Here is a 227,888-nt window from a genome sequence, read left to right on the forward strand (position 1 = left end):
GGAAGAATCCGGTGACCGGCAGTATCACCCAGCACAGCGCGCCGAGTGTCCCCAATGTCCAGCGGGCCACTCGGTCGGACATCGTGTTGCGCAGGTTGATGGCGGCGATGGCTGTGGCGAGGTTGGAGGCAGCATCAGCGAGGTTCTGCTTCTGCTTCTTCAAGGAGGTGACGGAGCGGGTGGCGATGTGTGATGCGAAGAACAGCACGACACTCGCGCTACCGGCGATCTGTATTGCCGCTCCGGCATCCATGCCGATGCTCACTCCGGCGATGGCGATACCTGCGATCACGACGGTGGCGATGCCGCCGATGAACGCGAAGGTCGCAATGTTTCGCCTGGTGCCCACGGCGACTTTGTCGGAGGCCTTGAGGCTTTCCTCGATGAAGAGCGCGAGCATCAGTACGGCGAAGGCAGAGATCACGCTCGCCAGCGCTCCCGGTGAGGCGTAGAGCGTCGTCAGCCAATCGAGCACGGAGGTTCCGAGATCATCGCCACTTCCGAAAGCACGGGCTCGTAAAGACGGCGGGACGAAGAGCAGCACCAGGACGAGGATCGTCCCGATGGTCAGCATTCCCAGCGCGGAATCGCCAGCCGAGTTCGGTCGACCGGGCTGCTCGTCGTCAAGCATGGGCGGCGCGCATAGAGACGTTATGGATTCGAGTAAGCACCCGCCACAGCGTAAGTCACGTCGCGCGCGAAACGCCGCCATTGGGGCGGCCTTAGCCGCGATTCTGTGCCTTCTCTTCGGACTGATTCGAGCCGGCATCGTTGATTCGGGGGCCGGCCAGAACGACGTCTTGGCGCTGATTGGGCTTCCGATCTGTGGCGTGCTCGCGCTGGGATTGATTGTCGTAGCGTGCTTGGGAGACGAATAACACTCGTGGTCTCCCAAGTCAGTTCTGTCCGAAAATCTGTGGTCTGAGGAGATTCCGCGCGGACACTACAGTCTCGGTCCCTGAGGGATCGATGTGCCCAGCGCTGGCAGGGTTGCTGTATCGGTTTTGAATCTGCGCACGAGCTCGGGCACGATGAACGCGTGAAGGCCACCGAGGACGAAATGATGCTGATGGGTGTGCTTGGCGTCTGGGATCTGCGTCCCGATGATTGGCAAGACCCGTACCGCACCGAGCGGAAAACGCCGTGGAAGTCCCCAGCCGACCTCACGGATGATGATCTGAATGTGCTGCGCGGTATCGATCCCAATCTTGTAGATCGGCAACAACGCATCCGGCTGCTGGACGTTCTCGCGATCCGTTCCACAGGACGAGAGAAAGCTGACGCGTTCCGAGCGATGGTCGCTGCGGTTGCGGACGGTATCGACACCATCGGACTCGAGCGCTACGACATCGACCAATGCGACAGAGCAATCGAGGTGGCCAGACGGTTCAAGGGTGAGGTGGGCGAACAAGGTAAACGCATCGAGGCACAACTGCACGCCCGTCTCCTCGCCACGACCGATACGTCGGAGTCCATTCTGATCTCCGACCTGTTTCTCAGACACGACCGCGCACGCGCCAGCGCGTCCGACGTCGCCTCGCATCTACGGCAGCTCGCGCACGCGGAGGACGCTGGCGCCGCGCGCACACTGCGCGAAGCCGCAGCGAACTGGGGTTACGTCGCGCAGGACAGAGCCGCGGCTTTCGATGACGTCGCCTGGATCGTCGAAAGCTACATCGCAGAAGCGGAGGTCGTACGCGAATCACGGCCCATGCTCGCGGCGGACGCGCTCGAAACGGCGTTGAAGGTCCTACGAACCATCCCGCAGACGGAACGTGCCTCTCGGGGGCTGTCGGATGCCGCCGAGCGGGTGAAGGCGGGGATTGACGCCGCCAACGCCCAAAGACATCGATTGCTGACGACGGTAAGCGAGGAGGAAGTCGACCTTTCGTCCCCGGCGAAGCGTCGTTGGAGCGCGATACGTGGACGCTCTATCGGTGAGGCAATCGATTTCCTGCTGCGACCGGGTTTTGCCGATTACAAGCAGATCCAGGCGGCGAGCTCGGAAGCCAGCCGCCGCAGGTGGTTTTCCACTGTCTACATTGCGTCAGACGCGCGCACCACGGGCCGTAGTGGGAGCAGGGACATCTACGAGGTGCCCGACGACATCTGGGCCGAGATGATGGACGTGTACGACCGGCGGATCGGCCTACTCGTCGCAGGGCATATCGTCCCAACATGGCAGGCGACGAGGGCCGACCATGCGCTCCAGGTCGATGATTTCCATGCGCTGACGAGGGTCAGTTCCATCGTTCCAGCGGGGCGGGAGTACTCCATCGCCCGAGCCCTCGCGTACGGGTACAGCGGTGACTTCTTCACGGCGGCGCAACTGCTTGCCCCGCAGGTGGAGAACCTCGTTCGCGTTCACCTCGCCAATTCCGGTGCGAGCACCCGCTCGTACGAGGACGGCATTCAGCACGAGGTCGCGCTGTCATCGCTGATGGAACGAAAGGAGATCGTTTCTCTGTTCGGAGAAGACCTTGCCTTCGAGATTCGGGCCCTGTTCTGCGGTCCGCTCGGACCGAATCTTCGCAACGAATACGCACACGGTCTTGTCAGCGATGCGGGACGTGCCTCCCACACGAGCGTGTACGCATGGTGGCTGGTCTGGAAACTCGTCGACATGTACTTCGCCAACGCGCACCATGACCTCGAGGCGGCCGATGCACGGCAGCCCGCGGGCTCGTAGGCGGCGAAAGACCTGTCGGGAAAATTCGTGTCGCGCAATATATGGACGCTGGGCAGAACCGTTGGCGCTGGGCGGTCCGCCACCCTGAGAGCCGATAGCGTCATAGCCGCCTCCGTTGGCTCCCCAACGAATCAGTATCGCGACGGGGCGGCTGCGTCTCGCTTGCCCCCCAAGGTGATGGCTCGCGCATCGTCGGGGCGGGGCCGCGTCCGCGCGATGTCTGGATCCGCTCATAGGATCGCAGAAGAGGCATAGCAGCCTTGGTCTCGGGCAGCCCTACGAGCTGTCCGCGTGGAACGGGGAGTCATGAGGTCACGACAGACGGAGCCGATGCGCTTGGACGAAAACGCACCGGAGCTCAAGACTCTGGCGCCGGAGTACTCTTTCGCCGCTCACGGGACGTACTTCACTATCCTGAAATCCACCATCGACGACCAACCCTGGGTCCATAACATCGCTCTCGCCGGTACCTATGGCGCGGGCAAGAGCAGCGTCCTGAGCGAAGTGGCGACGCGATTTCCGAAGCGTGTCGTCGAAGTGTCGCTCCTGACGCTCGGGGCCAAAGATGAGGCTCCTCGGGGCCTGTCACCGGAGACGAATCCCGCGGCGTCCTCCACGACCAATCGGATTCAGAAAGAGATCGTCAAGCAGCTTCTATACACCCAGAAACCAACGAAGGCGCCAGGGTCGCGGTTCCGCCGGATCGTCGGCCACAACCGCTGGGTCGAGGCCGGCTTCGCTGCAGCCGCCGGAGTTCTCGTCATCCTCCTCGGGCTCCTCGTCGGCCTGGATGTCGTTGCGGCACCTGCATTCGGCATCGCCTTCGCGGACCGGCCGCACTACTTCGGTGTTGTCGCTCTGTTCATCGCCATCGCCGCGCTTGCGGCGGCGCTGATGCTCCTAGTGAGGGCGCTTCTGCGAGGTCGAGTCTCCATCGACAAGGTGACCGCCGGTCCAGCCACCATCACGTTGCCCACGCGGTCAGCGAGCTACTTCGACGAGTATCTCGACGAGATCATCTACTTCTTCGAGACGAACAGAAATCTCGACATCGTCATCATCGAAGACCTCGACCGGTTCAACGACCCGAACATCTTCGAGTCCCTGCACTCGCTGAACGGGATACTCAACGCCGCCAAGCAGCTCGGCGGTCGGGACATCCGATTCATCTACGCGGTCCGGGACAGCGTGTTCGAGAAGCTCGGCAGAGAAGAAAACGACGATGTAACCGATGAGGCGCGCGCAGAACTGGTCCGAGCGAACCGCACCAAATTCTTCGAGCTGGTGGTCCCCGTCGTGCCGTTCATCACGCACCGCAACGCTCGGGACCTCATGTCCCGCGAGCTGGAGGACCGAGGGCACCAGGTGTCGAAGGATCTCATCGACCTCGCGGCCCGTGACCTTGCCGACATGCGCCTCATACACAACATCATCAACGAGTACGAAGTCTTCAAGCACCGGTTGCTCGACGTGCCTACCCCGATGCCAGAGCTGGATCCGGACAGGCTGTTCGCGATTGTCCTGTACAAGAACGCTCACATGTCCGACTTCGAGAAGATCCGCCGCGGCTCTAGCTCCCTTGACGCGCTGTGGGACATCTCCCGGGATCTGATACGCGCGAACGCGGACAAGCTGCGCGGCGAGGCTCGCGTATTGCGAGCACGGGTGCAGCGCCACGCGGACATGCAGGAGTACGCGGCCGTTCTCGGCACTGAACTGGTGACTCGTATCGATGCGCTCGCAAACGCGCCGGAGACCGGTTTCGCTTCGGCGACGTTGTCCTACCAAGGCACGGTCGTTGGGGAAGAGGAACTGAAGACACCGGACTTCTGGAGGAAGTTCTTCTCGGAGGGCGCGCCGCTGACCGTCGATGTGTACCGGACCGGAAACGTCTACGGTCCCGCCACGCGAGCAATGCAGCTGTCTGCAACGACAATTGAGACGCTGACCGGAAGGTCCGTCGATGTGGAGTCGTATGCGGGGGTGGTGGAACCAGGTATCGAGAGCGCGATTCGGGCCAAGGAGGAGGAACTGGCCGGGATCGCTCGTATGACTTGGGCGGACCTCACCGGTTCCGGATACGTCTTGCGGGACGAGCGGGCCCCAGATGGTTGGAGCTTCGGTGAATGGGCGACGGCGCTGCTCCCCTCGCGACTTGCCGCCGATCTCGTCGTCCACGGCTACATCACCTCCTACTTCCCGCTGCACGTGTCGTCGTTCTACGGAACGGTGGTCCGGCCGCGGGCGATGACATATGTAATGCGCTTCGTCGACCAACGTAAAGCGGACCCCGATTTCGAGCTCGACGCGCTTGATGTCGAGGCCGTCATCTGGAGCGAAGGCGCGTCGGTGCTCACTGAGAAGAGCATGCTCAATGTCAGCATTCTTGATCATCTGCTGGAGTCGAGGGCCGACGATGCGAAGACGGTCATCTCCACTCTCGTCTCCGAACCGGCAGTCGAGGAGTTCGTCGACCGATATCTCGAATCGGGTGCGTCCACCGCGGAGTTCGTCGCGATGCTGACACCGCAATGGAGTGAGGTGTTCGTGCACCTCATGGCGTCGACGGCAGTGGAGGGCGCTGACCTGATCGAGTTGCTCGACGTTGCCATTGCGCACCGCGATGCAGACCGAGTCTACGTGTATCCCTTGGCGTTGCGTCACCGTGTCGAAGCCGGCTATCGAGACTTTCCGTCACTCGCCGCAGATGCTCCCGCGGACGCTGCGAGGACGACGGTCAGATTCGTTCGTGCGGTCGGAGCCGTGCTGGCGTCGTTGGAGGGGCTCCCGAATGCTGCAATCGAGGAACTCCGGACGACGGGTTCGTATGCGGTCACGCAGGCCAACCTCGAGGAACTCACCGGTGGCTCCGATCTGTCCCTCGACGCTCTGGCGAAGGTCCACCCGTACATCGTGCAAGTCGTCGCCGCGAGTCCTCGTGCCTATCTCGACGCATGCCAGCAGTCGGACGCGACATCGCATTCGGTGACGTCGCCCGCAATGTTGGAGAAGTTCCTGACTGCCGCTGGTTCCACCGACGACGCCGCGTGCGCCGGGATCATTGAACTGGCGCACCCTCAGTGCAAGATCGACCAGATTGAAAACGTCCCGTCAGTGACGTGGGACGCGCTCTTCCGACACGGACATGCCGAAATGTCGTTCGAGAACGTCTACGCCTACTTTGAAGACCGGGACGAGATCGACGATGACATCGCGGTGGCTCTCGCATCTGCGGACAGCCTCGCGGGCTCGGCAGGCGCCGATGCCGATGTCCGCGCGGAACTCGCCCTCGCCATCGTCAATTCCCCCTCCGACGAACTCACTGCAGGACGGCGGGTGACCCTCGCTACCTCGCTCGACCCGGGTGTTTTCTCGACGTCGGAGGTGCAGCCCCGCTCCGGCAAGCTCATCGGGAAGCTGATCGAGTCCGGGCTGATTGCCGATGATGAGGAAGCCTTCGCCTCGCGGCTGATGGTCGATTGGGACACTCAGGCGTACGCGATCTCCCGTTCCACACACTTCTCTGACTTCGTTTCCCCGTCCACCCTTGACGCGAAGTACATATCGACGCTGCTCGCCGACGATGCAATGAAGTCTGTTCATCTGCCGGCGGCCAAGGCGCTCAACGCATACTCGAACCTTCCGCTCGCCGCGCACCAGGCATATGCCGAGCGGGCGCTGAAAGGCGGCTACATCCCGAGTATCGCCAGCATCCGGCGCTCGCGAAATGGTGGCATCAGTGTTGACCTCACACTGCGCCTCCTTGCTCGGTTCCGTGACGGTGTTTCCGGTGAAGATCTTCGCGACGTTGTTCGCTCCCTGGGATTGCCGTGGTCGAAGCTCGCGGACCCCGGCTTTGGGAAGAGCACACCGATTCCGTATTCTGAGCATGCTCAGACCGTTCTCCAAGACCTGCGGCCGGCCGGAGTCGTCAACAACATCACCCGCGACGGGAACGTGCTCCACGTCACACGGAGGACGAAGTAGCCGGTGTCAGGAGCTCCACGCCCACGCGTCATGACGCGCTTCGAGTAGCACTCCACCCAGGTCACCCATGCGGAGCCGCTCGATGTGAGCCGTGCCGTCGTCGGCGAGCGCGGTATTCAGCCACTGCACCCAGGTCCAACGGCTCTCGGTCCCAGTGCGCAGGACTTCCAGCACTTCACGTAGTCCAGGAACCGGTCCGCCGTTCCACAGTTGGAAGGCCGGGAACAGCCGTGTCCCTTCGGCGGTGTCGAGCCCGAGCAGCGTCAGCGATGTGTCCGCTGCGGTCACCTTCTCGTCCGTCCAGCCGAGTTCACGAGCGATGCTCGCCGCCGTGAAGCAGGGTCCGACAGCCTTCGCCCACGGGCTGTGCGGCTCGGTCATCGCTCCGCCGCCTCGCGGATCTGGCGGAGGCTAGGTGTTTCCATCGTCAGCGTGGCCATGTCTAGGACCCCCAGACTGCCCTGCTGAGTGTCTTGGCCAAGGCTCGCTACCCGTCGCCCGTCAGGTAGCTGTCCGCCTCCCGGAATATGCATGTGACCGTGGACGAGAAGCTCGGGCCTGGTCGAATTCCATACCTTGGCGACGCGCTTGCGGGATGTCGCTGAGTCTCGGAGCGCGTCATCGGGAAAACCCATCGGGTTCGTGCGGAGCACTGCCCGAACGGCGCTGACGGGTGTGCCTGCCGGCGACTCGTGGGTGAGCATCAGATCCGCTGGCCCGCCTGAGATCGCAGCGGCCACATGCTCATCGGTGATTTCTTCATCTGCCCACCAACTGACGCCATCCCGGCGCCACGCCTTGTCGACAGATGTGGCGCCGCCCAGGGACAACACGGTGCGGCCGCCGATAGTCAAGCGGGCGGGCCGGGGGAGACGCCAGGTGATGTCCGAGATGCGGACGGCGGCCCCTGGGCGGGTGTCGAGCAGCGGTGAGATCTCGCCCCACGGCTCGTGGTTGCCGAGCGTCACGTAGATGCGTTGTACGGCAGTGCTGGCGAACGCGTCATCGGTAGCGGCTGGGTCCATCCACCAGTCGCCGAGTTGGAGCACGGTAGTCACGTCGGGAGCGAGAACAGGGAGGGCCTTCGCCAGCGTTCTCACCCACCCCTGGTTTCCGTGCCAGTCGCCGCAGACAGCGGCGCGACGGTCGGGGAGGGTGAGGTTATCGGCGTACTCGCGGGCTGTGAGGACCGGTGTCTGTGGCGTCAGATGGCCCTGTATACCGGGATGATCGTTGAAAAGCGAGCGGCGGAGCGAATTGAATGTGCCCTGCTGCGCGCCCCGGCGCTGGTTTGGGATTGCTCGCTACGCTCAGTCTTGTGACCTCCCCGGATGACTACCTGGTCGATGAGGAGCCGAGTCTCGCGGAGCAGTTCGAGTTCGTTCTGCGCCGACAGGCGGAGCTCAACGGTCTCTTTGACCGCGCGCAGAAACCGCGTGCGCTGGCGAGGTCGAGGATCGCCGCGGACAACCAGGCGACGTCGCCGGTACAGCTCGAGCATCTCGTCAGCTACTGCCTGCTTCAGGCCATCGATTGCGGGCGTGCGATGACCCGCGCTGTCCGAGCACCGGATGGCTCATTGGAGCTCCCCATCATGGCGCTGTACCCACTTGCGCGAGGCCAGATCGAGTGCGCAGCCATGGCCGCGTGGGTGATGGCGCCGAAGCTGCGACGCGACAGGGTCCTCCGCCGCCTGCAGGTCGGCCACGACGAAATATCGAAAGAGAAAGCGCTCGTGGTCAGCGCCATCGGCGGCCGGGGGGACTCGGAGGCGAACAAGGCGCGGCGTGCAGAGGCCGTCCGGGAGCGGCGTCGGAAGTCTCACCTGCGTGCTGTCGCGAAGGCCAATGGCATTGACCCCGGCGAGTACGAGAACACAGTGCCTGCCTGGGAGGCCCGCATTTCCGAGGCGGGGCGGGCGCTCGGTATCCCGAACGACGGCCTGGCAGTCGTGTGGCGGTTGGCGAGCGGGCTATCGCACCCATCGCTGACCCGCGGCACCTCGGTGCTGGATTTCACGACCGTGAGCGAGGAGGGCAACGTTCTCAGCGGCGTGATGTCTACGAAGACCGAGTCTCTCACCGCGGTGATATCCCTGGGGGAGAGGGCGGCACGAGGCGCGCTCCAGCAGTGGCGCGTCGCGAAGATCCAGCCGAACGACGAGCAACCCGTCCCCGTCGTCAGCTTCTGACCGCAGGTGGACTGGACCAACGCAACCGCGGGAACCTCTTCTTGGGCGGCACGCGAGACTCAAGTTCGAGTCGGTGCTCCACCTTCGCCAGAAGCCTCGTCGAGCGGGCGGAATGAACCGTGTGTATGAGCATGAAAATGAGGCACCACAGCACTCCGACGCCGGATGAGACCAGCACCACAATCGTGTAGGGGAGCAGTTGCGCGACAACTTTTTCTGGCGCGAAGCCGGTGAATATCGTGACAGCGAGAGTGGGCATCGCAACGAACAGGGCTGCCATGCTGGCTCTCCAGTCGTTGGAGATGGCATCTCGATCTCGGGTGCGCAGGTACCCAGCCACATACCTGAGATCCTCGACGGTGACTTCGTCGCTACCGACCCACTCCTCGATGTTGGTGTCCGCGTCGCGGCGACCCTGGTAGAGCAGGTTCGCTATGTCCGGGTGGAGTGGTTGACCTTCGCCACGTCCCTTTCGGCTTCGGGATGCAGAGGCGGTGCCGCACGCGCCCTCTGCGATGTCTGTGTGAGCACTCGTCGGCGCCATCAGGCGTGTGTCCTTTCGCCGCCACTAGGGCTACGCGATGTAGCGCCCTTGGCGATGATTCTGAGCGACAATCAGGTTGAGCAGGAGCGCCCCGCCTGCTGAGACAATCGCTAGTTCAATCGACACTGTAGCGATTGAGGCGCAGACGACGAGCAGGTCGGTGACCATGAGCACGTACCCAGCGCGCCACCCCCACTTCTCTTGCAGGAGGAGCGCGACGACGTTGAACCCACCGAGGCTGCCGCCGTGCCGGAACAGGATGAGCACTCCGATCCCGCAGAGCATGTTGCCCAGAACGGCTGCGTAGATCGGGTCGAAGTCTGTCAGCGGCAGGAAGTGGGAGTGAACCGGTGCCAGGTCGCTCACGGCGCCGATGGCGACGACGCTGCGGACAATGAAGCTCCACCTTTACCTCTGGCCGCAAGAGCAAAGAACGGGATGTTGACGACGGTGAACAGCAGGCCGAAGGGGATGGGGAGGAGGTAGCTGAACAGGATGGAGAGTCCCGCGGTCCCGCCGGTTACGAGGCCGGCACTTCGAAGGATGTGCAAACCGAACGAAGTCACCACGACGCCGATGATCATGCTGAGCACGTCTTCGGGGGGCGGCGCTGTCCAGCGCCGCCTCTCATCTGTCGTCGGACGCGTCTGGGCAAGAAGGTTCAAGATGCCGGCGGCCTCGCCTGGCCAGCGAGCATGCAGCATGTCGTCGGTCTGCTCGCGAGTGAACCGCCAGAATCTTGCGCCGTTGACGTAGCGGAAGTCTGCAGTCGTGATCATGAACTGTTGCACTCCGCCGAGCGAACGATGTGGGTGACGTCCGCATGCGTACCAGAAGCTCAGCGCATTCTGGATGTCGTAAAGGAGATCGTCGGAGGCGCTGAGCGTAAGCTCGCCGTCCATAGTTCCGAGTGAGTGCACTGTGTCTTGCTCGGGGCGGTCCTCCGGGCGGTCGCCTCACTCCTGCCGCATGGCGGAAGCAGATGCGTTCGCCAGCATCCGCGGCAACAACCCGGGGAACCTGTTCTGGATCGGGATGGGGAAGTCAGAAGAGCGACAGAACGCGTGCGCCGCCTGGAGGGAGGATACGTGGGCCTCTCCCTACATCCGCGGTGGACGCTCGACGACGCGCTTTCCCACTTTTCCGCATCGGCAGTGTCCGCGGACGACTGGGTGGCTTTCGGAGAGCTGTTCCTTGCGCGCTTCCGCGAACGCGAAATACGTCGAGGGTGACCGTCCGGAAAAGACCGGGCCCGGCTGTCCTCGCACCTGAACGGCACTCGTGCGTCGCACGTGGGGTGAACTGCCTGCCCGGCCTTCCGGCGGACACTCTAGCGAAAGTCAGTGACTCAGATCCGACTGCAACTCCGCCAGCAACTCAAGGATCGGACCCCGGATTGCACTGTTGCCGGCCTGGTGGCCCATGCTCGTGTAGACAACGGGGGCATCGAGACCGACATACTCCGCGATGATCTCCACCAGTCCCGGCCACCCGTAGGACGCGGCCCCGTCCTGATCAATCGGCATGGACGCGCCAACCGCGAGGGACGTGAGGGCTCCGCGGCCAATGACGCGAGTCGTTGTCTTGGGCTGGTCTCCCGTGAGGTTTTCGACGTCAACAACCACCACGACTTTCTCGGTGACCAGAAGGAACCGCACGGTCTCGTCGCCCAGTCGATGATCCGTTTGTGCGTACACGATCTTCTGGCCCTCGGTGGTGAGCGACAACGTCGTGAGAAGTCGCGCGTACCACCTCTGGTACCTCGTGCCCTGGCTGGTATCGAGCAACGGCACCGACTGGAAATCGCCGTGCCTCAACTGGTAGTCAATTTCGGCTGAGAACTCCTCGTCCTCTTTCGTGCGCTTCATCGCACCCCTTTCTTGTTCATGACGAACGTAGTGGCGAGCTCCGACACCGCCGTGCAGTCGAACGGAGGCTCACAGCCTCATCTCCGCGGCAATCTCAAGTCAACGACTGCACGGAGCATTGTGGCTGTCTATCTGATCTCGTACGACGTCGTGGGACCGAATCGTGATTACGAGGCGGTGAAAGACCACATCATCAGGACCCATGGGACGCGCGCGAAGCCGTTGGAAAGCGTCTGGGTCGTGAAGACCACGAAGTCGGCTGCAGAAGTTCGAAATGCTCTTGCTGCGCACGTGGACAGCAACGACAAGCTGCTCATCGTCACACCCAGGAAGGGATGGGCAACGCGGAAGATCAGCAAAGTCGCCACGGACTGGATGCACCAGCACGTCTGAGCAGCGCTCCGAGAGCATAGTCGGCTGGGCCGCCGCGGGACGCATGGCGAGCGTCGCTGCCGGGCCGAATGATGTTGCAGCGCGGCACGCCCTCACTCGCGTCGGTCCGGGCGTGGTCGCCCGGGGTGTCAATCGCCGGCGAGTCGATGGCTCGGCTCGGCGATGCGCACCAGAAGGCGCCACGAACGACCCACCGTCGACGAGAGTCGGCAGCAGCTGGACGCGCGCCGACTATTGGCGATCCTCGGACTCCGAGCTGGCGATTCAGCGGCTCGGCAATGGCCGATTCCCAGGCGCAACGGGCAGGTTGGGGGAAGCGGAATTCGGGGGTGCCAGTTCTCAAGCGAGAGTAGGGCGGTCGGGGGCGTGCGTGGGAATAGCGAAAGGAGGGCGTGGGAAACGCATAGGAATAGCGGCGTGCGATCCCTGTAGAGAGTAGGGATCGGGGAGATACGCGAATTCCCCACCAGAAGAAGGCCCCGCGATCGCGGGGCCTTCTGGGTTCTCGGCGTGTTTCGCGGAACGCTCAGCGCAGGTACGACGCCCCGTTGAGATCCAACACCGACCCCGATGCCCACTGCGCCTCGGGCGACGTGAGATACACGATCGCCGCAGCGACCTCCTCCGGCGTGCCGACGCGCCCGAACGGGCTCTGCGCGCGCACGGAGTCACCCTCGGCCCCATCGAGCTTCGACTGTTGCCGTTCGGTTCCGACGAAGCCGGGGGAGACCGTCGCGACCGCGATGCCGTGCGGAGCCAGCGCGACGGCCAGCGATTGTCCGAGCGCGTGCAGCCCCGCCTTCGCGGCGCCGTAGGCGGGGAAGTCCGGTTCGCCGCGCACGGCGCCCCGCGATCCGACGTTCACGATCGACCCCGAAGCGTCGGCGCGGATGAGCGCGTTCGCGACGAGATACGAGACGTTGGCGGCCGCGAGCAGATCGACGTCGAGCATCCGCGTCCAGACCTGCTGCCACGTCGCGTAGTCCACGGCATCCACCCGATGGAGGGTGGCAGGGCTCGGCGCGATGGCTGCGTTGTTCACGAGCACGTCGATGACCCCGAGTGCGGCTGTCGCCTCGTCGACGATGGTCGCCGCATCCGCCGGGGTCGAGAGATCACCACCCACCAGCACATGGCCGTCTCCGTGCAACAGGGAGAGCGTCTCGCCCGCTGCGTCACGATCGCTGCCATAGTGCACGGCGACGCGATCGCCCCGCGCGCTCAGCGCGATCGCGGTGGCCCGGCCGATGCCGCGGGATGCTCCGGTGACGAGTGCATGTGCCATCCCGCCACTCTACGAGCCGCCCCGGTCCGCGACTTCCTAGACTGGGACGATGCGAGCGCTCACCGAAGCAGACGTCCGGGCATCGTTCGTCAATGCGGATGCCGACGAACTCCGGGTCATGGAGATGCCGCACGACTTCGTGCTGGTCGACTGGGACTACCTCGACTTCTTCGCCTGGCGCGACCCGGGCGCCGGCCGTCGCGGATACGTGCTGATCCCGCAGGGCGACGAGATCGTCGGGATCGTGCTGCGCGCCTCCGACCCGGGGCGCGGCCGCTCCGGGATCTGCAACATCTGCCGCACCATGCAGCCGGGCAACCAGGTGACGCTGTTCTCGGCGCGGCGGGCGGGCGAGGCGGGGCAGCGCGGCGATTCGTTCGGCACGTACATCTGCGCCGATCTCTCGTGCCATGAGAACGTGCGTCTCGCGCATCCGCTCGCGCCGAACGAGGTGCTCGCCGACGGGCAGGTCGACTTCCGGATCGACGGCACGCGTCGCCGCATGGAGGCCTTCGTATCGCGGGTGTGGCAGTACGCCTGACCGCGATTACGCTGGAGGCAACGTCCTGTGCTCGAAGGAGAAGCCATGAGCGATGCCATCCTGTTCTCGGTCGATGAGGGGATGGCTCGGCTCACGCTGAACCGCCCGGCACGACTCAACGCGTTCAACGCCGATCTGGCCCACGCGTGGCGCGACGCCACGGGGGAAGCGACGTCGCGTTCCGATGTGAAGGCGATCCTGATCGATGCGGCGGGCCCCGCGTTCTGCGCCGGTGGCGACGTGATCGACATGGCGACGACCATGGGCTCGGGCGACGAGATCACGGCCCTGGCGGAAGTGATCAACACCGGCATCCGTTCGTTGACTGAATCGTCGGTGCCGGTCGTCGCGGCCGCGCACGGCACGACCGCGGGTGGCGGGCTCGGTATCCTGCTCAGCAGCGACTACGCCGTGGTCGGGTCGCGTTCGCGACTCGGCAGTCTCTACGCGAACATCGGCCTGACGCCCGATCTCTCGGTCTCGGCGCAGCTCGCCCGAGCGGTCGGCCAGCGACGGGCTCTGCAGCTCGTGCTGCAAGATCGCCTGCTCACGGCCGAGGAGGCGGTGGAATGGGGGCTCGCGGCCGAAACGGTGACGGGCGAGGATTCGGCGGCCGAAGCCGCGCTCGTACGGGCTCGCGGCGAGGAGATCGCTCGCTTCTGGCTCGCAGGAGCAGCGGATGCTTACGGGCAGGCGAAGCACCTGGTGCGCGCGCAGCCAGAGCGCAGTTTCGCCGAGCAGCTGTCGGAGGAAGCGCGGTCCATCGGAGCTGCGATGCAGACGCCCGACGCGCAGGCGCGAATCGCCGCGTTCGCCGCGGCTTCCGCGAAGAAGGCCGGCTGAGTCCGACTGCACTGGCGGCGGCTTTCGGATGCTTGTGCACAACTAGGGCGTCGGGGCGGTGCTCGGCCCGGGTCACATGGCAGGATGAGGGGCAACGCCGCTAGAGGGAGGGTCGTCATGTCCCAGCCGGAGACCGTGACCGAAGAGAAGAAGAACATGTCGCTCCTGATCAGGGGAGCCATCTGGATCGCCATCGGGGCTCTGATCGCCGCAGCGCTCGTCTGCGTCGTCTGGGTGCTGATCGGAGATCAGGACGGTCTGATCGGGCGGGCATTCCTCACGATCCTCCTGTTCGCCGGGTTCGCGGGCATCGCGATCGCCGAGGCGGGGCTCGCTCCCAAGCGCCCTGACTGGCTGGCGCTCGCGAGCATGGTGACCTGGATCATCGCGCTCATCGTCGGCGCCTTCAAGATCTGGCTGCCCGAGGACGAGTACTACTTCAACGGGGCCGCACGGTTCTTCCAGCTGCTCCTCGTCGTCGGAATCCTGCAGCTCGCGCTCCTGCACGTGCGCCTGTTCACGCCGGCCGCTCACCGCCATCCGACCACGTTCAACCGGGTGATCTACATCGTCACGGTCGTGCTTCTCGGCGGACTCGTCGCGATGCTCGTCTTCTACCTGACGTTCCCCGACTCCTTCGACTACGTCGAGCTGTACTGGCGCATTGTCGTCGCACTCACGATCCTCGCCGCCGTCGGTACGACGCTGGTTCCTCTGCTCAACGCTCTCTTCGCGCCGAAGAAGCCGGCGCAGCAGGCGCCGGCACCGAGCGCGTTCCTCTCGTGGCCGACCTTCGCCGACGGCGTGACCCCGCTTCCGGCGCTGGCCGACGGCAGCCCCGACTGGAACGCCTACTACACAGGCCAGCCCACGCCGTACGTCCCGCAGGCGGCACTCCCGGCCACGTCGTTCCCCGTCGCTCCCGAACCGCAGGGCGCGCCGACCGCGCCTCCCGTTCCCGGCGTGCCACCCGTGCCGACCGCTGCCGCAGATCCCGGATTCGCGTACCCGAGTGCCCCGCCGCAGCCCGCGCCGCCACAGTCTGCGCCGCCGCAGCCGGCTCCTCCGCAGCCCGCGCCGCCTCAGCCGGTGCCGCCGGCTCCCCAGACGCACGATGCCTTCCCGCCGCCTCCTCCCGCCCCGCGTCCTCCGCAGTGAGCGGCGAGATCGAGGTCGAGCTCTCGGAGCTCGCACGGGAGATCGCGCGCGAAGCCGGCGAACTCGCACAGCGCCGACGGCGTGAGGGCGTCACGCTCGCGGCCACCAAGACCACCCTGGCCGACATCGTCACCGAGGCAGACCGTGAGGTCGAGGCGTTGATCCGCACCCGGCTCGACGCGGCGCGGCCGGGTGACGGGTTCCTCGGCGAAGAGTCCGAGGCGGCGCAGGGCGAAAGCGGCATCACGTGGGTCGTCGACCCCATCGACGGCACCGTGAACTACGCCACGGGCATCCCCGCCTATAACGTCAGCATCGCCGCCGTGCGTGGAACGGCCGACCCCGCGAGCTGGGAGCACCTCGCCGGAGTCGTGTACGCGCCGGCGCTGGGCGAGCTGTTCTCCGCGGCACGCGGTCACGGCGCCTGGCTCGGCGAGGAGCGCCTCGCGGTCACCGACGAGACGCCCGCAGGTGCTCTGCTGGCGACGGGCTTCGGGTACGACCCCGCCACACACGATGGCGACATCGAGACCGTCCGGCGCGTCATGCCGATCGCCCGTGACCTGCGGCGGATGGGCGCCGCGGCGCTCGACCTCGCGTACGTCGCCGCCGGTCGCCTCGACGGTTACTTCGAGCGCGGTCTGAAGCCTTGGGATTTCGCGGCCGGAGCACTCCTCGTCCGCGAGGCCGGAGGTGAGGTGTCGCGGTTCGACGTCGACACCCCGCGCCCCCTGATCGTCGCCGGCGGCAGCGCCGTGCACGCGCGTCTGATCGAGCGGATCGGCGCGAAAGATGAATGACTCATGGCTTTCCCAGCCGAGGCGGGGTAGTGTTTATCCGATCGTTACTTCCGTCGCCCGAAGGCGGAAGATGAGTAAGCGCCCCCGAGCTTGACGCACGACCCCGAGAGAATCGTTTTGCCCTTCGAGAATCCCCAGGCTGAATCTGCGCCCACGCACCGTTCCAGCAGACCCCGCATCCAGGCTCACGAGGCCTCCGCGGTGGGAGAGACGGCGACAGCCTCTGCATCCCCCTCGGCCCCCGAGACCTCCGCACCCGTCTCCTCCGCGCCGCTGTCCCGACGTGCCGCCCGCATGCTGGCGGCCGAGGCCATCGCCGCCGACGATGCCGTCGAGAAGATCGCCGCGCCCGAAGAGGTCGTCGCCGAACTCGGCGAATCGACGCCGAAGCCGGCCAAGGTCCCGACCGTCGTGATCGATGACACCGTCCTCGACGGCCCCGCCATCCCCGCACCCACCGAGAGCCTCGTAGACGCGTTCGAACAGGCCTCGCAGGCGTTCAAGGGATCGTCGTTCCACCGTGCGACCGCCGCGGTCCCCGTTGAGAAGTCCTCGATCGAAGAGATCGTGCATCTCGCTCCGCGTCGTTCCGGTCGCATCCGCAAGGTCGTCGCCGTCGGCGCATCCCTCGGTGTCATGAGCCTCGCCGGTCTCCTCGCGGTCTCCATGACTCTCCCCGCCGAAGCCCTCGCCGCCGTGCAGGGCACCTCGGTTGCGTCCACCTCACTCATCGCTCCCGCGGAGGCGGATGAGAAGGCCGCGGCAGACGATGAGATCCAGGCCTTCGTCACGTCGTCCGACGTGCAGAACGAAGCACTCGACCGGGGTGACGACTTCAGCACGGTCTCCCTCGTCGAGGTCGCCGCCGAGCAGGGCATCAACTACTCCAACGAGGTCTTCACCAACGACCCCGACGCGGCCATCCAGTGGCCGTTCCTCGTGGGCGTCGGCATGAGCTACGGCTACGGCATGCGCAGCGGCCGCCTGCACGAGGGCATCGACTTCGTGCCCGGCAACGGTGCCCCTGTCCAGGCCATCGCCGACGGCACGGTGCGCATCGCCACCGAGCAGGGCGGCGCCTACGGCGTCACCGTGTACATCGACCACGTCATCGACGGCGAGGTCATCACGAGCCACTACGCGCACATGCAGTACGGCTCGCTGCAGGTGAAGGCGGGCGACAAGGTCACCGTCGGAACCGTCGTCGGCAAGACCGGGAACACCGGTCGCTCGTACGGCGCGCACATGCACTTCGAGCTCATCGTCAACGGATCGACCATCGATCCGCTGCCGTGGCTCAAGGCGAACGCCGGTCGTTACGAGTACTGACCGGCTCGATTTCATGAGGACGCCACCTTGATGGTATTCTCGTGTGGTTGCCCCGCGAGGGGCAGCACGCCCCGATAGCTCAGTGGCAGAGCACTTCCATGGTAAGGAAGGGGTCGTCAGTTCAATCCTGACTCGGGGCTCGCAGCATTCGTCTCTGCAGAACGCGGATGCGTCGCGGCAGGGTAGCTCAGCTGGTCAGAGCGCACGACTCATAATCGTGAGGTCGCGGGTTCAAGCCCCGCTCCTGCTACAGGAATTCACCCCGGTCCTCGGACCGGGGTTTTCTGTTCCTACCGCACCTCGGCCGACGGCGAATCGGCGGGTGGGCGGCTCAGGATCAGGATCCGCCGCAGGTGCATCGCTGCGAGCACACCGGGGCCGATCGATCGACGCAACTCGATCGTGCGGTCGTCGACCGTCTCGAGGAGAAGACGCACGGCACGGGTCGCCTCTCCCCGGACGCGATGAGCGTCGGGCGAATCGGCATCCTGTAGAGAGATCACCTCGGCGACCGCATGGCAGGCGTCGGTCAACGGAGCGGGAAGCGCGGGATCGAGGTCGATCGCTCCCGGTCGACCCCAGATCGTGTCGGCGACCGTGTCGGAGACATCGCGGATGTGTTGCGCGATCCTCTCCAACGCCTCCAACTGCGCGTGCGCGTCGTCCGTCGCGGCGCGCCGGCCCCAGGCGCGCGGATTGCCCCGGCGGCTCTCATCGGCCTCGACGAGCGCGAGGCGTAGGGCTCCCGCCGTCTCCGACAGCGAGGCGGCATCGCTCGCCCAGTTCTCCTTCTCGGGCGGCCAGGAATCCGAGACGGCATCTCCGATGTCGTGCAGGTGGGCTGCCAGCTTCTTCCGGAACACCTCGAGATTCGCCGTCGCTTCGGCGGTGAGCGGCGCGGGAGCGATCGCCAGATTCACGACGAGGCCGACCACGACCCCGACCGTCATCTGCGTCAGATACCCCAGCGAGTAGTCATCGGCGTTCTGCCCGCCGACGATCAGCACGAACAGCGCGGCCATCGGTACGTACTCGCGACCGACACCGAACCAGCCGGTACCGGAGAGAAGCACCCCGAGCCCGACGATGATCGGAATCGACCACCAGGTCGGCCCCACCGTCAGGACGATGATCGAGGCCAACCCGATACCGGCGGCGAGCCCCAGGATCGTCTGCAGCCCGGACTTCACCGAGCCCATCAACGTCGGGTACATGCTCACGAGCGCGCCGAGCGGGGCGTAGTAGGGGTATTCCTGGGTAACGCCCGGCATGTACCGAGCGATGAACCAGGCGATCCCCACGGCCAGCGCTGTCTTCGCGACGAGCAGCAGCCGCGCGGGCCGTGTCGCCTCCCGCAGGGCAGAGCGGATGGCGGGTCGGCGCATCACTCCTCCGTGCGGAATCCGGCCGGCTTGTGGGTCCCATCGCAGAACGGCTTGATCGCAGAGAGGCCGCACCGGCAGAGCGCGACAGTACGGCGGTGCCGTTCGACAGGTTTGCCGTCGGCATCGACGAGATCGATGTCGCCGCGCACGAGTAGAGGGCCGTCGGGATAGGCCGTGATGGTCGCAGGCTCGTGTCGACGGGTCATGGCGTCGCCCCCTGTCGCAGAGACGTCTCGTCGCGGGACCAGGCCTCGAGCATGTGCGCACCGACCCACCCGTCGACGGTGAGGCAGGCTGCGGCGCCGAACATGATGTCCGGCAGGAGGTCCGGTCGATCCTCGGCGAGTCCGCCGGCGAGATCTCGTGCCGCGATCTGCTCGTGCACGGCATCCGCTTCGACGTGCTCGTCGAAGTAGTCCGTGACATCCTCGCCGAAGCCCAGGCGGCGCAGTCCGTCTCCGTAGAACTTGTTCGGGATCGACGACGTCATCTCGAACGCGGCGAGGTGCCCGACGATCGCGCCCACCAGGCGACGGTTGAGCCCGAACATCGACATCATGTTGTGCGACGCGAAGGTGATGGCGGGCACGGCGTCGAAATATGCGCCGTAGGCGTCATCGAGGCCTGCGCCGCGCATGGCGGCCGCGAAGATCTCGGCGTGCACCCGGTCGGGCCTGCCGCCGCCGTACTCGTCGGACTGGATCTCGACCAATGCGGCCTTCGCCCGACCGTGCAGACGGGGGATGGCCCACGAATGCGGATCGGCTTCCCGGAGCGTATAGACCGACCGCTGCCGGAAGAACTCGAGCGCCTGATCGCGCGTCGCCTTGCGGGCCATGTACCGGGAGAGGCTGGGTCCGTCGTCCGCCTCTGCAAGAGCGAAGAGCGATCGACCGACCGCGTCGACGGTGGGCTCGGGAAGGTCGGGAGCCGGCACCGCCGCGCGCAACCGGGTCTCGAATGCCGCCTCGAGAGTCGTGCGGATGGCGATGAGCTCGGGGTCCCACTCCAGCTCGGCGTCGAGCGCGGGCATCGAGCCGTAGGCCGAAGCGTAGAGAAGGAACAGCGAGATCTGCACATCGTCGTCGGTCGCGATGTCGGTGGCCGCGTCGAGCGAAGCGCTGACCAGCGTCGAATCGACGGCATCCGCGTCGCCGGTCAAGCGCGCGCTGATCGTGCGGCTGAGAGGGCCGCGCGGTCGGGGGAGGACGGCTGCGGGGGACAGGACGGGGGAGGTCATCGGTGGGCTCCGTTCATGGATGAAAGCAGTCTGCGGGCCATGCGTGCGGCGTCCCAGGGACTTGACGACGCGCTCGCTCGGGCGCTAGTCGCTCAGCGCGCGCGTCCCTCGGCGAGGTGCCCCAACCGGTGCAGGGTCTCCGCGTTGCGGAATCGCAGGAGCGGCGTCGTGATCAAGCTCGGCAACAACGTCGCCGGCCCCTTCACCGGCTCCTCGTCGATGCGCACCATGGAGCCCCCGTCCCACGCGCGTACGCGAAGCGTCACTCGCGCCTCGCCGATCGGCCAGCCCTTCGCACGGATCACCATGCGGTTCGGGGGCGACCATTCCTCGACCACGGTCGTATCGTCGAGGAGCGCGGGCCACACGCCTACCGAGTGATGAAGCCGAGAGCCCTCGGCCGGCCACGTGTCATCGACCTCGCGCATGCGCGAGGCGCCGACGACCCAGGCGGGGTAGAGCCAGCCGTTCTCGAGAACCTCGAACACATCCGCCGGGGTGCAGCGCAGGGTGCGCACGTTCTTCACCATGCGCCCACGATCGCCGCTCGCGCGCCGTGGGCACAGGGGGTTGACGGGCGGGCTGATCCCTCAGCGCGCGCGGTGGGCGCGCAGCGCCTCCACGACCAATGCGTGGTCGGCATGCATCTCGAGACCGCTCACGCCGATCGCGCCGGCGAGCGTACCGCCGATCCGGATCGGGAACCCGCCGCCCGCCGCCGCATACAGCGCAGGGTCCAGGCGCGACGACCGATCGAACTCCTCCCCGCGGGCGAGGAAGTCGTAGTGCACGCCCAGCGACGCCTGGCCGAAGTGCTCGACGACGCGGAACTTCCGATCCAGCCACGCGTCGTTCAGCGCGCTCGTGCCCGCCGCCGCCATATGGAAGGCGCGCTGGCCGCCGAGCGAGACCGACACGACGACCGGGAGCGCATCGGCGGTGGCTCGCGCACGCAGCCACGAGCCCACCTCCCAGGCATCCGTCACGGTGAAGCGGTCGAAGTCCAGCTCCCGCTCCTCGGCGGTGATCGCGGCGAGGGCGGCGTGTGCGTCGGTGCTCATACTCGCGAGACTAGCGGGCGGTCTGCGTCCGGGTGCAGAAGAGCCCGGCGTCCGCGAGGGACACCGGGCTCTCTGCGGCGCGAGCGCCGTCGAAGTCACGCCAGCGGGCGAAGGCCCTCCACCAGGGGAGTGGTCGGGCGACCGATCAGGCGGGCGAGCGTGCCGTCGGTGTCGGCCAGAGCGCCCCCACGGATGCCGGCATCGAGAGCGGTCACGAAGCCGATGGTTCCCTCATCGAGTCCGGCCGACGCCAGAGCCGCGGCGTGCTCCTCGGTCGTCAGCGAGCGGTACTCGACGGGGCTTCCGATGACCTCGGCGATCGCGGCGGCGAGGTCGTCGTAGTTCCAGGCGACGTCTCCGCCGAGCTCGTAGGCCTGGCCCAGGTGGCCGTCCTCGAGGAGCACGACGGCTGCGGCATCCGCGAAGTCCTTCCGGCTCGCCGAGGCCACGCGGCCTTCGCCGACACTCGCTGCCACAACGCCCGTCTCGCGGGCCTGAGCGATGTTGCCGGCGTAGTTCTCGGTGTACCAGTTGTTCCGCAGGATCACGGCGGGGACGCCCGACGCGGCGATGAGATCTTCGGTCGCCTTGTGCTCGGGAGCGAGCACGAGGTCGCTCGTCGGAGCCTTCGGCGCGCTCGTGTACACGAGCTTCGTGACACCGGCGGCCTTCGCCGCATCGATGACGGTCTGGTGCTGCGCAGTGCGGCGACCGACCTCGGAACCCGAGATGAGGAGCACGGAGTCGACGCCCTCGAGAGCGGCGGCGATCGTGTCGGGGCGGTCGTAGTCGACGACCGCGGTGCGCACGCCGCGGGCGGCGATGTCGGATGCCTTCGCGACGTCGCGCACGCCCGCGATGATCGACGACGGCTCTGCGTCGCGCTCGAGGAGGCTGTCGATGACGAGGCGGCCGAGCTGTCCGGTGGCGCCGGTGACGAGAATGGTCATGAGGGTCCTTTCGTGGGAATGACACCCTCGACAACCCGCCGCCCATTCAAAACCTTCCGATCTTCGGGTACCCACTTTGAAGTAAGGTACCTACATGTCGGTGAGTTATGCGCAGATCCGGGAGAGCACGCCGCTCGTCTTCGAGCAGGGGTGCAGCACCCGCGTGATCCTCGACCATGTGATGAGCAAGTGGGGAGTCCTCGTGCTCTCGTCGCTGTCCGACGGCACGCTCCGCTGGGGCGAGTTGCGTCGCGAGGTCGACGGCATCAGCGAGAAGATGCTCGCCTCGACGCTGCGCACCCTCGCCGACGACGGCCTCGTGCATCGAGAGTCGTTCCCGTCGGTGCCGCCGCACGTCGAATACAGTCTGACCCCGCTCGGTCGCGACCTCATGGAGCGGATGCTGCCGCTGATGGCCTGGATCGCCGACCACGCCGACAGGATGCTGGGGCGAAACTGAACTGCGGATTTCGTCGCCTTGCTACCCATTCGCAGATGGAATCAGTCGTTCAGAGAAAGCCATTGACTCGATAACCGCAATGGCCCTACTGTCTGACCATGGCAGCAACGACGCCCATCCACCTTGAACGGCCCGACGGCAAGGGGTTGGCGGCAGGCACACTCGGGCTCTGGGGATCGACGGTCATCGGTCTCGCCTCCACGGCGCCCGTGTACTCGCTCGTCGCGACTCTCGGTTTCGTGGTCCTCGCGGTCGGCGCGCAGGCGCCCATCGCCTTCATCATCGCGTTCGTGCCGATGCTCCTCATCGCGTTCGCGTATCGAGAGCTCAACAACGCCGTCCCCGACTGCGGCACGACGTTCACGTGGGGCACGAAGGCGTTCGGTCCGTGGGTGGGCTGGATGGGTGGCTGGGGAGTCGCGGTCGCGGGCATGGTCGTGCTCGCGAACCTCGCGCAGATCGCCTCGGTCTACTTCTGGTCGCTGATCGGGCAAGACCTCGAGAACAACGACTGGCGCGTGGTCGTCGTGGCGGTCGCTTTCATCGCCGCGATGACCTGGGTGAGTTGGCGCGGGGTCGAGATCGGTGAGCGCATCCAGAACATCCTGCTCGGCATCCAGTACCTGGCGCTCGGCATCTTCGTCGTGACCGCGCTCTGGCAGTTCTTCGCCGGGTCGGCGCCGAACCCGACGCCGTTCGACCTCGAGTGGCTCAACCCGTTCGCTTTCACCGACTGGTCGGGCTTCACGGAGGCGATCCTGCTCGCTCTCTTCATCTACTGGGGATGGGACACCTGCCTCGCCCTGAACGAAGAGACGAAGGATCCGAAGCGCATTCCTGGTCGAGCGGCGCTGCTGACGACGGTCATCCTGCTCTTCACCTACGTCGCCGTCACGATCGCGGCGATGATGTACGCAGGGCTGGGCGAGACCGGCACGGGACTCGGCAACGAGGCGAACGCCGACGACTTCTTCCTCGCGATCAAGGACGGACTTCTCGGGCCGTTCGGCTGGGTCCTCGTCGTCTCGGTCATCATCTCGGCGATCTCCTCGACGCAGACCACGATCCTCCCGACCGCGCGCGGCACCCTCGCGATGGGCGTGTACCGGGCGCTTCCCGCGAAGTTCAAGGACGTGCACCCCAAGTACAAGACGCCGTCGTTCTCGACGATCGTCATGGGCGTGGTCGCCTCGGTCTACTACATCGGAATGACGCTGATCAGCGACAACATCCTGCAGGACTCGATCCTCTCGCTCGGTCTCGCGATCGCGTTCTACTACGCGATCACCGGCTTCGCCTGCGTCTGGTACTTCCGCCGCGACATCTTCCGCTCACCGCGCGAATTCTTCTTCAAGGGGCTGTTCCCGCTGCTCGGCGGGCTGATGCTCACCGGGGCGTTCGTCCAGTCGGCGATCGACATGTGGGACGTCGACTACGGCTACACCGTGCTGTTCGGCATCGGCGGCACGTTCGTGATCGGCATCGGCTCGCTCGCCTTCGGACTCGTGCTGATGTTCCTCTGGTACCTGTTCCCGCGCTCGAAGCGGTTCTTCCGCGGCGAGAGCCTGAACCGCGACACCCAGGTGATGGTGCCCGACGAGCCGGCGACGACCATCCGCTCGATCGACGGCGGCATCTGACCTTTCCCGGATCGCAGCGACGGCCCGGCAGCATCCTCGGATGCTTCCCGGGGCCGTCGCCGTCGGTGTCCTAGGCTTGTCGACGTGCGCATCCGGCTCGACATCGCCTATGACGGAACCCACTTCCGCGGGTGGGCCCGGCAGCCGACGCTTCGCACCGTGCAGGGAACGCTCGAGGACGCGTTGGCGCGCATCGTCGGGTCCGACGTGCGGTTGGTCGTCGCCGGACGAACGGATGCCGGGGTGCACGCTTCCGGTCAGGTCGCGCACGTCGATCTCGACGACGAGCAATGGGCGCGCATCGAGCAACGACACGGGCGTGCGGCAGTGGATCCGGCGGCGTCGATCGCCGGACGGATGCGCGGAGTCCTCGGCGCCTATTCCGACGTCGCCGTGCACCGCACCTCGATCGCCCCCGAGGGTTTCGATGCGAGATTCTCCGCGGTGTGGCGCCGCTACCGTTACCGCCTCGCGGACGAGGTGGCGGGGTTCGACCCGCTGCGGCGACTCGACACGACGAGCGTGCGGGGGCGTCTCAATGCCGAGGCGATGGATGCCGCGGCGCAGACGCTCATCGGCCTGCACGACTTCGCCGCCTACTGCAAGCCGCGCGACGAGGCCACGACCATCCGAACGCTACTCGACTACCGGTGGGCCCGCGACGATGACGGAGTTCTGGTCGCCGAGGTCAAGGCCGACGCCTTCTGCCACAGCATGGTGCGCGCGCTCGTCGGCGGGTGCGTCGCCGTGGGGGAGGGGCGCCTCGACGTCGGCGACCTCGTCGTGCTGCGCGATGCCCTCACCCGCACGAGCGAGTTCAAGGTGCTCGCCGCCCGCGGGCTGATCCTCACCGAGGTCGGGTATCCGGCCGACGACTTACTTGCCGCGCGAGCCGAGCAGACCCGGGCTCGGCGCGACAGCGAGTGATCCAATAACAGACCGGTGCGGCACAGACAACCCGGAGCCGACCCATAGCGGGCGCGAGTAGCGTGGCAACGATCATGAAGGTCATCTCGTACAACCTCCGCAAGCACCGGGCCGCCACCGAGCTCGTGGCGCTCGTCGGTGAGCACGACCCCGACATCCTGTGCCTGCAGGAGTGCGACGTGCAGCATCTGCCCGAGAGCATCGGCGGCCTCGTGCTCGCCGACGCGACGCAGGGAAATCGGCTGGGCCTGGCGCTCTACTACCGCGCGAGCACCTTCCGTCTGCGGGAGATCCGCGCGATCGGGCTCAAGAAGTCGTTGCACGACCGCATGCTCAAACCGGCCCACGAGCGCATCCTCGCCGCGCGACTGTTCGACATCGACGAGGGGCGCGAGATCATCGTCGGGTCGTTCCACGCCGCTCCGCTCACCGCGCTCAACTCCCTGCGCCGCCATCAGATCCGTGCAGCACTGTCGTCGCTGGCCGCGCTCGGCGAGGGGCTCCCGCAGCTCATGGTCGGCGACTACAACTACCCGGTTTTCAAAGAGAACCTGGGCCAGGCCGTGCGAGACCACGGCTACGCGCTCAGTCTCAGCGACGACCACACCTACACGCGCTATCGCGTTTTCCGTGGCCACTACGACTTCGCCACCTCGACGGGTTTCGAGATCGAGCGGATCACCACCCTGCCGCAGGGGACGAGCGACCACCGGCCGATCCTCGTGTCGGTGCATCCGGACTGACATCCGGCGCACCGATGCCGCAGACTCGAAGCATGACGACGATTCCCGCAGTCCTGGTCGGCGGGCCGACGCTGTACTTCACCTACGGCGGTTACGGCTTCCTGACCGATCCGACGTTCGACGAGCCCGGCGTGTACGAGGGAGGCTCCCGGTTGCGCAAACTGACCGGTCCGGCCGTGCGCCCCTCGGCACTCGGCCCGATCGATGTCGTGCTTCTCTCGCACGACGAGCACGCCGACAACCTCGACAACGCGGGTCGCGCGCTCCTGCCCGAGGTGCCGCTGGTGCTGGGCACGGCGGAGTCGGCGACGCGCATCCCGCAGGTCACGGGGCTGGTGCCGTGGCAGGAGCATCGGATCGGCGAGGTGACCGTGACGGCGGTGCCCGCGCTGCACGGCCCCGAGGGCGCGGAAGGCGTGGTCGGATTCGTCACGGGATTCGTGCTCGAGGCGCCCGGCGAGCCCACCGTCTACGTCTCGGGCGACAATGCCTCCGTCGATCTGGTGCGCCGCATCGGCGAGCGATTCCCCGCGATCGACATCGCCGTGCTTTTCACCGGTGCCGCGAACGTCGGCGCCTTCGGCGACACCGACCTCACCCTCAACGCGCGGACGGCGCTCGAGGCGGCGGGTGTGCTGACGGATGCCGTCATCGTGCCGGTGCACGCGGAGGGGTGGTTCCATTTCTCGGAGACGCTCGAGCGGCTGGTCGGGATGTTCGAGTACGCGGAGCAGGGGCACCGGCTGCGGGTGCTGACCCCGGGGGAGCGGTCCGATCTCGCGTGAGGCCGGTTTGAGGGACGGCGCTCGGTAGCGTATGCTGTCTCTTTGGTGCCCGTGCCGTTCATCGGCGGGGTGCATCATCCGAACGTGAGCCCTCCACTGGCGTGTTCCTCCCTGTCGGGAAGAACCACCCCGGAGTGGGATTCACGAACTTCTCCGTTCGACACAAGAAAGCAGCACTATCGTGACGCGCACTTACACCCCGAAGGCCGGCGAGGTCCAGCGTGACTGGGTCGTCATCGACGCCACCGACGTCGTTCTCGGCCGTCTCGCCTCGCACGCGGCAACGCTCCTGCGTGGCAAGCACAAGCCCACCTTCGCCAACCACATCGACTCCGGTGACTTCGTCATCATCGTGAACGCCGACAAGGTCGCGCTCACGGGTCAGAAGCTCCAGAAAAAGCTGGCCTACCGTCACTCGGGTTACCCGGGCGGCCTCAAGTCGGTCACCTACTCCGAGCTCCTCGAGAAGAACCCGGTCCGCGCCGTGGAGAAGGCCATCCGTGGCATGCTCCCGAAGAACAGCCTCGGCCGCCAGCAGCTGTCCAAGCTCAAGGTGTACGTCGGTGCAGAGCACCCGCACGCCGCGCAGCAGCCCCAGCCGTACACCCTCGACCAGGTCGCCCAGTAAGCGCCGTACAGACTTAAGGACATACTCGTGGCTGACATCCAGGACACCACCGAAACCCCCCAGAGCTTCTCGACCTCGACCCCCGAGACCGACGCAGTCGAGGCGGCTCCCCGCCCCGTGCTCAGCGTCCCGGGCGCCGCTGTCGGTCGTCGCAAGCAGGCCATCGCCCGCGTGCGTCTGATCCCCGGCTCGGGCACGATCACGGTCAACGGCCGTTCGATCGAGGACTACTTCCCGAACAAGCTGCACCAGCAGCTCATCAACGACCCGTTCACGGTTCTCAACCTCGCCGGCGGCTACGACGTCATCGCGCGCATCTCCGGTGGTGGCCCCTCGGGCCAGGCCGGTGCGCTGCGTCTCGGCATCGCCCGTGCCCTCAACGGCATCGACGAGGAGAACAACCGCCCGACCCTGAAGAAGGCCGGCTTCCTCTCGCGCGACGCTCGCGTCAAGGAGCGCAAGAAGGCTGGACTCAAGAAGGCCCGCAAGGCGCCTCAGTACTCGAAGCGTTAAGGTCCACTGCTTCCGATGCCGATCTTTGGCACGGACGGTGTGCGGGGGCTTGCCAACGGCATCCTCACCGCCGACCTCGCGCTCACCCTGGCCCAGGCGACTGCTGTCGTCCTGGGCCAGGGCCGTACTGCGGAGGCACGCAAAGCCGAAGGCAAGCGTCTGACCGCAGTCGTGGCTCGCGACCCCCGGGTCTCGGGACACTTCCTGACCGCTGCGGTCGCCGCCGGTCTCGCCTCCTCGGGCGTCGACGTGCTCGAGGCCGGGGTCATCCCGACCCCCGCGCTCGCGTTCCTCGTCGCCGACCGTGACGCCGACTTCGGCGTCATGATCTCGGCCTCGCACAACGCGGCGCCCGACAACGGCATCAAGATCTTCGCCCGTGGTGGCGTCAAGCTGCCTGACATCGTCGAGCAGCGCATCGAGGCCGCCATGTCCGGCGAGATGCTGCGCCCGACCGGTGAGGGTGTCGGACGGATCGACCGGTTCTCGGATGCCGAGGACCGCTACGTCGTGCACCTGCTCGGCTCGCTGCCGAACCGCCTCGAGGGCATCAAGGTCGTGCTCGACTGCGCCCACGGCGCCGCGTCCGGTGTCTCGCCCGAGACCTTCCGCGATGCGGGCGCCGACGTCACGGTGATCGGTGCCGACCCCGATGGGCTCAACATCAACGACGGCGTCGGATCGACGCACCTCGACAACCTCGCGGAGGCGGTCGTGCGTCTCGGCGCCGACATCGGCATCGCGCACGACGGCGACGCCGACCGCTGCCTCGCGGTGGATGCCGAAGGCAACGTCATCGACGGTGACCAGATCATGGCGATCCTCGCCGTCTCGATGAAGGAGCGCGGTCATCTCACCGACGACACGCTCGTCGCGACGGTGATGAGCAACCTCGGTCTGCACGTGGCCATGCGCGAGCACGGCATCACGGTGCGGCAGACCGCGGTGGGCGACCGTTACGTGCTCGAGGACATGAACGCAGGCGGCTTCGCCCTGGGCGGCGAGCAGTCCGGCCACGTGATCATGAGCGAGTTCGCGACCACGGGTGACGGCCTCCTCACCGGTCTGCACCTCGTCGCCGAGATGGCGCGCCAGGGCAAGACGATCGCCGAGCTCGCCGCTGTGATGACCGTCTACCCGCAGGTCCTCATCAACGTCCGCGGTGTCGACAAGGACCGTGTCGACGACGACGAGGTCGTTCAGGCCGCCGTGCGCGAAGTCTCGACCGAACTGGGCGACACCGGGCGCGTGCTGCTGCGAAAGTCCGGAACCGAGCCCCTCGTGCGTGTCATGGTCGAAGCTGCCGACGCCGAGTCGGCGCAGTCCTACGCCGAGCGGCTCGAAGGCATCGTCCGCGAGCGCCTGGCACTCTGAACACCACGACCGACCACGTCGGTCCACGTCCTGAGCATCCGCCCGCTTTCCCGCGGTCGACGGATGCTCAGGACTGCGGCTGACCCAGCTGCTCGATGTAGCGCAGGAGCACGCCCTCGCGGAGCGCCCACGGCGAGACCTCGAGCTCGTCGACCTTCAGCGCGGTCATCGCGGTGTGCAGCGAGACCGCCGCGGCGACGATCTGGAACGTGCGGTCCGGCGTGATCCCCGGCAACTCCTGGCGGGCCGAGGCGGGCAAGCGCGCGAGCCGAGGAATCCAGGAACCGAGTGCTGCGCGGGGGAGCAGCATCCGCTCCGATCCCGACCAGCCGGGCACCGGGTATCCGACGAGCCGCGCCAGCGAGCGGATGGCCTTCGACGAACCCACCACGTGGTCGGGCCGGGGGAGGGCCGCGAAGCGCGGGAGCACCTCATCGAGGGTGTCGCGGGCGTGCACACGCAACCGTTCGACGTCGTCCTCGCCGGGCGGATCGTTCGGCAGGAACTGTACGGTCATGCGCCCGGCGCCCAGAGGAACGGATGCCGCGGCATCCGGCAGTTCCTCGCCGCCCGCGGCGATCTCGAGCGAGCCGCCGCCGATGTCGAGGAGCAGGATCTGCCCCGCCGACCATCCGAACCACCGCCGGACCGCGAGGAACGTGAGCTCGGCCTCGGTCTCGCCATCGAGCACCTGGAGCGGCTGTCCGAGCGCCGCCTCGATCCGCGCGATCACCTCCGCGCCGTTCGCGGCGTCGCGCACCGCGCTCGTCGCCGTCGCGAGCAGGGCATCGACGCGCTGCTCCTCGGCGACCCGACGAGCCTGCGTGACCGCCTGCTCCAGTGCCTGCACCCCTTCCTCGGAGATCGCGCCGTCGGGTAGCAGATATCTCATGAGGCGGAGCACCGAGCGATCGCTCGTCGTCGCGAGCGGACGCCCACCGGGCCGCACGTCGGCGGCGAGCATGTGGACGGTGTTGGAACCGATGTCGAGGACTCCGAGGCGCACGGGTAGAGACTACCGCCGCCCCGATACGATGATCGGGTGACCACTGTCGACCCCACGCAGCCCCTCTCGCCGTACCGTGAGATCGGGCGGGCGGAATGGGCGCGCCTGGCGGCCGACCTCGACCAGCCGCTGAGCGAGACCGAGGTCGTCGAGATCCGCGGCATCGGCGACCGGCTGAGCCTCGACGAGGTGCGCGAGGTCTACCTGCCCCTCAGCCGCCTACTGAGCCTGTACGCGACCTCGACCAAACGGCTGGGGGCCGCGACGAGTTCCTTCCTCCAGGAGGAGGACACCACGACGCCGTTCGTGGTGGGAGTGGCCGGTTCGGTCGCGGTCGGCAAGTCCACGATCGCCCGTCTGCTGCGTGAGCTGATGAGCCGCTGGCCCGGCACCCCGCGCGTCGAGCTCGTGACCACCGACGGCTTCCTCTACCCGAACGCCGAACTCGAACGGCGCGGGCTCATGGAGCGCAAGGGCTTTCCCGAGTCGTACGACCGCCGGGCTCTGATCGAGTTCCTCACCGAGGTCAAGAGCGGGGCGGCAGAGGTGCGTGCGCCCTTCTACTCGCACATGCGCTACGACATCGTTCCGGATGCGCACGTCGTGGTGCGGCGTCCGGACGTCGTGATCGTCGAGGGCCTGAACGTGCTCCAGCCGCCGGCGGCACCGAACGACGTCGCGGTGAGCGATCTGTTCGACTTCTCGATCTTCGTCGACGCCGACACCGACCACATCGCCAACTGGTACGTCGAGCGCTTCCTCGCCCTGCGCGAGGGCGCATTCAGCAACCCCTCGTCGTACTTCAACGTCTTCGCCCACCTCACCGATCAGGAGGCGATCACGACGGCGCTCGGGTACTGGAACGAGATCAACATGCCGAACCTCGTCGAGAACGTGATGCCGACCAAGCACCGCGCCCGCCTGGTGCTGAACAAGGGCGCGGATCACTCGGTCGAGAGCGTGCTGCTGCGCAAGCTCTGAGCCTCGCGGGCGGGTTCGATTGTTCGGACGGCTCGCAAAAAAACGCGCCTATTCTTGACGGCATGTGTGGAATCGTCGGATACGTGGGCCCGCGCCCCAGCCAGGACATCCTTCTCGCCGGTCTCGCCCGCCTCGAGTACCGCGGATACGACTCCGCGGGCGTCGCGGTCATCGACGGCGACGGTGCGCTCGGCATGCGCAAGAAGGCGGGCAAGCTCAGCGCTCTGCGCGACTCGCTCTCCGACGCCCCGCTGCCCGACGGCACGACCGGCATCGGGCACACCCGCTGGGCCACGCACGGCGGCCCGACCGACGTCAACGCGCACCCGCACCTCGCCGACGGCGACAAGCTCGCGCTGATCCACAACGGCATCATCGAGAACTTCGCGTCGCTGCGTGACGAGCTGGTGGCCGCCGGGGTCGCGTTCCGCAGCGAGACCGACACCGAGGTCGCGGCGGCGCTGCTCGGCCGTGAGTACGCGCAGAACGGAGGCGACCTGCAGCTCGCGTTCCGCACCGTCGTCAACCGCCTCGAGGGCGCGTTCACCCTGCTGGCCGTGCACCAGGACCACCCGGGCCTCGTCGTCGGCGCTCGCCGCAACTCCCCGCTCGTGATCGGCCTCGGCGAGGGCGAGAACTTCCTCGGCTCCGATGTGGCCGCCTTCGTCGAGCACACCCGTCAGGCGCTCGCGATCGGTCAGGACCAGATCGTCTCGATCACTCCGGATGCCGTGACGGTCGTCGACTTCGCCGGCACCCCGGTCGAGCCCGAGCCCTTCGAGGTCTCGTGGGATGCCGCAGCCGCCGAGAAGGGCGGGTGGGCGAGCTTCATGGCCAAGGAGGTCTCCGAGCAGCCCGAGGCGGTCGCCAACACGATCCGTGGACGCATCCACGACGGTCAGGTCGTGATCCCCGAGCTCGACGGTCTCGATGAGCTGTTCACCGGCATCAACCGCGTCATCATCACCGCCTGCGGCACCGCGTCGTACGCCGCGCTCGTCGGCAAGTACGCGATCGAGCAGTGGGCGCGCGTGGCCGTCGACGTCGAGCTCGCGCACGAGTTCCGCTACCGCGACCCGGTCATCGGCGCCGACACACTCGTCGTCTCGATCAGCCAGTCGGGCGAGACGATGGATACGCTGATGGCGGTCAAGTACGCCCGCGAGCGCGGAGCGCGCACGCTGTCGATCTGCAACACGCAGGGCGCGACGATCCCGCGCGAGTCGGATGCCGTCGTCTACACGCACGCCGGACCCGAGGTCGCGGTCGCCTCGACCAAGGCGTTCTCGGCGCAGATCACCGCTCTGCTCCTGCTCGGGCTGCACATGGGCCGCGTGCGCGGAGCGGTCGCGGATGCCTCGACCGATGTCGACGAGCTGAGCTCGCTCCCCGAGAAGATCGCCCGCGTGCTCGCCGATGAGAACGAGCACGTCTCCCAGCTCGCTGGCTGGATGGCCGACACCCGTTCGGTTCTCTTCCTCGGTCGCCACGTCGGCTACCCGATCGCGCTCGAGGGCGCGCTCAAGCTCAAGGAGATCTCGTACATCCACGCCGAGGGCTTCGCCGCCGGTGAGCTCAAGCACGGTCCGATCGCCCTGATCGAGCCCGGGCAGCCCGTGTTCGTCCTCGTGCCGTCGCCTCGCCACTCGGCGCTCGTGCACTCGAAGGTCGTCTCGAACATCCAGGAGATCCGCGCCCGCGGAGCCCGGGTCATCGTGATCGCCGAAGAGGGCGATGCCGCCGTGCTGCCTTTCGCCGACGAGGTCATCCGCATCCCGCTCGCCGGCGCGATGTTCGAGCCGCTCCTCGCCGTCGTCCCGCTGCAGATCTTCGCCATGGCGCTCGCCACCGCGAAGGGCCTCGACGTCGACCAGCCGCGCAACCTCGCGAAGTCCGTCACCGTCGAGTGAGCCGCGTTCGCGGTGCACGGGTCGCACCGTGCGCCGCGAGTAGGCTGGAACGGTGATCATCGGGACCGGCATCGACCTCGTCGACATCCCGCGTTTCGAGCGGACCCTCGAGCGCACCCCTCGTCTCCTGGAGCGTCTCTTCGCGCCCGCAGAGCGCGCCCTGCGACTTCCGTCGCTCGCCGCCCGCTACGCGGCGAAGGAGGCGCTGATCAAGGCGCTCGGCGGCTCGGACGGGGTGCACTGGATCGAGATCGAGATCGCCTCGGAGGAATCGGGTCGACCGTACTTCGTGCTGTCAGGGTCGACGGCCGACGTGATCGTCGAGCGCGGGATCGCGACCCTGCACCTCACCATGAGTCATGACGCGGGTCTCGCGACCGCGTTCGTCGTCGCCGAGGGAGGCCCGCAGTGACCGTTCCGTTCCGCGAAGCATCCGTCGACATCGACGCCATCGCCGATAACGTCCGCCACTTCCGCCGCTTGACCGGCGTCGAGGTCATCGCCGTCGTGAAGGCCAATGCCTACGGTCACGGTGCGGCAGCGGCGGCCGTGGCCGCACTGGCGGGTGGCGCGACGCGTCTCGGCGTCGCGGAGATCCCCGAGGCGCTCGAGCTGCGCCGGCAGGGGATCACCGCTCCGATTCTCGCGTGGCTCCACGCGCCGGGCGAGCGCTTCGATCGCGCCGCGGCCGAGAACATCGAGCTCGGTATCTCCTCGTTCGACCAGCTCGAGGCGGCGGCCGCCGTCGCGAGCGTCGACCGGCCCGTGAGTGTGCATCTCAAGCTCGAGACGGGGCTGTCGCGCAACGGCATCGCCCCCGCCGATTGGGCGCGGGTGCTCGCGGAAGCCGCCCGGCACGAGCGCATCGGGCGTCTGCGCGTGGTGGGACTCTTCAGCCACCTCTCCAACACCTCCGTCGACGACGATCGCGCCGCCCTCGCGAAGTTCGAGGAGGGGGTCGAGGCAGCGGCTGCCTTCGGCATCCGTCCGGAGATCCGCCACATCGCGGCGACAGCCGCCGCGATCGACCTGCCCGAGATGCGTCTCGACGCGGTGCGCATCGGCGTCGGGATCTACGGACTCTCCCCGTTCGACGACCGCACCTCGGCCGAGCTGGGGCTGCGCCCCGCGATGACGTTGCGCGGAGCCGTCGCCGCTGTGCGCCGGGTGCCCGCCGGCACGGGGGTCTCGTACGGGTACGACCACCGCACCGATCGCGACACGACTCTCGCGCTGGTGCCCCTTGGATACGCCGACGGGGTTCCGCGCCACGCCTCCGGCCGCCTGCCCGTCTCGATCGGCGGGCGCCGGTTCACGAACGTCGGCCGTATCGCCATGGACCAGTTCGTCGTCGACGTCGGCGACACCCCGGTCTCGATCGGCGACGAGGTCGTGCTCTTCGGCGATCCCACGCTGGGAGTGCCGTCGGCCGCCGATTGGGCGGATGCCGCCGACACCATCAACTACGAGATCGTTACGCGCATCGGCGCCCGGGTTCCGCGGAGGACCACGTGAGCGTCGATCCCGCGTTCCTCGGACGCCGCGAAGTCGACTCATCCGACGACATGGAGCGCCTCGGCTTCCTCATCGGTGAGCAGCTCGAGGCCGGTGACCTGCTGATCCTCACCGGTCCCCTCGGCGCCGGGAAGACGACGTTCACGCGGGGGCTGGCCGAGGGTCTCGGTGTGCGCGGGCCGGTGCAGAGCCCGACGTTCGTGATCGCGCGCACGCATCCGTCGCTGGTCGGCCGGGCTCCGCTGGTGCACGTCGACGCCTACCGGCTCGGGTCCGGCGCGGAGCTCGACGATCTCGACCTCGATCTCGCGCGCTCGGTGGTCGTGGTCGAGTGGGGGCGCGGGATGGCGGAAGACCTCGCGGACGCCTGGTGGGACATCGAGCTCGAGCGTCCCGTCGGCGACGACGGCGGTGGCGACATCGATCCGGCGGAGCTCGACGCCGATGCCCCGCGATTCTTCACGATGACGCGCGTCGAGCGCTGAGCCCCCTCACTCCGGGCGGGCCAGGCCCATTCCGTCGAGAGAGCCGTCGACGTCGAAACCGAGCTCGTCGGCCAGCTCGAACAATTCGACCGCTGAAGCGGGATCGGGGTCGAGCCCCTCGTCGCCGGTGAGGAGCATGACGCCCGCGATGAACGCGGCGCGCGCGTTCCCCGCCTCGCCCGCGCGGGCGTACCACTGCACTGCCTGCACGGTGTCCTTCGGCACTCCTCGGCCCGTGGCGTACATCCCGCCGAGGTTCGACTGCGCGCGGTCGCTGCCGAGCTCGGCGGCCCGCTGCGTCCAGGCGACCGAGGCGTCGGTGACCCCGCCGTCCGCCGTGAGGATGCTGAGCTCGAATGCGGCGGCGGCATCGCCGCGTGCGGCCGCCGCCTCGAAGAACCGCGCTCCGGCCGCGGCGTCCTCGGCGTAGCCGTACCCCTGCTGCAGGAAGTAGCCGAGGAACAGCAACAGCTCGGCGTTCTCCGGGTCGTCCGTATGCAGGGCGCCGAGACGGGCGGCGGCGGCGGATGCTTCGCTCTCGTCGCGGGCGAAGTAGGCCGTGCGCACCCAGCCGAGCGCACCATCTCGGTCGCCGAGGTCGTCGGCGGCGCGGTAGAGCGAGATCGCCGCGCTGGCGTCGTGTGCGGGGAAGGGCGCCCACGGCGCGATGCCGCCGCGCTCGTAGAGGAGCGCGAGGTCGAGCAGCGCCGGCACATGCCCGCGGTCGCCGGCGGCCTGGAGCGTCTGCACGAGGAGGTCCGGCGCGTCACCCGGGAGGAGACCGATGGAGTGCTCGTTGCGCAGGAACGCCTGGCAGAGCTCGACCGCCGCGGCGTGGAGCTCTGCGGGATCGGCATCGGGTGTGCGCAGCAGACGGGCGGCGTTCTCGTAGTGGGGGGACGTCATGCCCCCACCCTAGGAGCTGGCGGCCGAGCGGGAGGAGGGCACAGCCGGGTACCGGCGATCGGCGACTACCCTGGAGAGGTGATTCTCGCCGTCGACACCTCCCTGGGCAGCGCCGTGGCGCTGATCGACCCCAACGGCACGCGCCGCGCCGAGACCGGGACGGGCGACCCGCTCGGGCACGCCGAGGTGATCGGTGACCTGCTCGTCGAGGCACTGGCCGCATCGGGCGGCGGCGACGTCTCCCAGGTCGTCGCCGGCATGGGCCCCGGACCCTTCACCGGACTCCGCATCGGGATCGCCGCCGCGCGGACATTCGCGCTCGGTCGCGGCGTGCCGGTGATCCCCGTGCCCAGCCACCATGCGGCAGCACTGACGGCGATCGAGACGGATGCCGTCGCCGAGCCGTTCGCGATCGTCACCGATGCACGCCGACGCGAGGTGGCGGTCACGGTCTTCGACGGTCTCGACGCCGATCGGCTCCCGCGCGTGATCGCCGACACCGTGCTCGTACCGGCCATCGAGGCGGATGCGCATCTCGACGGCATCCGTCGTGTCGACGTCGTCGCTTTGTCGGCCGCGGACCTCGCGCGCGTCGGCGCCCGTGCTCTCGCCGCCGGGCGTCAGCTCGCTGATTCCGAGCCCCTCTACCTCCGTCAGCCCGATGTGAAGCGGCCGGCCGCGCCGAAGCGGGTGCGACTGTGACTCTGCGCGACGCGACCGCCGCGGACCTCGACGCGATCATGGCGATCGAGCGGCGATCGTTCCCGACCGATGCGTGGAGCGCCGAGGCGATGGCCGCCGAACTCGTAAGCGAGCACGGGCGGTATCTCGTCGATGACGAGGACGGAACGATCATCGGCTACGGCGGTGTGCGCGCGCTGCGCGGCAGTGCGGATGCCGACATCCAGACCATCGCGTTCGACGCCGAGCGCCGCGGGGCCGGGCGCGGGCGGGCACTGTTGCGCGCGCTGCTCGACACGGCACGCGACCGCGGGGCGCGCGAAGTGTTCCTCGAGGTGCGCGCCGACAACCCCTCCGCCGAGGGCCTGTACCTCTCAGAGGGTTTCGAGGAGATCGGCCGCCGCCCCCGCTACTATCAGCCGGATGATGTGGATGCGATCGTGATGCGGCTCGTGCTGCGCCGGTCGTCCGGGAACGATGCCGACACGGCGAGCGAGGTGAGCGCATGAGCGAGCCGCTGGTGCTGGGGATCGAGACGAGCTGCGACGAGACGGGCATCGGTGTCGTGCGCGGACGCACCCTGCTGGCGAACACGATCGCCTCGAGCATGGACGAGCACGCCCGCTACGGCGGCGTCGTGCCGGAGGTCGCCGCCCGTGCGCACCTCGAGGCGCTGCAGCCCTCGATCGACGCGGCTCTGGCCGAGGCGGGCGTGGGCCTCGCCGATCTCGACGCCGTCGCCGTGACGAGCGGTCCGGGTCTCGCCGGCGCGCTCATGGTCGGTGTCGGAGCGGCCAAGGGGCTCGCGGTCTCGCTCGACAAGCCGCTCTACGCCGTGAACCATCTCGTCGGACACATCGCCGCCGACATCCTCACGGCCGACTCCGAACCGCTCGAGTATCCGACGATCGCTCTGCTCGTGTCGGGCGGGCACACCTCGCTCCTGCACGTCCGTGATCTCACGACCGATGTCGAGCTCCTCGGCGAGACGATGGACGATGCGGCGGGCGAGGCGTTCGACAAGGTCGCCCGCCTGCTCTCGCTGCCGTACCCCGGCGGCCCCGAGATCGATCGGGCGGCTGTGAACGGAGACCCGAACGCCATCCGCTTCCCCCGGGGGCTGTCCCGTGCCTCCGATCTGGCGAAGCACCGGTACGACTTTTCGTTCTCGGGGTTGAAGACGGCGGTCGCCCGCTGGGTCGAGAAGTGCGAGGCCGATGGCGTCGAGGTACCGGTGGCCGATGTCGCGGCGAGCTTCCGCGAGGCGGTCGTCGATGTGCTCGTCACGAAAGCGCTCGCCGCGTGCGCGGATCTCGGTGTTCCTCGGCTGCTGCTGGGCGGGGGAGTGATCGCCAACCGCCGCCTGCGCGACGTCGCCCTCGAGCGCGCGGCCGCGGCCGGGGTGACCGTGCGCATTCCGCCGCTCTCGTTGTGCACCGACAACGGCGCCATGATCGCGGCGCTCGCCGCCGAGCTGATCGCCTCGGGCAAGCGGCCCTCCACACTCGCCTTCGGCGCCGATTCGACGCTTCCGGTGACGGAGATCCAGGTCGCGGAGGCGGTCACGATATGACCGATCCCATGGAGCCGGTATCACCCGCGGGCACGCCTCCCACGCCTCCGCCGTCTCCGCGCATCGAGCGGCCGAGCGGTGAGGTCGAGAGCCCGGCGGGCACGGCGCGATTGCCCGGGGCTCGTCGTGACGGATACACGCGGCTGCCTACGGGTCCTGTGGGCATCGAGCCGGTGGTCGCGAGCGGCCCGGATGCCGATGATCCCACCGGTCGCACCGCGTGGGCGCCGGCCGAGACGGAGATGGTCGTCGATGATGCGCGGCTCGCGCCGTGGGCGCTGCTCGCGTCGATCGTCGCCCTCGGTGCCTCGTTCTTCGTCGGCTGGGGTCTGCCGGTCGCGGTGGTCGCGGTGATCGCATCGATCATGTCGTTGCGCCGCCCCGTCGAGAGCCGCCGGATGGGACGCTGGGCGCTCGTGCTCGGGCTGACCGCGACGGTCTACAGCCTGGGGTGGCTCGTCTGGGCCGGCATGCAGTTCGAGAGACTGGGCTGACGCCGGATGCTCGACGCCGAGGAAGCCGTCGAACTGCGCGCCCTGCAGGCGCGCGCATACGGGCGCGGGGGAGCTCTGACCGCCGACGAGAGCCGACGGCTCTCGGAGCTGGACGCGAAGCGCGCAGCGAGGTCGGATGAAGACGTTCCGACCGGTGGCGTGGCCGCGCCGCGCGAGGACGCAGTCGTTGCGCGGGACGACCGGATGCGGAACGAGCCGTCGCCGACCGTGGAATCGGCATCGACGCCCGCATCGGCGCCCGCATCGTCCCCGGCATCCGCTCGTCGGCTGCGCTGGCCGTGGATCGCGGCTGCTCTCCTCGTCGTCTTCGCACTCGGCGCGACCGCCGGGTGGCTGCTGTCGCGCCCGTCGGAGCACGAGGTGGAGCTCTCCCCGGTGCAGGCGGCCTGGCAACAGGAACTCATCGACGGTGGCGAGTTCGACGACGGCTCGATCCGGGCGATGACGGTCGAGGACGGGATGGTGATCTGGGCGGCGACACAGCATCGCGGGCTGACCACGTGCCTCGTGCTGGGTGACGCCGAGGAGCGCGTACCCTCATGCATCCCGACGGAGATCGTGCGTTCCTCGGGCTTCGACACCGTGCGCACGGTCGATGCGGACGGTGAGCTGAAGCGGCAGGTGTCCGCACGCCTGTTCCTCACCCCGGAAGACGAGCCCGCCGTCATCGCGGGGAGCTTCCTCATGGCTCCCCCGGATGAGCTCGGCATGTCGTACCGCGATGCGAGCGAGGCGGCCACGGCGGAGGAACTCGTCGAGCGCGGTCTGGAGCGCAGCAGCGTCTGGGTCGTCGGCTACGACGGGGAGAAGCCGGTCTGGACCGGCATCAAGGAATCGACCGGCCAGACCTGCCTCGTCTACGACACGTCCCACTCCGAGTCCGAGCCGATGCTGTTCTGCGAGGAACTCACGGCGATCGGAACAGGTCAGCGGGGGATCGGATACGAAAGCGTCGATGAGAACACGGGCGAGACGACCTCGCTCATGTTCACCTACGGGGAAGGCCCGTCCTACCTGCAGATCACGCGCGCCCCCGCACCGGGAGGCGCGGAGTGAGCGCCGAAGACGAACTCCGTGCCCTGCAGCGCAAGGCTTACGGCCGCACGGGCGACGTGACGCGAGCCGAGGCCGACCGCCTGCGCGAACTGCAACAGGCCCGTCCCGGTGTCAGCGCGGAGCCCGCGGCGCCCGCAGACGCGATCGCAGATCCCCACGCGGACTCCGTCGAGGTCGAACCGGCAGAAGAGTCGGATGCCCCGGAGGAGGGTCCCGCCGAGGAGCGGGAACCGGTGGCGGTCCCGGGGGTGCGCGCCGTCTTGCGCCGACACTGGCGGTTCATCGCCGTCTGCTCTGTGCTGCTGCTCGCGCTGGGCATCGGCGTGGGGTGGGTCGTGTTCGCGCCGCCGTCGGATGCGATCGCACTCACCGCGGAGCAGCAGGAGCGGCGCGCACTCCTCGAAGTCGAGTCGGACTTCGACCCCGGCACATTGCGCGCGGTGGGGAAGGACGATGATTCGGGTGCCATCGCCTGGCTCGGCACCAAGGGTGAGGGCGATCTGACCTGTGCCGTGATCGATGTCGACGAGGCGACCCAGTCGCAGTGCCAGCGCTCGTCGGACTTCGAGGACTTCGGCATCAACGTCTCGGTGATGCTCGCCGGGGAGGTCGTCGACGACGTGACCGCGACGTTCTCGACGATCAACGCCTACATCGTGCGCGCCACCGACGGGCGCCCGATCGCGTCGATGCAGCAGTGGGACTCGTCGTCGTCGATCCTCGCGCAGTTCGTGGGCGACGAGCGCGCGCGAGCCGAGGACCTGGTCGCGCAGGGCTTCGAGATGAATCTGAGCGTCGTCGGCTACTTCCAGGAGAAGCCGGTCTGGATGGCGAATCGATACGGAGAGACGGTCGAGCCCGAGACGTGCCTGATCGTCGACGCCGGTCAGAGCGACCCCGTGTGCCTCCCGTCGACGGCGGCGATCGAGGACGGGGTGTCGGTGTTCGTGTCGGACGACGGATCGGGCTCCGGGCCCGGTGCGGCACTCACTCTCGCGTTCACGGCGAGTCAGATGCCGTTCCTGACGATCACCGCCTCGGGGACCGGCTGACCTACTCCGCGGCGGGAACGCGATCGGCGAGGATCGCGCGGCGCTGATCTGCCATCCGCACCAGGATCAGCGTGGCCGCACTGCTGCCCCGCAGCGTGAGCTTCTTGCGGAACTGCGCCGGGTCGATGTCGACCCCGCGCTTCTTGATCTCCAGGGTTCCGATGTCGTGCGCTTTCAGCACGGCGTTGATCGCCTTCGGGTTCGCCGGCATCGTCTCCCGTACCCGGAACGACTGCACGAACGGGCTGGTGAGCGCGGCATCCGAGGTCAGGTACGCGATCTTCGCGTCGAGCATGCCGGCGTCGAGGCTGCGGGCGACGTCACCGATCAGGCGGGCGCGGATGACCGCTCCGTCGGGCTCGTGCAGGAAGGCGCCGAGCGGGCGCACGTCGGCGTCGACGGCATCGGCGCCGGCGGTGAGCTCGTGCGAGCGCTCGCCGCGGATCACGAGCGCGGCGCGGCGGACGCCCTCGCGGGCCAGCGCGCGGGTCCACAGCACGAGCTCGACGACGCTGCCGTCGGCGCTGACCCACTGGGCTTCGGCATCCGCCGGCAGTGCATCGCGATCGTGCGCGGGGCCGAGCTTGATCCCGGTCGGCACGCGGGAGGCGAGGTCGAACGCCCAGTCCAGGGAGGGAGAATAGTCGTCGGGTGACACGCGGCGGGTCTCGCTGTGCCCGGCCGTGCGGCGGGCGGGGTCCATCCACACCGCATGGCGGCCGTCGAGATCGGCGCTCTCGGCTGTTCCGTGCTGCACGGTCGCGCTCGCGCCGAAGGGGGCGAGGTTGTACGCGGCGATCGCCGCAGTGACCGGATCGGCGTCGACCGCGAGCACATCGAGACCGGCACCCGCGAATGCGAGGGCATCGCCGCCGATCCCGGAGCCGAGGTCGGCGACACGCGTCAGCCCGGCGCTGCGCATGCGCTGGGCGTGGCGAGCGGCGACCCCGAGGCGCGTGGCCTGCTCGAGACCCGCGCGGGTGAACAGCATCCGCTCGGCGAACGGTCCGAACTTGGCTCCCGCCTTCGCGCGCAGGTGCGCTTGACCGACCACGGCCGATACGAGCTCGGGCGAGTGGCCGTCGGCCCGCAACCGCGACACCGCACGTGTGACCTCGTCCGTCGAATCGATGCGGCCGAGCGCATCCAGCAGCTCCAGACCGACCGGGGTCAGCAGCGCTTGCAGCTCAGACATCTCCACCCGCACAGCCTACGCGGGCGGCGGGCGCTGGCACTCGCGTTGCATGAGTGCCAGCGGAGCGCCTACACTGGCGTTAGCACTCTCGGGTTGAGAGTGCGAACAAGTCTTTCGTGTCAGCGTCAAGAAAGAAGAGGTAGACCGTGTCGGTTTCCATCAAGCCGCTCGAGGACCGCATCGTCATCAAGCAGGTCGAGGCCGAGCAGACCACCGCGAGTGGCCTGGTCATCCCCGACACCGCCAAGGAGAAGCCCCAGGAGGGCGAGGTCGTGGCGGTCGGCCCCGGTCGCATCGACGACAACGGCAACCGCGTTCCGCTCGACGTCGCCGTCGGCGACCGCGTGCTCTACAGCAAGTACGGCGGCACCGAGGTCAAGTTCGGTGCGGACGAGTTCCTCGTCCTGTCGGCTCGCGACGTCCTGGCGGTCGTCGTCCGCTGATCCAGCGTTCCTGAAAGGGGGCCCGGATGCTTCGGCATCCGGGCCCCCTTTTCGACGTCAGCGCGTCGTGGTGTCGTCACCACGCCCGCGACGGAGCAGCCACGACGGACGAGGAAGTCGAAGGGCTCGCGCCACGGAGGTCACACGGGATCCGATCCTCCATGACGTGCTCGTTTCGATCTCGTGCAGTCGGGAGCGGAGACTCTCGAGCTCGGTGTGTTCGGCTTCCGCCTTCTTCAGCCGGGTGCGCGCATCGGCGAGTTCGGTCTGGGCGGCCTCTCGGGCCCGACGTTGCTCATCGCGGTCGCCGGCGAGTCGGGCCGCCTCCGCGGATCGTTCCTTCGCGACCGCCGCCGCTCTGGCGTGCTCGCTTTCGAGGCGCATCGCGGCCACCTGGAGTCGTGAGACCTCGTCGAGGCGGACGGAGAGCGGGTCGATTGCGGGGGCGCTGTCGGACTCCGTGAACACGGACAACGCGTCGACCACACTCGCTCGCGCGTCCTCCGCCAGTGCGGCAGCATGTGCGGGATCCGGCTCGTGTGCGAGCGCGGCCGACACCGCCGTCGGCAGGGTCGCGGGCTCGACTCCGAACGGGAAGTCCACGTCCCAGGTCTCTGCGTAGACGTCGACTTTCGGCTTCGCGATGCTGAGGCGCTTCGTGCCGTAGGCGCACGCGAGGATGCGGCCGTGAAGCGAACTGCCGATCCAGAGCGCAGCCGTGGCGATCTCGCGCACACGGTCCTCGATCGAGCGCGCGCCGCTGAGGGCGACGTCCCAGTCCGGTCGCTCGGCCGTGATCCGGCCGATGAGCTGGGTGTACAGCTCGATCGAATCGTGTGCGGGGGCGGAGCCGGCGATGAAGAATCGGAGGGGACGGTCCCCGAGTTCCGCGCAGGCCACGATGGCGGATGTCCAGGCGTCGATGCCGTACGTGCGCACATGCCCCTCCGAGAGCTGGAGCAGCACCGTGTCGTTGCGTGACGCATCGATCGGGAGAACCGACGCGATCGTGTGCACGAGGTCGGGGGCGAGACGATGGGGGATGCCGAGGCGTTCGAGAAGCTCGGCGGACTTCGGGTCCCGGACCGAGATGTAGTCCGCTTCGCGCAGGGCGCTCGTCGCCACGGTCGCACGCCAGGGATTCAGGCCCGCGATTCCGGAGACGCCCACGGAGTTGAGCACCAGACGTGCGCCACGATTGCGGGGGAAAGCGCTCGGGCGCGGCACATACGGCGATTCCATGCGCGCGTTCATGGCCTCGTCGAGGAGTGCGTCCTGTTCGGCGGCGTCGAGCGAGGAAAACCGCTGCCATTCGTCGTCGTCGACGGCCGTCCGGTAGACGTACTCGCGCTGTGTGGCTCCGACCTCGCCGCCGACGGTCCAGATGCCCGCGGCGGGCTTCTCTGCGAGGACGGTGCCGGTCGAGGTGATCCGGCGCCCGAGAAGTGCGGTCATATCGACGGCGATCGGTGCGGTGTACTCGACATCGACGACTTCGCGCGCGAAATGGTCTGCGACGACGAGGAAGAGCAGATCGCCGAGGTTGTCGCGTTCGTAGGCGCCGCACGCGACGACCAGGGGGAGCGGGTGCGGGGGCACGGCACGTCCTTCGGGAGACCGCCGCCGTCGGGTGCGGAGGCGGGGTTGTCCACGAGGAACTCGCGGAATCGCGAGGGATCAGGCGATGACGATCAGTATACCGATCGATACTTTCCGACTGTCGGAGAAATGGTGACATCGGACACGCGGCATCCGATTCCTGCCGAATTCGTCCCGCAGGCCGCGGAACCGCTGGCACGGGCGCGAGGCGGGCATAGGGTTGTGCGGTGAGTTCCGTCCCCCGCGCTTCGTCGAGCCAGACCTCCGGAGTCGCCTACGCGGGCGGCGCCTACCTCCTCTGGGGCGTGCTGCCGCTCTACTTCCTGCTCCTGGTGCCGACGGGGCCCTGGGAGGTGGTCGCCTGGCGGGTGCTGCTGTCGTTCGTCTTCTGCCTCGTACTCCTCACCGTGATGCGCGGCTGGACGGCGTTCCTCGCCATCATCCGGCGGCCGAAGCTCCTCGGGTGGACCGCGCTCGCGGGCCTCCTGATCTACGTCAACTGGCAGGTGTTCCTGATCGGCACTCTGACCGGCAATGTCGTCGAGACGAGCCTCGGATACTTCATCAATCCGATCACCACGGTTCTCCTGGGTGTCTTCGTGTTGCGCGAGCGCATCCGCCGGCTCCAGTGGGCCGCGATCGCCATCGCCTCCGTGGCCGTCATCGTGATCATCGTCGCCCACGGCGAGTCCCCGTGGATCGCGCTCTCCCTCACGGCTTCGTTCGGCCTCTACGGCCTCATCAAGAAGCAGATCGGCCCGGCGGTCGATGCCGTCAGCGGCCTCACCCTCGAATCCTTCTGGTTGATCCCGATCGCCGTCGTGCAGCTCGTCCTGGTCGCGCAGACCCCGGACGGCCTGACGATGGGGGCGAACGGCGCGTGGCACGCGGTGCTGCTGGCGTGTGCCGGGATCGCGACCGCCGTGCCGCTGCTGCTGTTCGCCGCCGGTGCCCGCCGGATCGATCTGACCGTCATCGGGATGATCCAGTTCATCACCCCGATCATGCAGTTCGTCATCGGTGTCGTGTTCCTCCACGAGCCCATGCCTGCCGAGCGCTGGGCCGGTTTCGTGATCGTCTGGATCGCGATCGTCGTGTTCGTGATCGACCTGCTGCTCGCCGCGCGGCGCGGGCGAAGGACCGCTCCCACGCCCCTCGCCTGAATGCGGTATTCCATCGCGTAGCGGATCGTTAACGCACCGAAACACTTGCGACCCCTACGGAGCGATTTCGCGCCCTAGTGTTAGAGCACTCGACTGTGGTCACGTCCACTCTCAGTTACGCAAGGGAGCATTATGAAGGCACTGAAGGGTTCGCGCACCGCGAAGATCTTCGCAGGCATTGCGCTTGTCAGCGCGTCTGCCCTCGTCATCGCGGGTTGCAGCAGCACTCCGTCCGATGACTCGTCCGACGGCGGCGCCCCCGCCACCGATCTCACCCTGAAGCTCGGCTCGCTACTGCCGAAGACGGGTTCGCTGGCGTTCCTCGGACCGCCCATGGAGTCCGGCGTCGGACTCGCGGTCGAAGAGGTCAACGCGGCCGAGGCCGGCATCACCATCGACCTCACCGCCGAGGACGAGGGCGACACCGACACCAAGGCGTACGAGACGTCGATCGAGAAGCTCCGCAACGCGGACGTCAGCGCGATCGTCGGCGCTGCCGCCTCCGGCGTCTCGAAGCTCGTGCTCGACGGCAACGTGAGCGCAGGCATCCTGCAGATCTCGGCCTCGAACACGTCGCCCGACTTCACCGCGTGGGAGGACGACGGACTCTACTTCCGCACCGCCCCCAGCGACCTGCTGCAGGGCGAGGTGCTCGGCAACCTGATCGCCGAGGACGGCGCGAAGACGCTCGGCATCATCTACCAGAACGACGCCTACGGCACCGGCCTGAACGACGCGCTCACCACGACGTTCGAGGGCACCGGCGGCGAGGTCGTCGAGTCGGTCTCGTACAACGTCGGCGACTCGTCGTTCGACGCGCAGGTCGAGTCGATCAAGGCGCAGAACCCCGACGCGGTCGCGATCGTGTCGTTCGAGCAGTTCAAGACGATCGCCCCGCTGCTGGTCAACGCCGGCATCACGGCCGACAAGTTCTACATGGTCGACGGCAACCTGTCGGACTACGGTGACGAGATCCCGGTCTCGCTCGAGGGTGCGCAGGGCACGAAGGCGGGCCCCGCGCTCGAGGACGACTTCACGGATCGTCTGCAGGAGTCGTGGACGGCTGCCGGCAACCCCGAGGTCAAGGACTTCACCTACGCGGCCGAGGCCTACGACGCCGTGATCCTGGTGGCGCTCGCGTCGCTGGCGGCGGGGTCGACCGAGGGCGCCGACATCGCCGCCAAGATGCAGGAGGTCTCGGGCGGTTCGGGCGACGGTGAGAAGTGCACCAGCTTCGCCGACTGCGCCGAGATCATCAACAACGGCGGCACGGCCGACTACGACGGCTACTCCGGCGACGTGACGTTCGACGAGAACGGCGACCCGCAGGGCGCCACGATCGGCATCTACAAGTACGTCGCGGGTAACACCATCGAGCGCACCAACTGATCCGACGGATGAGTTGATCGCCTGATCACAGGAAGGCCCCGGATCCTCGGATCCGGGGCCTTCTTCGTGCGTACAGGGCCGGAATGCGGGAGCGCACAGAGAAGGGGGCGGGATGCCGAAGCGTCCCGCCCCCTTCTCTGTTCGCTGTTAGGCGACGTCGTCGGCGAGCGTTCCGAGGTACAGTCCGATGACCTTCGGATCGTTCAGCAGCTCGCGTCCGGTGCCCTCATACGCGTCCTTGCCCTGATCGAGCACGTAGCCGCGGTCGCAGATCTGCAGGCAGCGGCGTGCGTTCTGCTCGACCATGATCGTCGTGACGCCCGCCTTGTTGATGTCGGAGACGCGGATGAACGCGTCGTCCTGACGAACGGGGGAGAGGCCGGCCGACGGCTCGTCGAGCAGGAGAACCGACGGGTCCATCATCAGCGCGCGTGACATCGCGACCATCTGTCGCTCACCGCCCGAGAGCGAGCCGGCGCGCTGCTTCAACCGCTTGCCCAGCTCCGCGAAGATGCTGGTGACGAACTCGAGGCGCTCCGCGTAGATCTTGGGGTTCTGGTAGAGCCCCATCTGCAGGTTCTCCTCGATCGACAGCGAGGGGAAGACGTTGTTCGTCTGCGGCACGAACGCCACTCCGCGCTTCACGAGCTTGTCGGCCTTGAGGCCCACGATGCTCTCGCCGTTCAGGGTGATCTCGCCGCCTCGCACGTTGACGAGACCGAACATCGCCTTCAGCAGCGTCGACTTGCCCGCCCCGTTCGGTCCGATGATGCCGATCAGCTCTCCCTGACGTGCCACGAGATTGGCCCCGTTGAGGATGTTCACGCCGGGGAGGTAGCCCGCGTGGACGTCGGTCAGTTCGACGACCACCTTGTCTTCGCTCATGCGTTGTCCTTCGTGTCGGAGTCCACGGGATCCGTCGACTCGAGCTCTGCTTCGGCCTCGGCCTCGATCTGCTCGCGGAGGCGCGCGGCCTCGGCGTCGGCCACGACCGGGATACGACCCGTCACGGCTCCGAGGTCGACGTCCTGGTGGGCGCCGAGGTAGGCGTCGACGACCGCGGGGTCGTTCATCACCTCGTCGGGCGGGCCCTCGGCGACGACGCGGCCCTCGGCCATGACGACGACCCAGTCGGCGATGTGCCGGACCATGTGCATGTCGTGCTCGACGAAGAGCACGGTCATGCCCTCTTCCTTGAGGTCGAGGATGTGGTCGAGCAGCGACTGCGTGAGCGCCGGGTTCACGCCGGCCATCGGCTCGTCGAGCATGACCAGCGTCGGGTCGCTCATCAGCGCGCGCGCCATCTCGAGAAGCTTGCGCTGACCGCCCGAGAGCGCGGCGGCGAAGTCCTTCTCCTTGGCATCGAGCTTGAACCGGGCGAGCAGCTCACGGGCTTTGCTCTCGATCTCGGCGTCCTGCGAACGCCAGAGGAAGGGGAACAGGCTCGACCAGAAGCCCTCGCCGCGCTGGCCGGTGGCTCCGAGCTTCATGTTCTCGAGAACGGTGAGCAGCGACAGCGACTTGGTCAGCTGGAACGTGCGCACCTGGCCCATGCGGGCGACCTTGAAAGAGGGGATGCCCGACAGGTTCTTGCCGTCGAACGACCACGTGCCGCTGTTCGGCTTGTCGAACCCGCAGAGCAGGTTGAACAGCGTGGTCTTGCCGGCGCCGTTCGGGCCGATCAGGGCCGTGATGGCCCCGCGGGGGATCTCGAGGTGCTCGACGTCGACGGCGGTCATGCCGCCGAAGCGTCGCTGCACCGCATCGACGACGAGGATCGGGTCGACTTTGGTGACACCGGGCTTCACGTCGCCCTTCGTCAGTCCGGTGGTCTTCGGGCGACGGATGCTTCCCGTCGGCGTGGCCCCTTCGGCGGGCGCGGGGGTGTTTTCACTTGACAAAGGTCATCTCCCTCTTGTCTCCGAGGATGCCCTGTGGGCGGAAGATCACGAGCAGCATGAGCGCGACACCGACGACGATGAACACGACGGTCGCCGCCTGCTTGTCGGTCATCGGCAGCAGACCGGCGTTCGCCATCTGCGGCAGCAGGCTCGCGAGGAACGCGTTGACCACCCAGAACAGCACCGCTCCGAGCGTCGGCCCGAACACCGTGGCCGCGCCGCCGAGCAGGAGGATCGTCCACAGGAAGAACGTCAACGACGTCGAGTAGCTGCCGGGGACGACCGCCGACGGGAGGACGAAGACGATTCCGCCGGCCGCGCCGAGGACACCGCCCACCACGAGCGCCTGCATCTTGTACGCGAAGACGTTCTTGCCGAGCGAGCGCACGGCATCCTCGTCTTCGCGGATGCCCTTGAGCACGCGTCCCCAGGGGCTGCGCATGAGCGACCAGACGAGGAGGATCGCGACGGCGAGGACGATGAGTCCGAACACGCGGTTCCACAGGTCGTTGGCCGTGTACGTCCACGGGCCGAAGCCGTAGGTCCCCGGGGGGAACGGGTTCGCGTCGCGGAAGCCGCCGTTGTACTGCGCGAGGCCGTCAGCCGAGTTCGTGAACTCGTCGAAGACCTGCGTGGTGAACAGCAGGCGCACGATCTCGCCGGCCGCGATGGTGGCGATGGCGAGGTAGTCCGCGCGCAGACGCAGCGTCGGAATGCCGAGCAGTACCGCGAAGAGCGCGCCGCCGAGCAGACCGATGAGCATGCCCACGAACCACGGCAGGCCGAAGCTCAGCACGGAGATGGCGTAGCCGTAGCCGCCGATCGCCATGAACGCGGCCATGCCGAAGTTGAGCAGACCGGCGTAGCCGAAGTGCACGGCGAGACCCGTGGCGGCCAGCGCGTACGCCAGCGTGATCGGGCTGAACAGGTACGCAGCCGTGTTGGTGAAGATGGAATCGAAGTTCATGAGGATCAGCCCAACCTTTCCTTGCGGCCGAGCAGGCCCTGCGGTCTGACGAGAAGGATCACGATCAGGATGACGAGAGCGCTCGCGTACTTGAGGTCGGAGGGGATCCAGAGGGTGGACACCTCGACGGCCATGCCCACGATGAGCGAGCCGAGGAGGGCGCCGAAGGCGGTGCCGAGACCTCCGAGCGTGATGGCGGCGAAGATGAGCAGCAGCATCTGCATGCCCATGTTCCACGTCACTCCGGGGCGGAAGTAGCCCCACAGCACACCCGAGATCGCGGCGAGCGTTCCCGCGAGGATCCAGACATAGCGGATGACCCGGTCGACGTCGATGCCGGATGCCGCGGCGAGCTGCGGGTTGTCGGAGATCGCGCGCGTCGCCTTGCCGATGCGGGTGCGGGTGAGGAAGAACGCCACACCGATGATGACGACGATGCTCACGCCCATCGCGATCATGTCGATGTACGACAGGGAGATCGGTCCGAGCCGGATGGGCTCCGGGCTCGCCCCGGGGAGCTGGTACGTGCCGCCGCCGATCATGTACTGGAAGAGGTAGCGAAGGGCGAGCGAGAGCCCGATGCTGACGATCATCAGCTGCACGACGCCCAGTCCGCGGCGCCGCAGCGGACGCCAGAGACCGGCATCCATCGCCCATCCCAGCAGCGCGCCGCCGATCACGGCCGCGGCGATGCCGACCCACGGCGGGAGCATCCACATCGATGTCGTGACGACGGCGACGAGACCGCCCCAGGTCACCATCTCGGCGTGCGCGAAGTTCGACAGACGCGTCGTGCCGTAGATGAGCGCGGCGCCCATGGAGGCGAGAGCGAGCAGCAGACCGAAGTTCAGGCCGCCGACCAGACGCGATGCCAGCTGATCGATGAAGCTGACGGTGATGCGTTCGCCCTCGCCGAGGAAGAGGTTGAGGATCTTGGTTCCGGTCAGGCCGAACTCGACCTCGAACGACGCCGTGGTGCCAGAGATGGGCTGCGTGCCCTCCGGGAGGAGCGACGCATCGACGATCACGCCGTCGGGAAGCGTGTCCTCGTTCACCGTGATCGTGTACGTGTCCTTCTCGGGAACGTACAGGCGCCACTTGCCCTCGGCATCCGTCTCGGTCTCACCCTCGAAGCCGTTTCCGGAGATCGAGAGCTCGACGCCGTCGACCGGTTGGTCATCGTTGGTGATGACCCCGCCGAAGTAGAAGTCGGTGACCTCCTGGCCGTCGTCTGTCGTCTCTGCCGAGGCGGCGAGCGGCGGCTGCATGAGGATCGCGCCGAGTGCGAGAAGCACTCCAATGAACGCGACCAGCCACGGCTTCCGGTGGACGGCGATTGTTGTGGATCCCACGCAACCTCCAGTGTGAGTGCGCCTTCGCACAGACTTCGACCGTCTCGGGTTGGACGACGCACTTGACTGTAGTGTGCGATCGGCGTTTCGCCTACACCTTTAATCTGATCGAAATGAGAGCGGTACCAATACTCCGGTGGACCGCGGGAGCCGGTCGCCCCGCCCGCTCCGGGAATGTTCTCGGGCGCTCTCCGCTTAGAATCTTCATACGGTTTCCCGGCCCGATCCGGCCGGCCCCACGAACTCGGCGTCGCGCGACACGCGCAGGAGGAGCATCCATGGAACAGCACGATCCCTTCGGTTTCGTCGGACTGACGTACGACGACGTTCTCCTCCTTCCCGGGCACACGGATGTCATCCCCAGCGAGGCCGACACCTCCTCGCGGGTGACTCGCCGCATCTCGGTCGCCACTCCGCTTCTCTCCAGCGCGATGGACACCGTCACCGAGGCGCGAATGGCGATCGCGATGGCCCGCGAGGGCGGCATCGGCATCCTGCATCGCAACCTCTCGATCGCCGACCAGGCCTCGCAGGTCGACCGCGTGAAGCGCAGCGAGTCGGGCATGATCACGGACCCGATCACCACGACCCCCGACGCGACCGTCGAAGAGGTCGACGCGCTGTGCGCCCAGTACCGCATCTCGGGCCTTCCCGTCGTCGACGGCGATGGCCGTCTCGTCGGCATCATCACCAACCGCGACATGCGCTTCGTGTCGGGCTTCGAGCGCCAGTCGACGCTGGTGAAGGACGTCATGACCTCGGAGGGGCTCGTCACTGCTCCGGTCGGCGTCGCCGCGGGCGAGGTCATCGCCCTCTTCGCGAAGCACCGCGTCGAGAAGCTGCCGCTGATCGACGCCGACGGCAAGCTCGCCGGACTCATCACCATCAAGGACTTCGACAAGAGCGAGAAGTACCCCCTTGCCACCAAGGACGACCAGGGGCGTCTGCGCGTCGGTGCGGCCATCGGCTTCTTCGGCGACGCGTGGGAGCGGGCCGAGGCGCTCCGCGACGCCGGTGTCGACGTGCTCGTGGTCGACACGGCCAACGGCCAGTCGCAGGGAGTCATCGACCTCGTCAAGCGGCTCAAGGCCGACGAGTCCTTCGCGCACATCGACATCATCGGCGGCAACGTCGCGACCCGCGAGGGTGCGCAGGCGCTCGTCGACGCCGGTGTCGACGCGGTCAAGGTCGGTGTCGGCCCCGGATCGATCTGCACCACCCGTGTCGTGGCCGGTGTCGGCGTACCCCAGGTCACCGCGGTCTACGAGGCATCCCTCGCCGCCCGCCCCGCGGGCGTGCCGGTGATCGCCGACGGCGGTCTGCAGTACTCGGGCGACATCGCCAAGGCCCTCGTCGCCGGTGCGGATGCCGTCATGCTCGGCTCGCTGCTCGCCGGCACCGACGAGTCGCCGGGTGAGATCGTCTTCCAGTCCGGGAAGCAGTTCAAGCAGTACCGCGGCATGGGCTCGCTCGGCGCGATGCAGACCCGCGGCAAGCAGACCTCGTACTCCAAGGACCGCTACTTCCAGGCCGACGTCCCCAGCGACGACAAGCTGATCCCCGAGGGCATCGAAGGGCAGGTGCCGTACCGCGGACCGCTCGCCGCTGTCGCGTACCAGCTCGTCGGAGGACTCCGCCAGTCGATGTTCTACGTGGGCGCCCGCACGATCGAGGAGCTCAAGTCGCGCGGCAACTTCGTGCGCATCACCTCGGCGGGTCTCAAGGAGTCGCACCCCCACGACGTGCAGATCGTCGTCGAGGCGCCCAACTACAAGAAGTGATCCGCTCGCGCGGATGAAGAGGGCGGATGCCGCGGCATCCGCCCCTCTTTCTCTGCGTGGTGTCGCGCGCTGCCGGGCGAGGGGCGTGTGTCACAATCATGAGTAACCTGCTCGCCCTTTCCCGCGTGCTCCCGGTGGCGAACGCACCGGACGCATACCGCTCCGCAACGGATGGGAACCTCCCCAAGGAGAGCCGCATTGTCCGGAGATGCCATCCGCGTCCTCGTCGTCGATGACGACCCCGACGTATCCCTGCTCGTGAAGACGGTGCTCGAACGTCGAGCCGGCTGCATCGTCGACCTCGCGCCCGACGGCCTCACGGCTGTCGAAAGGGTCGCCGAGGTTCGTCCCGACGTCGTCGTCACCGATATCGAGATGCCCGGTCTGAACGGCCTCGAACTTCTCGCCGAGCTGCGCCGCAAGGTGCCGGCGGTGCCCGTCGTCGTCATGACCGCCCACGTCTCCGTGGAGTACGCGGTGTCGGCCCTCCGGGCCCAGGCCGACGAGTTCCTCACCAAGCCGCTGGACAATGCGCGGCTCGTCGAGGTCGTCCGCACCCTCGCCGAAGAGGGGCGCCGTCGTCGCGACGAAGGGCGCCGAAAGGAGGTCGTGCTCGCGGTCGGAGCCCACCCCGACGACGTCGAGATCGGCGTCGGGGGCGTGCTCGCCGCGCACGCCGCAGCGGGTGACGAGATCACCATCCTCACGCTCTCGCGCGGCGCACGCGGTGGCGATGCCGACAGTCGTCAGCACGAGTCGCTCGCCGCGGCCGAGCTGCTCGGCGCACGTCTGTTCCTCAAGGATCTCGTCGACACCGAGATCTCCGGCGGCGGGTCGACCGTGCGTCTGATCGAAGAGGTCGTCGAGCAGATCCAGCCGACGATCGTCTACACGCACTCCACTCACGATCGCCACCAGGACCACCGGGCCGTGAACGAGGCGACCACCGTCGCGACCCGCCGGGTCGGCACGGTCGCCTGCTACCAGAGCCCCTCGGCGACGATCGACTTCCGCCCGACCCGCTTCGTGCGCATCGACGGCTACATCGATCAGAAGCTCCGGCTGCTCGACTGCTTCGCGTCGCAGACGGCGAACCGCACCTATCTCGACCCGGAGTTCGTCCGGGCGACCGCGCGCTACTGGTCGCGTTTCGGAGACGGGCTCGCGGTCGAACCGCTCGAGATCGTCCGCGAGACGGCGGCCTTCGTCGGCGCCCATGAACTCACCCGACAGGAGGGCTGACATGGCCCGCGTCCTCGTGACCGGAGCCGGCGGTCCCGCCGGCGTCGCCGTCATCCGCTCCCTTCTGCGCCGCCCCGAACTCACGGTCCTCGCGGCCGACATGGACGGCTGGGCGGCGGGCCTGTACCTCGTGCCCGCCGAGCAGCGGCGCCTCGTGCCGCCGGGCAAGGCCGATGACTTCGTGCCCGCGCTCGCCCGGATGGTCGTCGACGACCGTCTCGATCTCGTGATCTCGACCGTCGACGTCGAACTCGTCACGCTCGCCCGACGGCGTGAGGAACTCGCTCCCGCCGTGCTCGCCGCGCCGTCCGCGGACACCCTCGACACCGCACTCGACAAGCTTCTCCTCGCCGAGCGGTGCGCGCCCACCGGACGCGCACCCCGCACCGTGCTGGCCGGAGCCGACGCGCTCGCGATCGACTGGGAGTTCCCGGTCTTCGCCAAGCCCCGCCAGGGTGCGGGGAGCCGGGGCATCCGCCTGGTTCCCGATCGCGCAGCGCTCGAAGCCCTTCCGACCGACGAAGGACTGATCGTGCAGGACTACCTGCCCGGTGAGGAGTACTCGGTCGACGTCATCGCCGATGCCACCGGGAGGGTCGTCGCCGCCGTGCCACGCACCCGTGCCCGTGTCGATTCCGGTGTCGCGATCGCCGGTCGCACGGTCCACGACCCCGACCTCGAGGAGACCGCCGCCGAGATCGCCCGGGCCATCGGGCTCGTGGGCGTCGCGAACGTGCAACTCCGGCGCGACCGCACCGGCGCCGCCGCGCTCCTCGAGGTGAACCCGCGGTTCCCGGGAGCGCTGCCGCTCACGATCGCCGCCGGCGTCGACATCCCCTCGCTCGTCGTCGACCTCTTCCTCGGTGCCGAACTGCCCGAGCGACTGCCGTTCCGCGAACTTGCCTCGGTGCGCTTCCTCGAGGACATCGTCGTCGAGATCGACGACGTGCTCGTCTCGGCGCACGCCGGTCACCAGGAGGGCGAATGAGCGTCGACATCCTCCGCGGAGATCACCATGTCCACTCCACGTTCTCGGACGACGCCGTCTCGACGCCCGAGCAGAACGTCGAAGCCGCCGTCGTCGCGGGCCTCGAGACCCTCCGCATCGTCGATCACGTGCGCCGGGACACCACGTGGGTGCCCGAATACGTCTCCGCGATCGCGGGCCTCCGCGTGCCCGACGGACTGACCGTGCTCACGGGTGTCGAGGCCAAGATCCTCGACACCGCGGGAACTCTCGACATCCCCGAGCTGCCGTTGGGGATCGATCGCATCCTCATCGCCGACCACCAGTTCCCCGGCGCCCGGGGCCCGCTCAGCCCGACCGCCGTGCGCGAGCGCATCGCCCACGGCTGGGCGGCGTCCGACGTTCTCGACGACTTCATCACGGGCGTCATCGCCGCGATGGAGCGCCACCCGGGCAACCAGCTCGCCCACTGCTTCTCGCTGCTGCCGAAGATCGGTCTCGCCGAGAGCGATCTGGGCGAGGAAAGACTCACGTCGTGGGCGCAGGCCGCGGCGCTCACGGGCACGCTCGTCGAGGTCAATGAGAAATGGGGGTGCCCGGAACCCGCATCGCTGGCCGCACTCCGTGCTGCGGGTGCCGAGCTGGTGGCATCGACCGACAGTCATGATGCTCGCGACGTGGGTCGGTACGCGCGCGTGCGCGACCTGCTCGGAACGGAGGCGCCCGCATGATCGATCAACTGGAATGGTGGCAGACGACGATCGTCATCGTCCTCATCCTCTGCATCCTCGTCGGCACGCTGCCCGTGATCAACACCGGGCTGCAGTTCCTGTCGCTGCCGATGCATGCGTTCCGCAACCACTACGGCAAGGCGGCCCCGTACCATCCCCACGTGGCGGTGATCATCCCCGCCTGGAACGAGGGGCTCGTGATCGGGCCGGCGATCGAACGACTGCTGCAGCTGCAGTATCCCGAGGATCGGCTGCGGATCTTCGTGGTGGACGATGCGTCCACCGACGACACCCCCGACATCGTGCGCGCGAAGGCTGAACAGTATCCGGGACGCGTGGAGCACCTGCGGCGCGAGGTCGGCGGACAGGGCAAGGCGCACACGCTGAACCACGGACTCGACATCGCTCTCGCCGACCCGTGGACCGAGGCGGTGCTGATCATGGACGCCGACGTCATCTTCGCCCGCGATGCCCTGCGCAAGCTCACCCGGCACCTCGCCGACGAGAAGGTCGGCGCCGTGACCGCGTACATCGCCGAGGGAAGCCGCGACCGCAACTACCTCACCCGATTCATCGGGGTCGAGTACATCATCGGTCAGCTCTCCGCACGACGCACGCAGAACGTGCTCGGGGCGATCGCCTGCCTCGCCGGCGGGGCGCAGTTGCACTCGCGGGCGAACCTCGAAGCCATCGGGGGACGGATCCCCACCGGGACGCTCGCCGAAGACACCATGACGACCTTCGAGGGGCAGCTGAAGGGGAGACGGGCGGTCTTCGAGCCGTACGCGGTCGTGCTGGCCGAAGAGCCGCGTACGATCGATGCGCTCTGGAAGCAGCGCCTGCGGTGGGCGCGCGGCAACGTGCAGCTGACGTCCATCTACAAGCACCTCTGGTTCCGGCCGAGCCCCGACCACCAGCTGGGCAGCTTCTCGTTCGGGCTCGCGTGGTTCACGATCCTGCTGCTGCCGGCCTTCATGCTGGTCGCGGCGACGGCACTCGTGATCCTCCTGATCTTCCACAGCGACATCGCGGAGTTCGTCTTCCGGTTCATGTGGATCGCCGCAGCGTGCATCTATCTGTTCTCGATGCTCTACTCCGTGCAGCTCGACGGGCGGATCGGTCGGCACTCGTGGCGCGAGGCCATCATGTTCCCCGGTCTCGGCGCGCTCATCCTCATGGCGATCGCCTTGTTCCCGTGGGCGTTCGAAGATGCAGTGCTCGCCCTGGGCGGGTCGTTGAACGACGACACGCTCTTCGTCTGGGCGCTCATCTTCTACCTCTGGGGTCCGATCTCGATGCTGGGCGTCTGGCTCGCCCGGACCGTCGAGAAGCTCCCCGGCGGGCGATTCTTCGCCGGCCTCCTGCTCTACATCTGCGGATACGGCTCGCTGCTGTGCGCCATCACCGTGGATTCGTACATCAAGGAGTGGCGTCGCGCCGACGCCTCCTGGATCAAGACCGAGAAGGTCGGACGGGTCGACTCATGACCGAGATGCCCACCCCCCAGGCCGAGGCCGAGGAGATCGAGAAGGACGCGCGCTCTGAGAAGCGGCTCGTCTGGCAGGCCGCCGCAGCCATCGCCGTCGTCGTGGTCATGGTGGTCGTCCGCGAGATGTTCCTCCGATGAGCGCACGCCCGCTGGCGCTCGTGGTCGAGGACGACCTCGACCAGATGTCGCTGATGCGTCGTCACCTCGACCGGGAAGGCTTCGACGTGTTCTCGGCGGGCGACGCCGAGTCGGCGATCTCCGCCTTCCCGCACATCGATCCGTCTCTCGCGGTGCTCGATCTCATGCTTCCCGGCATCTCCGGAACCGAGTGCGCGCGTCTGGTCCGAGAGACGTTCCCGCGGTGCTTCCTCGTGATCAGTTCCGTGCTCGATGCGGCCTCGTATCCGACGGCGGATGCCGCACTCCCGAAACCCGTGCGCGGAGCAGCCCTGCGCAGCGCCGTCGCCGGGGTCAGCCGGTGAACCGCCACGCCTCGCTCGGCACGGCTGCCGCACCGGCGCCCGTCCAGCGCGGCTGGCAGCGGTACTTCGATGATCCGACGCCGCTGATGAAGCAGGGACCCACGGCGATCGCCGTCGGTCTCGCCGGTCTGCTCGTGGTATTCGTCCCCGGGATCCAGGCCATCAATCCTCCCGCGACGATCGTCGGAGTCGTCCTGGTCGGGCTGGTGACCGTTCTCGCGGCTCTTCTCGCGGCGAGGGGGATTCACGACGGCTGGGTGGTATTGATCATCCCCGCCGTGGACATCGTGGCCATCGGCGCCCTGCGAGTAGGCACCGGGGGCACAGCATCCCTCTTCTCATCGTTCGTGCTGCTACCGGTCATCTGGCTCGCCGCGTCACCGGGGCTGCGACCCGTCTTCGCGATCGGCGCGCTCACGTCGATCGCGTTCCTGATGCCGATCGCGCTCGACCCGCAAGCGGGGGAACTGGCCTGGCTCCGAGGAGTCATCAGCCCTCTCGTCTTCGCCGTCGTGGGCGCGATCGTGAACGAACTCTCGCGACTTCAGCGCCTGCGCACCGCGCAGGCCGAGGCTCTCGTCGACGAGCGGACGGAGGCGCTCTCCGCGAACCTCTCGATGGTGCAGCAGCTCCAGGCGAGCGAGAAGCAGTACCGCTTCCTCCTGGATTCGTTCAGCAGCCTGTGGAACTCGATCACCGCTCAGGCCGTGATCGCCACCGACCCCCGCGGCATGGTGATCGCCTGGAATCCGGGTGCGGAGCGACTCATCGGGCTCTCGGTCGACGAGGCGCTCGACGATGTGCGGGTCAATCGCTTCTTCGATCCGGCGGCACTCGGCCAGTTCGCCGATCCGTCCACACCTCGATCGCCCGAGGACCCGACGGGGATGCGCGCCCTTCTCGACGAGGTCGATGCCGGGCGGACCGTCGAGGCCGATGTCGACATGACCACGGCCGGGGGATCGGTCGTGCCGGTGCGCCTCACACTGTCGCTGTATCAGGGCGCCGCCGGCGAGCAGCGCGGGTACCTGCTCGTCATCACGGACGAGACGAAGGCCGTCGAGGTCGCGCGTCTCAAGGACGAGTTCGTCGGCATGATCTCGCACGAGCTGCGCACACCGCTGAGTGCGATCATCGGCTTCCTCGACCTGCTCCAGAACGATCCGGAGAACCCGTTGACCGACGAGCAGCAGGATTTCGTCGCGGTGATCGAACGCAACGCGAAACGTCTCCTGAATCTCGTGGGCGACCTGCTCTTCACCGCGCAGGCGGAGTCGGGCAGATTTCCCCTCGAGAAGGAGGACGCCGATCTCGGCGCACTCGTGCGCGCGGCCGTGGAATCCTCCGGGCCGAACGCGCAGAAGAACGGCGTCGAGCTCATCATGGACGTCCCCTCGGATCCGATCCATCTGATCGTCGACGCCGGACGCATCGGTCAAGCCGTCGACAATCTCCTGTCGAACGCGATCAAGTTCACCCCGAGCGGTGGACGCGTCACGACGCGGCTCGAGAAGCTCGACGGCGAAGTGCGCATCTGCATCGAGGACACGGGACTCGGAATCCCCGAGGAGGAGCAGGGGATGCTGTTCACCCGGTTCTTCCGCGCCTCGACGGCGACCCGCAACGCCGTGCCGGGGGTGGGACTCGGCCTGACCATCACACGAGCGATCGTTCTCGCCCACGGCGGGACCATGAGCATGCACAGCGAGGTCGGAAAGGGCACCGAGTTCTGGTTCACCCTCCCGATGGCGCCGCGCACGGAGGTGCTCCGGCTTTCGGGCCTCTCGCAGGGGTGATCCTCACACCGGCGGCAGCCGGAACGGTGCGGCGGCCCGCGAGGAGTCGTCGAGCGCGAGGTCCGCGAGCGTCGCCCCGATGCCGGTCGCGAACTTGAAGCCGTGGCCGGAGAATCCCGCGCCCACGACGATCCGCCCGCGTCGATCGAGCACGAACGCGCCGTCGTCGGTCGACGTGTAGGTGCAGCTGATCGGCACGGCGCTCGCCGCGTCGAGTCCCGGCATCCACTCGCGCACGTAGGTCGCGAGCGCGTCGAGATGCGTCGGGCGGTGCGGGCGGGCGTCGGGGTCGACCTCGTCGCCCACGCGGTGGAAGCCGACCTTCACGCCCTCGCCGGGGGTGGGCATGCCGTACACGGTCGCGGGATACTCCGCCGGATCGACGTAGTGGTTGAACGAGGGCCAGACGGCGTCGTCGACCGGCGCGAAATGCGCGGGGGTCTCCTCCGTGACCGTGAGGCGGGGGAGTGCGAGTCCTCCCAGGAGGCTCCGGCTCCAGGCGCCTACGGTGACGACGACCGTTCCGGCATGCACGTGCGATCCGTCGCCCAGGGTGAGGTCGACGCCGTCGCCCCGGTCGTCGATCGCCGCGACCGGTGTGCTCCAGCGCACCTCGCCACCTGCGGCGAGGATGCGACGCTCGAACTCGATCAGCGCATCGGATGCCCGGACGACGCCGGCGTCGGACGACCACAGCGCATCGCCGTCGAATCGCATGCCGGACCAGCGCCGACGCGACTCGTCGGGGGAGAGGACTTCGGACGGGATGCCGCGCGCGCTCAGACGCTCGTGGATTCGCCGGATGTCGACATCGCCGTGCGTGACGAGGCCGTGCAGCCGCAGCAGCGGCGCACCCCCGACGTCGCCGAGCGCAACCCAGCCCTCCCGCGCGCGTACGAGCAGATCGAGGTAGTGCTCCTCGTCGTAGGCGTTGTTGAAGTTGCGCGTGGCTCCGTGCGACGCGCCCTCGTGGTGGCCGCGGGCGAACCGCTCCAGCACGACGGGGCGCTTCCCGCGCCGTGCGAGCTCCCACGCGGTGGCGAGTCCCATGACCCCACCGCCCACGACGACGACCGCTGCGGCATCCGTTCCCATGCATCCTCCCGTTCTCGCTCTCAGTCTCCCAGCCATCGACCGGGTCCGCGCCCAGGTAGTCTGGAGTGGTGACCATGGAGATCGAGCTCGGCCGAGGAAAGCGCGCGCGTCGCGCGTACACGTTCGATGACATCGCGGTGGTGCCCTCGCGGCGCACGCGGAACCCGGAGGACGTGTCGACCGCATGGACGATCGACGCCTTCGGCTTCGGCATCCCCGTGCTGGGGGCGCCGATGGATTCGGTCGTCAGCCCGCAGACGGCGATCATGCTCGGGCAGCTCGGCGGCCTCGGTGTGCTCGACCTGGAGGGCCTGTGGACCCGGTACGAGAACCCGGAACCGCTGCTCGCGGAGATCGCCGGCCTCAGCGACTCCCAGGCCACTGTGCGCATGCAGCAGCTGTACTCCGAGCCGATCAAGCCCGCGCTCATCACGCAGCGCCTCGCCGAGATCCGTGAAGCAGGCGTGACCGTCGCCGGCTCGCTCACTCCGCAGCGCACGCAGGAGTTCTACGACACCGTCGCCGCGGCCGGGGTCGACCTCTTCGTGATCCGCGGCACCACGGTGTCGGCCGAGCACGTGTCGAGCGACGTCGAGCCCCTCAACCTCAAGAAGTTCATCTACGACCTCGACGTGCCCGTGATCGTGGGCGGCGCGGCCACCTACACGGCCGCGCTGCACCTCATGCGCACGGGCGCGGCCGGTGTGCTCGTCGGCTTCGGCGGGGGAGCGGCGTCGACAACGCGCGCGACCCTCGGCATCCACGCGCCGATGGCGACCGCCGTCTCCGACGTCGCCGCCGCGCGTCGCGACTACCTCGACGAGTCCGGCGGACGCTACGTGCACGTCATCGCCGATGGCGGCGTGGGCACGTCGGGCGACATCGTGAAGGCGCTGGCGATGGGAGCGGATGCCGTCATGCTCGGCGTCGCGCTGGCCCGCGCGACCGACGCGCCCGGCCAGGGATACCACTGGGGCCCCGAGGCCCACCACCCGAAGCTGCCGCGCGGGCGTCGCGTGCAGGTCGGCGGCATCGGCACGCTCGAGGAGATCCTCTACGGCCCCGCTCCGGTGGCCGACGGAACCGCGAACCTCATCGGCGCACTGCGCAAGTCCATGGCGACCACCGGGTACTCCGATCTCAAGGAATTCCAGCGGGTCGAGGTCGTCCTCGCTCCGTACGAAGCCTGATCCACCGCTGCGCCACCGTGTCATCCGCTCCGCTGTTCCCGCCGACCCTCCGTGAGGTGATGCTGCGCGGACGCTGGATCGGCATGCTGCTGTTCTGCCTGCTGGTGGCCGGCGTGTTCGCGTGGCTCGGCCAGTGGCAGCTCGAACGGGCGATCGAGACCGACCCGCCCGAGCCCGGCGCGACCGAGCAGGTGCAGCAGCTCGACGACGTCCTCTCCCCGGGGGAGTATCTGCCGGAGCCGCTCGTCGGTCAGCGGGTCGAGACATCGGGAACCTGGGTGCCCGGCGACTTCCTCGTGGTCTCGCAGCGGTTCAACGACGGCGTCGAGGGCTACTGGGTGACCGGTCAGCTGCGCGTCGCCGAGCGCACGTCGATCGCGGTCGCGATCGGCTGGGCACCCGACCGGGAGAGCGCGGACGCGGCGATCGACGAACTGAACGCCGATGACGACGGCGCCGTCGAGATCGCCGGTCGCATCATCTCCGACGAGGGACCGGTTCCGCCGCCGCACGACCAGCCGGACCGCATGAGCCGGATGTCACCCGCCGCGCTGCTCAGCTTCTGGCACGACACCGACCAGCTCGACGTGTATCGGCCGTATCTCGCCGCGATCGAGGCATCCGCTGGCCTCGTCGACATCGATTCCCCCGCCCCGAACGAGATGTCGCCGGTCAACTGGCTGAACGTCTTCTACGCCGTCGAGTGGGCGATCTTCGCGGGCTTCGCCTTCTACCTCTGGTACCGCCTGGCGAAGGATGCCTGGGAGCGCGAGGTCGAGGAGTTCGAGGACGCCGCAGCGGCATCCGCCTGACCGAGGCGCCCCGCGGACGAGGTCTCACTCTGTCGGTGAGCACTCGGTGACCAAACGGCGAACACCATTGAGGATGTCGGACCCTCTCCGTATGGTCGAAGACATGCGCGCGTCCGGACACACGCTTCGGGCGCCGCACGACAGGCCCCACAAGGGCCCGACGTCACCGAAATCCACAATGTCGAGGAGACCGTTCGCATGTCAGCCCCCCACGACGACGCCCGCTCGGGAGTCGATTCGTCAGAATTCCGGAAGCGGGGGCGCACCGGCGCTCTCGCTCTGACCACCGCCGTCGCGTTGACCTTAGGGTCGCTCGCCGCGGCCCCCGCCTTCGCCGAGGAACCGGTCGATGCCCCCGCATCGTCGAGCATCGAGACCGAGGCCCCGGCGACCCCCGCGCCGGACGACACCGAGGCCCCGGTGCCCGAGACCCCGGCCACCGAGGTTCCGGCCACCGAGGCGCCGGCCGATGAGTCCGATGCCGCTCCCTCCGAGGAGCCCGCGCCGGACGACGCTCCGGCGGCTCCCGTGGAGGATGCCGCGGCCGCGAGCGCTCCGGCCACCCACACGATCGCCGAGGTGCAGGGCACCGGCGACGTCTCTCCTGTGAACGGTCAGACGGTCACGGTCGAGGGCGTCGTCACCGCCGATTACCGCACCGGCGGCTACAAGGGAATCGTGATCCAGACGCAGGGCTCCGGCGGCGCCGAGGACGCGACGCCCGGTGCCTCCGATGGGGTGTTCGTCTATCTGAACAACCTCGCTCCCACGCTCGAGATCGGCGACCTCGTCTCGGTCACCGGCCGGGTGAGCGAGTACTTCGGTCAGACCCAGGTCTCGCCCACGGCGCTCGCGGGCGTCGAGGTCGTCACGGCCGACGCCGGGCTGCCCGAAGTCACCCCCCTGCCCGACACCGTCGTGGGCGCCGACCGCGAGCAGTACGAGAACATGCTCGTGGCTCCGACCGGCACCTACCGTCTCGCGTCGAGTCACCAGCTCTACAACTTCGGCACGCTGTGGCTGAACGCCGGCGAGGACCTCAACGTCAAGAGCACCGAGACGACGCGTCCCGGTGACGATGCAGCGGCGATCGCTGCCGCCAACCGTGCGAACCGCCTCCTGCTCGACGATGCCTGGTCGCTGCAGGTGAACAACAACAACCATCCGGGGCAGCAGCCTTACTTCACGACCGACCAGGTCGTGCGCACCGGCGACGTCGTCGACTTCAGCGACGCCGGCTACATCCTGCAGTGGGGCTTCGACGACTGGCGGCTCCAGCCGACGGTGCCGATCGACGACTCCTCGCCCGCCGAGCTCAAGGTCGGGTTCGAGCAGACGAACCCGCGCACCGAGACCGCTCCGGACGTCGGCGGCGACGTGCAGGTCGCGTCGTTCAACGTCTTCAACTACTTCACGACGCTGAAGAGCGAGAACCTCGACGCCCGCGGTGCGGCCGATGCGGCTCAGTTCGCGATCCAGAAGTCCAAGATCGTCGCGGCGATCAACGGGCTCGACGCCGACATCGTCTCGCTCATGGAGATCGAGAACTCGGTGAAGCTCGGCAAGCCGATCGACACCGCGCTCGCCGATCTGGTCGACGGGCTCAACGAGGCGGCGGGCAGCGAGGTGTGGGCGTTCGTGCCGACGCCCGACGCGCTGAACGACGCCGAGACGACCGACTACATCACCAACGCGATCATCTACAAGAAGGATGCCGTATCGCCGGTCGGTGACAGTGCGACCGTGACCGACGAGTCGGTGTGGGGCAACGCCCGTGAGCCGATCGCGCAGGCGTTCGACATCGATGGGCGCGTCGTGACGGTCGTCGCGAACCACCTCAAGTCGAAGTCGCCGCCCACCGGCGCGGGCGCCGAGCCCGCCGACGGCCAGGGATTCTTCAACGCCGACCGCGTGGCGCAGGCCGAGGCCATCCTCGACTTCGCCGGTGACCTCGAGGAATCGACCGGGAGCAGCGACCTGCTGCTGATCGGCGACTTCAACGCCTACGGCAAGGAAGACCCGATCGACGTGTTCACGTCGGCGGGCTGGAGCGATCTCGTCGCCGACAAGACCGACGGGCAGTACACCTACACGTTCGACGGCGAGCTCGGCTCGCTCGACCACGTGATCGCGTCGCCGTCGCTGACCTCGTCGATCACCGGAGCGGGCGTCTGGGGCATCAACTCCCCCGAGTGGAGCGACCGCGGCTACGCGTTCGGCGCCACCGAGGCGGGCACGCCCTACCGCTCGAGCGACCACGACCCGATCATCGTCGGCGTCTCCTCGGAGATCCCGCCGGTGAGCATCGATGTCGTCACGGTCAACGACTTCCACGGACGCATCGAGGCCGACGGTGCCGCCGCCGGTGCTGCGGTGCTCGCGGGAGCCGTGCAGCAGTTCCGCTCCGAGAATCCGAACACGATCTTCGCGGGAGCGGGAGACCTGATCGGCGCCTCGACCTTCACCTCGTTCATCAACGACGACAACCCCACGATCGACGCGCTCAATGCCGCCGGTCTCGACGTGAGCTCGGCGGGGAACCACGAGTTCGATCAGGGCTGGGAGGATCTGCGCGATCGCGTGCAGGAGCGCGCGGATTGGGAGTACATCGCGTCGAACGTGTTCGTGACCGAGACCGGTGAGCCCGCGCTGGCGCCCGCCTGGGTCAAGGAACTCGACGGGGTCAAGGTCGGCTTCATCGGAGCCGTCACAGAGGATCTCGATTCGCTGGTGTCCCCGGAGGGGATCGCCGACCTCGAGGTGCGCAGCATCGCCGACTCCGTGAACGCGGTGGCCGACGACCTGCGCGACGGCGACGCGTCCAACGGCGAGGCCGACGTCATCATCCTGCTCGTGCACGAGGGCGCCGAGAGCACGGACATCGCGGCGGTCACGCCCGACTCCCCGCTCGGCGAGATCGTGTACGGCGTGGACGACGACGTCGATGCGATCGTCTCGGCCCACACTCACCTCGCGTACAACCACGTCATCGACGGCCGACCGGTCGTCTCGGCGGGGCAGTACGGCGAGAACCTGGGGCTGATGAACATCCAGGTCGACCCGACCACCAAGGAGCTGCTCTCGATCACCAACGAGATCAAGCCCCTCACCGCCAACGGGCAGCCGCTCTACCCGGCCGTTCCCGAGGTCGCCGAGATCGTCGCGAAGGCGAAGGCCGAGGCCGACGTGCTCGGCGCGGTCGAGGTCGGACAGATCACGGCGGACTTCAACCGGGCGCGTCAGGCGAACGGTTCGGAGAACCGCGGTGGCGAGTCGACGATCGGCAACTTCGTCGCCGACGTGCAGAAGTGGTCGACGGATGCCGATATCGCCCTGATGAACCCCGGCGGACTGCGCGCGAACCTCGCATACGCGTCGAGCGGGGCATCCGATCCCGACGGCAACGTCACCTACCGGGAGGCGGCGAACGTGCAACCGTTCGCCAACACGCTCGTGACGCTCACCCTGACGGGGGAGCAGCTCAAGGGTGTGCTCGAGGAGCAGTGGCAGCCCGCGGGAGCGGCGCGTCCGTTCCTGAAGCTCGGTGTGTCGGAGGGGCTCGTCTACACGCACGACCCCACGGCGGCGCAGGGTGCGCGGATCACGTCGATCACGCTCGACGGAGTCCCGATCGACCCGACGGCCGAGTACACGGTCGCGGCGAACTCGTTCCTCGCGGCGGGCGGCGACAACTTCGTCACCTTCCGGGAGGGTACGGGCAAGCGCGACACCGGCAAGATCGACCTGCAGTCGATGGTCGACTGGTTCGACGCGAACGGTACGGCGACGCCCGATCAGGCTCAGCGTGCCGTGGGTGTGACGGTGAGTCCGGCGGACGCCGACGGCTACAGCGCCGGCGACCAGGTGACCGTCGCGCTGTCGTCGCTCGCGTTCAGCGCGGGCGAGCCGGCCCCGGGCGAGGTGACGCTCTCTCTGGGTGACACCCAGCTCGCATCGGGCGCGGTCGACCCGGCGATCGTCGACACGACCGATGAGGCGGGGCGCGCGACGCTCACCTTCACGGTTCCCGAAGGAGTCACGGGTGAGCAGGAGCTCACCGTGTCGGTCCCGTCGACGGGCACGACGGTGCAGGTGCCGTTCACGATCACCGGTGAGGCCGAGTTCGCGGGCACCATCGACCTCGGCTCCTCGAAGGTGACAGCAGGCAAGAAGCTGCAGATCACCGGTGAGGGATACGAGCCGGGCGAGACCGTGATCGTGCAGCTGCGATCGAAGAAGGGCGCGCCGATCGAAGTCGGCACGATCCAGGTCTCCGGCGACGGCTCCTTCGACACGGCCGTGACCGTTCCGAAGAACACCAAGGCCGGCGATTACACCGTCGCCGTCTCGCAGGCGGACGGAGACGAAGCCACGGCATCCGTCACCGTCAAGAAGGCGAGCACGATCGGGGGGATCATCGGCGGCATCATCGACTGGATCCTCGATCTGATCGGTGGATGGTGGTGACCCCACCTCGCTGAACGTGCGGAGGCCGCCGGGAGTGATCCCGGCGGCCTCCGTCGTCGTTCGGGAGAGGTCTCAGGGCACCAGTACCTGCACATCGGCCTGCGCGAGTGCGGCGGCGACGTGCGGGGGTGGCGGGGCATCCGTGATCAGATAGTCGGCGCGCTCGAGCTGGGCGATCTGCGCGAAGAACCGGCGCCCGAGCTTCGAGGAGTCCGCCAGGATCGCGGTGCGCTCGGCGCGCTGCATCATCTCGGACATCATCGCGGCATCACCGAGGTTCGACGCGGAATATCCACCCTCGTCGACGGCTCCGACACCGATGAGAGCGAGGTCGCAGCGGATGTCGACCTCCGGACCGCCGGGGGTCATGGTGAATGTCACCGGACCGGTCGTCGCCTGCGTGATCGAGCGCACCGCGCCACCGAACACGTACAGGTCGCGGAACGCGGTGGGGGCGATCTCGGCCGGGATCCGCAGGTTGTTGGTCGCGATCGTCAGATCCTGATGGTTGCGGAGAGCGCGGGCGACCGCCAACGTCGTCGTTCCGGCGTTCAGCATCACCACCGACCCGTCTTCGATCAGGCCGGCGGCGATACGGGCGATGCGCTCCTTCTCCTCGGTCTGCACGCGCATGCGCACGTCGAGCGCACGGTCCTTGAGGGGACCGGTCGCGGCGCTCACGGCGCCACCGTGGGTGCGGACGAGCACGCCCTCGCGGTCGAGTTGATCGAGATCGCGGCGGATCGTGTCGATCGAGACGCCGAAGTGCTCGGCGAGGTCGCCGACCGTGACCTGCCCCGTCTGCTCGACGTAGCTGGCGAGATCGGCCTTCCTGCCCGCGGGGAGGCGACGACGATGTGCCGGTGCGGTTGATTCCATGCAGACATCTCTAGCACACGAAAGCGTCGAACATTGCAGATCGATGCAGAAAACGGCACATCGAGTGAGCGTCGATTTTCCGGGGGAGTTGCGTGGCCAACCGCGGAAATCTGTAACGACATGCCTGAATTACCCCTTGACGTGCCCGCAAATGCGGGCATAACATGGCTCAAAACCGCATGAACAAGCATTGAAGCGCGTGATGCGGCACGATCTCGAAGAGGAGAAGTGATGAGCACAGTGCGACTGGGGCAGCGACGCACCCGGAACATCGTCGGAGCCGCCGCAACGGCCGTGACCCTTCTGGCGGTGTCGGGCTGTGCGCCCAGCACCGGCGGCGACAGCGGTGGCGACGGCGGCGACGTGACGATCGAATTCGCCCAGTGGTGGGAACCGGAACTGCCCGATGGCGAGTTCCGCGCTCTCATCGATGAGTTCGAGGCGGCGAACCCCGGGATCACGGTCGATCTCGTGAGCGGTCCGTACGCCTCCACCAAGGAGCAGTTGTTCGCGGGTGCGGCATCCGGAACCATGCCCGATGTCGTCGGTCTCGACGGCGCGTGGGTCAACGACTTCGCCTCGCAGGGAGTCATCGCCGACCTCAGCGCCCTGATGGAGGAGTACGACTACGACGACAGCGAGCTCGCCAGCCAGATCCAGGTCGACGGCAGTACCTACATGATCCCGGTCGTCAACTTCGTGTACCCGATGTTCACGAACGATGCGCTCCTCGCCGAGGCCGGCGTCGACGCTCCGCCCGCCACCCGGAGCGAGTTCGCGGATGCCGCGGAGAAGGTGTCCGCCCTCGGTGGCGACGTCTCCGGATGGGTCCTCCCGCTCTCGCTCGAGGCGCCGAACGGCGTGCAGAACGACGTCATGTCGTGGGTCTGGGCATCCGGCGGCTCCATGCTGAAGGACGGCCAGCCCGATCTCACCAACGACGACGTGACCTCGGCGGTCGAGTACATCGGCGAGCTGTGGGACGCGGGCGTGATCGCCTCCGGCTCGTTCACGATGAAGGAGCAGGACAAGGTCGAGGAGTTCACCAACGGCCGTGCCGGGATGATGATCGACTCGCTCGCGCACATCAACCTCATCCGCGAGACGAACCCCGATCTCGAGTTCTCGATCTCGGCGATCCCCGCCGAGGACGGATACGAGGGCGAGCGCGGCATCCCCTATGCCTCCTGGGGCATCGGCGTCGCCGAGAACTCCGAGCACAAGGAAGCGGCGTTCAAGCTCGTCGAGTTCCTGATGAGCCAGGAGACCAACTCGACGCTCTCGACGATGGCGAAGGCCTTCCCCGGCAACTCGACCTCGGTTCCCGATTTCGTGAACGACGACGAGCTGTTTAAGACCGCGTTCGACATCTACCAGGCCGGCTACCCCGCCAACGAGTTCACCGGTCTCCCGGTGGCGGAGGAGCTGATGCGCCAGTTCGGCGAGCAGCTGCAGTCCGCGCTCGACGGGCAGCAGTCGATCCCCGACGCGCTCAAGGCGGCGCAGACGTCCTGGGAAGCGGAGTTCTGAGCTCCTCGCCTCCCGCCTGAACGGGGTGCCGCATCGCCGATGATGCGGTGCGGCACCCGACCAACCTAGGAGCCTGCACCTCATGAGCCTGAGAACGACCGACGACACCGAGGTGATCGTCACCGGCGTGCCGCACTCGCGGCGCCGACGGCAACTGCGCAAGACGACCGAGTCGTACGCTTTCCTCTCGCCGACGATCATCCTGCTGTTCGTCCTGATGATCGTGCCAATCGTCATGGTGATCGGATACTCATTCCAGGACAACGTGATCCTGAACAAGTCGCCGGAGTTCGTCGGCATCGGCAACTACGTCGAGATCCTCTCGGACCCGCGGTTCTGGAAAGCCACCGGCAACACGATCCTGTTCACGGTGACGAGCGTGCTGGCCCACCTGGTGCTCGGCCTCGCGTTCGCGATGATGCTGAACAGTCCTCTTCTCGGCCGGGTCTCCCGCTCGCTGTTCCGGGCTCTCTACGTTCTGCCGTGGCTGTTCACGGTCGCCGTGATCGCGGTGCTGTGGCGCATGCTCCTCGCCCCGAACGGCGTGATCAACTTCCTGCTCAACACCGACATCGAATGGCTCGCCTCCCCGCAGCTGGCATTGGGCACCATCATCTTCATCAACATCTGGGCCGGCTATCCGTTCTTCATGGTGAGCCTGCTCGCCGGGCTCCAGGGCGTTCCCGCCGAACTCCACGAGGCGGCCACCGTCGACGGCGCGAACAACGTGCAACGCTTCTGGAACGTGACGATCCCGCAGCTGCGGCCGATCATCGTGAGCCTCGTGCTCCTCGACCTGATCTGGACGTCGCAGCAGTTCGCCCTCATCTGGATGACCACCGGCGGCGGTCCGATCGACGTCACCGAGGTGCTGAGCACCTTCACCTACAAGCTCGCGTTCGCCAAGTACGACTTCTCGCTCGCCGCGACCTCCGCCGTGCTCGTGCTGCTGATGTCGATGGTGCTCGCCGTGTTCTACGTCCGTCACCAGAAAGCGAGGGACTGATCATGGCGCTCACCGTCAAGAACCGCCGCGTGGTCGCGAAGGGCTCGCTGCTGATCGGCCTGGTCATCGGAGCAGTCTTCGCCGCCGGGCCCGTGCTGTGGATGCTCTCGAGCTCGTTCAAGTCCAACACCCAGATCTTCGAACTGCCGCCGCGCCTCGTGACCGACACCTTCTCGTTCGACGCGTACATCGCGATCTTCACGAACGCCGAGACGGTGCGGTTCTTCCTCAACAGCTACATCGTCGCGGGGTCGGTCACGATCCTCACCCTCATCGTCGCGATCCAGGCCGCCTACGCCTTCAGCCGCTTCGACTTCCGGGGCAAGCGCATCCTCAACGTGGTGATCGTGAGCGTGCAGGCCGTGCCGCCGATCACGTTGCTGATCCCGTACTTCGGGCTCATGGTCGCCCTCGGCCTGTACAACTCCTATGCCGGCCTGATCCTCACGTACATGGTGTTCACCCTGCCCTACGCGATCATCATGATGACCGGGTACTTCAACACCCTGCCGCGCGAGCTCGACGAGGCCGTCCGCGTCGACGGCGCGGGGTCGTTCACCGCACTGTGGCGCATCCTCGTGCCGATCTCGGTGCCGGGCATCGTCTCGGTGGGCATCTACACGTTCATGATCGCGTGGAACGAGTACCTCTTCGCACTCACGCTCACCCGCACGATCGACATGCGCACGGTGCCCATCGGCATCCAACTCCTCATGGGTCAGCACTCCTACGAGTGGAACCAGATCATGGCCATGAGCGTGCTCGGGTCGATCCCCGTGCTCATCCTCTTCCTCTTCTTCCAGCGCTACTTCATCAGCGGCCTCACGGCCGGGTCGGTGAAGAGCTGACAGCCACCCCGTCCGGGGCCTTCGACCATCACGAAAACAGGAGAAACACGTGCTCTACACCGGAAAATCCATCCTCGACGTCGCCAACGCGCACAACTTCGCGATCCCGGCGTTCAACATCAGCGACTGGGCGATGTTCAACGGAGTCATGGACATCAGCGAGGAGAAGAACGCCCCGGTGATCATCGCGATCCACCCGGACGAGGTCTCGCACATCACCACCGACCTGATCGCCGCGATGCACTCCCGCGCGCACCGCTCGAGCGTCCCCGTGGCGATCCACTGGGACCACGGCGGCAGCTACGAGCAGATGATCACCGCGATCCAGTCCGGGTTCACCTCGGTCATGATCGACGCGTCGCTGCTGCCGTTCGACGAGAACGTCGCCCTCACCCGCAAGGTCGTCGAGGCCGCCCACGCCGTCGGCGTCCAGGTCGAGGGCGAACTCGGCACGATCGGCGCGAACGACAGCTACGGCGAGTCCGGTGCCGCGGAGATCATCTACACCAACGTCGACGACGCGGTGCGCTTCGTCGAGGAGACGGGCGTCGACAGCCTGGCCATCGCGATCGGCACCTCGCACGGTCTGTACCCCGCCGAGAAGAACCCGGAGCTGCGTCACGACCTGCTCCAGGAGATCAAGGCCGCGGTCGGCATCCCGCTCGTGCTGCACGGCGGATCGGCGAACCCCGACTCCGAGCTGCGTCGGGCCGTCGAGCTGGGTATCAACAAGATCAACATCTCCAGCGATATCAAGGTCTCTTACCACAACCGCATGCGCGAGATCCTCGGCACCGACGAGCGTCTGCGCGAGCCGAACGCGATCCAGCCCGAGCCGATCGCCGCCCTCAAGGCGACCGCGGCTGAGAAGATCGAACTGTTCGGCGCGGACGGTAAGGCCGACCTGTACTGACCGGCACGGATCTCGATGGGGAGGGCGATCGACGCATGATCGGCGACGTGGGCGAGCGACTCGTGCTCGGGCTCGGGGGAACGGTCGACTTCGAACTGCGATGGGACTCCGTCGTGGTCGGTCGGCTGGCCCGGGAACATCGCATCCGGAGGAACGAGCTGATCGCCACGGCGCCGATCGTCGACGAACGCTCGCTCCTGGTGGCCGTGCTCGCATTCGTCGCGGCCGGCACCGGGGCCGAGCGCTTCGTCGAGTCGTCCGCGGTGATCGAGAGTTTCGCCGCGCACTTCGACGTGGCGGTGACCCTGGGCGGCACGGGCGTGCGGGCGGGGCTCGTGCTCGACAGCCTCGGCATCCCGAGCGTCCAGCACCTGGTGAGCGTCGACGACAACGTCCGTCGCCTGCTCCCGGAGCGCGTCACCTACGTGTCATCGGCCGAGCGGGACACCCTCGATCCCCACCTGATTGTGCAGTACCCGGTCGGGGCCCACGTGCAGCTGGCCGACGGCGACATCGTCTCCCCGAGCGCGAACCGACTGATCTTCGCGAACGACCCGCCGAATCGTGAGATGCGTCTCGCCGACGATCTGCCGGAGGCGCTGGCCGGAGCATCCGTCTTCCTGGTGTCGGGATTCAACACGATGCAGGACCACAGCCTGCTCGAGCGCCGGCTCGACGAGCTGCTCGGGGCGCTCGCGTCGCTGCCCGACGACGCGCTGGTGTACTACGAGGACGCGGGCTTCTACACGCGCGCCTTCTCGCACACGGTCCGGGAGCGGCTGCTCCCGCGCATCGACGTCTACGGCATGAACGAGGACGAGCTGCAGGAGTACCTCGGCCGGTCCATCGATCTCCTCGATCCGACCGGGGTGATCGATGCTCTCGCCGTGATCGCCCGGCTGATTCCCGCCCCCGCGTTGGTCGTGCACACCCGGCACTGGGCGATCGCCGTCGGAGCGGATGCCGTGCGTCACCGTGCAGCGCTGGAGAGCGCCGTGCGGGTCGCCGCGACGCGCTACCGTCTCGGCGACGGATTCTCGGAGGCGGATGCCGAGGAGACGGCAACCATGGCCCGGAGTCGGCGCGGCACCGAGCTGGTCGCCGCGGTCGAGCGCGGACTCCCCGGGACGGTCGGGGTCGCTGCCTTCGCCCTCGACATCGCCGAGCCGACCACGATCGGGCTCGGTGACACCTTCGTGGGCGGATTCCTCGCCGCGCATGCCGATGTGGATGGAGAAACCCGATGAACCCGATGAACCCGATCGCCCTCGCTGCGAACCGTCCGGCCGAGCGTTTCTATCGCGGCGGGGAGCGCCTCCGCGCATTCCGCGGCGACCAGGGGGTCGCGCCTCGCGAGCCAGAGGACTGGGTCGGGTCCGTGACGACCGTGCGCGGCGAGGAGGCGCTCGGCCTCACCACGCTGCCAGACGGGCGTCTTCTGCGCGACGCGATCGCCGAGGACCCGGTCGCCTGGCTGGGGGAGGAGCATGTCGACCGATGGAGTGACGATGCTCAGCTCCTGGTCAAGCTGCTCGACGCGGGAGAGCGGCTGCCGGTGCACGCGCATCCGCATGACGACTTCGCGGCCGGACACCTGGGCCGAGCGCACGGCAAGGCGGAGGCCTGGTACATCCTCGAGGGCGGGACGGTGCACGTGGCTCTGCGCGAGGACGTGACGGCGGAGGCGCTCGCCGACCTGGTCGCGCGGCAGGACGTCGCGGCTCTCCTCGGCCTGCTGCACGCGATCGAGGTCGGACCGGGCGACGTCGTCTGGGTGCCGCCGGGAGAGCTGCACGCGATCGGCGCGGGGGTGCTGCTGCTCGAGCTGCAGCAGCCAGAGGACCTCTCGATCCTGCTCGAGTGGGACGGGTTCGCGATCGACGGTCCCGGCGAGGGGCACCTGGGTCTCGGGTTCGATCTCGCCCTGACGGCGGTGAACCGCGCCGGACGCGATCGGGCGGACCTCGATGCGCTCGTGCGACGGGCGCCGCGATCGGGGTCGGTGCTCCCGGCGGCGGCCGACGAGTACTTCCGTCTCGACCGGATTCCGGTCGATGGCGAGACCCTGGCGCTCGATCCCGGATTCGCGATCGTCGTCGTGGTCGACGGCGAGATCGCACTGGGCGCCCAGAGGTTCCCGGTGGGGTCGACGGTGCTCGTTCCCGCCGCGGCGTCGGTGCGCGTGCTGACGGGCCGCGGCGAAGCGCTGATCGCCCGGCCACCGGCGCCGTGAGCACGCGATGAGCCGGGGATCCGCGCCGGATCGAGCCGCTCGGCGCGCCGACTAGACTGGACGCATGCCCGAACCGAAAGTCGCCAGTTTTCCGGCGATCCGCGGTGCGCTGAAGTTCTACCAGATCGCGTCGATCATCACCGGAGTCATGCTGCTCCTGCTGCTGGCCGAGATGGTGCTGAAGTACACGCCGATCCACCTCGAACTGTTCCTCGGAGGATCGGGCGGACCGCTCTGGTTCGCCGGCGTCCTCGCCGGGCCCGACTGCCAGTGGTGGTCGCTGTTCGCACCGATGACGAACTCCTGCGAGATGACCTCGCTGGGCGACGGTTTCAACCTGTCGCTGTTCATCCTGGTCGCGCACGGTTGGTTCTACGTGGTGTACCTGTTCGCGTGCTTCCGCATGTGGAGCCTGATGCGCTGGCCGTTCCCGCGCTTCATCCTGCTCGCGCTCGGCGGTGTCATCCCGCTGCTGTCGTTCTTCATGGAGGCCATCGTGGCCCGTGAAGTCAAGACCTACCTCGCCACCCGTGAGGCCGCCGAGGCCTCCGCTCCCGCCCCGGAAGGTGCCCGTTGACCGAACAGTCCGAGACCCAGCAGCGCCCCGCGCTCGTCGTCGACTTCGGCGCGCAATACGCGCAGCTGATCGCCCGTCGCGTGCGTGAGGCCGGCGTCTACAGCGAGATCGTGCCGCACACCGCGACCGCTGCCGAGATCGCCGCCAAGAACCCGGTCGCGATCATCCTCTCCGGTGGGCCCTCGTCGGTATACGAAGAGGGCGCACCGCGCCTCGACCCCGCGGTGTTCGACCTCGGTGTTCCGACGCTCGGCATCTGCTACGGCTTCCAGTACATGGCCCAGACCCTGGGCGGCGAGGTCGCGAACACCGGCCTGCGCGAGTACGGGGCGACGGATGCCGTCATCACAGGTGACGGCGGCACGCTCCTCGGCGGTCAGCCGCTCGAGCAGAACGTGTGGATGAGCCACGGCGACCAGGTCGCCCGCGCTCCCGAGGGCTTCGACGTGCTGGCGACGACGGATGCGACCAAGGTCGCGGCGTTCGCGAACGAGGACCGCGGCTTCTACGGCGTGCAGTGGCACCCGGAGGTCAAGCACTCCGACCACGGCCAGCGCGTGCTCGAGAACTTCCTGCACAAGGGCGCCGGTCTCGCGTCCGATTGGAACAGCGACAACGTGATCGCCGAGCAGATCGAGCGCATCCGCGAGCAGGTGGGCGACGCCCGGGTCATCTCGGCGCTCTCCGGCGGCGTCGACTCCGCGGTCTCCACCGCCCTCGTGCACAAGGCCATCGGCGACCAGCTCACCGCCGTGTTCGTCGACCATGGCCTGCTCCGCAAGGGCGAGCGCGAGCAGGTCGAGAAGGACTACGTCGAGTCGACCGGTGTGCGGCTCATCACGGTCGATGCCGCCGACACGTTCCTCGGACACCTGAAGGGTGTGACCGATCCCGAGGAGAAGCGCAAGATCATCGGGCGCGAGTTCATCCGTGCCTTCGAGAAGGTGCAGCTCGACCTCGTCGCCGAGGCGAAGGCCTCGGGCGGTGCGCCGGTCAAGTTCCTCGTGCAGGGGACCCTCTACCCCGACGTCGTCGAGTCCGGCGGCGGTGCGGGCACCGCGAACATCAAGTCGCACCACAACGTGGGCGGCCTGCCCGACGACCTCGACTTCGAGCTGATCGAGCCGCTGCGCGCGCTGTTCAAGGACGAGGTTCGGGCGATCGGGCGCGAGCTCGGCATCCCCGAGGCGATCGTCGGTCGTCAGCCCTTCCCGGGCCCCGGCCTCGGCATCCGCATCATCGGCGAGGTCACGGCCGACCGCCTGGAGATCCTCCGCGAGGCCGATGCCATCGCCCGTGAGGAGCTCACGAAGGCGGGCCTCGACCAGGAGATCTGGCAGTGCCCCGTCGTGCTTCTCGCCGACGTGCGCTCGGTGGGCGTGCAGGGCGACGGCCGCACCTACGGGCATCCGATCGTGCTGCGTCCCGTGTCGAGTGAAGACGCGATGACGGCCGATTGGACGCGTCTGCCGTACGACGTGCTCTCCAAGATCTCGAACCGCATCACCAACGGCGTTCGCGACGTCAACCGCGTCGTGCTCGACGTCACGTCGAAGCCGCCGGGGACGATCGAGTGGGAGTGACGGACACGAAGCGTGTCGCTTCCGTCTGACGGTGTGCCGGCCCTGCCGGACGCCGAGTACCTGGTGCTGTCGAGCCGGCTCATCCCCGACCTCGACGGCGGCTACACGATCGCGACGCTGTCGCGCGCCCGGCAGTTGGCCGGTGCAGGTGTGGCCGACGGGCGCGGACCGCAGTTGCTCACCTTCGACCCGGGCACTGCGGCGGACCACGCGCAGCATCGTGAGACCTTCGTCTCGCGCGGTGCGCTGGTCGACGCTTCGCGCCTGCGCAACCTCTTCGACGAGGCGGTCGATGCCGAGGGTGGAGCAGCCGCCTGGTTGCGTGCGGTCGCGGATCCGGCCTTGGTCGCGAACGCGGATGTCGAGTACCGCACGATCGCGGATGCCGAGGGGCGGCCGTTCGTCGCACTCCCGGTGATCCCGGGGAACCCCGATTGGCACCTGAGCGTCGAACCCGTGCAGATCTTCGACGCGGCGGGCGCGGTCGTCGGCGGAGTCGCCGGCTTCGGCGGACTGTACCGCGCGTGGCTGTCGCACCTGACCGCAGGCCTCGGTGATCGCCCGATCGTCATCATCTGCGAGGCCCGGCAGCTCGGCGAGCTCATCGCGGGATGGCAGGACCCGCGCGTACGCATCCTCCACACGATCCATACGATCCACCTCGAGGCTCCGTACACCGCGGACGCCCCGACCAACGCGCTGTGGACGCGCTGGTTCGCCCTCTCCGATCGTTTCGACGCCGTGATCTGGCCGACGGCGACCCAGCGCGACGACGTCGTGGCGCGCTTCGGCACCGCGGCCCGGAACGAGACGGTGCCGAACCCGATCTCTCCGGTCGCGTGCCGTGACGATCTGCGGGAGCCGGGTCTGGTCGTCGTGCTCGGGCGCCTGGCGCCGGGTAAGCGAGTCGATCAGGCCATCCGCGCGTTCCTGACGGCCGACGTGCCCGGGACCCGCCTCGAGATCTGGGGCGGGGGACCCGAGCAGGAGCGCCTTGCCGCCCTCATCACCGAGCTGGGCGCCGACGATCGCATCGTGCTCGCCGGGTACACAGATGACCCGGGGCGCGTGCTCGACCGGGCTTCGGTCGTGCTCACCGCCACAGCCTTCGAGGGGCAGCCGCTGTCGATCGTCGAAGCGCTGCTGCACGGAGCGCCGGTCGTGTCGTACGACGTGCGGTACGGCATCCGCGATGTCCTGGGAACGGGCGGGGGAGTGCTCGCCCCGAGCGGCGACGTCGATGCGTTGGCCGCCGCCCTGCGCGGCGTGCTGGCCGACCCCGCGCTGCTCGCGCGGCTGAGCGCCGAGGCCCCCGAGGTGGCTGCCGCGTGGAGCCCGGAGAAATCGCTGAGCGCGCTCACCGCCGTGATCGCTGACGCCGTCGCCCGCCCGCCGCGCCGCTGACGAAAAGAAATCTCGGAGAATTTCGGATCGACTGTCGATCCGGTGCATTCGCGTTCGACGTCTTTGATGAGAGGGTCGAGAAACGACCCCATCCATCAAGGAGGACATCATGAAGTACATGCTCATCATGCGCGCGACCGACGAGGCCGTCGAGGCGTACAAGGAGATCCCCTTCGAGCAGGTCATCGAGGCGATGGGGAAGTACAACGAGTCGATGATCAAGGCGGGCGTGCTGGCCGCGGGCGAGGGGCTGACCGATGCGTCGGAGGGCTTCGTCGTCGACTTCAGCGCCGAGACCCCGCTCATCACCGACGGCCCCTATGGCGAGACCAAGGAGCTGTTCAACGGCTTCTGGATCCTCGAGGTGTCGAGCCGCGAGGAGGCCGCTGAGTGGGCGAGCCGTGCGCCGCTCGGGCCGGGATCGTTCCTCGAGGTGCGCCGGGTGACCGACATGTCGGACTTCCCGGCCGACAACGAGTGGATCGAGAAGGAAGCCGGCTGGCGCGAGGAGCAGGCGCAGCGCGCCCAGCAGTGAGATGACGTCCCCCTCCGACGACGCGACGGTGCGCCCCTCTCCCTCTCCGGAGGGGGTGGAGCGCACCATCGCCGCGGTGTGGCGGATCGAGTCGGCGAAGATCGTCGGTACGCTCGCCCGCATGGTGGGCGACTTCGGTTGGGCGGAGGACCTCGCGCAGGAGGCGCTCCTCGATGCGCTGCGGCAGTGGCCGATCGAGGGTGTACCGCGCAACGGTGCCGCCTGGTTGACGGCCGTCGCGAAGCGCAAGGCGATCGACGGCTGGCGACGGCAGGAGCGTCTCGACGAACGTATCGAGGTGCTCGCCCACGACCTCGAGCGCGAGCAGAGCGAAGGGATGGACGCCGCGCCCTGGGACCCGGATGCCGTCGACGACGACGTGCTCCGGCTGATGTTCATCGCCTGCCACCCGGTGCTGTCGCGGGAGGCCCAGGTCGCCCTCACCCTCCGCGTGGTCGCGGGGCTGTCGAGCGAGGAGATCGCCCGCGCGTTCCTGGTTCCCACGGCCACCGTGCAGCAGCGCATCGTGCGCGCGAAGAAGACACTGGCCGCCGCCGCGGTGCCCTTCGAGACGCCCCCGCGCGAGGAGCACGCCGCCCGGCTCGGGGCTCTCCTCGGAGTCGTGTACTTGATCTTCAACGAAGCGCACGCGGCGAGCAGCGGACCGGACTGGATGCGCCCCGATCTCGCCGACGAGGCGATCAGACTGGGCCGTGTGCTCGTCGGACTGATGCCCCGCGAACCGGACGCCCTCGGGTTGCTCGCGCTGATGGAGCTCACCGCGGCGCGATTCCCGGCGCGCATCGATGCGCAGGGCGCCCCTGTACTCCTGGGCGATCAGGACCGACGGCTCTGGGATCGCAGCAGGATCACGCGAGGACGCGACGCCCTGGCGCGAGCGGATGCCGTCGGCCGAGGTCGCGGCGCCTACGGGCTGCAGGCGGCGATCGCCGAGTGCCATGCCGTCGCTCCGTCGATCGAGGAGACCGGCTGGGATCGGATCGTCGTGCTCTACGAGGCGCTCGGGCGTCTCGCGCCGTCGCCCGTCGTCGAGCTCAATCGGGCGGCCGCCGTCGCGATGGCCACCGGACCCGCTTCGGCGCTGAAGGTCCTGAATCAGCTGGAGGCGTCCGGAGCGCTGCGCGGGTATCACTTGCTGCCGGCGACCCGGGCCGAGGTGCTGCGTCGCCTCGGACGCGAGGAGGAGGCGCGCAGTGAGTTCGCGACGGCCGCAGGCCTCGCGGGCAACGATCGCGAACGCGCTCTGCTCGAGGCGAAGGCGCGCGGCGGCCGGACATGACGGAAGGCCCGTCTCCGAGGAGACGGGCCTTCCGTGACGTGCCGGGGGATCGTCAGTTGTTGCCGCGGACGATCGCGATGATGCGCAGGATCTCGACGTACAGCCAGACGACCGTGACCATGATGCCGAAGGCACCCATCCAGCCGAACTGACGCGGAGCGCCGTTACGCACGCCCTGCTGGATCTGGTCGAAGTCGAGCACGAGCGAGTACGCGGCCATGATGACCACCAGCACACCGATGATGAGGCCGAGCGGGATCCCGGCGATCGTCGCGCTGTAGAGGCCGAACGTCTGGCTCGCGGGCAGGACACCGGTCCACATGAGCACGAGGTTCAGGAGCGAGAAGACCAGGTAGCCGACCATCGCGATCATGAAGATCTTGGTGGCCTTCTTCGACGCGCGGATCTTGCCGCTGGCGAAGAGGGCGAGGGTCACGCCGACGACCGAGACCGTGGCGAGCGTCGCCTGCAGCACGATGCCCGGGTAGATCACCTCGAAGAAGGCCGAGATGCCACCGATGAAGAGGCCCTCAAGGGCGGCGTAGGCGAAGATCAGCGCCGGACGCACCTTCTTGCGCGAGGTGAAGGTGATGACCATCGCGAGCACGAAGCCGCCGAGCGCGCCGATCATCCACGGCACGAGCGAGACGTTGGAGAACGAGTTGATGTCGGTGCCGCCGAGCGTCCACACCCAGCCGATCGCCGCGGTGACGAGCAGGATGCCGAAGAGGCCGGCGGTCTTCCAGACGGTGTCCTCGACGGACATGCGGTCGGTCTCGATCGAGCCGGCCGGGGGAGCCGCGTACATGCCCTCGAGCTGCGCGTTGGCGGCGGCGTCGACGGTGGCGTGCTGGAACGATGCGGCCTGGGCCCCCTGAGCACCCTGCGGTGCGCCGGGATAGGTCGCGACGTTGCGCGGATCCTGCTGCTTGAAAGCAGGGTTGTTGAATGCGAAATTGCTCATGGTGGGCCTCACTCCAGAAGGGTGTCGTAGGTCGCTTTCCTCCACGATACCGGCGTGGCGCGCCCGGTGGGGTGTTCTACGCTGAGAGCGTGCCCAGGAAATCACCCCTCGTCATCGGACACCGGGGTGCGCCCGGCTATCGCCCCGAGCACAGCCGCTCGTCGTACGAGCTCGCGCTCGCGATGGGGGTGGATGCCGTCGAGCCCGACGTCGTCGCGACGAAGGACGGTGTGCTGGTCGTGCGCCACGAGAACGAGATCTCGGGCACGACCGACGTGGCCGAGCATCCGGAGTTCGCCGATCGCCGCACCACCAAGCGGGTCGACGGGCAGGCGCTGACCGGCTGGTTCACCGAGGACTTCACATGGGACGAACTGTCGACACTCCGCGGGCGCGAGCGCCTGCCGGAGGTGCGCGCCACCAGCGCGAGCTTCGACGGCGGACAGCCCATCCTCCGCCTCGTGGACCTGCTCGACCTCGTGCGGCACGGATCGGTCGAGCACGGGCGGGAGATCGGCGTGGTCCTCGAGGTCAAGCACGCCACGTACTTCGCGAGCATCGGCCTCGACCTCGTACCCCTGATCGAGCGCGATCTGCGCGCGGCCGGATGGGCCGACGGGGAACTGCCGCTGATCATCGAGTGCTTCGAGCAGACCGTGCTGGGTCAGCTGCGTGCCCGCGGCATCCCGGCGTCGTACATCTACCTGATCGAGTCGTCCGGTCGCCCCTACGACCAGCTCGTCGCCCACGGCAAGAAGGCGCTCACCTACAAGGCGACGGTCGCCCCGCGAGGCCTCAACGGTCTGATCGGCGCGGTCGACGGCATCAGCGTGAGCAAGAAGATGCTGCTCGCGCACGGCAACACGATCGTCGCGGATGCGCACGCGCGCGGCCTGAAGGTCTTCACCTGGACGTGCCGCCCCGAGAACGCCTTCCTCTCTCCCGAGTTCCGGGGCGACGGAGGAAAGGGCGCATTCGGCGACTACGAGGCGGAGTGGGGCGTGATCGCGCGGCAGGGTGTCGACGGGGTCTTCGTCGATCATCCCGACCTCGGCGTGGGGTTCTTCCGCGGCTGAGCGGAAGCGGCACTGAGAGGCCGGCGTCAGAGCGGCCCGAGAACCTCGGTGACGTCGCGGTCGAGGACCAGCGCGCGCAGCGGGGCCAGGATCTCGCGCTCCTCGAAGCGGAAGTGCGACTCCATGATCGCGCCGATCCCGTCGAGGTGCCGCGCGATCGTCGCGGCGTCCTCCTCGCGCTCGGCGGCGCTGCGCAAAGCGCCGAGCAGGTGCGACAGCATCGAATGGTCCTGCATGAGCTTGTCGATCGTGTCCCCGAGCTCGGGATGCTCGCGCCGGAGCTCCGGAAGGAGCGCGCGGTCCTCGCCGCGGTGGTGCCCGTCGAGGGCCGAGCAGAATCCGATGCAGAAGAGCAGCAGGTCGGACGCGGCATCTGCCGGGCCGTCACCGTCCTGGAGCGCCTGTCGCGTCGCGGCCAACGCCGCCCGGAGGCGGGTGTGCGCCGCGCGGAGCTCGGCGTCCCAGGCGATCAGGCGGGCGGCATCCATCGGCTCAGTGTAGGTCGGCGGTGCGCGACGCGCGCGTCGGATGCGGATGCCAGACTGGCCCGCATGAGTGGAATCGTCGTGGAAGACGTCAGCCGGGCCTTCGGGGCGGTGCAGGCCGTCAGGTCGGCCACACTGCGAGCCGAGCCGGGCCGGGTGACCGGACTCGTCGGGCCGAACGGCGCGGGCAAGACGACCCTGCTCCTGATGCTGGCCTCCCTGCTCGCGCCGGACACCGGCACGATCCGGATCGGCGGGGTCGACCCGATGGTCGATCCGTTGGCCGCCCGTCGGTTGCTGGGGTGGATGCCGGACGCTCTCGGCGCCTGGCCGTCGCTGACCGCCCGCGAGACGCTCGTGACGACGGGGCGACTGTACGGCATCGCCCCGACGGATGCCGCGCATCGGGCGGCGGCGCTACTCGATCTCGTCGGACTCGCTCCGCTCGCCGATTCGCCCGCGAAGGTGCTCTCGCGCGGGCAGAAGCAGAAGCTCGGCCTCGCCCGAGCGCTCGTGCACGACCCGCAGGTGCTGCTCCTCGACGAGCCCGCCTCGGGGCTCGATCCCGAGGCGCGCGTGCACCTGCGCGTGCTGCTGCGCCGCCTCGCCGCCGAGGGGCGCACGGTCCTCATCTCGAGCCACATCCTCTCCGAACTCGAGGAGGTCGTCGACGATGCCGTCTTCCTGGTCGCGGGCGCTGTGGTCGACGCGGCACCGGCCCAGGCATCCGTCCGCGCCTGGCGGATCCGGCTGGTGGACGCGTCGCCAGATCGATTGCCCGCCGACGCCTGGCAGGTCGCGTCGACACTGGGGGTGGCTCCGGAGTCGCTCGGCGCAGACCGCGGTGCGGTGCTGATCGGCTTCGAGACCGAGGAATCCGCCGCGCACGCACTGCAGCGACTCGTCACCGCGCAGATCCCGATCTCGGAGTTCGCCCCGGCGCAGAGCGCACTCGAGCACACCTTCCTGCACCTGAACCCGGCGGTCGCCCCGCCGCCCGCGGCCCACCCCGGAACGGAGGCCGGAGCATGAGCATCGCCCACATCGGCACCATCGCCCGCCTCGAGCTGACCCAGCGCCTGCGGAGTGTCGGCTGGTACGTGCTGCTCGGCGTCTTCGCCGCCGTGCTCCTCGGCGTCACCGCGCTGTCGTTCGCCGTCTACTCCTACGGAGACGCCCCGGGCGCGGGCGTGTTCTCGATCGTCGTCAACATGGTGCTGCTGCTCGTCGTCCTGGTGTCGCCGACGTTGAGCGGCAACGCCATCAACGGCGACCGTGAGTCCGCGACCCTCGCCGCGATCCAGGTGACCGCCGTCTCGACGGGCGACATCATGCTCGGCAAACTCGTCGCCGCCGTCGCGACCGGCGGGGCATTCCTGCTCGTGGCGCTGCCGTTCCTCGCGTTCTCCCTGCTCGGCGGGGGAGCCGACCCGCTGGTGCTGCTCGTGTCGATCCTCGTTCTGGCCGCCGAGATCGTCATCGTGGCGGCCATCGGTGTGGGACTGAGCGGGTTGATCGCGCGCCCGCTGTTCTCGGTCGCCACGACATACCTCGTGGTCGCGGGACTCGTGATCGGCACGCTCATCGTCTTCGCGCTGGGTGGCCTCGCCGTGCGCGGCGAGGCGACGAGCTACTCCCGTCCCTACGACGACAACGGTCCGGTCTGCGACGAGTGGGACGAATACACCCACGAGGTGCCCCGCTTCGATCTCGTGTGGTGGGCGCTCGCCGCGAACCCCTTCGTCGTGCTGGCCGATGCCACGCCCACCGAGTACGGCTCCGGCGGCTATCCGGTCGACCTGTTCGGGCAGATCAAGTACGGCGTGAGAAGTGCGCAGCTCTCGCCGCTCGAGCAGCGCTGGGACGACTGCGCGGTGAGTGCTCCCGGTCCGACCCCGCGCGAGGTGATCGACTCCACGGTGCCGAGCTGGTTCGTCGGACTCGGGGTACAGGTCGTGATCGCGGGTGCGCTGTTCGCCGGAGCGTGGTCGCGCACGCGCACACCCGCGCGGATGCTGCCACCGGGGACGCGCATCGCCTGAGGAGCAGGTGCCCGTGCGTGCGGTCCCGGCGAAGGCGGTGTCGGTGGTGCGGCCTAGACTCGTAGAGCCATGACCGAAGCTCCTCTCATCGTTCCCGGAACCGCCGGCCCGCAGGGCCAGGACGACCTCCTCGCCGGCCTCAACCCGCAGCAGCTCGAAGCCGTCACCTACCGCGGCCCCGCGCTGCTCATCGTGGCGGGCGCCGGATCGGGAAAGACGAGTGTGCTCACGCGTCGGATCGCCTCGTTGCTGCGCAGTCGTGAGGCCTGGCCGAGCCAGATCCTCGCGATCACCTTCACGAACAAGGCGGCGGGCGAGATGCGCGAGCGCGTCGAGGGCCTGATCGGCGATGCCGCGCGCGGCATGTGGATCTCGACGTTCCACTCGGCGTGCGTGCGCATCCTGCGGCGCGAGGCGCAGCAGTTCGGGTTCACGAAGTCGTTCACGATCTACGACTCGGGCGATTCCCGTGCACTCATCAAGCGCCTCGTGAAGGAGCACGAGGCCGACGCGTTCGGACTGACCCCGGCATCCGTCCAGTCGCGCATCTCGAAGCTCAAGAACGAGCTGTCGGATGCCGAGTCCTACGCGCGCCAGGCGAACATGTCGGACCCGGCCGAGCGGATCTTCGTCGAGGTCTTCGCCGACTACCAGCGCCAGCTGCAGAAGGCGAACGCCTTCGACTTCGACGACCTGATCGGGCAGACGGTCTACCTCTTCCGCGCGTTCCCCGAGGTGGCCGACACGTATCGCCGCCGGTTCCGGCACATCCTCGTCGACGAGTACCAGGACACGAATCACGCGCAGTACGCGCTCATCCACGAGCTCACACGGCCGCTCGCCTCGTCGTCGGCACCCGACCCGTATGCCTCGAACGGCATGATGATCTTCGAACCCGAGCCGGAGCCGAAGAACGCCGACACCGCGGGCGCATCGCTCACCGTCGTCGGCGACTCCGACCAGTCGATCTACGCCTTCCGAGGCGCCGACATCCGCAACATCAGCGAGTTCGAACGCGATTTCCCCGGTGCGCGCGTGGTGCTGCTCGAGCAGAACTACCGCTCGACGCAGAACATCCTCTCGGCCGCCAACGCGGTGATCGGCAACAACTTCGATCGTAAAGAGAAGAAGCTCTGGAGCGACCGGGGCGAGGGTGACAAGATCATCGGCTTCACCGGCTATTCGCAGCACGACGAGGCCCAGTTCGTCGCCGATGAGATCGAGGCTCTGCACCGCGCCGGCATGCCCTACTCCGAGATGGCCGTCTTCTACCGCACGAACTCGCAATCGCGTGCGCTCGAGGAGATCTTCATCCGTTCGGCGCTGCCCTACAAGATCATGGGCGGCACCAAGTTCTACGAGCGCGCCGAGATCAAGGACGCCCTGGCCTACCTCGTCGCGGTGGCGAACCCCGCTGACGAGATGGCGGTGCGCCGCATCCTCAACAAGCCTCGTCGCGGTATCGGCGACGTGACCGAGACGGCCATCGCCCGCTTCGCCGAGGAGCACGGGATCACCTTCCGCGACGCCCTCTCGATGCCGGCGCAGCTCGGCTTCGGGCCGAAGATCCAAGCGGCGATCGCGCAGCTCGATGCCGTGCTCACCGAGGCGACGGCGATCATGCTCCCGCCGACGGGCGAGGTACCCGCACCGACGACCGTGGCCGACGGCCTCAGCCTGCTGCTCGCGAAGAGCGGCTACCTCGACGCGCTCCGCGCCAGCCGCGACCCGCAAGACGAAGCACGCGTCGAGAACCTCGATGAGTTCGTCGCGGTCGCCCGCGACTTCGCACGCAACAACCCCGAGGGCACGATCGTCGATTTCCTCACCGACGTCGCGCTCGTCGCGGATGCCGACGACCTCGACGACGAGTCGGGCACCGTGTCGCTCATGACGATGCACACCGCCAAGGGGCTCGAGTACGACGCGGTGTTCGTCACCGGCGTCGAGGAAGACCTCATCCCGCACCGCATCTCGGCCGGCGAGCCCGGTGGCCCGCAGGAGGAGCGTCGGCTCTTCTACGTCGGGATCACCCGCGCCCGCAAGCGGCTGCACCTGTCGCTCGCGATGACGCGGGCGCAGTTCGGCGAGGTGACGGTCGCGATGCCGAGCCGCTTCCTGCAGGAGATCCCGGTCGCGCTGATCGATTGGCGCCAGTCGCCCGGAGACGTCAACTCCCGCGGCGGCATGCAGTCGCGCGCGCTCAACGCGCGTCGTGCGGGCGGATTCGGCGGATCCGGGTCGGGCTCCAGCGACCGCTTCGGCGTCAAGCCGCTGCCCGGGCGAGAATCGCTCAAGCCGCTGTCGACCGCCATGGACCGCTTCCCGAACCGGGTCACGGCCAAGGTCCGCGACAACGGCGACCTCGAACTCACGGCAGGTGATCGCATCCGCCACGTCGACTTCGGCGAGGGGCGCGTCGACGCCGTGACCGGTGAAGGGGCCAAGCGCATCGCGCACGTGCGTTTCGACACCGCGGGACAGAAGAAGCTCCTCATCAAGGTCGCGCCGATCGAGAAGATCTGACGGCACGTCGCCCGCGACGCCGGAGGGTGCTGCCGCCGAGGGCGACAGTGCAGAGGGGCGGGGTCGCAGAGGGTTAGGCTGGCTCATATGGCCCTCTTCTCCCGCCGCAAGAAGTCCGCTGACGACGCCGTCACGCCCGCATCTGATTCCGCCGAGGCGGTCGAGGCGCCGACGGACGAGACTCCGGCGGACGGAGGTCCGACGGACGGGACGGGAGCCGCGAACGCGGACTCGACCGCTGCCTCGGAGGATGCTCCCGCTCCGTCGATCGGCATCTCCGTGCAGGCCTTCCGCGGCGTCGGCGCCGCGGCCGGCCCCGAGGTCTCGCTGCCCGACCCCGATGCGAAGCCGGAGAAGGCCGCACCCGCCGCGCCCGTCGCGGCAGCATCCGCTCCTCCCGCGGCCGAACCGCGTCTCCCGCTGGCCCCGGCATCGCCGCCCGAGCAGACCGAGTCCGTTCCCGGCATGAAGGACAACGTCCTGTTGCGCGAAGCGCTGAAGCAGGTCGAGAAGGGCGCCACCAACGAGCAGCTCCTCGGCGTCATGCGCCAGGCGCTCCAGGGACACCTCTTCATCCGGGTCAACGGCGACGCCCGGGCGCAGATCGCCGAGGGCAAGCCCCTCGCCGTCGCTGTCGTGCGCGACGAGGAACGTCAGTTCATGCTCGCCTTCAGCTCGGCTGCCGCGGTGCGCGACTCCGTGAGGCTCGAAGCCGACCCCTCCGCCACCTCGGCCGTGGCGCAGCCCTCGACCTCGGTCATGCAGCAGGTCGTCGCCGGCGACTTCGCGGGGCTCATCATCGACAACGCCTCGGCGCCGCACCGCGTCGTCTTCCCCACCGAGCTCCTCCAGAAGACGCTCGAGCAGGCGGATGCCGAGATGAGGGTCAAGGCCATCGTCGCGGCGCCGCGCGAACAGGACTCCGCAACCCGTGCCGGCGAGGCTCTGGCCGAGACGCGCATGTGGGTGGCCGTGAACGAGGGGGCCGCCGACGGCCAGGTCGGCATCGCCGAGGCGCAGACGACCGACGGCAAGCGGTTCCTGCAGCTGTTCTCGCACCCGCTCGAGGTCATCGCCCTCGGTCGCGGCGACCGCCCGCTGCCCTTCGAGCCCACGCAGCTCGCGAAGGTGCTCGCGGGCCACGACGAGATGGCGGGCGTGGTGATCGATCCGGCCGGCCCGTCGCTCATCGTCGAACGCGACGCCCTCGCTCGCGTGCTCGAACTCGCCCCCGCGACCGAGGACTGACGGCTCCGAGCGCGGCACGGCGCCGGGTCGCGGTTGCGCTCTTCCGCGGGCGACGGCCGCGCTCTAGGGTCGTTGCATGGCCTCCGAACGTGTGCCCGTGACCGTGTCCGACCCCGAGGGGGAGCGCGAGGTCGTTCTCTCCAGCCCGAACCGCGTCGTCTGGCCCGAGGTCGGCATCACGAAGGCCGAGCTGGTCGACTACGTGCAGCGCGTGTCGGAGCCCTTCCTCGCGTCGAACGGCGACCGCCCGGTCTCGCTCGAGCGGTTCCGCGACGGCGTGGGCAGCGAGGGCTTCTTCTCGAAGAACCCGCCGAAGGGCACTCCCGACTACGTCGACGCCGTGACCGTGACGTACAACAGCGGGCGCCGGCATCCGCAGATCGTCCTGAACCGGCCGTCGGCGATCGTCTGGGCCGTGCAGATGAACACGATCGTCTTCCACCCGTGGGCGTCGCTCGCGACCGATCCCGACAACCCCGTCGAGTTGCGTATCGACCTCGATCCGCAACCGGGCACGGATTTCGCGGATGCCGTGACCGCCGCGCACGGTCTGCGCGAGGTACTGAGCGAAGCGGGCCTCGATGCGTTCGCGAAGACGAGCGGCAACCGTGGTCTGCACGTGTTCGCGCCGATCGAGCCCACCCATGAGTTCCTCGACGTGCGGCACGCGGTGATCGCCGCGGGGCGCGAGCTCGAACGCCGCATGCCCGATCGGGTCACGATGAGCTGGTGGAAGGAGGAGCGCGGGGAGCGCATCTTCATCGACTTCAACCAGGCCAATCGCGATCGCACGATGGCGGGTGCGTACAGCCCGCGCGCCCTGCCGGGAGCGACCGTGTCGACCCCGGTCCACTGGGACGAGCTCGACGGCCTCGACCCGACGCGGTTCACGGTGCGCACCGTTCCGCAGCGCCTCGACGAGATCGGCGACCCGTGGGCCGACAAACAGCAGACCCCCGGTCGCATCGACACGCTGCTCGCCTGGTGGGAGCGCGATGTCGCCGACGGCCTGGGCGAGTTGTCGTTCCCGCCCGAGTTCCCCAAGATGCCCGGCGAGCCGCCGCGGGTGCAACCCAGCAAGAAGGTTGCCGCGCACTGGGACGCCGACGGAGAGCCCGCGGCGAAGTACTGACTCAGCCGATCACGTCGGCGAGATCGTAACCGGCCACGCTGTCGAGCTGCGCGTACGTGCACGAGCGGGCCTCGCGGTCGGGCCGCCAGCGCGCGAACTGCACCGTGTGGCGGAAGCGGGAGCCCTCGAGCTGGTCGTAGCGGACCTCGAGCACGCGTTCGGGGCGCAGTCGCACGAACGAGACGTCCTTCGATCCGGTGAAGCGCGATCGCTCGCCCTCGCCGGTGACGGCGTCTCCGGATTCGTCGCGCTCGACCAGGGGTGCGAGCTCGTCGACGAGTTCGCGGCGGCGCGCGTCGCTCCACGCGGCGACGCCGCCCACCTGGTGGAGCATGCCCTCCTGGTCGTAGAGGCCGACGAGGAGCGAACCCACCCCCGAGCCGGACTTGTGGATGCGGTATCCGAGCGCCACGACATCGGCGGTGCGCGCGTGCTTGATCTTGATAAGCGTGCGCTTACCGGGGGCGTAGGGCTGGTCGAGTGGTTTGGCGACGACGCCGTCGAGGCCGGCGCCCTCGAATTCCGCGAGCCACCGCACGGCGGCATCGTGATCGCGCGTCGTGCGGGTGATGTGCAGCGGGTGGGGCGCTCCTTCGAGGAGTGACTCGAGGCGGGTCCGCCGCTCGGAGAACGGCCGCGCGAGCAGGTCGTCGTCGCCGTCGGCGAGCAGGTCGAACGCGATGAACATCGCCGGCGTCTCCGCGGCGAGGCGGGTCACGCGGGAGGCCGCCGGGTGGATGCGCTGGCTGAGCGCCTCCCAGTCGAGGCGCTGCGCACCCTCGGCACCCGTCGCGACGACGATCTCGCCGTCGAGGAGAGCGGGGCGGGGGAGGATCTTCGGGATCGCGTCCACGAGTTCCGGGAAGTACCGGGTGAGGGGCTTCGCCCCGCGCGATCCGATCTCGACGGTCTCGCCGTCCCACGCGATGAGTCCGCGGAACCCGTCCCACTTGGGTTCGAAGAGCAGGCCGCCCGGCGTCTTTGCCGGATCGGGCACGGATGCCGCGGCCTTCGCGAGCATCGGGGCGGGGATGTCGTAGCGCATGCCTCCATCCTGGCGAGCGCGTGCGTTCTGCGGAAGACCGTGCGGGTCAGGGGAAGAGGTCGCCCAGCTCGTGCGGCTCGCCCGCGTCGGAGAGGGCGGTGCGGGCGGCGAGCCATCCCGCCATACCGTTCACGCCCGGGCCCGGAGGGGTCGCGGCGGAGGCGAGGTAGACGCCGCGCATCGGCGTGCGCCACGGGGCCGCCGACAGGGTCGGCCGCTGCAGTGCCTGGCGCATCGTGAACGCCCCACCGAGAACATCGCCCTGGATCTCGGCCGGATTGACGGCCTCTCGGGCGGATGCCGGTACCGCGCGGTGCGCGAGGATGCGGTCGCGGAACCCCGGGGCGAAGCGCTCGACCTGCCGGGTGATGAGTTCGGTCGCGTCGAGGTCGGAGTCGAGGGGCACGTGGATGTATGTCCACAGCACGGCCTTGCCCACGGGGGCGCGGGTCGGGTCGAAGATCGACGGCTGCACCGCCAGGACGTAGGGGCGTTCGCTCACGCGGCCGCGCGCGACGGCGTTCTCGCTCGCTCGTACTTCGCTGCGGGTGCCGCCGAGGTGCACGGTGGGCGACTGCGCCACGTCGGCGTTCGTCCAGGGCACCGGACCGTCGAGCTCGAAGTCGACCTTCGCCGCGGCCGGTCCGTAGCGATAGCGGGAGACGGCGCGCGCGTACCGCGCGGGGATGCCGGGGTGGGTCAGCGCGAGACGCGGCGAGGTGTTCAGCACGAGCAGGTCGCCGCGCGCCGCGTCGCCCCAGTCGAGGATGCCGAGGTCGCGCACGTGCACGCCCGTCTCGATGCGACCGCCGTGGGCTTCGAGATCGACGACGAGGGCATCGGCTATCCGCTGGGCACCGCCGCGCGGGTACATCCACCCCTGCGCGTGACCGAGCGCGGCGAGCAGCAGTCCGGCCGCTGCTCCCGGAAGCGAGGGCACGGGGGCGTTGGCGTGCGCGAGCACTCCCGTCAGCAGCGCCGCCGCCTCCTCGGTGCGGAAGGCGCGCGAGGCGAGCGGCGTGCCCTGGTCGAGCATGCGCAGCGCGTAGCGCGCGGCCGTGAGCGGTTCGTGCGGCCAGCGGGGGATCTGGTGGCCGGTGAAGTCGACGACTCCGTCGGCGTGCAGGCTGAGGGGCCGCAGGCGGGAGAGCCAGGCCTCGCGGTCGGGTCCGAGGGCTGTGGCCGTCCTCTCGATGTCGCGCCAGGCGATCGCCGCGCGCCCGTCATCGAGCGGGTGGGCGTACGAGATCTCGGGGCGGATCCATTCCACCCGGTCGGCGAGGCCGAAGGCCCGGAAGAACGGTGATGCGAGGGCCGCAGGATGCACCGCCGAGCAGACGTCGTGACGGAAGCCGGGGAGGATGCCGTCGGTCGTGCGCACACCGCCGCCGATCGTGTCGGATGCCTCGAGCACCCGTACCTCGTACCCCGCTCGCGCCAGTGACACGGCGCTCGCCAGGCCGTTGGGCCCGCTGCCGATGATCGTCGCCCGCACCATGCCGCCAGTCTTGCACGCGCACGCTCTCCGGGTGCGGATCGGAAGCGGTCGAGACGGCTCCGCGATCGTGCGATCCTGGAAGGGATGAACGAAGTACAGGGCCCCACCCCGACCGGCACCTCCCGTCCCTACCGCTCCCTCGCGGAGGCGCTTCGCGCGCACCGCATCGACCCGGTGAACCACGAGTTCATCGGTGCGATCGTCGACGCCGTGGGGGTGACCTCGTTCATCGATCGCGGTCGCTACATCGAGGCCCTGCGTCGCGGCGACCACGCCTCGCTGCACATCGGCCGCACCTACACGAACGGTTTCACCGAGGACGAGACGATCGTCGTCGGCTCCACCCCGATGCGCCTGCAGCCGAGTGAGGGTCGGGCGCCGTACTTCTACGTCACCCACCCGAGCGAGTACGCGCCCGCGGTCCCGGCCCGGGCGGCGAAGCGCTCGTCGACCCCGCGCACGCCGTCGGTACCGCGTGAGAAGGCACCGAAGCCCGTGACCGAGCGGGACTACGGCGTGTGCGACGTGTGCTTCATGGTCAAGACGCCCTCGGGCGGGTGCGGCTGCGACTGATCGCCCCCGACCGGCATCCGCTCCTCGCCGTCAGGCGAACGCGCTCATCCCGGTGATGTCGCGTCCGAGCAGGAGCGCCTGCACGCTCTCGGTGCCCTCGTAGGTGTGGATCGCCTCGATGTCGGCGAGGTGCTGCATCACACCGTTCTCGAGCAGGATGCCGTTGCCGCCCAGCAGGTCGCGGGCGGTCGAGGCGATGCGGCGCGCGGCGCGCGTGTTGTGGAACTTCGCGAGCGATGCCTGGGTCGGGCGGAGCGCCCCGGCCGTCTCGAGATCGGCCATCCGACGGCAGTAGAGCTGCATCGCGGTGAGGTCCTCGAGCATGTGGGTGAGGCGCTCCTGCACCATCTGGAACTTCGCGAGCGGCTTGCCGAACTGCACGCGCTGGGTCGCGTAGGCCAGGGCGGCCTCGTAGCAGGCGGTCGCGTGGCCGAGTGCCGACCAGGCGACGCCCGAGCGGGTGGCGTAGAGCACGACGGAGGCATCCTTGAAGCTGTGGGTGCCGGGGAGCACGGCGTCGAGCGGCACGCGCACGTCGTCGAGGCGGATGTGCGCCTGGTGGATCGCACGCAGCGACGCCTTTCCGCGGATGACCGTGCCCGTATACCCCGGGGTGTCCTGTTCGACGAGGAAGCAGCGCACGGCGCCGTGATCGGCGTCGGATTCATCCTCGACGCGCGCCCAGACGAAGGTGATCCCGCCGGACGCCCCGTTGCCGATCCACTTCTTGGTCCCGCTGATGACCCAGGCATCGCCGTCGCGGCGCGCGACCGTTTCCAGTGACACCGAATCCGATCCGTGGTCGGGCTCGGTGAGCGCGAACGATCCCAGCACGCTCGCATCGGCGAGTGAGGTCAGCCACATCTCCTGCTGCACGGGGGAGCCGAACAGCGCGAGGGTGCGCAGCGCGAGACCGCCCTGGACGGCCAGGATCGTGCCGAGCGATCCGTCACCGCGCGAGACCTCCATGTTCACCAGGCCGGCGGCGAGCGGTGAGAGTCGGGTGAGGGCGGGGTGCTCGACGCCGTCGATCACGAGATCCATCTCGCCCATGCGGCGGGCGGCCGACAGGGGATACTCCGCGCGGTCCCAGGCATCCGCCATCTGCGGAGCGACCTCGTCGACGTACGCCTGCGCGCGTTCCCAGGCCGCGCGATCGGCATCCGGGATGTCGGCGAACACGGCGTAGTAGTCGCTGTCCTGCCGGCCGGTGATGTCGTACGACGAGACGCGCTCGCCGGGCAGGGGGGAGGAATCGATGCTCATGGGGCTCCTTCGTGGCACCAGGTATCGTACTCCTCGAAACTGAGTTCCACGACTCCGGGCACGGCGAACCTCCGCCCTGCGGAAGCGGGCGCTGTGGAGCGTTCAGTCCAGCTGCGAGCGCAGGCGCCGGGTGACCTCGGCGACCGGCATCGACCGGGGGAAAACCGCCACGACGACATCGTCCGGGGCGCTCGCCGACGCATCCGCCGGCACCCCGTAGCGCCGCCGCACGTCGGCGAGAGCCTCCTGCAGAGTCGCGAGCGGAACCTTCTTCGTGCCACGCAGCAACTGGCGCAGTACGTGGTTGTGCACCGCGGTCACCAAGGCGGCGAATCCCACGGCATCGAGCGGGTCGACGCCCGGGAGCGCCCCGCGCAGGTAGTCGTCGAACAGGCGCTCGTACCGGAACACCGTGATGATCTCGCGCTCGCGGAGCACCGGCACCTCGCGCACGATCCGGTAGCGGCGGCGGGCGAGGTCGGGGTCGTGAGCGAAATGGGAGAAGACCGATTCGGATGCCGCGCACACCGCGCCCCACGGATCGTCGTGCCCCTCGCCGAGGAACACCCGCAGGCGCTCCAGCAGCGCCTCGTGGTCGGCGAAGACCACGTCCTCCTTGCCGCCGAACTGGCGGAAGAAGGTCGATCGCGAGACGCCGGCCGCCTTCGCGATCTGCTCGACCGAGGTCTGATCGAAGCCCTGCGTGTCGAAGAGCTCGAGGGCAGCGGCCACGACGCCGGTGCGCAGTTCTGCGGATTCGTGCATGGCACGAGCCTAGACCTCGTGCTGTCGGGCGTGCGGAGAGTGTGACGGCGGCGGCCTCCGACGGTGCCTCCGGGGCCGCAGGAGCGTCCAGTTCGAGGTAGTAGGCTGGGGGACTGGTCGATGTCTCGACATCGAGAGAATTACCAGACAGCAGCCCAGTGAAGGAACCACAGTGGATCTGTACGAGTACCAGGCACGAGACGTTTTCGAGAAGTACGGAGTGCCGGTTCTCGCCGGCATCGTCGCCGACACCCCCGAGGAGGTGAAGGCAGCCGCGGAGAAGATCGGCGGCGTCGTCGTCGTCAAGGCGCAGGTCAAGACCGGTGGTCGCGGCAAGGCCGGCGGCGTCAAGGTCGCCAAGACCCCCGAAGAGGCATACGAGGCCGCCAAGGCCATCCTCGGCCTCGACATCAAGGGCCACATCGTCAAGCGCGTCATGGTCGCCCAGGGCGCCCGCATCGCCGAGGAGTTCTACTTCTCCGTGCTGCTCGACCGCGCCAACCGCTCCTACCTGAGCCTCTGCTCGGTGGAGGGCGGCATGGAGATCGAAGAGCTCGCCGTCGAGCGCCCCGAGGCCCTCGCCCGCGTCGAGGTGAACCCCCTCACGGGTATCGACAAGGAGAAGGCCGTCGAGATCGCGCGCGCCGCGAACTTCCCCGAAGACCTCGTCGAGAAGGTCTCCGACGTCTTCGTGAAGCTCTTCGACGTCTACAAGGGCGAGGACGCCACGCTCGTCGAGGTCAACCCGCTCGTGCGCACCGAAGAGGGCGACATCATCGCGCTCGACGGCAAGGTCACGCTCGACGACAACGCGTCGGAGATCCGCCACCCCGAGCACGAGGCTCTGGAGGACAAGGACGCTGCCGACCCGCTCGAGGCGAAGGCCAAGGCCTCGGGTCTCAACTACGTGAAGCTCGACGGCGAGGTCGGCATCATCGGCAACGGCGCGGGTCTCGTCATGTCGACGCTCGACGTGGTCGCCTACGCCGGTGAGAACCACAACGGCGTCAAGCCCGCCAACTTCCTCGACATCGGCGGCGGCGCCTCGGCAGAGGTCATGGCCGCTGGCCTCGACGTCATCCTCGGCGACCCGCAGGTCAAGAGCGTGTTCGTCAACGTGTTCGGCGGCATCACGGCGTGCGACGCCGTCGCCAACGGCATCAAGGGCGCCCTCGAGACGCTGGGCGCCACGGCATCCAAGCCGCTCGTCGTGCGCCTCGACGGCAACCGTGTCGACGAGGGTCGCGCGATCCTCGCCGAGTACGCGCACCCGCTCGTGACCCTGGCCGCGACGATGGACGAGGGCGCCGACAAGGCCGCCGAGCTCGCCAACGTCTGACCCTTCGCTGAGACACAAGGACTAGAGAAAATGTCGATCTACCTCAACAAGGACTCCAAGGTCATCGTCCAGGGCATCACCGGCGGCGAGGGCACCAAGCACACGGCGCTCATGCTCAAGGCCGGCACCCAGGTCGTCGGTGGCGTCAACGCCCGCAAGGCCGGCACCACGGTCTCGCACACCGACAAGGACGGCAACGCCGTCGAGCTGCCCGTCTTCGCCTCGGTCGCCGAGGCCATGAAGGAGACCGGCGCCGACGTGTCGATCGCCTTCGTGCCCGGCGCCTTCACGAAGGACGCGATGGTCGAGGCCATCGACGCCGAGATCCCGCTGCTCGTCGTGATCACCGAGGGCGTGCCCGTCGGCGACTCCGCCGAAGCCTGGGCCTACGCCCAGAGCAAGGGCAACAAGACCCGCATCATCGGGCCGAACTGCCCCGGCATCATCACCCCCGGTGAGGCGCTCGTCGGCATCACCCCGGCGAACATCACCGGCAAGGGCCCGATCGGCCTCGTGTCGAAGTCGGGCACTCTGACCTACCAGATGATGTTCGAGCTGCGCGACCTGGGCTTCTCGACCGCCATCGGCATCGGCGGCGACCCGGTCATCGGCACCACGCACATCGACGCGCTCGCCGCGTTCGAGGCCGACCCCGAGACCAAGGCCATCGTCATGATCGGTGAGATCGGCGGCGACGCCGAGGAGCGCGCGGCCGAGTACATCAAGGCGCACGTCACCAAGCCGGTCGTCGGCTACGTCGCGGGCTTCACGGCTCCCGAGGGCAAGACCATGGGTCACGCCGGTGCGATCGTGTCCGGTTCGGCCGGAACCGCTCAGGCGAAGAAGGAGGCCCTCGAGGCCGCCGGCGTCAAGGTCGGCAAGACGCCGTCCGAGACCGCCGACCTGATGCGCGCGTTGATCGAATCGCTCTGATCTGAGCTACGCTTGACGTGAAGGCCCCGGGCTCCACCCCGGGGCCTTTCTCGTGCCCGGGCTCAGATCGGGAGGGCGAGGTCGTCCATCTCGAGCACGGAGCCCCCGTCGGCGAGCAACGCCTCGTAGGCGCGCAGGCGCGCCTCGTCGATCGCTGTGTTGCTGGTGCCGCGCTTCCAGTAGCCGTAGACCGAGACGTCGGCCTTGGCGACGCCGACCGTGGTGCGGAAGTGCGAACGCACGGCGCGCATCTCGTCGCGTTCGCCGGCACCCCACACGACGACATCGGCGCCGGCGACGACCGAGCGCGCGTGCTCCTCGAAGCCGTACCCGGGCTCGACACGCTCGAGGGTCAGCCCGGGAAGTGCCGGCAGCTCGTCGAACGCGACGGCATCCGAGGTGGCCACCCACCCGCGACCGTGCACACCGGCAGGTGCCTGCTCGAGGAGCGAGAACAGCGCGGGGATGGCCGTGGCGTCGGCGAAGACGAAGAGCTCCCGACCGTCGGTCTGCGGGAACGCGAAGTGCGGACGCGGGCCGACCATCGGCACGTCGTCGCCCACACGGAGGGCTTCGAGCCAGCGCATCATCGGACTCGATTCGCCGTGACGCACGACATCGACCTCGATGGTCTCCGCGGCGGGGTCGGCCGATCGCACGGTGTAAACGCGGGAGAGCTGCTCGTCGCCGTCCGTGAGATGGATGCGCAGCGACACGTTCGGGCGGCACCACTGCGCGTCGTCGGCCAACCCGTCGATGTGCAGGACGACGCGCACGAGTTCATCGGTGACATCGACGATCTCGCGCACGGTGCCGTGGGTGCGGTGCATGCCCTTGTTGTGGTCCTTCGAGAGGATCGCCTCCTGTTCGTGCAGGGGCAGGCTCCTGTCGACGGCGGGGGTGGTGTTCTCGGTCATCATGACTCCTGTTCTTCGGTGGGATGGAGGTGGCGCGAACGCTGATCCCGCGGCACCACGAGGGGACGTCCGGTCTCGGGATCCTCGAGCACGAGCGCATCGAGATCGAACACGCGTCGGAGGTTGTCGGGGGTGAACACGACAGCGGGGTCGCCCTCGACGACGATCGCTCCGTCGCGCATCGCCACGACGTGCGAGGCGTAGCGGGCGGCCAGGTTCAGATCGTGCAGGACGGCGACGAGCGTGCGACCTGCGGCATGCAGACGCGAGCACAGGTCGAGCACGTCGATCTGGTGCGCGACGTCGAGGTACGTCGTGGGCTCGTCGAGGAGCAGGACGGGCGTCTGTTGCGCGAGGGTCATCGCTATCCAGACCCGCTGGCTCTGACCTCCGCTGAGCTCCTCGACGAGCCGGTCGGCCTGGTCATGCATCCCGACTTCTCGCAGCGCCTCGTCGACCACGCGCTCATCGTCCGCCGACCACTGCCGCAACAGACTCTGGTGAGGGTTGCGCCCGCGGGCGACGAGGTCGGCGACGGTGATGGCGCTCGGAGCGACGGGCGCCTGGGGGAGCAGGGCGATACGGCGCGCGACCTGCCGGGTCCGCAACGAGGCGAGATCGGTGCCGTCGATCGTGACGCTGCCGGCCCGGGGCACGATCATGCGTCCGAGCGCGCGGAGCAGCGTGGACTTGCCGCAGCCGTTCGGGCCGATGATGACCGTGAACCCGCCGGGCGGAAGGTCGATGCTCAGGCGGTCGACGATCGTGAGGGAGGCGTAGCCCAGGCGAAGGTCGCGGCCGGAGAGCGTGGAGGGGATCATGGAGTCCTCATCAGATGCGTCGGGCGAGCAGGGACAACAGGTAGACGCCACCGAGCAGGCTCGTCACCAGCCCGACGGGGGTGCGCAGCCCGACATCGAGGTTGGCGGCGAGTAGATCGGCGAGCAGGAGCAGGAGGCCGCCCGTGAGCGCTGACACCCCGAGCTGAACACCCGGGGCAGGGGAGATGCGGCGTGCGATCTGCGGGGCGGCGAAAGCGACGAAGGCGATGGGACCGGCTGCGGCGACCGCGATGGCGGCCGCGATCACGGCCAGGAGCAGGGCCTGCAGGCGACGGCGCTCGACCGCGACACCCAGCGCCTGCGCGGCGTCGTCACCCATCTCGATGAATGAGATGTTGCGCACGCAGGCGGCGAGGAGAGGAGCCAGGATGCCGAGAACCGCGAGGAGCGTCCACGCGTGCGCCCACCCGCGCCCGGTGAGCGACCCGGAGGACCAGACCTGGGCGACGGTCGCGTCGTTGATGTCAGCCCGCACGAGGAGGAGCGCGGAGAGGGCGCTCATCGCGGCTCCGACGCCGATGCCGACCAGGACGAGGCGGATGCCGCCGCTCACGCCGTCCCGTCGGGCGAGCGCGTACACGACCAGGGCAGTGACGATACCGCCCGCGACGGCCGCCGCCGCGGTCTCGAGGACGCCGCCGCCGAAGAGCACGATCTGCGCCACCGCTCCGGTCGCGGCGCCGGTGGTGAAGCCGATGATGTCGGGGGAGCCGAGCGGATTACGGGACAGCGACTGGAAGACCGCTCCGCTCATCGCGAGTCCCGCTCCGACGAGCAGGGCCGTGAGTGCCCGCGGCATCCGCCTGCCCCACACCGACCGCATCGTCGATGCCGACGCGTCGCCGGTGAGAGTGCCGAACAGGTCGGCCGGGCTGACGGGGATGGTGCCGATGCAGAGGCTGACGAGAAGTGCGATGAGGATCACCGACGTCAGGATCACCGCGGTTCTCGCGCTGCGGACGTGGACTCGGACGGAGTATCCACCGACCCGGAGGATGCGCTCGGCGCGCAGCAGGTCGCTCACAGCGAGGCCACCCTCCGCGAGCGCACGAGAGCGATGAAGAGCGGACTGCCGAGCAGTGCGGCGGCGATCCCGCTCTGCAGGTCCGCCGGGGCGACCAGCGCGCGGCCGAGGGCGTCGGCGCAGACGAGGAGGCAGGCACCGACCAGGATCGAGCAGGGGATCAGCCAGCGGTGGGCGTTTCCGACGATCTGCCGAGCGATATGCGCACCCGCGAGGCCGATGAATCCGATGGGGCCTGCCGCGGCCGTCGCGCCGCCGGAGAGCAGTACGACGGCGAGGGCGGTGGCGATTCGCACCCCTCCGACCGGGGTGCCGAGCGAGCGAGCGGTCGCATCTCCCAGCGCGAGGGTGTCGAGCGGTCGTGCGAGCAGCAATGCGATCGCGATTCCGACGGCGAGGAACGGGAGGACGGCGACGATCACGTCGAACCCGCGGCCCTGGAGAGAGCCGACGGACCAGAATCGGAAGTACTGGAACGCCGTCTCGTTGCTGATGAGGATCATCTGGGTCACCGCGCCGATGGCGATCGCGACGGCCGTGCCGGCCAGAGCGAAGCGCACGGGCGTCGCACCGCTGCGATGCGCGGAGCCCAGGGCGAAGACGAGTACGGCGGCGAGGGCGGCGCCGAGGAAGGCGAACCAGACGTATCCGTGGATGGAGGTGACGCCGAGGTAGGCGATCGCCACGACGACGAGGAGCGACGCTCCGGCGTTGACCCCGAGGATGCCGGGGTCGGCGAGCGGGTTGCGGGTGAGGGACTGCATCAGCGCACCGGCGACGCCGAGCACCGCGCCCACCAGGATGCCGAGCACCGCGCGCGGAAGACGCGAGGCGATGACGACCAGGTGATCGTTGCGGGTCGGATCGTACGCGGTCACCGCCTCGAACACCTGCGCGGGCGCGATCGGGTGCGAGCCCACACCGAAACCGATGATCGCCACGATGACGGTGGCCGCACCGGCACCGATCAGGAGCGGGACGGCCCGCCGCGCGACGGCGGGACGACGCGGGGGAGCGCCGTCCCGCCTAACGGGCGAGGATGCCGTCGCGCTCATCCGGAGAAGGTGTCGACGATGAGCTGCGCCGTGTTCTTCGCGCTGTAGTAGTCGAGGCGGAAGGACTCGCTGCCCAGGGAGTGGACGCGATCGGCGGCGACGGCCGGCTGGTTGGCGAGCAGCGGATCGCTCGAGAGCGCGGACACCGGGTCGCCCCCGCCCATCGCGACGAGGAACAGGGTCTCGGCGGTGCCGAGTCCGCTCGCCGCGTTCTCGGCACTGAGGATGTCGACGCCGTTGGCGCCCGCCTGTTCGGTGCGGTACTCCTCATCGACACCCGCGTAGGTGAATCCCAACGACGTCAGCAGCTGTGCCTGCGGGCTGTCGGAAGCGAAGGCCCACACCCCGTCCGCCCCCATGTAGACCGCGGCGGTGACGGGCTGCTCGGGCAGCTCGACCTTCTCCGCCTGAGTGGCCACCCATTCGTCGTACTCGGCGATGGTGGCGGAGGCCGCGTCTTCGAGGCCGGTGATCTCGCCGAGTTCGGTGGTGAGCTCCTGCCACGTGATCGTGCCGTAGTCGAGGAGCACGGTCGGAGCGATCTCGCTGAGCTGGTCGTACGCATCGAGGGTGGCGTCGCCGCCGTTGACCGAGCCGATGATGAGATCGGGCTCGAAGAGGTCGACCGCGTCGAGGTCGAGCTCGAGGTCGGTGTAGACGACCTCGACGCCCGCGTCGTCGGCGGCATCCGCCCACTGGGTGAAGAACCCCTTGTCATCGGTCAGCGGTGTGACCGTGGTGGCGGCGGATCCCGCGATCGGCGCATCGATCGCCAGCAGGCTTCCCGTGATCGACGGTGAGACCGAGACGATACGCAGCGGCTGCGCGGGGATCTCCGTCTCGCCGGCGCCGTGTTCGATCGTCCGCGGCCAGGAGCCGTCGCCCGTCGGGGTGTCGGAGGCGGCATCGGCCGCCGGCGACGGCGATGACGAGCAACCGGCGAGGGCGAGAGCCGCGGTGGCGGCGAGGGCGGAGACGGCGAGCAGACGTGAGCGCATGAGGGGGACTTCCTGATTCGGGAGAGCGTGCGCGGGCCGTTCGGCGCACGGAGGACCGGGCGGTGGAGCCCGTAGAATCTGAACTTAGCCTTGCCTTACCTGTCGAAGATTTCTGGGAGCGTCAACGTGTTACCACTTCCCGTCGAGACGGTGGAGCCGCTCATGGAACCGGTGCTCCTGTGGTGCGTGCGCGGTTCGGCGACGGTCGTGATCGGCGCTGACGAGACGACGCTCGCGGAGGGCGACGGGCTCTGGGTTCCCGTCGGTGCCCGGATGGGCCTCGCGATCGGTCATCGCGACGTGGTGCTCCCCGTGCCGGGCATCGGAAACGGCGACGCGTCCACAGCGATGCGCGTCGTGATCCCGCCGTCGTGGAGGCCGTGGATCCTGCATGCGTTCGGAGAAGCGCTCGTCTACCTCGACGGGGAGTCGAGCCGTGATCGCCTGAGCGCGCTCCTCGGTCGCGCGAGGCGCGAAGCATCTTCGATCGCGCCCCCGGCGGCACCGAGTTCTCCCGAACTCGGTGTGCTCGCCGCCGCCATCGAGCGCACCCCCGCTCTCCCCGTCGCGGAACTCGCTCGCCGATTCCTCCCCGGTTGGAGTCCGCGCACTCTGCAGCGGAGATTCGTGCAGGAGACCGGTCTCACACCCGGGAGCTGGGCGCGCCGCCATCGTCTGGAGCTGGCCGCGCGCCTGCTGGCCGCCGGTGGCGAGGTGCACCCGGTGGCGCAGCGCGTCGGCTACGCCACCGTCAGCGGTTTCTCCCGTCAGTTCTCGCGTGCGATGGGCATGGCACCCGGACGGTGGCGCGATACGTCGGGACCTCGGGGGATGACCGTCCTGCGCCCTGCGCCGATCGATCACGGAGAGCGCCTTCCGCCGCAACGCACGTGGCTGCGCGCGAACGGCGCGCACGTCGCCGTGTGGATCGTGCAGGGCACCGCGACGGTCACGGTCGCCGGAGGAGAGACGACGCTCGCGCAGGGCGACGCCATGGTGATCCCGGCCGGGATGCCGAACAGCATCCGCGTCTCGCGGGGGTCGCTGCTGCTGCCGGTGGGTTACCGCTCCGGACGCTCTGTGGGTGTGGCGCTGCCCGATGCCCCGGCCACGGTCACCGAAGCCGATGAGGTGGACATGCTCCATGCGATGGTCTCGGCGTACACGCCCGTGCGTGCGCGGGGTGCGGATGTCTTCGCCGGCATCGACAGGGTGCTGGCCGCGGCCGGCGGCGCACCCACCGACGACGACGTCGCCGTGGCTGCGGTGGCCAGCGCTCTCGCGACGGGAGAAGTCGCCGACGAGACTCTCGCCGGGTGTGCGGCCTGGCTCGGTGTGTCGGAGCGGGAGCTGAGCCGTATCGTCAACCGGCGGACGGGGCTCACGTTCGCCCAGTGGCTCCGGGTCTCACGCATGTCCCGTGCCCGCGTGCAACTGCACGGCGGCGCCCCGGCATCCGCCGTCTCCCGGCGCCTGGGGTACGCGCATCTCCCGGCGTTCTCCCGCGCGTTCCGCGAAGTGCACGGCACGAGCCCGCGACATGTCCCCGTCGTCTCCCCGCGCGAGCGGCGCACCGCCTGACCTCCGCGGCACCCGCGTGGCGAACGAAAGAGGGGCGGATGCCGCAGCATCCGCCCCTCTGTCTATCCGGTGTCAGATACCGACGCCGAACAGCGCCTCGATCGGCCCGCGGGCGAAGAAGATCACGAAGCCCGCGCCGACCACCCACAGCAGCGGGTGGATCGTCTTGGCGCGACCCGAGAAGGCGTTCACGACGATCCAGCTGATGAAGCCGGCGCCGATGCCGTTGGCGATCGAGTAGGTCATCGGCATGACGGTGGCGGTGAGGAACACCGGCAGCAGGACGCGGAAGTCGCTGAGGTCGATGTTCTTGATCTGGGCGAGCATCATCGCACCGACGAGCACGAGCGCGGCGGCCGCGACGGCCCCCGGCACGAGCGAGGTCAGCGGGGTGAAGAACATCGCGACGAGGAACATCGCGCCCGTGATGAGGGTCGCGAAGCCGGTGCGCGCACCCTCGCCGATACCGGCACCCGACTCGACGAACACCGTCGCCGACGACGACGAGGTGCCACCACCGGCGATCGCGCCGATGCCCTCGACGACCAGCGCCGACTTGATGCGCGGGAAGTCGCCCTTCTCATCGGCCAGGTCGGCCTCCTTCGCCAGGCCCGTCATGGTGCCCATGGCGTCGAAGAAGTTCGAGAACAGCAGGGTGAAGACGAACATCACGAGGGCGACGATGCTGACCTTCTGCAGGTCGAAGCCGAAGTCGACCTGGCCGACCAGGCTGAGGTCGGGGAGACCGACGACCGACCCGGTGAAGCCGAAGTCGAGGCCGAACGGCCAGATGAGGTTGACGATGCCGCCGAGCACGGTGCCGCCGACGAGCGCGATGAGGATCGCGCCCTTGACGCGCAGAGCGGTCAGCACGCCGCCGATGAGCAGCGTGACGACGAAGAGCAGGGTCGGGATGGACGCCACGGAGCCGCCGATTCCGAGGTCGACGGGCGGCGAGGCGTTGCCGGTCGCCGTCACGAAGCCCGCGTTCACGAAGCCGATGAAGGCGATGAAGAGGCCGATGCCGACCGTGATCGCGAGCTTGAGCTGCACGGGCACGGCGTCGAAGATCATCTTGCGCAGGCCGGTCGCGGCGAGCAGCACGATGATGACACCGTTGATCATGACGAGCGCCATGGCCTCGGGCCAGGTCACCGAGCCGACGACCGAGAACGCGATGAACGCGTTGATGCCGAGTCCCGCGGCGAACGCGAAGGGCAGACGCGTGATCAGACCGAAGAGGATCGTCATCACACCGGCGGTGAGAGCAGTGGCCGCGGCGACCGCGGAACCGGACAGCACATTGCCGTCGACGTCGGGCGTCGAGAGGATGATCGGGTTGAGGATCACGATGTACGCCATCGTGACGAACGTCACCAGGCCACCTCGGATCTCGGTGCCGAAGGTGGAACCGCGCTTGCTGATCTCGAAGAAGCGATCCAGGGCGTTCTTCGGCTCGGCGGTGGCGGGTGCGGGGGACGGGGCAGTTGTCATTCGGGTGAACCTCCGGATGAGACGATATCGTCTCTCCCACGTCGCGCGCGCCCACCGGGTTCCCGCGGGGTTCTCGTCGTAGTCTCGAAACGCTATGCAACGCCTTCTCGTCGCCCTCCTCGCCGCGTTCGACGCCGCCATCGCGGCCGCCGTCGGACTCGCCGTGCTCCTGGCGCCGCTCACCCTGCTGTGGACGCTCGCATTCGGCGCCACCGCCGACTGGGGGGCGCTCTGGCCGCTGACCGGGACGCTGTGGGCGTTCGGGCACGGGGTGCCGCTCGACATCGGCATCGCGGACGACGCACTGGTCGCGATCGGTCTTCCCGTGGCCGCGGCGTCGTTCACGGTCTCGGTCGCGCCGCTCGCCCTGCTGGTCTTCACCCTGCTGTTCGCGGCGCGCTCGGGTGCGCGGGCGGCCAACGCGGGGTCGTGGGTCACCGGAGTCCTCTCCGGGACGACGGTGTTCGCCGCGCTCGCCGCCGGTGTCGCCCTCACCTCGCGCCTCGACGCCGCGAAGACGTCCCTGCTTCTCGCGATCCTCCTGCCCGCGGTCGTCTACGTCGTGGGTGCGGTGTGCGGAGCGGTGCGGGTGGTCTGGGAAGAGGGCGACGGCGGGCCGATCGACGCGATCCATGATCGGCTGGATGTCTGGCCCGAATGGACCCCGGTGCCGGCGGCCATCGTGCGCGGCGCGGCGTTCGCCCTCATCGCCGTGCTCGGCGTCTCGGCCGCCGCGCTCGCCCTCCTCACGCTCTTCCGTGGCGGCGAGGTCGTGGCCCTCTTCCAGGCTGCGCGCGTCGATCTGCTCGGCGCCGTCGTGATCACGCTCGCCCAACTCCTCTACCTGCCGACCCTCCTCGTCTGGACGGCGTCGTGGATCGCGGGGCCCGGATTCGCCGTGGGCGTCGGCACCGCCGTCTCTCCGGCGGGCACGCAGCTCGGTGTCGTGCCCGGCATCCCGGTGCTGGGGCTGCTGCCCGAGAACAGCTCGATCTGGATGCTCATCGTGGTGCTCCTGCCGGTCGCCGCAGGTGCCGTGGCCGGGTGGGCCGTGCGCTCGCGCCTGGTGTGGGAGGGAACGCCACTGCGGATGCTGCCGCGCGCCGTCATCGCGGTCGGCATCGGTGCCGTGACCGCGGGAGTCGCTGCCCTCGCCGCGCTGCTCACCAGCGGGTCGATCGGCCCCGGGCGTCTCGCCGAGACCGGTCCGTCGGTCGGCGCCTTCGCCCTCGCCCTCGGGGGAGAGGTGCTGCTCGGCGCCGCGATCCTGCTGCTGTCGCCGCGCAACCGCGACGAGCTGGCCGAGGAACGCACCGATCGGTGGGTCGCGGAGATGACGGCATCCGATCTCGACGAGACGGCTCCGCACGCGTTCGCGGAGACGGCCCCGCACGCCTTCGACGAGACCGCCCCTCAGCCGTTCGCGGAGACCGCCCCGCTCGACGACGTCACCGGGGAAGGGCGCCCTCCCGCGCCCCGGTAGACTGAGCGCGTGCTCACGGTCGCCGTTCTCATCTCGGGCGCCGGCTCGAATCTTCGTGCCCTCCTCGAGGCCGCCCGCCACCCGGACTTTCCCGCGCGGGTGGTCGTCGTGGGCGCCGACCGCGAGGCGGAGGGCCTGGCCCACGCCGAGGCGTTCGGCATCCCGAGCTTCACCGTGCCGTGGCACGAGCACGAGAGCCGCGAGGCCTGGGGCGAGGAACTCGGCCGTCAGCTCGCCGTTTGGAACCCCGACCTCGTCGTGCTCAGCGGTCTCATGCGTCTGCTGCCCGCATCGCTCGTCGCGCAGTTCTCCCCGCGTCTGGTGAACACCCACCCCGCCTACCTGCCGGAGTTCCCGGGGGCGCATGGTGTGCGCGACGCGCTCGCCGCCGGCGTCGCCGAGACGGGCGCGAGCGTGATCGTCGTCGACGACGGCGTCGATACCGGACCGATCCTCGCCCAGGAGCGCGTGCCGATCCTCGACGGCGACACCGAGCACGTCCTGCACGACCGCATCAAGCCCGTCGAGCGCCGCCTGCTGATCGATGTCGTGCGGCGCATCGCGACCGGCGAGCTCGCGCTCGACGCCGCTTCCTGACTTTTCCTCCCCTCTCTCTCCCGCACGACGCACGAAGGAGCATCACCATGGCCGGCCCCCGCCACGACCCCTCGCTGTACCGCGATCGCGACACGGTGCCGATCCGCCGGGCGCTCGTCTCGGTCAGCGACAAGACCGACCTGCTCGTCCTCGCGAAGGCGCTCGCCGACTCCGGCGTGCAGATCGTGTCGACCGGGTCGACCGCCGCGACGATCCGCGAGGCCGGCTTCGAGGTGACCGATGTCGCCGCGGTGACCGGTGTCGCCGAGATGCTCGACGGCCGCGTCAAGACGCTTCACCCGAAGATCCACGGCGGTCTGCTCGCCGACCTGCGTCTCGAGGACCACGAGCGTCAGCTCGCCGACCTCGACATCGCGCCGTTCGAGCTCGTCGTGGTGAACCTGTACCCGTTCGTCGAGACGGTCGCCTCGGGCGCCCAGGGCGACGACGTCGTCGAGCAGATCGACATCGGCGGCCCCGCCATGGTGCGCGCCGCCGCGAAGAACCACGCGAACGTGGCGATCGTCGTCTCGCCGCAGTCGTACCCCGGCATCATCTCGGCCATCGCCGAGGGCGGCACCTCGCTGTCGCAGCGCCGCGAGCTCGCGGCCCGCGCGTTCGCGCACACCGCCGCCTACGACACGGCGGTCGCATCGTGGTTCGCCGAGGGCACGCTCCAGGACGACGGCGACCTTCCGGCGCACCTGACGATCCAGGCCGAGCGCCTCGCGACTCTCCGCTACGGCGAGAACTCGCACCAGCGCGGCGCGATCTACACCCGTGCGGGCGGCCACGGCATCGCCCAGGCCACGCAGCTCCAGGGCAAGGAGATGTCGTACAACAACTACGTCGACGCGGATGCCGCGCTGCGCGCCGCGTACGACATGATCAAGCCCGCCGTGGCGATCATCAAGCACGCGAACCCGTGCGGCATCGCGACGACGGCTCCGAACGCCCTCGACCCGATCGCCAGCGCGCACCTGCGCGCGCACGAGTGCGACCCGGTCTCGGCATACGGCGGCGTGATCGCCGCGAACGGCACCGTGACACTCAAGATGGCCGAGAACCTCAAGGACATCTTCACCGAGGTCATCGTCGCCCCGTCGTTCGAGCCGGCGGCCCTCGAGGTCTTCAAGGCCAAGAAGAACCTGCGTCTGCTGCAGCTCCCGGAGGACTGGCAGCAGGAGCGCATGGACGTGCGCCTGGTGTCGGGTGGCCTGCTGCTGCAGGACGCCGACCGCTTCCCCGACGACATCGTCTCGGTCGCCAAGAACTGGGAGCTCGTCTCGGGTGAGCGTCCGAGCGATCTCGAGATGGAGAACCTGATCTTCGCGTGGAAGGCGTGCCGCGCCGTCAAGTCGAACGCGATCGTGCTCGCGAAGGACAATGCCACGGTCGGCGTCGGCATGGGCCAGGTCAACCGCGTCGACTCTTGCCGCCTCGCGGTCGAGCGCGCGGGGGAGCGCGCGGCCGGTTCGGTCGCGGCATCCGATGCCTTCTTCCCGTTCGCGGACGGCGCCCAGGTGCTCATCGACGCGGGCGTCACCGCGATCGTGCAGCCCGGTGGCTCGGTGCGCGACGAGGAGGTCGTGGATGCGGCCCGCAAGGCCGGCGTCACGATGTTCTTCACGGGAGAGCGTCACTTCTTCCACTGAGCATCCGCAGCGTCTTCTCGAGGCCCTCATCCGCCGTCGCGGGTGGGGGTCTCGGTCGTACCAGGGGCTCCCACCGCGATGTCCGATTTCCGCCAGTCGATGTCGGTGGGCCGTGACAGCATGGAGTCATGAGCCTCCCCGTGACCGACTTCGACGAGCGCTACCGCGCGATCGACGCACGCGACACCCGCTTCGACGGGCAGTTCGTGACGGCCGTACGATCGACGGGCATCTACTGTCGTCCGAGCTGTCCGGCGCGCACGCCCAAGCCCGAGAACGTGACGTTCTACCCGACGAGCGCCGCGGCGCACGAAGCGGGCTACCGCGCCTGCAAGCGCTGTCTCCCCGAGGCGGCGCCGGGGTCTCCGGCCTGGAACCTCCGCGGCGACGCGGCCGCGCGCGCGATGCGGCTCATCTCCGCCGGCGTCGTGGAACGCGAGGGCGTCTCCGGGCTCGCGTCGCGGCTCGGTTACTCGACCCGGCATCTGAACCGCATGCTGGTGAGCGAACTCGGCGCGGGGCCGCTGGCCCTCGCTCGGGCGCACCGGGCGCACACCGCGCGCATGCTGCTCGTCGGAACCGACATGCCCGTCTCCGATGTGGCGTTCTCGGCGGGATTCGCCAGCATCCGGCAGTGCAACGACACGATCCGCGAGGTGTTCGCGCTCACGCCCAGTGAGCTTCGCGCTCGACGACGGATGCCGATGGCCGCAGCCCCCGGCACGATCGATCTCGTGCTGCCCTACCGCGGTCCGCTCGACGCCTCGGGTGTCTTCGCGTGGATGGCGGCCCGGGCGCTGCCCGGTGTCGAGGTCGCGAGCGAGACGTCGTTCGCCCGCCACCTGCGCATGAACGGAGGGCCGGCCTGGTTCGAGGTGCGGCAGGATTCCACCGAGCGACTGCACCTGCGCGCCCGCGTCACCCAGCTCGGCGATCTCGCACCGCTGGTGGGCACGGTGCGGCGGCTGTTCGATCTCGATGCCGACCCGCGAGCCGTCGACGATGCGCTGGCCGCGCACCCCGAGCTCGCGCAGCTGGTCGCCGCGACCCCGGGGATCCGGGTTCCGGGAGCGGCTGATCCGCACGAGATGCTCATCCGCGCGATGGTCGGGCAGCAGATCACCGTGGTCGCCGCGCGTACGGCGTTGGCCGCGCTCGCCGATGCTCTCGGGGAGCGCACCGACGACGGCCTGCTCTTCCCGACCATGGCCGCGATCGCCGAGCACGGCGCCGAGGTGCTCCGGGGGCCGGCCGCCCGCATCCGCGCGATCACCGGCGCGGCAGCCGCATTGGCCGACGGATCGCTCACCCTCACCGTCGGCGACGACGGGCGCGAGCAGCGTGCCGCGCTCCTCGCGATGCCGGGCATCGGGCCCTGGACCGCCGACTACGTGCGCATGCGGGTGCTCGGCGACCCCGACATCCTGCTCCCGGGCGATGTCGCGATGCGCGCCGGTGCCGCGGCGTCCGGCCTCCCGGGCGACCCGCGCGCGCTCACGGGATGGGCGGAGCGCACCGCCCCCTGGCGCAGCTATCTCACGGCGCACCTCTGGCGCGCCGCCCCCGTCCGCCCGGCGAAGAGCCGACGCACGCCGACTCCGGCCACGACGACATCGATCCCGAAGGAGACCCCATGACCGCTCTCATCCAGACCATCGACACACCCGACGGGGCGTTCACAATCCTCGCCGACGACCAGCAGCACGTGCTGGCGTCCGGCTGGACGGCCGATCACGCGGCGATCCTCGACAGGCTCGCCGCAGGGGAGCGCCCGACGGACGTGCGCGAAGGCGAGACCGACGCGGCGGAGGCCGTGCGCGCGTACTACGGCGGAGACGTCGCGGCGATCGATACCGTTCCCGTGCGGCAGAAGGGGACGACTCTGCAGATATCGGGATGGGCGGCGCTGAGGAAGATCGCCCCGGGCGTTCCTCTCACATACACCTCGTTCGCCGCGGTGCTCGACAATCCCCGTGCCGTGCGGGCCGCCGCATCCATCTGCGCACGCAACGCTCCGGCACTGTTCGTGCCGTGCCATCGGGTGCTGCGCACCGACGGCACCCTCGGTGGTTTCGCCTGGGGGCTCGATGTCAAGGAGAGTCTGCTCGCCCGCGAGCGCGCCACGCGCTGACAGACGGAGAAAGCAGCCGAGAAGGCAGCCGAGAGGGCGGCCGAGAGGGCTGCGGAGGAGGCGGGGAGGGCAGTGTCCGGGCGAGGAGAGAGGAATTCCTCTTGCGCTCAGCTTGTTCACAGCAATAGGCTGGAGGGCTGTCGCACCGACCGGACGACACCGCCGAGCCCTGAGGAGGACACCATGACCACGATCCTGGTCACGCAGATCGCAGCTCTCGGCACGACCCCGGTGCGCACTTTCCACTAGAGCCGCACCGCGCTCCGCGCCCTGCCTCTCCGCCGCCTCATCCCCGCCGGACGCCGGACTCGACGAGTCCGCTGCACTCCCCGAGACCGCTCGGCGTCCGCCTGCTTCGCAACCTCTTCCGTACGAACCGTCTGAGAGACATGTCTTCCTCGCAGAATCCCCCCGCTCCCTCCTCCCTGTCGACCGCCGCAGCGCTGTGGCGGCTCAAGCCCTTCGTCCGCCCCGTCATCTGGCGACTCGCCGGCGGTGCCGCCAGCGCGCTCGCCGCGGCGATCATCGCGTTGATGATCCCGATCGTGCTCGAACAGATCATCCGCGGTCCGGTGCAGACCGGCGAGCTCGGTGCCATCGTGTGGGGCGCCGTCGCCGTGCTCGGCCTCGCCCTCGGCGAAGCCGTGATGGTGTTCCTTCGCCGCCAGTTCGTGCTCAAGCCGTCGACCGAGGTCGAGTACCGCATGCGCACCGATCTCTACGCGCGGCTGCAGACCCTGCCCGTGGCGTTCCACGACCGCTGGCAGTCGGGCCAGCTGCTCAGTCGCATGATGCAGGACATCAGCCTCATCCGCCGCTGGCTCGCCTTCGGCCTCGTGCTGCTCGTCGTGAACATCCTCATGATCATCATCGGAGCGGCGCTGCTGTTCCGGTGGCATTGGTTGCTGGGCACCATCTTCATCGTCACCGCTATCCCGCTGTGGATCCGCGGCTACCTCTTCGAGAAGCGCTACGGCGCACTCACCCGCCGCAGCCAGGACCAGGCGGGCGACCTCGCCACCAGCGTCGAGGAGAGCGTGCACGGCATCCGCGTGCTCAAGGCTTTCGGCCGGGGCAAGCACGCCCTCAGCCGCTTCAGCCGTCAGGCCGAGACGCTGCGTGAGACCGAGATGAGCAAGGCCGGAGCGATCGCCTCGATCTGGTTCTGGCTCGATCTCATGCCGCAGATCGCCTTCGGCCTGAGCCTGATGTCGGGCATCTGGCTCATCTCGCAGGGCGCGATCGAGTTGCCCGAGCTGTTCGCCTTCTTCGCGATGGCGACGGTGCTGCGGTGGCCGATCGAGTCGATCGGATTCCTGTTCTCGTTCATGCTCGACGCCCGCACAGCGACCGACCGCGTGTTCGAGATCTTCTCCGAGACGAACACGATCACCGACCCCGAGAACCCCGTGCACATCGAGAAGCCGCGGGGCGAGCTCGCCTTCCGGAAGGCGCACTTCCGCTATCAGGACGCGGGGGCGCAGGAGCGCGATCTGCTCGACGGCATCGACCTCGTGCTGCGGCCGGGCGAGACCATGGCGCTGGTCGGTCTCACCGGCAGCGGCAAGACCACGCTCACCACGCTCCCGACGCGCCTCTACGACGTGACCGACGGTTCGGTGACGCTCGACGGTGTCGACGTGCGCGACCTGCCGCTGGCCGAGCTGCGCCAGCACATCGCGATGGCATTCGAGGACGCGACGCTGTTCTCGGCGACCGTGCGTGAGAACGTGCTGCTCGGACGCGCCGAGCTCGACGTGCACAGCGAGGAGGCCGAGCGCGTGCTGCGCGAAGCCCTCGAGGTCGCCCAGGCGTCGTTCGTCGACGCGCTGCCCGACGGCGTCGAGACGGTCATCGGCGAAGAGGGGCTGAGCCTCTCGGGCGGACAGCGCCAGCGACTCGCGCTCGCCCGCGCGGTCGCCGCGAAACCGAAGGTGCTCGTGCTCGACGACCCCCTCTCGGCGCTCGACGTCGACACCGAGGCGCTCGTCGAGGAGGCTCTCCGCCACGTGCTCGCCGACACCACCGCGATGATTGTCGCGCACCGGCCGTCGACCGTCGCGCTCGCCGATCGCGTCGCGCTGCTCGAGGCCGGTCGCATCACCGCCGTCGGCACGCACAGCGAGCTGCTGCGCACCAGTCGGCACTACCGTCACGTCATCTCCAGCCTCGAGGCCGAGGAAGCGGCGCGCACCGGCGCGATTCCCGTCATCCGCGACGAGCAAGGCGATGACATCGCCGACGAAGATCTGATCACCGAGAAGGAGGTGCGGTCATGAGCGCTCTCATCGGAACGCAGGACGAAGACCGCTCCCGGTACACCAAAGAGGAGAGCCGGGCCATCCGGCAGCGCTCGCTGCGTCTGCTCGGCTCGCTCGTGCGTCCGCTGAAGGCGCGGATCGTGCTGGCGGCCGTGGTGCTCGTCATCTCGACGGCGTTGCAGGTCGCCGGCCCCATCCTCATCAGCATCGGGCTCGACCGCGCGCTACCCGCCGTGATCGAGCACTCCGACTGGATGCCGACCTTCATGATCGGCGGCGTCTACCTGCTCGCGGGCGCCGTGGCGGCCGCGATGATCGCCTGGTACGTCATCATCGCGGCGAAACTGACGCAGGCGGTGCTGCTCGATCTGCGCAAGCGGATCTTCCTGCACACCCAGCGCCTGAGCCTCGAGTTCCACGAGTCGTACACCTCCGGGCGCATCATCTCGCGCCAGACGAGCGACCTCGACTCGATCCGCGAGCTGCTCGACGGCGGCCTGAACGAGCTCGTCTCCGGCGTGCTCTTCGGGCTCTTCACCTTCATCGCGCTGTGCATCTGGGACTGGCAGTCCGGACTCATCCTCGCGATCGCAGGTGTTCCGCTGTTCTTCCTCATGCGGTGGTTCTACTCGCGCTCGCAGCTCGTCTACCGCGAGTCGCGCGTCATCAGCGCCCAGGTGATCGTGCAGTTCGTCGAGACCATGACCGGCATCCGTGCGGTCAAGGCGTTCCGCAAAGAGCCGCGCAACGACGTCGCCTTCCAGACGGTCTCCGGCGAGTACCGCGACGTCAACCGGCGCTCGCTCCTGCTCTTCGGTACTTTCGAGCCGGGTCTGATGGGCGTCGCGGCGCTCACGCTCGGGATCGTGGTGCTCTGGGGCGGCATCCGGGTCGCCGAGGGTGCGCTGACCGTCGGTGTGCTGCTGTCGGCCGTGCTGTACGTGCGCAACTTCTTCGCTCCCATGCAGGAGATCGCGATGTTCCTCAACTCCTACCAGTCGGCCACGGCCGCGCTGGAGAAGGTGTCGGGCGTGCTCGAGGAGGTCCCGACGGTGCCGGACCCCGAGAAGCCGGTCGATCTGTGGGAGTCGCGCGGGCACGTCCGGTTCGACGAGGTGACCTTCGGGTACAACGGCGAGAAGACGATCCTCCCGAACTTCTCGCTCGACATCCCCGCGGGGCAGACGATCGCACTGGTCGGCACGACCGGCGCGGGAAAGTCGACGCTGGCGAAGCTCATCTCGCGGTTCTACGACCCCTCGAAGGGCACGGTGACGCTCGACGGCGTCGACCTGCGCTCGCTGCACCCGAAGGATCTCCGCCGCGCGATCGTCATGGTCACCCAGGAGGCCTACCTGTTCAGCGGAACGGTCGCCGACAACATCGCTCTCGGCAAGCCCGACGCCTCGCTCGATGAGATCCGCGCGGCCGCGCGTGCCGTCGGGGCGGACGGGTTCATCGAGGCGTTGCCGGACGGCTACGGCACCGACGTCAACAAGCGCGGAGGCCGCGTATCTGCCGGTCAGCGTCAGTTGATCTCGTTCGCCCGTGCCTTCCTCGCGGACCCCGCGGTGCTGATCCTCGACGAGGCGACGGCGTCGCTCGACATCCCCTCGGAGCGGCTGATCCAGGATGCCCTGCAGACGCTGCTCGCCGACCGGACGGCGATCATCATCGCGCACCGCCTGTCGACCGTCGCGATCGCCGACCGCGTTCTCGTGATGGAGCATGGGGAGATCATCGAGGACGACACCCCTGACGCGCTGATCGGCGGCACGGGCAAGTTCGCCCAGCTGCACGCGGCGTGGCAGGAGACGCTCGTCTGACGCGACACTGATCGCCCCGCCCGCCGCATGCGGCATCACACGACGGAACGGCGCACCCCGGGAGACCCGGGGTGCGCCGTTCCTGCGCGGGGAATGCTCTCGATCAGGCCTGGATGAACGCCAGGATGTCGGGGTTGATCACGTCGGCGTGCGTGGTGAGCATGCCGTGCGCGTAGCCCTCGTAGATCTTGAGGGTCGAGTCGGCGAGCAGCTCGGCCTGCTTCACGGCGGCGTCCTTGTACGGGACGACCTGGTCGTCGTCTCCCTGCAGCACGAGCACCGGCACGGTGATCGCCTTCAGGTCCTCGGTCTGGTCGGTCTCGGAGAACGCCTTGATGCCCTCGTAGTGGGCGAGCGCGCTGCCGGTCATGCCTTGACGCCACCAGTTGGCGACGACCGGCTCCGAGAGTTCGACGCCCTCGCGGTTGAATCCGTAGAACGGGCCGGAGGCCACGGCCTGGAAGAACTCCGCACGGTTCGTCGCGAGTGCCTCGCGGAAGCCGTCGAAGACGGCGATCGGCGTGCCCTCGGGGTTCGCTTCGGTCTGCACCATCAGCGGCGGGACGGCCGAGACGAGCACTGCCTTCGCAACGCGCCCCTGGGGCTGACCGTACTTCGCGACGTAGCGGGCGACCTGGCCGCCGCCGGTCGAGTGGCCGATGTGCACGGCGTTGCGGAGATCGAGGTGCTCGACGACCGCCGACGCGTCACTGGCGTAGTGATCCATGTCGTGCCCGGTGCCGATCTGCGACGAGCGTCCGTGGCCGCGGCGGTCGCTGGCGACGACGCGGAAGCCCTTCGAGAGGAAGTACAGCATCTGCGCGTCCCAGTCATCCGACGAGAGCGGCCAGCCGTGGTGGAACATGATGGGCTGGGCGTCGCGGGGACCCCAGTCCTTGAAGAAGATCTCCGCGCCGTCTTCCGTGGTTACGAATCCCATGAGGGGCCTCCATCGTTCGGTGCCGCGCCGAATCGTGATCGGTGCGGCGGTGTGGGCTTGTGCGCCCATCGGGGAGTGATGAGCAGGTTCAACGTAACCCCGCCGGGCACGCCGTGGAAGGGGTTTCGGGCAGGACTCGACACCTGTTCAGTGAGGTTCCCTCCGCGGTCCTGCCCAGCGCCCCTCGGACCTGATCGATAGCATCGGAGGATGGACCCGTTGATGCTGCTCGGGGAGTGGTGGTGGATCGCGGCCGTCGGTGCCGGCGGTGTCACTGCGGGTGCCATCGGACTGCGGCGGCGCAGTACCCGCAGCGGTCGGCGTCTCGCCGTCGACGCCGCACGCCACGATCTGAGAGCGGCGAAGGTCGTCGTGATCGAGAAGCGGGCGGCCGTGAAGGTCGCGCGCGCCGACCACACCCGCATCGCCGCCGAGCGCACTGCGCGCCGCGCGACGGCCGAGCACGTGGCCAGCGCGAAGCGGATGCTGCGCGACGCCGAGCGGGACGCGAAGGCGGCCGCGGCCGATGTGCGCGCGAAGCAGGTGCGGCTGAACGCGGCCCGCGCCGCATTGCCCGCGGCATCCGCCCCTCGACCGCTCGAGCGGTTGCGCGCCGACCACGATGCGATTGTCGCGCGGTGGATGACCTACGAGACCGACCCGGGGCTGCAGATCGCGTACCCGGCGATGTCCGACGTGAAGCAGCCGGCGACGGCGGCCTACTTCCGTGCGGCGAATCGTGCCGCCGAGGCGCGGCGCACGGCGGGAGAGCGCCCCACGCCCGCGGAGTTCGCCGACTACCGCGATGCCGTCGACGCCCTCGCCCGCGCCTTCGAGATCGCCGAGCACACGGCGCGGGGGCGGGGAGACGCCACGGCGTCGACGGGGTGGCAGGAAGCCGCTCAGGACGCGATCTCGCGCTCCGCCGAGGCGATCGATCGGGCGGCGGGGGCAGCGGCATCCGCGTTCGCCGCGTGGTCCGCGCGCAAGCGCCCGCGCGACGACGAGGGCGACGGCCGCGACGAACGCGACCGCCGCGACCGCTGAGACCCCGAGGTAGTCCCCGGGATCCCCGCGGCTCGATCAGGCGGTGATCGTGCGACTGCGCACCAGCTCGCGGTACCAGTGCCCCGAGTCCTTCACGGTGCGCTCGAGGGTGTCGAAGTCGACCCGCACGATGCCGAAGCGCTTGGCGTAACCGTAGCCCCACTCGAAGTTGTCGAGCAGCGACCAGACGAAGTACCCGCGCAGGTCGACGCCGCGCTCGATGGCACGGTGCGCGGCGGTGAAGTGGCGGCGCAGGTAGTCGGTGCGCTCGGGGTCGGGCACGGTCCCGTCGGCCGCGACCTCGTCGTCGAAGGCGGCCCCGTTCTCGGTGACCATGAGCGCCTGCTCGGGGAACTGCTCCGACAGCGACACGAGCAGTTCCTCGAGTCCCTCTGGCGCGATGTTCCAGCCCATCGCCGTGTACGGACCGGGCTGCTCGACGAACTCCACGAGCTGATCGCTGCCCGGCCAGGCCGTTCCGCCCTCGGTGCCCTTGTGCCCGTCGTTCTGCTGCCTCGGCGAGATGCCGTCCCAGAGGCGCACGGTCGCGGTCGAGTAATAGTTGACGCCGAGCACATCGATCGGCTGATGGATGGCGGCGAGGTCGCCGTCCTGCACGAACGACCAGTCGGTCACCGACGACGTGTCCTCGAGCAGGTCAGCGGGATACTCGCCGCGCAGCATCGGGCCGGTGAACGCGCGGTTCGCCAGCGCGTCGATGCGTCGCATCGCCTCGGCCGCACCGTCGCCCTCTCCGCGCAGCACATGGAAGTTGAGGGTGACCGAGTAGTCCGGGTCGCCCGTCGACGTGGCCCGCAGCGCCTGCACCGCGCGTCCGTGCGCGAGGTTGAGGTGATGCACGGCCGACAGGGCGGATGCCGGTTCGTGCCGCCCCGGGGCGTGCCCGCCCTGACCGTAGCCGAGGTAGGCGGAGCACCACGGCTCGTTGAGGGTCGTCCAGGTGTGCACGCGATCGCCGAGGGCCGCGCCCATGATCTCGGCGTACCGCTCGAAGGCGTCGGTGGTGGCCCGCGAGGTCCAGCCTCCGGCATCCTCGAGGTACTGCGGCAGGTCCCAGTGGTACAGCGTGGCGACGGGACGGATGCCGCGGGCGAGCAGCCCGTCGACGAGACGCGAGTAGAAGTCGATCCCGGCCGGGTTCACCTCGCCGTTCGCTGCGGGGACGATGCGGGGCCAGGCGATGGAGAACCGGTAGGCCTGCAGGCCGAAGTCGGCCATCAGATCAAGATCCTCCTCGGTGCGGTGGTAATGGTCGCACGCCACGTCTCCCGTGTCGCCGTTCCACACCTTGCCGGGGGTCTTGCTGAACGTGTCCCAGATCGACGGGGTGCGCCCGTCCTCGGCCGCGGCACCCTCGATCTGGTACGACGCGGTCGCCGAACCAAACGTGAACTCCGCCGGGAGGATGAGTCCCGAGCCCCGGTAGTCGTCGCGGGGGGTGAACAGCGTGGTCATGCGGTGATCTCCTCGAGGTCGGCCGTGTAGGTCTCGGTGCGACCGTCGGGATTCGTGACGGTGACGGCCGCGGTGCCGGTGCCGCCCGCGAAGACGCGCAGCTGCAATCCGTCATGGTAGTCGTAGTCGGGCCGGTCGACCCGGGCGCCCCAGGGGAGGACGGTGCCGTCGCGCACGTAGATCGGCAGGCTCGTGAACCCGTGCCGTTCGCGTCGCCACGAACCGCCCGACACGCGCTCGCCGGTCAGGAGGTGCGTCCACCCGCCTTCCGGCAGGTAGAACTCGACCTCTCCGTCGGCGGAGAAGACGGGGGCGACGAGGATGTCGGCTCCCAGCATGTACTGCCGATCGAGGTACGCGACCGCCGGGTCGTGGGGATAGGCCAGCGCCATCGGACGCATGACCGGGGCGCCGCTCGTCGCCGACTCGAGCGCGGCGGCGTAGAGATAGGGCATGAGTCGCATCTTCAGCTGCGAGAACACCCGCGTGACCTCGACCGCCTCCTCGTCGAACGCCCACGGCACCCGGTACGAGCGCGACCCGTGGAAGCGGCTGTGACTGGACAGGAATCCGAACGCGATCCAGCGCTTGAAGACCGCGGGATCGGGGGTGCCCTCGAAACCGCCGATGTCGTGGCTCCAGAAGCCGAAGCCGCCGAACGCGAGCGAGAGGCCGCCGCGTAGGGTCTCGGCCATCGAGACGAACGTCGACGCGCTGTCGCCGCCCCAGTGCACGGGGAACCGGTGGCCGCCGACCGTCGCCGAGCGGGCGAACACCACGGCATCCGTGCCGTCGCGCTCCTGCAGAACCTCGAACACGGCTTCGTTGTACAGCTGCGCGAACCGGTTGTGCATGCCCTCGGGCGCGCTGCCGTCGTACCACTGCACGTCGAGCGGCACACGCTCGCCGAAGTCGGTCTTGAACGTGTCGACGCCCTGCGCCACCAGCCCGCGCAGCTTGTCCTGGTACCACGTGCGTGCCGCGGGGTTGGTGAAGTCGACGATCGCCATGCCGGCCTGCCACATGTCCCACTGCCACACGCTGCCGTCCGGACGCCGCAGCAGGTATCCGCCGGCCCGAGCCTCCTCGAACAGGGGGGACCGCTGGCCGATGTACGGGTTGACCCAGACCGACACCCGGAGGCCGCGTGCGTGCAGACGCGCGAGCATGCCCTCCGGGTCGGGGAAGACCCGTGGATCCCATTCGAAGTCGCACCAGTTGAACTCGCGCATCCAGAAGCAGTCGAAGTGGAACACCGAGAGCGGCAGGTCGCGCTCGGCGAAGCCGTCGATGAACGAGTTCACGGTCTGCTCGTCATAATCGGTCGTGAAGCTCGTCGACAGCCACGTCCCGAACGACCAGGCCGGGGGCAGGGCCGGGCGACCCGTGAGGGCGGTGTACCGCTCGAGGATCTCGCGGGGCCCGGATCCGGCGATGACGTAGTACCGCAGGCGCTCGCCGGAGACGGCGAACTGGACGCGCTCGACATTCTCCGACCCGACCTCGAACGAGACGTGGCCCGGGTGGTCGACGAGGATGCCGTACCCGCGATTGGTCACGTAGAACGGCACGTTCTTGTACGCCTGCTCGCTGGAGGTGCCGCCGTCGGCGTTCCACGTCTCGATCGACTGCCCGTTCTTGACGAGCGGACCGAAGCGCTCGCCGAGACCGTAGACGAGCTCTCCCACGCCGAGCGCGAGTTGCTGGTGCAGGTAGCGCTGGGCGCCCCCGCCGCGGTGCGTACGCAGCTGATCCTCGAGCTGGCCGTCGAGCGCCACGGACGGGTCGACGTCGATCATCGCGATCGACTTCTCGTCGGCGCTGGTGAGGTGGCGCCCGTCGTCGTCGAACGACAGCGACCACCCCGCGCCCGCGCGCACGTGCGCGACGAGCGTGCCGCTGCGGAGCGTGCCGCCCGCACCGTCGATCACGATCTCGGAGGTCGTGTCGGTGTTCCCGAGACCCGGAAGATCGAAGCCTTCATGGGCGCGTCCGCCCGTGTGGTGCTCGATGGTCACGCCGATGACCCCGTCGAGAGGCGCATCCAGCGTCACGGTGAGCACCGGGCGGTTGAGGGTGTCGCCCCGCGTCTCGATGACCTTCGTGGGCGCGGTGACGATCAGGCGCCCCTCGCTCTCCGCGATGTCGCGAGCTTCGCGTGCGTACAGAGCGCTGACGCCTTCGCGCAGCTGCCAGAACCCGTCGGTGAATCTCACGGGTGGACCTCCTGGGTGGGGAACGAACGGGGGGAGAGGACGGTGGGGTGATCCGTGCCGACCGCGACGCGCACGGTGTGCTCGCCCCAGTGGACGGTGTGTTCGCCGGTCGCGCGCGCGGTGCGGGCGCGCAGGGAGGCCTCGACGAGGCATCCGTCCTGCCATGCGATGTCGACGACGAGCCCGGGGCGGGCGATCAGGCCCGAGACTCGGCCGTCGGCCAGGTCCTCGGGAACGGCGGGAAGCAGGCGGATGCCGTCGTGCGACTGCAGCAGCGCCTCGGCGAGCGCCCCGACGAAGCCGAGATTCGCATCGATCTGGAACGGCGGATGGGCGGCGAAGAGGTTGGGGTAGAGGCCACCGGCCCACGGTCCCGAGGCACGGCGAGCGTCGCGGAGTGCGAGGGCGAGGATCGCCGACACCCGGTCGGGGCGGCGCAGCCTCGCCCAGAGCGCGAGCTTCCAGATGAGTGACCAGCCGCTGGAGTCGTCGCCGCGACGATCGAGTGTCGTCGCGGCGGCCGCTCGGTGCGCCTCGTCCCACGGCTCGTCGCCGGGGAAGAGGCCGTAGAGCGCGCTGACGTGCCGGTGGTGCGGGTCCTCTTCGGGGCGCTCGCGATCCCATTCGAGGATCGTGCCGTTCGCTGCGATGGCCGGCTGAGACGGGAGCGAGGCGAGCCGAGCGGATGCCTGCGCCGCGACATCGTCATCGATCCCGAGCACCCGCGCCGCCTCGACGGTGCGGCGCAGCAGCGCGCGTACCAGTGCGGTGTCCATCGTCGTGGTCGCGACGACGGAGGCCGATACACTTCCGCCTCCGTCGAGGAGGAAAGCGTTCTCGGGCGAGGTCGCGAGCGATGTCGTCCCGTCCCGGTGCCAGACGAGGACGAACTCGGTGGCCGCGCGCAACGTCGGCCACACGCGGGCGAGGTCGTCTCGGCCTGCGGCGCCGAACTCCCATGGCTCGGTCAGCAGCGAGCCGAGCCATGCTCCGCCCAGTGGCCAGAACGACCAGCGCGGATCGCCCGCGCCGCGCCCGGGAGTCGTCGCGTACAACCACGCATCGGTGTTGTGGTGAACGGTCCAGCCCGGCGCGTCGTACAGGCGACGGGTCTGCGAGGCGGCGGCACGGGCCAGTGCGGTCGTGAAGTCCTCCAGCGGCCGCGCTTGGCTGGCGAGGTCGGTGACCTGGGCGCCCCAGTAGTTCATCTCGGTGTTGATGTTGAGCGTGTAGGCGCTGCCCCACGGCGGCCGCATCTCGGCGTTCCAGATGCCCTGCAGCGTCGCCGGCAACCCGCCGGGTCGGGAGGAGCAGACGAGGAGGTAGCGACCGTAGTCGAACAGCAGGGCCACGAGCCCGGGGTCGGCGGCGAGGATGCCGCGGGGGTCGCGCCGAGCCCGCGCGAACCGCTCGGCGGTGTCGATCTCGGCGGTGTCGATCTCGGTGTGCACGTCCTCGGGTCCGAGGCGCAGCTCGACCGTGCCGAGGCGGCGTGACGACGCCGATGCCGAGTCCTCGCGCAGGCTGCCCGCATCGATCGCGGACACGAGGTCCAGACGCGCGACGGCGTCGGCGAGGGCGTCCTTGGCCGTCCCCGCGGGTGCGCGGCCGGCACCCCGGAAGGTGGTCGCGGTGGCGATCAGCACCACCGTCCGTTCGGACTCGCGTCGCACCCGGGCGACGATCGCGGCCTGCACCGTCCCCTCGGCCCACTCCGCCGCCGGGAGATCCGGTTCGTGCCCGGGCGCGACGTCGCTGGGGAGCCGGAGCAGCAGCGCGGTGTCACTGCCGGCGAAGACCCGATCGGGTGCGTCGCCGTGTGCGCCGTGCAGAGGGGATGCCAGGCCCACCTCGACCTCGAGCGGGGCATCGATCACGTGCACCAGGACGCTGTGTTCGGCGGTGACGAACGTCGATGTGGCGACCGCATCCAGTGTCGAACGATGGATGCCCGTGCGCAGGTCGAGCGAACGCCGGAGGGGACCGCGTGCGGTCGTCGCCTCGGCATCCACGACATCGATCGTCGCCGTCCCGAGCGGGAGGAAGGACTGCGCGTACCGGGTCTGCAGCGCCTGCAGCGGAGCCTCCGCGCCGACCGGATCGTCGGCGGCGACCGCCGCGCGCGCCCGGGCCAGCAGCCGGGCGCTCTCGGCGGCATCCGGGCCTCCGTCGCGCATCTCGCTCGACGGAGAACCCGACCACGCCCCGACGTCGTTGAGGTGTACGACGGTGCGCGTGACGCCGCCGTCGGTCATCGCGCCGAGGCGCCCGTCGCCGAGCGGGAGGCACTCCAGCCAGGCGCCCGCCGCGCCGGTGAATCGGATCGAGCTCATGGATCAGCCGCGCACGCTTCCCGCGGTGAGTCCCGCGCGCCAGAACCGCTGCAGCGACAGGAAGACGATCGCGATCGGGATCACCGACACCAACGACCCGACGACGGTGAGGATCTGCAATCCGGGGATCGTGATGGATGCCTGGCTCCAGCCCGTGAGCCCGACCGTGAGCGGCATGAGTGACGAGTCGGTGAGGACGAGGAGCGGGAGGATGTAGCTGTTCCAGCTGCCGAGGAAGGCGAACAGCAGCACGGTCACCATGCCCGTCGACATGAGCCGGAGGCCGATCGTGCCGAAGATGCGGAACTCCCCGGCCCCGTCGAGCCGCGCTGCTTCGATCAGCTCGTGCGGCACCGACGACTGGGCGTAGATGAAGCACAGCAGAACGCCGAACGGGTACACCAGGGCCGGGAGGAGCAGACCGAGGTAGGTGTTGTTCAGGCCCATGCCGACGAGCAGCACGTACGTGGGCTGCGCGATGACCGTGCCGGGCACGAGCAGGCTGCCGAGGATGACCGCGACGAGCACGTTGCGCCCGCGGAACCGGTAGACCGCCAGCGCGTACCCGGTGATCGCGCAGACGAGCGTCGTGAACGCGGATCCGATCACGGAGTAGATGATCGAGTTGAGGCTCCATCGCCAGAAGATGCCGTTGTCGTAGGAGCTGAGGGCGGCCAGGTTGTCCCAGAGGTGCCAGTCCGCGAACGCGAATCCCGGTGTCGAGAAGAGATCGCCCGTGGACTTCGTCGACGCGATGACCAGCCACAGCACGGGAATGAGGAAGTACGCCGCGACCACGATCATGACGGCGGTGACCAGGACCATCCACCCGCGGTGCACGCGGTCGCCGTTGACGAACGTCGTGCGGCGGCGGCGATCGGGAGTTCCGGCCGTGACGAGGGCGCGGGTCGCCCCGACGGGCTCGGTGAGCAGGGTGTCAGATGCCATCGGATGCCGCCTTGGTCGTGCGCCGGTTGGCTGCGAGGAGGAGGAGCGAGACCACGAGCGTGGCGAGTCCCAGGATCACGGCCATCGCCGACGACAGGTTCGGATCCTTGCCGAGGGTCGAGGCGGCGTAGATCGCCATGTTGGGGGTGAAATCGCTGGGGATGTTGGAGGTGATCGACTGGAGCACCTGCGGTTCGTTGAACAGCTGGAGCGTGCCGATGACCGACGACAGGGTGGTGAGCAGCACGGCGGGCGCGATCATCGGGAGCTTGATCTGGAGCGCGGTGCGGATCTCGCCGGCGCCGTCGATGCGCGCGGCCTCGTACATCTCACGGGGGACGGACTGCAGCGCGGCGAACAGGATGATCATGTTGATGCCGATGAGCGACCAGAGATTGATGTTGCCGATCGACCACCACACGGTGCCCGGGGCGAGCAGATTCGCGTCGATGCCGAGCGACGACAGGAACTGCAGGATCGGGCTGACCGACGGCTGGTAGAGGAAGCCCCACAGCAGCGCGGCGATCACGCTCGGCACGGCGTAGGGGAGGAAGACGGCGAACTGGAAGAAGCGCTTGGCCTTGACCAGTGCCGTGTCGAAGAGCAGAGCGAGGCCTGCGGCGATCACCATCATGACCGGCACCTGGATCGCGCCGTACAGCAGCACCTTCGGGAAGCCGAGCAGGAAGTCGCTGTCGGCGAAGGCGCGGACGAAGTTGTCGAACCCGACGAAGTCGATGCTCGATCCGCCGAATCCCAGGCCCGCGGACTTCCGTGAGAAGAGGCTGTTGACGATGCCGACCACGATCGGCGCGACGAGGAAGATGAGGAAGAGGACGACGAACGGGGCGACGAATGCGTACGGCACCCAGGGCCTCCCGGCGCCGGAGAACCGGCGCCGGGAGGTCGTGGCGGCAGAGGTGGTCACGACCGGGTCACTCCTCGACGCTGAGGCCGCGCGACTTGAGGTCGGCGATGCCCGCCGCCTGCGCGACGTCGAGCGCCTCCAGGAATGTCTGCTGCCCGGCGACGACCTTCGCGAACTCGTCGAGGAGCGCAGTCTGGATCGTGCCGTAGTTCGGGCCCTCGACCCAGGTGTCGGGGGTGTTCTTCGCCGCGTCGATGAAGACCTCGTTGACGGTCTGGCCGCCGTAGAACTCCGACTCCTGCAGCAGCGCGGGCGAGGCGAGGCCGTTCTCCGTCGACGGGAAGAGCCCACCGACGGTGATCAGCGCCTCCTGCGTGTCATCCGATCCGTTCAGCCAGGCCGCGAACTTCGCGGCCGCTTCGGCGTTCTTCGTGTTCTTGAGCACGACGACCGCCGCACCGCCGGAATCGCCCGAGTTCTCGGAACCGGCGTTCGTGGGCATCGGCGCGACGCTCCACTTGCCCGCGAGGTCGGCCGCGTTCTCGGCGAGGATGCTGGGGAACCATGCCGCGTAGGTGATGGTCGCGATCTTGCCGCTGTTCACGAGCGCCCAGTACTCGGGCGTCCACATCAGCTCGGTCGTGACGAGTCCCTCGTCGAGCAGTGTCTGCCAACGTTCGGCGACGAGCTGGCTGCCCTCATCGTTGACGCCGACGGTCCAGGAGTCTCCGTCGATGCCGTACCAGCTGCTCTCGGCCTGCTGGATCTCCTGCGACCACTGGCCGATCTCACCGGGGGAGAGGTTGGCGATGTAGAGGTCGGGGTTCGCCGCCTTGAGGGTCCGCGCCGCATCGAGGTAGTCGTCCCAGGTCTCGGGGAACTCGATGCCGTATTCGGCGAAGATGTCGGTGCGGTACATCGTGCCCGCCGGGCCGATACCCTGCGGAACGCCGAAGACGCGGCCGTCGAACGAGACCGCCGCCCACGAGGCGGGGGTGTAGTCGTCGGCGTACTCCGACACGTAATCGGTGATGTCGACGACGCGCTCGGTGATCACGTACTCGGGAAGACCGTGCGTCGACAGCTGCACGAGGTCGGGTCCCTGACCCGCATCGACGGCGGCTTCGACCTTCTGCCCGTCGTCGCCGGTCATGCGGTGGAACGAGACCTGGATGTCGTCGTTCTCGTCGTTCCACTGGGCGACGAGGTCTTCGAGGCCGGGGACCCAGCCCCAGAAGTCGATGGTGACGGGCTCGTCGGCGCTGGGCTCGGAGCCGCCCGAGCAGGAGGCGAGAGCGGTGACGGCGAGGGCCGGCGCGAGGAGCGCGGCGGCCCAGCGTGCGGCGGTCCGCTTGCTGTGGCGGATCGATGTCATGGGAGAGTTCCTTTCAGACGGCGATGTCGGTGACCAGGAGGAGGCTTCATTGCCGGGCGAAGCCCAGTCGGAGGATGCTGGTGCTATTTTGTGTTGTGCTGAAACATAAAGTCAAGTGAGAATCCGAAATTGATCGGATGTATGCGGAGGAACTTCGATGCCCCTGACCGACCTGCCCCTCGAGCAGCTGCGCGATTTCCGACCGGAGGTCGCCGAACCCGCTGACTTCGATCGTTTCTGGGAGGACACGCTCGCCGAGTCTCGCGCGAGCGGAGGTGCGATCGAGCGCCGGGCCGCACTAACGCCCATCCGCGAGCTCATCGTGGAGGATCTCACCTTCCCGGGATTCGGCGGTGAGGCGATCCGCGCCTGGATCACCCGGCCGCAGCGCGAGGGGCGCCTGCCCGTGGTCGTCGAGTACATCGGGTACAACGGTGGGCGCGGCGTCGCCGGGGAGAAGCTGCAGTGGGCCGCGGCGGGATACGTGCACGTCCTCATGGACACGCGCGGGCAGGGGAGCGGCTGGGGGACCGGCGGGGATACGCCCGACCCGCACGGCTCAGAGGCGTCCGTTCCGGGCTTCATGACGCGCGGGATCAGTGACCCCGCCACGTACTACTACCGCAGGGTCTTCACCGACGGGGTGCGGCTCATCGATGCCGTCCGCGAGCTGCCGTTCGTCGACGCGGGGCGCATCGCCGTCACGGGCTCGAGTCAGGGTGGGGGGATCGCTCTCGCCGTCGGCGGTCTCGTCCATGGCCTCGTCGGCGTGCTCCCGGACGTGCCGTTCCTCTGCCATTTCGGGCGCTCCGTCCAGCTCACCCCCGACCAGCCGTTCATGGAGATCGCTCGGTACCTGGCCGTGCACCGCGACCAGGACGAGCGTGTGTTCCGCACGCTGTCGTACTTCGACGGCGTGAACTTCGCGCGTCGCGTCGCGGCGCCCGCACTTTTCTCGGTCGCCCTCATGGACGGCATCGTGCTGCCGTCGAGCGTCTTCGCCGCGTACAATCACCTCGCTGTCGACGATCGTGAGATCGCCGTGTACCCGTTCAACGGCCATGAGGGCGGGCAGACGCATCAATGGGTGCGCCAGGCCGAATGGCTCAGCGCGCGGTCGACGCCCTGATCACTCCCTGATCACGGCGACCGCGCCGGCGGCGAGGGCGAATCGGCCCTCGGCCGTCGCGCCCGAGAGCAGATCGTGCCCGCGTGCCGGTACGACGGCGTCTGTCGATCCATGGTTGAGCAGGAACAGCCAGGACGCGTCGTCGGCGACACGGCGCACGGCTTCGATCTGGTCGGATGACGGCAGCCGGCGGCGCACGCCGGCGTCGTCGACGACCCGATCCACGACCTCCGCGAATCCGGCGTCGATCAGGCCGGTGAGATGCCAGGCGCTGCCGCTCCCGGTCGGGTGCCGCGTGACAGCGGGCGATCCGTCGAGATCGCCCCCACGATGCACGTCGATCACCTCGGCTCCGGTCGTGCGCACGCGGGTGGAGATGTCGACGATCTCGGCGCCGGAGGAGAGAAGCAGTCGCTGATCCCGCAGCAGCGGCACGAGTTCTTCGCCCACGATACCGAGCAGGTCGCGGAATGCGCCGGGGTATCCTCCGAGGCGCACGCGGCTGTCGCCATCCACGATCCCCGAGAGCGGTCCGACCACGACGGTCGCACCGGCGTGGGCGGCGTCGCGGATGCTCGCGGCCGTCGCGTCATCGACGAGGTAGAGCGAGGGGACGACGATCAATGCGCGGCCCGTGAGATCGGACCGGGGAGGCACGATGTCGGGACCCAGCCCGCGCGCCGCCAGCGCCTCGAACCAGCGCCGCGCGTCGAGGTGCAGAGGGTGGTCGTGCAGGGGCTTCTGGCCGGCCTGCCACGCCCACAGCGACACGTCGTCGGTGACGATCGCGACCTCCGAGCGCTGCACGAGACTGCCGGCGACCTCTCCGATACGGCCGAGAGCGGCGCCGAGTGCGACGACCTCGCGCCACTGCCGGGTGTCGGCTCCGGCGTGCGGGACCATCGCCGAGTGGAACTGCTCTGCACCGGATGCCGAGGCGCGCCACTGGAAGAAGAGTGCGCCGTCCGCGCCGTGCGCGATGTGCTGCAGACTGTTGCGCGTCATCTCGCCCGGTGCTTTGGGGGGATTGCGGGGTTGCCAGTTGACGGCCGACGTGGAGTGCTCCATCACCAGCCACGGGCGAGACGCATCGAGGCCCCGCGTGCGGGTGGCGACGAACGAGAGTTCCCGCTCGCGATGCGGATCGTCGGCGATCGTGTAGTGGTCGATCGCGGTCACATCGAGGTCGTCGATCCAGCCCGCATAGTCCGCGACGCTGCCGTGCGGCGAGACCATCAGGTTCGTCGTGATCGGGGCGCGCACGCCGGTCGCGCGCAACGTGTCGCGTTCGAGTCGATAGTGATCTCGCAGGGCGTCGGAGCTGAACCGATCGAAGTCCAGCAGCAGCGAGGGGTTCTGCGCGGACTCGCTGTCGAGCGGCGCGATCACGTCGTCGAAGGTGCGGTAGCGATGCCCCCAGAAGGCGGTTCCCCATGCCGCGTTGAGGGCGTCGACCCGTTCGTAGCGGTGCTCGAGCCACGTGCGGAACGCCGCGGTCGAGGCGTCGCAGTAGCATCGCCGATTGCCGCCGCCGAGCTCGTTGCTCACATGCCACAGGGTCACCGCGGGGTGCGAACCGTAGCGATCACCGAGGCGCTCGACGATGCGCGTCGCGTGATGCTGCCACACGGGATGACTGGGGCACCATTGCAGACGGCCGCCCTGGTGATAGCGGATACCGCGTCGGTCCACGGGAAGGATCTCGGGGTGCGCGCGGTGCAGCCAGATCGGTGGGGAGGCGGTCGGTGTCGCCAGGTCGATGTCGATCTCGGCGTCGGCGAGCAGATCGGTGATGCGGTCGAACCAGCCCCAGTCCCACTGGTCGTCGTCGACTTCGAGCAGGCCCCAGGAGAACACGCCGAGGGTGACGGTGTTGACGCCCGCCTCGCGCATCAGTCGGATGTCGTCGACCCAGGTCGACTCGGGCCACTGCTCGGGGCTGTAGTCGCCGCCGAACAGGAGCGACGTGGGGCGGAAGGGGAGCGAAGCGGGGGAGGGCACGGGACCTCGCGATTCAGAGGACCAGGCGGATGGCGCTCACGGCCGCCGCCCAGGCGTAGTCGGCGAACTGGAAGGGGTGCAGCAGGACGGACGGCGTCTCGGCGGCCGGATCGAGCGCTTCGGCGATGGCCGAGGAGAGAAGATCGGGGAACGACTCGGCGAGGGGGAGGCCCTCACCCGTGAGGATCACCTTCTCGACGTCGACGATGCAGACCAGGTTCGAGATCACGATCCCGAGGGCTCGTACAGCGCTCTCGACGACCTCGACGTCCGCGGGCACCCCCTGAGCGGCGCGCGCGATGACCTCGTCGAACGGGCGACCGCCGGCGTGACGTTCGATCGCGGGGATGGTCACGAATGCCGAGGCGCACCCCACGTGGCCGCGGTCGCAGGTGGGACCGGTATCGGAGACGCGCAGGTGCCCGACTTTCCCGGGGTGCCCGTGAGCTCCGCGCAGCGGTTCGCCGCCGATCACGAGACCGGCGCCGATCCCCGCGCCGAGGCCGATGAGTGCCAACGAGCGGGCACCACGACCCGCGCCGAACCAGTGGTGGGCGGCGGTGAGCGACTGCACGTCGTTGCCGATCTCGGTCGGCAGGCCGCAGCGGTCGCTCACGAGATCGGCCAGCGGCACGTTCTCCCAGCCGAGGAAGTGCGAGCCGACGATGCGCCGGTGGCCCTGATCGCCCACCACGTCACCCGCGAGGCAGACGCCGACCGCGGAGATCCGTGGATGAGCAGTGAGAAGATCGGCGACGACCGTGCCGATCAGGTCGACGACGTCGTCGACCTCGCGGGAGGGGAGCGGATGCTCGACCGTGTCGATCACGGACGCCGACAGGTCGACGACCGCGGCGTAGAGTGCATCGCCGGTGAGCTTGATGCCGGCGAACTGCGCGGCATCCGCGCGCACGTGCAGGGTTTCCGACGGGCGTCCGCGTCCGGGACGCGCCTGTGCCTCGCCCTCGACGACGAATCCGAGATCGACGAGATCGCGCGAGAGGCGCGACAACGATGCGCGGGACATTCCCGTGCGCTGGGTGAGTTCGGCCCGTGAGCGAGAGCCGTGCACGAGCACCTCGAGCAGCACGCTGCGCTGCGCGTCGTGGAGAGCCGGCCACGACCAGGTCGACGAGAGGGACATGGTGCGAGCTTAGTGCTCTCTGGGCTTATTTTGTTCCGAGACGTGACGAAATCAGCCGAAGGCGACGGGGTCTCGATGGGGGAGGGGATTCGGGACCCCGCCGCCGGCTTCAGGAAGCGATGCGGATCGAGGCGATGACCTCGGCGTACTCCGTCTCGCCGACGGGCGTGAAGCCCACGCGCAGGAAGAACGCCTCGGGGCCGTCGTCGCCGGCCTCGTAGATCACGTCGACGTGGTCGAGGCCGCGCGAACGGGCCTCGTCGATCAGCTTCTCGACGGCGAACCGGCCGACGCCGCGGCCCTGGTCGTCGGCGTCGACGTTGATGCGCCACAGCACCGAGCGGAAGTGCTCCTCCGGAGCCTCGGGATCGAAGTTGGCGCTCACGAAGCCCACCACAGCGTCGCCGTCGAGGACGACCCGCTGCCACGACGTGGCCGGGTTGATGACGGTCGCTGCGATCCCGTACGAGACCGGAGCGAGGAACTGCTCCTGCCCGGGCTTGAGCGACATGTTGTTCACGGCAACGATCGTCGCAGCGGAGAGTTCGACCATGCGCAGTTCGGACATGACCCCAGGCTAACCCCTCGCGCGCACCCGCACACGCGAATGCTCCGAGATTTCTCCCACAGCGTGCGGGGTGGGCGCTCGGATGCTCTCAGGTATCTTGGTATCGAGACAAATCGCCCTTGTGAACGGAGAACATCCGGTGACTGACGACGCCATCATCTACACCTACACCGACGAGGCTCCGGCGCTCGCCACAGCCTCGCTCCTGCCGATCATCTCGGCCTACACCGGTCAGGCGGGCATCGACGTCGAGACGCGTGACATCTCGCTCGCGGGCCGCATTCTCGCGGCCTTCCCGCAGAAGCTCACGCCGGAGCAGCAGGTGGGCGACGCCCTCGCCGAGCTCGGCGGCCTCGCGACGCTTCCCGAGGCGAACATCATCAAGCTGCCGAACATCTCGGCATCCATCCCGCAGCTCAAGGCCGCGATCGCCGAGCTGCAGAAGGCCGGCTACGACATCCCGGACTTCCCCGACGACCCGTCCTCGCTCGACGAGAAGGACGTGCGCGCGCGCTACGACCGCATCAAGGGCTCCGCCGTGAACCCGGTGCTGCGCGAGGGTAACAGCGACCGCCGTGCCCCGCTCGCCGTGAAGAACTACGCGAAGAAGCACCCGCACCGCAACAAGGCGTTCGCGGAGGGCTCGAAGACCCGCGTCGCGACCATGGGTCACGACGACTTCAAGTCCAACGAGAAGTCGTGGGTCGCGGCATCCGACGACGTGCTCAGCATCCGCCACACCGCCGCTGACGGCACGGTGACCGTTCTCAAGGAGGGACTGAAGGTCCTGCCGCGCGAGATCATCGACGCCACCTTCCTCTCGGGCGCGGCACTCGACGCGTTCCTCGCCGAGACGCTCGAGCAGGCGAAGGCCGACGACGTGCTCTACTCGGTGCACCTCAAGGCCACGATGATGAAGGTCAGCGACCCGATCATCTTCGGCCACGTCGTGAAGGCGTTCTTCGCCGACGTGTTCGCGACCTACGGCACGCAGCTCGCCGAGGCGGGCCTGCGTCCGAACGACGGCCTCGGCTCGATCCTCGCCGGTCTCGCCGACCTCGAGGGCGGCGCCGCGATCGCCGCGGCGTTCGAGAAGGCCATCGCCGAGGGCCCGCGCCTGTCGTACGTGAACTCCGACAAGGGGATCACGAACCTGCACGTTCCGAGCGACGTGATCGTCGACGCCTCGATGCCCGCGCTCGTGCGCAACGGCGGCAAGCTGTGGGGCCAGGACGGCGGCGAGGACGACACGATCGCGGTCATCCCGGACTCGTCGTACGCCGGTGTCTACCAGGCCGTCATCGACGACGTGATCGCGAACGGCCCGCTCGACCCCGCCACGATCGGCACCGTCCCGAACGTCGGACTGATGGCCCAGGCGGCCGAGGAGTACGGTAGCCACGACAAGACCTTCGAGATCGCCGCGGCCGGTGTCGTGCAGATCCTCGACGGCGAGGGCAACGCCCTCATCGAGCACGAGGTCGAGGCCGGCGACATCTGGCGCGCGACGCAGACCAAGCACATCGCGGTCATGGACTGGGTCAAGCTCGCGGTCACCCGCGCCCGCGCGACCGGCGACCCCGCGGTCTTCTGGCTCGACGCGAACCGCTCGCACGACGCCCAGATCATTGCCAAGGTGCACCAGGGCCTCGCGCTGCTCGACACGCACGGTCTGACGCTGACGATCCTCGCGCCCGAGGAGGCCACGCGCTACACGCTCGCGCGGATGCGCCATGGCCTCGACACGATCTCGGTCACCGGTAACGTGCTGCGCGACTACCTCACCGACCTCTTCCCGATCCTCGAGGTCGGCACGAGTGCCAAGATGCTCTCGATCGTTCCGCTGCTCGCGGGCGGTGGACTGTTCGAGACCGGTGCCGGTGGCTCCGCGCCGAAGCACGTGCAGCAGCTCGTCGAGCAGAACTACCTGCGCTGGGACTCGCTCGGCGAGTTCTTCGCGCTGGCGGCCTCGCTCGAGCACTTCGCCGACCGCACGGGCAACGAGAAGGCCCGCGTGCTCGCCGAGACGCTCGACGCCGCGACCGGCACCTTCCTCGAGGAGGACCGCTCGCCCGGTCGCGCGCTCGGCACGATCGACAACCGCGGCAGCCACTTCTACCTGGGCCTGTACTGGGCGCAGGAGCTGGCGAAGCAGACGAAGGATGCCGACCTCGCGGCGGCCTTCGCGCCCGTCGCCGCGGCGCTGACCGAGAACGAGCAGACCATCGTCGCCGAGCTCAACGCGGTGCAGGGCTCGCCCGTCGAGATCGCCGGCTACTACCGCCCGGACGACGCGCTCGTCGCAGCGGTCATGCGTCCGTCGGCCACCCTCAACGGGATCATCGACGCGCTGAACTGATCGCGGAGACGACGAAGGGGCGGATGCTGCGGCATCCGCCCCTTTCGCATGTCACCCGATCAGTTGTGGACCGAGACCTCGAGGCCGACCGGCGACCAGTCGTAGACGTACTTCGCGAGGTCGATCGGCAGGTTGACGCAGCCGTGGCTCATCCGGTTGCCGTAGTTGCTGTGCCAGTAGGTGCCGTGGAATCCGATGTTCGTGGTGAACCAGGTGATCCACGGAACGTCCTCGGTGCAGTACGGAGCACCCTCGTAGCAGCCCATGTCCTGCATGCGCGTGTGCGCGAAGACCTTGAACTCGCCGGTCGGGGTGGGGGTGCCTGGGAGGCCCGTCGACACCAGCCAGCTGTTGACGACCTGGTCGTTCTCGTAGAGCGTGGCGCGCTGCGTGCTGAGGTTGATGTCGATGTGGCGGTAGAGGTTCACCGATTCGAACGGCACCTCGGAGACGGCGAGCGGGAAGACGCCCTCGCCGGCCTCGAGCCGGGCGGCGACGTCATCGGCGATGCCCGTCGTCTCGCCGATGGTGCGTCCGGTGACGCCTTCGGTCTCGGAGCGCAGCACGTTGCCGGCCGAGTCGACGATGTTGGTCGCGTTCACGGGCGCACGATCGACGATCCCGGGCAGCAGGTCGACGGTCTTCTGGATCTCGGCGGCGTCGGCCGAGACGGAGAGCTGGCCGCCCTCGTCGGTGACCGTGAGCCAGGAGGCGACGACGTCGGCGGTGAGGGGAACCGTGCGCTCCTCGCCCACGTAGAACCCCGCGGTGCCGAGCAGCGTGTTCAGCGACGCGGCGGTGGTCGCGGCATCCTCATCGGAGACGGCGGCTGCGGCCTCGGTCGGGTCCCCGGAGAACTCGACGCTCGACCCTCCGGTGGCAACGGTCTCGACGATCGCTGCGGTGAGCGCGTCGACGTCGATCGCGGTGCCCGCCTCGGCGGGCGTCGTCACGTACGTTCCACTCGTGGCGTCGAAGGTGACGCCTGCGTCGGTGGGGTCGACGAAGCTGGAGGGGACGGCGGCGCGCAGGGCGCTCGTCGCCGTTGCGGTGTCGAGGGTGATGTCACCGGCGATCGGCTCGCCCATCCACGCGCCGAGGTTCCACATCGGGCGCTCGGCGAAGGCCTGCTCGCTGAGGGCTTCGCCGTCGAGGGCGATGCCCAGGTCGGAGCCGCTGATCACCGTGCCGTCGCCGGCACCGGTGAGCGTGATCTGCGTCTCGGCGAGGTGCGACTCGATCGCGTCGTTCGCCGCGCCGGGAGTCATCCAGCCGACGTTGATACCCGCGACCGTGGTGCCGGGGGCGATGAGGATCATCGAAGCCGCTCCAGCACCGAGGGCGACGACACCGAGGCCGAGGCCGATCCAGAGGCCCAGGCGGCGCTTCTTGGGGGCCGGCTCGTTGGGTGCCCACGCGAGGGGCTGTTCGCCCGTGGGCGGCTCCGACTCCGCCGCGGTCGGCGCTCCGTCGAGCGCTTCCGTCTCAGCCTCGTGAGTCGAGATCACATCCGTCACGAACTTCACCCCCCGGTTATCCAACGTGCGGTCTTTGACAAGAGTACCGGAGAGCATGTAACGGGGAGGCAACGGTCGCCCGCCGCCTCCCCGGGAGAATCACTCGACGATGGCGATGCCGTCGATCTCGACCAGCATCTCCTCGCGGGGCAGACCCGTGAAGACCGTCGTGCGCGAGGGCAGCACGCCACTGGTGGTGTGGGCTTCGACGAACGCGCCGTAGGCGTCGTTCATGATCGGGAAGTCCTCGCGCTTGGTGAGGTACACGCGCAGCATGACGACGTCGTCGAACGTCGCGCCGGAGGCCTCGACGATCGCCTTGACGTTCTCGAGCGTGCGGGTCGTCTGCGCGGCCACGTCACCGGGGTAGAGGTACTCGTTGGTCGCGGCGTCGACCGGACCCTGTCCGGAGACCTGCACGAAGGGGCCCTTGCGCACTCCCTGCGAGAAGGTGTGGGCGGGAGCGGGGGCGGCGTCGGTGGAGATACGGGTCTTCGCAGTCATGAGGCCAGCCTAGTAGCCTTGTTAGATGCCTCAACAAATTGCGGATGCCGTGGGCGGAACCTCCCGAGAGGCCCTGGTTCTCAGCGCCGAGAAGGCCGCGGAGGGGCGCGTGCGCGTGTACCGCGGCGCGACCGTGGTCGACGGCACCGGCTCCGAGCGCTTCGTGGCGGACGTGGCCGTCGAAGCCGCCCGTGTGGTCGCGGTCGTGCGGGAAGGCACGGAATCCCCGGCCCTCGTCCTCCCCGACGGGACGATCGAGGTCGACGCGCGCGGGCTCGTGCTCGCGCCCGGCTTCATCGACATGCATGCGCACAGCGACCTCGCCGTGCTCGCGGGCGCCGCGCACGACGCGAAGATCCTGCAGGGCGTCACGACCGAGGTGATCGGCCAGGACGGTCTCGGCTACGCCCCGCTCGACGACGCGACGGCTCCCGTGATCGCCGCGCAGATCGCCGGCTGGAACGGGCCGAGCACCGCACCGTGGCGCACCGTCTCCGATCTGCTCGCCGCGATCGATGCGGCATCCGTCGCCAACGCCGCGATGCTGGTGCCGCAGGGCAACCTGCGGATGATCGTGGTCGGCCACGAGAACCGCCCGGCGACGAGCGAGGAGATCGCGCGGATGTGCGCGCTGCTCGCCGAGTGCCTCGACGCGGGTGCGTTCGGAATGTCGAGCGGGCTCACCTACACGCCGGGGATGTACGCCGACACCGATGAACTCGAGGCGCTGTGCCGGGTCGTGGCGGAGCGCGGCGGTTACTGGGCCCCGCACACGCGCAGTTACGGTGGATCCGCGCTGGATGCGTACCGCGAGGCGCTCGACATCGGCCGTCGCACCGGGTGTCCGATCCACCTCACGCACGCGACCATGAACTTCGCGCCGAACCGTGGGCGCGCCGATGAACTCCTCGACCTCATCGATCGGGCCATCGCCGACGGTGTCGATGCGACGCTCGACACCTATCCCTACCTGCCGGGGGCCACGACGCTCGCAGCCCTCCTGCCCAGCCGCCTCTCCGAGACCGGATCGCTCCTGCAGACGCTCGCCGCTCTCGACGACGCCGGACGCGAGCGCGTGCGCGTGGAGCTCGAGGAGATCGGCTGCGACGGGTTCCACGGGGAGCGCGCGGACTGGACGCAGATCCAGATCTCCGGCACCGCGAACCCCGAGCTCGCCGATCTCGTGGGGCGCACGATCGCCGAGATCGCCACGGCCGACGGTCGGCGCGCGGTCGACGTGGTGCTCGACACGATCATCGCGGATGCCGGGGCCACGGGCATCCTCATGCACATCGGCGACGAGGCGAACGTCCGGGCGATCATGCGGCACCCGCGGCACACGGCGGGGAGCGACGGCATCCTGATCGGCGCCCGCCCGCACCCGCGCGGACGGGGGACGTTCGCCCGCTATCTGGGGCACTACGTGCGCGAGCTCGGCATCCTCACGCTCGAAGAAGCGGTTCAGCATCTCGCCGGCACGCCCGCGCGGCGTCTCGGCCTCCATCGCGGCGATGCGCCACGGGGTGTGATCCGCGAGCGGGCGACCGCCGACCTCGTGCTCTTCGACGCCCGCACGATCGCGGCGGGTGCCACATTCGAGTCGCCGCTCGAGCCGCCCACGGGGATCGTCGAGGTGCTCGTCGGGGGAGTGCCGGTCGTGGCGGACGGCACGGTCACCGGGGCGACGCCCGGACGGGCGCTGCGCATGGCTCCGCCGGCGCACCGCGCGACGGTGCCCCGGATCGCCTCGCACATCGACGAGCAGGCGCCGGGCTTCCGCTGGTCCCCGCGCACGCCGGTCATCGGAACGGATGCTGTGGACGCCGCGATCCGTCGGCTCGGTCGAGAGGGCGCCGGAGAAGCCGCCGACGGTTCAGCCCCTGCCATCCGGCTCCGCGTCGACGCGGACCTCGCCGAGGCTGCCGACGCGGAGGGGCGCATCGGTGCGGAGGCCTTCCGTCTCACGGTCGACGCCGGTGGCATCGACCTCGCGGGGGCCACGCCGGCCGGAGTCTTCCGCGGCGCGACCGCCCTCCGTCAGCTGCGCGACCCCGATGCGGCGGGAGATGCGACGCGCGGTGCGGATGCCGTGATCCCGGCGGGGGTCTGGGAGGGTGCTCCGGCGTACGGCTGGCGCGGCGCGATGCTCGACGTCGCGCGGCACTTCCGGCCCGCTGACGACATCCGCCGCCTGATCGATCTCCTCGCCGATCATCACCTGAACGTGCTCCACCTGCACCTCACCGACGACCAGGGCTGGCGCTTCGAGGTCCCCGACCATCCCCGCCTCACCGAGGTCGGAGCGCGTCGGGAGGTCACGCAGCGCGGTCACGGCCCACTCTCGACTTTGGAGCCGGGCGTGCACGAGGGCCACTACACCCGTGAGGAGCTGCGCGATCTCGTCGCGTACGCGGGGGAGCGCTTCGTCACGCTGGTGCCGGAGGTCGAACTGCCCGGTCATATCCAGGCGGCGCTCGCGGCGTACCCCGACCTCGGGAACACCGACGTCGGGGAGCTGATCACCGGTCCATGGGAGCGCTTCGGCGTGAACCCGCGCACACTCGCGCCTACGGAGGCCTCGCTCGCCTTCGGACGGGCCGCCATCGACGCGCTGTGCGACGTCTTCGACTCCGAGTGGATCGGCATCGGGGGCGACGAGGTGCCGGTCACCGAGTGGGCGGAGAGTCCGGCGGCGCGCGAGCGGATGGCCGAGCTCGGGATCGACGATCCGCACGACGTGCAGCCCTGGTTCACCGCGCACTTCGCTGCGCACGTGCGCAGCCGTGGTCGCTCCGCGCTCGCCTGGGACGAGGTGCTCGAGGGCGACGTGCCCGACGGCGTGCGCATCCTGGCCTGGCGCGGCCCCGTGGCGATGCGCGAAGCGGTGCGCCGTGGCATCCCGGTCATCGCCTGCCCGGACCTGGAGGTGTACCTCGACTACGCGCAGGCGGATTCGACCGAGGAGCCGATCCGCGTCGGGCCGCCGCTGACCATCGAACGCAGCTATACGCTGCGGATCGAGGACGGTGCGGTCGGCGGGCAGGCGAACGTCTGGACCGAGCACCTGCCCACGCGCGACCGTGTCGACTTCGCGATGTTCCCGCGTCTCGCGGCGATCGCCGAACGCCTGTGGGAAGGCGGGGACCCGGCTCCGTTCGACGACTTCGACCGCCGGCTCCCCACGCACCTCCGACGCCTTGCGGCGGCCGGGGTGCGGTACCGTTCCCCTGACGGTCCCTCGCCTGCGCAGCGGCGACCCGGCGTCCCGGGCAAGCCGATGACGATCGAGGCCCGGGAACACATCGTCGAGGGGCTCGTCGCACGCCTCGTGGAGCGGTCGGAAACGGCCCCCGACGAGGTCGTAACACAGAAGTAACGTTTCGGTAACCTCGGAGACTCGCTCGGCGAGCGGGGTTGCGTAAATTATGTTCGTAAGGTCTACTAACAAACATGTCCGTGTCGGATGAACAGCGCACCGCATCGTCGTCGGAGTACGTCGGTGCGAACACGCACGCCTTCGGGCCGGGACGCCACCTGCGCTCGCGGGCGAAGGTCCTCCCCGAGCACGCCCGCGGACACAACCGCGCCCTCGTGCTGCAGACGCTCTACCACGCGGGAGCGATGAGCCGCGCCGACCTCTCGCGCGAGACCGGGCTCACCCGCGTCACGATCTCCGACCTCGTGGCCGAGTTCATCGCCGACGGCATCGTCATCGAGATGGGCGTGCGCGAGACCGCGGGTCCCGGCAAGCCGCCGATCCTCATCGACATCGACCGCAACGGCCACCAGATCCTCGGACTCGACCTCTCGGGTCCGCACGCGTTCATCGGCGCCGTTCTCAGCCTCGACGGCGAGGTGCTCGAGCGTCGCGAGGTTCCCCGCCCCGAATCCGCCGACGGCGACGCGGCCTACGCCGCCACGCTCGAACTCGCGCGGTCGCTGGTCGCCGCCTCGACGCGCCCGCTCCTCGGCGTCGGCATCGGCACCCCCGGTGTCGTGCGTCCCGACGGCATCGTGCTGAGCTCGCCGAACCTGGGCTGGACGAGCTTCCCGCTCGAGGCCAAGCTCGGGGCCGACCTCGACCTCCCGGTGCTCGCCCGGAACGACGCCAATGCTGCCGTGCTGGCCGAGTACACGTTCGGCGAGGCGAAGGCCGACTTCATGCTCATCAAGATCGGTCGCGGAGTCGGTGCCGGTCTCATCACCGGCAGCCAGCCGCTGCTCGGCAGCCGCTTCGCCGCCGGCGAGATCGGTCACGTCACGGTCGGCACCGACGGGGGTCCGCGCTGCGCCTGCGGCAAGGACGGATGCTTGGAGGCGTGGCTCAGTGAGACGCGCCTGAGCGAGGCCGTGGCCGCCGACCCGTCCGCCCGTGATGAGATCCTGCGCGACGCAGGCACGCGCATGGCGATCGCCATCGCCCCGATCGTGGCGGCGCTCGACCTCTCGGAGGTCGTGCTCTCGGGCCCCGCCGATCTGCTCGACGGGATCCTCATCGACGCCGCCGTCGAGACCCTGCACGCCCGCACGCTGGAAGGCGTGTTCGAGGACGCCCTCATCCGCCTCACCGTGCAGGACGACATCGTCCTCCGCGGCGCCGCGGTGATGGTGCTCTCGGGCCAGCTGGGAGTCTCGTGACCCGCACGACCCCGAGCCCGGATGCCCCGGAGCTCGCGACTCGCGCAGGCGCCGGCGAGTCCGACGGCCGTGCCGTGCGCGTCGGCCTCGACGTCGGCGGCACCAAGATCGACGCCGTCGCGGTCTCGCCGTCGGGCGAGATCATCGGCCGTATGCGGCGTCCCACCGGCTGGGGAGACACGGCCGTGGTCGAGAGCATCGTGCTCGCCGTGCGCACGCTGGCCGCGGAGAACGCGATCGCGATGGCCGACATCGGCTCGGTGGGCATCGGCATCCCGGGGCTCGTCGACGTCGCGAGCGGACGCGTGCTGCACGCGGTCAACCTCGGGGTCGAGTCGCTCGACCTCGCCGCTCGTGCCCAGGCCGAGCTCGGCATCCCGTTCCGTGTCGAGAACGACGTCAAGGCCGCAGCCCTCGGCGCCGCCGTGCTGCGCGGCGCGACCGGGTCCATGGCCTACCTCAACCTCGGCACCGGTGTCGCCGCCGGCATCGTGATCGACGGGCGCATCCATCGCGGCTCCCGAGGCACCGCCGGGGAAGTGGGTCATATCTCCGTCGACCCCCGCGGCCGCGTCTGCGGGTGCGGGCAGCGCGGCTGCATCGAGACCCTCTGCGGCGGCGGTGCGCTCGCCAAGGCCTGGGGCCGTCCGGGCGCGCTGCCGGTCAAGGACATCATCGACGCGGCCGACGCCGGCGACGCCGATGCCCTCCGCCTCCGCGCCGACCTGCACCACGGGGGAGCGGCCGCCGTGCGCGTGCTCGTGCTCTCGGCGGATGTCGACACCGTCATCATCGGCGGCGGTCTCACCGCCCTCGGCCCGCGCCTGGAAGACGGTATCCGCTCGGCCCTGCAGGCGGATGCCGAGGCGTCGCCGTTCATGCGCTCGCTCCACCTCGATGAGAGAATCGAGATGCTTCCCGCGGGCTCACCCGCTGCCGCTTTCGGCGCCGCACTCGTCGGCGCTGCCGTCCCCGAGAAGGAGATCGTCTTCCATGGCTGAGGTCGTCATCGTCGAGAGCAAGGAAGCCGCCGGCTCCCTGGTCGCCACCGAGATCGTCGAGCTCCTCGACGCGCGCGCGGACGCCGTGCTGGGTCTCGCCACCGGGTCGACCCCGCTCCCCGTGTACGAGGCGCTGCGCGTGCAGCTCGCCGGTCGCGACCTCTCGCAGGTGCGCGGTTTCGCGCTCGACGAGTATGTGGGCATCGACCCGCAGCACCCCGAGAGCTACCGCTCGGTCATCGAGCGCGAGGTCATCGAGCCGCTCGGCCTCGACCCCCGTCGCATCCACGTGCCCAACGGCGCGAGCGAGACGATCCAGCACGCCGGCGACGACTACGAGGCCGCGATCGCCGCGGCCGGCGGCGTCGACCTGCAGATCCTCGGGATCGGCACCGATGGGCACATCGGCTTCAACGAGCCCGGCTCGTCGTTCGCCTCGCAGACCCGGGTGAAGACGCTCACCGCCCAGACCCGCGAGGACAACGCCCGCTTCTTCGACTCGATCGACGACGTGCCGATGCACTGCATCACGCAGGGACTCGGCACGATCCTCAAGGCGCGCCACCTCGTGCTGCTCGCGTTCGGCGAGGGCAAGGCCGAGGCCGTGGCCGCGGCGGTCGAGGGTCCGCTCACGGCGTCACTGCCGGGATCGGCGATCCAGCTGCACCCGCACGCGACGGTCGTCGTCGACGAGGCCGCCGCATCCCGTCTCGCCCAGGCGGACTACTACCGGTACACGTTCGCCAACAAGCCGGCCTGGCAGGGCATCTGAGCGCTCCGGGCGGGCCTGCGGGCCCGCATCGGCCGCTGGACCCGCATCGGCTGCTGGGCCGTCAGCGCTGAGTCGCGGGCCAGGCGAGCGGGAGCAGGTGCTCCACGCTGAGCGGAGCGAGGGGGAGCCCCGACACGTCGTCGGGCGTGATCCAGCGCAGCTCCTCGAGCTCGGCCTGCACGCTCACCGCGTCCGGGTCGATCGTCGTGCGGAACGCATCGGCGACCACACGGTGACCGGGCTCGTTGGCCGCAGCGGAGACGAAGCGCCCGAGGGGCTCGATCGCGCTCTCATCGAGCTCGAGTCCGAGTTCCTCGTGCAGTTCGCGAATCAGGGTCTGCGCGGGGGTCTCGCCGTGCTCGGGCTTGCCGCCGGGCTGCATGAAGCGCGTGGTGCCGCGCTTGCGGACGACGAGCACGCGACCGGCTCCGTCGTCGATGATCGCCGCGCTCACATGGATGTCAGGCATCGGGGGAGAACACCTTTCCCGGGTTGAGGATGCCGAGGGGGTCGAACACCCGCGCGATCTGCCGCTGCAGCTCCCACTGGTCGTCGCCGAGCTCCTCGGCGAGCCAGCGGCGCTTGAGCGTGCCGATGCCGTGCTCGCCGGTCAGGGTCCCGCCCAGGGCGATCGCCGTGCGGAAGAGATCGTCCGCCGCCTGCCACACGTCGGCCGGGGTCTCGGCGCCCTCGAACAGGAAGTTCGGGTGCAGGTTGCCGTCTCCCGCGTGCGCGACGGTGGGGATCGTCAGCCCGTACTGTCGCTCGATGCGCGCGATCTCGTCGAACATCGCGGGCATCGCACTGCGCGGCACGGAGACGTCCTCGATCAGCGAGGTGCCCAGCGCGGCCATCGCCTGATGCATCGAGCGCCGGATCGCCAGCAGGCGCTCGCCCTCGACGGGGTCGTGCGTCACGGCGACGGTGCCATCGTGTGCGCGCAGGATCTCGGCGATCGCGTCGGCCTCGTCCGCGGAGGCGGGGCCGTCGGTCTGGATCGTGAGCTGCGCGGCGCCCGGCGTCGGAGCGGGGATGTCGAGGACGCTGTGCACAGCGGCGAGGCTCGCGGCATCCATCAGTTCCATGATCGCGGGCTGCACGCCCGAGGCCGTGACGGCGGCGGAGGCGGTCGCGGCGCTGCGGACGTCGGGGAACGTCGCGGCGATCGTGCAGACCGTGCCGACCACGCGGCGGCGCAACTTGAGCGTCGCGCCGACGACGACGCCGAGGGTGCCCTCCGAACCGATGACGAGCGAGGTGAGGTCGAGGCCGGTGACGCCCTTCACGCTGCGATGGCCGAGGTGCAGCAGGCGGCCGTCGGCGAGGACGAGATCGACCCCGAGTACCGCGTCGCGCACCACGCCGTACTTGGCGCACAGCAGGCCGCCGGCGCCGGTGGCGATGTTGCCGCCGACCGTCGAGATCTCGCGGCTCGCCGGATCGGGAGCCCACCACACGCCGTGCTCGGCGAGGAGACGGTTGAGGTCGGCGTTGAGGATGCCGGGTTCGACCACCGCGAGCAGATCGTCGGGGCGCACTTCGAGCACCGCGGTCATGCGGGCCGTGGAGAGGACGATCTCGCCGTCGCCGGCGTTCGCGCCTCCGGCGAGCCCGGTGCCCGCTCCCCGGACGACGACGGGCGTGCGCGTGGCGGTCGCGATCTGCATGGTCTCCTGCACGTGCGCGACGGTCTCGGCGTGGACGATCACGAGCGGACGCCCCTCGGCAGCATGCCCGGATCGGTCGGCCCTGGCCTCCTCGAGCGCAGCCGGGCGCGTGTCGACGAGATCGCCGAGGGCCGCGGTCAGCTGCGCGAGGACGCTCATCCGAGTGCGCGGCGTCCGCTGATGAGGCCGGCGACGATCGCGACGAGGGCGAAGGCCGAACCGATCAGCGCCTGATCCATCGACCACCAGGCGATCGTGACGCCCACGTAGATGAGCAACTCGACCGCGGCGCGCAGGAAGGGGTGCACGCGCAGCACGGGGCGCGGCGAGAGGAACAGCGCCCAGACGAGGATCACGACGACCGGGGCACCGATGCCGACGACGATGTTCCAGGGGAGGTCCCAGGTCGCGAAGCCCCAGAGCGCGAGCGAGGCGACGGCCACCACCAGCACGACTGCACGGATGACGTCGATCACCGTGATGACGGGGCGCTCGACGCCGGGTACGGGGGTGGGATCCTGGGGCATGGATCCAGTCTATTCGGCGGGAACCGGCTCCTCGTCCGGCTCCACGACGACCTCGGGGGTCACCGCGGTGTCGACGCGGGCGTCCGTCTCAGCGGGCGCGGAATCGGGCGCGGGCTCGTCTTCGGCGGGTGCCGCAACGGGCTCCTCGACTGGCGCGGGCTGCTCGACCGTAACGGGCTGTTCGACAGGGGCCTCGTCAACGAGCGTCGGCTGATCGGCGGGCACGGGCTGGTCGGTCAAGGCAGGCTGGCCTACATCGTTCTGAACATCATCAACGGGCTGCTCGTCGACCGACAGCGGGTCGATCTCATCGGGAGTTTCCACGAACCCACACGGCACTTTCTCGGGGTCGATCAAGTCAGCGAGGAATACAGGCTCCGACCGGTCTCCACTCTTGACCTCCTTGTTGCTGTTCACAACGAAGTAAGAAACGGAAACCTTGCCAAACACGATCTCCAGCAGGGTCGGTTGAAACTCGATCGTTCCCGTGCCCTCTGCATTGATCGTGGCGGAGTCTGTCTGCCGTTCCGCGTCGAGCAGTCCGAGATACGGCTGAACTTGAGCGCCTGGCGTGCCCTCGATCTGAAGGGTGTAGACAGTGGTCTCCAGGCTTCCGCGCTCAGGTGGCAGGCAGCTGACCGAAGCTGAAAAGATGCTCGGTGAGTCCTCGGGAAGGACGGGCTCGACGGGCGGCTGTTCTTCCTCCTCTTCCGGCGGCGTGGTCGGCGAAGGCGAGGGAGATGGCGACGGTCCCGGGGCTGGAGGCGTACCGGCACCGGAGTCGCCACCGCTACCTGGCGCCGGGCTCGCGGGCGTGGTCACCACGGGCGTCGCCGGAGCATCCGTCCCGGTATCGGCATCCGCATCGGTCTCGTCGTCCGCCACCGGCGGGACGGTCTCGTCCTTCGGCTTCTCGACGGTGTCGTCGAGCTCGTCTTCCTTCGGTTCGGTGCTCATCGACGAGTCGGGGCCGACATCGGAGGAGATCGACGACGAGTCGGAGTCGCCCGCGCTGGGCAGCGAGGTCGAGGGGTCTGCGCCGGCGAGGCCGGGGATGATCGTCGCCGCGGCGACGACACCGGCGACCACGAGAGCGGCCGATCCCGCGCCGACGAGGGCGCCCATGCCCGACAGCATCCCTCCGGATGCTCCGGCCGAGCCGCCGGCGCCGCCCGTCGATCCGCCGGCCGAGCCTCCTGCTCCACCGGCGCCGCCCGCACCACCTGCACCGCCCGCGGTCGTTCCCGCAGCGAGAGCACCGGAGCCGCCGTCACCGGCGACCACGCCACCGGCAATGCTGGAGGGCATCGCGGCGAGGGCCACGATCGGTGCGCCGCCGCCCTGCAGAGCTGCGAGGTACCCCGCGGCACCCGTGACGCCGAGCACGAGGGGGAGCAGCACGAGAGCGAGTCGCTTGGAGACGTCCTTCGCCTCGGCGGCGACGATCATGCAGCGGGCGCACTCGTCGAGGTGAGCCTCGATGCGTCGGTGATCGCGCGAGCCGAGGTTGCCGCGCGAGTAGGCGCCGAGGTGCTCGATCGTCCACTGGCACTCCGACCCGGGGGCCGAACTGCGCAGATGCGCCTGGATCCAGGCCTCGCGCAGACCCTCCCGGGCGCGGAACGCGAGCTGCGAGACGGCACCTGACTTCATGCCCAGGAGCGGAGCGACCTCCTGCGGGCGCATTTGCTCGATCTCGGTGTACCAGAGCACCTCCTGCCAGCGCGTGGGGAGGCTGCGGAACGCCTGCGCGGTGAGGCTGCGGTCGAGGGCGTCGTTCGATGCCTGCTCGGTGCTGTCGGGATCGGCGACCGTGTCGAGCTCGTCCATCGCGTCTTCGCGCCGCGAGCGCCCCCAGGCGGCGGCCGTGTTGCGGATGCTGGTGAAGAGGTAGGCGCGGAACGAGCCGTTGGGCCCGCCGCCCTTGACGATCGCCTGGTAGATGCGGGTGTACGACTCCTGCACGAGGTCGTCGGGGTCGATCGACGAGGTGACCGAGCGTGCGACGGCGATCCCGGAGGGGTAGTGGCGACGCCAGAGTTCACCGAACGCCCCCGTGTCACCCGAGCGGGTGCGGAGGATGAGGTCTGCGTCGGCGATCGTGTCGCCCTTGTGAGGAGTGTTCTCTTCGTGCACGGTGATCCCTGGGTCGTGGGGCACGGGTATGTGCCTTCACAGAGTGAGACGCGCGATGGGCCGAATCATCACGCCAGTTGTCCATTCTCTCCCGGAACTCTTCTCCTGGCCAGCCCTCGCGCCCGTTCGATTCAGAAAAAGTTCGGAAAAGAAATCCCAGGTCAAAGGGAGATACGCGACGATGCTCCAACTTTTCTCAGATTTTTTCCCAGGTTCGCGTAATGAATCGGTCATCCCGTCGTCTCATCAGTAGAGACAGCCACGACGAACTCCACCGGGGGGCGGGGTTCGGGCTCCGATGCACGGGGGTTCGCGTATCGGTCGGGCGGGTCGGGAGCCTCGGGGGAGGAGTTCCCGGCCCCCCTCTCTACGTGGGGGAACCCGAGGGTGCCGATCGGGGGATCGGCACCCTCCACTCCTTCCGCGCGAACGACCGGAGCCTGCTGAGCAGCGCGTCGGCGCGCGGTGGAAGGACCTAGGCCCTGCGGGGCCGCTCCCCGACCCACACGCGCGCCACGCGCAGTTCTGCGTCGAGCAGCACGGCATCGCCCACCATCCCGGTGCGCAGCGCCCCGAGCTCCGCGGTGAAGCCCACGGCCCCTGCCGGTGTCTCGGTCAGCGCGCGAACCGCGTCTGCGAGCGGAACGCCTGCGGCGACGGCGCGCCGCAGTGCTTCATCCTGCGTGAGCGTCGATCCGGCGATCGCCCCCGTCTCGACGGTGCGGGCGACCCCGTTCTCGACGGTGACGCTCACCGCCCCCAGGTCGTAGTGGCCGTCCGCGCTCCCCGCGGCGGCCATGGCATCCGTGATCAGGGCGACACGGCCGGGGGCGGCGTCGAAGACGAGCTTGACGACGTGCGGATCGAGATGCACGTCGTCGGCGATCGCCTCCAGCACCACACGGTGATCCGCCGCGGCGGCGAGCACGGGCCCGGGAGCGCGGTGGTGGATGCCGGGCATCGCGTTGAACGCATGGGTGAGGATCGACGCCCCGGCCTCGAAGGCCGCGACGGCCGTGGCGGCATCCGCATCGGTGTGTCCGACGGCGGCCGCGGAGCCCGCCGCGACGATCCGACGGATCGCGTCGAGACCGCCGGGGAGCTCAGGGGCGATCGTGATCTGGCGGATCGTCCCGCGACCCGCGGTGAGCAGCAGGTCGACGTCCGCTGCCAGCGGTTCGCGCAGGAGGGAGGGGTCGTGGGCGCCATGGTGCCCCGGATCGAGGAAGGGGCCTTCGAGGTGCGAGCCCAGGATGTCGGCATCCGTCTGCACGAGGTCGGCGATCAGCGCCGCGCTGCGGGCGAGCTCGTCGAGCGGCGCCGTGACCAGCGAGACGACCGCTCGGGTCGTGCCGTGCCCGCGGTGGAGGTCGCGGGCGATGCGGATGGAGTCGACCCCGTCATCGAACGATGCGCCTGCCCCGCCGTGTCCGTGGATGTCGATGAAGCCGGGCGTGAGAATCGCACCGGGGCCCGCGACGGCTGCCGCGTCGACGACGTCGTCGGCGGGCGCCCAGTCCGCGCCGGTTCCGCGGTCGGCGACCCGGCCATCCTCGATGCGCACCCAGGCGTCGTCGACGATCTCGCCGCGGTCGGCGATGCGCGCGGAATGGACCACCAGGCTTCCGGTGGCTGCGGGGTGGACGCTCATCGATCGCTCCAGGGAATCTCTGCGGCGGGGTGGAATCGGGTCCCCTCAGCCTTCCACAGCGGCGCGAGCGTGCCGAGTCGCTCGCGGAACGACGACCACTCGCGCCCCTCGCCGTGCTGCGGCGACCATGCGATCTCCGCCTCCGCGGCGGCCCGGGGGAAGACGAGATGCTCGACATCGTCGATCGTGCGCGTCGTCTCGGACCACAGCGGCGCCTCGGTGCCGAGGATGGCGGCATCCGGAACGTCGAGCACAGCGGTGGGCTCCCACTCGTAGGCGGTGCGCACGTCGATCACGGCGGCCCAGGTGAGGCCGAGCGGGTAGTTCTCGTCGTACTTCATGTCGAGGTAGGTGGCATCCGCTGCCGACATGATCAGCGCCCCGCCGCGTTCGACGAAGTGCGCGGCCTCGGCGGCGTGCGTGCCCCGGGGCGCCTTCATGCCCCAGTACTGTCCGACGGTGCCTCCGGCGATGTCCGCGGCTGCGCCCATCTCGTGCCAGGCGACGGGGATCTTGCCGGCATCCACGACGATCTGCGTCGCGCGTGCGGCGAAGTGGTCGAAGTCCTCCTGCGAGGTGCCGAGCGACTCGTCACCACCGATGTGCAGGTAGGGTCCGGGGGTCATCTCGGCGAGCTCGCGCACGACGTCGCGCACGAAGTCGTAGGTGCGCTCCTCGCGGATGCGCACGCTCGAGTGCCCGACGCCCCAGCCGAGGTAGGTCTCTCCCGCGACGGGCAGCGGTTGCCCCAGGCTCTCGGACTGCGCGACGAGGGCGTCGTTCAGCACGGGGTCCTCGACGAGTTCGGGGTAGGCGACGCCGACCGCGTGCGTGTGACCGGGCAGATCGACCTCGGGGATCAGCACCATGTGCCGTGATGCCGCGTGGGCGACGATCTCGCGATAGTCGCCCTTGGTGTAGAAGCCACCCGGGTCGCCGCCGGCCGAGGTCGACGACGACCGTTCGGTGAGCAGCGGCCAGGAGTCGATGTGCAAGCGCCAGCCCTGATCGTCGGTGAGATGCAGGTGCAGGCGGTTGAATTTGAGCGCGCTGGTGGCGTCGATGAACCGCTTCACCTCGGCGACGTCGAAGAAGTGCCGCGCGACGTCGAGCATCACTCCGCGGTGCGTGAATCGCGGCGCATCCTCGATCTCGACGTGCGGGATGCTCCAGCCCGCGTCGTCCTCGCGGAGCAGCTGCAGCAGGGTCTGCAGGCCGTAGAACAGGCCGGCCTCGTCGGCGCCGGTGATCTCGGCGTGCGCGCCGACCGACAGGCGGTATCCCTCGGATGCCGTGACGGCGGGGTCGACGCGCAGCACGATGTCGCCGGCGGCCGGCTCTGACGCGGTGCCCTCCGGCGGAATGGCGGCGGCGAGCGACGGGACGCCGCGTCGTGCGGCCGCGGCCGTCAGGATGTCGATCGTGGGGGAGGAGCCGTGCACGCGCGTCGTCGCGGTGACCGGCATCCGTCCGTCGTGCACGACGACTGCGGCGGGCAGCGGAACGAGCGGAAGCTGATGTGTAAAGACCATGAACAAACCCTAGCCGCGCGGGCGGGAGCCGACCAGGGGGAATCCGCTATGCTCGTTCTGTCGCGACTGGCGTCTGGGTGGGTTACCACCGGGGAGCGACCGACCACGGAATTCGACCGCGCGCCTGGGCCGATGAGAACACCCTTCGAATCCGTCGTCAGAGGAGCCCGTCATCATGACAGACCGTTACTTCAACGCCCCGCTCGCCGAGGTCGATCCCGAGATCGCCGAGGTGCTCGACCGCGAGCTGAAGCGTCAGCAGACCTTCCTCGAGATGATCGCCTCCGAGAACTTCGTTCCCGTGTCGGTGCTGCAGTCGCAGGGCTCCGTGCTCACGAACAAGTACGCCGAGGGCTACCCCGGCCGCCGCTACTACGGCGGCTGCGAAGAGGTCGACGTCGCCGAAGAGCTCGCGATCTCGCGAGCCAAGAGCCTGTTCGGGGCTGAGTTCGCCAACGTCCAGCCGCACTCCGGTGCCTCGGCCAACGCCGCCGTGCTGCATGCGATCGCCCGTCCCGGCGACACGCTGCTCGGCCTCTCGCTCGATCAGGGCGGCCACCTCACGCACGGCATGAAGATCAACTTCTCGGGCCGTCTCTACGACATCGTCGCCTACGGAGTGAACCCCGAGACCTCGACCATCGACATGGACGAGGTGCGCCGCCTCGCCATCGAGCACAAGCCGAAGGTCATCATCGCCGGGTGGTCGGCCTACCCCCGCACGCTCGACTTCGCCGCGTTCCGCGCGATCGCCGACGAGGTGGGCGCGCTGCTCTGGGTCGACATGGCGCACTTCGCCGGTCTCGTCGCCGCGGGTCTGCACCCGAACCCGGTGCCCCACGCCCACGTCGTCTCGTCGACCGTGCACAAGACGATCGGCGGCCCCCGCTCGGGCTTCATCCTCACGAACGACGCCGACATCGCCAAGAAGATCAACACGGCCGTGTTCCCGGGGCAGCAGGGTGGCCCGCTCATGCACGTGATCGCCGCGAAGGCGACCGCGTTCAAGCTCGCCGCGACCCCCGAGTTCGCCGAGCGCCAGGAGCGCGTGCTGCGCGGTGCCTCGTTGATCGCCGAGCGCCTCTCGCAGCAGGACGTGAAGGATGCCGGCATCGGCGTGCGCTCCGGTGGCACCGACGTGCACCTCGTGCTGGTCGACCTGCGCGACGCCGCGATCGACGGCAAGCAGGCCGAGGATCTGCTGCACGACATCCACATCACGGTCAACCGCAACGCAGTGCCCAACGACCCGCGTCCGCCGATGGTCACCTCGGGTCTGCGCATCGGTACGCCGGCTCTCGCCACCCGCGGCTTCGGCGACACGGAGTTCACCGAGGTCGCCGACATCATCGCACTCGCGTTGCAGCCCGGTGCCGACGTCGAGGCTCTCCGCGCCCGCGTCGACGCGCTCGCCGCAGGCTTCCCGCTCTACCCGGACCTGCAGCAGTGACCGCCGTCGTCCTCGACGGCAAGGCGGCCTCGGCGGCGATCAAGGCCGAGCTCACCGAGCGCGTGAGCGCGCTGCGCGAGCGGGGCATCGTGCCGGGCATCGCCACGGTGCTCGTCGGCGCGGACCCCGCGTCGCAGCTCTACGTCGGTATGAAGCACCGCCAGTCCGAGGCGATCGGGATGAACTCGATCCAGCGCGAGCTGCCGGCGGATGCCACGCAGCAGGAGGTCGAGGCGCTGATCGATGAGCTCAACGCCGACCCCGACTGCCACGGGTACATCGTGCAGCTGCCGCTGCCGAAGCACCTCGACACCGATGCGATCCTCGAGCGGATCGACCCGGCGAAGGATGCCGACGGTCTGCACCCGACGAACCTCGGGCGCCTCGTGCTCAACGTCAACAGCCCGATCCACACCCCGCTGCCCTGCACGCCGCGGGGCGTGATCGAGCTGCTGCTGCGAGGCGGCTACGACCTGAAGGGCAAGCACGTCGTGGTCGCCGGTCGCGGTGTCACGATCGGTCGCTCGATCGGTCTGCTGCTCACGCGGCGCGACATCAACGCGACGGTGACACTCACCCACACGGGCACGGTCGACATGCCGCGCTACCTCCGCGAGGCCGACGTGATCGTGGCCGCCGCGGGTGTCGCGCACCTCATCCGCGCGGAGGATGTCAAGCCGGGCGCCGCGGTGCTCGACGTGGGCGTGACGCGCACGACCGACCCCGAGACGGGCAAGAGCGTCGTCTCGGGTGACGTGCACCCCGATGTGGCCGAGGTCGCCGGATTCATCTCCCCGAACCCGGGCGGTGTCGGTCCGATGACCGTCGCGCTGCTCATGACGAACGTGGTCGAGGCGGCGGAACGCCTCTGACGTTCTCGGGGCGGATGCTCCGGCTCACCCGAGTTCGTCGAGCATCCGCCTCTGCTCCGCCGTCAGGCCGTCGCGCAGCTCCGTGCGCGTCTCGCGGGATTCGGGCGCAGCGGCATCGCGGGTGGGGGCATCGGGCGCGGCGTTCTTGGTGCCGCCGCGGGTGACGCGCGCCTGGACGCTGTCGTAGACCTCCGAGGCCTTCGCCTGCAGCTTGTCGTCGACCTGGTCGTAGATCATCCAGCCCACGAGCAGGAGGAACGGCGGGATGACGTAGCCCCAGAATCCGTGCGCGTTCACGCCGCTCAGCCACACGGTGAGGGCCCAGACGATCAGCTCGACGAGGTAGACGAGGACGTACTGGACGACCTTCTCGCCGGCCTTCGTGCGATCGGCGGCCGACTTCGCAGCCGATCGGCGGAACGCGGCTCCGAGCGTCGGCTTCACGAACAGTGCGGCGAGCGTGAGGATGATCGCCGCCCAGAACGCGTGCCATCCCACGGAGACGCCCCGCAGCAGCAGCCCGATCAGCAGCAGCACCGCCACGTTGAACACGTAGAGCGACCCGAACCGCACGATTGCCTTCTTCATGGGATCAGAATCCCACAGCGCGGACGGAGCGCGCACCCCCGGTCACGGGGGGCGGTGATCAGGCGTGGCCGCCGAGCGAGCTCTGGATGTTCGAGATGCGGGCGTGCTCGTCGAAGCTGAAGGTCGCGGAGCCCGTGGCGTCGATGACGGTCGCGCCCGAGAAGGCTTCGTCGGTCCAGGTGAGGGTCCAACCGGCGAGGCGGGCGAGGTCCCACACCGAGGTGCGCGCGTCGGACAGGGCGACGCTCGCGAGCATGCGCGGCATCACGATCATGGCGTCCGCCACGGTGAGCGGCGGCAGCGGTGCGTCGAGCAGGAAGACGGCGCGGGTGCCGCCGCCGACGGGCGCCGAGTAGTAGGGGGAGCGGCCGGTGAGTTCGACGGCGACGCCGCCGACGGTGTGCGCCGCGGCGGCGATCCAGTCCTCGTCGCCCGACGCATCAGCGGGGAAGGGCACCTCGGCGGAGGTGAGCTCGGCGATGCCGTGCTCCTCGCCGTAGGCGCGCAGTTGCGCGGCGACGCCCTGCGCGTCACCCTGCGGGTGAGCCCACGCCCAGAGCATCGACCGGGGTCCGGGCGCGATGGTAGCGATGAGGTGCGCGCGCGTCACGATCTGGCGCGAGGGGTCGGCGTTCGCCGTGAAGGTGAGGGTGCCGGCGGTCATGTCGGCGTCCCAGCGGTGCTCGCCGAGTGCATCGGCGGCGGCCGAGAGCTGATCCTGGCGGATCATCGAGTAGAGGGCGGCACGATCGGCGAGAGGCTGGAGCGCAGCGAAGGTCATGCGAACAGTTTCGTGGCTGAATCTATGAATCCGCCAGTCAGTAGCTCGGTTTCTCACCCTCGGCCGCAGCATCCGATGCATCCGATGCGATGAACCGGGCAGCCAGCGCCTCGGATGCCCGGGCGAGCAGCGCCACATCGGCACCGACCGCCACGAAGTCCGCCCCCGCGGCGAGGTAGGCCTCGGCGGCCGTCGGGTCGAAGGCGTTCACGCCGACCGGTGTTCCGGCCGTCTTCGCCGCGGCGAAGACGCGCTCGACGGCGGCGACGACTTCCGGGTGCGTCTGCTGACCCAGCAGGCCCATCGACGCCGAGAGGTCGGACGGGCCCACGAACACGGCATCCACCCCGTCGACGGCGGCGATCTCGGCCGCCGCCTCGACACCCGCGGCCGTCTCGATCTGCACCGTCAGCGACGTGTGCTGCGCCGAATCGCGCAGGTAGCCGTCGACGCGGTTCCATCGTGCGCTGCGGGCGAGGGCGCTGCCGACACCGCGCACGCCGGCCGGGGGATAGCGGGTGGCGGCGACCGCCGCGCGTGCCTCCGCGGCGGACGACACCATCGGCACGATCACGTTCTGCGCGCCGAGGTCGAGGATCTGCTTGAGCGCCACGATGTCGTTCGCCGGAGCGCGCACGACGGGGGCCACGGGATATGCTGCGACCGCCTGCAGCTGCAGCAGCACCGACTCGAGGGTGTTGGCGGAGTGCTCCATGTCGATGAGCAGCCAGTCGAGGCCGGAACCGGCGGCGACCTCGGCGAGGAGCGGGCTGCCCGAGCAGACCCACATGCCGACGAGTGGGCGGTCGGATTCCGCGAGTGCCTCGCGGAAGGAGGGAGCTAGACGAAGCGGCATGCGATCGTTCCCATCGGTCCGTAGTCGCACAGCACGTCGTCGCCGCGCGACACCCACATCGGGCGTGTGAACGATCCTGCCAGGATGATCTCCCCGGCCTCGAGGCGCGCGCCGTGCTGGTGGAACTTGTTCGCGAGCCAGGCGACGCCGGTGGCCGGGTGCCCCAGCACGCCGGCGGCGACGCCGGTCTCTTCGATCTCGCCGTTGCGCGAGAGCACGCCGGGCACCCAGCGCAGGTCGATCTCGTCGGGGCGGCGGCGTTCGGTGCCGAGCACCATCGCTCCGTAGGCGGCGTTGTCGCTGATCGTGTCGACGATCGTGCGGCCCTCGAGTTCGATGTGCGAGTTGAGCACCTCCAGCGCCGGGATCGCGCAGTCGATCGCCGCGAGCGCGTCGTCGAGCGTGCAGTCAGGGCCTTCGAGCGGCTGCTTCAGCACGAACGCGAGTTCGACCTCGATACGCACGTTCGAGAAGTGATCGACGGGGATCTCGGCGCCGGACTCGTAGACCGTGTCGTCGAACATCACGCCGTAGTCGGGCTCGGTGATGCCCGTGGCCTGTTGCATCGCCTTCGACGTGAGTCCGATCTTGCGGCCGACGAGCGTGCGTCCGGCGGCGACCTGCGTATCGCGCCACACGCCCTGGATCGCGTAGGAGTCCTCGATCGTGGCCTCCGGCCAGCGCGCCGTGATCCGCGGGATCACCGTGTGCTCCCGTTCGGCCTCCGCCAACTCGTCGGCGATCTGCGTGATGACTTCTGCGGACAGCATCCGACCCTCCTAGAGCTGGTGGCCGAGCTTGTACTCGCCCTGCTTGTACTCCGGCATCGACTCGTCGTCGCCGGGGCGCGTGTACGAGAAGCCGTCGGCGCCGATCGTCACGGCCATCTCGGAACTGTCGGTGCGGGCGACGACCGGCTGCGGGTTGCCGTCGAGGTCGAGCACGAGCGACGCCTCGGTGTACCAGGAGGGCACGACGGGGTTGCCCCACCAGTCGCGGCGCTGGTTGTCGTGCACATCCCACGTGATGACGGGGTTGTCGGGGTCGCCGGTGTAGTAGTCCTGCGTGTAGATCTCGACGCGATGGCCGTCGGGGTCGCGCAGGTACAGGTAGAAGGCGTTGCTCACGCCGTGGCGGCCGGGGCCGCGTTCGATCGCGTCGGAGCGGCGGAGCGCCCCGAGCTTGTCGCAGATCGCGAGGATGTTGTGCTTCTCGTGCGTCGCGAAGGCGACGTGGTGCATGCGGGGGCCGTCGCCGCCGGTCGCCGCGGTGTCGTGCACGGTGGGCTTGCGGCGCATCCACGCGGCGTAGACCGTGCCCTCGTCATCCTGGATGTCCTCGGTGACGCGGAAGCCGAGGTCCTGATAGTGCCGCACGGCGCGGGGCACGTCGGGGGTGACCTGGTTGAAGTGGTCGAGACGCACGAGCTCGCCCGGGGTGTGCAGGTCGTACCGCCATGAGAGGCGCTCGACGTGCGTGGTCTCGAAGAAGAACTCATACGGGAAGCCGAGCGGATCGACGACGCGCACCGAGTCGCCGATACCCTGCACGAAGCCGTTGGGCTCGCGGCGCACGTCGCAGCCGAGCTCGGTGTAGAACGCGACGGCGCGGTCGAGATCCTCCGCTGCGCGCACCCGGTACGAGAACGCGGCGACGGCGGCGATCGGCCCCCGGCGCAGCACGAGGTTGTGGTGGATGAACTCCTCGGTGGAGCGCAGGTAGATCGCGTTCTCGTCTTCGGTGGTCACGTAGAGTCCGAGCACATCGACGTAGAACTGCCGTGAGGCGGCGAGGTCGGTGACGACGAGCTCCATGTACCCGCAGCGGAGGATGTCGGGCGGGGTGCTCGTCGGTGTCGTGACCGGGTTGTCGGAGTGGATGGGGGCTTCCTGCGACACGTAGTAGCCGGAGGAGGTGAGCGTCTTCTGCGTCTTGTCGGTCATGTCAGCGTCCTTGCTGTCGATTCCTGCGTGACAGGAGGGGGTCAGTTCTTGCCGAAGGTGGGGTTGTGGGCGCCGCCGAGCGTGATGTGCACGCTCTGCTGGTCGGTGTAGAAGTCGATCGAGCGGTAGCCGCCCTCGTGGCCGAGTCCGGAAGCCTTCACCCCGCCGAACGGGGTGCGCAGGTCGCGGACGTTGTTGCTGTTCAGCCACACCATGCCGGCCTCGACCGACTGCGCGAAGTTGTGGGCGCGCTTCAGGTCGTTCGTCCAGATGTAGGCGGCGAGGCCGTACTTCGTGTCGTTCGCGAGCGCGAGCGCCTCATCGTCGGAGTCGAAGGGGGTGATGGCGACGACCGGGCCGAAGATCTCCTCCTGGAAGATGCGGGCACCGGGTGCGACGTCGGCGAACACGGTCGGTGCGACGAAGTTGCCCTCATCGAAGCCTTCGGGGCGGCCGCCGCCGGCGACGAGACGGCCTTCGGTCTTGCCGATCTCGACGTACGACATGACCTTGTCGTAGTGCTCGGGGTGCACGAGCGCGCCGACCTCGGTCGACGGGTCGTGCGGGTAGCCGACCTTCACGCGCTTCGCCTGCGCCGCATAGCGCTCGACGAACTCCTCGTAGATCGAGCGCTCGACGAGGATGCGCGATCCGGCGGTGCAGCGCTCGCCGTTGAGCGAGAAGACGCCGAAGATCGTCGCGTCGACCGCGGCCTCGAGGTCGGCGTCGGCGAACACGACGGCGGGCGACTTGCCGCCGAGCTCCATCGAGAGGCCCTTGAGGAAGGGGGCGGCATTGCCGAAGATGATCTGTCCGGTGCGGCTCTCGCCGGTGAACGAGATGAGGGGGACATCCGGATGCTTCACCAGGGCGTCGCCGGCGTCCTCCCCGAGTCCGTTGACGAGGTTGAAGACGCCCTGCGGTAGCCCGGCATCTTCGAAGATGCCCGCCCACAGCGAGGCCGAGAGCGGCGTGAACTCGGCCGGCTTGAGCACGACCGTGTTGCCGGTCGCGAGCGCAGGGCCGAGCTTCCACGACTCGAGCATGAACGGGGTGTTCCACGGGGTGATGAGGCCCGCGACGCCGATCGGCTTGCGGTTGACGTAGTTCATCTGGCGGCCCGGCACCTTGAAGGCGTCATCCGACTGGGCGACGATCAGGTCGGCGAAGAAGCGGAAGTTCTCGGCGGCACGGCGGGCCTGGCCCAGGGCCTGCGTGATCGGGAGGCCCGAGTCGTAGGACTCGAGTTCGGCGAGGCGGGCGTCGCGCGACTCGACGATGTCGGCGATGCGGTGCAGCACGCGCGAGCGCTCGCGGGGGAGCATGCGCGGCCAGGGGCCCTCGGTGAACGCGCGCCGGGCAGCGGCGACGGCACGGTCGATGTCGGCCTTCTTACCCGCGGCCGCGGTCGTGTAGGTCTTGTTCGTCACCGGGTCGAGCACGTCGAAGGTGTCGCCGTCGACCGAATCGACGAAGGCGCCGTCGATGTAGTGCTGGATGTGGTCGGGCAGGTCGGCGGGGATGCGCGGATCGGTCATGACTTGTCTCCGGTCGTGTGGGCGGAACGGGTGTGCAGTGCGTCGAGGAACGCGTCCATCGTGCGCCAGCGGTGGTTGCGGGCGGCGAGTTCGATCTCGAGGGGATCGGCGCCCGCGCGGATCAGATCGAGGATCTCGGTGTGCTCCTCGACCGAGTGCTGAGCCCGGCCCGGGATCGACGCGAAGGTCGAATCGCGGATGCCGGAGAGTCTCGACCACCCGCGGTGCACGAGGTCGAGCAGGTGCGGGTTGGGGCACGGCTCGAACAGCACCGAGTGGAACTGCCGATTGAGCTCGGTGAAGGCGTGGGCGTCGAGATGGTCGAGCATCCGCGCCATGCGGTCGTTGATGCGGGCCGCCTCATCGAGGGCGGCCTCGTCGAGGAACGGCGCCGAGAGGGCGGTGGCCGAGCCCTCGACCAGACCCAGCGTCTGCATCGTGTGCGCGTATTCGCTCTCGTCGACGAGCGTGACCCGGGCGCCGACGTTGCGCTCGAAGGTCACGAGCCCTTCGGCTTCGAGGCGTCGGATGGCTTCGCGGACCGGGACGACGCTCATCTTCAGGTCATCGGCGATCGATCCGAGAACCAGGCGGTAGCCCGGGCTGAACATGTGCCCGGTGATGCGCGAGCGGATCCACTCGTACGCGACCTCGGACTTGCTGGCGGCGGTGGTCGTCATGCGCTCGTGCCCTTCTCTGTCGGCGCGCTCGGGGCGGTCTCATGGCGGGAGCGCTCGTAGCGGGCTCGCCATTCGGCGTTCAGCGGGAACAGCCCGTCGACCGGATGCCCCGCCTCGACCTGTGTGGCGATCCAGGTGTCCTCGTGCTCCTGGGCGAGCGCGGCATCCGCGATCTCCTCGGCCAGGGCAGGCGGGATGACGATCACGCCGTCGCCATCGCCGACGATGATGTCGCCGGGCTGCACGGTGGCGCCGCCGCAGGCGATCGTGACGTCGACCTCCCAGGGCACGTGCTTGCGTCCGAGGACCGACGGGTGCGCGCCTTGCGAGAAAACGGGCAGCCCGATGTCTGCCACCTGACCGAAGTCGCGCACGCCCCCGTCGGTCACGACGCCGGCCGCGCCGCGCGTGCGGGCACGCAGGGCGAGGATGTCGCCGAGCGTGCCGGTCGTGGAATCCCCGCGGGCCTCGATCACGATGACCTCGCCCTCGGCGACCGCGTCGAAGGCGCGCTTCTGGGCGTTGTAGCCGCCGCCGCGGCTCGCGAACAGGTCTTCGCGGAAGGGGACGAAGCGGAGTGTCTTCGCGGTGCCGACGATCTTGGCGCCGGGGAGGTTGGCGGAGACGCCGTCGATGAAGCAGGAGTGGTGCCCGCGCTTGCGCAGCTGGGCCGAGAGTCCGGCGGTCGGGGCGTCGAGGAGCTTGGCGCGGAGGGCGGGGGAGAGGGTGGGCCCTTCGTCTCGCTTCGCTCGCTCAGGAACCGGGTGTCTTTCATCGGCGGTTCCTGAGCGAGGAGCGTAGCGACGAGACGAAGGGCCCGTCACGAGGCCGGCGGCCTCGGGGGAGCCCCAGGCCTCGGTGCGCTGCAGGTCGTCGACGGCGGGGAGGGAGCCGATCGTCGCGTCGAACGCGGTCTCGCCCTGAGCGACCGTTGTGACGAGCCGGCCCGAGGTGGGTGCACCCGGAGCGTCCGGAGCATCCACCTCGATCTCGACCACATCGCCGGGGACGATGACGGATGACCCGGCCGGAGTCCCGGTGAGGATCACGTCGCCGGTCTCCAGCGTGAAGTGCTGCGACAGGTCGGCGACGAGCTGCGCGAGGGGGAAGATCAGCCCCGCGGTGGTGTCGTCCTGACGGAGGTCGCCGTTGACCCAGGCGCGAACGCGCAGCGCCGACGGGTCGATCGTTCGCGCATCGATCAGGTTCGGTCCGAGCGGGGTGTAACCGTCACCGCCCTTCGAGCGGACGTTCGAGCCTTTGTCGTTCGCCCGCAGGTCGTAGAGGCCGAGGTCGTTCGACGCTGTGACGTGCGCGACATGCGCCCAGGCATCCGTCATCGACACCCGCCGGGCGGGCGTGCCGATGATCAGGGCGATCTCGCCCTCGAACGCCAGCAGCTCGGTGCCGGCGGGACGCTCGACCGTGCCGCCGGAGACGCCGACGGAACTCGAGGGCTTGAAGAAGTAGGAGGGGGAGGCGGGGCGGCGACCGCGCTGCTCGGCGCGCGAGGCGTAGCTCAGGTGGATCGCGATGATCTTGCCGGGGCGGGCGATGGAATCCGTCACGGGGCGCCTCCTCGCGCTCTTCGAGATGTCTGGGGACGCTGCTTGTGCGTCGTATCCGAAATCATATATCATCGCTTCCACCCCCGGCAAGCACCTCCGACCGAGACTCGGATGCACGCCGTGACAATGCAGTCACGAACAAAGGAGACACCGCATGAGCGGTCAGTCACAGGCGGGTTTCACGCCCACCGGAACCATCGCGACGGCGGCCGACCGTCGCCGCGTCGTCTTCGCCACGGTGGTCGGCACCACCGTCGAGTGGTACGACTTCTTCATCTACGCCACCGCCGTCGGACTCGTGTTCGGACAGCTGTTCTTCGCGCCGCTCGGCGCCGACAGCGCCCTGATCGCGTTCGCCACGGTCGGTGTGAGCTTCCTCTTCCGCCCGCTCGGGGCCTTCCTCGCCGGCCACTTCGGCGACAAGCTCGGACGCAAGACCGTGCTCATGTGGACCCTCATCCTGATGGGTGTCGCGACCGCGCTGATCGGTCTGCTGCCGACCTACGAGACGATCGGCATCACCGCCCCCGTGCTCCTCGTGCTGCTGCGCATCGTCCAGGGCATCTCGGCCGGTGGAGAGTGGGGTGGCGCGGTGCTCATGGCCGTCGAGCACGCTCCGCGCACCAAGCGCGGCATCTTCGGCGCGTCACCGCAGATCGGTGTTCCGCTCGGGCTGCTGCTCGCCTCGGGCGTCATGGCGCTCATGACGGTGATCGCGCCCGGCGATCAGTTCCTCTCCTGGGGCTGGCGCGTGCCGTTCCTGCTGAGCGTCGTGCTGATCCTCGTGGGCTACTACGTGCGTCGCCGTGTCGAGGAGAGCCCGGTGTTCGCCGAACTGGCCGAGCGCAAGGAGAAGGCGAAGATGCCGATCGTGCAGCTCTTCCGCAAGCACGCGCTGCTCGTGATCATCGCCGCCCTCGTGTTCGCGGGCAACAACGCCGTCGGCTACATGACCACCGGCGGCTACATCCAGGGCTACACGACCAACCCCGAGGGTCCGATCGGGCTCGAGCGCGGCCCGGTGCTCTGGGCCGTCGCGGGATCCGCGGTCACCTGGCTGATCAGCACACTCGTCGCGGGCTGGATCTGCGACCGCATCGGTCGCCGCACGACCTACATCATCGGCTGGGTGCTCCAGCTCGGCGGTGTGTTCGCGCTGTTCCCGCTCGTGAACACCGGGGAGATCGGTCTCGTCTTCGCGGGCCTCGCGATCCTCACGATCGGCCTCGGCTTCACCTACGGCCCGCAGGCGGCGCTGTACACGGAGCTGTTCCCGGCCAGCATCCGCTTCTCGGGCGTCTCGATCTCGTACGCGATCGGCGCCATCGCCGGCGGCGCCTTCGCTCCGACGATCGCGACGGCCATCGTTTCGGCGACCGGGTCGACGCAGGCCGTCACCTGGTACCTCGCCGGCATGACCGTGCTCGGACTCATCGCGACGCTGCTGCTGCGCGATCGCTCCGGCATCCCGCTCGGACCGGATCACGAAGACGAGCAGGCCGTGAGTCCGATCCACGGACTCGCGCGGGCCTGACTTCCGCGCCTTCCCGTCGCACTTTCCGTCGGCATGGCGAGTCCAGACCGACGGAAAGTGCGACGGGAGCGCAGAAGCCGCGCACAATGAGAGAACTCGGAAGGAATCGACGACGATGCAGTTCCACCACCACGGCTATGTGTCCGGCGACCCGCGCGTGCAGGATGCCGCGGGCACGGGTCTCGAGCGGCCCGACGACCTCCCCGACGAGGTCGATGTGCTCATCGTCGGCTCGGGGCCGGCCGGGATGCTGCTCGCCGCACAGATGTCGCAGTACTCGGGCGTGACGACGCGCATCATCGAGCGGCGCGACGGGCGGCTCGTGCTCGGCCAGGCCGACGGCATCCAGCCCCGCAGCGTCGAGACCTTCCAGGCGTTCGGGTTCGCCGAGCGCATCACCGCCGAGGCGTACAACATCGGGTGGATGAACTTCTGGGGTCCGGACCCCGACGACCCGGCCGGCATCGCGCGCACGGCGCGCACCGCCGACTACGCCTACGACATCTGCGAGTTCCCGCATCTCATCGTCAATCAGGCGCGCGTGCTCGATTACTTCGCCGAGGCGGCCGCCGACGGCCCTGCGCGGATCGTTCCCGACTACGGCGTCGCGTTCGAGGGGTTGACCGTGCACGACGAGGGGGAGTTCCCCGTGGAAGTGCGTGTGCGGTACGTCGCGGGGTCGCGATCCGGTGAGGAACGCGTGATCCGCGCCAAGTACGTCGCCGGGTGCGACGGGGCCCGCAGCCGGGTGCGCGAGGCGATCGGCCGCACTCACGTCGGCGACATGGCCGCGCACGCGTGGGGTGTCATGGACGTGCTCGTCAACACCGACTTCCCGGACTGGCGCACCAAGTGCGCGATCAACTCGCGGGCGGGCAACATCCTTCACATCCCGCGGGAGGGCGGTTACCTCAGCCGCATGTACATCGACCTGGGCGAGGTCGCGGACGACGACGACCACCGCGTGCGGCAGACGCCGATCGAGGAGATCATCCGTCGGGCGAACGCGATCCTGCATCCGTACACGCTCGACGTGCGCGAGGTGGCCTGGCACAGCGTCTACGAGGTCGGGCATCGAGTGACCGACGGATTCGACGACGCCCCCGGGGAATCAGGGCGCTCCCCGCGGGTGTTCCTGACGGGCGATGCCTGCCACACCCACAGCGCCAAGGCCGGTCAGGGCATGAACGTGTCGATGCAGGACGGCTTCAACCTCGGCTGGAAGCTCGGATCGGTGCTCACCGGACGCGCGCCCGAGGCGCTGCTCGCGACGTACGGTGCCGAGCGGCGGCCCGTCGCTCAGCAGCTCATCGACTTCGACCGCGAGTGGTCGAGTCTCATGGCGCGCAAGCCGGAGGAGATCTCCGACCCGCAGGAGCTCGCGACCTACTACCTCGCGACGGCCGAGTTCCCGTCGGGCTTCATGACGCAGTACTCGGCGTCGATGATCACGGGGACGGATGCGCACCAGGGCTTGGCCACCGGGTATCCGCTCGGCAAGCGGTTCCGGTCGGCGGAGGTCGTGCGGGTGGGGGATGGCAACGTCGTGCACCTCGGGCACCACGCGCGCGCCGATGGGCGCTGGCGGGTGTACGCCTTCGGCGATCGGACCGGTGGTGGGCTGCGTGACTGGGCCGCCGCGGCTGCTCCGGTCTTCGAGCGGTTCACGCCGGCGGATGCCGATGCGGATGCCGTGTTCGATGTGAAGGCTGTATACCAGCAGCCCTTCGAGGAGGTGGAGGTGACGACGGCGCCGGCGCTGTTCCAGCCGCGCACCGGGCCGCTCGGTCTCATCGATTGGGAGAAGGTCTACGCGGCAGGGCAGAGCAAGTGGACCGACGTGGACATCTTCGCCGAGCGAGGGGTGTCGCGGGACGGCGTCGTCGTGGTCGTGCGGCCCGATCAGTACGTCGCCGCCGTCCTTCCGCTCGATGACGGCGGGGTGCGGGAGTTGGCGGAGTTCCTGGCCGCGGGGATGCTCCCCGCGCGGTGGGGCTGACGTTCTCCCGCATGCTCTGGTGAATGTCCGTGGCGCGGCCTACCGTGGACGCGGACGGGTGATGACGCCCGCCGCGACCTGAGGAGTGGCGTGATGGACTGGAAGATCGAACTCATCTTCGTGCCGGTGTCGGATGTCGACCGCGCGAAGGACTTCTACGTGAAGATCGGTTTCAACGCCGATCACGACTCGACCCCGATGGAGGGCCTCCGGTTCGTGCAGATGACGCCGCCCGGGTCGGCCTGCTCGATCGCTTTCGGCACCGGGCTCGGGATCGATCTCGAACCGGGGCAGCAGAACACGATCCAGGTCGTCGTTCCGGATGCCGATGAGGCGCTCGCGCACCTGCGGGGCCTCGGCGTCGCGGCCGAGGGGGTCGACGAGCAGGGATGGGGACGGTTCGTGTCGTTCGACGACCCCGATGGCAACACCTGGACGCTGCAGGAACTGCCCGATTACGGCGCGCAGGGCTGAGCGGCTCAGGCTTCGTCGGCGACGACCTCCACTTTGAAGCCGGCGGAGTTCTCGAGCCAGCCGGCGTAGTGATCGGGGCCGCCGGCGTGCGGATAGCGCTCGTGGTACAGCTGGTGCCATCCGTTTTCTTCAGCGGTCGACATGATCGCGTCGACGGCTGCTTCGGTGCCCCCGTGGAACGCGAGGTGATTGACGCCGGGGCGACGGCGGTCGTGGCTTCGATTCGCGACGCCCGGTGGGGTGGTGAGCGTGAGATATGGCCCGATGTCAGCGGCCCAGGTCTGCCCCTCTGGCCACTCCTGCTGGAGGGAGAACCCCAGCTGCGGGAGGAGCCACCCCCAGTGGCGGCGTGCGGACTCGAGCTCAGCGACCCAGACTTCGACGTGGTGGAGACCTGCCATGGCATCGATTCTGGCAGGCCTCAATGTTCGGATGAGGATCGTTCCCGAGTTCCGCAAGGGGCGCCTCGGGCGTGCGCGCGGATGATCTCGGTGACCGGGCTGCCTGCGGTTGCTTGCAGCCCGCGATCGCGCTGTCTCGCGCGCAGTCCCTTGCAGTCGCCCGCGGTCGCGCTGTGTCGCGCGCGTGTTGTCTGCAGCTAGATGGCAATCCGCTGGGCTCGTCATGGTCATCCCGCGCTCCTCGGGGTGATCAAAGTCCTCGGGGTGATCAAAGTCCTCGGGATGACGGGAGCGGTCGCGATGCTCGCGGTGTCGTGCGTGCTCTTGCGCGGTCATGCGCGGATCGGCCGGTTGATGGGACGTTTGGCGGTGCTTGCGCGGGTGGGCGCTCGGCGTCTTGCGGGCGCGGTGGAGAGAGGGGTGGTGGGTCGTGGTGTTCGCCATTTCTGGTGGGGGTCCCACCAGGCGGGGCCGCGGACTTCGGGGGTGCCGTGGTTCATGCGGATGTTCCAGCCGGAGGTGTCGAGGGTGCGGTGGTGGTGCCAGCAGAGGGTGACGCCGTTGTCGGTGGTGGTGGGTCCGCCGCGGGCGTGTTCGGTGACGTGGTGGATCTCGCACCAGGTCGCGGGAACATGACACCCGGGAATCAAACATTCTCTGTCGCGGAGAGTGATCGCGCGGCGTTGATGGACGGTGAACACCCGGTCGGTGGTGCTGATGCCGATGATGCGTCCGGTCGAGTCGGAGGTGACGCGCTGGATGCTGCCCCCGCAGGCAGTGTGCCGGGCGGTCGCGAGGGAGACGGGGGCGTCGTCGATGCCGTCGACGTGCGCCCACCCGCGCCCGGTCGCATAGTCCTCCGCGGTGACGGACACGACGAGAGTCGGCGCGGCACCCCCGAGGGTGGGCATGTCCCCATGGCGGGCGGCGATTCCGAGGACGGCGGCGAGAGCATCGTGTTGCTTCTGCGCCCGGGTGCGGTCATCGACCGTCCGGCCCGCATCACCCGAGGTCAGGATGTCGTCGTCGCCAAGACCGGAGGAGGCGTCACCGTCGGTGAGAGCGGTGAAGACGCGATCACCAAGACGAGGAAGGGCATCGCTGTCGACGGCTGCCTCGTCCGCGGATGGGATGAATCGCACCCCGGTTCCGATCACGGGTGTCGTCGGGGTGGGTGGTCCGTCGACTTTCGGGTTCAGGTACGCGTCCCAGATGCGCTGCAACTGTCCCGCCGTTTCGGGCAGCAACGAGCCCCGGATCGGGATCACGCCGTCTTTCACCCGACCCAGGACGATCCCGCGGGCCCGCATCGCCCGCTCCTCCGCAGGCTCCGCGCCGTCCGGATCGAGGTAAGTCACGATCACCCGCGACAACAGCTTCAGATCCTCCGGAGTCGCCGGCGGACCCGACTCCGGCGCGCGATCGGCATCCGCGCCCACATCGGTCGCGGCATCCGTATCGGTGTCGTCGACGGCGATGAGCCCGCGCGCGTACTCGGCCAACTCGGCATCCGCGCGCATCCGGTCCGCGGCGCCGATCCGCGGCCCGGCCTGCTCCATCGGCCCGGTCGCCGCCAGCAACCCGGCGACCCCGACCGCACCGTGCAGGAGTGCGTCGCGTAGGGCCGGCCACCGGGCCGGCAACAACGCCCCGGAAGAGAAGTCCAACTCCCGCCGCACCATCCGCCCGGCCTTCACGATCCGTGCTGCCCCGGCCGCATCCGTGCGCAGCACACGTTGGACGAGTTCGTTCATCGTGCGGCATCCGAACCGACCGCAGAACGCGAGCTCGCCCGACCCCGCCGGACGCTGATCCACGGACCCCACCGTCTCGACCACGACCGCATCCACCCGCCGGGACACCTCACCCGCGGCACGCAACACCTGCATCTTCTCTGCATCCGACAAGCTCGCGAGCGTGTCAGCGCACAACACCACGGCGAGGTCGGCGGCGACCCGATCGAGGAGTTCAGCGGTGCTGTTCATGACACCCAGTTCACCAGGCGCCACCGACATTCCGACACGAAAACCCCAGACCACAGCAAGGATCGACGCGATCTGTGGAGAACGCCAAGCAACACCGTCACGGTGCAGAACAAGTGCATACGGGGCGGGACCCTTCGACAAGCTCAGGGACCGAGTTTCGTGAACACCACCGCGGAGCGGGACCCTTCGACAAGCTCAGGGACCCAGTTTCGTGAACACCACCACGGGGCGGGGCCCTTCGACAGGCTCAGGGGCCTAGTGGAGTGGACAGCCCTGCGGGGTGGACCCTTCGACAGGCTCAGGGACCCAGTACCGACCCCGCTCGCTCAGGAAACGGAGGCGGGAATCGCGAAGGCGCCGCCCGAGACGACGATGCCGCCGGACTCGGGGATCGTGACGATCAGCTCGCTCGGACGCCCGACATGCGCGCCCTGGCGGATGACGATCGTCTCGCCCGCGTGCCCGTGCGCCCGCAGGTACGCGCCGGTCGATGCGGCGGCGGAGCCCGTCGCCGGATCCTCGGCGATGCGCCCCACGGGGAAGAGGTTCCGCGCCTCGAACTCCCCGGAATCGTGCGCATGCAGCACCGTGACCGTGCCCAGCCATCCCTGCGCGCGCATGAGGTCGGCGACCTCGGCGGGCCGGAAACGGAACTGGTGGAACAGCTCCCGATCGGCGAGGAAGACGATCGGATGCCAGTTGCCGGCGAACGACTCCTGCACGGGGAACTGCGGATCGATGTCGGCGACGTCAAGGTCGAGCATCTCCAGCAGACGATCGCGCACGCCCGGGTCGATCTCGCGGATCTGCGGTTCGACGCTCGTGAACGACACGGTGATCGCCCCGGCGGCATCCGTCGCGGACTTCAGCGTCACCGCGCCCGCCGCCGTCTCGAACACGACCGTCCCCACCCCGTCGCGTTCGGCGAGGGCGACCGCCGTCGCCACCGTCGCGTGACCGCAGAACGGCACCTCCGCACCGGGCGAGAAGTACCGCACGTCATGATGGCGCACCCCGTCGACCTCGGAATGCCCCGTCAGGAACGCGGTCTCGGAGTACCCGACCTCGGCCGCGATCCGCAGCATCCGCTCGTCGTCGAGACCAGCGGCATCGAGGACTACCCCCGCAGGGTTGCCGCCCTCGGGCGTCGCGGCGAACGCGCTGTAGCGCAGGATCTCGGGGTTCTCGGGCATGGATCGGAGCCTAACGGACAGCCGACGCCGCCCGGACGGACAGCCGACGCCGCCCGGACCGACAGCAGGCGCCGATCGGACCGACGGATTCTGCGCCTACGAGTTCACACGGATGATCTCCTGCTGGTACGGCGCGATCACATCGCCCGAGATACGCAGATCCAACAGCAGGAATCGCCGGGTCGTCGGGTCCTCGGCGGTCCAGGATCCCAGGCGATCGAGATCTGCGAGCGTGCGCACGACGACCCCCTCGGCGCCGACCGCTGCGGCGAAAGCCGCGAAATCGACCTCCGGAATGCGCATCGGAGCCTCGGCGAGGCCCTTCAACCCATAGAGGTTGACCTCGGCGCCGTAGGCGGCGTCGTTCCAGATCACGGCGACCCCGCGCCCGGCGGCCGCGCGCACGGCGGACTCGAGGTCGGCGATCGCCATGAGACCCCCACCGTCGCCCGAGGTGAGCACGACGGTGGCGTCGCGGCGGGCGAGCGCGGCACCGACGACACTCGGCCATCCCTGACCGATCGACTGGAAGGCCGTGCCGATCATCATCATGCGGTCGGGGGCTGCGACCGGCCAGTACATGTTCGCCCAGCCGATGAAGTGCCCGCCGTCCGAGACCACGACGCGATCCTCGGGCAGCAACTCGGCCACGCGCCGGGCCGCCGAACGAGGGTCGAGACGTCCATCGGGCGCGAGGTCGTCGCCATGGTCGTACGCGCGTGCGGCGGCGAGATCCACGCTCTCGCGCCACGGCTCGCGCACGACTTCGGAGACCGGACGCGACACCCCGGTGATCGAGACCCCGGATGCGGCGTGTCGGCTCGGATCTCCGAAGTCGTGCGGGGCAGCGGGCGACAGGGCGGTGAGCCGGGCAACGAGAGCCTCCGCCGCCAGACGCGCGTCGGCGCGCACGAACCCGCCGACATGGGCGTGCGTGGCCGCCGGGGCGATGTCGATCTGGAACACCTTCGTGCCGGGCGCGAACAGCGCACCGAAGCGCATCGTGAACTGGTTCAGCCCCGCACCGAACACGACGGCGACATCGGCTTGGCGGATCAGATCCATGGCTCCCTCGGCCCCGAAGCCGCCGGTCACGCCGAGGTCGAAGCGCACCGCCGGGAAGACTCCCCGGCCGAGGGCGGTGGATGCCGTGAGCGCACCGGTCGCCGCGGCGAGCTCTCCCAGTGCGGCGCTCGCCCCCGACAGCCAGGCGCCGCGACCGGCGAGCAGGAACGGGCGTTCGGCCGCGGCCAGAGCGGCGGCGATCGCGTCGAGCATGCCCTCGGCGAACTCGCCGCGCGGCGCGAGCGGTGCCGGCACCCGCGGTTCCGGAGCTGCGGGCACGGGCCCGGCCTCCAGCGCGGCGACGTCGTAGGGGATCGCCAGCACGACCGGGACACGGTAGGTCAGGGCGTGCTCGATCGCGATGACGGTCGTCGCCGCCGCGTCGGCGCGCCCCACGGTATAGGTGCGCGCGCCCACCGCCGAGGCGAGGGCGATCTGGTCGACGTCCCACGGTCGTGGCCCGGACGTCGGCTCGTCGCCGACCACGAGCACCAGCGGCACGTGCGCCTGCACCGCCTCCGCGAGAGCGGTGAGCGTGTTCGTGAATCCGGCGCCGTAGGTCGAGGTGCCCGCCGCGATCCGGCCCGAGGCGCGGAAGTGCGCGTCGGCGGCGACCACGGCGCCCTGTTCGTGGCGCACGGCGGTGAAGACGGCATCCGTCTGCGTTTCGATCGCGTCGAGGAAGTAGGCGTTGCCGTTGCCCATCACCCCGAAGACGGCGTCGATGTGCTGGGCGAGGGTGAGTGCGACGTGCGCGGAGACCGAGGGCATGGCGAAGCCTTTCGAGACAGGGACGGAGAACGAGGTTCCGTATGTGTCTCGCACCCGCGTCGGCGAGGAGTGCTTCGTGCCTCTTTTTCAGGCACCGGTCGCAGGGCGGCCGGACGTGATCAGTGTATCGCCGCGATGGAGGACAATGGATCGGGTGACTGATGCATCGAACGAGCGCGAGACGCTCACCTGGGACGGCTTCGGCGCCGCGACCCGCGACCTTGCCCGTGACATCCTCGCCAGCGGCTTCGAGCCCGAGGTCGTCGTCGCGATCGCCCGCGGAGGGCTGCTGCCCGCCGGCGCCATCGCCTACGGGCTCGGCGCGAAGAACTGCGGCGCGATCAACGTCGAGTTCTACACCGGCATCGGCACGGTGCTCGATGCTCCCGAGGTGCTCCCTCCCGAGCTCGACATGGCCTACCTCGACGGACGCCGCGTGCTTCTCGTCGACGACGTCGCCGATTCGGGTCGCACCCTCGCCCTCGCGGTGCAGCTGCTGAAGGACAAGGGTGCTGACGTGCGCTCGGTCACGATCTACACGAAGCCGTCGACGATCATTCAGCCCGACTACGCCTGGAAGGACACCGACCTCTGGATCAACTTCCCATGGTCGTTCCAGGGAACGGTGCGCGAAGAGGACCTCGGGCTCGCGCCCTCGGCCTGAGCGGATGCAGGCCTGAGCGAATGCTGGCGAGCAGACGCCGGTGGGCGGATGACGCGGCCGACGCTCTCACCGCAGCCTCACTCCCGTAGCAGCGCGCGGAGCGTCTGGATCGTGTCGGCGTCGCCGACGGTCTTGTCGGGGCGGTAGCCCTTCACCCGGGCGAAGCGCAGCGCGATGCCCCCGGGATAGCGCGGCGACCGCTGCACACCGTCGATCGCGATCTCGACCACCAGTTCCGGGCGCAGGAACACCGTGCCCTGAGTGCGTCGGATCTCGAGCGTCGGGAACGTGACGGTCTGCCAACGCAGGAGTTCGTCGGTCAGCCCCTTGAAGGTCTTGCCGACCATGACGAGACTCCCGGGGTCGCCGAACTCCCCGGAGGGATCGAGCGCCCCGAGGTGCAGGTTCGAGAGCAGCCCCTGTCGGCGCCCCGACCCCCATTCGGCCGCGAGCACCACGAGGTCGTAGGTGAGCACGGGCTTGACCTTGACCCATGACTTGCCGCGGCGTCCCGCAGCGTACGGCGAGTCGATGGCCTTGGCGACGATGCCCTCGTGACCCGCGGCGAGGGCATCGCGCGAGACCCCTTCGGCGATGTCGGCATCGGCGGTGACCGTGCCGGGGATGCGCCAGGGCCCGGCGACCCGTTCGAGCTCCGCGAGCCGCACGCTCAGCGGCTCGTCGATGAGGTCGCGCCCGTCGACGTGCAGCAGGTCGAAGAACCACGGGCGCAGAGCCAGCTCGCGGGCGGCATCCGCGCCGAACCTCGACATCGTCTCCTGGAACGGCCGCGGCCCGCCGTCCTCGTCGAGCGCCAACGTCTCACCGTCAAGGATGAGGTCGCGCGCCGGGAGGCCTCGGACGATCTCGACGAGCTCGGGCACGCGGTGGGTGATGTCGGCGAGACTGCGGGTGTACACCGACACCTCGTCGCCGTGGCGGTGCACCTGGATGCGGGCACCGTCGAGCTTGTACTCGACCGATGCCTCGCCGGTGATACCCAGGGCATCGGTCGGGGTCGGAGCGGTGGCGGCGAGCATCGGCAGCACGGGGCGACCGACGCGGAGCCCGACCTCGTTGAGCGACTCGGCACTGCCGGTGAGCGCGATCAGCGCCGTCTCGCCGAGATCGCCCGACAGCATCGCTGCGCGCCGCACGGCGGGGACGGGACGGTCGGATGCCCGGGCGATGGCATCGAGCAGCACGCCGCCGAGCGCACCGGTGCGCAGCTCTCCGAGCATGGCGCGCGTCAGGAAGTCCCACTCCGCCGCGGTCGCGCGTGCGGCGAGCGTCTGCAGGGTGCTGCTGCGCACGGTCGCGGAGCCCGTTCCGGATGCCGCGGCGAGGCGCTCGAACGCCTGATCGATGTCGGTGATGGCGAGCGTCGAGGCATCGGCGTGGGTCACCTCGAGGGCGGCGATGCCGCGCCATCCCACACCGAGACGCCCCTGTCGCGGCGTCGCGAGGAGGAGCCCGACCAGCGGCGCGATCTCATCCGCGTCGGCCTGCGCCAGCAGTCGGGCGAGCGCGTCGATCTTCGCCAGGCGCGACGACGTGGCGGCGACCTCTTCGGTCGTCGAGACCAGCTGCGAGAGCATCATCCTCGCAGTGTGTCATCGGGCACCGACATCCGGCAGAGCGTTGACAATCCGCTCACCTGCTTCAGCGGCCGCGGAACTCCGGCTTCCTCTTCTGTTGGAACGCCGCGAAGCCTTCGCGGTAGTCCTCGGTATCGCACAGCGCCGCCTGCGCCGCGTTCTCGAGTTCGATCGACTCCCAGAGCGCCAGTCGTTCGTCGCGAACTCGTGCCACCAGGCGCTTGCTCGCGAGGAACGCGGCCGTCGGGCCGAGAGTTGCCGTCGCCGCGGCATCCGCCGTCGCCTCCTGCACCTCGTCGTCTGCCAGCACCCGCGAGAAGAGCCCGGCGGTGACCGCCTCGGCACCGGTCATCAGGCGCCCCGTGTAGATGAGGTCGAGCGTCCGGTGCGCGCCGAGGCGATCGAGGAAGAGTGCGTGCCCGCCGGAATCGAGCGTCGCTCCGAGCGCGGCGAACGGCGATCCGATCTTCGCCGACTCCGCGACGTAGACGACGTCCGTGGCGATCAGCAGCCCGAGGCCGACGCCGAGGCACGCACCGTGCGCCGCGGCGAAGGTCGGAGCGGGGAAGCGCGCCATGCGCTGCAGGAGCGGAGTGACGAGCCCGTCGAGATACCCCAGGACATCGTCGTCGCGCGGATCGACGCCGGAGATGTCCCGTCCGGCGCAGAAGGCGCGGCCCTCGCCCCGGAGCACGAGGGCGCGCACGCCGGATGCTTCGGCCTCGGCGTAGGCGGCGTCGAGGTCACGCAGCGCCTGCTCGTCGAGCGCATTGAGTTTCGTCGGTGCGTTCAGCGTGACGGTCGCGACGTCGTCGGCGATCGTGAGGTCGATCATCGGTGCTCCTCTCGGGGCGGGGCCCTTCGACAGGCTCAGGGACCCAGTTTCGTGGGGCTCTTCGACAGGCTCAGGGACCCGGTTTCGTAGGTCCGGCATCATGACACGTCGTAGTCGACGACGACGCGGTCGCTGGTCGGATGGGACTGGCAGGTGAGCACGAACCCGCGCTCGATCTCGTCGGGTTCGAGGGCGTAGTTCTCGGTCATCGTCACGCTGCCCTCGACGACGCGGGCGCGACAGGTGCCGCAGACTCCGCCCGCGCACGCGAAAGGGGTGTCGGGGCGCACTCGCAGCGCCGCGTTAAGCACAGACTCGTGCGCGTCGACCGGGCTCTCGACTGTCGATGAGACGCCGTCGAGCGTGACCTCGATCGTCGTCGTGCGCTCCCCGGCCCGCACCTGCACCGGTCGCGCGGCCCGGGCGGGCTCGTCGCCGGTCGTGAACAGTTCGAACCGGACGTGGGCGCGGTCGACGCCGGAATCCGCGAGCACCTCGCGGCACAGGTCGACCAGTGCGAGCGGTCCGCACAGGAACCACTCGTCGACATCGTCGGGTGGGATGAGGGTGGCGAGGATCGTGCGCAGCTTCGGTTCGTCGATGCGGCCCGACAGGACGGGAGCGGTGCGCTGCTCGCGCGACAGCACGTGGTGCAGCGTGAGGCGCGCGGGATGGCGGTCCTTCAGATCGGCGAGCTCCTCGAGGAACATCACGTCGAGGGTCGAACGGTTCGTGTAGAGCAGGGTGAACCGCGCGGTGTCCGACCGCGACAGCACGGTGTGCGCGAGCGCCATCAGGGGCGTGATGCCGGAGCCGGCGGCGATGCCGACGACGTGCCGGTGATCGAGGTCGGGGAGGGCCGAGGTGAACGTGCCCTGCGGACTCATCACGTCGATCTCGAACCCCGGCCGCAATCCCGTCTGGGCCCAGGTCGAGAACACGCCGCCCTCGTCGCGCTTGACCGCCACGCTGAGCCGGGTGTCGGCCCCGTCGGCTCGATGGTCGGGGGCGCGGCAGAGCGAGTACGAGCGCCGCACCTCGACGCCGTCGAGCACGGTGCGCAGTGCGACGTGCTGCCCGGGAAGATGGGCGTAGTCATCGGCGAGTTCGGCGGGCACCGTGAACGTCACCTCGACCGCGTCGTCGGTGAGCGGACGAACGCTCTCGACGACGAGCGTGTGGAAGCGGGCGCGCCGACGCGGCGCCGACACGTCGTCGCGCGAGGCGGGAGCAGCGGATGCCGTGACCGGTGCGAACAGCGACATCAGTGCACCTTGAAGTGATCGAATGGCTCGAGGCAGGCGCGGCATTCGAACAGCGCCTTGCACGAGGTGGAACCGAACCGCGACACCTCCCGGGTATCGAGCGATCCGCAGCGCGGGCAGCGCACGCTCAACGCCAGACGGATCGGCCCGGACGGCACCGCGGCGCGCCCCGTCGGCGGGGCGATGCCGTACCGCTCGAGTTTGCGCTTCCCGGCATCCGACATCCAGTCCGTCGTCCATGCCGGGGCGAGGACCAGCCGCACCTCGACCTCGCCGTAGCCGGCGGCGGTGAGCGCCAGGATCACGTCGTCGCGGATCGTGTCCATCGCCGGGCATCCGCTGTAGGTCGGAGTGATGTCGACGCGCACCCGTGCGCCGTCGACGTCGACCGCGCGCAGCACCCCCAAGTCCTCGATCGTGAGGACCGGGACCTCGGGGTCGGCGACCCCGGCGGCGATCCGCCAGGCATCCGACCGCGTCATCGTCGCCGTGTCGTTCACCATGTCGCCCCCGGATGCCGTCTCGCGAGCACCTGCATCTCGGCGAGGATGTGCCCCATCGGGGTCGCGTGCGAGCCCCGGCGTCCACCCGCCGATGACGCCGCGACATCGGGCACCGTCATCTCGGCACGTGCGAACACCGTGCGGATCACCGCGTCGAATCCGACGCGCAGCGCGGACGGGCGAGCGGCGGCATCGCCTAGCCGGTCGATCAGCGGGTCGTCGCGGAACAGCTCGTCGACGAACGGCCAGACATCGCCCACGGCGCGGATCATCCGCGTGCGCGACTCCTCGGTGCCACCGGCGAGCCGCAGCGTCCACTGCACGGCGTGGTCGCGGTGGTAGTCGACCTCCTTGAGGCCCTTCTCGGCGACGGCGGCGAGGGTCGCATCGCTGCTCGACCGCAGCGCCTCGTACAGCTCGACCATGTACGTCGAGACGACGAGCTGCCGCGCGATGGTCTGCGCGAAGTCCCCGTTCGGCTGCTCGACGATCCAGGCGCTGCGGAACTCCGGCTCGTCGCGGAAGAATGCGAGATCGTCCTCACTGCGTCCATCGAAGGAACCGGCGTAGCGCAGTAGCGAGCGGGCGTGCCCGAGCAGGTCGAGGGCGATGTTGCCGAGCGCGACGTCCTCCTCGAGTTCGGGAGCGCGGGAGATCCAGGCGCCCAACTGCTGCGACAGGATCAGTGCGTCGTCGCCGAGGCGCAGCGCGTACTCGGCGATGTCGGCGGATGCCGCGCGCTCGCCGGCGCCTGCGAACTCCTGCGCGAGATGTCGCTCCTCGACCGTGACGTCCCCGTGCGCGCTCACAGGTGCGGCACCCCCTCGGATGCCGTGTAGTACACGGCATGCCGGTAGTTCTTGCCGGCCGCGCTCTCGAAGTATGCGCCCTTCGCGTCGGGGTCGCTCGTGGTGATGACCTCGGCGGGAACGGCCCAGATCGAGACGCCCTCGCCGCGACGCGTGTAGAGGTCGCGGGCGTTGCGGATCGCCATCTCGGCATCCGGTGCGTGCAGCGACCCGACGTGCACGTGACTGAGCCCGCGATTCGCGCGCACGAACACCTCCCAGAGTGGCCAGGGCTCGTGGGGATCGGTGCCCGGACTCGCCATCACGCCACCTGCCCTTCGACGCGCTCAGGAACCCAGGGCCCGGGCTGCTTGCGTGCGTACTCGGCGGCGGCCTCCCGCACCCACGCCCCGTCCTCGTGGGCGGAGCGGCGTCGCTCGAGCCGTTCGGTGTTGCACGGGCCGTTGCCGCGGAGCACCTCGAAGAACTCGTCCCAGTCGATCGCGCCCATCTCGTAGCGTCCGGCTTCCTCGTCGTACCGCAGCTCGGGGTCGGGCAGCGTGACACCGAGGATCGCGGCCTGCGGCACGAGCATCCCCACGAACCGCTGGCGCAGCTCGTCGTTCGAGAACCGCTTGATCTTCCAGGCCATCGACTGCGCCGAGTTGGGGGACTGGTCGTCGGGCGGGCCGAACATCGCCAGGCTCGGCCAGTACCAGCGGTTCACGGCATCCTGCGCCATCCGGCGTTGCTCGTCGGTGCCCTGCATGAGGGTGAGCAGGATCTCGAACCCCTGACGCTGGTGGAACGACTCCTCCTTGCAGACCCGCACCATCGCGCGCCCGTACGGCCCGTACGAGGCGCGGCACAGCGGTACCTGGTTGCAGATCGCGGCGCCGTCGACCAGCCAGCCGATCGCGCCCATGTCGGCCCAGGTCGGGGTGGGGTAGTTGAAGATCGAGGAGTACTTCGCCCGGCCGTCGATGAGCTGCTGCATCATCTCGTCACGGGTGACGCCGAGCGTTTGCGCGGCGGAGTAGAGGTAGAGGCCGTGGCCCGCTTCGTCCTGCACCTTCGCCATGAGGATCGCCTTGCGCTTGAGGCTGGGGGCGCGGGTGATCCAGTTGCCCTCGGGCTGCATGCCGATGATTTCGGAATGCGCGTGCTGCGAGATCTGTCGGATGAGCGTCTTGCGGTAGGCCTCGGGCATCCAATCGCGCGGTTCGATGCGCTGCTCGTTCGCGATGAGCTCGTCGAAGAGGCGCTCCTCGTCGGAGACGTCTGCGGTGAGGTCGGCGGCGGTGTCCATCGTGGCTCCTCCCGGCCAGCATCTTTACTGACCGATCGTTAGGTAATTCTGTCACGACGGGGAACGATCCTCAAGGAGGATGACGGATGCCGCGGCTCAGTGCGAGCGCGAGATCAGGTCGAGCAGCGCGCGGCCGTACGCCTCGGCGGGATCGGGATGCTCGAACGAGAACTGTGCGCCGGAGATCTCCACCCGCACGCGGAAGGTGTCGTCGAGACGCTCCAGCGAGCGGAAGGTTCCGCGCAGCAGCTCGCGCAGCTGGTCCTCACGGGGGAGCCACACGGCATCCGCGAGCGTCACCGCGTCGAGTGCCCACTCGGTCGTGCCGTTGAACGCGAGGTCGGTGCCGCTCGGTGTCCGACGTGCCTCGATCGTCATCGCGCTTACCGTGAAGACGTCGGCCTCCGACTCGAGCTCGACGTCGTTCGGGAGGTCGAGCTGAAAACGGTCGCCCTCGACGGGATGCCACACAAGACCGGCGGCACGCAGGGCCACGGCGAGGTCACGGGTGATCACGACCTCCACGCTAGACGACCGGGAGAGCTTCGAGGGCCGCCGGTGCGAGCAGGGATGTCGGTGGCGTCGGGCAGAGTGGAGGCATGACCTCCGGAACTCCCGTCGACCTTCGTGCGGCCGCCCGTGACGCCCTGCGCGAGCTGGTCGGCCGCCCCGACGCCGACTTCCATGACGGGCAGTTCGAGGCCATCGATGCTCTGGTCGCCGGGCGCCGACGGGCGCTGGTGGTGCAGCGCACCGGGTGGGGCAAATCCGCCGTGTACTTCGTCGCCACCCTGCTGCTGCGGCGCCGGGGTGCCGGGCCGACGGTGCTCGTCTCGCCCCTGCTGGCGCTCATGCGCGATCAGGTCGCCGCGGCCGAGCGGGCGGGGGTGCGGGCGGTGTCGATCGACTCGACCAACGCCCATGCCTGGAGCGACGTGCTCGCGCAGCTCGATCGCGATGAGGTCGACGTGCTCCTGGTCTCTCCCGAGCGTCTCAACAACCCGGCCTTCCGCGAGCAGCAGTTGCCGGGTCTCGTGAGCCGGATGGGGATGCTGGTCGTCGACGAGGCGCACTGCATCAGCGACTGGGGCCACGACTTCCGTCCCGACTACCGGCGTCTGCGCACCCTCATCGCCGAGATGCCGCAGGACGTACCGGTGCTCGCGACCACTGCGACGGCGAACAGCCGCGTCATGGTCGACGTCGCCGAGCAGCTCGGCGCGAGCGCGGGTGGCGGTTCCGGAGCCGAGGTGCTGACGATCCGCGGCCCGCTCGCTCGTACGTCGCTGCGGCTCGGGGTGTTGCGGTTGCGGGATTCGGCCAGCCGCCTGGCCTGGTTGCTCAGCCACCTCGACGATCTGCCGGGATCGGGCATCATCTACACGCTGACGGTCGCGGCGGCGGTCGACACGGCCCGCCTGCTGCGCGAGCAGGGGCACGACGTGCGGGCGTACACCGGGCAGACCGACACCGAGGAGCGGGCCGAGTCCGAGGGGATGCTCAAGCGCAACGAGGTGAAGGCGCTCGTGGCGACGAGCGCCCTGGGCATGGGGTTCGACAAACCCGATCTCGGTTTCGTGCTGCACCTGGGCGCGCCCTCGTCGCCCGTGGCGTACTACCAACAGGTGGGTCGTGCCGGCCGTGCGAGCGAGAGCGCCGACGTGCTCCTCCTCCCCGGCGTCGAGGATCGCGACATCTGGCAGTACTTCGCGACCGCGTCCATGCCCGATCGCGAGCGCGCCGAACGCGTGCTCGCGGCGCTGGGCGATGCGCCGATCTCGACACCCGCGCTCGAAGCGCTCGTCGACATCCGCCGCACTCCGCTCGAACTCCTGCTCAAGGTGCTCGACGTCGACGGGGCCGTGCGCCGGGTGCAGGGCGGCTGGGTCGCGACGGGCGTCCCGTGGAGCTACGACGCCGAGCGGTACGAACGCATCGCGCGCGAGCGTGTCGCCGAGCAGCAGCACATGATCGCGTACGAGCAGACCGACGGATGCCGGATGGAGTTCCTCCAGCGCTCCCTCGACGACGAGACCGCGAAGCCGTGCGGGCGGTGCGACAACTGCGCGGGCGAGTGGTTCCCGCGCGAGATCGGAGCGACCGCGACGACGCAGGCGTCGGAGTCGCTGGACCGCGTCGGGGTGCCGATCGAGCCGCGGCGCGCGTGGCCGACCGGAGCCGAGCGGGTCGGCGTGCCCGTGAAGGGGCGCATCGCCGCCGATGAACAGGCGGCGGAGGGACGAGCGCTGGCTCGGCTGACCGACCTGGGCTGGGGTGGGACGTTGCGCGAGGCCTTCGCCGCCGGCGCGGCGGATGCGCCGATCACCCCGCAGGTGCTCGACGGCTGCGTCCGCGTCCTCGCCGAGTGGGGCTGGTCGCAGCGCCCCGTCGCGGTCGTCTCCCTGCCCTCGCGCTCGCGACCTCTGCTGGTCGACAGTCTCGCCCGGGGGCTCGCCGCCGTCGGACGACTGCCCTACCTCGGCGCCCTCGAGCCGGTGGACGGCGGTCCGAGCGGGCAGCCGGGCGGCAACAGCGTCTTCCGGCTCGGCGGGCTCTGGGAGCGGTTCAGCGCCGAGCACCTCGAGGTCCCGGATGGCCCCGTGCTGCTCGTCGATGACCTCGCCGACAGTCGGTGGACGCTCACGGTCGCCGCGCGCACCGTTCGACACGCGGGAGCGAGCGAGGTGCTGCCGTTCGTCCTCGCCCTGCGCGGCTGAACCCTGCGCGGCTGAACCCTGCGGGTGAGCCCTGCGCGGCTGATCCGGTCGCGGATATCCCTTTCGATCTTGACAACGGCACCGCTCCCGAGCATGTTCGGAAGTGACGGCTAGGTCGCCGGTCCCGGTGCCTGCTTTCGCGACGTGCGCTCGGTGGCCGCGTCGATACCCGACGGAAGAGATCGAAGGAGATCGGACGATGAAGAAGCTCATCAACGCCCCGGAGGACGTGCTCGTCGAATCGCTCAAGGGAGTCGCGCTCGCGCATCCTGAGCTGTCGGTCGACCTCGAGACGCACGTCATCACGCGGGCCGAACCGAAGGCGCAGGGCAAGGTCGCGATCGTCTCGGGCGGAGGGTCGGGGCATGAGCCGCTGCACGGCGGGTACGTGGGCGTCGGGATGCTCGACGCCGCTGTCGCGGGCGAGGTCTTCACCTCGCCGACCCCCGATCGCGTGCAGGCTGCGACGAAGGCCGTCGACCAGGGGGCCGGCGTGCTGCACATCGTCAAGAACTACACCGGCGACGTGCTCAACTTCGAGATGGCGGCCGAGCTCGCCTCGATGGAGGGCATCGAGGTCGGCACGGTCGTGGTCGACGATGACGTCGCCGTGCAGGACTCGCTCTACACGGCCGGCCGCCGCGGCGTCGGCCTCACCGTGCTGCTCGAGAAGATCGTCGGTGCCGCCGCCGAAGAGGGGCAGGACCTCGCGTCGGTGGTCGCCCTCGCGCAGCGCGTCAACGCGCAGGGCCGTTCCATGGGCATGGCGCTCACGAGCTGCACCGTGCCCGCCGCGGGCAAGCCCACTTTCGACCTGCCCGACGACCAGATGGAGATCGGCATCGGCATCCACGGCGAACCGGGCCGCCACCGCGAGCCCCTGGCCCCGGCATCCGACATCGCCCGTCAGCTCGTCGAGCCGATCCTCGCCGACCTCGACTTCGCGGGCCCCGCGATCGTCATGCTCAACGGCATGGGCGCGACGCCGCAGATCGAGCTCTACCTGATGTACGCCGAGGTCGCCGCTCTGCTCGAGGCGGCGGGTGTGCAGGTCGTGCGCAACCTCGTCGGCAACTACATCACCTCGCTCGACATGGCCGGATGCTCGGTGACGGTGTTGAAGGCCGACGATGAACTGCTGCGGTTGTGGGACAGTCCGGTCGTGACCCCCGGTCTGCGGTGGGGCGCCTGATGGCCGCGGACACCGTCTCGATCGCCACCCTGCAGGACTGGATCACCCGCTTCGGCGCCGCCGTCGCCGAGAAGCGCGACTGGCTCACCGAACTCGACTCCGCGATCGGCGACGCCGACCACGGGGCCAACATGACGCGGGGGATGAGCGCGGTCACCGAGAAGCTCGACGCGAGCGCCCCGGCCGCCGCGGACGACCTCCTGAAGACCGTCGGGATGACTCTCGTCAGCTCGGTCGGCGGAGCGAGTGGTCCGCTGTACGGCACATTCTTCCTGCGCATGGGGATGACGACCGGCGCGGTTCAGGAGCTCGATGCCGCCGGCCTCGCCGCGGCGTTGCGCGCCGCTCTCGAGGGCATCGTCGCGCGGGGCAAACCCGAGCCGGGGGACAAGACGATGTTCGACGCCATGTCGCCGGCGGTCGACGCGCTCGACGCCGCCATCGCCGGAGGCGCGGATCTCGCCGAGGCGACGCGGGCCGCGGCGGTCGCCGCCGCCACGGGCCGTGATGCGACGCTGCCGCTCGTCGCCCGCAAGGGGAGGGCGAGCTACCTGGGCGAACGCAGCGCGGGGCACCTCGACCCGGGAGCCGCATCGACCACCCTGCTGTTCGAGACGCTCGCCGCGGCGATCGCGGCGAACTGATGATCGGCATCGTCGCCGTCTCCCACAGTGCACGACTCGGGGAGGCGGCGCTCGAACTCGCCCTGCAGATGGTGCGCGGGTCCGGGACGCAGGTGCGCGTCGCCGCCGGTGCCGGGACGGATGCCGACGGCACGCCGATCCTGGGGACGGACGCTGTCGCCGTCGCCGCCGCGATCGATGAGCTCGCGTCAGACTGCGAGGGCGTCCTCGTGCTCATGGACCTCGGGTCGGCCGTGCTCAGCGCCGAGCTCGCGCTCGAACTGCGCATGAGCGACGTTCCGGTGCGTCTCGCTCCGGCGCCGTTCGTCGAGGGACTGCTCGCCGCCGTCGTCTCCGCAGCGGCCGGGGGAGATCTCGACGCGGTCGCGGCGGAGGCATCCGCGGCGCTCGGAGCGAAGACGGGGCAGCTCGGTGGGGAGGACCCCGCTCCCGCGCCGGAACCCCTCGCGGCATCGCCGGCACCGGGCGACGTCGAATCCGACGGCGACCGGGTGACCCGCCGCGTGCGCGTGCGAAACCCGCAGGGACTCCATGCGCGACCCGCGGCGCTGATCGCCGAGGCATCCGCCGGCGTCGACGTGCGCCTGCGGCGGCTTCCCGACGGCCCGGAAGCCTCTGCGGCCAGTCTCGCGCGACTGCTCGTGCTGGGCGCACGGCAGGGCACCGAGATCGAGATCTCGGCCGCAGGTGCGGATACCGACGCCACCGTCGCGCGGATCGCGGCGCTCTTCGACGACGGCTTCGGTGAGGGCACCGACGACTCTGCCGACGCGTCGAGTGCTGCCGAGGTCCCGAACGGGTCCCCGGAGGGTGCCACGGATGCGCCGCAGACATCCCTGTCGCCGACCACGGGCGATGTGCTGCAGGGACGCGGCGTGAGTCCCGGGGTCGTCTCGGCACCCGTCGTGCATCTCGCGCCGTCGTTGCCGGAACCGGAAGCCGGAGTCGTCGTCGCCGAGAGCGACCGGGCCGCGGAAGTCTCGGCGATCGAGGCGGCCGCCGCTGCGGTGGCGGAGCACCTGCGACTCCGCTCCGGTGCGGCGACGGGGGATGCGCGGGAGATCCTCGACGCCGCCCGTCTCATGGCGTCCGATCCCGAGCTCGTCGCCGATGCCGGTGCCCTGGTGCGCGCGCAGGGCCGCACCGCCGCGCGCGCCGTGTGGGAGGCCGCTCGTGCGCACGAGACCGCGCTCGCCGCGCTCGGGGGACGGATGGCCGAGCGCGTCGCCGACGTCCGCGACGTGCGCGACCGCATCGTCGCCGAGGTCCTCGGACTCGACATGCCGGGGATCCCCGATCGGGCCGAACCCTTCGTGCTCGTGGCCGTCGATCTCTCACCCGCCGACACGGCGGCTCTCACCGGCGGTGCCTGCGTCGCGCTCGTCACCGAACAGGGCGGGCCCACCTCTCACACGGCGATCATCGCCCGCTCGCTCGGGCTCCCGGCGGTCGTCGGCGTGGCCGGTGCGACCGGAATCCGAGAGGCGGAGACGGTGCTCGTCGACGGGGAACGCGGGACCGTCGACGTCGGCCCCGACGACGAACGGGTGGCGTCGGCGCACGCTGCGGCGGTCGTCGTCGAGTTCGACGGGAACGGTCGGTTGGCCGATGGGCATCCGCTCGCTCTGCTCGCCAACGTCGGCGGCGCGGCGGATGCGCTCGCCGCCGCCGAGGCTCGCGCCGAGGGTGTGGGGCTCTTCCGCACGGAGTTCTGCTTCCTCGGACGCACGGATGCTCCCACCGTCGAGGAGCAGGTGATCGCATACCGCGGGGTGCTCGCCGCGTTCTCAGGCCACAAGGTCGTCGTGCGCACGCTCGACGCGGGCAGCGACAAGCCGCTCCCGTTCGCGAACCCCGATGACGAGGAGAACCCGGCGCTCGGCGTTCGGGGCCTGCGCATCGCCCGGCGCAATCCGCGCCTGCTCGATGATCAACTCCAGGCGCTCGCGCGGGCCGCCGAGGCCGAGTCCGCCCTCGTCGAGGTCATGGCGCCGATGGTGGCGACCGTCGACGAGGCAGCGGGATTCGCCGAGCGGGCGCGTGCCGCAGGGATCGACCGCGTCGGCATCATGATCGAGACACCGTCGGCCGCCCTTCTCGCGGCCGAACTCTTCGAGGTCGTCGATTTCGTCAGCCTCGGCACCAACGACCTCGCCCAGTACACGCTCGCCGCCGATCGGTTGCTCGGTGAGCTGGGCGACCTCAACGATCCGTGGCAGCCCGCGGTGCTGCGGCTCATCGGTGCCGTGGGCGCGGCAGGTCTCGCGGCGGGAAAGCCGGTGGGGGTGTGCGGGGAGGCCGGGTCGGACCCCTCGCTGGCGCCGGTGCTGGCGGGGCTCGGTGTCACGTCGCTCTCGATGGCACCGCGCGCGCTCGGACGCGTCGGCGCGGCACTCGCCTCCGTCGATCAGGACGCCTGTCGACGTGCGGCCGAGGCCGTGCTCGCGGCGCCGACGGCCGCTGCGGCACGGGAGCGAGCAGGCGCCGCCCTGGTGGACGAGAGGCGGCTCTGACACCGTGCGTGTCGGTGCATATGCCCCCACGGGCATGCGATTCGTATCGTTCTGATCTCGAGTGATGGCGGATGCGGGCAGGGCGTCCAGAGCGACCGCTACGCTCGCCATAGGGGAGGCGCCGACTGGCGGTGCAGCGGATCATCGGAGGGGCCTATGCCGCGAGCGCGGTCGTACACGAATCTTGTTCTCGGTCTGGTCGCGGCCGGGGCACTGCTCGGGCTCTCCGCGTGCGCGCCCGAACCCGATCCGACGCCGGAGCCGACCCGGACGGCGGTTCCCGAGACTCCGGAGCCCGCGGCCTATGACGGACCGCTCCACTTCGTCGGCGACGAGCTCGACTGGTTCCTGCCATCGGAGGACGAGATCCGCGCGCTGCTTCCAGGCATCGCGGACATGTCCGAACCGTCGAGCGCATTGGAACAGATCTCCGATGGGGGCGGCCCAGCGCCGGTCCCTTCGATCTGCAGCGTGCTCTCCGCGGAAATGTCCTTGGGATCTATCGGGGCGCGGACCCTCACCTGGACTATCGAGGGAAGCGACAACGCCGTGGGACGGCTGCACGTCCTCCAGTTCGCCGACGAGGCGCACGTCGCAGCCCGGATGGACCAGCTTCGCGCCGCGACGGAGCAGTGTCCCTCCTACGTGCTGGAGCGGGAGTCCGGCTTCGATGCCGAGATCGTCGGTGACGGCGGCGACGCGCAGGCGATCGCCGGGACGTTGACCGTGGGATACGTCGACGGCGAGTGGAAGTATCACAAGGGTTACGCGTCGATGGGCAACGTGATCGTCGAGCTGTTCCAGACGGGGATCGACGGATCGACGATCGACGCTGCGGCGGTGGCGGAGATGCTGCGAGAGCACAGCGGCTCCGCACGCGATGCTCTCGTCAGCCAGCTGACGGCGAATCCGCCGGCCTCGTCGGAGACACCGACAGCGGGCGACCCGTCAGCGCCGTGGAGCGCGTGGGAGATGAGCACTGCGGCCGTCGGTCCGATCGTTCTCGGCAGTGATCTCGATACTGCTCTGGCCGCTGTACCGGGTGCTCGGGCGGTCGAACCGGAATGGTCGGGGAGTCCGTGGTGGCTGACCGCTGCAGACGGATCCGCATCGGTGGGGATATGGACCGATGAGAGCGGCGAACGCGTCGGGAGCGTGACGGTCGGAGTGTCGAACGTCTACGGCGAGCCCGTGCATGACGGATCCTCTCTCCCCGCCGCTGGCGGAATTCGGGTGGGGGATCCCGTGAGCGCGGCGGTCACGGCTTTCCCGGAAGGCACTTTCGTGACGGTCATCGCCTCCGGTGAGTTCTTCTACGACTTCGCAACACGGGATGGCGGAGCCGTGAGCTTCCGCACCGACCGGGATCCCACTGATCCGGCGGCGGTCGTGACAGGAATCGGCGTCGAGGACGCGAAATTGAGTGCGCCGGCGGTGTTCGGATGAGCGGCAGGGCGATGCCGACGCTGCGACGATTCTCGTACCGCGTGGTCGGTTTGATCGCAGTCGGATCTCTGCTCGGGCTCTCCGCGTGCGCGCCCGAACCCGATCCGACGCCGGAACCGAGTGCGACCGCGACCGCCGCGCCCGAGACACCCGAGCCCGCGGCCTACGACGGGCCGCTGGTCTTCGTCGGCGACCAGTTGGACTGGTTGCTGCTCTCCGCCGACGAGGTCGCCGGTATCGTTCCGACATCCGCGGAGTTCGCCGAGCCTTCGGCGTCTCTGGTCCAGATCTCCGACGGCTGGGGGGCCGAGATCACACCCGAGATCTGCTCGGTGCTCCTGATGGAGGCGTCACTGGGCTCCGTCGGCGCGCGCACCCTGACCTGGCAGGCGGAGAACGATCACGAGGGTCGCTTGAGCGTGCTGCAGTTCCCGACACCCGCGCAGGCGGAGCGTCGGATGGATGACTATGTCGACGCAGCGGAGCGGTGCAGCGAGTTCACGTTCAACCAAGAGGCATCCTCGTTCGCGAATGCATCGATCGACGAGGACGGGGTGCGTTCGGTCGCGGGCTCGGTCGTCATCGGCGACTCCGCAGAAGGCTGGAAGAACTACTACGGAATCGCATCGGTGGGCAACGTGCTCGTCGAGTTCACCCACTCGTTCACCGGTGAGTCGGCGCTCGACCCGGAAGCCGCTGCCCGAGCGCTACACGATCGCCTGCGGCAAGCGCGTGACCTGCTCGTCGGCGATCTGACGGCGAACCCGCCGACCTCCCCGGCTGAGCCGCCGGCCGTCGATGCCTCCGCTGCGTGGGCGGACTGGCCGATCGACTTCGGCGGCGTGGGACCGCTCCGTCTGGGGGAGGACATCGATGCGGTGGTGGCGACTGTGCCCGGTGCCGGCGTCTCAGCCGAGGAATGGTCTCCGAACGACCGCATGCTCACCAGCGCTGACGGCTCCGCCAGAATTCAGATAACCGCGCAGGAGAAGGGCACCGCCGTCGCGACGATCCTGGTCGGAAAGGTCGCACTGTACGGCGAGCCGCCGGTCGACGGCACCGGGCTGCCGCGCGCCGACGGCGTCGGGATCGGCGATCCGATCGAGAAGGCGATGACGGCCTTCCCCGAGGGCACGTCCGTCCGCGTGATCTCCGCCGCGCTTCACTTCTACGAGGTGTCGACGAGGGAAGGCGAGGTGCTCCTCTTCCACACCGACCGTGACATCGCGACGTCCGGCGCCACCATCATCGGGATCACCGCGGAAGACGGCACGCTACGCCGCGAGCTGTACATCGGTGCGCATCTGGAATAGCGGGTAGCGACCTGCTCAGGGGTACACGGCTTCGGCGGGCACCGCCTCACCCTGAGGCTGCTTGCTGACGAGCGTGAGCACGTCATAGGTTGCGACGGTCTCGTCGCGCTGGTTGCGGATCACCGCGTCCCAGCGCACCTCGCCGTAGTCGTCGGTCTCCCGCGGGGTGATCTGCTTCGCGGTCAGCTCGACGCGGATCTCGTCACCGGGCGACACCGGTGTCATGAAGCGCAGGTCCTCGAGGCCGTAGTTCGCGAGCACCGGACCGGGGTCGGGATCGACGAAGAGCCCCGCCGCCCACGACACGAGCAGGTACCCGTGCGCGACCCGACCGGGGAAGAACGGATTCGCGGCCGCCGCGGTCTCGTCCATGTGCGCGTAGAACGTGTCGCCGGTGAAACGGGCGAACGTCTCGATGTCGTCGAGGGTGACGGTGCGCGCGTGCGAGGCGACCCGGTCGCCGATCCGCAGTTCGGCGAGTGAGCGACGGAACGGATGCCGTCCGTCGCTGCGCACCGCTGCGCCCGCGTGCCAGACGCCGGTGAGCGCCGTGAGCATCTCGGGTGAACCCTGCACCGCGGTGCGCTGCATGTGGTGCAGCACCGCCCGGATGCCGCCCAGTTCCTCCCCGCCACCGGCCCGACCCGGACCGCCGTGCACCAGGTTCGGCAGCGGAGAGCCGTGGCCGGTCGACGAGCGCGCATCATCGCGGTCGAGCACCAGCAGTCGTCCGTTGAACGGCGCGACACGGGTCGCGAGTCCGACCGCCTGCGCAGCGTCGTGCGTGGCGATGCTGGTCACGAGCGAACCTCCGCCGCGGGCGACGAGATCCGCCGCCTCCGTGGTCGTCGCGTAGGTGAGCAGCGAGGCGACCGGTCCGAACGCCTCGATCCCGTGCACGGCATCCGTCTGCGCGTCATCGAATCGCATCAGCATCGGCGCGACGAACGCTCCCGCGGTCGAGGGCCCTGTCGTGCCATCGACGTGCCGCACATCCGGCGTCCCGGTCGAGCCGATCACCAGCCGCCCACCCGCATCCTGCAGCGCGGCGACCTGCCGCAGCACCTCGTCGCGCTGGGCGAGCGAGGCGAGCGGGCCCATCGTCACGCCGTCGGCGCGGGGATCGCCGAGCACCGTCCGTTCCGCGAGTCGCGAGCGCACCGCCGCGATCACGGCATCCGCCGATCCCGCCGGCACGATGGCCCGTCGGATCGCGGTGCACTTCTGGCCGGCCTTCGTCGTCATCTCGGTGACGAGCTGACGCACGTACGCGTCGAATTCGGGCGTGCCGGTGGTGGCATCCGTGCCCAGCACCGAGGCGTTGATCGAGTCGGTCTCGGCGGTGAAGCGCACACCGCCGGTCTGCACCGCCGGATGCCGGCGCAACGACTCGGCCGTCGACGCGCTGCCCGTGAATCCCACGAGGTCACCGAGGCGCAGATGGTCGAAGAGATCGGGAACGCTCCCGCTCACGAGCTGCAGCGTTCCCTCGGGCACCAGATCGGACTCGATCAGGATGCGGACCATCGCCTCGGCGAGGTACCCGGTGGGAGTCGCGGGCTTGATGACCGTCGGCATGCCGGCGAGGAAGGCGGGGGCGAACTTCTCGAGAGCACCCCACACGGGGAAGTTGAACGCGTTGATCTGCACCGCGACCCCCGGGAGCGTCGTGTGCACGTGCCGACCGAGGAAAGATCCGTCCTTCGACAGCGGCTCGACCGGGCCGTCGATGCGCACGGTACTGTTCGGCAGCTCGCGACGTCCCTTGCCCGAATACGAGAACAGCACGCCGATGCCGCCGTCGATGTCGACCCACGAATCGGCGGTCGTCGCCCCCGTGCGCGCCGAGAGCGCGTACAGCTCTTCCTTGCGGGCGGTCAGCGCCAGCGCGAACTGCTTGAGCAGGACCGCTCGCTGATGGAAGGTGAGGGCGGCGAGGCTCGCCTGGCCCACGGTGCGGGCGTGCACGAGGACGGCCGCGAGGTCGAGGCCCGTGGTCGACACCCGCGCGACGAGGTCGCCGGTCGACGCATCCCGCACCTCCGTCGCCGGTGATCCGGCAACGGGAGTCCACCAGGCGTCCTGAACGTAGCTGGGCAGGTACTCGGTCATCGCGTCTCCTTCGGGGAATCGGGGTCGGTCCAGTCGTAGAAGCCCGCGCCGCTCTTGCGGCCCATCCGCCCCTCGGCGACCATCTGGCGCAGCAGAGCGGGCGGGTCGAAGCGTTCGCCCAGTTCCCGAGCGAGCTCCTGGGCGATGCCGAGGCGCACGTCGAGCCCCACGAGGTCGGTCGTGCGCAGCGGACCCACCGGATGTCGATACCCGAGGGTCATCGCGGCGTCGATGTCGGATGCCGACGCGACGCCCTCCTCGAGCATCCGGATGGCTTCGAGGCCGAGCGCGACGCCCAGGCGTGACGACGCGAAGCCGGGGGAATCGGCGACCACGATCGGGGCCTTGCCGAGCAGAGCGACCCACTCGCGCGCCGCGTCGACCACGGCCGGGTCAGTCGCAGCGCCGCGCACGATCTCGACGAGCGCCGATGACGGCACGGGGTTGAAGAAGTGGAGTCCGAGGAAGCGCTCGGGCCGCCGGCGGGCGAGCGCGAGGTCGTCGATCGAGATCGACGACGTGTTCGTGGCGAGAACGGCGGCGGTCGGGAGGACCTCGTCGACCCGAGCGAGCGCATCCTCCTTGAGCACGCGGTCCTCGGGCACGGCTTCGACGACAAGCGCCGCATCCGCACATGCACCGACGTCGGTCGTGACTCCGAGCCGCGCGGAGCACTCTCCGACATCGAGCGCGGGATCGCGGTGGGCGGAACGGCGAAGGCTCTCCTCGATGCGCTGCGCCGCGGCGTCCGCACTCGCCGTATCGCGCTCGACCACGATGACGCGCGATCCCGCGAGCAGGAAGGCGTGCGCGATGCCCGCCCCCATGCGCCCTCCGCCGATCACGCCGACGATGGCCTGGGCGCTCACGATCGACCCCTGCGATCGAGGAAGGCGGTCATGCGGCGCTCCTTCTCGGGACTCGCGAACAGTTCGGCCTGGAATTCTCCGTCGAGGTGCGGATGCTTCGCGTGGTCGGCACGAAGCGCGCTCTTGGTGTGTCGCGTGGCGAGCGGGTCGTTCGCGGCGATGCGATCCACGATCGCGTGGGCGGCGGGAAGGAGCTGCTCGGAGGGGTGGATCGCCGAGACGAGACCCCAGGCGAGGGCATCCTCCGCTCCGAGTGCGCGACCGGTGAGGAGGAGGTCGGCGGCGCGGGCGCGCCCGACGATGTCCGGAAGGCGCCAGGTCGCCCCGGCGGCGGCGATGATCCCGAGCCCGGTCTCGGGGTTGCCGATCCGCAGCGACGCGGTGGCGATCCGGATGTCGGCGGCGTAGGCGAGTTCAGCGCCGCCGCCCAGCGCGTAGCCGTCGAGTGCGGCGATGACGGGCATCGGCAGTTCGGCCACCCGGGTGAATGCCGTGGCGTTGATGCCTCGCCGCGCATCGTCGGCGCGGCGCTCGCGGAGCTGGGCGATGTCGGCGCCGGCGGCGAAGTCGCCGCCGGCGCCCGTGAGGATCAGCGTGCGCGGGTCGGCCTCCAGCTCGGCGCAGAGCGCATGCAGGGCATCGATCGTGGCGAGGTCGATCGCGTTGCGGCGCTCGGGGCGGTTCAACGTGGCGAGCACGCGGTCGTCGCGCCGTTCGATCAGCAGCGGGGCGGTCATGCCACGCGCTCCAGGACCATCGCGGTGCCCTGTCCGACGCCCACGCACATCGTCGCGAGTCCGAGTCCCGCGCCCTCGCGTTCCATGCGACCGAGCAGTGTGACGACGATGCGGCATCCGCTGGAGCCGAGCGGGTGCCCGAGCGCGATCGCCCCACCGTCGCGGTTCACACGCTCCGGGTCGATCCCGAGTCGGCGGATCGAGGCGAGGGACTGCGTGGCGAACGCCTCGTTCAGCTCGACCGCCCCGATCGCGTCCATCGTGAGGCCGACGCGATGCAGCGCCTTCTCCGTCGCCGGTACCGGGCCGAGACCCATGATCTCGGGGGCGAGCGCGGCGGAGGTCGCCGTGACGATGCGGGCGCGCGGGGTGAGTCCGTAGCGGCGCACGGCCTCACCCGAGGCGACGACGACCGCGGACGCCCCGTCGTTCAGGGAACTGGAGTTGCCGGCGGTGACGACCCGGCCACCCGCCACCACGGGGCGCAGAGCCGTGAGCGCACCGATGTCGGTGTCGCGACGGGGACCTTCGTCGACCGCCACCTCGCCCGAACGCGCGGGCACGGCGACGATCTCGTCGGCGAAGCGGCCCGCGTCGATCGCGGCGGTCGCGAGCCGGTGGCTGCGTAGAGCGAAGGCGTCGGCATCCTCCCGCGTGATCCCCTCGCGCCGGGCGACCTCCTCCGCCGTCTCCGGCATCGAGAGTGTCGTTCCCTCCCGCGCCGCCAGGAGCGCGTTGGTGAAACGCCAGCCGATCGAGGTGTCGAACGCCGGCCCCGGCTTTCCCCACGCCCGATCGGGCTTGGCCTGCACCCACGGGGCTCGGGTCATCGACTCGACCCCGCCCGCGACCATCACCTCGGCATCTCCCGCGCGGATCGCCTGGGCGGCCAGCGCGATGGCCGACATCCCCGAGGCGCAGAGTCGGTTCACGGTGATGCCCGGAACCTCCTCGGGCAACTCGGCCAGGAGCGCGGCCATGCGGGCGACGTTGCGGTTGTCCTCGCCGGCCTGGTTCGCCGCGCCCAGGATCACCTCGTCGATCGCGGCATCCGGAACTCCCGCGCGATCGACGGCGCTGCGCACGACGAGGGCGGCGAGGTCGTCGGGTCGGATGCCGGAAAGGGCACCGCCGTACCGCCCGATCGGGGTGCGGACCCCGCCGATGAGGAACGCCTCGGTCATCTCGGCCCCCTCACACCCGTCCGTAGGCGCGCAGCGGCTGTTCGACCAGCGCGGCCACCCGCCGGAGGAAGCTCGCGGCGTACCCGCCGTCGCAGACCCGGTGGTCGAACACCAGGGACAGCTGGGCGATACGGCGGGCGACGATCTCGCCGTCGACCACCCAGGGGCGCTCGAGCACGCGTCCGATGCCGAGGATCGCTACGTCCGGGTGATTGATGATCGCCGCCGACCCGTCGACGCCGAGCCCGCCGTAGTTGTTCAGCGTGAACGTCGAGCCGCGCATCCGCTCGGGCGGCATCGCCCCCGCGCGGGCGGTGTCGGCGAGCTCACGGAGAGCGGCGTCGAGCTGCGCGACGCTCAGTTCGTGGGCGCGGGGCACGACGGGCACGAGCAGTCCGCGCTCGGTATCGGTGGCGATCCCGAGATTCACGCCCTCGAACGCGATGATCTCCTCGCCGCTCTCGTCGAGGCGCGAGGCGAGCACGGGATGGTCCTCCAGCGCGAGCAGCGCGAAGCGGGCGAACAGGGCGGTCAACGACGGCGCCCGCTCACCGGTCGAGGCGATCTCCCGGCGCAGATCCCAGAGGCGGGTGGCATCGACATCGACCCAGACCGTCGCCTCGGGAATCTCGGCGCGACTGCGGCTGAGACGCGCGCTGACGGCCCGGCGCACCGGAGACAGGCGGTCACGCGCGCGCACCCGCAGGCCGTCGACCTCGGCGGTGCTCGACGGGGAGGACGATTCCGCGGATGCCGGTGGGCTCACATCCTCGGCGGTTCTGTCGACCGCGTGATCGACCGCGGCGCGCAGAACGTCGGCGCGGGTGACGGCACCGTCGGCTCCGGTCGCGGGGATCGCGTGCACGTCGAGTCCGAGGTCGCGGGCCAGTCGACGGACGATCGGCGAGCGCACGGCGACGGTCCGGGCGGCGGGTGCGGGCGGTGACGCGGTCGCGGCCGATGCCGTGGCCGAGGGTCGGCGGCGTCCGCTCGCCGCACGCTCGCGGGTGCCGTAGCCGATGAGCACGTTGCCGGAGCCTGCCCGCTCCTCGGTTCGGTAGTCTTCGTGCGCAGCGCTCTCGTCCGCGGCATCCGACACCTCCAGCACCGGAGCGCCGACGTCGATCGTGTCGCCGGCGTCGCCGTGCAGGGCGGTCACCACGCCGGCGAAGGGGGAGGGAAGCTCCACGACGCTCTTGGCCGTCTCGACCTCGGCGACCGCCTGATCGACGGCGATCGTATCGCCGACCGCCACGAGCCACTGCACGAGACCGGCCTCGGTCAGTCCCTCGCCGAGGTCGGGCAGGCGGAAGACGTGCGCGGTGAGGGCGCTCACGATTCGTCCTCCCACTGCAGCGTGTCGATCGCGTCGAGAACGCGGTCGACGTCGGGCAAGTACCAGTGCTCGAGCTTCGGCGGTGCGTAGGGCACATCGAAGCCCGTCACCTTGCGCACCGGTGCCTCGAGGTACGCGAAGCAGCGCTCGGACACCCTCGCCTGGATCTCGGAGGCGACGCTGGCGTAGCCCGGTGCCTCGGCGATCACGATCGCGCGACCGGTGGCGCGCACGGCGGCGATGACCGTGGCGTCGTCGAAGGGCGAGAGCGAGCGCACATCGATCACCTCGACACTGCGTCCCTCGGCTGCGGCGGCCTCGGCGGCCTCCAGCGCGAGCGGCACGGCTGTTCCATAAGCGAGCATCGTCACGTCGCGGCCCGCACGCGCGGCCCGGGCGCTGCCGAACTCGACGCGGTGCGTGGTGTCGACCTCGCCGCGGGTCCAGTACAGCTTCTTGGGCTCGAGGAAGACGACCGGATCGGACGACGCGATCGCCGCCCGCAGCAGGGAGTATGCGTCCTGCGGGGTCGACGGGCAGACGACCGTCAGTCCCGGAGTGTGGGCGTAATACGCCTCCGACGAGTCGCAGTGGTGTTCGACCCCGCCGATGCCTCCGCCGAACGGGATGCGGATGACCAGCGGCATCCGCACCTGTCCGCGCGTGCGATTGCCGTACTTCGCGACGTGACTCACGATCTGCTCGAACGCCGGCAGGGCGAAGGCGTCGAACTGCATCTCGATCACCGGGCGCATGCCGTTCATCGCCATACCCACCGCCGTGCCGACGATCCCGGATTCGGCCAGCGGGGTGTCGAAGCAGCGGTCCTCCCCGAAGCGCGCGGTGAGCCCGTCGGTGACGCGGAAGACACCGCCGAGCGCCCCCACGTCCTCCCCGAACACGACGACCTCGGGGTCGGCGGTGAGGGCGTCGGCGAGGGCGAGATTCAGCGCGGCCGCCATCGTGAGCGTCACGGGCGCGCTGCCGGCCTTTCCGTCATCGGGGCGGATGCCGTCGAGGGGGGCACCGTCGAGATGCGTGTCGTCGTGTGCGATCGTCATCGGGAAGCTCCTTCGTGCGAGGCGGACCCCGCGGGGGACGGTGCCTCCGCCGTGCGCTCGATCTCTCCCCGCAGCATCGCCCACTGCTCCTCGAGCTGCGGGGAGCGGGTCGCGGTCACGAAGCGGAAGAGGTCCTCGGGGTCGAGGTCGCGGTCGGTGTTCAGTGCGGTGCGCAGCTCGTCCGCGAGGGTCTCCGCATCCGCGGCGTATCGGGCTTCCCGGTCGTCGTCGAGCGCACCGACCGTGCGGAGATGCGCGCGCAGCCGAAGCAGCGGGTCCCGCTCCGCCCAGGCCTGCACCTCGGCGCGCTCGCGGTAGCGCGTGTCGTCGTCGGCATTCGTGTGCGCCTGCATCCGATAGGTGTGCGCTTCGACGAGCGAGGGTCCGCCGCCCGTCCGTGCACGGTCGACGGCCGCGCCGAGCACCGAGAGCACCGCGGCGACGTCGTTGCCGTCGACGCGCTGCCCCGGCATCCCGTACCCGACCGCCTTGTGCGCGAGCGAGGGGGCCGCCGTCTGGCGGGAGAGAGGCACCGAGATCGCGAACCCGTTGTTCTGTACGAAGAACACCACCGGCACGTGGAAGACCGCCGCGAAGTTCATCGCCTCGTGGAAGTCGCCCTCGCTGGTGGCGCCGTCGCCGCACAGGGCGAGCACGACCGTGTCGTCGCCCCGACGCTTCGCGGCATACGCGAAGCCGACCGCGTGCAGCAACTGGGTCGCGAGGGGCGTGGACTGCGTGGCGACGCGGTGCGCGCGCACGTCGTATCCCGAATGCCAGTCGCCCGCGAGCAGCACCATGGCCTCGGCCGGCGGCACGCCGCGCCCGATGATGGCGACGGCGTCGCGGTAGGTCGGGAACAACCAGTCCGTCGCGCCGTCGATCACCCGTGCGGCCGCGACCTGGCACGCCTCCTGCCCGTGAGACGAGGGGTAGACGGCGAGGCGCCCCTGGCGCACCAGCGCGCTCGCCTGGTCGTTGAATCGGCGCCCCTCGACGAGTCCGCGGTAGGCGTCGAGCAGAGCGTCGCGGTCGGGGAGCGCGTAGTGGGCGTCCTCGATGAGCGTGCCGTCGGGGGCGATGAGCTGCACCGCTTCGTCGCGGGGGAGCATGTCGTCGTTCATCTGGTCGCCTTCCTCGCCGAACCTGATGACGACAGCATGCGCCCCCGAGCACAGTCGTCCAAGAGTCGCGGCAGAATCCTGAACGATTGCGCGGCCGTTGCCCTGCCCCGTGCCGAAGTGTCACAATTCGAACCGGGACGAAGGAGTGCCATGACCGCGTTGGATGAGATCGACCGCGCCATCCTCGACGAACTGCGCCGCGACGCGCGGGCGTCGATGACCGCGTTGGCGGATGCCGTGCACATCTCGCGGGCGGGGGCGCACGCCCGCATCCGCAGGCTCACCGATGCCGGGGTGATCACGGGGTACACGGTGCGCACCGACCCGGCGAAGCTCGGCCACCACGCGAGCGCCTACGTGACCCTCGCGATCGAGCAGGCCAGCTGGCAGCTCGTGCAGGATCGTCTGCGGGAGATCCCCGAGATCGAGCACATGGCCCTGGTCGGCGGCGACTTCGACGTGATCCTGCTCGTTCGGGCGAACGACGCGCGCCACCTGCGCCGCATCGTGCTGGAGGACATCCAGGCGATCCCGTCGATTCGCACGACCCGCACGACCCTGATCTTCGAGGACTTCGAGCGCTGAGCGGGCGTCCGGGCGGGAGACGCCCGCGTGCCAGACTGGGGCGATGAGCGCAGACGTCCCTGCCGCAGCCGATCCCGCCCGCCGTGGTCGCCCGGGATACGACCGTCCGGGTCTGCTCGCCGCCGCCGTCGCGGTGTTCAACGACTCCGGCTACGACGGCACCTCGGTGGCGGCGCTCGCCGCGAGGCTCGGGCTGTCGAAAGCTGCGCTCTACCACCACTTCTCCTCGAAGGAGGAGATCCTCGAGACGGCCCTCGACGAGGCGCTCGACGGTCTCGAGGGCGTGCTGGCGGCCACGGATGCCGTGCGCCCGGGCGAGCGTCTGGCCACGGTGCTCGAGGGCGCGGTCGGCGTGCTCGTGGGGCACCTGCCCTCGGTCACGCTGCTGCTGCGCGTGCGGGGCAACAGCGAGGTCGAACGGCGCGCGCTCGAGCGACGGCGCGCCTTCGATCAGGCCGTGACCGGGATCGTTCGTGCCGCTCAGGACGAGGGCGCCGTGCGCGCCGACATCGATGCCTCGGTCGCGACGCGTCTGCTCTTCGGCATGGTCAACTCGCTCGTCGAGTGGTACCGCCCGAGCGGTCCGGAGGGCGCCGAGGCGCTCGCCCGAGACGTGCTCGCCGTGGCGCTCGACGGACTCCGCACTCGCTGAGCCGCGGCATCCGCCTCGTCTGCCGGACCGACGGGTCCGCCGCGGGCGTCAGCCGATCGTCAGCGTGAAGCCGTCCTCGGTCGCCGTTACGGTGACCCGGGTGAGGTCGTCCACCTGCACCTCGGGTTCGTGCGCACGGGCATGCGGACCGACGCCGATCACGCGCATACCGGCGGCGTGCGCCGCCTGGATGCCCGCACCCGAGTCCTCGAACACGATGCAGTCGACGGGGTCGATCCCGAGCTCCGCGGCCGCGCGGAGGAACCCCTCGGGGTCGGGCTTCGACGCCGACACGCTCTCGGCCGTGATCGTGAGCGCGGGCAGCGGCAGCCCGGCCGCTCCCATGCGCGCGGTCATCAGTTCGACGTTCGCCGAGGTCACGATCGCGTGCGGGTGGGGGAGCAGCGCCTGCAGCAGCGCGGCGGCGCCGGTGATCTCGATCACGCCGTCGACGTCGGCGCTCTCGTTCGCGAGCATCACCGTGTTCTCGTGCAGGTTGATCGCGTGATCGCGCTCGGGCAGCAGGATCGACATGCTCTGGTGCCCCTGGCGGCCGTGGATGACCCGCAGCACCGTGGCGGGGTCGAGGCCGTGGGGCTGCGCCCACTCCAGCCAGAGGCGTTCGACGACGGCGGTCGAGTCGACCAGGGTCCCGTCCATGTCGAGGAGGACGGCGCGGGCGTGCAGGGTCTCGGTCACCCCTCCAGGCTAGCGGCGAGATGCCGCGGCATCCGTTCCCCACCGGCGAGCACGGCGACCCTAGGATGGCGGCGGGAGGTGCCGCATGCGCACGATCGCAGAGCGGGTCCGTCAGGTGCTTCGACAGGTGCGGGGTCCGGCGCGCGAGGACGCCGTTCTCGAGGCCGCCGCACTGATCGTCGGGGCGCTCTTCTTCGTGCTCGGGTTCCTCATCGCGTTCCCGGTGTTCTTCGGTCACGAGGTCGCGATCAGCGGTCCGGGGTCGATCGGCAACTTCGCGGCCTACGGGGGAGCGGCCACCGCGGCACTGTCTTTCGCGTTCGGACGCCTCGTCGCGCGCCCGGAGCAGGCTCTCCCGGATGCCGTGCGCGACGGGTTCAGTGTGCCGGGTGACCATCTGCGCTGGTACGACCTGCTGGCGATCGCCTTCGCCCACGCCGCGATCGCCTACCTCGGGTGGCTCGGCATCGCGAAGCTGCTCGAGCAGAGCTTCACGGATGCGCCGGTGTTCGCCTTCCCCGGCGGCGTGCTCATCGGTGTCGCGTTCGCACTGACCGCCTACGTGTCGTTCCTCAGCTCCGTCGCCCTCACGCCGATGACCCTGTCGCTCGTGCTCGCGGTGTTCCTCGTGATCGGCGCCTTCGCGAGCATGCTCGCCTCGAGCGACCCGCACTGGTGGCGCGACAACCTCTCGGCCCTCGGCATGAGCACCAACAACGCGTCGTTCGCCTTCAACTTCACCCTGATCATCGCGGGTGTCATGGTCACGACGATCTCGCGCTACGCGACGGCGGGTCTTCCCGCGACCGATCCGATCGATCGCCGCGGGCGCCGGGTGGTGCGCACAGGACTCATCCTCATCGGCGTGTTCCTGGCGTGCGTGGGGGTCTTCCCCGTCGACGAGTTCTTCGCGGTGCACAACACCGTCGCGACCGGGATGGCGGTGGCCTTCGCCGTGATCGTCATCGGGTTGCCGAAGTTCCTGCGCAGCATCCCACGCGTCTTCGTGCTGCTGGGATGGGCGTACGTGCTGGTGATCGTGCTGCTCGCGGTCTTCTTCGCGACCGGGTACTACAACCTCACGGCGGTCGAGCTCATCGCCGCCGTACTCATCTTCAGCTGGATCATCGTCTTCCTGCGCACGGCGGGATCGATCCACGAGGAGGCGCCGCGGGCAGCCTCCGTCGACGTCGTCGAGGCCTGAGCGCGCTCAGTCGCCGCGCAGTGCTCAATCGCCGCGCAGGGCCCGGGTCGCGGCGGCGCTGCGCTCGAGGGATTCGACCGCGACGTCGCGACGCAGCTGCGCCGCCCCGATGAAGAGGCAGTCGACGAGGGCGAGCTGGGCGATGCGGCTGACCATCGCGCCGGCGCGGAAACGGGATTCACGTGCGTGCGTGAGGAGGACGTGGTCGGAGGCGCGAGCGAGGGGAGAGGTGCCCGCGCCGGTGATGCCCACGGTGGTGGCGCCCGTCTCGCGCGCGGCCTGCAGGAAGAGCACGGCTTCGGGGGTGGTGCCCGAGTTCGAGAAGCCGATGGCCACGGTCGGCGCGGTGCGCAGGGCGGCGGCGGCGCTCGCCTCGTGCGCGTCGTCGAGGGCGATCGCGTTGTGACCGATGCGCAGCAGCTTGTGGCCGAGATCGGCGGCCGCGAGGCGGCTCGCCCCGATTCCGAACAGCAGGATGCGCGCCGAGCCCTCGATGGCCTCAGCGGCTGATCCGAGTGCGTCGTAGTCGAGGCGTTCGACGGTCTCCTCGATCGCGAGGCGTTCGAGGGCGGCGAGCTTGCCGGCGGCGTCGCGCAGGCTGTCATCGGCGGCGATCTCGGCGCCGAACCCGCTGTTCGCGCCGAAGTTGACCGATTCGCGCCCGAGCTCGGCGGCCAGTGCGCGGCGCAGGGCGGCGTATCCGCTCACGCCGATCACGCGGCAGAAGCGCACGACCGAGGCGACGGAGGTGTCGCACGATGCGGCGAGCTCGGTGATCGTGCTCTCGATCACCTGCGTGGGATTGTCGGCGACGGCGCGGGCGATCCGGGCGAGGGAGGGCGGCAGGGTGTCGACCGATGCCGCGATCGTCGTCTGGATGCTCATGCGGGTCCTTTTTTCGCTGTGAATAATTCTTTCACGGTGTCACTGATACGCGTAGACTATTTTTATGACCTCAACGACCCGTGTGCTCGCCGTCGACCTCGGGAAGTCGCGCTGCCGGCTGGTCGTGGCCGATCCGACGCGCCGGCCTGCACATGAGGGTACAGGTGCACCGGGCCTCGCCGCCGCACAGGGCGTCGAGACCGCGCTCGCGGCCGTCGAGACCGTGCTCGCCGAGGCGCCGGAGGGTGCGATCTCGGCTCTCTCGATCGGAGCCGCGGGCGCGTGGGCCGCACCCGCGGCCGCGCAGCGCCTCGCGGGCCTTCTCGCGGCCCGCGTGCTGGCGCCGGTCGCCGTGAGTTCCGACGTCGTGACCGCCCACGCCGGTGCGTTGGGCGGCCGCCACGGCGTGCTGCTCATCGCGGGCACCGGTGCCGCCGCCCTCGGGACGGATGCCGACGGCGCCCGTCTCGTCGACGGCTGGGGGCCCGACGTCGGCGACCTCGGCAGCGGTTCCTGGCTCGGCCGCGAGGTGCTCCGCGCCGTGCTGCGCGCCGTCGATGGACTCGGCCCCGCGACATCGCTCACCGGGGCGATCGCGGAGCCCGTGGGCGCGGCATCCGACATCATCTCCTGGCTCGCGCACGACGGGCCGCTCGCCCGCCGTCTCGCGACCCTCGCCCCCCTCGCTCTGAACGCTGCCGAGGCCGGCGACCAGGCCGCCGGGGCTATCGCCGCCGAGGCGACCCGACTGCTCACCGCCTCCGCGGTCGCGGCGTCCGCGACGCCCGACGTCGTGCTGCACGGCGGACTCACCGACCACCCGTGGTTCCGTGCGCAGCTGACCGCCGCGCTCGCCGACGCCGGCCGCCGCGTGCGGCCGCCCGTCGGCGACGCGATCGACGGCGCCCTGCTGCTCGCCACCCGCTTCGATCTCCCTCACGAAAGGTTCGTGCACCGTGCCGAATGACACCCGACTCACCGCTCTCATCGAGGAGCTGTCGAAGCTCGACACCGAGGCCGCGACCACCGAGCGCGGCGACCTCGATCTGCTCACGAGCGCGCAGCTCGTCGAACGCATGAACGCCGAGGATGCGCGGGTCGCGGGAGCGGTCGCCGCGGAGCAGACGCACATCGCCGCCGCCATCGACGGCATCACCGAGCGGTTCCGTCGCGGCGGGCGACTCATCTACATCGGTGCGGGCACCGCCGGCCGCATCGGCGTGCTCGATGCGAGCGAGTGCCCGCCCACGTTCGGCACGGACCCGTCGCTCGTGGTCGGCATCATCGCCGGGGGCGAGACGGCGATCCGCTCCGCCGTCGAGAACGCCGAGGACGACGCCGACGCGGCGGCCGCCTCGCTCGCCGAGCTGCAGCTGACCGCCGCCGACACGGTCGTCGGCATCTCGGCCTCGGGTCGCACGCCGTACGTGATCGGTGGACTCGACTACGCCCGCGGTGTCGGAGCGCTCACGGTCGCGATCGCGTCGAACCGGGCTTCGGCGATCGGTGCCGCCGCCGACATCGCGATCGAGGTCGTGACCGGGCCCGAGTTCATCTCCGGGTCGACGCGCCTCAAGTCGGGCACCGCCCAGAAGCTCGTCGTGAACATGCTCACGACGCTCTCGATGATCAAGCTCGGCAAGACCTACCGCGGCGTGATGGTCGATCTGCTCGCCACGAACGAGAAGCTGCACGCGCGGTCGATCCGCACCGTGTCGCAGCTCGCCGGCGTCGACACGGATGAAGCCGCTCGTGCGCTCACCGCCGCCGACGGTTCGGTGAAGCTCGCGGTTCTCATCCTCGCCACCGGGGCGACGCCCGCGGATGCGGCCTCCGCCCTCGAAGCGGCCGACGGACTGCTGCGCGAGGCGATCTCGGCACTGAGCTGAACTCGCCCGACTGTCGTTGCGGTCAGTGCCCGAACTCGATGAGAGCGACGCCGACGGCGATGAGGGCGACGCCCGCGGCCATCATCGCCGAGAAATGGTCTTCGAAGAGGATGCGGCCCATGACCGCGGTGATCGCGACGCCGGCGGCGGCCCAGATGCCGTAGGCGACGCCCACGGGCATGCCCATCGCCAGGATCGCACCGAGCAGCGAGAACGCGGCGACGTAGCCGACGACGATCACCGGGATCCATCGCCGGCGGCGCAGGCCCTCGGAGGCCCGCAGGCTCAACGTCGCGGTGACCTCGCTGGCGATCGCGAGCACGAGGAGCAGCCAGATCACGACACGACCTCGGTCGTGGCGGTCGAGCGGGCATGCGATCCGAGCTCCACGAGCAGCACGCCGATCACGATCGCGCCGACTCCGATGATCTGCACCGTGCCGAGCGTCTCACCGAACAGCACGGTGCCGAGCACGGCGGTGAGCACCACGCCGATCGCCGACCAGATGCCGTAGGCGACGCCCACGGGCATGCCGCGGTCGAGCACCACCGACAGCAGCCACAGCGACCCGGTGTACCCGGCGACGACCACGATCAGCCAGAGCGGATGCGTGAAGCCCTCGGCGGCGCGCAGCGACAGTGTCGCCGTCACCTCGAGGGCGATCGCGATCAGCAGCGGCGGCCACGGCGAGCGGCGGGGTCGGTCGGTCATCGCAGGCCTTTCGGGAGCGGCGGGCCGACGGCGGATGCCGGGCTCGAGCGCCGCAGGGGAGAACGCGTCGGATGCTCGCAGGATTCCCTGTCCGGGAGGTGAACGGATGCGGGAGCTGTCGCCTGTCGGAGGTGCCGGGCATCATGGGGTCATGAATCCCACGAAGCTGCGTCGAGAGCGCCTGCGCTCGCATCGGCTCACCGCCCGCGCCGCGTCGGTGGTCGATGCCGCGGGGCACATGCTCGCGGTGCAGAGTCAGGACTTCACCGCCGGGCGCTGGGCGCTGGCGGCCCGCACGCGCGGCACCGTCACTCTGGCCGCCGTCGATCGCGCCTTCGATCGCGGCGACATCGTGCGCGCATGGACGATGCGCGGCACTCTGCACACGATCCCTGCGCGGGATCTGGGGTGGGTGCTCTCGGTCACGGGGGAGCGCCAGTTGGCCGCGGCCGCCGCACGCCACCGGGACCTCGGTATCGATGAGGAGTTGCTCCGACGCGCGGCCGGGATCATCGATCCGGTCCTCCGCGACGGCGGATGCTCGCGTGCGGAGGCCTTCGCACGGTGGACGGATGCCGGGGTCGACCCTCGGGATCAGCGCGGCGTGCACCTGCTCGGCGCTCTCGCGATGCGGGGCGAGATCTGCCAGGGTCCGGTCGTGCCGGCGACGGCGTCGGCGGGCATCGCGCGGGAGCAGCGCTTCGTGGCATCCGATGCGTGGATCGGCGACGCGGCGTGGCCGGACGATCCGCTCGCCGAGCTCTTCGTGCGCTACGTCGACGGCCATGGTCCGGCGCGCGTCGAGGACTTCGCGTGGTGGTCGGGGCTCACCCTCGGAGTATCGCGCGATGCCCGGGAGCGTGCTGCCGGTCGCGTGACCGAGATCGACGAGGGCACGTTTGCGGCTGCCGAGCCGCCGCGTCGTTCACCGGGTGCGCCGCGGGTTCAGGTGCTCGGGGCTTTCGACGAGTACTACATCTCCTACGCGGATCGCAGCCTCGTGTGCCCGCCCGAGGGCCTGGGCGCGGTCGGACCGGGCAAGAACGGGATGGTGCGCCCGGTCGTGGTCATCGATGGAGAGGTGGTCGGCGTGTGGCGCCTTCCGCCAGCATCCGGGCGCGAGGGCGGCCGGGCGGTCGTCGAGCTGTTCGGTGCGGGGGAGCGGACGGCCGCCCTCGACCCCGAGATCGACGCGCAGCTGCGCGCGGCGCTCGCCCGGCACGCGGCATTCCTCGGGGCTCCGGAACGCGCCGAGGGCTGACCGCGGGTCACTCCTCGGCGTGACGCCCCAGGAACTCGTAGACCTCGCTGTCGTCGACGCCGGGGAACGCACCGCGCGGCAGCGGCGAGAACATGTGCGTGTGCACGCGGGCGCTCGGCCACGACTTGCCGTTCCAGCGCTCCGCGAGCTCTGACGAAGGGCGCCGGCAGCACGACTCGTCGGGGCAGTTCGACACGGCGCGATCGGTCGTCTCGCGCCCGCGCCACCAGCGCGCGTCGTCGAAGGGCACCCCGACCGTGATCGAGAATTCGCCGTCGGCCGACGATCCGGTCTGCGTCGAGCACCAGAACGTTCCCGATGGGGTGTCGGTGTACTGGTGGTGCTCGGTCGTGCGGTTCTGCTGGCCGAAGGCCGCGCGGGCCTGGAACTTGCGGCACACCCGCTGGCCCTCGACGGCCCCGGTGACGTCCATCGGCAGCGGCAGGTCGTCGTTCTCGTAGACGCGCGTGATCGCGCCGTCGGAGTCCACGCGCAGGAAGTGCAGCGACATGCCCAGGTGCTGGGTGAGGAGGTTGGTCATGCGCATGCCCGCGGCCTCGTGCGTGACACCGAACGCGTCGCGGAAGTCCTCGACGGCGAGGTTGCGGTCCTTCTTGGCCTGCTGCAGGAAGGCGACGGATGCCGTCTCGGGCAGCAGGCAACAGGCGCCGAAGTAGTTGATCTCGAGGCGCTGCTGCAGGAAGTCGGCGTAGTCGGTGGGCGGGGTGTGGCCGAGGAGTCGGTGGGCCATCGCCTGCAGTGCCATCGAGCGCAGACCGTGCCCGCCGGGGATCGAGGCGGGCGGCAGGTAGATACGGCCGTTCTCGAGGTCGGTGACCGAGCGGGTGGAGTGCGGGAGGTCGTTCACGTAGATGAGCTCGAAGCCGAGACGCTCGGCCATGATGCTCACGGTGCGGTGACTGAGCGCGCCCTGCACGTGGCCGGCGGCCTTCAGCTGCTTCTCGGCGAGCTTCTCGATGTCGGCGAGGTAGTTGTTCTGCGCGCGCATCCGCAGCCGCAGCTCGGTGTTCGCGCGGCGCGCCTCCTCCGGTGTCGCGATGGCCTCGCGCTCACGGCGCTGCAGCTCGCGGTGCAGACCCAGCACCGACTCGATGGTCTCGTCGCTCATGCCCTTCGTCACGCGCACGGGGGAGATGCCGAGCTGGCGGAAGACCGGGCTCTCCTGCGCGCGGTCGAGCTCGATCTCGAGCGCGGCGCGGCGGTTCGGCGGCTCGCCGGAGATGAGGTCGGTGACCTCGGTCCCGGTGGCCTGCGCGATGGCCTGCAGCAGTGAGAGCTTCGGTTCGCGCTTGCCGTTCTCGACCAGGCTGAGCTGCGACCCGGCGACACCCACGAGCGCGCCGAGCTCGTCGAGAGTGAATCCGCGAGCTTGCCGGTGGTGCCGGATGCGGTGGCCGAGAGTCGTGAGATGGATGCCGGAGGACGCCATTCCTTGATCTTAGACGAAAGAATCGCGATATTTACGACCAGAATCGTCGAAAAGTCGCGAGGAATGCCGAAGAAGATGGGTTCAACGCCCCACACTTCAAAGGAGCAGTCCATGGCCATCGCCGAAGTCTTCACCCCTCGCACCTCGCCCGTCGCCGCCGCGCGCACCTTCGGCACGGTGCCGGCCTATGACACTCCCGCGATGGTGGAGCTGGTCGCCTGGGTCGACGAGATGGCCGAGCTGACCCAGCCCGACTCGGTGCACTGGGTCGACGGCTCGCGCGCCGAGAACGACTGGCTGCTGCGCGGCCTCGTCTCGGAGGGCAAGCTCATCAAGCTCAACCCCGAGTGGCGACCCGGCTCGTACCTCGCCCGCTCGCACCCGAGCGACGTCGCTCGTACCGAGGGGCGCACGTTCATCTCCTCCGAGAAGGAGGAGGATGCGGGCCCGACGAACAACTGGGCGCCGCCCGCCGAGATGCGCGAGAAGATGAACGGCCTGTTCGCCGGGTCCATGCGCGGACGCACGATGTACGTCGTGCCGTTCTCGATGGGAGCGGTCGGCGGCCCGCTGTCGCACATCGGCGTGCAGATCACCGACAGCGCGTACGCTGTCGCCTCGATCGGGATCATGACGCGTGTCGGCGACGCCGTCACCCGGCAGATCGCCGAGGGCGCCCCGTGGGTGCGAACGGCGCACACCGTCGGCGCGCCTCTCGCGCCCGGGCAGACGGATGCTGAGTGGCCGTGCAACGACGAGAAGTACATCGTGCACTTCCCCGAAACCCTCGAGGTGTTCTCCTACGGCTCGGGCTACGGCGGCAACGCGATCCTCGCCAAGAAGTGCTTCGCACTGCGCATCGCCTCGGTGATCGCCCGCGACGAGGGATGGCTGGCCGAGCACATGCTGTTGATCCGTGTGATCGACCCGCAGGGGCGCGCGTTCCACGTCGCCGCGGCGTTCCCCTCGGCGTGCGGGAAGACGAACCTCGCGATGCTGCGGCCGACGATCCCCGGCTGGAAGGTCGAGACGCTCGGAGACGACATCGCCTGGATCCGTCCGGGAGAGGACGGCCGCCTCTGGGCGATCAACCCCGAGGCCGGATTCTTCGGCGTCGCCCCCGGTACGGGCGAGGCCACCAACGTCACGGCAGTCGAGACGCTGTGGGGCAACACGATCTTCACGAACGTCGCGCTCCGCCCCGACGGCGACGTGTGGTGGGAGGGCCTGACCGACACCGCTCCCGCTGAGCTCACCGACTGGGAGGGCAATGCCTGGACGCCGGACTCCGGCCGCCCCGCCGCGCACCCGAACTCCCGCTTCACCGTCTCCGCGTCGCAGTGCCCGCAGATCGCCGAGGACTGGGAGGAGGCCGTGCCGCTCGACGTCATCCTGTTCGGCGGGCGTCGTGCCAGCAACGTGCCGCTCGTGGTCGAAGCGACCGACTGGACCCACGGCGTCTTCCTCGGGTCGAACATCTCCTCGGAGCGCACCGCCGCAGCCGAAGGAACGCTCGGCGAACTGCGCCGCGACCCGTTCGCCATGCTCCCGTTCTGCGGCTACAACATGGGCGACTACTTCGGCCACTGGTTGAACGTCGGACGCGGGCTGCGGTTCGATCGTGCTCCGCGAATCTTCCAGGTCAACTGGTTCCGCCGCGGCGACGACGGCCGCTTCCTGTGGCCGGGATTCGGCGACAACTCGCGCGTCGTCGACTGGATCATCCGCCGGATCTCCGGCGACGTGCCGGCCGTCGACAGCCCGATCGGGCGGCTGCCGCGCCCGCAGGACCTCGACCTCGACGGACTCGACGTCCCGCAGGCCGACCTCGACGAGCTGTTCCGGGTCGATCCCGCGGCCTGGCGGGTCGAGGCCGATCGCACCGAGGAGTTCTACGACACGTTCGGTGACCATCTTCCGGCCGCGCTGCGTGCCGAACTGGCGTCGCTCCGGTACCGCCTCGAGAAGGTATGACCGGAGCGCAGGGCCAGGTGCCGGTTCGGGGGAGCCGGCACCTCCGAGTCCCCGTCGAGGGACTCGCGTGAGACCCGCGAAGGCGGGATGTCGGAGACGAACCCATGGCTGAGTGGTCTCCGGCATCCCGCCTTCGCGTTGTTCGTGTGCGCGCTGCCGATCAGGCGAGCAGCTGGTGACGCGCCAGATCGCGGTACAGCGGCGTCGACTCGACGAGCTCTGAGTGCGTGCCCTGACCCACCACCGCGCCGTCCTGCAGCACGACGATGAGGTCGCTGTCGACGACGGTCGAGAGGCGGTGCGCGATCACCACGAGCGTGCGGTCGGTCGAGACGGCGTCGATCGCCTCGCGCATGCGCTGTTCGTTGACGCCGTCGAGCGACGACGTCGACTCGTCGAGCAGCAGGATCGGGGCATCGGTGAGCAGTGCGCGGGCGATCGCGAGGCGCTGGCGCTCGCCGCCCGAGAGCATCACGCCGTCTTCGCCCACCGGTGCCGCAAGACCCAGCGGGCTGCGCTCGAGCACGTCGCCCAGGTTGACCGCGCGCAGCACGCGTTCGCAGTCGGCGTCGGATGCCTCGGGCGAGGCGAGTCGCAGGTTGTCGGCGAGCGTGCCGGCGAGGGTCGGAGCATCCTGCTCGACGTAGCCGAAGTGCGCGCGCAGCTCGTCGCGCGGGTAGGTGCGCGCGTCGTGACCGTGCACGCGGATCGATCCGCCCGTGGGGTCGTAGAAGCGCTCGACGAGCGAGAGGATCGTGCTCTTTCCCGCGCCGCTGGGCCCGACGAGAGCGACCCGAGCGCCGCGCGGCACCGCGAATGAGACGCCGCGCAGCACCTCGTGGTCAGCGGTGTCCTCCACAGCGGCGACGGTGCCGTCGATCGTCTCCGGCTTCTCGACATGGGCATCTTCGAGCAACGTTCTGGCGGCCTTCGCGGCGGCCTCGCGGGCGGCGACGACGTTGTCGGGGTAACGGAAGTGCACGTCGCGGAACTCGAGGGCCGGGGCATCCGCCGCAGGCTCGGGGCGCGCGATGTCGGCGGCGATCCGCTCGTCGTCCTGCGTCTCGGTGGGCAGGTCGAGCACCTCCTGGATGCGTCCGAGGGCGCCGAGCGCCTGATTGACCGAGGTGATCGCCCCGAACGTCGTCGCGAGCGGCATCACCAGCAGGAAGAGGAACATGATGAACGCGATCAGTGACGCGATCGAGAGTGCGCCGGCTGCAACGCGGAACCCTCCCACGCCGAGCACCACGATGAGGGAGAGCTGCAGGGCGATGCCGGCGACCGGCACGACGAGCGAGGAGATCTTCGCGATCCGCACGCCCAGACCGTACGCCTCGTCGGCGGTCCGAGACACCGCCGCCGTCTCACGTTCGGTCGCGCCCGAGGCGCGGATCGTGCGGATGGATCCCACCGCGCGCTCGACCCCGGAGGCCAGCTCGCCGACCTTCTGCTGCTGCTCGGTCGAGGCCGTGCGGATGCGTCCGCTGAGGGCCACGACGACGACGACCGAGACGCCGATCACGAGCACGATCAGCAGCAGGAGGATCGGGTCGATCACGAGCATCGCCACGAGGGCTCCGATGAACAGCACGGCGCTGCCGACGGCATCCGCCAGTCCCTGCGTGAGTACGGCGTAGAGCAGGGTCGTGTCGGTGCCGACGCGCGAGACGAGGTCGCCGGTGCGACGGGCGTCGAACTCCGAGGTCGGCAGGTGCAGGATGCGGGCGATCAGCTTGCGGCGGCTGGAGCGCACCACCGCGGTACCGGTGCGCTGCAGCAGGTAGTGCTGGAAGCCGGAGATGATCGACGACACGATCACGAAACCGATCAGCAACCACACCAGGATGCCGAGGGTGCCGCCGGACTGCACCGCCTCGATGACCTGCCCGACGAGCAGCGGTTGCACGAGCGAGGTCGCGGCGCCGAAGACGCTGAGCGCGGCCACGACGACGAGCGTGCGCTTGTGCTCGAAGAGGAAGGGGAGCAACTGGCGGAACGTGGCGCGCGGACCGTCCTGCTGCGCGCCGCGTCCGCGTCGGCGCGGAGTCGCCGTCCGGGACATGGATGACCTCGTTCTGAGAAAAAGGGGGTACTACGACCGTACTTCGTGCGGAGGGGGTACGCGGTCGCTCAGGAGCGCCCGAACCGCCGGTGCGCGGCCTGCTTCGAGACGCCCAGGGCGCTCGCGATGGCCTGCCAGGAGTACCCGGTGTTGCGGGCTCGGCGAACCTGCGCCTCTTCGGCTCGCGAGATCTCACGACGGAGTGCCGTGAGGCGGTTCAGCTCGGCGAGGGGTTCACCCTCGGGGTCGGTCGCGATCGCGGTGCGGATGCTCATGCGTCAACGCTAGTTGACGCTCCTGTCGTTCGTCAACCCACTTTGACGTTTCGAATCGCTCACCTTGTCGATTCCGCCCCTGCGAAACGACGAAGTGAGCGATTCGAAAGCCGGATCGGCAGACTGGACGGATGCTCGACACTCCCGCACTCCGCCCCGGTGACCGCGTCGCCGTGCTGTCGCCCGCGTTCGCCGCCCCGGCGGTCGCGCCCGAGATTCACGCGCAGGCTCTGCGGCGGCTCGCCGATCTCACCGGGCTCGTACCCGTCGAGTACCCGACCACGCGCCTCCTCGACGCGAGCCCGGAGGCGCGGGCCGCCGACGTCAACGCGGCCTTCGCCGATCCGAGCATCCGGGCGATCCTCGCGACCATCGGCGGTGACGACCAGATCCTCGTCGTGCCGCATCTCGATCCCGCCCTGGCGCTCGCCGACCCCAAGCCGTTCCTCGGGTACAGCGACAACACGAACATCCTGAACTGGCTGTGGGGCCTCGGTATCCGCGGCTATTACGGCGGCTCGACCGCCGTGCACCTCGGCCCCGGCCCCGCGGTCGACGACGTGCACCTGCTCTCGCTACGTGCCGCGCTGATCGAGCGCGGCACGGTGGAGATCACCGCGCCCGGCGAGTCGGAGGACATCGGCCGGCGCTGGGTCGATCCGCGCGCGCTGAGCGAGTACGGCGACCGCACTCCGACCGACTCGTGGGCGTGGGCCGGTCCGGCGCGCACCGTCTCGGGGCGGACCTGGGGCGGATGCCTCGAGGTCGTCGACAGTCTCGCCCTCGCCGATCGGCTGCCCGCGGTCGAGGATCTGGCCGGATCGATCCTGCTCCTCGAGACGAGTGAGGAGCGGCCGCCCGCGAGCTGGGTGAATCGGTGGATGCGTGGATTGGGGGAGCGCGGCATCCTGTCGGCCGTCTCCGGCGTGGTCGTCGCCCGCCCGCCGGTGAGCGACTTCGACTTCTCGCCGACCGATGACGAGGCGCGCGCCCTGCGTGCGGCCCAGCGCGACGTCGTGATCGACGTCGTCACCCGGTACAACCCCGAGGCGGTGGTGTGCGTCGGTCCGCCGTTCGGCCACACCCGCCCGCAGTGGATCGTGCCCTACGGTGGCACGATGACCCTCGACGGCGCCGCCTGCCGGATCTTCGCCGACTACTGACCGCGACGGTCCATCAGATGTGAGAACGCCTCTGAGGCCCTTCGTCGAAGGGTCCCAGAGGCGTTCTCCGGTGTCGGATGCCGTTACGGCTGCGGCGTCGCCGCCACGCCGAGGTCGTCCTCGTAGTCGACGTCCTTGGTCTCCTTCGAGAGCACCAGCGCGACGAACGTCAGAACACCCATGGCCGAGAGGTACAGACCCACGAGCCACGGAGCGCCACCGCCCGCCTGCCACAGCCACACCGCGATGAGCGGTGCGACGGCCGCGCCGAGGATCGACGAGACGTTGTACGAGATCGCCGAGCCCGAGTAGCGCACGTTCGTCGGGAACAGCTCGGGCAGCAGGGCGCCCATCGGGCCGAACGTGGCGCCCATGAGCATGAAGCCGAAGACGAGGAACGCCTGCGCGAGAGCGCCCGTGAACTTCGGGTCGACGGCCGGCAGCAGGAACGCGTTGAACGTGAGGCCGAAGACGATGATGAGACCGGTGACCCAGAGCAGCAGCTTACGGCGACCGATCTTGTCGGCGATCGGGCCCGAGAGCAGCGTGAAGATGCCGAAGAACACGACGCCGATGATCTGCATGAGCACGAAGTCGGTGTAGCCGAAGCCGAGTCCCGGGTAGAACTGTGCGGCGAACGCCGAGGCGTCGAAGTCGTTGCCGGCTGCTTCTGCGGCAGCCTGGGCCGCAGCGGATGCCGTCTCGAGCGATGCCGGCTTCGTGCCGTACGACAGCGTGAAGTTCGTCATCAGGTAGAAGAGCACGTAGGTCGCGAGCATGAAGAACGTGCCGAGGATGAGCTGCTTCCAGTGGTGGCGGAAGACCGTCGCGAGCGGGAGCTTGCGGATCGTGCCCTTCGTCTCGGCCTTCTTGAACGTGTCGGACTCGACGAGGCGCAGACGCACCCAGAGACCGATGATGACCATCACGGCGGAGAACAGGAACGGGATGCGCCAGCCCCAGGCGAGGAACGCCTCGGACTTGAGCGCCGGGTTCTCGGCGTGGGGGAGCAGCCAGTTGATGCTGAGAAACAGCAGGTTGGCGATGATGAATCCGAGCGGGGCGCCCAGCTGCGGGAAGGTGCCGTACCAGGCGCGTTTGCCCTTCGGGGCGTTCTCGGTGGCGACCAGGGCCGCACCCGACCACTCGCCACCGAGCGCGAAGCCCTGCGCGAGACGCATGATCAGCAGCAGGAGGGCGGCCACCCAGCCGATCTGCTGGAACGTGGGGAGGAGTCCGATGAGGAACGTCGCGATACCCATCGTGAGCAGCGATGCGACGAGGGTCGCCTTGCGGCCGTACTTGTCACCGAAGTGGCCGAAGACCACCGCACCGATCGGGCGGGCGACCATGGCGGCGCCGAACACGCCGAACGAGGCGAGGAGAGAGGTGGTGTCGTTGCCGGTCGGGAAGAAGAGCACCGGGAAAACGAGCACGGCCGCCGTGGCGTAGGCGTAGAAGTCGTAGAACTCGATGGTCGTGCCGACCAGGCTCGCGGTGATGACACGCGAGCGGGGATTCGCTGGTGCTGTGGTCGTACTCATGCTGCTCCTTAGGAAATAAGTGCCCTGGTATACCGAGGCACTCGGGCGAGTTTACGCCTCCCTGGGAGTTGCCTGGACGCGTGGCGGTCCCGGAGGGCGTTATGTGACGCGATACGTAGAGTCGGGGCGTCGGAGGGACATCACCATGTCGATCGAACTACCCGTCTATCGCGCACCGATGCGGTCGCGCGACGACGCCGTGCCCCGGGGTGTCGGAGCCGAACGGGCGCTCGCGCTCGGGATCTGCGGCATCGGCGGTCGAGTGTCTCCGCCGCCGACGACGCTGGATGCTGCCCTGGCGCTCGCCGACGAGCAGAGCGGCATCCGGCTGGCATGGAAGATCGAGCGCTTCGCTCGGGCGCCGATCGGTGCGTACGCCTGGACGCGAGACATCGATGGCCTCAGCTATCTCGGCCGGCTCGCGGGACCGTGGACCTACGACGAATCGGTGGAGGCTCTCGCCGCGGATCTCGTGCACGTGCGCGCCTGCGACTGGATCCTCGAGCCGGTCCCGGACGATCTCGTGCCCGGCGCCGTGCAGGCGGCGTTCGGTCGGGGCGGGCGCAACTGGCAGCGCATCCGGGCGGAGGGCGTCACTCCGCCGACCGCTGCCGTGTGGCAGCGGTACCGCGACGAGATCTGAACCGCCGCCCGCCAGCGATCTACTCTTCGGTGTCGCCCAGGCACAGCCCGCGCACGAACTCGGCGCGCGGCGAGAGCAGCTCCTCGAGTTCGAGCACGACGACACGATTCGACCCCGCCCAGGTCGCCGGCGCGGGCACGAACAGCGTGCGTTGCGGCCCGTTGCGCCAGTAGCGGCCGAGGAAGAACCCGTTCACGAAGGCGTAGCCCTTGCTCCACGCGCCGGTGTCGAGGAACAGGTCGGCGGGAGCATCGAGGTCGAGATCCCCGGTCCACGCGCGGGGTCCGTCCCCGGGAAGTGCCGCGGTGCGCGCGGCCACCTCGTCGGCGATCGTCGCAACGTCGAGCGGGGTCGAGGTCCAGCCCGTGAGCGGCTTTCCGTCGATCGCGGGTACGCCGATCAGGCCCTTCTCCTCGCCGAGGCGGTGGTCGTAGTTCACGCGGCCCTGCTCCTCGACGAGGATGCTCAGGGTGCGCCCCGCGGGGATCCGCAGCGCCTGATCGTGGCGCGTGCGCGAGAGCGTTCCGACGGGCTGACCGTCGACGCTCACCCAGGCGAGATCGCGCACCTCTTCGACGGTGAGCAGCGCCGGTCCGCTCATCGCGGGCAGAGCGACGTCGTAGCGCACGAGTGCGCTGAGGTGCCCGAGTTCGTCGAACGTGACGGGGAGAGCGGCGGGCGAAGCGGATGCCGCGGCATCCGTCCATGCGCCGGCGGGCGTGAGCTCGACGCTCGCGACCGGGGCGGACGCCCGGGGTGCGGGCAGCTCATCGGGAACCGGCGCGTACTTCGCGATGACGTCGCGGAAGGCGAAGAACTTCGCCGTCGGGTCGCCGGCCTCGTCGAGCGGGGCGTCGTAGTCGTAGGAGGTGACGATCGGAAGGTAGCGGCCCTTGTGGTTCGCGCCGTTCGTCAGGCCGAAGTTGGTGCCGCCGTGGAACATGTAGATGTTCACCGACGCCCCCGCGGCGAGCAGAGCGTCGAGATCGGATGCCGCGGCCTCCACGTCGGTGGTGTGGTGCACCCCGCCCCACCAGTCGAACCATCCGTCCCAGAACTCCGAGCACATGAGCGGGCCGGTGGGCTGATGCGCGCGCAGGGTGGCGAGACGCTCGGCGCTGCGCGAGCCGAACGAGCCCGTCTTGTGGAGTTCGGGCAGGCTGCCGTCGGCGAGCATCTGGTCGGTGGGCTGGTCGACGGTCGTGAGAGGCACGGTGATCCCGGCCTCGCGCGTGAGGGCGACGAGCGCCGCAAGGTACGCCTTGTCGGAGCCGTAGGCGCCGTACTCGTTCTCGATCTGCACCAGCACGACCGGGCCGCCGCGATCGATCTGCCGCGGCGCGACGATCTCGTACACGCGGCGCAGGTACGCGCTGATGTCGGCGAGGAAATCGGGGTCCGACGAGCGCAGAGCGCGATCTCCGGCGGTGAGCCAGGTCGGCAGCCCGCCGTTGTGCCACTCGGCGCAGATGTAGGGGCCGGGGCGCACGATCGAGTCCATCCCCTCGGCGTGGACGAGGTCGAGGAAGCGGCCGAGGTCGTTCCATCCGGTGGCATCCCATTCGCCCTTGCGTGGCTCGTGCGCGTTCCAGGCGACGTAGGTCTCGATCGTGTTGAGACCCATCAGACGCGCCTTGCGGATGCGGTCCTGCCACTGATCCGGGTGGATGCGGAAGTAGTGCAGGGCGCCGGCGATCACCTGGTGCTTCTGTCCGTCGCGGAGGAAGTCGGTGTCGCCGATGGTGAAGGAGGTCACGATGTGGAGTGCTTTCGGTAGAGAAGCGGCCGGATCGGGCGCTGAGGCTCGAGCCCAGGAATGGGTCCCTGAGCCTGTCGAAGGGCCCGATCCGGCCGTCGTGTTACTTGTTGACGCTGAAGCCCTGCGAGTTGCCGTACTCGACCAGGGCGTCCTGCCAGGCGAGGAGACCCTCGTTCAGGTCGGTGCCGTTCTGGTAGGACTGGCCGACGGTGTCACCGAAGATGCTGATGCCGTAGACCTGGTAAGGGAGGTAGCTCCAGTCGGAGACGACGTCCTCGGCGGCTGCGGCGAGCACCTCGTTGATCTTCTGACCGCCGAAGTACTCGGGGGCGTCGGCGAGGAATTCCTCGCTCGACAGCTCGGCGGTGGTCGACGGGAAGCCGCCGCTCTCGAGGAACAGCGAGATGCTGTCCTCGGAGTTGTTCAGCCACCACAGGAATCCGGCCGCGAGCTCGGGGTTCTCGCTCTGCGTGGTGACGGCCTGGCCGCCGCCGCCGTTCTCGGCGCTGGCGGGAGTGCCGTCGTAGGTCGGCATCGGGGCGACGCGCCAGTCACCGGCACCGTCGGGCGCACCCGAGATGAGGTTGCCGGGCATCCAGGCGCCGATCACGAGGGTCGCGATGCTGCCGTCGCCGAGAGCGCGGAACCACTCGTCGCTCCAGCTGCTGACCGGGGCGACGAGGTCTTCCTCGACGAGGCGGTTCCAGTTCTCGGTCCACTTCTTCGAGCCCTCGTCCTGGAGGTCGATCGTGACGTCGGTGCCGTCGGTCGAGAAGGGCTGGCCGCCGGCCTGCCAGATCATCGACGTCGCGAAGCCCGCGTCGCCGGTGTCGTTGGTGATGTACGCGTCGGGGTTCGCGGCGTGGATCGCCTTCGCGGCCTCGTAGTACTCGTCCCACGTGGTCGGCACGGCGATGCCGGCGGCGTCGAAGACGGCCTTGTTGTAGAACAGCGCCATGGGGCCGGAGTCCTGGGGGAGACCGTAGATCGCGTCGCCCGAGGTGACCGAGTTCCACGTCGATGCGGTGTAGTCGTCCTCGAAGTCGGCGAAGCCGTACTGCGACAGGTCGACGAAGGCATCCGTCAGCGCGAACTGCGGGAAGGCGTAGTACTCGATCTGCACGACGTCGGGGGCGCCGGAACCCGCCTTGATGGCGTTCTGCAGCTTCGTGTACTCGTCGGTGTTGGTGCCGGCGTTGACGACGTTGACCTTGACGTTCGGGTACTCCTCCATGAACGCCGCAGCCTGTGCCTCGGCGGAGGGGGTCCACGACCAGTAGGTGATCTCGCCGCCGGTCTCGAGCGCGGCCTCGACCGAGTCGAACGAGCCGTCGCCGGCGGCGCTGCCGCCGCCGGCTCCGCCGGTGCTGCAACCGGCCAGGGCCAGCGCGGCCACGGTGCCGGCCGCGAGCACCGTCAGGGTGCGGCGCGCGGCGGGGTGAGGAAGGTGCTTCATTGCTGTGTCCTTTCGGGGGTGCGATCCAGCATCGGATCGACGTTTTCTGCGATGCGAGGTGCGGAGAGCGGGATGCTCACTGCTTGACGCTTCCCGCGGTGAGACCTGACTGCCAGAACCGCTGCAGCAGCAGGAATGCGATCACGATCGGGATGATCGTGAGCAGCGAGCCCATGATCACCAGGTTGTAGATCGGCTGCGATCCGGCGCCGATCGCCTGCGAGCTCCACTGGTTCAGGCCCACGGTGAGCGGGTACCAGGCGGGGTCGGAGAGCATGATCAGCGGCAGGAAGTAGTTGTTCCACGTCGCGACGACCGTGAACAGGGTGACGGTCACGATGCCGGGCGCGAGCAGGCGCAGCGAGATCGTGAAGAACGTGCGGAACTCGCCGGCCCCGTCGATGCGCGCGGCTTCGAGCAGTTCGGTCGGGATCGACTCCGACGCGAACACCCAGATCAGGTAGAGACCGAACGGACTGATGAGCGACGGGATGATGACCGCCCAGGGGGTGTTCGTCAGACCCAACTCGCTGAAGAGCAGGAACGTCGGCACCGCGAGCGCCGTACCGGGCACCGCGACCGCGCCGAGCACGATCGCGAAGACCGCGCGACGGCCGGGGAACCGGTACTTCGCGAGGCCGTAGCCGGCCATGGTCGCGAGCAGTGTCGCCCCGCCCGCGCCGACCACGACGTAGAGCAGGGTGTTGCCGAGCCAGCGCAGGAAGATGCCGTCGCGGAACGAGAAGGTCGCCACGAGGTTGTCGATGAACGCGAAGTCGTCGGCGAACCAGAGGCCGAACGAGCTGAAGAGTCCCGACTGCGTCTTCGTCGAGCTGAACAGCAGCCAGACGAGGGGGACGAGCGTGTACAGCGCGTACACGACCATCACGATCAGCAGCGTCTTCGACGACCGCGGGTTCAGGGGGTCGTTGCGCTTGCGCGCGGAGCGGGCGAGGGGGAGTGCCATGTCAGCGCACCTCCGACTTCGAGCCGCGCAGTTGCACGACGTAGGCGATCACGGCCGTGATGATGCCCATGATGATGGCGATCGTCGCGGCGTAGTTGAACTGCTGGCCGGCGAACGAGAGGTTGTACGCGTACATGTTCGGGGTGAAGTACGTCGTGATCACGTTCGGGGCGAGGGGGCGCAGGATGTTCGGCTCGTTGAAGAGCTGGAAGCTGCCGATGATCGAGAAGATCGTGGCGATGACGAGGGCGCCCCGCACGGAGGGGATCTTGATCGAGAAGATCGTGCGCCAGGCGCCAGCGCCGTCGAGCGAGGCCGCCTCGTACATCTCGGTGGGAATCGTCTTGAGCGAGGAGTAGAAGATCAGCATGTTGTAGCCGACGAACTGCCACGTCACGATGTTGCCGATCGAGACCAGCATCCATTCCTTGGCGAACGGGGTGATCGCGTCGATGCCGAGGAGATCGTTGATGTTCGAGGTCAGGCCGAACTGGTCGCCGTAGATGTAGCCCCACATGAGCACCGCCACGACGGCGGGAACCGCATACGGCAGGAAGATCAGGATGCGGAAGAACGAGGCTCCGCGCAGGCGCGCACTGTCGAGCGCGAGCGCCGCGCCCAGCGCGAGCGCGAGCATGATCGGCACCTGCACGACGAGGAAGATCACGACGCGGCCGAACGCCTCCCAGAACTGGGGGTCGGTGAGAGCGCGCACGTAGTTGTCGAAACCGACGAACGCGGTGCCGCCGATCAGCTTCTCCTGGAAGAAGCTGAGGTACAGGGCGTACGCGAGCGGGGTGAGGAACACCAGCGCGAACACGAGCATGAACGGGCCGACGAAGGCCCATCCCTTCCAGTCGCGCTTCTCGCGGCGGCGGATGCCGGCGGCTCCGGGGGCCGCAATGATTTCAGTCGTCATCGACGAGACCTTCTCCAAGTCCAGGCGCTCACTGCGCCGTGTGTCAACGTCAACATATGCGATGCACTGCTAGTGTGTCAACGTCAACACATGAATGGATGATCAATCGTGTCCCTGGAATCCTCGACAGAGCAGTCGCCGCGGCGACGAGACCCCTCGATGGAAGACGTGGCGCGCGAGGCCGGCGTCTCGGGACAGACCGTCTCCCGGGTGGTGAACGCCCGAGGCTATGTCGGGGCGGCGACCAGAGAGCGCGTCGAGCAGGCGATGCAGCACCTCGGTTACCGGCCGAACAGCGCGGCCAGGGCCCTGCGATCGGGTCGATTCCGCGCCATCGGCGTGATCATGTTCTCGTTCAGCTCCTACGGTAACCAGCGCACCCTCGACGCGATCGCCGTGCGTGCGTCGCAGATGGGGTACGCGCTGACGTTGATCCCCGTGGAATCCAGTGCGCGCGAGACGGTCGCGGGTGCGTTCCGCCGTCTCGAGGAGCATGCCGTCGACGGCATCATCATCGTTGTCGAAGCCCATCAGCTCGACGAGGCGGAGGTCGAGATCCCCGACGGCCTGCCGATCGTGCTCGTCGACTCGAACCGAGGCTCGACGCATCCGTTCGTCGACACCGACCAGGCGCAGGGCGCCCGGCTCGCCACCGAGCATCTGCTCGACCTCGGGCACGAGACCGTCTGGCACGTGTCGGGTCCGACGGAGTCGTATTCGGCGGAGCGTCGCCGCGAAGCGTGGCGGTCGACGTTGGAGGCGCGTGGCCGCCGGGTGCCCGAGATGATCCCGGGGGACTGGAGCGCCGCGTCCGGCTATCGGGCCGGTGTCGCGCTGCGCGACCGCGACGACGTCACCGCTGTCTTCGCCGCCAACGACCAGATGGCGATCGGTGTGGTGCGCGCGTTCCGCGAGGCCGGCCGCGACATCCCGGGCGACGTGAGCGTCGTCGGCTTCGACGGACTGCCGGATGCCGCGCAGATCTGGCCGCCCCTGACGACGGTGCAGCAGCATCCCGAGAAGGTCGGCGCGCTCGCGGTCGATGCTCTGCTCGCCGAACTCGACGGGGGAGAGGTCGCCCAGACTCCGCTCGTCGGCACCGAACTCGTCGTCCGCGAGAGCACAGCGCCCCCGCACCCCTGAGGCACCGGTCCCTGAGCGAGCGCAGCGAGACGAAGGGCCCACCCGTTGTCCGGGTCCCTGAGCCTGTCGAAGCTCCCCGCCCCGAGGAACTGGGTTCCTGAGCCTGTCGAAGGGCCCTCCCCGAGAGCCTGGGTTCCTGAGCCTGTCGACGGGCCCCGCCCCGAGGAACTGGGCCCCTGAGCCCCGAGGAACTGGGTCCCTGAGCCCGTCGAAGGGCCCGCCCCGTGGCGCTCGATCTGGCCTGTGGATAACTTCCGCGGGTGCGCTCGGATTCGGGCTACTTTATGCCGGTGCTCTCGACCCGATACCCCGCTGCCATCCTCGCTCTCACGTTCGCCGCCGCTCTCAGCGGCTGCGCGCCCGCCGCGGAACCCTCGCCCACCCCGACCCCGGCTTTCGCGAGCGAGGAAGAAGCGTTCGCCGCCGCGGAGGAGGTGTACCGGGCGTACAACGAGGCGGTAAACGCGGAACGCCGCGGGGACGAAGAGGCGGACCCGAGGGGATTTCTGATCGGATTCGCGCTCGAAGGAGACACGGACGCGCGCCGGGTGCTTGCGAGCGAGGGGATCGTGATCAGCGGTGATGGAGAGATCACCGAGTTCACTCCGCTCCAGGCCGAGTTCGAGGCCGGTGTTGTGTCGGTCCAAGTCCTCGTGTGCCTAGACGTCAGCGGGACAGCGGTACTGGATGAGAACGGCGTTGACGTCACTCCGTCAAATCGTCAATCGAAGGTGCCACTGTTGGTCACGCTTGACGAATCTGACCACCAGTTGATGGTGTCGGAATCGACGGCGGATGGTGGCCAGACATGCTGAGCGCCGCATCTTTCCTGATCGTCGGCTCGCTCGTGTTGAGCGGCCCTGAAGCTGTCGCCGCTTCCGGAGCATGCGAGTCCAGTCTCGCCTCGGCTGGTCGCTGCGGCTCCACAGACGGCTCCTCCGTCACGGTCACCGGCACTCAGCCGAGCCCGCAGTATCCCGGTTCGTCGCCGTACCCGGGCGCGAATCCCGGGTCCTCGAACTCGGGGACCTCCGGCCCGCGGTACTCCCGCCCGCAGCAGAACTACGACACCGACGACTGCCGCGGCGTCTCCGATCTCCGATGCGTCCGCGGGGCCGTGCCCGGCGTAGCACCGGACGCCCCGGCATCCGCCCCCGGCGCCCCGGAGATCTCGATCACCGACCTCGTCACCCTCAGCCCCGCCACCGCGACACCCTCCGCCGACCCCGGCAACATCGGCATCGCCGGGCTCCCCACGAACTTCGTCACCATGGCATCCGTCCACACCCGCACCGGCACCCTCTTCGGCGCACCCGTCACCGCCCGGTTCACCCCCGTCGGCTACGACTTCACCTACGGCGACGGCACCACCGCGCACACCACCACCGCAGGTGCGACCTGGGACGCCCTCCACCAACCCCAGTTCACGCCCACCCCGACCAGTCACGTCTACGACGACCGCGGCACCTACGACACCACCGTCACCATCCACTACACCGCCGAGATCGACCTCGGCACCGGATACATCCCCCTCACCGGAACCCTCACCACACCCGGACCCACCCAAACCATCCGAATCTACGAAGCCCACACCGCCCTCGTCCAACACACCTGCACCGAACAACCCACCGCCCCCGGCTGCTGAACGAGACGCCCCACGACACCCGGTCCCTGAGCGAGCGCAGCGAGACGAAGGGCCCCACGCCCAGAGACACTGGGTCCCTGAGCCCGTCGAAGGGCCCCCGCCCCGAGCACACCCGCAGGTGCACATGCGGTGGGACGCTTCGACGAGCTCAGCGACCCAGTCTTCGCGACCTCGCACCGTTCATCTGCACGGCTCGATCACACGTGCACGACGAAACCACCGGTTGCTCCGTGCAGACGTGACATCTCCGTGCACGCGAGCGCGGAAGGCCGCGGAAGACGCGTCCGAAGCGAGAATCGAGCGGGCTCAGCGCCAGATCGCGGCGATGGCGGCGTTCGCCGCGGTGAGGATGCCGACGAGCCAGAACATGATCGGGGGCACGGATGCTCCGCGCTTCTGCCGCGCGGTGCCGATGCCGAGCAGCGCGCCGATGACAAGCAGCAGCACCAGCTTCACGCCGATCTTGACGTAGTTCAGCTCGTACGAGATGCCCCACGGGGCGGCGAGAGCGAGACCGGCGACCGCGGCGATCGCCATGCCGATGCTCATCAGCCGCGTGAAGACGCGCTTGCCGCCGAAGGCCTGCACTGCCCATGCCCCGAAGAGAACGGCGAAGCCGATCAGGTGGACGAAGAGAACGACGTGGCGCAGGGTCTCCATGACCCTCACGGTACGATTCCCCGCCCGCCCTCCGCCAGCAAGGGAAGGCTCCCCTCAGCGAGCGGCGAGCGCGAGATCAGCCGCGCAGCTCCCGGATGACGAGAGCGGTGCGCAGCGCGGCATCCGCTGCCTCGGCGCCCTTGTCCTCCTTCGATCCCTCGAGCCCCGCACGGTCGAGACCCTGCTGCTCGTCGTCGAGCGTGAGCACGCCGAAGCCGACGGGCTTGCCGGTGTCGAGCGAGACGCGGGTGAGGCCGTCCGTCGTCGCCGCCGAGACGTATTCGAAGTGCGGCGTGCCGCCACGGATGATCACGCCGAGCGCGACCACCGCATCCGCACCACCGGCGAAAGCGGCCTGCGCGGCGACGGCGAGCTCGAACGAACCCGGCACGCGCACGAGGCGGTGCGTGGCCCGAGCCTCGTTCAGCACCCGCTCGGCACCGGCGATCAGGCCGTTCGTGATCGTGTCGTGCCAGGTGCCGGCGATGATGACGACGTTCACGCCGCGTCCGTCGATGTTCTCGGTCTTCGGTGCTCCTGCGCCGCTCATGCGTCGTCCTTTCCGTCTGCGAGGGCGGCCTTGAGTTCCGCCTCGCCGATGATGTGACCCATCCGGTCACGCTTCGTCTCGAGATACTGATGGTTGTTGGGGCCGACACCGACGATCAGCGGCACCTGCTCGACGACGTCGAGGCCGAGCTCGCGGAGCTGGTTCACCTTGTCGACGTTGTTCGTCAACAGGCGCACCTTCGATACGCCGAGGTCGGCGAGGATCCCGGCGGCCGCCGCGTACTCGCGGGCGTCCGCCGGCAGTCCCAGCGCGAGGTTCGCATCGACTGTGTCGAGCCCCTCCTCCTGCAGGCTGTAGGCGCGGAGCTTGTTGATGAGTCCGATGCCGCGCCCCTCGTGACCGCGCATGTAGATGACGATCCCGCCGTCCTGCTCGATCGCGTCGAGCGCGGCGTCGAGCTGCGGGCCGCACTCGCACTTGAGCGAACCGAAGGCCTCACCGGTCAGGCACTCGGAGTGCACGCGCACGAGCGATGTCTCCTGCGGCTCTCCCGAGACGACGGCGATGTGGTCGGTACCGGTGACACGGTCCTTATAGGCGAGGAACCGGAAGGTGCCGTGCGTGGTCGGCACGGTCGCGTCGGCGCGCAGACTCACCCGGCGGTTGCGCACCGGACCGTTGTCGCCCTGCGGATCGATCTCGTTGAGGTGGTCGATCAGCTGCTCGATCGTGATCACGGGCACGCCGTCGCGGGCGCCGAGCTCGAGGAGCCCCGGCATCCGCATCATGCTGCCGTCTTCGGCCACGACCTCGGCGATCGCACCGACCGGCTGCAGTCCCGCGAGGCGCATGAGGTCGACGGCGGCCTCGGTGTGACCGCTGCGCTCGCGCACGCCTCCGTCGACGGCGCGCAGTGGAAGCACGTGGCCCGGACGGATGATGCTCGTGGCGGTCGACTCGGGGTTCGCGAGCACGTTGAGCGTGTGCGCGCGGTCGTGCGCGCTGATGCCGGTGGTGACCCCCTCGGCCGCATCGACGCTCACCGTGTACGCGGTGGCACGCGCGTCTTCGCTCGCAGCGACCATCGGCTGCAGGTTGAGGTCGTCGGCGCGGTCGGCGGGCATCGGCGCGCAGATGAATCCGGATGACCAGCGCACGGTCCACGCGACCCACTCGGGGGTGGCGAGCTCGGCCGAGAGGATGACATCGCCCTCGTTCTCACGGTTCTCGTCGTCGGCGACGAGGACGGGGCGCCCGGCGCGCAGGGCGTCGAGGGCTTCGGCGATCGTGGAAAGGCTCATCGCGAGCCTCCTTCCGGTGCGGCGCGGAACGCGAGCAGACGCTCGACGTGCCGGGCGAGGATGTCGGTCTCGAGGTTGACGCGGTCGCCGACGGCGCGCGTGCCGAGGGTCGTGGCCGCGAGGGTCTCGGGGATCAGCGAGACCTCGAACCACGCGTCGGTCGTCGACGGAGGCGTGCTCACGGCACTGACGGTCAGCGACGTTCCGTCGACCGAGATCGATCCCTTGTCGACCACGAGCGGGGCGAGGTCGGCGGGAAGGCCGACGCGCAAAACACTCCACTGGGCGCCGGGCCGCACTTCGAGCACGCGCCCGACGCCGTCGACGTGGCCCTGAACGATGTGGCCGCCCAGGCGTGCGCCGACGGGCATCGCCTTCTCGATGTTGACGCGCGTGCCGACCGCGGCATCGCCGAGTGCCGCGACGTCGAGGGTCTGCTTCATGACATCGGCGTCAAAGGAATCGGCGCTCGAGCCGACGACGGTCAGGCAGACGCCCGAGACGGCGATCGACTCGCCGTGCACGGCATCGGACGCGGCCTTCGGCGCGCGCACGGTCAGGCGCCAACCGTCGCCCGACGGCGAGATGGCGGTGATCTCGCCGACCTCCTCGATGATCCCGGTGAACATCAGACGGCTCCTTCGGTCGACGCGGTGGGGAGTGAAACGGGGTGGGCGATCGCGAGCAGATCGGCGCCGAGGGGCACCCACTCGTCGATCGTCAGGCGGCGCGCCTCGCCGATCGACGAGACGCCGATGTCGGTGAGGGCGAGACGGCTCCCGCCCAGCAGCACGGGGGCGACGTAGGCGAGCACACGGTCGGCGAGGCCCGCCGCGACGAACGCGCTCGCGAGCGTCGGACCGCCCTCGACGAACACGCTCTGGATGCCGCGGCCGTGCAGGTCGGCGAGCACCGCGCGCAGGTCGTGGCCCTCGAAGAAGAGGGGACTGTGCGGATGCCGGCGAACCGCCGCATCGGGCGGCGTCGGACGCGAGCCGATGACCACCGGGACGGGCTGATCGGCGAGCAGCGCATCGCCGTCACGGGCGGTGAGCGACGGATCATCGGCGAGCACGGTGCCGGTGCCGACGACGATGGCATCGGATGCCGCGCGGCGGCGATGCACGTCGGCTCGCGCCTCGGGGCCGGTGATCCACTGGCTCGTGCCGTCGTCGGCAGCGGCGCGTCCGTCGAGGCTCTGCGCCCACTTCACCGTCACGTGCGGGCGGCCGAGCCGCTGCGCGGTGAGCCATCCGTCGATCACGGCGTGCGCGGCCTCCGCCTGCTCGCCGGCCTCGACGCTGACGCCCGCAGCGCGGAGTCGTTCCGCGCCGCCTCCGGACACGGCACCGGGATCGTCGAGCGCGTAGATCACGCGGCTCACGCCGGCCTCGATCAGTGCGACCGCGCAGGGGCCGGTGCGACCGGTGTGGTTGCAGGGCTCGAGCGTGACGACGGCCGTCGCCCCGCGAGCGGCGCCGGGGGCGAGCTTCGACAGCGCGTCGACCTCGGCGTGCGGGGTGCCGGCGCCATGGTGCCAGCCCTCGGCGAGGACCGCGCCGTCGGGGGAGAGGATGACCGCGCCGACCTGCGGGTTGACTCCGCGGGGGCCGAGGGCCGCGAGGGCGAGAGCGCGGCTCATCGCCTGGCGCTCTGTCTCGTTCACTGCCATCCGTCGTCCTTCTCTGAAGGCTCCGAGGGAGGATGGACGGCGCGCACGGCGGCGCATCGTGCTGCCTCCCTTCCGGACTAGCGGGATCTCTCCCGCATCACCGTCGGTCCCGGATTTCCACCGGATCGGCACCCCGGTCGAAACCGAGACGCTCGCGGACTGTCACCGCCGGTTCGGATTCCCACCGACCCCGGAGCACGTTGATGTTCTGAGTGTACTCAACACGCCTGCGCGGATTTCATTCCCCGTCATCCGGCGACGTCTCCGCTCACTTCAGGAGGCGGGAGAGGCGCCGGTCGGCGAGCGCTTTGCCGCCGGTCTGGCAGGTGGGGCAGTACTCCAGTGAGCGATCGGCGAAGAACACGCTGCGCACGGTGTCGCCGCAGACCGGGCATGCCTCACCCCGGCGGGCGTGGACCTGCATCCCACGGCGCTTCGCGTCTTTCAGGTCGGCCGGGGGCTTACCGGATGCTTCGGCAAGGGCCTCGCGCAGCGTCGACTGCATCGCGGCGAAGAGCGCGTCGATCGCGGCGTCGTCGAGCGTCGCGGCGATCGCGTAGGGCGACATGCGCGCGGCGTGCAGGATCTCGTCGGAGTAGGCGTTGCCGATCCCGGCGATCACCGCCTGATCGCGCAGGAGGCCCTTGATCTGCGTGCGCTTGCCGTCGAGGAGCCCAGCGAACACGTCGCGAGTGAAGGTCTCGTCGAGGGGATCCGGCCCGAGTCGGGCAATGCCGGGCACCTCTGCGGGATCGCGCACGACGTACACGGCGAGGGACTTCTTCGTGCCCGCCTCTGTGAGGTCGAACCCGCTCCCGTCGTCGAGGGCGACGCGGAGAGCGATGGGGGTCTTGCCCGGCTTGATGATCGTGGTGGGCAGACTCTCATACCACCGCAGCCAGCCCGCCTTCGCGAGGTGGAAGACGAGATGCAGGTCGTCGCCGCAGGAGAGCACGATGAACTTGCCGCGTCGCGAGGCACTGCTGATCACGGCGCCGTGCAGCGCGGTGTTGGGCGGGTCGTAGGTCTTCAGCGCGGCGATCGACGCGACGTTCGTGCGCGTGATCGAGCGCCCCACGACGCGCTCGCCGAGGAAGTCGACGAGCCCCTGCACCTCCGGCATCTCGGGCATGCGAACATCCTGCCACCGGCATCCGACATCGTCACCCCTCCGGCGGGACTCAGAGGATCGGCCACTCCACGGGGGAGCGGTCGTCCGAGACGAGAAGCCCGCCGACCCAGCCGTCGTCACGCCCGCGCGGACCCGTGAGGAACTGGCGCTGCATGCCTTCGTAGCGGAAGCCGAGCGCCCGTGCCGCGCGCGCCGACGGCTCGTTGCCGACCTTCGCACGCCAGTCCAGACGCACCAGGCCGCGCTCGTCGAACGCCCAGTCGATCACGGCCATCGCCGCCTCGACCACGTATCCCTTGCCGCGGGCGGAGGCGGCGACCCAATACCCGAGTTCAGCTTGCGCGCCGCTCTCGTGATCGACGATGTGGTGCAGACCGATCGATCCGACGACCTCGCCGTCGGCGTACATCGACCAGGTGGCGTGCGACTCGTCGGCCCAGCGCTGCGCGGTGATCTCGACGAACTCGCGGGCGCTCTCGCGGGTGTAGGGGGAGGGCACGGTCGTCCAGCGGGGGATCTCCGGGTCCTGGCACGCCGCCGTGATCGCGTCGATGTCGGCGATCTTCGGCGCCGCCAGCACCAGGCGCTCGGTCTGCAGTCGTACAGGTTCCATCGGGCTACGGTATCGCCTGCCGGAGCCGATGTCGGAGGCGGCGGCTAGTCTTGTGCGGTGACTGTTCCAGGGATTCTGCGCGCCTTGGAAGAGGCGTCTCTGTACCGTGAAGCGCTCGGCTGGGCTCAGACCGATGCCGACCTCGGGCTCGTCGACGGGCTGGATGCTCCGGCCCTCGCGGGACTCCTCGCCAAGCGCGCCGCCGCGGGGCATCCGCCGGCATTGCTCGCCGTCGTACCCACGGGCCGCCGTGCCGAGAGCCTGGCGCAGGCGCTCGGGTCATACATCCCCGACGCCGAGGTGCTCACCTTCCCGGCGTGGGAGACCCTGCCGCACGAGCGCCTCAGCCCCAGCCCCGACACGGTGGGGCTGCGCCTCGCGACCCTGCGCCGCATCCGCGAGTGGTCGGGCGAGCATCCGCTCGTCGTCGTGGCCTCGGTGCGCGCGGCGCTCCAGCCGATCGCGGGCAACCTCGGCGATATCGAAACCCTCGAGCTCGCGGTGGGCAGCCGCGGCCTCGAACTCGAGACCGTTGCCGCCCGGCTCGTCGAACGGGCCTACTCGCGCGTCGACATGGTGTCGCGGCGCGGTGAGTTCGCGGTGCGCGGCGGCATCCTCGATGTCTTCCCCGCGATCTCCGAGCACCCCTACCGTGTCGAGTTCTTCGGCGACGAGATCGATCAGATCCGTGCGTTCTCGGTCGCCGACCAGCGCTCGCTCCCCGGAGAGGTCGGCACCGTCGACCTGCCGCCCAGTCGCGAGTTGCTGCTCACCGACGACGTCCGTGACCGCGCCCGTGCGCTGATCGGCGGCTTCCCGGCGATCGCGGGCATGCTCGAGAAGATGGCCGAGGGCATCCCGGTCGAGGGCATGGAGTCGCTCCTGCCCGCGGTCGCGGGACCGCTCTCGTCGCTCGCCGAGTACCTCCCCGCGGGCGCGGCCACCGCCGTGGTCGACCCCGAGCGCTCGAGCGCCCGGGCGATCACCCTCGGCGAGACCAACCGCGAGTTCCTCGACGCGGCGTGGAGCGCCGCGACCTCGGGAGCCTCCGCGCCGATCGACCTCGGCGCGGGCGACTTCCTCACGATCGCGCAGCTGCGCGAGGTCGTACGCGACCGCGGCGGCGTGTGGTGGCGGCTCAGCCCCTTCGGCGCCGGCCTCGGTGAGGACGACGCCGAGGCGGCCAACCTCGATGCCAGCGTGATCCCATCCTTCCACGGCAACGTCGACGGCGCGATCTCGTTCGTCGACGGGCGCATCTCCGAGGGGTGGCGTGTCGTGGTCATCGCCACCGGCTCGGGACTCGTCGACCGCGCGCGCGACGTCCTGGCGGATCGCGGCATCGCCGCACGCATCCTCCCCGAACTGAACGAGGCGCCGGAGCACGGCGTCGCGACCCTGCTCACCGGCGCCGTCGAAGCAGGCTTCCAGGTGCCCGAGGCGAAGCTCGCCGTCCTCACCGACAACGAGTTCTACGGCCGCACGATCGGCGGCGACCAGCGCGTCGTCAAGAAGCTCGCGTCCCGCCGCAAGAACGTCGTCGACCCGCTGCAGCTCAAGCCCGGCGACTTCGTGGTGCACAACACGCACGGCATCGGTCGCTTCGTCGAGATGACCCAGCGCGAGGTGTCGACCGGCGGGCGCAACGCCACGAAGTCGACCCGCGACTATCTGGTGCTCGAGTACGCCCCGTCGAAGCGGGGCTACCCTGGCGACAAGCTCTACGTGCCCACCGACCAGCTCGACCTGCTCTCGAAGTACGTCGGCGGCGAAGGGCCGACGCTGTCGAAGATGGGCGGCAGCGACTGGTCGCAGGCCAAGGGCAAGGCTCGCAAGGCCGTGCGCGACATCGCCGTCGAGCTCGTCAAGCTCTACTCGGCGCGGATGAGCGCCAAGGGACACGCCTTCGGTCCCGACACCCCCTGGCAGCGCGAGCTCGAAGAGGCCTTCCCCTTCGCCGAGACGGCCGATCAGCTGCAGACGATCGACGAGATCAAGGCCGATATGGAGCGGCCGATCCCGATGGACCGTCTGCTCTCGGGCGATGTCGGCTTCGGCAAGACCGAGGTCGCGGTGCGCGCCGCGTTCAAGGCCATTCAGGACGGCAAGCAGGTCGCGATGCTCGTACCGACGACGCTGCTGGTGAAGCAGCACCTCGAGACGTTCACCGAGCGCTTCGCCGGCTTCCCGGTGAAAGTGCGTCCGCTGTCGCGTTTCCAGACCGACAAGGAGGCCCGCCTCACGCTGCAGGGCCTGCTCGACGGCACGGTCGACATGGTCATCGGCACGCACCGCATCCTCACCGATCAGGTGATGTTCAAGGACCTCGGCCTGATGATCATCGACGAGGAGCAGCGGTTCGGCGTCGAGCACAAGGACGCCCTCAAGAAGATGAAGACGAACGTCGACATCCTCGCCATGAGCGCCACACCGATCCCGCGCACGCTCGAGATGGCGGTCACCGGCATACGCGAGATGTCGACGCTGGCGACGCCGCCGGAGGACCGGCATCCGATCCTGTCGTTCGTCGGTCCGCGCAGCGACAAGCAGATCGCGGCCGCGATCCGCCGCGAGATCCTGCGCGAGGGTCAGGTGTTCTTCGTGCACAACCGGGTGCAGTCGATCCAGCGCGTCGCCGCGCAGCTCGCCGAGCTGGTGCCCGAGGCGCGCATCGCCGTCGCTCACGGGCAGATGGGGGAGCACGCGCTCGAACAGGTCGTCGACGACTTCTGGGAGCGCAAGTTCGACGTGCTCGTCTCGACGACGATCATCGAGACCGGTCTCGACATCTCGAACGCGAACACGATCATCATCGACCGTGCCGACAAGTATGGTCTGAGCCAGTTGCACCAGCTCCGCGGTCGTGTGGGGCGCGGGCGCGAACGCGCCTACGCGTACTTCCTCTACGACGACCTGAAACCGCTCAGCGAGACCGCCGCCGACCGACTGCAGACGATCGCCGTGAACAACGACCTCGGCTCGGGAATGCAGGTGGCGCTCAAGGACCTCGAGCTGCGCGGTGCGGGCAACCTGCTCGGCGGCGAGCAGGCCGGTCACATCGCCGGTGTCGGCTTCGACCTGTACCTCCGCATGATCGGCGAGGCGGTGTCGACGTTCCGCGGCGAGGAGGTCGAGTCCGGACAGGAGCTGCGGCTCGAGCTGCCGCTCGATGCGCGCATCCCCGAGTACTACATCGACAGCGAGCGCCTGCGGC

General features: G+C 69.3%; 202 protein-coding genes, 2 tRNA genes and 1 riboswitch (2 of these 205 running past the window's edge). Of the genes, 104 read left to right on the forward strand and 100 right to left on the reverse strand.

Features of this window, described 5'->3' with window-relative positions:
* Nucleotides 1-631 carry the 5' portion of a hypothetical protein gene (locus tag ACFY9N_RS03965; RefSeq protein ID WP_391476966.1) on the reverse strand. 440 nt of this gene lie to the left of the window's left edge, so the window shows 631 of its 1,071 coding nt (coding positions 1-631); the start codon lies at nucleotides 629-631; the stop codon falls past the left edge of the window.
* Between the two features lie 408 nt (nucleotides 632-1,039).
* Between ACFY9N_RS03965 and ACFY9N_RS03970 the strand changes: the two genes are divergently transcribed.
* Both ACFY9N_RS03970 and ACFY9N_RS03975 read left to right on the forward strand, forming a co-directional pair.
* Entirely contained in the window at nucleotides 1,040-2,689 is a 1,650-nt protein-coding gene (locus ACFY9N_RS03970) for a DUF4209 domain-containing protein (protein WP_391476967.1), read from the forward strand.
* A 336-nt stretch (nucleotides 2,690-3,025) separates the two neighbouring features.
* Nucleotides 3,026-6,676 carry a hypothetical protein gene (locus tag ACFY9N_RS03975; protein ID WP_391476968.1) on the forward strand — a complete coding sequence of 1,217 codons (3,651 nt, stop codon included), beginning with the start codon at nucleotides 3,026-3,028 and terminating at the stop codon, nucleotides 6,674-6,676.
* 6 nt (nucleotides 6,677-6,682) lie between these two features.
* Here ACFY9N_RS03975 and ACFY9N_RS03980 read toward each other — a convergent pair whose 3' ends face one another.
* Nucleotides 6,683-7,057, reverse strand: a complete 375-nt coding sequence (locus tag ACFY9N_RS03980) for a hypothetical protein (RefSeq protein ID WP_391476969.1) — start codon at nucleotides 7,055-7,057, stop codon at nucleotides 6,683-6,685.
* Nucleotides 7,054-7,896: a metallophosphoesterase gene (locus ACFY9N_RS03985; protein ID WP_391478445.1), complete on the reverse strand. Its 843-nt coding sequence runs from the start codon at nucleotides 7,894-7,896 to the stop codon at nucleotides 7,054-7,056. The genes ACFY9N_RS03980 and ACFY9N_RS03985 overlap by 4 nt, the downstream gene beginning before the upstream one ends.
* Nucleotides 7,897-7,994: 98 nt before the next feature.
* Here ACFY9N_RS03985 and ACFY9N_RS03990 point away from each other — a divergent pair, with 98 nt between their 5' ends.
* Nucleotides 7,995-8,867: a hypothetical protein gene (locus tag ACFY9N_RS03990; RefSeq protein WP_391476970.1), complete on the forward strand. Its 873-nt coding sequence runs from the start codon at nucleotides 7,995-7,997 to the stop codon at nucleotides 8,865-8,867.
* Here the strand turns inward: ACFY9N_RS03990 and ACFY9N_RS03995 are convergent.
* The 4 genes from ACFY9N_RS03995 to ACFY9N_RS04010 form a co-directional block, all read right to left on the reverse strand.
* Complete coding sequence (locus ACFY9N_RS03995) at nucleotides 8,857-9,411, reverse strand: hypothetical protein (protein WP_391476971.1); 555 nt, start codon at nucleotides 9,409-9,411, stop codon at nucleotides 8,857-8,859. The two genes, ACFY9N_RS03990 and ACFY9N_RS03995, sit on opposite strands and share 11 nt — an antisense overlap.
* 30 nt (nucleotides 9,412-9,441) lie before the next feature.
* A complete protein-coding gene (locus tag ACFY9N_RS04000; protein WP_391476972.1) occupies nucleotides 9,442-9,777 on the reverse strand; it encodes a YitT family protein in 336 nt (111 codons plus the stop codon).
* A complete protein-coding gene (locus tag ACFY9N_RS04005) occupies nucleotides 9,774-10,313 on the reverse strand; it encodes a YitT family protein (RefSeq protein WP_391476973.1) in 540 nt (179 codons plus the stop codon). Before ACFY9N_RS04005 ends, ACFY9N_RS04000 begins: the two co-directional genes overlap by 4 nt.
* Nucleotides 10,314-10,751: 438 nt before the next feature.
* A complete protein-coding gene (locus ACFY9N_RS04010) occupies nucleotides 10,752-11,279 on the reverse strand; it encodes a hypothetical protein (RefSeq protein ID WP_391476974.1) in 528 nt (175 codons plus the stop codon).
* A gap of 120 nt (nucleotides 11,280-11,399) precedes the next feature.
* Between ACFY9N_RS04010 and ACFY9N_RS04015 the strand changes: the two genes are divergently transcribed.
* On the forward strand, nucleotides 11,400-11,672 hold the full coding sequence (locus ACFY9N_RS04015; protein WP_391476975.1) for a hypothetical protein: 273 nt from the start codon (nucleotides 11,400-11,402) through the stop codon (nucleotides 11,670-11,672).
* Between the two features lie 526 nt (nucleotides 11,673-12,198).
* Here the strand turns inward: ACFY9N_RS04015 and ACFY9N_RS04020 are convergent.
* Nucleotides 12,199-12,957 carry an SDR family NAD(P)-dependent oxidoreductase gene (locus ACFY9N_RS04020; protein ID WP_391476976.1) on the reverse strand — a complete coding sequence of 253 codons (759 nt, stop codon included), beginning with the start codon at nucleotides 12,955-12,957 and terminating at the stop codon, nucleotides 12,199-12,201.
* 49 nt (nucleotides 12,958-13,006) lie between these two features.
* Here ACFY9N_RS04020 and ACFY9N_RS04025 point away from each other — a divergent pair, with 49 nt between their 5' ends.
* The 7 genes from ACFY9N_RS04025 to ACFY9N_RS04055 all read left to right on the forward strand — a co-directional run bounded on the left by ACFY9N_RS04025 (nucleotide 13,007) and on the right by ACFY9N_RS04055 (nucleotide 17,878).
* Nucleotides 13,007-13,498, forward strand: coding sequence for an FBP domain-containing protein (locus ACFY9N_RS04025; RefSeq protein WP_391476977.1), 492 nt, complete (start codon nucleotides 13,007-13,009; stop codon nucleotides 13,496-13,498).
* 45 nt (nucleotides 13,499-13,543) lie between these two features.
* Nucleotides 13,544-14,341 (forward strand): enoyl-CoA hydratase/isomerase family protein, encoded by a 798-nt coding sequence (locus ACFY9N_RS04030; protein WP_391476978.1) that lies wholly within the window; start codon nucleotides 13,544-13,546, stop codon nucleotides 14,339-14,341.
* 117 nt (nucleotides 14,342-14,458) lie between these two features.
* Complete coding sequence (locus ACFY9N_RS04035) at nucleotides 14,459-15,499, forward strand: hypothetical protein (RefSeq protein WP_391476979.1); 1,041 nt, start codon at nucleotides 14,459-14,461, stop codon at nucleotides 15,497-15,499.
* Nucleotides 15,496-16,299, forward strand: a complete 804-nt coding sequence (locus ACFY9N_RS04040; protein WP_391476980.1) for an inositol monophosphatase family protein — start codon at nucleotides 15,496-15,498, stop codon at nucleotides 16,297-16,299. The genes ACFY9N_RS04035 and ACFY9N_RS04040 overlap by 4 nt, the downstream gene beginning before the upstream one ends.
* Before the next feature lie 294 nt (nucleotides 16,300-16,593).
* Nucleotides 16,594-17,628 carry a M23 family metallopeptidase gene (locus tag ACFY9N_RS04045; protein ID WP_391476981.1) on the forward strand — a complete coding sequence of 345 codons (1,035 nt, stop codon included), beginning with the start codon at nucleotides 16,594-16,596 and terminating at the stop codon, nucleotides 17,626-17,628.
* Between the two features lie 68 nt (nucleotides 17,629-17,696).
* Nucleotides 17,697-17,768: transfer RNA gene (locus ACFY9N_RS04050), tRNA-Thr, on the forward strand.
* A 36-nt stretch (nucleotides 17,769-17,804) separates the two neighbouring features.
* Nucleotides 17,805-17,878 (forward strand) — tRNA-Met (locus tag ACFY9N_RS04055).
* A 40-nt stretch (nucleotides 17,879-17,918) separates the two neighbouring features.
* On the opposite strand, the gene ACFY9N_RS04060 is transcribed toward ACFY9N_RS04055, so the two are convergent.
* From ACFY9N_RS04060 to ACFY9N_RS04085, 6 genes are all read right to left on the reverse strand, one after another.
* Entirely contained in the window at nucleotides 17,919-19,013 is a 1,095-nt protein-coding gene (locus ACFY9N_RS04060) for an aromatic acid exporter family protein (RefSeq protein ID WP_391476982.1), read from the reverse strand.
* Nucleotides 19,013-19,219, reverse strand: coding sequence for a CDGSH iron-sulfur domain-containing protein (locus ACFY9N_RS04065; RefSeq protein ID WP_391476983.1), 207 nt, complete (start codon nucleotides 19,217-19,219; stop codon nucleotides 19,013-19,015). The genes ACFY9N_RS04060 and ACFY9N_RS04065 overlap by 1 nt, the downstream gene beginning before the upstream one ends.
* Complete coding sequence (locus tag ACFY9N_RS04070) at nucleotides 19,216-20,253, reverse strand: iron-containing redox enzyme family protein (RefSeq protein WP_391476984.1); 1,038 nt, start codon at nucleotides 20,251-20,253, stop codon at nucleotides 19,216-19,218. The genes ACFY9N_RS04065 and ACFY9N_RS04070 overlap by 4 nt, the downstream gene beginning before the upstream one ends.
* 92 nt (nucleotides 20,254-20,345) lie before the next feature.
* The gene (locus ACFY9N_RS04075; protein WP_391476985.1) at nucleotides 20,346-20,783 is read right to left on the reverse strand and encodes an SRPBCC family protein; all 438 of its coding nucleotides are present in this window, start codon (nucleotides 20,781-20,783) and stop codon (nucleotides 20,346-20,348) included.
* A gap of 60 nt (nucleotides 20,784-20,843) precedes the next feature.
* On the reverse strand, nucleotides 20,844-21,314 hold the full coding sequence (locus tag ACFY9N_RS04080; RefSeq protein ID WP_391476986.1) for a heme-degrading domain-containing protein: 471 nt from the start codon (nucleotides 21,312-21,314) through the stop codon (nucleotides 20,844-20,846).
* Nucleotides 21,315-21,409: 95 nt separating this feature from the next.
* Nucleotides 21,410-22,264 carry an SDR family oxidoreductase gene (locus ACFY9N_RS04085; RefSeq protein WP_391476987.1) on the reverse strand — a complete coding sequence of 285 codons (855 nt, stop codon included), beginning with the start codon at nucleotides 22,262-22,264 and terminating at the stop codon, nucleotides 21,410-21,412.
* Between the two features lie 94 nt (nucleotides 22,265-22,358).
* On the opposite strand from ACFY9N_RS04085, the gene ACFY9N_RS04090 reads away from it, so the two are divergent.
* From ACFY9N_RS04090 to glmM, 8 genes are all read left to right on the forward strand, one after another.
* Entirely contained in the window at nucleotides 22,359-22,724 is a 366-nt protein-coding gene (locus ACFY9N_RS04090; RefSeq protein WP_391476988.1) for a winged helix-turn-helix transcriptional regulator, read from the forward strand.
* 98 nt (nucleotides 22,725-22,822) lie between these two features.
* Complete coding sequence (locus ACFY9N_RS04095; protein ID WP_391476989.1) at nucleotides 22,823-24,364, forward strand: APC family permease; 1,542 nt, start codon at nucleotides 22,823-22,825, stop codon at nucleotides 24,362-24,364.
* An 84-nt stretch (nucleotides 24,365-24,448) separates the two neighbouring features.
* Nucleotides 24,449-25,291, forward strand: a complete 843-nt coding sequence (gene truA, locus ACFY9N_RS04100) for a tRNA pseudouridine(38-40) synthase TruA (RefSeq protein ID WP_391476990.1) — start codon at nucleotides 24,449-24,451, stop codon at nucleotides 25,289-25,291.
* A gap of 74 nt (nucleotides 25,292-25,365) precedes the next feature.
* Nucleotides 25,366-26,034: an endonuclease/exonuclease/phosphatase family protein gene (locus tag ACFY9N_RS04105; protein WP_391478446.1), complete on the forward strand. Its 669-nt coding sequence runs from the start codon at nucleotides 25,366-25,368 to the stop codon at nucleotides 26,032-26,034.
* Nucleotides 26,035-26,066: 32 nt separating this feature from the next.
* Nucleotides 26,067-26,819, forward strand: coding sequence for an MBL fold metallo-hydrolase (locus tag ACFY9N_RS04110; RefSeq protein ID WP_391476991.1), 753 nt, complete (start codon nucleotides 26,067-26,069; stop codon nucleotides 26,817-26,819).
* 181 nt (nucleotides 26,820-27,000) lie between these two features.
* Nucleotides 27,001-27,447: a 50S ribosomal protein L13 gene (gene rplM, locus ACFY9N_RS04115; protein WP_391476992.1), complete on the forward strand. Its 447-nt coding sequence runs from the start codon at nucleotides 27,001-27,003 to the stop codon at nucleotides 27,445-27,447.
* A 27-nt stretch (nucleotides 27,448-27,474) separates the two neighbouring features.
* Nucleotides 27,475-27,960 (forward strand): 30S ribosomal protein S9, encoded by a 486-nt coding sequence (gene rpsI, locus ACFY9N_RS04120; protein ID WP_247623194.1) that lies wholly within the window; start codon nucleotides 27,475-27,477, stop codon nucleotides 27,958-27,960.
* A gap of 15 nt (nucleotides 27,961-27,975) precedes the next feature.
* Complete coding sequence (gene glmM / locus ACFY9N_RS04125) at nucleotides 27,976-29,334, forward strand: phosphoglucosamine mutase (RefSeq protein WP_391476993.1); 1,359 nt, start codon at nucleotides 27,976-27,978, stop codon at nucleotides 29,332-29,334.
* A 67-nt stretch (nucleotides 29,335-29,401) separates the two neighbouring features.
* On the opposite strand, the gene ACFY9N_RS04130 is transcribed toward glmM, so the two are convergent.
* Nucleotides 29,402-30,340: a Ppx/GppA phosphatase family protein gene (locus ACFY9N_RS04130; RefSeq protein ID WP_391476994.1), complete on the reverse strand. Its 939-nt coding sequence runs from the start codon at nucleotides 30,338-30,340 to the stop codon at nucleotides 29,402-29,404.
* Nucleotides 30,341-30,376: 36 nt separating this feature from the next.
* Here ACFY9N_RS04130 and coaA point away from each other — a divergent pair, with 36 nt between their 5' ends.
* From coaA to tsaE, 5 genes are all read left to right on the forward strand, one after another.
* Nucleotides 30,377-31,321 (forward strand): type I pantothenate kinase, encoded by a 945-nt coding sequence (gene coaA, locus ACFY9N_RS04135; protein ID WP_391476995.1) that lies wholly within the window; start codon nucleotides 30,377-30,379, stop codon nucleotides 31,319-31,321.
* 62 nt (nucleotides 31,322-31,383) lie between these two features.
* Entirely contained in the window at nucleotides 31,384-33,231 is a 1,848-nt protein-coding gene (gene glmS, locus ACFY9N_RS04140; RefSeq protein ID WP_391476996.1) for a glutamine--fructose-6-phosphate transaminase (isomerizing), read from the forward strand.
* Nucleotides 33,232-33,283: 52 nt separating this feature from the next.
* Nucleotides 33,284-33,643: a holo-ACP synthase gene (locus ACFY9N_RS04145; protein ID WP_391476997.1), complete on the forward strand. Its 360-nt coding sequence runs from the start codon at nucleotides 33,284-33,286 to the stop codon at nucleotides 33,641-33,643.
* Nucleotides 33,640-34,746 carry an alanine racemase gene (alr, locus tag ACFY9N_RS04150; protein ID WP_391476998.1) on the forward strand — a complete coding sequence of 369 codons (1,107 nt, stop codon included), beginning with the start codon at nucleotides 33,640-33,642 and terminating at the stop codon, nucleotides 34,744-34,746. The genes ACFY9N_RS04145 and alr overlap by 4 nt, the downstream gene beginning before the upstream one ends.
* Nucleotides 34,743-35,231, forward strand: coding sequence for a tRNA (adenosine(37)-N6)-threonylcarbamoyltransferase complex ATPase subunit type 1 TsaE (gene tsaE, locus ACFY9N_RS04155; RefSeq protein ID WP_391476999.1), 489 nt, complete (start codon nucleotides 34,743-34,745; stop codon nucleotides 35,229-35,231). Before alr ends, tsaE begins: the two co-directional genes overlap by 4 nt.
* A 6-nt stretch (nucleotides 35,232-35,237) precedes the next feature.
* Here tsaE and ACFY9N_RS04160 read toward each other — a convergent pair whose 3' ends face one another.
* Complete coding sequence (locus ACFY9N_RS04160) at nucleotides 35,238-36,137, reverse strand: tetratricopeptide repeat protein (RefSeq protein ID WP_391477000.1); 900 nt, start codon at nucleotides 36,135-36,137, stop codon at nucleotides 35,238-35,240.
* Nucleotides 36,138-36,215: 78 nt separating this feature from the next.
* Between ACFY9N_RS04160 and tsaB the strand changes: the two genes are divergently transcribed.
* From tsaB to ACFY9N_RS04190, 6 genes are read left to right on the forward strand one after another with little or no spacing between them, the layout of a single operon-like run.
* Nucleotides 36,216-36,839, forward strand: coding sequence for a tRNA (adenosine(37)-N6)-threonylcarbamoyltransferase complex dimerization subunit type 1 TsaB (gene tsaB, locus ACFY9N_RS04165; protein ID WP_391477001.1), 624 nt, complete (start codon nucleotides 36,216-36,218; stop codon nucleotides 36,837-36,839).
* Nucleotides 36,836-37,327, forward strand: coding sequence for a ribosomal protein S18-alanine N-acetyltransferase (rimI, locus tag ACFY9N_RS04170; RefSeq protein WP_391477002.1), 492 nt, complete (start codon nucleotides 36,836-36,838; stop codon nucleotides 37,325-37,327). Before tsaB ends, rimI begins: the two co-directional genes overlap by 4 nt.
* Nucleotides 37,324-38,391: a tRNA (adenosine(37)-N6)-threonylcarbamoyltransferase complex transferase subunit TsaD gene (gene tsaD / locus ACFY9N_RS04175; protein ID WP_391477003.1), complete on the forward strand. Its 1,068-nt coding sequence runs from the start codon at nucleotides 37,324-37,326 to the stop codon at nucleotides 38,389-38,391. The genes rimI and tsaD overlap by 4 nt, the downstream gene beginning before the upstream one ends.
* Nucleotides 38,388-38,885, forward strand: coding sequence for a hypothetical protein (locus ACFY9N_RS04180; RefSeq protein WP_391477004.1), 498 nt, complete (start codon nucleotides 38,388-38,390; stop codon nucleotides 38,883-38,885). The genes tsaD and ACFY9N_RS04180 overlap by 4 nt, the downstream gene beginning before the upstream one ends.
* Before the next feature lie 6 nt (nucleotides 38,886-38,891).
* Nucleotides 38,892-39,962: a hypothetical protein gene (locus tag ACFY9N_RS04185; protein WP_391477005.1), complete on the forward strand. Its 1,071-nt coding sequence runs from the start codon at nucleotides 38,892-38,894 to the stop codon at nucleotides 39,960-39,962.
* Nucleotides 39,959-41,014, forward strand: coding sequence for a hypothetical protein (locus ACFY9N_RS04190; protein WP_391477006.1), 1,056 nt, complete (start codon nucleotides 39,959-39,961; stop codon nucleotides 41,012-41,014). The genes ACFY9N_RS04185 and ACFY9N_RS04190 overlap by 4 nt, the downstream gene beginning before the upstream one ends.
* A gap of 1 nt (nucleotide 41,015) precedes the next feature.
* On the opposite strand, the gene ACFY9N_RS04195 is transcribed toward ACFY9N_RS04190, so the two are convergent.
* Complete coding sequence (locus ACFY9N_RS04195) at nucleotides 41,016-42,215, reverse strand: SAM-dependent methyltransferase (protein WP_391477007.1); 1,200 nt, start codon at nucleotides 42,213-42,215, stop codon at nucleotides 41,016-41,018.
* 140 nt (nucleotides 42,216-42,355) lie between these two features.
* Between ACFY9N_RS04195 and groES the strand changes: the two genes are divergently transcribed.
* On the forward strand, nucleotides 42,356-42,652 hold the full coding sequence (gene groES / locus ACFY9N_RS04200) for a co-chaperone GroES (RefSeq protein WP_017203655.1): 297 nt from the start codon (nucleotides 42,356-42,358) through the stop codon (nucleotides 42,650-42,652).
* Between the two features lie 57 nt (nucleotides 42,653-42,709).
* Here groES and ACFY9N_RS04205 read toward each other — a convergent pair whose 3' ends face one another.
* Entirely contained in the window at nucleotides 42,710-44,251 is a 1,542-nt protein-coding gene (locus ACFY9N_RS04205) for a polysaccharide pyruvyl transferase family protein (RefSeq protein ID WP_391477008.1), read from the reverse strand.
* A 227-nt stretch (nucleotides 44,252-44,478) separates the two neighbouring features.
* Here ACFY9N_RS04205 and rarD point away from each other — a divergent pair, with 227 nt between their 5' ends.
* Nucleotides 44,479-45,414: an EamA family transporter RarD gene (rarD, locus tag ACFY9N_RS04210; protein ID WP_391477009.1), complete on the forward strand. Its 936-nt coding sequence runs from the start codon at nucleotides 44,479-44,481 to the stop codon at nucleotides 45,412-45,414.
* Between the two features lie 132 nt (nucleotides 45,415-45,546).
* On the forward strand, nucleotides 45,547-46,803 hold the full coding sequence (locus ACFY9N_RS04215; protein WP_391477010.1) for an ABC transporter substrate-binding protein: 1,257 nt from the start codon (nucleotides 45,547-45,549) through the stop codon (nucleotides 46,801-46,803).
* Nucleotides 46,804-46,950: 147 nt separating this feature from the next.
* On the opposite strand, the gene ACFY9N_RS04220 is transcribed toward ACFY9N_RS04215, so the two are convergent.
* From ACFY9N_RS04220 to ACFY9N_RS04235, 4 genes are read right to left on the reverse strand one after another with little or no spacing between them, the layout of a single operon-like run.
* Complete coding sequence (locus ACFY9N_RS04220) at nucleotides 46,951-47,688, reverse strand: ABC transporter ATP-binding protein (RefSeq protein ID WP_391477011.1); 738 nt, start codon at nucleotides 47,686-47,688, stop codon at nucleotides 46,951-46,953.
* Nucleotides 47,685-48,650, reverse strand: a complete 966-nt coding sequence (locus ACFY9N_RS04225; protein WP_391478447.1) for an ABC transporter ATP-binding protein — start codon at nucleotides 48,648-48,650, stop codon at nucleotides 47,685-47,687. Before ACFY9N_RS04225 ends, ACFY9N_RS04220 begins: the two co-directional genes overlap by 4 nt.
* A gap of 43 nt (nucleotides 48,651-48,693) precedes the next feature.
* Nucleotides 48,694-49,671 (reverse strand): branched-chain amino acid ABC transporter permease, encoded by a 978-nt coding sequence (locus tag ACFY9N_RS04230; RefSeq protein WP_391477012.1) that lies wholly within the window; start codon nucleotides 49,669-49,671, stop codon nucleotides 48,694-48,696.
* 5 nt (nucleotides 49,672-49,676) lie between these two features.
* A complete protein-coding gene (locus ACFY9N_RS04235; RefSeq protein WP_391478448.1) occupies nucleotides 49,677-50,939 on the reverse strand; it encodes a branched-chain amino acid ABC transporter permease in 1,263 nt (420 codons plus the stop codon).
* 362 nt (nucleotides 50,940-51,301) lie between these two features.
* On the opposite strand from ACFY9N_RS04235, the gene guaB reads away from it, so the two are divergent.
* From guaB to ACFY9N_RS04275, 8 genes are all read left to right on the forward strand, one after another.
* The gene (guaB, locus tag ACFY9N_RS04240; RefSeq protein ID WP_391477013.1) at nucleotides 51,302-52,804 is read left to right on the forward strand and encodes an IMP dehydrogenase; all 1,503 of its coding nucleotides are present in this window, start codon (nucleotides 51,302-51,304) and stop codon (nucleotides 52,802-52,804) included.
* A 198-nt stretch (nucleotides 52,805-53,002) separates the two neighbouring features.
* A complete protein-coding gene (locus ACFY9N_RS04245) occupies nucleotides 53,003-54,046 on the forward strand; it encodes a response regulator (RefSeq protein ID WP_391477014.1) in 1,044 nt (347 codons plus the stop codon).
* Nucleotide 54,047: 1 nt separating this feature from the next.
* Complete coding sequence (locus tag ACFY9N_RS04250) at nucleotides 54,048-55,034, forward strand: ATP-grasp domain-containing protein (protein ID WP_391477015.1); 987 nt, start codon at nucleotides 54,048-54,050, stop codon at nucleotides 55,032-55,034.
* Nucleotides 55,031-55,744: a PHP domain-containing protein gene (locus ACFY9N_RS04255; RefSeq protein WP_391477016.1), complete on the forward strand. Its 714-nt coding sequence runs from the start codon at nucleotides 55,031-55,033 to the stop codon at nucleotides 55,742-55,744. Before ACFY9N_RS04250 ends, ACFY9N_RS04255 begins: the two co-directional genes overlap by 4 nt.
* Complete coding sequence (locus tag ACFY9N_RS04260) at nucleotides 55,741-57,231, forward strand: glycosyltransferase (RefSeq protein ID WP_391477017.1); 1,491 nt, start codon at nucleotides 55,741-55,743, stop codon at nucleotides 57,229-57,231. Before ACFY9N_RS04255 ends, ACFY9N_RS04260 begins: the two co-directional genes overlap by 4 nt.
* Nucleotides 57,228-57,371, forward strand: coding sequence for a hypothetical protein (locus tag ACFY9N_RS04265; protein WP_391477018.1), 144 nt, complete (start codon nucleotides 57,228-57,230; stop codon nucleotides 57,369-57,371). The genes ACFY9N_RS04260 and ACFY9N_RS04265 overlap by 4 nt, the downstream gene beginning before the upstream one ends.
* Nucleotides 57,368-57,715, forward strand: a complete 348-nt coding sequence (locus tag ACFY9N_RS04270) for a response regulator transcription factor (protein WP_391477019.1) — start codon at nucleotides 57,368-57,370, stop codon at nucleotides 57,713-57,715. Before ACFY9N_RS04265 ends, ACFY9N_RS04270 begins: the two co-directional genes overlap by 4 nt.
* Nucleotides 57,712-59,511, forward strand: coding sequence for a sensor histidine kinase (locus tag ACFY9N_RS04275; protein ID WP_391477020.1), 1,800 nt, complete (start codon nucleotides 57,712-57,714; stop codon nucleotides 59,509-59,511). The genes ACFY9N_RS04270 and ACFY9N_RS04275 overlap by 4 nt, the downstream gene beginning before the upstream one ends.
* Before the next feature lie 3 nt (nucleotides 59,512-59,514).
* Here the strand turns inward: ACFY9N_RS04275 and ACFY9N_RS04280 are convergent, their stop codons facing one another.
* Nucleotides 59,515-60,606, reverse strand: a complete 1,092-nt coding sequence (locus ACFY9N_RS04280) for an FAD-dependent oxidoreductase (RefSeq protein WP_391477021.1) — start codon at nucleotides 60,604-60,606, stop codon at nucleotides 59,515-59,517.
* A gap of 74 nt (nucleotides 60,607-60,680) precedes the next feature.
* Here ACFY9N_RS04280 and ACFY9N_RS04285 point away from each other — a divergent pair, with 74 nt between their 5' ends.
* The 3 genes from ACFY9N_RS04285 (at nucleotide 60,681) to ACFY9N_RS04295 (ending at nucleotide 67,075) form a co-directional block, all read left to right on the forward strand.
* A complete protein-coding gene (locus tag ACFY9N_RS04285) occupies nucleotides 60,681-61,796 on the forward strand; it encodes a GuaB3 family IMP dehydrogenase-related protein (RefSeq protein ID WP_391478449.1) in 1,116 nt (371 codons plus the stop codon).
* A 59-nt stretch (nucleotides 61,797-61,855) separates the two neighbouring features.
* Nucleotides 61,856-62,608: an SURF1 family protein gene (locus ACFY9N_RS04290; protein WP_391478450.1), complete on the forward strand. Its 753-nt coding sequence runs from the start codon at nucleotides 61,856-61,858 to the stop codon at nucleotides 62,606-62,608.
* A gap of 198 nt (nucleotides 62,609-62,806) precedes the next feature.
* Nucleotides 62,807-67,075: an ExeM/NucH family extracellular endonuclease gene (locus tag ACFY9N_RS04295; RefSeq protein WP_391477022.1), complete on the forward strand. Its 4,269-nt coding sequence runs from the start codon at nucleotides 62,807-62,809 to the stop codon at nucleotides 67,073-67,075.
* Nucleotides 67,076-67,147: 72 nt separating this feature from the next.
* On the opposite strand, the gene ACFY9N_RS04300 is transcribed toward ACFY9N_RS04295, so the two are convergent.
* Nucleotides 67,148-67,954, reverse strand: coding sequence for a DeoR/GlpR family DNA-binding transcription regulator (locus tag ACFY9N_RS04300; RefSeq protein WP_391477023.1), 807 nt, complete (start codon nucleotides 67,952-67,954; stop codon nucleotides 67,148-67,150).
* A gap of 231 nt (nucleotides 67,955-68,185) precedes the next feature.
* Between ACFY9N_RS04300 and ACFY9N_RS04305 the strand changes: the two genes are divergently transcribed.
* The 11 genes from ACFY9N_RS04305 (at nucleotide 68,186) to ACFY9N_RS04355 (ending at nucleotide 79,883) form a co-directional block, all read left to right on the forward strand.
* Nucleotides 68,186-69,484: an ABC transporter substrate-binding protein gene (locus ACFY9N_RS04305; RefSeq protein ID WP_391477024.1), complete on the forward strand. Its 1,299-nt coding sequence runs from the start codon at nucleotides 68,186-68,188 to the stop codon at nucleotides 69,482-69,484.
* An 82-nt stretch (nucleotides 69,485-69,566) separates the two neighbouring features.
* A complete protein-coding gene (locus ACFY9N_RS04310) occupies nucleotides 69,567-70,490 on the forward strand; it encodes a carbohydrate ABC transporter permease (protein WP_391477025.1) in 924 nt (307 codons plus the stop codon).
* Between the two features lie 2 nt (nucleotides 70,491-70,492).
* Nucleotides 70,493-71,338, forward strand: coding sequence for a carbohydrate ABC transporter permease (locus ACFY9N_RS04315; protein WP_391477026.1), 846 nt, complete (start codon nucleotides 70,493-70,495; stop codon nucleotides 71,336-71,338).
* 49 nt (nucleotides 71,339-71,387) lie between these two features.
* Entirely contained in the window at nucleotides 71,388-72,251 is an 864-nt protein-coding gene (locus ACFY9N_RS04320) for a ketose-bisphosphate aldolase (RefSeq protein WP_391477027.1), read from the forward strand.
* 35 nt (nucleotides 72,252-72,286) lie between these two features.
* Nucleotides 72,287-73,498 carry an ADP-dependent glucokinase/phosphofructokinase gene (locus ACFY9N_RS04325; RefSeq protein WP_391477028.1) on the forward strand — a complete coding sequence of 404 codons (1,212 nt, stop codon included), beginning with the start codon at nucleotides 72,287-72,289 and terminating at the stop codon, nucleotides 73,496-73,498.
* On the forward strand, nucleotides 73,495-74,484 hold the full coding sequence (locus ACFY9N_RS04330; RefSeq protein ID WP_391477029.1) for a class I mannose-6-phosphate isomerase: 990 nt from the start codon (nucleotides 73,495-73,497) through the stop codon (nucleotides 74,482-74,484). The genes ACFY9N_RS04325 and ACFY9N_RS04330 overlap by 4 nt, the downstream gene beginning before the upstream one ends.
* 64 nt (nucleotides 74,485-74,548) lie before the next feature.
* On the forward strand, nucleotides 74,549-75,061 hold the full coding sequence (locus ACFY9N_RS04335; RefSeq protein WP_391477030.1) for a DUF3817 domain-containing protein: 513 nt from the start codon (nucleotides 74,549-74,551) through the stop codon (nucleotides 75,059-75,061).
* Nucleotides 75,058-76,644, forward strand: coding sequence for a glutamine-hydrolyzing GMP synthase (guaA, locus tag ACFY9N_RS04340; RefSeq protein WP_391477031.1), 1,587 nt, complete (start codon nucleotides 75,058-75,060; stop codon nucleotides 76,642-76,644). The genes ACFY9N_RS04335 and guaA overlap by 4 nt, the downstream gene beginning before the upstream one ends.
* A gap of 12 nt (nucleotides 76,645-76,656) precedes the next feature.
* Entirely contained in the window at nucleotides 76,657-78,048 is a 1,392-nt protein-coding gene (locus ACFY9N_RS04345; protein WP_391477032.1) for a glycosyltransferase, read from the forward strand.
* 109 nt (nucleotides 78,049-78,157) lie between these two features.
* Entirely contained in the window at nucleotides 78,158-78,583 is a 426-nt protein-coding gene (locus ACFY9N_RS04350) for a YciI family protein (RefSeq protein ID WP_391477033.1), read from the forward strand.
* A gap of 1 nt (nucleotide 78,584) precedes the next feature.
* A complete protein-coding gene (locus ACFY9N_RS04355) occupies nucleotides 78,585-79,883 on the forward strand; it encodes an RNA polymerase sigma factor (RefSeq protein ID WP_391477035.1) in 1,299 nt (432 codons plus the stop codon).
* Nucleotides 79,884-79,935: 52 nt separating this feature from the next.
* Here the strand turns inward: ACFY9N_RS04355 and ACFY9N_RS04360 are convergent, their stop codons facing one another.
* Nucleotides 79,936-80,847 (reverse strand): Bax inhibitor-1/YccA family protein, encoded by a 912-nt coding sequence (locus tag ACFY9N_RS04360; protein ID WP_391477036.1) that lies wholly within the window; start codon nucleotides 80,845-80,847, stop codon nucleotides 79,936-79,938.
* An 89-nt stretch (nucleotides 80,848-80,936) separates the two neighbouring features.
* Between ACFY9N_RS04360 and ACFY9N_RS04365 the strand changes: the two genes are divergently transcribed.
* A complete protein-coding gene (locus ACFY9N_RS04365) occupies nucleotides 80,937-81,923 on the forward strand; it encodes a glycerophosphodiester phosphodiesterase family protein (protein WP_391477037.1) in 987 nt (328 codons plus the stop codon).
* A gap of 26 nt (nucleotides 81,924-81,949) precedes the next feature.
* Here the strand turns inward: ACFY9N_RS04365 and ACFY9N_RS04370 are convergent, their stop codons facing one another.
* A complete protein-coding gene (locus ACFY9N_RS04370) occupies nucleotides 81,950-82,411 on the reverse strand; it encodes a hemerythrin domain-containing protein (RefSeq protein WP_391477039.1) in 462 nt (153 codons plus the stop codon).
* A gap of 63 nt (nucleotides 82,412-82,474) precedes the next feature.
* On the opposite strand from ACFY9N_RS04370, the gene ACFY9N_RS04375 reads away from it, so the two are divergent.
* The 5 genes from ACFY9N_RS04375 to ligD all read left to right on the forward strand — a co-directional run bounded on the left by ACFY9N_RS04375 (nucleotide 82,475) and on the right by ligD (nucleotide 89,356).
* Nucleotides 82,475-83,440, forward strand: a complete 966-nt coding sequence (locus ACFY9N_RS04375) for an ABC transporter ATP-binding protein (protein WP_391477040.1) — start codon at nucleotides 82,475-82,477, stop codon at nucleotides 83,438-83,440.
* A complete protein-coding gene (locus tag ACFY9N_RS04380) occupies nucleotides 83,437-84,450 on the forward strand; it encodes an ABC transporter permease (RefSeq protein WP_391477041.1) in 1,014 nt (337 codons plus the stop codon). Before ACFY9N_RS04375 ends, ACFY9N_RS04380 begins: the two co-directional genes overlap by 4 nt.
* Nucleotides 84,451-84,519: 69 nt before the next feature.
* Entirely contained in the window at nucleotides 84,520-86,976 is a 2,457-nt protein-coding gene (locus ACFY9N_RS04385) for an ATP-dependent helicase (protein ID WP_391477043.1), read from the forward strand.
* 87 nt (nucleotides 86,977-87,063) lie between these two features.
* Nucleotides 87,064-88,224 (forward strand): SseB family protein, encoded by a 1,161-nt coding sequence (locus ACFY9N_RS04390; protein ID WP_391477045.1) that lies wholly within the window; start codon nucleotides 87,064-87,066, stop codon nucleotides 88,222-88,224.
* Nucleotides 88,225-88,300: 76 nt separating this feature from the next.
* A complete protein-coding gene (gene ligD, locus ACFY9N_RS04395; protein ID WP_391477046.1) occupies nucleotides 88,301-89,356 on the forward strand; it encodes a non-homologous end-joining DNA ligase in 1,056 nt (351 codons plus the stop codon).
* 1 nt (nucleotide 89,357) lies between these two features.
* On the opposite strand, the gene ACFY9N_RS04400 is transcribed toward ligD, so the two are convergent.
* Together ACFY9N_RS04400 and ACFY9N_RS04405 are read right to left on the reverse strand one after the other, a co-directional pair.
* Complete coding sequence (locus tag ACFY9N_RS04400) at nucleotides 89,358-90,401, reverse strand: ATP-dependent DNA ligase (protein ID WP_391477047.1); 1,044 nt, start codon at nucleotides 90,399-90,401, stop codon at nucleotides 89,358-89,360.
* A 46-nt stretch (nucleotides 90,402-90,447) separates the two neighbouring features.
* A complete protein-coding gene (locus ACFY9N_RS04405) occupies nucleotides 90,448-91,899 on the reverse strand; it encodes a phytoene desaturase family protein (protein ID WP_391477048.1) in 1,452 nt (483 codons plus the stop codon).
* Nucleotides 91,900-91,983: 84 nt separating this feature from the next.
* On the opposite strand from ACFY9N_RS04405, the gene ACFY9N_RS04410 reads away from it, so the two are divergent.
* A complete protein-coding gene (locus ACFY9N_RS04410; RefSeq protein ID WP_391477050.1) occupies nucleotides 91,984-92,472 on the forward strand; it encodes a hypothetical protein in 489 nt (162 codons plus the stop codon).
* A 30-nt stretch (nucleotides 92,473-92,502) separates the two neighbouring features.
* On the opposite strand, the gene ACFY9N_RS04415 is transcribed toward ACFY9N_RS04410, so the two are convergent.
* Together ACFY9N_RS04415 and ACFY9N_RS04420 are read right to left on the reverse strand one after the other, a co-directional pair.
* Nucleotides 92,503-93,738 (reverse strand): acyl-CoA dehydrogenase family protein, encoded by a 1,236-nt coding sequence (locus tag ACFY9N_RS04415; protein WP_391477051.1) that lies wholly within the window; start codon nucleotides 93,736-93,738, stop codon nucleotides 92,503-92,505.
* Nucleotides 93,739-93,840: 102 nt separating this feature from the next.
* The gene (locus ACFY9N_RS04420; RefSeq protein ID WP_391477053.1) at nucleotides 93,841-94,503 is read right to left on the reverse strand and encodes a TetR/AcrR family transcriptional regulator; all 663 of its coding nucleotides are present in this window, start codon (nucleotides 94,501-94,503) and stop codon (nucleotides 93,841-93,843) included.
* Nucleotides 94,504-94,675: 172 nt separating this feature from the next.
* Here ACFY9N_RS04420 and sucC point away from each other — a divergent pair, with 172 nt between their 5' ends.
* Together sucC and sucD are read left to right on the forward strand one after the other, a co-directional pair.
* Nucleotides 94,676-95,842, forward strand: a complete 1,167-nt coding sequence (gene sucC / locus ACFY9N_RS04425; protein ID WP_391477054.1) for an ADP-forming succinate--CoA ligase subunit beta — start codon at nucleotides 94,676-94,678, stop codon at nucleotides 95,840-95,842.
* Nucleotides 95,843-95,872: 30 nt separating this feature from the next.
* A complete protein-coding gene (sucD, locus tag ACFY9N_RS04430) occupies nucleotides 95,873-96,775 on the forward strand; it encodes a succinate--CoA ligase subunit alpha (protein ID WP_391477056.1) in 903 nt (300 codons plus the stop codon).
* A 62-nt stretch (nucleotides 96,776-96,837) separates the two neighbouring features.
* Here sucD and ACFY9N_RS04435 read toward each other — a convergent pair whose 3' ends face one another.
* Genes ACFY9N_RS04435 through fepB form a run of 5 tightly spaced genes read right to left on the reverse strand, consistent with a single transcriptional unit; the run spans nucleotide 96,838 to nucleotide 101,611 of the window.
* Nucleotides 96,838-97,692 carry a siderophore-interacting protein gene (locus ACFY9N_RS04435; protein ID WP_391477057.1) on the reverse strand — a complete coding sequence of 285 codons (855 nt, stop codon included), beginning with the start codon at nucleotides 97,690-97,692 and terminating at the stop codon, nucleotides 96,838-96,840.
* Nucleotides 97,692-98,513, reverse strand: coding sequence for an ABC transporter ATP-binding protein (locus ACFY9N_RS04440; protein ID WP_391477058.1), 822 nt, complete (start codon nucleotides 98,511-98,513; stop codon nucleotides 97,692-97,694). The genes ACFY9N_RS04435 and ACFY9N_RS04440 overlap by 1 nt, the downstream gene beginning before the upstream one ends.
* Nucleotides 98,514-98,523: 10 nt before the next feature.
* Entirely contained in the window at nucleotides 98,524-99,558 is a 1,035-nt protein-coding gene (locus ACFY9N_RS04445) for a FecCD family ABC transporter permease (RefSeq protein ID WP_391477059.1), read from the reverse strand.
* On the reverse strand, nucleotides 99,555-100,613 hold the full coding sequence (locus ACFY9N_RS04450) for a FecCD family ABC transporter permease (protein ID WP_391477061.1): 1,059 nt from the start codon (nucleotides 100,611-100,613) through the stop codon (nucleotides 99,555-99,557). The genes ACFY9N_RS04445 and ACFY9N_RS04450 overlap by 4 nt, the downstream gene beginning before the upstream one ends.
* On the reverse strand, nucleotides 100,610-101,611 hold the full coding sequence (fepB, locus tag ACFY9N_RS04455; RefSeq protein WP_391477062.1) for a Fe2+-enterobactin ABC transporter substrate-binding protein: 1,002 nt from the start codon (nucleotides 101,609-101,611) through the stop codon (nucleotides 100,610-100,612). Before fepB ends, ACFY9N_RS04450 begins: the two co-directional genes overlap by 4 nt.
* 126 nt (nucleotides 101,612-101,737) lie before the next feature.
* On the opposite strand from fepB, the gene ACFY9N_RS04460 reads away from it, so the two are divergent.
* Entirely contained in the window at nucleotides 101,738-103,192 is a 1,455-nt protein-coding gene (locus ACFY9N_RS04460) for a helix-turn-helix domain-containing protein (RefSeq protein ID WP_391477063.1), read from the forward strand.
* Nucleotides 103,193-103,264: 72 nt separating this feature from the next.
* Here the strand turns inward: ACFY9N_RS04460 and ACFY9N_RS04465 are convergent, their stop codons facing one another.
* Nucleotides 103,265-104,686 carry an NCS2 family permease gene (locus ACFY9N_RS04465; protein ID WP_391477064.1) on the reverse strand — a complete coding sequence of 474 codons (1,422 nt, stop codon included), beginning with the start codon at nucleotides 104,684-104,686 and terminating at the stop codon, nucleotides 103,265-103,267.
* Between the two features lie 94 nt (nucleotides 104,687-104,780).
* Between ACFY9N_RS04465 and ACFY9N_RS04470 the strand changes: the two genes are divergently transcribed.
* The 7 genes from ACFY9N_RS04470 (at nucleotide 104,781) to ACFY9N_RS04500 (ending at nucleotide 114,639) form a co-directional block, all read left to right on the forward strand.
* On the forward strand, nucleotides 104,781-106,169 hold the full coding sequence (locus tag ACFY9N_RS04470; protein ID WP_391477066.1) for a DUF6350 family protein: 1,389 nt from the start codon (nucleotides 104,781-104,783) through the stop codon (nucleotides 106,167-106,169).
* Between the two features lie 9 nt (nucleotides 106,170-106,178).
* Entirely contained in the window at nucleotides 106,179-106,766 is a 588-nt protein-coding gene (purN, locus tag ACFY9N_RS04475; RefSeq protein ID WP_391477068.1) for a phosphoribosylglycinamide formyltransferase, read from the forward strand.
* A 47-nt stretch (nucleotides 106,767-106,813) separates the two neighbouring features.
* Entirely contained in the window at nucleotides 106,814-108,421 is a 1,608-nt protein-coding gene (gene purH / locus ACFY9N_RS04480; RefSeq protein WP_391477069.1) for a bifunctional phosphoribosylaminoimidazolecarboxamide formyltransferase/IMP cyclohydrolase, read from the forward strand.
* A gap of 128 nt (nucleotides 108,422-108,549) precedes the next feature.
* The gene (locus ACFY9N_RS04485; RefSeq protein WP_391477071.1) at nucleotides 108,550-110,058 is read left to right on the forward strand and encodes a DNA-3-methyladenine glycosylase 2 family protein; all 1,509 of its coding nucleotides are present in this window, start codon (nucleotides 108,550-108,552) and stop codon (nucleotides 110,056-110,058) included.
* Nucleotides 110,055-110,552 (forward strand): methylated-DNA--[protein]-cysteine S-methyltransferase, encoded by a 498-nt coding sequence (locus tag ACFY9N_RS04490; protein WP_391477072.1) that lies wholly within the window; start codon nucleotides 110,055-110,057, stop codon nucleotides 110,550-110,552. Before ACFY9N_RS04485 ends, ACFY9N_RS04490 begins: the two co-directional genes overlap by 4 nt.
* Before the next feature lie 389 nt (nucleotides 110,553-110,941).
* The gene (locus ACFY9N_RS04495) at nucleotides 110,942-112,831 is read left to right on the forward strand and encodes an ABC transporter ATP-binding protein (protein ID WP_391477074.1); all 1,890 of its coding nucleotides are present in this window, start codon (nucleotides 110,942-110,944) and stop codon (nucleotides 112,829-112,831) included.
* The gene (locus ACFY9N_RS04500) at nucleotides 112,828-114,639 is read left to right on the forward strand and encodes an ABC transporter ATP-binding protein (protein WP_391477075.1); all 1,812 of its coding nucleotides are present in this window, start codon (nucleotides 112,828-112,830) and stop codon (nucleotides 114,637-114,639) included. Before ACFY9N_RS04495 ends, ACFY9N_RS04500 begins: the two co-directional genes overlap by 4 nt.
* 103 nt (nucleotides 114,640-114,742) lie before the next feature.
* Here the strand turns inward: ACFY9N_RS04500 and ACFY9N_RS04505 are convergent, their stop codons facing one another.
* Nucleotides 114,743-115,579, reverse strand: a complete 837-nt coding sequence (locus ACFY9N_RS04505) for an alpha/beta fold hydrolase (RefSeq protein ID WP_391477077.1) — start codon at nucleotides 115,577-115,579, stop codon at nucleotides 114,743-114,745.
* Nucleotides 115,580-115,789: 210 nt separating this feature from the next.
* Here ACFY9N_RS04505 and ACFY9N_RS04510 point away from each other — a divergent pair, with 210 nt between their 5' ends.
* Entirely contained in the window at nucleotides 115,790-116,626 is an 837-nt protein-coding gene (locus ACFY9N_RS04510) for a hypothetical protein (protein WP_391477078.1), read from the forward strand.
* Nucleotides 116,627-116,662: 36 nt separating this feature from the next.
* Here the strand turns inward: ACFY9N_RS04510 and ACFY9N_RS04515 are convergent, their stop codons facing one another.
* The 6 genes from ACFY9N_RS04515 to ACFY9N_RS04540 are packed head-to-tail and all read right to left on the reverse strand — an operon-like array spanning nucleotide 116,663 to nucleotide 125,842.
* Nucleotides 116,663-118,102 (reverse strand): GH1 family beta-glucosidase, encoded by a 1,440-nt coding sequence (locus ACFY9N_RS04515; protein ID WP_391477079.1) that lies wholly within the window; start codon nucleotides 118,100-118,102, stop codon nucleotides 116,663-116,665.
* On the reverse strand, nucleotides 118,099-120,318 hold the full coding sequence (gene yicI / locus ACFY9N_RS04520; RefSeq protein WP_391477081.1) for an alpha-xylosidase: 2,220 nt from the start codon (nucleotides 120,316-120,318) through the stop codon (nucleotides 118,099-118,101). Before yicI ends, ACFY9N_RS04515 begins: the two co-directional genes overlap by 4 nt.
* Nucleotides 120,315-122,651 (reverse strand): glycoside hydrolase N-terminal domain-containing protein, encoded by a 2,337-nt coding sequence (locus tag ACFY9N_RS04525; RefSeq protein ID WP_391477082.1) that lies wholly within the window; start codon nucleotides 122,649-122,651, stop codon nucleotides 120,315-120,317. The genes yicI and ACFY9N_RS04525 overlap by 4 nt, the downstream gene beginning before the upstream one ends.
* A 3-nt stretch (nucleotides 122,652-122,654) precedes the next feature.
* A complete protein-coding gene (locus ACFY9N_RS04530) occupies nucleotides 122,655-123,599 on the reverse strand; it encodes a carbohydrate ABC transporter permease (protein WP_391477084.1) in 945 nt (314 codons plus the stop codon).
* Nucleotides 123,589-124,527 carry a carbohydrate ABC transporter permease gene (locus ACFY9N_RS04535; protein ID WP_391477085.1) on the reverse strand — a complete coding sequence of 313 codons (939 nt, stop codon included), beginning with the start codon at nucleotides 124,525-124,527 and terminating at the stop codon, nucleotides 123,589-123,591. The genes ACFY9N_RS04530 and ACFY9N_RS04535 overlap by 11 nt, the downstream gene beginning before the upstream one ends.
* A 7-nt stretch (nucleotides 124,528-124,534) precedes the next feature.
* Entirely contained in the window at nucleotides 124,535-125,842 is a 1,308-nt protein-coding gene (locus ACFY9N_RS04540; RefSeq protein ID WP_391477087.1) for an ABC transporter substrate-binding protein, read from the reverse strand.
* 157 nt (nucleotides 125,843-125,999) lie between these two features.
* On the opposite strand from ACFY9N_RS04540, the gene ACFY9N_RS04545 reads away from it, so the two are divergent.
* Complete coding sequence (locus tag ACFY9N_RS04545; protein WP_391477089.1) at nucleotides 126,000-126,971, forward strand: acetylxylan esterase; 972 nt, start codon at nucleotides 126,000-126,002, stop codon at nucleotides 126,969-126,971.
* On the opposite strand, the gene ACFY9N_RS04550 is transcribed toward ACFY9N_RS04545, so the two are convergent.
* The 3 genes from ACFY9N_RS04550 to ACFY9N_RS04560 form a co-directional block, all read right to left on the reverse strand.
* Nucleotides 126,972-128,972, reverse strand: coding sequence for a beta-galactosidase (locus tag ACFY9N_RS04550; protein ID WP_391477091.1), 2,001 nt, complete (start codon nucleotides 128,970-128,972; stop codon nucleotides 126,972-126,974).
* Between the two features lie 13 nt (nucleotides 128,973-128,985).
* Nucleotides 128,986-130,116: an ROK family protein gene (locus tag ACFY9N_RS04555; protein WP_391477092.1), complete on the reverse strand. Its 1,131-nt coding sequence runs from the start codon at nucleotides 130,114-130,116 to the stop codon at nucleotides 128,986-128,988.
* A 109-nt stretch (nucleotides 130,117-130,225) separates the two neighbouring features.
* On the reverse strand, nucleotides 130,226-130,684 hold the full coding sequence (locus tag ACFY9N_RS04560) for a GNAT family N-acetyltransferase (protein WP_391477094.1): 459 nt from the start codon (nucleotides 130,682-130,684) through the stop codon (nucleotides 130,226-130,228).
* A gap of 139 nt (nucleotides 130,685-130,823) precedes the next feature.
* Between ACFY9N_RS04560 and ACFY9N_RS04565 the strand changes: the two genes are divergently transcribed.
* Nucleotides 130,824-133,043, forward strand: coding sequence for an NADP-dependent isocitrate dehydrogenase (locus tag ACFY9N_RS04565; protein WP_391477095.1), 2,220 nt, complete (start codon nucleotides 130,824-130,826; stop codon nucleotides 133,041-133,043).
* A gap of 59 nt (nucleotides 133,044-133,102) precedes the next feature.
* On the opposite strand, the gene ACFY9N_RS04570 is transcribed toward ACFY9N_RS04565, so the two are convergent.
* Together ACFY9N_RS04570 and ACFY9N_RS04575 are read right to left on the reverse strand one after the other, a co-directional pair.
* Complete coding sequence (locus ACFY9N_RS04570; RefSeq protein ID WP_391477096.1) at nucleotides 133,103-134,560, reverse strand: L,D-transpeptidase; 1,458 nt, start codon at nucleotides 134,558-134,560, stop codon at nucleotides 133,103-133,105.
* A gap of 99 nt (nucleotides 134,561-134,659) precedes the next feature.
* Nucleotides 134,660-135,064, reverse strand: a complete 405-nt coding sequence (locus ACFY9N_RS04575; protein ID WP_247632705.1) for a RidA family protein — start codon at nucleotides 135,062-135,064, stop codon at nucleotides 134,660-134,662.
* Between the two features lie 25 nt (nucleotides 135,065-135,089).
* Here ACFY9N_RS04575 and ACFY9N_RS04580 point away from each other — a divergent pair, with 25 nt between their 5' ends.
* The 4 genes from ACFY9N_RS04580 to ACFY9N_RS04595 all read left to right on the forward strand — a co-directional run bounded on the left by ACFY9N_RS04580 (nucleotide 135,090) and on the right by ACFY9N_RS04595 (nucleotide 141,475).
* Nucleotides 135,090-138,440: a family 20 glycosylhydrolase gene (locus ACFY9N_RS04580; RefSeq protein ID WP_391477098.1), complete on the forward strand. Its 3,351-nt coding sequence runs from the start codon at nucleotides 135,090-135,092 to the stop codon at nucleotides 138,438-138,440.
* 74 nt (nucleotides 138,441-138,514) lie between these two features.
* Nucleotides 138,515-139,702, forward strand: coding sequence for an ROK family protein (locus tag ACFY9N_RS04585; protein WP_391477100.1), 1,188 nt, complete (start codon nucleotides 138,515-138,517; stop codon nucleotides 139,700-139,702).
* A gap of 74 nt (nucleotides 139,703-139,776) precedes the next feature.
* On the forward strand, nucleotides 139,777-140,703 hold the full coding sequence (locus ACFY9N_RS04590; protein ID WP_391478451.1) for an ROK family protein: 927 nt from the start codon (nucleotides 139,777-139,779) through the stop codon (nucleotides 140,701-140,703).
* Nucleotides 140,696-141,475 carry a glucosamine-6-phosphate deaminase gene (locus ACFY9N_RS04595; protein WP_391477101.1) on the forward strand — a complete coding sequence of 260 codons (780 nt, stop codon included), beginning with the start codon at nucleotides 140,696-140,698 and terminating at the stop codon, nucleotides 141,473-141,475. Before ACFY9N_RS04590 ends, ACFY9N_RS04595 begins: the two co-directional genes overlap by 8 nt.
* A 61-nt stretch (nucleotides 141,476-141,536) precedes the next feature.
* On the opposite strand, the gene ACFY9N_RS04600 is transcribed toward ACFY9N_RS04595, so the two are convergent.
* The 6 genes from ACFY9N_RS04600 to ACFY9N_RS04625 all read right to left on the reverse strand — a co-directional run bounded on the left by ACFY9N_RS04600 (nucleotide 141,537) and on the right by ACFY9N_RS04625 (nucleotide 148,988).
* Nucleotides 141,537-141,944, reverse strand: a complete 408-nt coding sequence (locus ACFY9N_RS04600; protein ID WP_391477103.1) for an NUDIX domain-containing protein — start codon at nucleotides 141,942-141,944, stop codon at nucleotides 141,537-141,539.
* Complete coding sequence (locus ACFY9N_RS04605) at nucleotides 141,937-143,301, reverse strand: FAD-binding oxidoreductase (RefSeq protein WP_391477104.1); 1,365 nt, start codon at nucleotides 143,299-143,301, stop codon at nucleotides 141,937-141,939. Before ACFY9N_RS04605 ends, ACFY9N_RS04600 begins: the two co-directional genes overlap by 8 nt.
* Complete coding sequence (locus tag ACFY9N_RS04610; RefSeq protein ID WP_391477106.1) at nucleotides 143,298-143,669, reverse strand: YrdB family protein; 372 nt, start codon at nucleotides 143,667-143,669, stop codon at nucleotides 143,298-143,300. The genes ACFY9N_RS04605 and ACFY9N_RS04610 overlap by 4 nt, the downstream gene beginning before the upstream one ends.
* Before the next feature lie 9 nt (nucleotides 143,670-143,678).
* Complete coding sequence (locus ACFY9N_RS04615; protein ID WP_391477107.1) at nucleotides 143,679-145,829, reverse strand: sigma-70 family RNA polymerase sigma factor; 2,151 nt, start codon at nucleotides 145,827-145,829, stop codon at nucleotides 143,679-143,681.
* Between the two features lie 451 nt (nucleotides 145,830-146,280).
* Nucleotides 146,281-147,456, reverse strand: a complete 1,176-nt coding sequence (gene nagA / locus ACFY9N_RS04620; RefSeq protein ID WP_391477108.1) for an N-acetylglucosamine-6-phosphate deacetylase — start codon at nucleotides 147,454-147,456, stop codon at nucleotides 146,281-146,283.
* Entirely contained in the window at nucleotides 147,453-148,988 is a 1,536-nt protein-coding gene (locus ACFY9N_RS04625; RefSeq protein WP_391477110.1) for a beta-N-acetylhexosaminidase, read from the reverse strand. The genes nagA and ACFY9N_RS04625 overlap by 4 nt, the downstream gene beginning before the upstream one ends.
* Nucleotides 148,989-149,040: 52 nt before the next feature.
* Nucleotides 149,041-149,125, forward strand: a riboswitch (ZMP/ZTP riboswitch).
* A gap of 38 nt (nucleotides 149,126-149,163) precedes the next feature.
* On the opposite strand from ACFY9N_RS04625, the gene glyA reads away from it, so the two are divergent.
* Together glyA and ACFY9N_RS04635 are read left to right on the forward strand one after the other, a co-directional pair.
* Complete coding sequence (gene glyA / locus ACFY9N_RS04630; protein WP_391477111.1) at nucleotides 149,164-150,438, forward strand: serine hydroxymethyltransferase; 1,275 nt, start codon at nucleotides 149,164-149,166, stop codon at nucleotides 150,436-150,438.
* Nucleotides 150,435-151,310 (forward strand): bifunctional methylenetetrahydrofolate dehydrogenase/methenyltetrahydrofolate cyclohydrolase, encoded by an 876-nt coding sequence (locus tag ACFY9N_RS04635; protein WP_391477112.1) that lies wholly within the window; start codon nucleotides 150,435-150,437, stop codon nucleotides 151,308-151,310. The genes glyA and ACFY9N_RS04635 overlap by 4 nt, the downstream gene beginning before the upstream one ends.
* A 24-nt stretch (nucleotides 151,311-151,334) precedes the next feature.
* Here the strand turns inward: ACFY9N_RS04635 and ACFY9N_RS04640 are convergent, their stop codons facing one another.
* From ACFY9N_RS04640 to ACFY9N_RS04675, 8 genes are read right to left on the reverse strand one after another with little or no spacing between them, the layout of a single operon-like run.
* On the reverse strand, nucleotides 151,335-151,898 hold the full coding sequence (locus ACFY9N_RS04640; RefSeq protein WP_391477113.1) for a hypothetical protein: 564 nt from the start codon (nucleotides 151,896-151,898) through the stop codon (nucleotides 151,335-151,337).
* A 58-nt stretch (nucleotides 151,899-151,956) separates the two neighbouring features.
* A complete protein-coding gene (locus tag ACFY9N_RS04645; protein WP_391477115.1) occupies nucleotides 151,957-152,679 on the reverse strand; it encodes a DUF6882 domain-containing protein in 723 nt (240 codons plus the stop codon).
* A 37-nt stretch (nucleotides 152,680-152,716) separates the two neighbouring features.
* Nucleotides 152,717-153,535, reverse strand: coding sequence for an HpcH/HpaI aldolase/citrate lyase family protein (locus tag ACFY9N_RS04650; RefSeq protein ID WP_391477116.1), 819 nt, complete (start codon nucleotides 153,533-153,535; stop codon nucleotides 152,717-152,719).
* A complete protein-coding gene (locus ACFY9N_RS04655; RefSeq protein WP_391477117.1) occupies nucleotides 153,520-154,305 on the reverse strand; it encodes a 2-keto-4-pentenoate hydratase in 786 nt (261 codons plus the stop codon). Before ACFY9N_RS04655 ends, ACFY9N_RS04650 begins: the two co-directional genes overlap by 16 nt.
* A gap of 9 nt (nucleotides 154,306-154,314) precedes the next feature.
* Nucleotides 154,315-155,478, reverse strand: coding sequence for a 3,4-dihydroxyphenylacetate 2,3-dioxygenase (gene hpaD, locus ACFY9N_RS04660; RefSeq protein WP_391477119.1), 1,164 nt, complete (start codon nucleotides 155,476-155,478; stop codon nucleotides 154,315-154,317).
* A gap of 41 nt (nucleotides 155,479-155,519) precedes the next feature.
* Nucleotides 155,520-157,016, reverse strand: a complete 1,497-nt coding sequence (gene hpaE / locus ACFY9N_RS04665) for a 5-carboxymethyl-2-hydroxymuconate semialdehyde dehydrogenase (protein WP_391477120.1) — start codon at nucleotides 157,014-157,016, stop codon at nucleotides 155,520-155,522.
* Nucleotides 157,013-157,696 (reverse strand): GntR family transcriptional regulator, encoded by a 684-nt coding sequence (locus ACFY9N_RS04670; protein WP_391477121.1) that lies wholly within the window; start codon nucleotides 157,694-157,696, stop codon nucleotides 157,013-157,015. Before ACFY9N_RS04670 ends, hpaE begins: the two co-directional genes overlap by 4 nt.
* Complete coding sequence (locus tag ACFY9N_RS04675) at nucleotides 157,693-159,264, reverse strand: fumarylacetoacetate hydrolase family protein (protein ID WP_391477122.1); 1,572 nt, start codon at nucleotides 159,262-159,264, stop codon at nucleotides 157,693-157,695. The genes ACFY9N_RS04670 and ACFY9N_RS04675 overlap by 4 nt, the downstream gene beginning before the upstream one ends.
* Before the next feature lie 154 nt (nucleotides 159,265-159,418).
* Here ACFY9N_RS04675 and ACFY9N_RS04680 point away from each other — a divergent pair, with 154 nt between their 5' ends.
* The 3 genes from ACFY9N_RS04680 to ACFY9N_RS04690 all read left to right on the forward strand — a co-directional run bounded on the left by ACFY9N_RS04680 (nucleotide 159,419) and on the right by ACFY9N_RS04690 (nucleotide 163,271).
* Nucleotides 159,419-160,798, forward strand: a complete 1,380-nt coding sequence (locus tag ACFY9N_RS04680; protein ID WP_391477123.1) for an MFS transporter — start codon at nucleotides 159,419-159,421, stop codon at nucleotides 160,796-160,798.
* A gap of 115 nt (nucleotides 160,799-160,913) precedes the next feature.
* The gene (locus tag ACFY9N_RS04685; RefSeq protein WP_391477125.1) at nucleotides 160,914-162,797 is read left to right on the forward strand and encodes an FAD-dependent monooxygenase; all 1,884 of its coding nucleotides are present in this window, start codon (nucleotides 160,914-160,916) and stop codon (nucleotides 162,795-162,797) included.
* Between the two features lie 93 nt (nucleotides 162,798-162,890).
* On the forward strand, nucleotides 162,891-163,271 hold the full coding sequence (locus ACFY9N_RS04690; RefSeq protein ID WP_391477126.1) for a VOC family protein: 381 nt from the start codon (nucleotides 162,891-162,893) through the stop codon (nucleotides 163,269-163,271).
* A 5-nt stretch (nucleotides 163,272-163,276) separates the two neighbouring features.
* On the opposite strand, the gene ACFY9N_RS04695 is transcribed toward ACFY9N_RS04690, so the two are convergent.
* The 4 genes from ACFY9N_RS04695 to ACFY9N_RS04710 form a co-directional block, all read right to left on the reverse strand.
* Entirely contained in the window at nucleotides 163,277-163,672 is a 396-nt protein-coding gene (locus ACFY9N_RS04695; RefSeq protein WP_391477127.1) for a VOC family protein, read from the reverse strand.
* A 332-nt stretch (nucleotides 163,673-164,004) separates the two neighbouring features.
* A complete protein-coding gene (locus ACFY9N_RS04700; RefSeq protein WP_391477128.1) occupies nucleotides 164,005-165,657 on the reverse strand; it encodes a DUF222 domain-containing protein in 1,653 nt (550 codons plus the stop codon).
* A gap of 326 nt (nucleotides 165,658-165,983) precedes the next feature.
* Nucleotides 165,984-166,850: a PhzF family phenazine biosynthesis protein gene (locus ACFY9N_RS04705; protein WP_391477129.1), complete on the reverse strand. Its 867-nt coding sequence runs from the start codon at nucleotides 166,848-166,850 to the stop codon at nucleotides 165,984-165,986.
* A gap of 96 nt (nucleotides 166,851-166,946) precedes the next feature.
* Complete coding sequence (locus tag ACFY9N_RS04710; protein WP_391477130.1) at nucleotides 166,947-168,686, reverse strand: thiamine pyrophosphate-binding protein; 1,740 nt, start codon at nucleotides 168,684-168,686, stop codon at nucleotides 166,947-166,949.
* A 145-nt stretch (nucleotides 168,687-168,831) separates the two neighbouring features.
* Between ACFY9N_RS04710 and ACFY9N_RS04715 the strand changes: the two genes are divergently transcribed.
* A complete protein-coding gene (locus ACFY9N_RS04715) occupies nucleotides 168,832-169,350 on the forward strand; it encodes a phosphoribosyltransferase (protein WP_247623091.1) in 519 nt (172 codons plus the stop codon).
* A gap of 77 nt (nucleotides 169,351-169,427) precedes the next feature.
* On the opposite strand, the gene ACFY9N_RS04720 is transcribed toward ACFY9N_RS04715, so the two are convergent.
* The 8 genes from ACFY9N_RS04720 to ACFY9N_RS04755 all read right to left on the reverse strand — a co-directional run bounded on the left by ACFY9N_RS04720 (nucleotide 169,428) and on the right by ACFY9N_RS04755 (nucleotide 176,164).
* The gene (locus ACFY9N_RS04720) at nucleotides 169,428-170,951 is read right to left on the reverse strand and encodes an ATP-dependent DNA ligase (RefSeq protein WP_391477131.1); all 1,524 of its coding nucleotides are present in this window, start codon (nucleotides 170,949-170,951) and stop codon (nucleotides 169,428-169,430) included.
* Between the two features lie 61 nt (nucleotides 170,952-171,012).
* Nucleotides 171,013-171,783 (reverse strand): enoyl-CoA hydratase/isomerase family protein, encoded by a 771-nt coding sequence (locus ACFY9N_RS04725; protein ID WP_391477133.1) that lies wholly within the window; start codon nucleotides 171,781-171,783, stop codon nucleotides 171,013-171,015.
* Between the two features lie 98 nt (nucleotides 171,784-171,881).
* A complete protein-coding gene (gene paaE / locus ACFY9N_RS04730; RefSeq protein WP_391477134.1) occupies nucleotides 171,882-173,048 on the reverse strand; it encodes a 1,2-phenylacetyl-CoA epoxidase subunit PaaE in 1,167 nt (388 codons plus the stop codon).
* On the reverse strand, nucleotides 173,048-173,551 hold the full coding sequence (gene paaD, locus ACFY9N_RS04735; RefSeq protein WP_391477135.1) for a 1,2-phenylacetyl-CoA epoxidase subunit PaaD: 504 nt from the start codon (nucleotides 173,549-173,551) through the stop codon (nucleotides 173,048-173,050). Before paaD ends, paaE begins: the two co-directional genes overlap by 1 nt.
* A complete protein-coding gene (gene paaC, locus ACFY9N_RS04740; protein ID WP_391477136.1) occupies nucleotides 173,545-174,360 on the reverse strand; it encodes a 1,2-phenylacetyl-CoA epoxidase subunit PaaC in 816 nt (271 codons plus the stop codon). The genes paaD and paaC overlap by 7 nt, the downstream gene beginning before the upstream one ends.
* A complete protein-coding gene (gene paaB / locus ACFY9N_RS04745; protein WP_391477138.1) occupies nucleotides 174,357-174,662 on the reverse strand; it encodes a 1,2-phenylacetyl-CoA epoxidase subunit PaaB in 306 nt (101 codons plus the stop codon). Before paaB ends, paaC begins: the two co-directional genes overlap by 4 nt.
* Nucleotides 174,662-175,648 (reverse strand): 1,2-phenylacetyl-CoA epoxidase subunit PaaA, encoded by a 987-nt coding sequence (gene paaA / locus ACFY9N_RS04750; protein WP_391477140.1) that lies wholly within the window; start codon nucleotides 175,646-175,648, stop codon nucleotides 174,662-174,664. Before paaA ends, paaB begins: the two co-directional genes overlap by 1 nt.
* 96 nt (nucleotides 175,649-175,744) lie before the next feature.
* Complete coding sequence (locus ACFY9N_RS04755; protein ID WP_391477141.1) at nucleotides 175,745-176,164, reverse strand: pilus assembly protein CpaE; 420 nt, start codon at nucleotides 176,162-176,164, stop codon at nucleotides 175,745-175,747.
* An 83-nt stretch (nucleotides 176,165-176,247) separates the two neighbouring features.
* On the opposite strand from ACFY9N_RS04755, the gene ACFY9N_RS04760 reads away from it, so the two are divergent.
* The 6 genes from ACFY9N_RS04760 (at nucleotide 176,248) to ACFY9N_RS04785 (ending at nucleotide 185,473) form a co-directional block, all read left to right on the forward strand.
* Nucleotides 176,248-178,365, forward strand: coding sequence for a RecQ family ATP-dependent DNA helicase (locus ACFY9N_RS04760; RefSeq protein ID WP_391477142.1), 2,118 nt, complete (start codon nucleotides 176,248-176,250; stop codon nucleotides 178,363-178,365).
* Nucleotides 178,366-178,564: 199 nt separating this feature from the next.
* Nucleotides 178,565-179,557 carry a dihydroxyacetone kinase subunit DhaK gene (gene dhaK / locus ACFY9N_RS04765; RefSeq protein ID WP_391477144.1) on the forward strand — a complete coding sequence of 331 codons (993 nt, stop codon included), beginning with the start codon at nucleotides 178,565-178,567 and terminating at the stop codon, nucleotides 179,555-179,557.
* Nucleotides 179,557-180,201 (forward strand): dihydroxyacetone kinase subunit DhaL, encoded by a 645-nt coding sequence (dhaL, locus tag ACFY9N_RS04770; RefSeq protein WP_391477145.1) that lies wholly within the window; start codon nucleotides 179,557-179,559, stop codon nucleotides 180,199-180,201. Before dhaK ends, dhaL begins: the two co-directional genes overlap by 1 nt.
* Nucleotides 180,201-182,714, forward strand: coding sequence for a phosphoenolpyruvate--protein phosphotransferase (gene ptsP / locus ACFY9N_RS04775; RefSeq protein WP_391477146.1), 2,514 nt, complete (start codon nucleotides 180,201-180,203; stop codon nucleotides 182,712-182,714). The genes dhaL and ptsP overlap by 1 nt, the downstream gene beginning before the upstream one ends.
* A 549-nt stretch (nucleotides 182,715-183,263) precedes the next feature.
* Nucleotides 183,264-184,160, forward strand: coding sequence for a hypothetical protein (locus ACFY9N_RS04780; protein WP_391477148.1), 897 nt, complete (start codon nucleotides 183,264-183,266; stop codon nucleotides 184,158-184,160).
* A complete protein-coding gene (locus tag ACFY9N_RS04785) occupies nucleotides 184,157-185,473 on the forward strand; it encodes a sensor domain-containing protein (protein ID WP_391477149.1) in 1,317 nt (438 codons plus the stop codon). The genes ACFY9N_RS04780 and ACFY9N_RS04785 overlap by 4 nt, the downstream gene beginning before the upstream one ends.
* A 15-nt stretch (nucleotides 185,474-185,488) precedes the next feature.
* Here ACFY9N_RS04785 and paaZ read toward each other — a convergent pair whose 3' ends face one another.
* The 7 genes from paaZ to ACFY9N_RS04820 are packed head-to-tail and all read right to left on the reverse strand — an operon-like array spanning nucleotide 185,489 to nucleotide 193,896.
* A complete protein-coding gene (gene paaZ, locus ACFY9N_RS04790) occupies nucleotides 185,489-187,585 on the reverse strand; it encodes a phenylacetic acid degradation bifunctional protein PaaZ (RefSeq protein ID WP_391477150.1) in 2,097 nt (698 codons plus the stop codon).
* On the reverse strand, nucleotides 187,582-188,412 hold the full coding sequence (locus tag ACFY9N_RS04795; RefSeq protein WP_391478452.1) for a 3-hydroxyacyl-CoA dehydrogenase family protein: 831 nt from the start codon (nucleotides 188,410-188,412) through the stop codon (nucleotides 187,582-187,584). The genes paaZ and ACFY9N_RS04795 overlap by 4 nt, the downstream gene beginning before the upstream one ends.
* A 38-nt stretch (nucleotides 188,413-188,450) precedes the next feature.
* Nucleotides 188,451-189,191: an enoyl-CoA hydratase/isomerase family protein gene (locus ACFY9N_RS04800; RefSeq protein WP_391477152.1), complete on the reverse strand. Its 741-nt coding sequence runs from the start codon at nucleotides 189,189-189,191 to the stop codon at nucleotides 188,451-188,453.
* A complete protein-coding gene (locus tag ACFY9N_RS04805; RefSeq protein ID WP_391477153.1) occupies nucleotides 189,188-190,375 on the reverse strand; it encodes a thiolase family protein in 1,188 nt (395 codons plus the stop codon). Before ACFY9N_RS04805 ends, ACFY9N_RS04800 begins: the two co-directional genes overlap by 4 nt.
* Before the next feature lie 10 nt (nucleotides 190,376-190,385).
* Nucleotides 190,386-191,711 carry a dihydrolipoamide acetyltransferase family protein gene (locus tag ACFY9N_RS04810; RefSeq protein WP_391477154.1) on the reverse strand — a complete coding sequence of 442 codons (1,326 nt, stop codon included), beginning with the start codon at nucleotides 191,709-191,711 and terminating at the stop codon, nucleotides 190,386-190,388.
* On the reverse strand, nucleotides 191,708-192,772 hold the full coding sequence (locus tag ACFY9N_RS04815; protein ID WP_391477155.1) for an alpha-ketoacid dehydrogenase subunit beta: 1,065 nt from the start codon (nucleotides 192,770-192,772) through the stop codon (nucleotides 191,708-191,710). The genes ACFY9N_RS04810 and ACFY9N_RS04815 overlap by 4 nt, the downstream gene beginning before the upstream one ends.
* Nucleotides 192,769-193,896 (reverse strand): thiamine pyrophosphate-dependent enzyme, encoded by a 1,128-nt coding sequence (locus tag ACFY9N_RS04820; protein WP_391477156.1) that lies wholly within the window; start codon nucleotides 193,894-193,896, stop codon nucleotides 192,769-192,771. The genes ACFY9N_RS04815 and ACFY9N_RS04820 overlap by 4 nt, the downstream gene beginning before the upstream one ends.
* Nucleotides 193,897-194,046: 150 nt before the next feature.
* Between ACFY9N_RS04820 and ACFY9N_RS04825 the strand changes: the two genes are divergently transcribed.
* Nucleotides 194,047-194,481 carry an Lrp/AsnC family transcriptional regulator gene (locus ACFY9N_RS04825; RefSeq protein WP_391477158.1) on the forward strand — a complete coding sequence of 145 codons (435 nt, stop codon included), beginning with the start codon at nucleotides 194,047-194,049 and terminating at the stop codon, nucleotides 194,479-194,481.
* 43 nt (nucleotides 194,482-194,524) lie between these two features.
* Nucleotides 194,525-195,133, forward strand: coding sequence for a TetR/AcrR family transcriptional regulator (locus tag ACFY9N_RS04830; protein ID WP_391477159.1), 609 nt, complete (start codon nucleotides 194,525-194,527; stop codon nucleotides 195,131-195,133).
* A 48-nt stretch (nucleotides 195,134-195,181) separates the two neighbouring features.
* On the opposite strand, the gene ACFY9N_RS04835 is transcribed toward ACFY9N_RS04830, so the two are convergent.
* A complete protein-coding gene (locus ACFY9N_RS04835; RefSeq protein ID WP_391477161.1) occupies nucleotides 195,182-195,832 on the reverse strand; it encodes an HAD-IA family hydrolase in 651 nt (216 codons plus the stop codon).
* 85 nt (nucleotides 195,833-195,917) lie between these two features.
* Between ACFY9N_RS04835 and ACFY9N_RS04840 the strand changes: the two genes are divergently transcribed.
* On the forward strand, nucleotides 195,918-197,036 hold the full coding sequence (locus tag ACFY9N_RS04840) for a DUF998 domain-containing protein (protein WP_391477162.1): 1,119 nt from the start codon (nucleotides 195,918-195,920) through the stop codon (nucleotides 197,034-197,036).
* 24 nt (nucleotides 197,037-197,060) lie between these two features.
* Here ACFY9N_RS04840 and ACFY9N_RS04845 read toward each other — a convergent pair whose 3' ends face one another.
* Complete coding sequence (locus ACFY9N_RS04845; protein WP_391477164.1) at nucleotides 197,061-197,921, reverse strand: MurR/RpiR family transcriptional regulator; 861 nt, start codon at nucleotides 197,919-197,921, stop codon at nucleotides 197,061-197,063.
* A gap of 64 nt (nucleotides 197,922-197,985) precedes the next feature.
* Between ACFY9N_RS04845 and ACFY9N_RS04850 the strand changes: the two genes are divergently transcribed.
* Nucleotides 197,986-198,888: an N-acetylglucosamine kinase gene (locus ACFY9N_RS04850; RefSeq protein WP_391477165.1), complete on the forward strand. Its 903-nt coding sequence runs from the start codon at nucleotides 197,986-197,988 to the stop codon at nucleotides 198,886-198,888.
* The gene (murQ, locus tag ACFY9N_RS04855) at nucleotides 198,878-199,810 is read left to right on the forward strand and encodes an N-acetylmuramic acid 6-phosphate etherase (RefSeq protein ID WP_391477166.1); all 933 of its coding nucleotides are present in this window, start codon (nucleotides 198,878-198,880) and stop codon (nucleotides 199,808-199,810) included. The genes ACFY9N_RS04850 and murQ overlap by 11 nt, the downstream gene beginning before the upstream one ends.
* A gap of 22 nt (nucleotides 199,811-199,832) precedes the next feature.
* On the opposite strand, the gene ACFY9N_RS04860 is transcribed toward murQ, so the two are convergent.
* Together ACFY9N_RS04860 and ACFY9N_RS04865 are read right to left on the reverse strand one after the other, a co-directional pair.
* The gene (locus tag ACFY9N_RS04860; RefSeq protein ID WP_391477167.1) at nucleotides 199,833-200,150 is read right to left on the reverse strand and encodes a DMT family transporter; all 318 of its coding nucleotides are present in this window, start codon (nucleotides 200,148-200,150) and stop codon (nucleotides 199,833-199,835) included.
* A complete protein-coding gene (locus tag ACFY9N_RS04865) occupies nucleotides 200,147-200,521 on the reverse strand; it encodes a DMT family transporter (RefSeq protein ID WP_391477169.1) in 375 nt (124 codons plus the stop codon). The genes ACFY9N_RS04860 and ACFY9N_RS04865 overlap by 4 nt, the downstream gene beginning before the upstream one ends.
* 151 nt (nucleotides 200,522-200,672) lie before the next feature.
* Between ACFY9N_RS04865 and ACFY9N_RS04870 the strand changes: the two genes are divergently transcribed.
* Nucleotides 200,673-201,782, forward strand: a complete 1,110-nt coding sequence (locus ACFY9N_RS04870) for a winged helix DNA-binding domain-containing protein (protein ID WP_391477170.1) — start codon at nucleotides 200,673-200,675, stop codon at nucleotides 201,780-201,782.
* 7 nt (nucleotides 201,783-201,789) lie between these two features.
* On the opposite strand, the gene ACFY9N_RS04875 is transcribed toward ACFY9N_RS04870, so the two are convergent.
* Nucleotides 201,790-203,232 carry a helix-turn-helix domain-containing protein gene (locus ACFY9N_RS04875; RefSeq protein ID WP_391477171.1) on the reverse strand — a complete coding sequence of 481 codons (1,443 nt, stop codon included), beginning with the start codon at nucleotides 203,230-203,232 and terminating at the stop codon, nucleotides 201,790-201,792.
* Between the two features lie 111 nt (nucleotides 203,233-203,343).
* On the opposite strand from ACFY9N_RS04875, the gene ACFY9N_RS04880 reads away from it, so the two are divergent.
* Nucleotides 203,344-205,206, forward strand: a complete 1,863-nt coding sequence (locus tag ACFY9N_RS04880; RefSeq protein WP_391477173.1) for a phosphoenolpyruvate carboxykinase (GTP) — start codon at nucleotides 203,344-203,346, stop codon at nucleotides 205,204-205,206.
* A gap of 160 nt (nucleotides 205,207-205,366) precedes the next feature.
* On the opposite strand, the gene ACFY9N_RS04885 is transcribed toward ACFY9N_RS04880, so the two are convergent.
* The gene (locus ACFY9N_RS04885; RefSeq protein ID WP_391477174.1) at nucleotides 205,367-207,271 is read right to left on the reverse strand and encodes an ABC transporter ATP-binding protein; all 1,905 of its coding nucleotides are present in this window, start codon (nucleotides 207,269-207,271) and stop codon (nucleotides 205,367-205,369) included.
* A gap of 68 nt (nucleotides 207,272-207,339) precedes the next feature.
* A complete protein-coding gene (locus ACFY9N_RS04890) occupies nucleotides 207,340-207,546 on the reverse strand; it encodes an AsnC family protein (protein ID WP_391477176.1) in 207 nt (68 codons plus the stop codon).
* 131 nt (nucleotides 207,547-207,677) lie between these two features.
* Between ACFY9N_RS04890 and ACFY9N_RS04895 the strand changes: the two genes are divergently transcribed.
* Nucleotides 207,678-208,709, forward strand: coding sequence for a S66 peptidase family protein (locus ACFY9N_RS04895; RefSeq protein WP_391477177.1), 1,032 nt, complete (start codon nucleotides 207,678-207,680; stop codon nucleotides 208,707-208,709).
* A gap of 83 nt (nucleotides 208,710-208,792) precedes the next feature.
* On the opposite strand, the gene ACFY9N_RS04900 is transcribed toward ACFY9N_RS04895, so the two are convergent.
* The gene (locus ACFY9N_RS04900; protein WP_391477179.1) at nucleotides 208,793-210,253 is read right to left on the reverse strand and encodes an MFS transporter; all 1,461 of its coding nucleotides are present in this window, start codon (nucleotides 210,251-210,253) and stop codon (nucleotides 208,793-208,795) included.
* A 145-nt stretch (nucleotides 210,254-210,398) separates the two neighbouring features.
* On the opposite strand from ACFY9N_RS04900, the gene ACFY9N_RS04905 reads away from it, so the two are divergent.
* Nucleotides 210,399-210,896, forward strand: coding sequence for a GAF domain-containing protein (locus tag ACFY9N_RS04905; RefSeq protein WP_391477180.1), 498 nt, complete (start codon nucleotides 210,399-210,401; stop codon nucleotides 210,894-210,896).
* A gap of 19 nt (nucleotides 210,897-210,915) precedes the next feature.
* Here ACFY9N_RS04905 and ACFY9N_RS04910 read toward each other — a convergent pair whose 3' ends face one another.
* The 4 genes from ACFY9N_RS04910 to ACFY9N_RS04925 all read right to left on the reverse strand — a co-directional run bounded on the left by ACFY9N_RS04910 (nucleotide 210,916) and on the right by ACFY9N_RS04925 (nucleotide 215,997).
* Entirely contained in the window at nucleotides 210,916-212,652 is a 1,737-nt protein-coding gene (locus ACFY9N_RS04910; RefSeq protein ID WP_391477181.1) for a beta-galactosidase family protein, read from the reverse strand.
* Between the two features lie 103 nt (nucleotides 212,653-212,755).
* Complete coding sequence (locus tag ACFY9N_RS04915; RefSeq protein ID WP_391477182.1) at nucleotides 212,756-214,111, reverse strand: ABC transporter substrate-binding protein; 1,356 nt, start codon at nucleotides 214,109-214,111, stop codon at nucleotides 212,756-212,758.
* A 76-nt stretch (nucleotides 214,112-214,187) separates the two neighbouring features.
* Nucleotides 214,188-215,078, reverse strand: coding sequence for a carbohydrate ABC transporter permease (locus tag ACFY9N_RS04920; RefSeq protein WP_391477183.1), 891 nt, complete (start codon nucleotides 215,076-215,078; stop codon nucleotides 214,188-214,190).
* Nucleotide 215,079: 1 nt separating this feature from the next.
* A complete protein-coding gene (locus ACFY9N_RS04925; protein ID WP_391477185.1) occupies nucleotides 215,080-215,997 on the reverse strand; it encodes a carbohydrate ABC transporter permease in 918 nt (305 codons plus the stop codon).
* Between the two features lie 159 nt (nucleotides 215,998-216,156).
* On the opposite strand from ACFY9N_RS04925, the gene ACFY9N_RS04930 reads away from it, so the two are divergent.
* From ACFY9N_RS04930 to ACFY9N_RS04940, 3 genes are all read left to right on the forward strand, one after another.
* On the forward strand, nucleotides 216,157-217,140 hold the full coding sequence (locus ACFY9N_RS04930; RefSeq protein ID WP_391477187.1) for a LacI family DNA-binding transcriptional regulator: 984 nt from the start codon (nucleotides 216,157-216,159) through the stop codon (nucleotides 217,138-217,140).
* Between the two features lie 290 nt (nucleotides 217,141-217,430).
* A complete protein-coding gene (locus ACFY9N_RS04935) occupies nucleotides 217,431-217,955 on the forward strand; it encodes a hypothetical protein (protein ID WP_391477188.1) in 525 nt (174 codons plus the stop codon).
* Complete coding sequence (locus ACFY9N_RS04940; RefSeq protein ID WP_391477189.1) at nucleotides 217,949-218,785, forward strand: hypothetical protein; 837 nt, start codon at nucleotides 217,949-217,951, stop codon at nucleotides 218,783-218,785. Before ACFY9N_RS04935 ends, ACFY9N_RS04940 begins: the two co-directional genes overlap by 7 nt.
* 306 nt (nucleotides 218,786-219,091) lie before the next feature.
* Here the strand turns inward: ACFY9N_RS04940 and ACFY9N_RS04945 are convergent, their stop codons facing one another.
* From ACFY9N_RS04945 to ACFY9N_RS04975, 7 genes are all read right to left on the reverse strand, one after another.
* Complete coding sequence (locus tag ACFY9N_RS04945; protein ID WP_391477190.1) at nucleotides 219,092-219,445, reverse strand: Fe-S protein; 354 nt, start codon at nucleotides 219,443-219,445, stop codon at nucleotides 219,092-219,094.
* Between the two features lie 76 nt (nucleotides 219,446-219,521).
* Nucleotides 219,522-219,995: a 6,7-dimethyl-8-ribityllumazine synthase gene (gene ribH, locus ACFY9N_RS04950; protein WP_391477192.1), complete on the reverse strand. Its 474-nt coding sequence runs from the start codon at nucleotides 219,993-219,995 to the stop codon at nucleotides 219,522-219,524.
* Nucleotides 219,992-221,257 carry a GTP cyclohydrolase II gene (gene ribA, locus ACFY9N_RS04955; protein ID WP_391477193.1) on the reverse strand — a complete coding sequence of 422 codons (1,266 nt, stop codon included), beginning with the start codon at nucleotides 221,255-221,257 and terminating at the stop codon, nucleotides 219,992-219,994. The genes ribH and ribA overlap by 4 nt, the downstream gene beginning before the upstream one ends.
* Nucleotides 221,254-221,886 (reverse strand): riboflavin synthase, encoded by a 633-nt coding sequence (locus ACFY9N_RS04960; protein ID WP_391477194.1) that lies wholly within the window; start codon nucleotides 221,884-221,886, stop codon nucleotides 221,254-221,256. The genes ribA and ACFY9N_RS04960 overlap by 4 nt, the downstream gene beginning before the upstream one ends.
* Entirely contained in the window at nucleotides 221,886-222,929 is a 1,044-nt protein-coding gene (gene ribD / locus ACFY9N_RS04965) for a bifunctional diaminohydroxyphosphoribosylaminopyrimidine deaminase/5-amino-6-(5-phosphoribosylamino)uracil reductase RibD (protein WP_391477195.1), read from the reverse strand. The genes ACFY9N_RS04960 and ribD overlap by 1 nt, the downstream gene beginning before the upstream one ends.
* Nucleotides 222,930-223,197: 268 nt before the next feature.
* The gene (locus ACFY9N_RS04970; RefSeq protein ID WP_391477196.1) at nucleotides 223,198-224,061 is read right to left on the reverse strand and encodes an Fpg/Nei family DNA glycosylase; all 864 of its coding nucleotides are present in this window, start codon (nucleotides 224,059-224,061) and stop codon (nucleotides 223,198-223,200) included.
* A gap of 49 nt (nucleotides 224,062-224,110) precedes the next feature.
* Nucleotides 224,111-224,674, reverse strand: coding sequence for a GNAT family N-acetyltransferase (locus ACFY9N_RS04975; RefSeq protein WP_391477197.1), 564 nt, complete (start codon nucleotides 224,672-224,674; stop codon nucleotides 224,111-224,113).
* Nucleotides 224,675-224,731: 57 nt separating this feature from the next.
* Here ACFY9N_RS04975 and mfd point away from each other — a divergent pair, with 57 nt between their 5' ends.
* Nucleotides 224,732-227,888, forward strand: partial view of a transcription-repair coupling factor gene (gene mfd, locus ACFY9N_RS04980; RefSeq protein ID WP_391477198.1) — the 5' portion only. 428 nt of this gene lie beyond the right edge of the window; 3,157 of the gene's 3,585 nt are visible here — the first part of the coding sequence; its start codon is at nucleotides 224,732-224,734; the stop codon falls past the right edge of the window.

The organism is Microbacterium sp. NPDC008134 (assembly GCF_042957055.1).
GTDB lineage: Bacteria > Actinomycetota > Actinomycetes > Actinomycetales > Microbacteriaceae > Microbacterium.

Bases quoted from the DNA above. Each gene is read 5' to 3' on its own strand.
- ACFY9N_RS03980 (WP_391476969.1), bottom strand. From the start codon at position 7,057: ATGACCGAGCCGCACAGCCCGTGGGCGAAGGCTGTCGGACCCTGCTTC.
- ACFY9N_RS03995 (WP_391476971.1), bottom strand. From the start codon at position 9,411: ATGGCGCCGACGAGTGCTCACACAGACATCGCAGAGGGCGCGTGCGGC.
- ACFY9N_RS04005 (WP_391476973.1), bottom strand. From the start codon at position 10,313: ATGGACGGCGAGCTTACGCTCAGCGCCTCCGACGATCTCCTTTACGAC.
- ACFY9N_RS04010 (WP_391476974.1), bottom strand. From the start codon at position 11,279: ATGAAGCGCACGAAAGAGGACGAGGAGTTCTCAGCCGAAATTGACTAC.
- ACFY9N_RS04020 (WP_391476976.1), bottom strand. From the start codon at position 12,957: ATGGCACATGCACTCGTCACCGGAGCATCCCGCGGCATCGGCCGGGCC.
- ACFY9N_RS04025 (WP_391476977.1), top strand. From the start codon at position 13,007: ATGCGAGCGCTCACCGAAGCAGACGTCCGGGCATCGTTCGTCAATGCG.
- ACFY9N_RS04030 (WP_391476978.1), top strand. From the start codon at position 13,544: ATGAGCGATGCCATCCTGTTCTCGGTCGATGAGGGGATGGCTCGGCTC.
- ACFY9N_RS04035 (WP_391476979.1), top strand. From the start codon at position 14,459: ATGTCCCAGCCGGAGACCGTGACCGAAGAGAAGAAGAACATGTCGCTC.
- ACFY9N_RS04045 (WP_391476981.1), top strand. From the start codon at position 16,594: ATGCTGGCGGCCGAGGCCATCGCCGCCGACGATGCCGTCGAGAAGATC.
- ACFY9N_RS04060 (WP_391476982.1), bottom strand. From the start codon at position 19,013: ATGCGCCGACCCGCCATCCGCTCTGCCCTGCGGGAGGCGACACGGCCC.
- ACFY9N_RS04065 (WP_391476983.1), bottom strand. From the start codon at position 19,219: ATGACCCGTCGACACGAGCCTGCGACCATCACGGCCTATCCCGACGGC.
- ACFY9N_RS04070 (WP_391476984.1), bottom strand. From the start codon at position 20,253: ATGACCTCCCCCGTCCTGTCCCCCGCAGCCGTCCTCCCCCGACCGCGC.
- ACFY9N_RS04075 (WP_391476985.1), bottom strand. From the start codon at position 20,783: ATGGTGAAGAACGTGCGCACCCTGCGCTGCACCCCGGCGGATGTGTTC.
- ACFY9N_RS04080 (WP_391476986.1), bottom strand. From the start codon at position 21,314: ATGAGCACCGACGCACACGCCGCCCTCGCCGCGATCACCGCCGAGGAG.
- ACFY9N_RS04085 (WP_391476987.1), bottom strand. From the start codon at position 22,264: ATGACCATTCTCGTCACCGGCGCCACCGGACAGCTCGGCCGCCTCGTC.
- ACFY9N_RS04090 (WP_391476988.1), top strand. From the start codon at position 22,359: ATGTCGGTGAGTTATGCGCAGATCCGGGAGAGCACGCCGCTCGTCTTC.
- ACFY9N_RS04095 (WP_391476989.1), top strand. From the start codon at position 22,823: ATGGCAGCAACGACGCCCATCCACCTTGAACGGCCCGACGGCAAGGGG.
- ACFY9N_RS04105 (WP_391478446.1), top strand. From the start codon at position 25,366: ATGAAGGTCATCTCGTACAACCTCCGCAAGCACCGGGCCGCCACCGAG.
- ACFY9N_RS04110 (WP_391476991.1), top strand. From the start codon at position 26,067: ATGACGACGATTCCCGCAGTCCTGGTCGGCGGGCCGACGCTGTACTTC.
- glmM (WP_391476993.1), top strand. From the start codon at position 27,976: ATGCCGATCTTTGGCACGGACGGTGTGCGGGGGCTTGCCAACGGCATC.
- glmS (WP_391476996.1), top strand. From the start codon at position 31,384: ATGTGTGGAATCGTCGGATACGTGGGCCCGCGCCCCAGCCAGGACATC.
- ACFY9N_RS04160 (WP_391477000.1), bottom strand. From the start codon at position 36,137: ATGACGTCCCCCCACTACGAGAACGCCGCCCGTCTGCTGCGCACACCC.
- tsaD (WP_391477003.1), top strand. From the start codon at position 37,324: ATGAGCGAGCCGCTGGTGCTGGGGATCGAGACGAGCTGCGACGAGACG.
- ACFY9N_RS04180 (WP_391477004.1), top strand. From the start codon at position 38,388: ATGACCGATCCCATGGAGCCGGTATCACCCGCGGGCACGCCTCCCACG.
- ACFY9N_RS04185 (WP_391477005.1), top strand. From the start codon at position 38,892: ATGCTCGACGCCGAGGAAGCCGTCGAACTGCGCGCCCTGCAGGCGCGC.
- ACFY9N_RS04215 (WP_391477010.1), top strand. From the start codon at position 45,547: ATGAAGGCACTGAAGGGTTCGCGCACCGCGAAGATCTTCGCAGGCATT.
- ACFY9N_RS04220 (WP_391477011.1), bottom strand. From the start codon at position 47,688: ATGAGCGAAGACAAGGTGGTCGTCGAACTGACCGACGTCCACGCGGGC.
- ACFY9N_RS04230 (WP_391477012.1), bottom strand. From the start codon at position 49,671: ATGAACTTCGATTCCATCTTCACCAACACGGCTGCGTACCTGTTCAGC.
- ACFY9N_RS04235 (WP_391478448.1), bottom strand. From the start codon at position 50,939: ATGCAGCCGCCGCTCGCCGCCTCGGCAGAGACGACAGACGACGGCCAG.
- guaB (WP_391477013.1), top strand. From the start codon at position 51,302: ATGGAACAGCACGATCCCTTCGGTTTCGTCGGACTGACGTACGACGAC.
- ACFY9N_RS04250 (WP_391477015.1), top strand. From the start codon at position 54,048: ATGGCCCGCGTCCTCGTGACCGGAGCCGGCGGTCCCGCCGGCGTCGCC.
- ACFY9N_RS04255 (WP_391477016.1), top strand. From the start codon at position 55,031: ATGAGCGTCGACATCCTCCGCGGAGATCACCATGTCCACTCCACGTTC.
- ACFY9N_RS04260 (WP_391477017.1), top strand. From the start codon at position 55,741: ATGATCGATCAACTGGAATGGTGGCAGACGACGATCGTCATCGTCCTC.
- ACFY9N_RS04265 (WP_391477018.1), top strand. From the start codon at position 57,228: ATGACCGAGATGCCCACCCCCCAGGCCGAGGCCGAGGAGATCGAGAAG.
- ACFY9N_RS04270 (WP_391477019.1), top strand. From the start codon at position 57,368: ATGAGCGCACGCCCGCTGGCGCTCGTGGTCGAGGACGACCTCGACCAG.
- ACFY9N_RS04280 (WP_391477021.1), bottom strand. From the start codon at position 60,606: ATGGGAACGGATGCCGCAGCGGTCGTCGTCGTGGGCGGTGGGGTCATG.
- ACFY9N_RS04285 (WP_391478449.1), top strand. From the start codon at position 60,681: ATGGAGATCGAGCTCGGCCGAGGAAAGCGCGCGCGTCGCGCGTACACG.
- ACFY9N_RS04290 (WP_391478450.1), top strand. From the start codon at position 61,856: ATGCTGCGCGGACGCTGGATCGGCATGCTGCTGTTCTGCCTGCTGGTG.
- ACFY9N_RS04295 (WP_391477022.1), top strand. From the start codon at position 62,807: ATGTCAGCCCCCCACGACGACGCCCGCTCGGGAGTCGATTCGTCAGAA.
- ACFY9N_RS04300 (WP_391477023.1), bottom strand. From the start codon at position 67,954: ATGGAATCAACCGCACCGGCACATCGTCGTCGCCTCCCCGCGGGCAGG.
- ACFY9N_RS04305 (WP_391477024.1), top strand. From the start codon at position 68,186: ATGAGCACAGTGCGACTGGGGCAGCGACGCACCCGGAACATCGTCGGA.
- ACFY9N_RS04310 (WP_391477025.1), top strand. From the start codon at position 69,567: ATGAGCCTGAGAACGACCGACGACACCGAGGTGATCGTCACCGGCGTG.
- ACFY9N_RS04315 (WP_391477026.1), top strand. From the start codon at position 70,493: ATGGCGCTCACCGTCAAGAACCGCCGCGTGGTCGCGAAGGGCTCGCTG.
- ACFY9N_RS04325 (WP_391477028.1), top strand. From the start codon at position 72,287: ATGATCGGCGACGTGGGCGAGCGACTCGTGCTCGGGCTCGGGGGAACG.
- ACFY9N_RS04330 (WP_391477029.1), top strand. From the start codon at position 73,495: ATGAACCCGATGAACCCGATCGCCCTCGCTGCGAACCGTCCGGCCGAG.
- ACFY9N_RS04335 (WP_391477030.1), top strand. From the start codon at position 74,549: ATGCCCGAACCGAAAGTCGCCAGTTTTCCGGCGATCCGCGGTGCGCTG.
- ACFY9N_RS04350 (WP_391477033.1), top strand. From the start codon at position 78,158: ATGAAGTACATGCTCATCATGCGCGCGACCGACGAGGCCGTCGAGGCG.
- ACFY9N_RS04355 (WP_391477035.1), top strand. From the start codon at position 78,585: ATGACGTCCCCCTCCGACGACGCGACGGTGCGCCCCTCTCCCTCTCCG.
- ACFY9N_RS04360 (WP_391477036.1), bottom strand. From the start codon at position 80,847: ATGAGCAATTTCGCATTCAACAACCCTGCTTTCAAGCAGCAGGATCCG.
- ACFY9N_RS04370 (WP_391477039.1), bottom strand. From the start codon at position 82,411: ATGGATGCCGCCCGCCTGATCGCCTGGGACGCCGAGCTCCGCGCGGCG.
- ACFY9N_RS04375 (WP_391477040.1), top strand. From the start codon at position 82,475: ATGAGTGGAATCGTCGTGGAAGACGTCAGCCGGGCCTTCGGGGCGGTG.
- ACFY9N_RS04380 (WP_391477041.1), top strand. From the start codon at position 83,437: ATGAGCATCGCCCACATCGGCACCATCGCCCGCCTCGAGCTGACCCAG.
- ACFY9N_RS04385 (WP_391477043.1), top strand. From the start codon at position 84,520: ATGACCGAAGCTCCTCTCATCGTTCCCGGAACCGCCGGCCCGCAGGGC.
- ACFY9N_RS04390 (WP_391477045.1), top strand. From the start codon at position 87,064: ATGGCCCTCTTCTCCCGCCGCAAGAAGTCCGCTGACGACGCCGTCACG.
- ligD (WP_391477046.1), top strand. From the start codon at position 88,301: ATGGCCTCCGAACGTGTGCCCGTGACCGTGTCCGACCCCGAGGGGGAG.
- ACFY9N_RS04400 (WP_391477047.1), bottom strand. From the start codon at position 90,401: ATGCGCTACGACATCCCCGCCCCGATGCTCGCGAAGGCCGCGGCATCC.
- ACFY9N_RS04405 (WP_391477048.1), bottom strand. From the start codon at position 91,899: ATGGTGCGGGCGACGATCATCGGCAGCGGGCCCAACGGCCTGGCGAGC.
- ACFY9N_RS04410 (WP_391477050.1), top strand. From the start codon at position 91,984: ATGAACGAAGTACAGGGCCCCACCCCGACCGGCACCTCCCGTCCCTAC.
- ACFY9N_RS04415 (WP_391477051.1), bottom strand. From the start codon at position 93,738: ATGAGCATCGATTCCTCCCCCCTGCCCGGCGAGCGCGTCTCGTCGTAC.
- ACFY9N_RS04420 (WP_391477053.1), bottom strand. From the start codon at position 94,503: ATGCACGAATCCGCAGAACTGCGCACCGGCGTCGTGGCCGCTGCCCTC.
- sucD (WP_391477056.1), top strand. From the start codon at position 95,873: ATGTCGATCTACCTCAACAAGGACTCCAAGGTCATCGTCCAGGGCATC.
- ACFY9N_RS04435 (WP_391477057.1), bottom strand. From the start codon at position 97,692: ATGACCGAGAACACCACCCCCGCCGTCGACAGGAGCCTGCCCCTGCAC.
- ACFY9N_RS04440 (WP_391477058.1), bottom strand. From the start codon at position 98,513: ATGATCCCCTCCACGCTCTCCGGCCGCGACCTTCGCCTGGGCTACGCC.
- ACFY9N_RS04450 (WP_391477061.1), bottom strand. From the start codon at position 100,613: ATGAGCGCGACGGCATCCTCGCCCGTTAGGCGGGACGGCGCTCCCCCG.
- fepB (WP_391477062.1), bottom strand. From the start codon at position 101,611: ATGCGCTCACGTCTGCTCGCCGTCTCCGCCCTCGCCGCCACCGCGGCT.
- ACFY9N_RS04465 (WP_391477064.1), bottom strand. From the start codon at position 104,686: ATGACAACTGCCCCGTCCCCCGCACCCGCCACCGCCGAGCCGAAGAAC.
- ACFY9N_RS04470 (WP_391477066.1), top strand. From the start codon at position 104,781: ATGCAACGCCTTCTCGTCGCCCTCCTCGCCGCGTTCGACGCCGCCATC.
- purH (WP_391477069.1), top strand. From the start codon at position 106,814: ATGGCCGGCCCCCGCCACGACCCCTCGCTGTACCGCGATCGCGACACG.
- ACFY9N_RS04485 (WP_391477071.1), top strand. From the start codon at position 108,550: ATGAGCCTCCCCGTGACCGACTTCGACGAGCGCTACCGCGCGATCGAC.
- ACFY9N_RS04490 (WP_391477072.1), top strand. From the start codon at position 110,055: ATGACCGCTCTCATCCAGACCATCGACACACCCGACGGGGCGTTCACA.
- ACFY9N_RS04495 (WP_391477074.1), top strand. From the start codon at position 110,942: ATGTCTTCCTCGCAGAATCCCCCCGCTCCCTCCTCCCTGTCGACCGCC.
- ACFY9N_RS04500 (WP_391477075.1), top strand. From the start codon at position 112,828: ATGAGCGCTCTCATCGGAACGCAGGACGAAGACCGCTCCCGGTACACC.
- ACFY9N_RS04505 (WP_391477077.1), bottom strand. From the start codon at position 115,579: ATGGGATTCGTAACCACGGAAGACGGCGCGGAGATCTTCTTCAAGGAC.
- ACFY9N_RS04510 (WP_391477078.1), top strand. From the start codon at position 115,790: ATGGACCCGTTGATGCTGCTCGGGGAGTGGTGGTGGATCGCGGCCGTC.
- ACFY9N_RS04515 (WP_391477079.1), bottom strand. From the start codon at position 118,102: ATGACCACGCTGTTCACCCCCCGCGACGACTACCGGGGCTCGGGACTC.
- ACFY9N_RS04525 (WP_391477082.1), bottom strand. From the start codon at position 122,651: ATGAGCTCGATCCGATTCACCGGCGCGGCGGGCGCCTGGCTGGAGTGC.
- ACFY9N_RS04530 (WP_391477084.1), bottom strand. From the start codon at position 123,599: ATGGCATCTGACACCCTGCTCACCGAGCCCGTCGGGGCGACCCGCGCC.
- ACFY9N_RS04540 (WP_391477087.1), bottom strand. From the start codon at position 125,842: ATGACATCGATCCGCCACAGCAAGCGGACCGCCGCACGCTGGGCCGCC.
- ACFY9N_RS04545 (WP_391477089.1), top strand. From the start codon at position 126,000: ATGCCCCTGACCGACCTGCCCCTCGAGCAGCTGCGCGATTTCCGACCG.
- ACFY9N_RS04555 (WP_391477092.1), bottom strand. From the start codon at position 130,116: ATGTCCCTCTCGTCGACCTGGTCGTGGCCGGCTCTCCACGACGCGCAG.
- ACFY9N_RS04560 (WP_391477094.1), bottom strand. From the start codon at position 130,684: ATGTCCGAACTGCGCATGGTCGAACTCTCCGCTGCGACGATCGTTGCC.
- ACFY9N_RS04575 (WP_247632705.1), bottom strand. From the start codon at position 135,064: ATGACTGCGAAGACCCGTATCTCCACCGACGCCGCCCCCGCTCCCGCC.
- ACFY9N_RS04580 (WP_391477098.1), top strand. From the start codon at position 135,090: ATGCCTCAACAAATTGCGGATGCCGTGGGCGGAACCTCCCGAGAGGCC.
- ACFY9N_RS04585 (WP_391477100.1), top strand. From the start codon at position 138,515: ATGTCCGTGTCGGATGAACAGCGCACCGCATCGTCGTCGGAGTACGTC.
- ACFY9N_RS04595 (WP_391477101.1), top strand. From the start codon at position 140,696: ATGGCTGAGGTCGTCATCGTCGAGAGCAAGGAAGCCGCCGGCTCCCTG.
- ACFY9N_RS04600 (WP_391477103.1), bottom strand. From the start codon at position 141,944: ATGCCTGACATCCATGTGAGCGCGGCGATCATCGACGACGGAGCCGGT.
- ACFY9N_RS04605 (WP_391477104.1), bottom strand. From the start codon at position 143,301: ATGAGCGTCCTCGCGCAGCTGACCGCGGCCCTCGGCGATCTCGTCGAC.
- ACFY9N_RS04610 (WP_391477106.1), bottom strand. From the start codon at position 143,669: ATGCCCCAGGATCCCACCCCCGTACCCGGCGTCGAGCGCCCCGTCATC.
- nagA (WP_391477108.1), bottom strand. From the start codon at position 147,456: ATGAGCGTCCACCCCGCAGCCACCGGAAGCCTGGTGGTCCATTCCGCG.
- ACFY9N_RS04625 (WP_391477110.1), bottom strand. From the start codon at position 148,988: ATGGTCTTTACACATCAGCTTCCGCTCGTTCCGCTGCCCGCCGCAGTC.
- glyA (WP_391477111.1), top strand. From the start codon at position 149,164: ATGACAGACCGTTACTTCAACGCCCCGCTCGCCGAGGTCGATCCCGAG.
- ACFY9N_RS04640 (WP_391477113.1), bottom strand. From the start codon at position 151,898: ATGAAGAAGGCAATCGTGCGGTTCGGGTCGCTCTACGTGTTCAACGTG.
- ACFY9N_RS04645 (WP_391477115.1), bottom strand. From the start codon at position 152,679: ATGACCTTCGCTGCGCTCCAGCCTCTCGCCGATCGTGCCGCCCTCTAC.
- ACFY9N_RS04650 (WP_391477116.1), bottom strand. From the start codon at position 153,535: ATGCCGCTTCGTCTAGCTCCCTCCTTCCGCGAGGCACTCGCGGAATCC.
- ACFY9N_RS04655 (WP_391477117.1), bottom strand. From the start codon at position 154,305: ATGCTGTCCGCAGAAGTCATCACGCAGATCGCCGACGAGTTGGCGGAG.
- hpaD (WP_391477119.1), bottom strand. From the start codon at position 155,478: ATGACCGACAAGACGCAGAAGACGCTCACCTCCTCCGGCTACTACGTG.
- hpaE (WP_391477120.1), bottom strand. From the start codon at position 157,016: ATGACCGATCCGCGCATCCCCGCCGACCTGCCCGACCACATCCAGCAC.
- ACFY9N_RS04670 (WP_391477121.1), bottom strand. From the start codon at position 157,696: ATGACGACCACCGCCGCCAGCAAGTCCGAGGTCGCGTACGAGTGGATC.
- ACFY9N_RS04680 (WP_391477123.1), top strand. From the start codon at position 159,419: ATGAGCGGTCAGTCACAGGCGGGTTTCACGCCCACCGGAACCATCGCG.
- ACFY9N_RS04685 (WP_391477125.1), top strand. From the start codon at position 160,914: ATGCAGTTCCACCACCACGGCTATGTGTCCGGCGACCCGCGCGTGCAG.
- ACFY9N_RS04690 (WP_391477126.1), top strand. From the start codon at position 162,891: ATGGACTGGAAGATCGAACTCATCTTCGTGCCGGTGTCGGATGTCGAC.
- ACFY9N_RS04695 (WP_391477127.1), bottom strand. From the start codon at position 163,672: ATGGCAGGTCTCCACCACGTCGAAGTCTGGGTCGCTGAGCTCGAGTCC.
- ACFY9N_RS04700 (WP_391477128.1), bottom strand. From the start codon at position 165,657: ATGAACAGCACCGCTGAACTCCTCGATCGGGTCGCCGCCGACCTCGCC.
- ACFY9N_RS04705 (WP_391477129.1), bottom strand. From the start codon at position 166,850: ATGCCCGAGAACCCCGAGATCCTGCGCTACAGCGCGTTCGCCGCGACG.
- ACFY9N_RS04710 (WP_391477130.1), bottom strand. From the start codon at position 168,686: ATGCCCTCGGTCTCCGCGCACGTCGCACTCACCCTCGCCCAGCACATC.
- ACFY9N_RS04715 (WP_247623091.1), top strand. From the start codon at position 168,832: ATGGATCGGGTGACTGATGCATCGAACGAGCGCGAGACGCTCACCTGG.
- ACFY9N_RS04720 (WP_391477131.1), bottom strand. From the start codon at position 170,951: ATGATGCTCTCGCAGCTGGTCTCGACGACCGAAGAGGTCGCCGCCACG.
- ACFY9N_RS04725 (WP_391477133.1), bottom strand. From the start codon at position 171,783: ATGATCGACCTCACGATCGCCGACGACGTCGCGACCGTCACGCTGAAC.
- paaE (WP_391477134.1), bottom strand. From the start codon at position 173,048: ATGTCGCTGTTCGCACCGGTCACGGCATCCGCTGCTCCCGCCTCGCGC.
- paaD (WP_391477135.1), bottom strand. From the start codon at position 173,551: ATGGTGAACGACACGGCGACGATGACGCGGTCGGATGCCTGGCGGATC.
- paaB (WP_391477138.1), bottom strand. From the start codon at position 174,662: ATGGCGAGTCCGGGCACCGATCCCCACGAGCCCTGGCCACTCTGGGAG.
- paaA (WP_391477140.1), bottom strand. From the start codon at position 175,648: ATGGACACCGCCGCCGACCTCACCGCAGACGTCTCCGACGAGGAGCGC.
- ACFY9N_RS04760 (WP_391477142.1), top strand. From the start codon at position 176,248: ATGACCTCCGGAACTCCCGTCGACCTTCGTGCGGCCGCCCGTGACGCC.
- dhaK (WP_391477144.1), top strand. From the start codon at position 178,565: ATGAAGAAGCTCATCAACGCCCCGGAGGACGTGCTCGTCGAATCGCTC.
- dhaL (WP_391477145.1), top strand. From the start codon at position 179,557: ATGGCCGCGGACACCGTCTCGATCGCCACCCTGCAGGACTGGATCACC.
- ptsP (WP_391477146.1), top strand. From the start codon at position 180,201: ATGATCGGCATCGTCGCCGTCTCCCACAGTGCACGACTCGGGGAGGCG.
- ACFY9N_RS04785 (WP_391477149.1), top strand. From the start codon at position 184,157: ATGAGCGGCAGGGCGATGCCGACGCTGCGACGATTCTCGTACCGCGTG.
- paaZ (WP_391477150.1), bottom strand. From the start codon at position 187,585: ATGACCGAGTACCTGCCCAGCTACGTTCAGGACGCCTGGTGGACTCCC.
- ACFY9N_RS04795 (WP_391478452.1), bottom strand. From the start codon at position 188,412: ATGGGGGCGGGCATCGCGCACGCCTTCCTGCTCGCGGGATCGCGCGTC.
- ACFY9N_RS04800 (WP_391477152.1), bottom strand. From the start codon at position 189,191: ATGACCGCCCCGCTGCTGATCGAACGGCGCGACGACCGCGTGCTCGCC.
- ACFY9N_RS04805 (WP_391477153.1), bottom strand. From the start codon at position 190,375: ATGACCGAGGCGTTCCTCATCGGCGGGGTCCGCACCCCGATCGGGCGG.
- ACFY9N_RS04815 (WP_391477155.1), bottom strand. From the start codon at position 192,772: ATGACGATCGCACACGACGACACGCATCTCGACGGTGCCCCCCTCGAC.
- ACFY9N_RS04820 (WP_391477156.1), bottom strand. From the start codon at position 193,896: ATGAACGACGACATGCTCCCCCGCGACGAAGCGGTGCAGCTCATCGCC.
- ACFY9N_RS04825 (WP_391477158.1), top strand. From the start codon at position 194,047: ATGACCGCGTTGGATGAGATCGACCGCGCCATCCTCGACGAACTGCGC.
- ACFY9N_RS04830 (WP_391477159.1), top strand. From the start codon at position 194,525: ATGAGCGCAGACGTCCCTGCCGCAGCCGATCCCGCCCGCCGTGGTCGC.
- ACFY9N_RS04840 (WP_391477162.1), top strand. From the start codon at position 195,918: ATGCGCACGATCGCAGAGCGGGTCCGTCAGGTGCTTCGACAGGTGCGG.
- ACFY9N_RS04845 (WP_391477164.1), bottom strand. From the start codon at position 197,921: ATGAGCATCCAGACGACGATCGCGGCATCGGTCGACACCCTGCCGCCC.
- ACFY9N_RS04850 (WP_391477165.1), top strand. From the start codon at position 197,986: ATGACCTCAACGACCCGTGTGCTCGCCGTCGACCTCGGGAAGTCGCGC.
- ACFY9N_RS04865 (WP_391477169.1), bottom strand. From the start codon at position 200,521: ATGACCGACCGACCCCGCCGCTCGCCGTGGCCGCCGCTGCTGATCGCG.
- ACFY9N_RS04870 (WP_391477170.1), top strand. From the start codon at position 200,673: ATGAATCCCACGAAGCTGCGTCGAGAGCGCCTGCGCTCGCATCGGCTC.
- ACFY9N_RS04875 (WP_391477171.1), bottom strand. From the start codon at position 203,232: ATGGCGTCCTCCGGCATCCATCTCACGACTCTCGGCCACCGCATCCGG.
- ACFY9N_RS04880 (WP_391477173.1), top strand. From the start codon at position 203,344: ATGGCCATCGCCGAAGTCTTCACCCCTCGCACCTCGCCCGTCGCCGCC.
- ACFY9N_RS04885 (WP_391477174.1), bottom strand. From the start codon at position 207,271: ATGTCCCGGACGGCGACTCCGCGCCGACGCGGACGCGGCGCGCAGCAG.
- ACFY9N_RS04890 (WP_391477176.1), bottom strand. From the start codon at position 207,546: ATGAGCATCCGCACCGCGATCGCGACCGACCCCGAGGGTGAACCCCTC.
- ACFY9N_RS04895 (WP_391477177.1), top strand. From the start codon at position 207,678: ATGCTCGACACTCCCGCACTCCGCCCCGGTGACCGCGTCGCCGTGCTG.
- ACFY9N_RS04900 (WP_391477179.1), bottom strand. From the start codon at position 210,253: ATGAGTACGACCACAGCACCAGCGAATCCCCGCTCGCGTGTCATCACC.
- ACFY9N_RS04905 (WP_391477180.1), top strand. From the start codon at position 210,399: ATGTCGATCGAACTACCCGTCTATCGCGCACCGATGCGGTCGCGCGAC.
- ACFY9N_RS04915 (WP_391477182.1), bottom strand. From the start codon at position 214,111: ATGAAGCACCTTCCTCACCCCGCCGCGCGCCGCACCCTGACGGTGCTC.
- ACFY9N_RS04920 (WP_391477183.1), bottom strand. From the start codon at position 215,078: ATGGCACTCCCCCTCGCCCGCTCCGCGCGCAAGCGCAACGACCCCCTG.
- ACFY9N_RS04925 (WP_391477185.1), bottom strand. From the start codon at position 215,997: ATGACGACTGAAATCATTGCGGCCCCCGGAGCCGCCGGCATCCGCCGC.
- ACFY9N_RS04930 (WP_391477187.1), top strand. From the start codon at position 216,157: ATGGAAGACGTGGCGCGCGAGGCCGGCGTCTCGGGACAGACCGTCTCC.
- ACFY9N_RS04940 (WP_391477189.1), top strand. From the start codon at position 217,949: ATGCTGAGCGCCGCATCTTTCCTGATCGTCGGCTCGCTCGTGTTGAGC.
- ACFY9N_RS04945 (WP_391477190.1), bottom strand. From the start codon at position 219,445: ATGGAGACCCTGCGCCACGTCGTTCTCTTCGTCCACCTGATCGGCTTC.
- ribH (WP_391477192.1), bottom strand. From the start codon at position 219,995: ATGAGCGGCGCAGGAGCACCGAAGACCGAGAACATCGACGGACGCGGC.
- ribA (WP_391477193.1), bottom strand. From the start codon at position 221,257: ATGAGCCTTTCCACGATCGCCGAAGCCCTCGACGCCCTGCGCGCCGGG.
- ACFY9N_RS04960 (WP_391477194.1), bottom strand. From the start codon at position 221,886: ATGTTCACCGGGATCATCGAGGAGGTCGGCGAGATCACCGCCATCTCG.
- ribD (WP_391477195.1), bottom strand. From the start codon at position 222,929: ATGGCAGTGAACGAGACAGAGCGCCAGGCGATGAGCCGCGCTCTCGCC.
- ACFY9N_RS04970 (WP_391477196.1), bottom strand. From the start codon at position 224,061: ATGCCCGAGATGCCGGAGGTGCAGGGGCTCGTCGACTTCCTCGGCGAG.
- ACFY9N_RS04975 (WP_391477197.1), bottom strand. From the start codon at position 224,674: ATGGAACCTGTACGACTGCAGACCGAGCGCCTGGTGCTGGCGGCGCCG.